This window comes from Melioribacteraceae bacterium (assembly GCA_019638015.1).
Taxonomy (GTDB): Bacteria; Bacteroidota; Ignavibacteria; order Ignavibacteriales; family Melioribacteraceae; genus JAHBUP01.
In genome coordinates this window covers 2,595,216-2,825,901 of the sequence record JAHBUP010000001.1, presented here as the reverse complement: position 1 = coordinate 2,825,901, position 230,686 = coordinate 2,595,216, and the positions used below count along the sequence as shown (strand labels likewise).

The 230,686-nt window shown below is 34.8% G+C and carries 222 protein-coding genes (2 of these 222 only partly in view); 121 read left to right on the top strand and 101 right to left on the bottom strand.

The window, feature by feature from the left end; genetic code table 11:
• A protein-coding gene (locus tag KF816_12200; protein ID MBX3008775.1) for a PAS domain S-box protein crosses the window boundary here: on the bottom strand, positions 1–2,293 show its 5' portion. It extends 788 nt beyond the left edge of the window; 2,293 of the gene's 3,081 nt are visible here — the first part of the coding sequence; its start codon is at positions 2,291–2,293; its stop codon lies off the left edge, out of view.
• A gap of 337 nt (positions 2,294–2,630) precedes the next feature.
• On the opposite strand from KF816_12200, the gene KF816_12195 reads away from it, so the two are divergent.
• Positions 2,631–2,996 (top strand): hypothetical protein, encoded by a 366-nt coding sequence (locus KF816_12195; GenBank protein ID MBX3008774.1) that lies wholly within the window; start codon positions 2,631–2,633, stop codon positions 2,994–2,996.
• 79 nt (positions 2,997–3,075) lie between these two features.
• Here KF816_12195 and KF816_12190 read toward each other — a convergent pair whose 3' ends face one another.
• A complete protein-coding gene (locus tag KF816_12190; protein ID MBX3008773.1) occupies positions 3,076–3,252 on the bottom strand; it encodes a hypothetical protein in 177 nt (58 codons plus the stop codon).
• Positions 3,253–3,376: 124 nt separating this feature from the next.
• On the bottom strand, positions 3,377–4,477 hold the full coding sequence (locus KF816_12185; protein MBX3008772.1) for a hypothetical protein: 1,101 nt from the start codon (positions 4,475–4,477) through the stop codon (positions 3,377–3,379).
• A 315-nt stretch (positions 4,478–4,792) separates the two neighbouring features.
• Between KF816_12185 and KF816_12180 the strand changes: the two genes are divergently transcribed.
• The 46 genes from KF816_12180 to KF816_11955 all read left to right on the top strand — a co-directional run bounded on the left by KF816_12180 (position 4,793) and on the right by KF816_11955 (position 60,542).
• Positions 4,793–9,577, top strand: coding sequence for a PAS domain S-box protein (locus KF816_12180; protein ID MBX3008771.1), 4,785 nt, complete (start codon positions 4,793–4,795; stop codon positions 9,575–9,577).
• A gap of 53 nt (positions 9,578–9,630) precedes the next feature.
• The gene (locus KF816_12175; GenBank protein MBX3008770.1) at positions 9,631–10,245 is read left to right on the top strand and encodes a hypothetical protein; all 615 of its coding nucleotides are present in this window, start codon (positions 9,631–9,633) and stop codon (positions 10,243–10,245) included.
• A gap of 203 nt (positions 10,246–10,448) precedes the next feature.
• A complete protein-coding gene (locus tag KF816_12170; GenBank protein MBX3008769.1) occupies positions 10,449–12,704 on the top strand; it encodes a cellulase family glycosylhydrolase in 2,256 nt (751 codons plus the stop codon).
• A gap of 185 nt (positions 12,705–12,889) precedes the next feature.
• Positions 12,890–14,593, top strand: a complete 1,704-nt coding sequence (gene recN, locus KF816_12165) for a DNA repair protein RecN (GenBank protein MBX3008768.1) — start codon at positions 12,890–12,892, stop codon at positions 14,591–14,593.
• Between the two features lie 106 nt (positions 14,594–14,699).
• On the top strand, positions 14,700–15,773 hold the full coding sequence (locus KF816_12160) for a hypothetical protein (protein ID MBX3008767.1): 1,074 nt from the start codon (positions 14,700–14,702) through the stop codon (positions 15,771–15,773).
• Between the two features lie 29 nt (positions 15,774–15,802).
• Positions 15,803–16,096, top strand: coding sequence for a hypothetical protein (locus tag KF816_12155; GenBank protein MBX3008766.1), 294 nt, complete (start codon positions 15,803–15,805; stop codon positions 16,094–16,096).
• A 13-nt stretch (positions 16,097–16,109) separates the two neighbouring features.
• Positions 16,110–17,240 carry a radical SAM family heme chaperone HemW gene (gene hemW / locus KF816_12150; GenBank protein MBX3008765.1) on the top strand — a complete coding sequence of 377 codons (1,131 nt, stop codon included), beginning with the start codon at positions 16,110–16,112 and terminating at the stop codon, positions 17,238–17,240.
• A gap of 499 nt (positions 17,241–17,739) precedes the next feature.
• On the top strand, positions 17,740–18,690 hold the full coding sequence (locus KF816_12145; GenBank protein ID MBX3008764.1) for a T9SS type A sorting domain-containing protein: 951 nt from the start codon (positions 17,740–17,742) through the stop codon (positions 18,688–18,690).
• Between the two features lie 35 nt (positions 18,691–18,725).
• A complete protein-coding gene (locus KF816_12140) occupies positions 18,726–19,457 on the top strand; it encodes an SIMPL domain-containing protein (GenBank protein MBX3008763.1) in 732 nt (243 codons plus the stop codon).
• 97 nt (positions 19,458–19,554) lie between these two features.
• Entirely contained in the window at positions 19,555–20,001 is a 447-nt protein-coding gene (locus KF816_12135) for a hypothetical protein (protein ID MBX3008762.1), read from the top strand.
• Positions 20,002–20,017: 16 nt separating this feature from the next.
• The gene (gene nusA, locus KF816_12130; GenBank protein ID MBX3008761.1) at positions 20,018–21,265 is read left to right on the top strand and encodes a transcription termination factor NusA; all 1,248 of its coding nucleotides are present in this window, start codon (positions 20,018–20,020) and stop codon (positions 21,263–21,265) included.
• 57 nt (positions 21,266–21,322) lie between these two features.
• Positions 21,323–24,013, top strand: coding sequence for a translation initiation factor IF-2 (gene infB, locus KF816_12125; protein ID MBX3008760.1), 2,691 nt, complete (start codon positions 21,323–21,325; stop codon positions 24,011–24,013).
• 1 nt (position 24,014) lies between these two features.
• Positions 24,015–24,362, top strand: coding sequence for a 30S ribosome-binding factor RbfA (gene rbfA / locus KF816_12120; protein MBX3008759.1), 348 nt, complete (start codon positions 24,015–24,017; stop codon positions 24,360–24,362).
• Positions 24,343–25,080, top strand: a complete 738-nt coding sequence (truB, locus tag KF816_12115) for a tRNA pseudouridine(55) synthase TruB (GenBank protein ID MBX3008758.1) — start codon at positions 24,343–24,345, stop codon at positions 25,078–25,080. Before rbfA ends, truB begins: the two co-directional genes overlap by 20 nt.
• Positions 25,067–26,002: a bifunctional riboflavin kinase/FAD synthetase gene (locus tag KF816_12110; protein ID MBX3008757.1), complete on the top strand. Its 936-nt coding sequence runs from the start codon at positions 25,067–25,069 to the stop codon at positions 26,000–26,002. Before truB ends, KF816_12110 begins: the two co-directional genes overlap by 14 nt.
• A gap of 72 nt (positions 26,003–26,074) precedes the next feature.
• Positions 26,075–26,344, top strand: coding sequence for a 30S ribosomal protein S15 (gene rpsO / locus KF816_12105; protein ID MBX3008756.1), 270 nt, complete (start codon positions 26,075–26,077; stop codon positions 26,342–26,344).
• An 11-nt stretch (positions 26,345–26,355) separates the two neighbouring features.
• Positions 26,356–28,491 (top strand): polyribonucleotide nucleotidyltransferase, encoded by a 2,136-nt coding sequence (gene pnp / locus KF816_12100; GenBank protein ID MBX3008755.1) that lies wholly within the window; start codon positions 26,356–26,358, stop codon positions 28,489–28,491.
• Between the two features lie 194 nt (positions 28,492–28,685).
• Entirely contained in the window at positions 28,686–29,744 is a 1,059-nt protein-coding gene (dusB, locus tag KF816_12095) for a tRNA dihydrouridine synthase DusB (protein MBX3008754.1), read from the top strand.
• Positions 29,745–29,767: 23 nt separating this feature from the next.
• A complete protein-coding gene (locus KF816_12090) occupies positions 29,768–31,393 on the top strand; it encodes an Rne/Rng family ribonuclease (GenBank protein MBX3008753.1) in 1,626 nt (541 codons plus the stop codon).
• A 77-nt stretch (positions 31,394–31,470) separates the two neighbouring features.
• Positions 31,471–32,115 (top strand): fructose-6-phosphate aldolase, encoded by a 645-nt coding sequence (gene fsa, locus KF816_12085; protein ID MBX3008752.1) that lies wholly within the window; start codon positions 31,471–31,473, stop codon positions 32,113–32,115.
• A 1-nt stretch (position 32,116) separates the two neighbouring features.
• Positions 32,117–33,199, top strand: a complete 1,083-nt coding sequence (gene gcvT / locus KF816_12080; GenBank protein ID MBX3008751.1) for a glycine cleavage system aminomethyltransferase GcvT — start codon at positions 32,117–32,119, stop codon at positions 33,197–33,199.
• Positions 33,196–33,960 (top strand): 2-phosphosulfolactate phosphatase, encoded by a 765-nt coding sequence (locus KF816_12075; protein MBX3008750.1) that lies wholly within the window; start codon positions 33,196–33,198, stop codon positions 33,958–33,960. Before gcvT ends, KF816_12075 begins: the two co-directional genes overlap by 4 nt.
• 5 nt (positions 33,961–33,965) lie before the next feature.
• On the top strand, positions 33,966–36,428 hold the full coding sequence (locus KF816_12070; GenBank protein MBX3008749.1) for a DNA translocase FtsK 4TM domain-containing protein: 2,463 nt from the start codon (positions 33,966–33,968) through the stop codon (positions 36,426–36,428).
• A complete protein-coding gene (locus tag KF816_12065; protein MBX3008748.1) occupies positions 36,425–37,045 on the top strand; it encodes an outer membrane lipoprotein carrier protein LolA in 621 nt (206 codons plus the stop codon). The genes KF816_12070 and KF816_12065 overlap by 4 nt, the downstream gene beginning before the upstream one ends.
• Positions 37,032–38,090 (top strand): flippase-like domain-containing protein, encoded by a 1,059-nt coding sequence (locus KF816_12060; GenBank protein MBX3008747.1) that lies wholly within the window; start codon positions 37,032–37,034, stop codon positions 38,088–38,090. The genes KF816_12065 and KF816_12060 overlap by 14 nt, the downstream gene beginning before the upstream one ends.
• Complete coding sequence (locus KF816_12055) at positions 38,090–38,734, top strand: hypothetical protein (GenBank protein MBX3008746.1); 645 nt, start codon at positions 38,090–38,092, stop codon at positions 38,732–38,734. Before KF816_12060 ends, KF816_12055 begins: the two co-directional genes overlap by 1 nt.
• Positions 38,735–38,742: 8 nt before the next feature.
• A complete protein-coding gene (gene uppP, locus KF816_12050; protein ID MBX3008745.1) occupies positions 38,743–39,591 on the top strand; it encodes an undecaprenyl-diphosphatase UppP in 849 nt (282 codons plus the stop codon).
• 11 nt (positions 39,592–39,602) lie between these two features.
• The gene (locus tag KF816_12045; protein ID MBX3008744.1) at positions 39,603–40,217 is read left to right on the top strand and encodes a peptidylprolyl isomerase; all 615 of its coding nucleotides are present in this window, start codon (positions 39,603–39,605) and stop codon (positions 40,215–40,217) included.
• Positions 40,217–41,683 carry a sodium-dependent transporter gene (locus KF816_12040; protein MBX3008743.1) on the top strand — a complete coding sequence of 489 codons (1,467 nt, stop codon included), beginning with the start codon at positions 40,217–40,219 and terminating at the stop codon, positions 41,681–41,683. Before KF816_12045 ends, KF816_12040 begins: the two co-directional genes overlap by 1 nt.
• A 108-nt stretch (positions 41,684–41,791) precedes the next feature.
• A complete protein-coding gene (holA, locus tag KF816_12035) occupies positions 41,792–42,826 on the top strand; it encodes a DNA polymerase III subunit delta (GenBank protein MBX3008742.1) in 1,035 nt (344 codons plus the stop codon).
• Positions 42,827–43,032: 206 nt separating this feature from the next.
• Positions 43,033–43,506, top strand: coding sequence for a sigma-70 family RNA polymerase sigma factor (locus KF816_12030; GenBank protein MBX3008741.1), 474 nt, complete (start codon positions 43,033–43,035; stop codon positions 43,504–43,506).
• Positions 43,507–43,509: 3 nt separating this feature from the next.
• Positions 43,510–44,172, top strand: coding sequence for a hypothetical protein (locus tag KF816_12025; GenBank protein MBX3008740.1), 663 nt, complete (start codon positions 43,510–43,512; stop codon positions 44,170–44,172).
• Positions 44,173–44,240: 68 nt separating this feature from the next.
• Positions 44,241–44,447: a 50S ribosomal protein L31 gene (gene rpmE, locus KF816_12020; GenBank protein MBX3008739.1), complete on the top strand. Its 207-nt coding sequence runs from the start codon at positions 44,241–44,243 to the stop codon at positions 44,445–44,447.
• Between the two features lie 64 nt (positions 44,448–44,511).
• Positions 44,512–45,879: a 16S rRNA (cytosine(967)-C(5))-methyltransferase RsmB gene (rsmB, locus tag KF816_12015; protein ID MBX3008738.1), complete on the top strand. Its 1,368-nt coding sequence runs from the start codon at positions 44,512–44,514 to the stop codon at positions 45,877–45,879.
• Positions 45,880–45,885: 6 nt separating this feature from the next.
• Positions 45,886–46,800, top strand: a complete 915-nt coding sequence (locus KF816_12010) for a helix-turn-helix domain-containing protein (protein ID MBX3008737.1) — start codon at positions 45,886–45,888, stop codon at positions 46,798–46,800.
• Positions 46,797–48,824, top strand: coding sequence for an NAD-dependent DNA ligase LigA (gene ligA / locus KF816_12005; GenBank protein ID MBX3008736.1), 2,028 nt, complete (start codon positions 46,797–46,799; stop codon positions 48,822–48,824). Before KF816_12010 ends, ligA begins: the two co-directional genes overlap by 4 nt.
• The gene (locus tag KF816_12000; protein MBX3008735.1) at positions 48,817–49,347 is read left to right on the top strand and encodes a hypothetical protein; all 531 of its coding nucleotides are present in this window, start codon (positions 48,817–48,819) and stop codon (positions 49,345–49,347) included. Before ligA ends, KF816_12000 begins: the two co-directional genes overlap by 8 nt.
• A gap of 71 nt (positions 49,348–49,418) precedes the next feature.
• Positions 49,419–49,775: an STAS domain-containing protein gene (locus KF816_11995; GenBank protein ID MBX3008734.1), complete on the top strand. Its 357-nt coding sequence runs from the start codon at positions 49,419–49,421 to the stop codon at positions 49,773–49,775.
• A gap of 72 nt (positions 49,776–49,847) precedes the next feature.
• Positions 49,848–50,693 carry an HAD family hydrolase gene (locus KF816_11990; GenBank protein ID MBX3008733.1) on the top strand — a complete coding sequence of 282 codons (846 nt, stop codon included), beginning with the start codon at positions 49,848–49,850 and terminating at the stop codon, positions 50,691–50,693.
• Positions 50,693–52,888, top strand: a complete 2,196-nt coding sequence (locus KF816_11985) for an HDIG domain-containing protein (protein ID MBX3008732.1) — start codon at positions 50,693–50,695, stop codon at positions 52,886–52,888. The genes KF816_11990 and KF816_11985 overlap by 1 nt, the downstream gene beginning before the upstream one ends.
• Positions 52,888–53,778, top strand: coding sequence for a site-specific tyrosine recombinase XerD (xerD, locus tag KF816_11980; GenBank protein ID MBX3008731.1), 891 nt, complete (start codon positions 52,888–52,890; stop codon positions 53,776–53,778). The genes KF816_11985 and xerD overlap by 1 nt, the downstream gene beginning before the upstream one ends.
• Positions 53,779–53,785: 7 nt before the next feature.
• The gene (locus KF816_11975; GenBank protein MBX3008730.1) at positions 53,786–55,006 is read left to right on the top strand and encodes a hypothetical protein; all 1,221 of its coding nucleotides are present in this window, start codon (positions 53,786–53,788) and stop codon (positions 55,004–55,006) included.
• Positions 55,007–55,008: 2 nt separating this feature from the next.
• Positions 55,009–56,865: an ABC transporter ATP-binding protein gene (locus KF816_11970; protein ID MBX3008729.1), complete on the top strand. Its 1,857-nt coding sequence runs from the start codon at positions 55,009–55,011 to the stop codon at positions 56,863–56,865.
• Positions 56,862–58,922 (top strand): O-antigen ligase family protein, encoded by a 2,061-nt coding sequence (locus tag KF816_11965; GenBank protein MBX3008728.1) that lies wholly within the window; start codon positions 56,862–56,864, stop codon positions 58,920–58,922. The genes KF816_11970 and KF816_11965 overlap by 4 nt, the downstream gene beginning before the upstream one ends.
• Positions 58,906–59,667: a glycosyltransferase family 2 protein gene (locus KF816_11960; GenBank protein MBX3008727.1), complete on the top strand. Its 762-nt coding sequence runs from the start codon at positions 58,906–58,908 to the stop codon at positions 59,665–59,667. Before KF816_11965 ends, KF816_11960 begins: the two co-directional genes overlap by 17 nt.
• On the top strand, positions 59,664–60,542 hold the full coding sequence (locus KF816_11955) for an NAD(+)/NADH kinase (protein ID MBX3008726.1): 879 nt from the start codon (positions 59,664–59,666) through the stop codon (positions 60,540–60,542). Before KF816_11960 ends, KF816_11955 begins: the two co-directional genes overlap by 4 nt.
• Before the next feature lie 49 nt (positions 60,543–60,591).
• Here the strand turns inward: KF816_11955 and KF816_11950 are convergent, their stop codons facing one another.
• The 20 genes from KF816_11950 to apbC all read right to left on the bottom strand — a co-directional run bounded on the left by KF816_11950 (position 60,592) and on the right by apbC (position 85,743).
• A complete protein-coding gene (locus tag KF816_11950; GenBank protein MBX3008725.1) occupies positions 60,592–61,797 on the bottom strand; it encodes a KamA family radical SAM protein in 1,206 nt (401 codons plus the stop codon).
• A 24-nt stretch (positions 61,798–61,821) separates the two neighbouring features.
• Positions 61,822–62,298 (bottom strand): GNAT family N-acetyltransferase, encoded by a 477-nt coding sequence (locus KF816_11945; GenBank protein ID MBX3008724.1) that lies wholly within the window; start codon positions 62,296–62,298, stop codon positions 61,822–61,824.
• The gene (locus tag KF816_11940; protein MBX3008723.1) at positions 62,276–63,334 is read right to left on the bottom strand and encodes an ATP-grasp domain-containing protein; all 1,059 of its coding nucleotides are present in this window, start codon (positions 63,332–63,334) and stop codon (positions 62,276–62,278) included. The genes KF816_11945 and KF816_11940 overlap by 23 nt, the downstream gene beginning before the upstream one ends.
• Entirely contained in the window at positions 63,331–64,392 is a 1,062-nt protein-coding gene (locus KF816_11935; GenBank protein MBX3008722.1) for a D-alanine--D-alanine ligase, read from the bottom strand. The genes KF816_11940 and KF816_11935 overlap by 4 nt, the downstream gene beginning before the upstream one ends.
• 93 nt (positions 64,393–64,485) lie before the next feature.
• Positions 64,486–66,657 (bottom strand): ATP-dependent DNA helicase RecG, encoded by a 2,172-nt coding sequence (gene recG / locus KF816_11930; protein MBX3008721.1) that lies wholly within the window; start codon positions 66,655–66,657, stop codon positions 64,486–64,488.
• A gap of 96 nt (positions 66,658–66,753) precedes the next feature.
• On the bottom strand, positions 66,754–67,767 hold the full coding sequence (locus tag KF816_11925) for an NAD(P)H-dependent glycerol-3-phosphate dehydrogenase (protein MBX3008720.1): 1,014 nt from the start codon (positions 67,765–67,767) through the stop codon (positions 66,754–66,756).
• Positions 67,768–68,436, bottom strand: coding sequence for a glycerol-3-phosphate 1-O-acyltransferase PlsY (plsY, locus tag KF816_11920; protein MBX3008719.1), 669 nt, complete (start codon positions 68,434–68,436; stop codon positions 67,768–67,770).
• A 54-nt stretch (positions 68,437–68,490) separates the two neighbouring features.
• The gene (gene ispD, locus KF816_11915) at positions 68,491–69,183 is read right to left on the bottom strand and encodes a 2-C-methyl-D-erythritol 4-phosphate cytidylyltransferase (protein MBX3008718.1); all 693 of its coding nucleotides are present in this window, start codon (positions 69,181–69,183) and stop codon (positions 68,491–68,493) included.
• A 49-nt stretch (positions 69,184–69,232) separates the two neighbouring features.
• On the bottom strand, positions 69,233–70,270 hold the full coding sequence (queA, locus tag KF816_11910) for a tRNA preQ1(34) S-adenosylmethionine ribosyltransferase-isomerase QueA (GenBank protein MBX3008717.1): 1,038 nt from the start codon (positions 70,268–70,270) through the stop codon (positions 69,233–69,235).
• 106 nt (positions 70,271–70,376) lie between these two features.
• A complete protein-coding gene (gene ppdK / locus KF816_11905; protein MBX3008716.1) occupies positions 70,377–73,136 on the bottom strand; it encodes a pyruvate, phosphate dikinase in 2,760 nt (919 codons plus the stop codon).
• 30 nt (positions 73,137–73,166) lie between these two features.
• Complete coding sequence (lpxK, locus tag KF816_11900) at positions 73,167–74,213, bottom strand: tetraacyldisaccharide 4'-kinase (protein MBX3008715.1); 1,047 nt, start codon at positions 74,211–74,213, stop codon at positions 73,167–73,169.
• Positions 74,207–74,866, bottom strand: a complete 660-nt coding sequence (locus KF816_11895) for a lysophospholipid acyltransferase family protein (GenBank protein ID MBX3008714.1) — start codon at positions 74,864–74,866, stop codon at positions 74,207–74,209. The genes lpxK and KF816_11895 overlap by 7 nt, the downstream gene beginning before the upstream one ends.
• Entirely contained in the window at positions 74,850–75,992 is a 1,143-nt protein-coding gene (lpxB, locus tag KF816_11890) for a lipid-A-disaccharide synthase (protein MBX3008713.1), read from the bottom strand. The genes KF816_11895 and lpxB overlap by 17 nt, the downstream gene beginning before the upstream one ends.
• Complete coding sequence (locus tag KF816_11885) at positions 75,989–76,573, bottom strand: isoprenylcysteine carboxylmethyltransferase family protein (GenBank protein ID MBX3008712.1); 585 nt, start codon at positions 76,571–76,573, stop codon at positions 75,989–75,991. Before KF816_11885 ends, lpxB begins: the two co-directional genes overlap by 4 nt.
• Position 76,574: 1 nt before the next feature.
• Entirely contained in the window at positions 76,575–77,300 is a 726-nt protein-coding gene (locus KF816_11880) for an MtnX-like HAD-IB family phosphatase (protein ID MBX3008711.1), read from the bottom strand.
• Complete coding sequence (gene smc / locus KF816_11875) at positions 77,284–80,883, bottom strand: chromosome segregation protein SMC (GenBank protein ID MBX3008710.1); 3,600 nt, start codon at positions 80,881–80,883, stop codon at positions 77,284–77,286. Before smc ends, KF816_11880 begins: the two co-directional genes overlap by 17 nt.
• A 9-nt stretch (positions 80,884–80,892) precedes the next feature.
• Entirely contained in the window at positions 80,893–83,481 is a 2,589-nt protein-coding gene (locus tag KF816_11870; protein MBX3008709.1) for a hypothetical protein, read from the bottom strand.
• Positions 83,482–83,606: 125 nt separating this feature from the next.
• Positions 83,607–84,362: a triose-phosphate isomerase gene (tpiA, locus tag KF816_11865; protein ID MBX3008708.1), complete on the bottom strand. Its 756-nt coding sequence runs from the start codon at positions 84,360–84,362 to the stop codon at positions 83,607–83,609.
• Between the two features lie 29 nt (positions 84,363–84,391).
• The gene (locus tag KF816_11860; GenBank protein ID MBX3008707.1) at positions 84,392–84,628 is read right to left on the bottom strand and encodes a NifU family protein; all 237 of its coding nucleotides are present in this window, start codon (positions 84,626–84,628) and stop codon (positions 84,392–84,394) included.
• A 20-nt stretch (positions 84,629–84,648) separates the two neighbouring features.
• Positions 84,649–85,743 (bottom strand): iron-sulfur cluster carrier protein ApbC, encoded by a 1,095-nt coding sequence (apbC, locus tag KF816_11855; protein ID MBX3008706.1) that lies wholly within the window; start codon positions 85,741–85,743, stop codon positions 84,649–84,651.
• A 176-nt stretch (positions 85,744–85,919) separates the two neighbouring features.
• Between apbC and KF816_11850 the strand changes: the two genes are divergently transcribed.
• From KF816_11850 to KF816_11835, 4 genes are read left to right on the top strand one after another with little or no spacing between them, the layout of a single operon-like run.
• A complete protein-coding gene (locus tag KF816_11850; protein MBX3008705.1) occupies positions 85,920–86,933 on the top strand; it encodes a FeoA domain-containing protein in 1,014 nt (337 codons plus the stop codon).
• A gap of 10 nt (positions 86,934–86,943) precedes the next feature.
• Entirely contained in the window at positions 86,944–87,741 is a 798-nt protein-coding gene (locus KF816_11845; protein ID MBX3008704.1) for a 50S ribosome-binding GTPase, read from the top strand.
• A 16-nt stretch (positions 87,742–87,757) separates the two neighbouring features.
• Positions 87,758–89,179 (top strand): ferrous iron transporter B, encoded by a 1,422-nt coding sequence (locus KF816_11840; protein MBX3008703.1) that lies wholly within the window; start codon positions 87,758–87,760, stop codon positions 89,177–89,179.
• Positions 89,172–89,951, top strand: coding sequence for a transporter (locus KF816_11835; protein ID MBX3008702.1), 780 nt, complete (start codon positions 89,172–89,174; stop codon positions 89,949–89,951). The genes KF816_11840 and KF816_11835 overlap by 8 nt, the downstream gene beginning before the upstream one ends.
• On the opposite strand, the gene ppk1 is transcribed toward KF816_11835, so the two are convergent.
• The 6 genes from ppk1 to KF816_11805 form a co-directional block, all read right to left on the bottom strand.
• Positions 89,948–92,089, bottom strand: coding sequence for a polyphosphate kinase 1 (gene ppk1 / locus KF816_11830; GenBank protein ID MBX3008701.1), 2,142 nt, complete (start codon positions 92,087–92,089; stop codon positions 89,948–89,950). The genes KF816_11835 and ppk1 overlap by 4 nt on opposite strands.
• 34 nt (positions 92,090–92,123) lie before the next feature.
• Complete coding sequence (locus tag KF816_11825; protein ID MBX3008700.1) at positions 92,124–92,615, bottom strand: dCMP deaminase; 492 nt, start codon at positions 92,613–92,615, stop codon at positions 92,124–92,126.
• Between the two features lie 73 nt (positions 92,616–92,688).
• Complete coding sequence (locus tag KF816_11820) at positions 92,689–93,741, bottom strand: ferredoxin--NADP reductase (GenBank protein MBX3008699.1); 1,053 nt, start codon at positions 93,739–93,741, stop codon at positions 92,689–92,691.
• Between the two features lie 318 nt (positions 93,742–94,059).
• On the bottom strand, positions 94,060–95,283 hold the full coding sequence (locus tag KF816_11815; protein MBX3008698.1) for a HAMP domain-containing histidine kinase: 1,224 nt from the start codon (positions 95,281–95,283) through the stop codon (positions 94,060–94,062).
• A 23-nt stretch (positions 95,284–95,306) separates the two neighbouring features.
• Positions 95,307–96,575, bottom strand: coding sequence for an adenylosuccinate synthase (locus tag KF816_11810; GenBank protein ID MBX3008697.1), 1,269 nt, complete (start codon positions 96,573–96,575; stop codon positions 95,307–95,309).
• A gap of 76 nt (positions 96,576–96,651) precedes the next feature.
• Complete coding sequence (locus KF816_11805) at positions 96,652–96,990, bottom strand: STAS domain-containing protein (GenBank protein MBX3008696.1); 339 nt, start codon at positions 96,988–96,990, stop codon at positions 96,652–96,654.
• A 209-nt stretch (positions 96,991–97,199) separates the two neighbouring features.
• On the opposite strand from KF816_11805, the gene KF816_11800 reads away from it, so the two are divergent.
• Genes KF816_11800 through KF816_11775 form a run of 6 tightly spaced genes read left to right on the top strand, consistent with a single transcriptional unit; the run spans position 97,200 to position 103,618 of the window.
• Positions 97,200–97,799, top strand: coding sequence for a sigma-70 family RNA polymerase sigma factor (locus KF816_11800; protein MBX3008695.1), 600 nt, complete (start codon positions 97,200–97,202; stop codon positions 97,797–97,799).
• A 10-nt stretch (positions 97,800–97,809) separates the two neighbouring features.
• Positions 97,810–99,090, top strand: coding sequence for a hypothetical protein (locus KF816_11795; protein MBX3008694.1), 1,281 nt, complete (start codon positions 97,810–97,812; stop codon positions 99,088–99,090).
• A 1-nt stretch (position 99,091) separates the two neighbouring features.
• A complete protein-coding gene (locus tag KF816_11790) occupies positions 99,092–101,143 on the top strand; it encodes a SpoIIE family protein phosphatase (protein ID MBX3008693.1) in 2,052 nt (683 codons plus the stop codon).
• A complete protein-coding gene (locus KF816_11785; GenBank protein ID MBX3008692.1) occupies positions 101,143–101,490 on the top strand; it encodes an STAS domain-containing protein in 348 nt (115 codons plus the stop codon). The genes KF816_11790 and KF816_11785 overlap by 1 nt, the downstream gene beginning before the upstream one ends.
• 25 nt (positions 101,491–101,515) lie before the next feature.
• Positions 101,516–101,935 (top strand): ATP-binding protein, encoded by a 420-nt coding sequence (locus KF816_11780; protein MBX3008691.1) that lies wholly within the window; start codon positions 101,516–101,518, stop codon positions 101,933–101,935.
• 3 nt (positions 101,936–101,938) lie between these two features.
• Complete coding sequence (locus KF816_11775; GenBank protein ID MBX3008690.1) at positions 101,939–103,618, top strand: PP2C family protein-serine/threonine phosphatase; 1,680 nt, start codon at positions 101,939–101,941, stop codon at positions 103,616–103,618.
• A 97-nt stretch (positions 103,619–103,715) separates the two neighbouring features.
• On the opposite strand, the gene secF is transcribed toward KF816_11775, so the two are convergent.
• The 11 genes from secF to KF816_11720 form a co-directional block, all read right to left on the bottom strand.
• On the bottom strand, positions 103,716–104,855 hold the full coding sequence (secF, locus tag KF816_11770) for a protein translocase subunit SecF (protein MBX3008689.1): 1,140 nt from the start codon (positions 104,853–104,855) through the stop codon (positions 103,716–103,718).
• A gap of 17 nt (positions 104,856–104,872) precedes the next feature.
• Positions 104,873–106,744 carry a protein translocase subunit SecD gene (gene secD, locus KF816_11765; GenBank protein MBX3008688.1) on the bottom strand — a complete coding sequence of 624 codons (1,872 nt, stop codon included), beginning with the start codon at positions 106,742–106,744 and terminating at the stop codon, positions 104,873–104,875.
• A 114-nt stretch (positions 106,745–106,858) separates the two neighbouring features.
• Positions 106,859–107,302: a 50S ribosomal protein L9 gene (gene rplI, locus KF816_11760; protein MBX3008687.1), complete on the bottom strand. Its 444-nt coding sequence runs from the start codon at positions 107,300–107,302 to the stop codon at positions 106,859–106,861.
• Positions 107,303–107,316: 14 nt separating this feature from the next.
• Positions 107,317–107,529: a 30S ribosomal protein S18 gene (rpsR, locus tag KF816_11755; GenBank protein MBX3008686.1), complete on the bottom strand. Its 213-nt coding sequence runs from the start codon at positions 107,527–107,529 to the stop codon at positions 107,317–107,319.
• A gap of 15 nt (positions 107,530–107,544) precedes the next feature.
• Positions 107,545–108,006, bottom strand: a complete 462-nt coding sequence (locus tag KF816_11750) for a single-stranded DNA-binding protein (GenBank protein ID MBX3008685.1) — start codon at positions 108,004–108,006, stop codon at positions 107,545–107,547.
• Positions 108,007–108,038: 32 nt separating this feature from the next.
• Positions 108,039–108,422: a 30S ribosomal protein S6 gene (gene rpsF, locus KF816_11745; GenBank protein MBX3008684.1), complete on the bottom strand. Its 384-nt coding sequence runs from the start codon at positions 108,420–108,422 to the stop codon at positions 108,039–108,041.
• An 80-nt stretch (positions 108,423–108,502) separates the two neighbouring features.
• Positions 108,503–110,584: a sodium-translocating pyrophosphatase gene (locus KF816_11740; GenBank protein MBX3008683.1), complete on the bottom strand. Its 2,082-nt coding sequence runs from the start codon at positions 110,582–110,584 to the stop codon at positions 108,503–108,505.
• The gene (gene pth / locus KF816_11735; protein MBX3008682.1) at positions 110,581–111,201 is read right to left on the bottom strand and encodes an aminoacyl-tRNA hydrolase; all 621 of its coding nucleotides are present in this window, start codon (positions 111,199–111,201) and stop codon (positions 110,581–110,583) included. The genes KF816_11740 and pth overlap by 4 nt, the downstream gene beginning before the upstream one ends.
• A gap of 6 nt (positions 111,202–111,207) precedes the next feature.
• Positions 111,208–111,840, bottom strand: a complete 633-nt coding sequence (locus KF816_11730) for a 50S ribosomal protein L25 (GenBank protein MBX3008681.1) — start codon at positions 111,838–111,840, stop codon at positions 111,208–111,210.
• A gap of 16 nt (positions 111,841–111,856) precedes the next feature.
• Complete coding sequence (locus KF816_11725; protein MBX3008680.1) at positions 111,857–112,816, bottom strand: ribose-phosphate pyrophosphokinase; 960 nt, start codon at positions 112,814–112,816, stop codon at positions 111,857–111,859.
• 72 nt (positions 112,817–112,888) lie between these two features.
• Positions 112,889–113,551 carry a hypothetical protein gene (locus tag KF816_11720; GenBank protein MBX3008679.1) on the bottom strand — a complete coding sequence of 221 codons (663 nt, stop codon included), beginning with the start codon at positions 113,549–113,551 and terminating at the stop codon, positions 112,889–112,891.
• Positions 113,552–113,699: 148 nt separating this feature from the next.
• Between KF816_11720 and KF816_11715 the strand changes: the two genes are divergently transcribed.
• Entirely contained in the window at positions 113,700–113,936 is a 237-nt protein-coding gene (locus tag KF816_11715) for a zinc ribbon domain-containing protein (GenBank protein MBX3008678.1), read from the top strand.
• Between the two features lie 13 nt (positions 113,937–113,949).
• Here the strand turns inward: KF816_11715 and KF816_11710 are convergent, their stop codons facing one another.
• The 42 genes from KF816_11710 to KF816_11505 form a co-directional block, all read right to left on the bottom strand.
• Positions 113,950–117,168: a PD40 domain-containing protein gene (locus KF816_11710; GenBank protein MBX3008677.1), complete on the bottom strand. Its 3,219-nt coding sequence runs from the start codon at positions 117,166–117,168 to the stop codon at positions 113,950–113,952.
• A gap of 19 nt (positions 117,169–117,187) precedes the next feature.
• Positions 117,188–119,284 (bottom strand): ribonuclease R, encoded by a 2,097-nt coding sequence (rnr, locus tag KF816_11705; GenBank protein ID MBX3008676.1) that lies wholly within the window; start codon positions 119,282–119,284, stop codon positions 117,188–117,190.
• A complete protein-coding gene (locus KF816_11700) occupies positions 119,284–123,768 on the bottom strand; it encodes a hypothetical protein (GenBank protein MBX3008675.1) in 4,485 nt (1,494 codons plus the stop codon). The genes rnr and KF816_11700 overlap by 1 nt, the downstream gene beginning before the upstream one ends.
• Positions 123,769–124,242, bottom strand: a complete 474-nt coding sequence (gene rfaE2 / locus KF816_11695; protein ID MBX3008674.1) for a D-glycero-beta-D-manno-heptose 1-phosphate adenylyltransferase — start codon at positions 124,240–124,242, stop codon at positions 123,769–123,771. It lies immediately after the preceding gene.
• Positions 124,242–125,234, bottom strand: a complete 993-nt coding sequence (gene rfaE1, locus KF816_11690) for a D-glycero-beta-D-manno-heptose-7-phosphate kinase (protein MBX3008673.1) — start codon at positions 125,232–125,234, stop codon at positions 124,242–124,244. The genes rfaE2 and rfaE1 overlap by 1 nt, the downstream gene beginning before the upstream one ends.
• On the bottom strand, positions 125,231–126,310 hold the full coding sequence (locus KF816_11685; GenBank protein ID MBX3008672.1) for a hypothetical protein: 1,080 nt from the start codon (positions 126,308–126,310) through the stop codon (positions 125,231–125,233). The genes rfaE1 and KF816_11685 overlap by 4 nt, the downstream gene beginning before the upstream one ends.
• An 82-nt stretch (positions 126,311–126,392) precedes the next feature.
• Complete coding sequence (locus tag KF816_11680; GenBank protein MBX3008671.1) at positions 126,393–127,157, bottom strand: hypothetical protein; 765 nt, start codon at positions 127,155–127,157, stop codon at positions 126,393–126,395.
• Positions 127,154–127,930, bottom strand: coding sequence for an acyl-ACP--UDP-N-acetylglucosamine O-acyltransferase (lpxA, locus tag KF816_11675; protein ID MBX3008670.1), 777 nt, complete (start codon positions 127,928–127,930; stop codon positions 127,154–127,156). The genes KF816_11680 and lpxA overlap by 4 nt, the downstream gene beginning before the upstream one ends.
• 14 nt (positions 127,931–127,944) lie before the next feature.
• Positions 127,945–129,354, bottom strand: coding sequence for a bifunctional UDP-3-O-[3-hydroxymyristoyl] N-acetylglucosamine deacetylase/3-hydroxyacyl-ACP dehydratase (locus tag KF816_11670; GenBank protein ID MBX3008669.1), 1,410 nt, complete (start codon positions 129,352–129,354; stop codon positions 127,945–127,947).
• Positions 129,355–129,363: 9 nt separating this feature from the next.
• On the bottom strand, positions 129,364–130,413 hold the full coding sequence (gene lpxD, locus KF816_11665) for a UDP-3-O-(3-hydroxymyristoyl)glucosamine N-acyltransferase (GenBank protein ID MBX3008668.1): 1,050 nt from the start codon (positions 130,411–130,413) through the stop codon (positions 129,364–129,366).
• A gap of 6 nt (positions 130,414–130,419) precedes the next feature.
• On the bottom strand, positions 130,420–130,935 hold the full coding sequence (locus KF816_11660; protein ID MBX3008667.1) for an OmpH family outer membrane protein: 516 nt from the start codon (positions 130,933–130,935) through the stop codon (positions 130,420–130,422).
• Positions 130,936–130,951: 16 nt separating this feature from the next.
• Positions 130,952–131,476: an OmpH family outer membrane protein gene (locus tag KF816_11655; GenBank protein ID MBX3008666.1), complete on the bottom strand. Its 525-nt coding sequence runs from the start codon at positions 131,474–131,476 to the stop codon at positions 130,952–130,954.
• A 25-nt stretch (positions 131,477–131,501) separates the two neighbouring features.
• Complete coding sequence (gene bamA, locus KF816_11650) at positions 131,502–133,994, bottom strand: outer membrane protein assembly factor BamA (GenBank protein MBX3008665.1); 2,493 nt, start codon at positions 133,992–133,994, stop codon at positions 131,502–131,504.
• Positions 133,957–134,784, bottom strand: a complete 828-nt coding sequence (locus KF816_11645) for an isoprenyl transferase (GenBank protein ID MBX3008664.1) — start codon at positions 134,782–134,784, stop codon at positions 133,957–133,959. Before KF816_11645 ends, bamA begins: the two co-directional genes overlap by 38 nt.
• Positions 134,785–134,864: 80 nt before the next feature.
• The gene (locus KF816_11640) at positions 134,865–135,224 is read right to left on the bottom strand and encodes a hypothetical protein (protein MBX3008663.1); all 360 of its coding nucleotides are present in this window, start codon (positions 135,222–135,224) and stop codon (positions 134,865–134,867) included.
• 34 nt (positions 135,225–135,258) lie between these two features.
• On the bottom strand, positions 135,259–135,507 hold the full coding sequence (locus KF816_11635; GenBank protein MBX3008662.1) for a hypothetical protein: 249 nt from the start codon (positions 135,505–135,507) through the stop codon (positions 135,259–135,261).
• 9 nt (positions 135,508–135,516) lie between these two features.
• Positions 135,517–136,155, bottom strand: a complete 639-nt coding sequence (gene lexA, locus KF816_11630) for a transcriptional repressor LexA (GenBank protein ID MBX3008661.1) — start codon at positions 136,153–136,155, stop codon at positions 135,517–135,519.
• A gap of 720 nt (positions 136,156–136,875) precedes the next feature.
• Positions 136,876–137,208 carry a hypothetical protein gene (locus KF816_11625; protein ID MBX3008660.1) on the bottom strand — a complete coding sequence of 111 codons (333 nt, stop codon included), beginning with the start codon at positions 137,206–137,208 and terminating at the stop codon, positions 136,876–136,878.
• Positions 137,209–137,244: 36 nt separating this feature from the next.
• Positions 137,245–137,634: a hypothetical protein gene (locus tag KF816_11620; GenBank protein ID MBX3008659.1), complete on the bottom strand. Its 390-nt coding sequence runs from the start codon at positions 137,632–137,634 to the stop codon at positions 137,245–137,247.
• The gene (locus KF816_11615) at positions 137,624–138,160 is read right to left on the bottom strand and encodes a hypothetical protein (GenBank protein MBX3008658.1); all 537 of its coding nucleotides are present in this window, start codon (positions 138,158–138,160) and stop codon (positions 137,624–137,626) included. The genes KF816_11620 and KF816_11615 overlap by 11 nt, the downstream gene beginning before the upstream one ends.
• Positions 138,161–138,171: 11 nt before the next feature.
• On the bottom strand, positions 138,172–138,333 hold the full coding sequence (locus KF816_11610; GenBank protein ID MBX3008657.1) for a hypothetical protein: 162 nt from the start codon (positions 138,331–138,333) through the stop codon (positions 138,172–138,174).
• A complete protein-coding gene (locus tag KF816_11605) occupies positions 138,330–138,929 on the bottom strand; it encodes a 4Fe-4S cluster-binding domain-containing protein (GenBank protein ID MBX3008656.1) in 600 nt (199 codons plus the stop codon). Before KF816_11605 ends, KF816_11610 begins: the two co-directional genes overlap by 4 nt.
• The gene (locus KF816_11600) at positions 138,922–139,245 is read right to left on the bottom strand and encodes a hypothetical protein (protein ID MBX3008655.1); all 324 of its coding nucleotides are present in this window, start codon (positions 139,243–139,245) and stop codon (positions 138,922–138,924) included. Before KF816_11600 ends, KF816_11605 begins: the two co-directional genes overlap by 8 nt.
• Positions 139,238–139,615 (bottom strand): hypothetical protein, encoded by a 378-nt coding sequence (locus KF816_11595; GenBank protein ID MBX3008654.1) that lies wholly within the window; start codon positions 139,613–139,615, stop codon positions 139,238–139,240. Before KF816_11595 ends, KF816_11600 begins: the two co-directional genes overlap by 8 nt.
• A gap of 9 nt (positions 139,616–139,624) precedes the next feature.
• Positions 139,625–139,909 (bottom strand): hypothetical protein, encoded by a 285-nt coding sequence (locus KF816_11590; GenBank protein MBX3008653.1) that lies wholly within the window; start codon positions 139,907–139,909, stop codon positions 139,625–139,627.
• Positions 139,910–139,920: 11 nt separating this feature from the next.
• A complete protein-coding gene (locus tag KF816_11585) occupies positions 139,921–140,133 on the bottom strand; it encodes a hypothetical protein (GenBank protein ID MBX3008652.1) in 213 nt (70 codons plus the stop codon).
• A 12-nt stretch (positions 140,134–140,145) separates the two neighbouring features.
• Complete coding sequence (locus tag KF816_11580; GenBank protein ID MBX3008651.1) at positions 140,146–140,361, bottom strand: hypothetical protein; 216 nt, start codon at positions 140,359–140,361, stop codon at positions 140,146–140,148.
• A 157-nt stretch (positions 140,362–140,518) separates the two neighbouring features.
• On the bottom strand, positions 140,519–140,821 hold the full coding sequence (locus KF816_11575; protein MBX3008650.1) for a hypothetical protein: 303 nt from the start codon (positions 140,819–140,821) through the stop codon (positions 140,519–140,521).
• A complete protein-coding gene (locus KF816_11570; GenBank protein MBX3008649.1) occupies positions 140,811–140,978 on the bottom strand; it encodes a hypothetical protein in 168 nt (55 codons plus the stop codon). Before KF816_11570 ends, KF816_11575 begins: the two co-directional genes overlap by 11 nt.
• Positions 140,975–141,439: a regulatory protein GemA gene (locus KF816_11565; GenBank protein MBX3008648.1), complete on the bottom strand. Its 465-nt coding sequence runs from the start codon at positions 141,437–141,439 to the stop codon at positions 140,975–140,977. The genes KF816_11570 and KF816_11565 overlap by 4 nt, the downstream gene beginning before the upstream one ends.
• A 4-nt stretch (positions 141,440–141,443) precedes the next feature.
• Positions 141,444–141,977: a host-nuclease inhibitor Gam family protein gene (locus KF816_11560; protein ID MBX3008647.1), complete on the bottom strand. Its 534-nt coding sequence runs from the start codon at positions 141,975–141,977 to the stop codon at positions 141,444–141,446.
• Positions 141,964–142,263: a hypothetical protein gene (locus tag KF816_11555; protein ID MBX3008646.1), complete on the bottom strand. Its 300-nt coding sequence runs from the start codon at positions 142,261–142,263 to the stop codon at positions 141,964–141,966. Before KF816_11555 ends, KF816_11560 begins: the two co-directional genes overlap by 14 nt.
• Before the next feature lie 12 nt (positions 142,264–142,275).
• Positions 142,276–142,701 carry a hypothetical protein gene (locus KF816_11550; GenBank protein MBX3008645.1) on the bottom strand — a complete coding sequence of 142 codons (426 nt, stop codon included), beginning with the start codon at positions 142,699–142,701 and terminating at the stop codon, positions 142,276–142,278.
• A 15-nt stretch (positions 142,702–142,716) separates the two neighbouring features.
• Positions 142,717–143,136 (bottom strand): hypothetical protein, encoded by a 420-nt coding sequence (locus tag KF816_11545; protein ID MBX3008644.1) that lies wholly within the window; start codon positions 143,134–143,136, stop codon positions 142,717–142,719.
• 204 nt (positions 143,137–143,340) lie between these two features.
• Positions 143,341–143,607 carry a hypothetical protein gene (locus KF816_11540; GenBank protein ID MBX3008643.1) on the bottom strand — a complete coding sequence of 89 codons (267 nt, stop codon included), beginning with the start codon at positions 143,605–143,607 and terminating at the stop codon, positions 143,341–143,343.
• An 8-nt stretch (positions 143,608–143,615) separates the two neighbouring features.
• A complete protein-coding gene (locus tag KF816_11535; protein ID MBX3008642.1) occupies positions 143,616–144,542 on the bottom strand; it encodes an AAA family ATPase in 927 nt (308 codons plus the stop codon).
• 111 nt (positions 144,543–144,653) lie between these two features.
• A complete protein-coding gene (locus KF816_11530) occupies positions 144,654–145,124 on the bottom strand; it encodes a hypothetical protein (protein MBX3008641.1) in 471 nt (156 codons plus the stop codon).
• Positions 145,125–145,126: 2 nt separating this feature from the next.
• Positions 145,127–147,073, bottom strand: coding sequence for a transposase (locus tag KF816_11525; protein MBX3008640.1), 1,947 nt, complete (start codon positions 147,071–147,073; stop codon positions 145,127–145,129).
• 8 nt (positions 147,074–147,081) lie between these two features.
• Entirely contained in the window at positions 147,082–147,483 is a 402-nt protein-coding gene (locus KF816_11520) for a response regulator transcription factor (protein ID MBX3008639.1), read from the bottom strand.
• Positions 147,480–148,100: a hypothetical protein gene (locus KF816_11515; protein ID MBX3008638.1), complete on the bottom strand. Its 621-nt coding sequence runs from the start codon at positions 148,098–148,100 to the stop codon at positions 147,480–147,482. The genes KF816_11520 and KF816_11515 overlap by 4 nt, the downstream gene beginning before the upstream one ends.
• Positions 148,101–148,103: 3 nt before the next feature.
• Positions 148,104–148,538: a hypothetical protein gene (locus KF816_11510; GenBank protein MBX3008637.1), complete on the bottom strand. Its 435-nt coding sequence runs from the start codon at positions 148,536–148,538 to the stop codon at positions 148,104–148,106.
• Between the two features lie 76 nt (positions 148,539–148,614).
• On the bottom strand, positions 148,615–148,779 hold the full coding sequence (locus KF816_11505) for a helix-turn-helix transcriptional regulator (GenBank protein ID MBX3008636.1): 165 nt from the start codon (positions 148,777–148,779) through the stop codon (positions 148,615–148,617).
• Positions 148,780–148,874: 95 nt separating this feature from the next.
• Between KF816_11505 and KF816_11500 the strand changes: the two genes are divergently transcribed.
• Positions 148,875–149,339 carry a helix-turn-helix transcriptional regulator gene (locus KF816_11500; GenBank protein ID MBX3008635.1) on the top strand — a complete coding sequence of 155 codons (465 nt, stop codon included), beginning with the start codon at positions 148,875–148,877 and terminating at the stop codon, positions 149,337–149,339.
• 21 nt (positions 149,340–149,360) lie between these two features.
• Complete coding sequence (locus tag KF816_11495; protein ID MBX3008634.1) at positions 149,361–149,891, top strand: hypothetical protein; 531 nt, start codon at positions 149,361–149,363, stop codon at positions 149,889–149,891.
• 40 nt (positions 149,892–149,931) lie between these two features.
• On the opposite strand, the gene KF816_11490 is transcribed toward KF816_11495, so the two are convergent.
• From KF816_11490 to KF816_11450, 9 genes are all read right to left on the bottom strand, one after another.
• A complete protein-coding gene (locus KF816_11490) occupies positions 149,932–150,510 on the bottom strand; it encodes a phage virion morphogenesis protein (protein MBX3008633.1) in 579 nt (192 codons plus the stop codon).
• A complete protein-coding gene (locus KF816_11485) occupies positions 150,510–151,265 on the bottom strand; it encodes a hypothetical protein (protein MBX3008632.1) in 756 nt (251 codons plus the stop codon). The genes KF816_11490 and KF816_11485 overlap by 1 nt, the downstream gene beginning before the upstream one ends.
• A complete protein-coding gene (locus KF816_11480; GenBank protein ID MBX3008631.1) occupies positions 151,258–151,542 on the bottom strand; it encodes a hypothetical protein in 285 nt (94 codons plus the stop codon). Before KF816_11480 ends, KF816_11485 begins: the two co-directional genes overlap by 8 nt.
• Before the next feature lie 34 nt (positions 151,543–151,576).
• Positions 151,577–153,193 (bottom strand): DUF935 family protein, encoded by a 1,617-nt coding sequence (locus KF816_11475; protein ID MBX3008630.1) that lies wholly within the window; start codon positions 153,191–153,193, stop codon positions 151,577–151,579.
• 2 nt (positions 153,194–153,195) lie between these two features.
• On the bottom strand, positions 153,196–154,557 hold the full coding sequence (locus KF816_11470; GenBank protein ID MBX3008629.1) for a terminase family protein: 1,362 nt from the start codon (positions 154,555–154,557) through the stop codon (positions 153,196–153,198).
• Positions 154,557–155,306, bottom strand: coding sequence for a DNA adenine methylase (locus tag KF816_11465; protein MBX3008628.1), 750 nt, complete (start codon positions 155,304–155,306; stop codon positions 154,557–154,559). Before KF816_11465 ends, KF816_11470 begins: the two co-directional genes overlap by 1 nt.
• A 177-nt stretch (positions 155,307–155,483) precedes the next feature.
• Positions 155,484–155,882 (bottom strand): hypothetical protein, encoded by a 399-nt coding sequence (locus KF816_11460; protein MBX3008627.1) that lies wholly within the window; start codon positions 155,880–155,882, stop codon positions 155,484–155,486.
• A 12-nt stretch (positions 155,883–155,894) separates the two neighbouring features.
• Entirely contained in the window at positions 155,895–156,143 is a 249-nt protein-coding gene (locus KF816_11455) for a hypothetical protein (protein MBX3008626.1), read from the bottom strand.
• A gap of 1 nt (position 156,144) precedes the next feature.
• A complete protein-coding gene (locus KF816_11450) occupies positions 156,145–156,543 on the bottom strand; it encodes a hypothetical protein (GenBank protein MBX3008625.1) in 399 nt (132 codons plus the stop codon).
• 89 nt (positions 156,544–156,632) lie between these two features.
• On the opposite strand from KF816_11450, the gene KF816_11445 reads away from it, so the two are divergent.
• The 23 genes from KF816_11445 (at position 156,633) to KF816_11335 (ending at position 176,168) form a co-directional block, all read left to right on the top strand.
• Complete coding sequence (locus KF816_11445) at positions 156,633–156,911, top strand: helix-turn-helix transcriptional regulator (GenBank protein ID MBX3008624.1); 279 nt, start codon at positions 156,633–156,635, stop codon at positions 156,909–156,911.
• The gene (locus KF816_11440; GenBank protein ID MBX3008623.1) at positions 156,908–158,026 is read left to right on the top strand and encodes a hypothetical protein; all 1,119 of its coding nucleotides are present in this window, start codon (positions 156,908–156,910) and stop codon (positions 158,024–158,026) included. Before KF816_11445 ends, KF816_11440 begins: the two co-directional genes overlap by 4 nt.
• Positions 158,027–158,073: 47 nt before the next feature.
• Positions 158,074–158,757 (top strand): head decoration protein, encoded by a 684-nt coding sequence (locus KF816_11435; GenBank protein ID MBX3008622.1) that lies wholly within the window; start codon positions 158,074–158,076, stop codon positions 158,755–158,757.
• A 64-nt stretch (positions 158,758–158,821) separates the two neighbouring features.
• Positions 158,822–159,871 carry a major capsid protein gene (locus tag KF816_11430; GenBank protein MBX3008621.1) on the top strand — a complete coding sequence of 350 codons (1,050 nt, stop codon included), beginning with the start codon at positions 158,822–158,824 and terminating at the stop codon, positions 159,869–159,871.
• 83 nt (positions 159,872–159,954) lie between these two features.
• Positions 159,955–160,269: a hypothetical protein gene (locus KF816_11425; GenBank protein MBX3008620.1), complete on the top strand. Its 315-nt coding sequence runs from the start codon at positions 159,955–159,957 to the stop codon at positions 160,267–160,269.
• A 92-nt stretch (positions 160,270–160,361) separates the two neighbouring features.
• Positions 160,362–160,601 (top strand): hypothetical protein, encoded by a 240-nt coding sequence (locus KF816_11420; GenBank protein ID MBX3008619.1) that lies wholly within the window; start codon positions 160,362–160,364, stop codon positions 160,599–160,601.
• On the top strand, positions 160,602–161,072 hold the full coding sequence (locus KF816_11415; GenBank protein ID MBX3008618.1) for a DUF1320 family protein: 471 nt from the start codon (positions 160,602–160,604) through the stop codon (positions 161,070–161,072). It abuts the gene before it with no gap.
• Positions 161,057–161,650, top strand: coding sequence for a hypothetical protein (locus tag KF816_11410; GenBank protein MBX3008617.1), 594 nt, complete (start codon positions 161,057–161,059; stop codon positions 161,648–161,650). Before KF816_11415 ends, KF816_11410 begins: the two co-directional genes overlap by 16 nt.
• Positions 161,651–161,789: 139 nt before the next feature.
• A complete protein-coding gene (locus KF816_11405; protein ID MBX3008616.1) occupies positions 161,790–162,440 on the top strand; it encodes a hypothetical protein in 651 nt (216 codons plus the stop codon).
• A gap of 9 nt (positions 162,441–162,449) precedes the next feature.
• A complete protein-coding gene (locus KF816_11400; GenBank protein ID MBX3008615.1) occupies positions 162,450–162,899 on the top strand; it encodes a hypothetical protein in 450 nt (149 codons plus the stop codon).
• Positions 162,899–163,366, top strand: a complete 468-nt coding sequence (locus tag KF816_11395; GenBank protein MBX3008614.1) for a hypothetical protein — start codon at positions 162,899–162,901, stop codon at positions 163,364–163,366. The genes KF816_11400 and KF816_11395 overlap by 1 nt, the downstream gene beginning before the upstream one ends.
• Before the next feature lie 12 nt (positions 163,367–163,378).
• Positions 163,379–164,338 (top strand): hypothetical protein, encoded by a 960-nt coding sequence (locus tag KF816_11390; GenBank protein MBX3008613.1) that lies wholly within the window; start codon positions 163,379–163,381, stop codon positions 164,336–164,338.
• A gap of 23 nt (positions 164,339–164,361) precedes the next feature.
• Positions 164,362–164,727 (top strand): hypothetical protein, encoded by a 366-nt coding sequence (locus KF816_11385; GenBank protein ID MBX3008612.1) that lies wholly within the window; start codon positions 164,362–164,364, stop codon positions 164,725–164,727.
• A gap of 39 nt (positions 164,728–164,766) precedes the next feature.
• Positions 164,767–164,961, top strand: a complete 195-nt coding sequence (locus KF816_11380; GenBank protein ID MBX3008611.1) for a hypothetical protein — start codon at positions 164,767–164,769, stop codon at positions 164,959–164,961.
• 58 nt (positions 164,962–165,019) lie between these two features.
• Positions 165,020–165,388, top strand: coding sequence for a hypothetical protein (locus KF816_11375; protein MBX3008610.1), 369 nt, complete (start codon positions 165,020–165,022; stop codon positions 165,386–165,388).
• Positions 165,389–165,423: 35 nt separating this feature from the next.
• On the top strand, positions 165,424–165,615 hold the full coding sequence (locus tag KF816_11370; protein MBX3008609.1) for a hypothetical protein: 192 nt from the start codon (positions 165,424–165,426) through the stop codon (positions 165,613–165,615).
• Entirely contained in the window at positions 165,608–167,884 is a 2,277-nt protein-coding gene (locus tag KF816_11365) for a hypothetical protein (protein MBX3008608.1), read from the top strand. The genes KF816_11370 and KF816_11365 overlap by 8 nt, the downstream gene beginning before the upstream one ends.
• The gene (locus KF816_11360; protein ID MBX3008607.1) at positions 167,881–172,512 is read left to right on the top strand and encodes an S-layer family protein; all 4,632 of its coding nucleotides are present in this window, start codon (positions 167,881–167,883) and stop codon (positions 172,510–172,512) included. The genes KF816_11365 and KF816_11360 overlap by 4 nt, the downstream gene beginning before the upstream one ends.
• 15 nt (positions 172,513–172,527) lie before the next feature.
• Positions 172,528–172,767: a hypothetical protein gene (locus KF816_11355; GenBank protein ID MBX3008606.1), complete on the top strand. Its 240-nt coding sequence runs from the start codon at positions 172,528–172,530 to the stop codon at positions 172,765–172,767.
• A 66-nt stretch (positions 172,768–172,833) separates the two neighbouring features.
• Positions 172,834–175,323: a LamG domain-containing protein gene (locus tag KF816_11350; protein MBX3008605.1), complete on the top strand. Its 2,490-nt coding sequence runs from the start codon at positions 172,834–172,836 to the stop codon at positions 175,321–175,323.
• Between the two features lie 9 nt (positions 175,324–175,332).
• Entirely contained in the window at positions 175,333–175,542 is a 210-nt protein-coding gene (locus KF816_11345; protein ID MBX3008604.1) for a hypothetical protein, read from the top strand.
• Positions 175,533–175,883: a hypothetical protein gene (locus tag KF816_11340; GenBank protein MBX3008603.1), complete on the top strand. Its 351-nt coding sequence runs from the start codon at positions 175,533–175,535 to the stop codon at positions 175,881–175,883. The genes KF816_11345 and KF816_11340 overlap by 10 nt, the downstream gene beginning before the upstream one ends.
• An 81-nt stretch (positions 175,884–175,964) precedes the next feature.
• Complete coding sequence (locus KF816_11335) at positions 175,965–176,168, top strand: hypothetical protein (protein MBX3008602.1); 204 nt, start codon at positions 175,965–175,967, stop codon at positions 176,166–176,168.
• Between the two features lie 86 nt (positions 176,169–176,254).
• Here the strand turns inward: KF816_11335 and KF816_11330 are convergent, their stop codons facing one another.
• Positions 176,255–176,593, bottom strand: a complete 339-nt coding sequence (locus KF816_11330) for a hypothetical protein (protein ID MBX3008601.1) — start codon at positions 176,591–176,593, stop codon at positions 176,255–176,257.
• A gap of 194 nt (positions 176,594–176,787) precedes the next feature.
• Between KF816_11330 and tcmP the strand changes: the two genes are divergently transcribed.
• Together tcmP and KF816_11320 are read left to right on the top strand one after the other, a co-directional pair.
• On the top strand, positions 176,788–177,900 hold the full coding sequence (gene tcmP, locus KF816_11325; GenBank protein ID MBX3008600.1) for a three-Cys-motif partner protein TcmP: 1,113 nt from the start codon (positions 176,788–176,790) through the stop codon (positions 177,898–177,900).
• Between the two features lie 11 nt (positions 177,901–177,911).
• Positions 177,912–178,643 (top strand): phage Gp37/Gp68 family protein, encoded by a 732-nt coding sequence (locus KF816_11320; protein MBX3008599.1) that lies wholly within the window; start codon positions 177,912–177,914, stop codon positions 178,641–178,643.
• Between the two features lie 147 nt (positions 178,644–178,790).
• Here the strand turns inward: KF816_11320 and malQ are convergent, their stop codons facing one another.
• Positions 178,791–180,326, bottom strand: a complete 1,536-nt coding sequence (gene malQ / locus KF816_11315; GenBank protein MBX3008598.1) for a 4-alpha-glucanotransferase — start codon at positions 180,324–180,326, stop codon at positions 178,791–178,793.
• 279 nt (positions 180,327–180,605) lie between these two features.
• Between malQ and KF816_11310 the strand changes: the two genes are divergently transcribed.
• The 9 genes from KF816_11310 (at position 180,606) to KF816_11270 (ending at position 192,581) form a co-directional block, all read left to right on the top strand.
• A complete protein-coding gene (locus KF816_11310) occupies positions 180,606–184,169 on the top strand; it encodes a vitamin B12-dependent ribonucleotide reductase (protein ID MBX3008597.1) in 3,564 nt (1,187 codons plus the stop codon).
• 131 nt (positions 184,170–184,300) lie between these two features.
• A complete protein-coding gene (locus KF816_11305; protein MBX3008596.1) occupies positions 184,301–184,981 on the top strand; it encodes a YggS family pyridoxal phosphate-dependent enzyme in 681 nt (226 codons plus the stop codon).
• 12 nt (positions 184,982–184,993) lie between these two features.
• A complete protein-coding gene (locus KF816_11300) occupies positions 184,994–185,542 on the top strand; it encodes a DivIVA domain-containing protein (GenBank protein ID MBX3008595.1) in 549 nt (182 codons plus the stop codon).
• On the top strand, positions 185,539–186,360 hold the full coding sequence (locus KF816_11295; GenBank protein MBX3008594.1) for a purine-nucleoside phosphorylase: 822 nt from the start codon (positions 185,539–185,541) through the stop codon (positions 186,358–186,360). Before KF816_11300 ends, KF816_11295 begins: the two co-directional genes overlap by 4 nt.
• Positions 186,357–186,974, top strand: a complete 618-nt coding sequence (locus KF816_11290; protein ID MBX3008593.1) for a hypothetical protein — start codon at positions 186,357–186,359, stop codon at positions 186,972–186,974. Before KF816_11295 ends, KF816_11290 begins: the two co-directional genes overlap by 4 nt.
• A gap of 32 nt (positions 186,975–187,006) precedes the next feature.
• Complete coding sequence (gene ileS, locus KF816_11285) at positions 187,007–190,195, top strand: isoleucine--tRNA ligase (GenBank protein ID MBX3008592.1); 3,189 nt, start codon at positions 187,007–187,009, stop codon at positions 190,193–190,195.
• 24 nt (positions 190,196–190,219) lie between these two features.
• Complete coding sequence (locus tag KF816_11280) at positions 190,220–190,912, top strand: conjugal transfer protein TraR (protein MBX3008591.1); 693 nt, start codon at positions 190,220–190,222, stop codon at positions 190,910–190,912.
• Between the two features lie 18 nt (positions 190,913–190,930).
• The gene (gene lspA / locus KF816_11275; GenBank protein ID MBX3008590.1) at positions 190,931–191,635 is read left to right on the top strand and encodes a signal peptidase II; all 705 of its coding nucleotides are present in this window, start codon (positions 190,931–190,933) and stop codon (positions 191,633–191,635) included.
• The gene (locus KF816_11270; GenBank protein ID MBX3008589.1) at positions 191,604–192,581 is read left to right on the top strand and encodes an RluA family pseudouridine synthase; all 978 of its coding nucleotides are present in this window, start codon (positions 191,604–191,606) and stop codon (positions 192,579–192,581) included. Before lspA ends, KF816_11270 begins: the two co-directional genes overlap by 32 nt.
• Before the next feature lie 86 nt (positions 192,582–192,667).
• Here the strand turns inward: KF816_11270 and KF816_11265 are convergent, their stop codons facing one another.
• Complete coding sequence (locus tag KF816_11265) at positions 192,668–194,683, bottom strand: T9SS type A sorting domain-containing protein (protein ID MBX3008588.1); 2,016 nt, start codon at positions 194,681–194,683, stop codon at positions 192,668–192,670.
• Between the two features lie 220 nt (positions 194,684–194,903).
• Here KF816_11265 and cysS point away from each other — a divergent pair, with 220 nt between their 5' ends.
• The 5 genes from cysS (at position 194,904) to rsgA (ending at position 200,704) form a co-directional block, all read left to right on the top strand.
• Positions 194,904–196,319 (top strand): cysteine--tRNA ligase, encoded by a 1,416-nt coding sequence (cysS, locus tag KF816_11260; protein ID MBX3008587.1) that lies wholly within the window; start codon positions 194,904–194,906, stop codon positions 196,317–196,319.
• Positions 196,320–196,333: 14 nt separating this feature from the next.
• Positions 196,334–197,107, top strand: a complete 774-nt coding sequence (locus KF816_11255; protein MBX3008586.1) for a hypothetical protein — start codon at positions 196,334–196,336, stop codon at positions 197,105–197,107.
• A gap of 135 nt (positions 197,108–197,242) precedes the next feature.
• Positions 197,243–198,190 carry a hypothetical protein gene (locus KF816_11250; GenBank protein ID MBX3008585.1) on the top strand — a complete coding sequence of 316 codons (948 nt, stop codon included), beginning with the start codon at positions 197,243–197,245 and terminating at the stop codon, positions 198,188–198,190.
• A 38-nt stretch (positions 198,191–198,228) separates the two neighbouring features.
• Entirely contained in the window at positions 198,229–199,680 is a 1,452-nt protein-coding gene (locus tag KF816_11245; protein MBX3008584.1) for an outer membrane protein transport protein, read from the top strand.
• A gap of 43 nt (positions 199,681–199,723) precedes the next feature.
• Positions 199,724–200,704, top strand: coding sequence for a ribosome small subunit-dependent GTPase A (gene rsgA / locus KF816_11240; protein ID MBX3008583.1), 981 nt, complete (start codon positions 199,724–199,726; stop codon positions 200,702–200,704).
• Here rsgA and KF816_11235 read toward each other — a convergent pair.
• The gene (locus KF816_11235; GenBank protein ID MBX3008582.1) at positions 200,679–201,590 is read right to left on the bottom strand and encodes a hypothetical protein; all 912 of its coding nucleotides are present in this window, start codon (positions 201,588–201,590) and stop codon (positions 200,679–200,681) included. The genes rsgA and KF816_11235 overlap by 26 nt on opposite strands.
• A gap of 100 nt (positions 201,591–201,690) precedes the next feature.
• Between KF816_11235 and KF816_11230 the strand changes: the two genes are divergently transcribed.
• The 3 genes from KF816_11230 to KF816_11220 are packed head-to-tail and all read left to right on the top strand — an operon-like array spanning position 201,691 to position 205,440.
• Complete coding sequence (locus KF816_11230) at positions 201,691–203,481, top strand: tetratricopeptide repeat protein (GenBank protein MBX3008581.1); 1,791 nt, start codon at positions 201,691–201,693, stop codon at positions 203,479–203,481.
• The gene (locus KF816_11225; GenBank protein MBX3008580.1) at positions 203,478–204,251 is read left to right on the top strand and encodes a DUF4292 domain-containing protein; all 774 of its coding nucleotides are present in this window, start codon (positions 203,478–203,480) and stop codon (positions 204,249–204,251) included. Before KF816_11230 ends, KF816_11225 begins: the two co-directional genes overlap by 4 nt.
• On the top strand, positions 204,229–205,440 hold the full coding sequence (locus tag KF816_11220) for a peptidoglycan DD-metalloendopeptidase family protein (protein MBX3008579.1): 1,212 nt from the start codon (positions 204,229–204,231) through the stop codon (positions 205,438–205,440). The genes KF816_11225 and KF816_11220 overlap by 23 nt, the downstream gene beginning before the upstream one ends.
• Here KF816_11220 and KF816_11215 read toward each other — a convergent pair whose 3' ends face one another.
• Positions 205,441–206,094: an HAD family hydrolase gene (locus KF816_11215; GenBank protein ID MBX3008578.1), complete on the bottom strand. Its 654-nt coding sequence runs from the start codon at positions 206,092–206,094 to the stop codon at positions 205,441–205,443.
• Positions 206,091–207,209: a PQQ-binding-like beta-propeller repeat protein gene (locus tag KF816_11210; GenBank protein MBX3008577.1), complete on the bottom strand. Its 1,119-nt coding sequence runs from the start codon at positions 207,207–207,209 to the stop codon at positions 206,091–206,093. Before KF816_11210 ends, KF816_11215 begins: the two co-directional genes overlap by 4 nt.
• Positions 207,210–207,320: 111 nt before the next feature.
• Here KF816_11210 and lepA point away from each other — a divergent pair, with 111 nt between their 5' ends.
• Genes lepA through KF816_11185 form a run of 5 tightly spaced genes read left to right on the top strand, consistent with a single transcriptional unit; the run spans position 207,321 to position 213,184 of the window.
• On the top strand, positions 207,321–209,114 hold the full coding sequence (gene lepA, locus KF816_11205; protein MBX3008576.1) for a translation elongation factor 4: 1,794 nt from the start codon (positions 207,321–207,323) through the stop codon (positions 209,112–209,114).
• A gap of 18 nt (positions 209,115–209,132) precedes the next feature.
• Positions 209,133–210,050 carry a signal peptidase I gene (gene lepB, locus KF816_11200; protein ID MBX3008575.1) on the top strand — a complete coding sequence of 306 codons (918 nt, stop codon included), beginning with the start codon at positions 209,133–209,135 and terminating at the stop codon, positions 210,048–210,050.
• A gap of 52 nt (positions 210,051–210,102) precedes the next feature.
• Entirely contained in the window at positions 210,103–212,124 is a 2,022-nt protein-coding gene (locus KF816_11195) for a S8 family peptidase (GenBank protein MBX3008574.1), read from the top strand.
• Between the two features lie 2 nt (positions 212,125–212,126).
• Entirely contained in the window at positions 212,127–212,768 is a 642-nt protein-coding gene (locus tag KF816_11190) for an O-methyltransferase (GenBank protein ID MBX3008573.1), read from the top strand.
• Positions 212,768–213,184: a hypothetical protein gene (locus KF816_11185; GenBank protein MBX3008572.1), complete on the top strand. Its 417-nt coding sequence runs from the start codon at positions 212,768–212,770 to the stop codon at positions 213,182–213,184. Before KF816_11190 ends, KF816_11185 begins: the two co-directional genes overlap by 1 nt.
• Before the next feature lie 50 nt (positions 213,185–213,234).
• On the opposite strand, the gene KF816_11180 is transcribed toward KF816_11185, so the two are convergent.
• Both KF816_11180 and KF816_11175 read right to left on the bottom strand, forming a co-directional pair.
• Positions 213,235–213,663: an Rrf2 family transcriptional regulator gene (locus KF816_11180; GenBank protein ID MBX3008571.1), complete on the bottom strand. Its 429-nt coding sequence runs from the start codon at positions 213,661–213,663 to the stop codon at positions 213,235–213,237.
• Positions 213,664–213,778: 115 nt separating this feature from the next.
• Positions 213,779–214,408, bottom strand: a complete 630-nt coding sequence (locus KF816_11175; GenBank protein ID MBX3008570.1) for a YigZ family protein — start codon at positions 214,406–214,408, stop codon at positions 213,779–213,781.
• A gap of 79 nt (positions 214,409–214,487) precedes the next feature.
• Here KF816_11175 and uvrA point away from each other — a divergent pair, with 79 nt between their 5' ends.
• The 4 genes from uvrA to rdgB are packed head-to-tail and all read left to right on the top strand — an operon-like array spanning position 214,488 to position 219,625.
• Positions 214,488–217,319: an excinuclease ABC subunit UvrA gene (gene uvrA, locus KF816_11170; GenBank protein MBX3008569.1), complete on the top strand. Its 2,832-nt coding sequence runs from the start codon at positions 214,488–214,490 to the stop codon at positions 217,317–217,319.
• Between the two features lie 9 nt (positions 217,320–217,328).
• Positions 217,329–217,703, top strand: a complete 375-nt coding sequence (locus KF816_11165) for a carboxymuconolactone decarboxylase family protein (GenBank protein ID MBX3008568.1) — start codon at positions 217,329–217,331, stop codon at positions 217,701–217,703.
• The gene (locus KF816_11160) at positions 217,678–219,018 is read left to right on the top strand and encodes an amidohydrolase family protein (protein ID MBX3008567.1); all 1,341 of its coding nucleotides are present in this window, start codon (positions 217,678–217,680) and stop codon (positions 219,016–219,018) included. The genes KF816_11165 and KF816_11160 overlap by 26 nt, the downstream gene beginning before the upstream one ends.
• Before the next feature lie 25 nt (positions 219,019–219,043).
• Positions 219,044–219,625: an RdgB/HAM1 family non-canonical purine NTP pyrophosphatase gene (rdgB, locus tag KF816_11155; protein ID MBX3008566.1), complete on the top strand. Its 582-nt coding sequence runs from the start codon at positions 219,044–219,046 to the stop codon at positions 219,623–219,625.
• Positions 219,626–219,638: 13 nt separating this feature from the next.
• Here rdgB and ubiE read toward each other — a convergent pair whose 3' ends face one another.
• Positions 219,639–220,331, bottom strand: a complete 693-nt coding sequence (ubiE, locus tag KF816_11150) for a bifunctional demethylmenaquinone methyltransferase/2-methoxy-6-polyprenyl-1,4-benzoquinol methylase UbiE (protein ID MBX3008565.1) — start codon at positions 220,329–220,331, stop codon at positions 219,639–219,641.
• Positions 220,332–220,377: 46 nt separating this feature from the next.
• Between ubiE and KF816_11145 the strand changes: the two genes are divergently transcribed.
• Positions 220,378–220,701, top strand: coding sequence for a hypothetical protein (locus tag KF816_11145; GenBank protein ID MBX3008564.1), 324 nt, complete (start codon positions 220,378–220,380; stop codon positions 220,699–220,701).
• A gap of 2 nt (positions 220,702–220,703) precedes the next feature.
• Here KF816_11145 and rsmA read toward each other — a convergent pair whose 3' ends face one another.
• The gene (gene rsmA, locus KF816_11140; protein MBX3008563.1) at positions 220,704–221,471 is read right to left on the bottom strand and encodes a ribosomal RNA small subunit methyltransferase A; all 768 of its coding nucleotides are present in this window, start codon (positions 221,469–221,471) and stop codon (positions 220,704–220,706) included.
• 83 nt (positions 221,472–221,554) lie between these two features.
• Here rsmA and KF816_11135 point away from each other — a divergent pair, with 83 nt between their 5' ends.
• From KF816_11135 to KF816_11095, 9 genes are all read left to right on the top strand, one after another.
• Positions 221,555–222,646: a glycosyltransferase gene (locus KF816_11135; GenBank protein MBX3008562.1), complete on the top strand. Its 1,092-nt coding sequence runs from the start codon at positions 221,555–221,557 to the stop codon at positions 222,644–222,646.
• A 14-nt stretch (positions 222,647–222,660) separates the two neighbouring features.
• Positions 222,661–223,479, top strand: coding sequence for a DUF1207 domain-containing protein (locus KF816_11130; GenBank protein ID MBX3008561.1), 819 nt, complete (start codon positions 222,661–222,663; stop codon positions 223,477–223,479).
• A 115-nt stretch (positions 223,480–223,594) separates the two neighbouring features.
• Complete coding sequence (locus KF816_11125) at positions 223,595–224,470, top strand: site-2 protease family protein (GenBank protein MBX3008560.1); 876 nt, start codon at positions 223,595–223,597, stop codon at positions 224,468–224,470.
• A 121-nt stretch (positions 224,471–224,591) separates the two neighbouring features.
• Complete coding sequence (locus KF816_11120; protein ID MBX3008559.1) at positions 224,592–225,470, top strand: hypothetical protein; 879 nt, start codon at positions 224,592–224,594, stop codon at positions 225,468–225,470.
• Positions 225,467–227,044 carry a hypothetical protein gene (locus KF816_11115; GenBank protein MBX3008558.1) on the top strand — a complete coding sequence of 526 codons (1,578 nt, stop codon included), beginning with the start codon at positions 225,467–225,469 and terminating at the stop codon, positions 227,042–227,044. The genes KF816_11120 and KF816_11115 overlap by 4 nt, the downstream gene beginning before the upstream one ends.
• Positions 227,041–228,042, top strand: coding sequence for a hypothetical protein (locus KF816_11110; GenBank protein MBX3008557.1), 1,002 nt, complete (start codon positions 227,041–227,043; stop codon positions 228,040–228,042). The genes KF816_11115 and KF816_11110 overlap by 4 nt, the downstream gene beginning before the upstream one ends.
• Positions 228,043–228,044: 2 nt before the next feature.
• Positions 228,045–228,941 (top strand): PorV/PorQ family protein, encoded by an 897-nt coding sequence (locus tag KF816_11105; GenBank protein MBX3008556.1) that lies wholly within the window; start codon positions 228,045–228,047, stop codon positions 228,939–228,941.
• 72 nt (positions 228,942–229,013) lie between these two features.
• Entirely contained in the window at positions 229,014–229,973 is a 960-nt protein-coding gene (locus KF816_11100; GenBank protein ID MBX3008555.1) for a GNAT family N-acetyltransferase, read from the top strand.
• Between the two features lie 8 nt (positions 229,974–229,981).
• Positions 229,982–230,686, top strand: the 5' portion of a protein-coding gene (locus KF816_11095) for a glycosyltransferase family 4 protein (GenBank protein MBX3008554.1). Its footprint extends 426 nt past the window's final position; 705 of the gene's 1,131 nt are visible here — the first part of the coding sequence; the start codon lies at positions 229,982–229,984; the stop codon falls past the right edge of the window.

Below are 230,686 nucleotides of genomic sequence, written 5' to 3'. Positions count from 1 at the left end.
AATTATCAAGTTCAATTTCAGAATGCTTGCGTTCGGTAATATCGTTGCTCATTCCAACAATGCCAATTACTTCTCCTTTTAAATCACGGATCGGTACCTTTGTGGTAAGGTGAATTCTTTCTCCGGGATATTGGTGATTAAAACTATATTCTTCTTTTTCAATGATTGGGATACCGGTTCTAATAACTTCCTGCTCATCGGCAATGTAAACTTCGGCGTTTTCCTTCTTGAAAAAATCTAAAGATGTTTTTCCAACAGCATCTTCTTGCCGGGATAAACCCAATGATATCAGATGCGAACGATTGTTTATTACATATCTGCTTTGCTTATCTTTAATGTAAATGTGAACTGATTCCGGAAGATGGTCTATGAGGGTTCTTAGCATATTTCTTTCATTATTTACCTTAGCCTCTGCATTAATTCTTTCAGTAATGTCATGAGCTACACCTTGAACACCAACTACAATACCATTTACAATCATTGGATTTTCGTAAGTCTCCAAAAGTACTGGATGTTTTTTTGCATGTTCTATTTCAACAATAACAGGGCCTGTGGTAAACTCGCCTCTCAAATGAGCGCGTGTAGCGATTTTTGCAAGTTCATTTATTTCGTTATCTGTTGCAAACCAATGAGATTGACCAATCCATTCCTCAACTGAATGACCTGTAATTCTCTCTACAGAAGGTGAAACGTAAGTTACGATTGCATTAGGATCTTGAGTATAGAAAAATAAATAGGGAGTCCCTTCAACAATTAACCGCATTTTATTTTCATTTTCCTGTAAAGCTTCTTTGATATACATGCGCTCAGTAATATCTTTTATTAATCCATCATATGAATCAATTTCACCATTTGAATTGAAATGAGGAATGTGTGTGTGATTAATCCACTTAACTTTACCATCCTTGCAGATTATTCTATGCTCGATTGGAGGTACGTCTGACCCATTTAGTATTTTTGAAGAGATACCGGCAACCCAATCTCTATCCTCCGGGAAAACCATATTTATCCACAGATATGGATCATTATTGAAATCTTGTGAAGAATAACCTGTAACAGTCAAACATGCTTCATTGTGAATTGTCTCAAATACATTCCCATCTTTAATTTTAACTGTATAGAGGTAATCTGTTAGGCCGGATGTAATTCTTTTATAACGTTCCTCACTTTCTTTTAATGCCAGCTCATACTGTTTTCTTTCAGTGATATCTTGAACAATGCCGATAGAGCGGATAGGATTTCCTTTATCATCAAATTCGGTTCTGCAAATTTCATTAACCCACTTAATTCTACCATCATTCATCTTTAATCGGTGGGAAATTTCATATGGAATTTTATTCAGCAGTGATTCTTTATACGCATTATTAACAAAGTCGCGATCCTCAGGATGTATTGAATTTAGAAATGCCTCGTATGTAGCCACAAAATCTGTCTCTCTTATTTCAAATATCTCAAAAATACCCTCGGACCAGATGAGTTTATTGCTTATATGATTTAGCTCCCAATTACCCAGATGAGCAATTTTGTGAGTTTCCTTAATATTTCTTTCGCTATCGATTAATTTTGCTTCATGCTTCTTTGACTCGGTGATATCCCGTGCAATACTTAGAACAGTTGCCACCTCACCGCTGCCATCGAATTCCGGGATGAGCCTCAAGTTAAAGATTATGGTTTTGTCGTCATGTTGGAATTCAAAATCTGTCTCAAGCATTACTTTAGTTTCAAAGACTTCCTCAATTTTATTTTCCCAGTAGTCACTTTGTACTTTATTAAATCCAAGTTCTTTATGTGTTTTGCCAATAAATTCATTAGACTTTATTCCTGTTATACTATAAACGTGACTATTAACAAATAAATGACGTGCTTGTCTGTCAAAACGTTGAATAATATCGGGGCTGTTCTCAGCAATACTTTTTATTTCATCTCTGCTGGCAATAAGATCTTTGGTTTGTTCATCTACGAATTTTTGTAATTTATTCTTTTGATCGAGAAGCAACTCATCCGAATCTATTTTTTCCAGTATAACGGCAAGAATTTTCGCGGCATTTTGAATCATTGCATAAGATTCAGCTTCTGCCATTAATCTAGAATTAAATGTAAGCTTCCCAAAAGATTTATTGCGGGTACAAATAATCACATGGTGTTCTTTCGGGTGTTTACTCTCTTCCTCTTCATCCCAAGTAAACTCGCCATTTAAGAAAATGGAATTTAGACTTTCCAAAAAAAGCTTTTTTACCAACTCTTTATTTTGGAGCTGTGACAAATTTGTCGTTAATAAAAATAATTCGTTCACACAATTATTCATTATTCGCCACTTCCATTAATCTAGATTCAGGTAATTTTACTCCTCTCCAAATTGGTTTCATATATGCAACAAAGAAGTTATAAAGTACATTTTATCTTTCTTATTATAATCTATGTCAGTATGTAAATAACATACAATTTATTCTCGTAATAAGAAATAATTATATAGTAATAATTCAAACAATCTATTCTAAAAAAGTATATTGAGGAGTGAGTGCAAAATTGTTTACACTGTTAAATCTTTTTTGCTTTTATTTAAAAACATTTGTAACTAAATAACGTAAATTTTTAACATGTTGAACTTTTCACCAATGGGGTAATTAATTATGTACAAAGTCAGATTGCATGAATCTCAAAATAGAATTTATATCACCATAGCCGGCATCCTAAATTTTGAAGAGGCGCAGAATGCTAAGCATGCTATCGAAACAACAATAAGTAATATCAAACCTGGATTTGATGTGGTGAATGATATTTCTAAATTAATTCGGGCGGATGAAAAAGCGGGTATTATTTTAAAGGAAATTATTGTAATGCTAATTCAGAAAGGAGTCAATAGAGTTGTGAGAGTTGTCGGTACATCACAAATGGGTTTAATTCAGTTCGCTAATAATTCTTTGCAAACAGACCAATATAATTTAAGTTATGTCCCAACTCTGGAAGATGCCGAGACTCTATTGAGCAAACAATAGATGAAATTTTTTGGCTTAATTAATTAAATGAAAGAACCCCCGATTGTTATTAATTATTTGAGAATTAAGAAGAATCAAATCATTTTTTTATATAGGCGTTTAGCCCCACGACCACATTTTTACCATTAATCACGCATTGTGTTGTCATGTTCCCATGAGTAGTAGCAACAACCAAAGTTTTACCTGATGCGCTAGGGGTTGGTTCTTGCAATTCAATTGTAATTATAAGTTTTCCATCTTCAATTTTTGCTTCCATATATACACCCACTCAATTTATTAGTTATGTTAAATTTATTTATCCTCAAATTAAAATCTTTTTATTAATTTTTTACTATTCTTTAAGTAGCCACTATGCTTTATTAATCCCCACATAAAACTCATTATTTCTCTTTTAGGACTTTAATCCATGTATTAATCGTGGTTAAATAATCCTTATTGAAGTTGTATTTTCTCTCTTTTTGAAGCCGCCCAATTTCGCTGAGACATCCGGATTCGTTAATTGACATATTATGATCAGTATTTTTTAAAAGAATTATTTTACTCTTTTTATTATCCGATCTTGAAAATGCAGCTGTGTATGCATCAATAGCTTGAAACGGATCTATCTGAGTATCTTTGTCTCCAAAAATTAAAAATATTGGGATACTCAATTTTTCCACAACGGAAATTGGATTAAAATATGATTGATGTGTCGAGTCGATTGTTCGGGGCCACCAATTTATAGCGCGATCAACAAGAGTGGAATCATATCCAACAGATTTGATTATCATCGGATTTGTGCGGAAATACTTAAGAGCTTTATCAAAATCAGTTTTATTTTCACTACATCGTAATAAACCAAACATCTCAATATTCTTTTTTGCAATCTTCTCGGTATATCCCTCACAAATCATCTGTTTCTCAATTAAATAATTCCATTGGTCAATCGAATTTTCTCCCGGAAGAGATGAACCAATTATAAATGAAATTTTCTCAGTTCTTTTTGCGGCGATTGGCATTATATAACCTGCCTGACTGCTTCCAAACAAACCAATTTTTGTGGAGTCGATGTTAGGTAATTTAATTAATGAATTTATTGCGTTGATTACGATATCCGAAAGTTGAATAAAGAGGCTGTCATCATTTAACTTTCCCTTTGTATCTCCATAACCCGGTTTATCAATTCTAAAATAAGCCATACCGTTATCAAGGAAGCAGTTAATTAGTTTCTTTGTTTCAGAGTTGTTTACAACTTTATAACTTGCCCCGCTTCCAGCGACCCAAATAACAAGGGGATATTTTAAATCTCCAGCAACCGGTAAATAAAGATTGCCATAAACATTAAATTGACCCGACTGAAACACAATTTCCTGGATTTCCGAAACATGCAAGATGGTATCGGGAATGCTATTATACCTAATAACTTTGGCTGATGATAAATTGTCCTGAGCTATCATCAGATTACAGATGAATAACATTATAAATAGAATTGTTAATCTCATAAACTATCCGGTAAATATTTTTGATTATTTCGACGTACATTAAGTAAATTATACTCAGCAATCACTTATCTATTCCAATAAATTATTATTGATCTATGTAGATTATTCAGACAATTCAATATTAGTATATCAGCAAATTATTTCATTCTGAATTTTTCGATCAAAAGTATATTTTAAAGTACTTCAGATTTATTTACTTAGCAGAAATGTGGTCAATTCTAAATTTGAAAGGAGAAAGTAGAAATTCTATAATTATTTGAAATAATTTCAAATTTATTCGATAATTTGGTATAAACTAAGGTAAATCTATTTATAATGTTTAAGGGACGTCTTAAAGGAAATTTTATAGGGCATTTAGTCGCATCTCTCTCGTTGCTAGTGGTTCTTTTTTCAATTATGCCCGATCAATTTTTCAGTAAGTCTGCTCTAAATTTTACCTACCATAATATGACTTTGCATTCTACATTGGAGGCATTGGCATGCTTTTCATTCTTTCTTCTCGGTGCATTACTTTATCTGAAAGCGCCTTCACAAGAACATAATACTAATATAGCATTATCGCTAAGTTTCATGAGTATGGGAATCTTACTGGGATTTCATGCCTCCTTTCCAGTAGGGAATAGTTTTATTATAACAAAATCATTCGCAAATTTAATTGGCTCCTTCTGGTTATTAGTCCTTCTATTTCCTAAACTGAATTTGATTGTTGTAAAAAAGAGAGAACTGATAGCAATTATTACGGTAATAAGTGTTTTTCTATGGGGACTATTTGTAAGTCTTAACAGTTATTTATTACCACCGGGCATTGAGGAGGGGAATTACAGTAGATTTTCCTTGGTATTAAATAATATTAGCGCATACTTGTTTTTAATTGTTTCAATCAGACTATTTTTATACTACAAAAAATATAAGCATAACAAATACCTAATATTCACATTTTTAACCTCACTTTTATCCGGTAGCAGTTTCATTTTTAATTATAGTTGGGAAGGAAGTCATGTATGGTGGATTATGCATATCTTCACAACCGCCGCTTCATTAATTGCTTTTGGGTTACTCTTTACGGAATTCAGTATTCTAATTAAGAACTACTCCAGTTCGATCGAACAACTGGAAAAAGCTAATGAAGAGTTTAGGGCAGGTAAGAATAATTCAATTTATTCTTTTCAAAATAGTAGCGATACTATAATAATTTTTAACAGCAATAAAATATTTGATTGCAATAAGAGCGGGCTGGAATTATTTGAAATTTCGGAGAAGGAGAATTTAGAATCGATTGAAATCGAACTTTTATCCAATGATGTCGCAATACGGGGAGAACGTTTTAAATTATATAAACTCTTAAAGGAAATGATCTCGGACAATAACTTCGAAGAGGAGTTTAAGTTTAGCAGGAAAGATGGTAATGTGGTTTTGGCCTCCCTATCAATCTCATTAATGGAATTTGATAGAGAGAGAAAATATCAGGCTGTAATTCAGGATATAACTAATAGCACAACACAATCACGTTTTCTTCGATTGGAGAAAAAAATTATTGAAGGACTCTCCTCTTTCGAAGAAATGCGTGAAGCCTCCGATTTTATTATTACCAATCTATGTTCGGTGGATGGAATCGATGCCGTGTCATACTATGAATATGATCCTGTTGATAAAGTGCTAAATCTTTGTTCATCTATAAATCTACCAAAAAATTACGTTAACGCTTATTCTAGGTACACTAAAGATTCATTGCACACCTATCTGGCGATTGAAGGAAAGCCAGTATTTACAAATCATTCCAAAATTAATGCGCAATCCTCAGTATTCATTGATGAAATTAGCTTACAGGCTTTTGCAATTATTCCAATCGTTTATGATGAAGAATTGCTGGGAGTATTACATATTACCTCATTTGAGATTGAAGATTTTTCGGAGGAATTAAGGAACTTTATTGAAACAACAGCCTTAGGAATTGGAAGTTCATTATGGAGAATTCAAGCAGAACAATTATTGAATGAAAAATCTGAAGAGCTGAATCGTTTTTTTAGTCTTGCATTGGATCTTTTATGCATTGCCGATATAAATGGTTATTTCAAGAGGCTAAACAGTGCGTGGGAATCAACACTCGGTTATAAAATCAGTGAGTTGATTGGCAAGAAATTTTTGGATTTCGTACATCCTGATGATCTTGAATTAACTTTAAAGACGATCGCAGAACTTTCTGAAGACAAGCCAATTCTTAATTTCGTTAATCGATACCGGCATAAAGATGGCAGTTACAAATGGATTGAGTGGCGTTCATTTCCATACCTCGGTAAATATATCTACGCGGCGGCTCGAGATATAACCGAAACTAAGAAGATAACTGATGAATTGAAAGCTGATGAAGAGAGACTCGAAAGCTTGTTTAGAATTTCTCAGTACAAATCGAATAATATCCAAGAATTGCTCGATTATGCTCTTCATGAGGCTATAACATTAACAAAAAGTAAAATTGGTTACATTTATAAATATGATGAAGAAACGAAAGTATTTACCCTAAACTCATGGTCGAAAGATGTAATGAAGGAATGCGCTATTAGGGAACCTCAAACTTGTTACGAACTTGATAAAACCGGAATTTGGGGTGAGGCAGTACGACAGCGAAAAGCTATAACCATGAATGATTACGAAGCTGCGAATAAATTAAAAAAAGGATATCCAGAAGGGCACATACATCTTAAAAAGTATCTTACAATTCCGGTAATTAAAAATGATGTTATTGTTGCGGTAGTTGGGGTTGCTAATAAGGTAGAAGATTACACCAACTCTGATATTCGACATCTAAATTTGTTTATGGATTCTGTCTGGAGTATAGTCACAAAAATTCATTCAGAAAGTGAAATTAAAGACTATCTCGAGCTTAATGAGAAACTGATATTTTCTTCTACTCTGGGAATATTGGCTTATAATGCCAGTGGAGATTGTGTAATTGCAAACCAGGCAGCGGCCGATGGAATTGGAACAACAATTGAAAACTTGAAAAAACAAAATTTTTTAGAGTTAAAATCATGGGTAATATCGGGATTGCTCGATGAAGCTAAAAAAGTGTTAGCCACTAAAGAAACTAAGAAAATTAATATTAATACTAGCAGCACATTTGGAAAAGAAATCTGGTGGGAGTGCGTTCTTTCTTATTTCGAAAATAAAGGAGAACCTCACCTATTACTAACTTTTCATGATGTGTCTCAAAATAAATTAGCCGCCGAAGCTTTGAGCGCAAGTGAGGAAAAGTACCGATTATTATTTGAAAACATGAATGCCGGATTTGCTCTACATGAATTGATTTATGACGAGAATGGAAAACCAATAGATTACCGGTATCTCGAAATAAATCCGGGATTTGAGAAACTTACTGGCGTATCAATAAATACTTTATTGGGCAAAACAGTGAAGGAAATAATGCCAAAGACCGAGAATTACTGGATTGAAATAGCCCATAAAGTTGCATCAACGGGGGAACCACTTTATTATGAAAATTATTCCACTGAACTTGGCAAATATTATAATACATTTTACTTCTCTCCTAAAAAAAATCAATTCGCCGTAGTTTTTTATGACATAACAGATAAAAAAATTGCCGAGGAAAAACATTTAACAAGTGAAACAAGATTCCGCAAACTATTCGAAAATTCTCCCGAACCAATCCTATTCTTAAAAGATGGAAAATTTACCGATTGTAATTCCGCCACATTAAAGCTTCTTAAATTTAATTCAAAAGATGAAATTGTGGATTTCTCACCGTTAGGACTTTCACCCGAGTACCAGCCGGATGGCAACCGTTCTGATACCAAAGCAACGGCAATGATAAAAATTGCTTATGAAATGGGGAGCAATCTTTTTGAATGGGAACATATTAAAGCAGATGGTTCTCAATTTCTGGTTGAGGTTTTACTTACACCTATTTATCCATTAGAAGAAAATACACTTCATGTAGTTTGGCGCGATATCACTGATAGAAAAATTGCTGAATACGCTTTAAAGTTCGAGAAGGAAAGAATTAAAAATATCTTAAATACGGCTAATGCAGTTATCATAAATCTTGATGAACATGGATTTGTTACAGGCATTAATGAGTTTGGATGCAGATTAATTGGTTATGAAGAGAATGAAATTATTGGTAAAAATTGGTTCACTACAGTGTTGCCTGATAATGATTCTATTGAACAAGTTTATGATAACTTTAAGAAAATTATAAAAGGAGAGGTTGAAGCTCAAAAATATTATGAGAATGATATCTCTGACCGGGAAGGAAACATAATTAAAATTGCCTGGCAGAATACTTACGACAGAGATGCCGCCGGTAATATAGTTGGTATTTTAAGTGTCGGGATAGATATAACCGCAAGAGCGAAAGCACTACAAAAAATTAAAGAGATGAATGATGAATTAAAGTCAATAATTGATATTAAGGATAGATTCTTCTCAATAGTTGCCCATGATTTAAAGAGTCCAATGCAAGGTTTAATTGGGTTTTCGCAAATCTTAAAAGAAGAATTGGATACCATTTCTATTGAAGAGGGGAAGGAAATTCTCAAATCAATTTTTGAAATCAGCAAGGAGCTAAATAGTTTATTAGATAACTTACTAAACTGGTCACGACTTCAAACCGGTAGAATGGAATTTAATCCGGAGGAGTTAAATCTTTACACAACAGTTCATCCAATTATCCGTCTTCTCTCCGAAGTGGCTAGTTTAAAGGAAATTTCAATTAAGATGAAAATTGATCCTTCACTTATGATAAGAGCAGATGAAAATATGATTCAGCTAATACTGAGAAACCTAATTGCAAACGCAATAAAGTTCAGCTATTTTCATTCTGAAATTATTGTGGAGGCGAGGGCCGGCGATTTTTCAATTGAAATTTCGGTTCAAGATTTTGGTATGGGAATGGACAAAAAAATAAAGGATGATCTCTTTAGAACCGATAAAAAAACTTCTACAATTGGTACTAATAACGAAAGAGGTACCGGATTGGGACTTCTTCTCTGCAAAGAGATGGTTACTCTTCATAATGGTGAAATTAACGTGGAAAGTGAATTTGGAAAGGGGAGTAAGTTTAGCGTTAAACTGCCAAGATAAAAATATAAGACAACTAAAAATAAATTTTTACATTATCCTAAAAGGTTTACTCAATGAGTTTTGAAACAGAACAAGAGAATTTTTGGGCAGGACAATTCGGTAACGATTATATTCAAAGAAATTTCGACGAAAAAATAATTGCCGGTAATCTGAATTTATTTTCACAAATTATTTCTGCGACAACCGGAATTAAAAGTGTACTTGAATTTGGACCGAATATTGGCAATAATTTAATTGCTATTAAACAACTCATACCTCATTCCTCGTTTTCGGGAATTGAAATCAATAAAACCGCGTGCAACTCACTACAAAATTTGAAGTGGGTTGAGGTATTCAATCAGTCAGTTTTAGAATTTGAACCATCAAAAAAATATGATTTTGTTCTAACTAAAGGTTTGCTCATTCATATAAATCCCGATTCACTTCCTGGATTGTATAAAAAAATATATGAGTCATCCTCAAAATATATTTGCATTGTCGAATATTATAATCCTGCACCTATAGCTATTAATTATAGAGGTTTTAGCGACAGACTCTTCAAACGGGATTTTGCAGGTGAACTGATGAAACTCTATTCTGATCTAAAATTGATTAAATATGGCTTCTCATATCATCTCGATCCGAATTTTCCGCAGGATGATTTGAATTGGTTCTTGTTGAAAAAATAGGAATGTATCTTCATTTCTTAATAAAAGTTTATTAAAATAATAAATGACTTCTTGCGGAGATTATTATTCCCTTTAAATGCTTCCTAAAAATCTCGATTATTGGCTCAAATAATTGATCTTTATAGTTATTCCCTGTTGAATGTAATTGGGATTTATGGAATAATATTTGAGCCATCTTCATCGTTAAAAAAAACGGATTAAAAATGAAAAAAACTGTAACATTATTAGTTCTTCTAATTTCAACGCTTACAAACGCTCAAACCATTCAAAATAGAATAAATTATAATAACCAGAACTTGTTTCTCAATGGAGTTAATTTGGCCTGGTTTAATTTTGCCGCAGATATTGGGAGGGAAAATGCAAATTATGATCAGTTTGCAGACTTCTTTTTAACTCTTCATGATAATGGTGGAAATGCGGTGCGATGGTGGCTTCATACTAATGGTACAACTTCACCCGAATTTAATAGTCAAGGTTATGTAATTTCCCCCGGTAAAACTTCTATTGCCGATCTAAAAAAAGTATTGGATTTAGCCTGGGAGAGAGAAATTGGGTTAAAACTTTGTCTGTGGTCATTCGATATGATGCGCTTAAATTTAAACTCAACAGCACTCAACAGAAATACAAAAATGCTCACCGACACCAGTTACACTAATGCTTATATTAGAAACGCGTTGATTCCAATGGTTGAAGCTTTAAAGGAGCATCCAGCAATTATTGCCTGGGAAATATTTAATGAACCAGAGGGAATGAGTAATGAGTTTGGATGGAATGATATCAAACGTGTTCCAATGTCTGCTATTCAACGATTTGTAAATCTTTGTGCCGGGGCAATTCATAGGACTGATCCAAAAGCGAAAGTAACAAATGGGTCATGGAGTTTTCAAGCTTCTACAGATGTAACCACTCTTGCTAAATTTTCGGTTGAAGAGTATATCAGCTCATTAACCGAATTAGAAAAACGGACTATCGAACGAGAATTTGCACAGAAATACTCGATTGAATATTCCGCTAAAGAAATAATTAAAAAATTTGCCGGAGTGAATGCCGCTAATAAAAATTATTACAGAGATGATAGATTAATAGAAGCCGGCGGCGATCCGGATGGTAAACTTGATTTCTACTCAGTTCATTATTACGATTGGGATGGAAGTAAACATTCTCCATTTAATAAAGTAGCATCTACATGGCAGTTAGATAAACCACTTGTAATGGCTGAGTTTCATATGAAAAATACGCTCGGTGTTCCAAAGGATCGGCTTTATGATATTTTAATGAGTAATGGATATGCCGGAGCATTGGCTTGGTCGTGGACCGATAACGCGACTTCACAAAAGAATGATATGCTCGCCGGCGTAAAATCATTATGGGATAAGTATAGAGCCGATGTTGATTTGGCGGGTATTGCCGGAGATTTCCCTCTAGTTAGTATTACATCACCAAAAAACAATGAAAAATTTGCCGATAACAGTGCGATTACAATTACTGCAGACGCGAGTGACCCTGATGGCATAATTACGAATGTCGCGTTCTATTATAATGTTGGTACTACTCACACAAAAATTATTGAGACTAATAAAATTCCTTACAGCGCAATTTGGAAACCGACGGCTAATGGTGAATACAAAGTTTACGCAATTGCTACTGATGATAGGGGAAATCAAAGATATTCATCTAAAATAACTATAACGTATGGCACCCCGGCATTCACAAAACTAGAAGCTGAGAGAACACAAAGAACCGGATCTGATATTTCAATTAAAAGTGAAGCGAGTGCCAGCGGAGGCGCATTTGTTGATCTTAAAAATGATGGAACAATAACTTGGAGTTTTACAAATAACTCAGCTGCCGGAGCTTATGATTTAGTGTTTGGTTACAGACTTGCTTACGATACTCCTAAAGGGCAGTTTATTGATGTAAATGGAGTGAGAGTTGGTGAGTTAATGTTTGATGGTATCGCCAATACCTGGCTTGAAAAAAGCTATAATGTTAATTTGAATCAAGGAGCCAATACATTAACATTAACAAAATCGTGGGGATGGATGCATATTGATTATCTTTCTGTTCCTACAGTTGTTGTAACTAGTGTTAATGAAACCGAAGCACTTCCGTCTAAATTTAGTTTAGAACAAAATTACCCAAATCCATTTAATCCTGAGACAACCATAAGTTATGTCATTCCGAGCGCAGTGAGTAATCTTAAAGATTTCTCTTCGACTTCATCTTCTCGAAATGACAATGTTCATGTAACATTAAAAGTTTATGATGTGCTTGGTAGAGAAGTCGCAACTCTCGTTAATGAAGTTCAGCAGCCTGGAATTTATAGAGTAAAATTCACAATTAATAATAAACACTCTCTACTCTCTACTCATTACTCTTCACTGTCTTCCGCCGTTTATTTCTACCGTTTAACAGCAGGAAATTTTATTCAAACAAAAAAGATGATGGTGGTGAAGTAGGGGAGGGCGGTAAGAGGTGAGACGTGAGAAGTGAGAGGTAAGAAGTAGGATTTTTAATACTCAACACTCAGTACTCAATACTCTACACTCATCTGGCGGGCAAACTCTATACTATCAATGCTTTAATTAGCGCTTGCTAGTTTGCGCTTCATTGCCAATATTCGCACCAACACAATTCAAATCTTATGCTCAAATCATTATTTATAAAAGATTACGCTCTTATCGAAAACATTGAAGTAGAGTTCGATAAGGGACTAAATATAATAACGGGGGAAACCGGTGCCGGTAAATCCATTTTAATTGACGCAATGGGATTATTACTCGGTGAACGGGCATCAACCGAGGTAGTTCGAAAAGGGGCAGAGAAATCCATAGTTGAAGGAATTTTTGATGTCTCGGGAAATAAAAAAATAAAAGCATTTGTTGAGATTCATGAAATTGATGAAGCTGATAAACTGATTGTCCGCCGTGAAATATCTTTAAAAGGTACAAACCGCTGTTTCTTAAATGATTCTCCGGTTACTCTTAATATTATAAAAGAAATTGGGGATTTATTAGTTGATTTGCATGGACAACATGAGCATCAGTCGCTGCTTCGAGTTGAATCTCATATAGAAATCCTTGACGAATTTTGGCGTTCCGAAGAACTATTACAAAATTTTAGAGGGGATATTTCCACACTCAATAAATTAAATTCTGAACTAAAATCACTTCGTAAAAAAGAGAATGAATTAAAAGAGAAAAAGGAACTGTATGATTTTCAGTTAAAAGAAATTGATGCTGTCTCACCGGTTTTGAATGAGGAATTAACACTTGAGGAAGAGTTATTAATTTTAGATAACGCCGAAAAATTGATAAGTACCGCCGCAGATGTGTATGAAGCACTTTATGAAAGTGAGGATTCATTAGCTGATAAACTCGGAATCATATCAAATAAAATAAATGATCTTAAAAAAATAGATAAATCATTTGAAGAGAAATCTGAAGAAGTTCAGAGCGCGATGGCATTATTAAATGATGTATCGTCATTCTTGAGAAGTTATAAAGATTCGGTAGAACTTGACCCGCAAAGATTAGAGGAAGTGAGAACCAGACTTGGCTCATTAAATTTGCTGAAGAAAAAATATGGCGGATCTATCGAATCGGTTATTGAGCATCGGAAAAAGATTGCAACAGAGTTTGACCTTGCGGAAAATTTTAATTCAAGAATTTCGGAACTCGAGAAACAAATTAATGAATTGAGAAAATCAGCCGGATTAACCGCAAAACAGATTTCATCGAAAAGAGAAATTGCCGCTAAAAAAATTAAAAGTGAAGTTGAGGAAGCGCTTAAAACATTAGGAATTACCGATTCAAATTTCCAAATAAAAATTGAAAATATAATTTCCAGTTCAGAAGATTCTATAAATATTGGAAACAAAGCATACGCATATAATGAAAGAGGTTATGATTTTGTTGAGTTTTATGTTTCAACAAATTCGGGAGAAGAACCAAAGCCATTAGTAAAAGTAGCATCCGGCGGTGAAATTTCAAGAATTATGCTTGCGCTCAAATCTATACTCGCTAAATCGGGGCATCTTCCAATATTGATATTCGATGAAATTGATACTGGTGTGAGCGGTAGAATTGCGCAAAAAGTTGGACAAACATTAAAACAGCTTTCTAAAAGTCATCAAATAATTACAATTACACATCTCCCTCAAATAGCGGGATACGGAGATATTCATTTTGCCGTTCAAAAATCCAAAGTATCCGACCGAGTAGTTAGTTCAATTCAAAAATTAAATAAACAGGAAAGGATTCACGAGGTAGCAAAATTATTAAGCGGTGAAACAATTACTGAAGCCGCATTAAAAAGCGCACGTGAATTAATGGACCATGCCGGTTAATTAATCCGCGCTAAATCACACAGATCATTTCTCAGAAAAAGAAATCTTTTTCATATAAGAAATGTTCATTAAATTAAACATATACAAAAAACATTTGGAGAGGGCTATGTTAAAAAAACTAGTTATTCTATTTAGTGTTGTAGTTTTTATATTTTCATATAATTTGCAGGCTCAATCGCTAGAGCAGACACTCTCAAATTTATCGTCCACCGCAGGTACAGCATATGTTAAGCCGGTTATCTCCGCATTCGGCTCGAATTTAAATTCGGGGTGGGTTTCAAAACTGCCCTCATCAACAAAAGTGGGTTTTCATTTCGATCTTAAAATTATAGCTGCCGGTTCTTTGTTTGATGAGGATGATAAAAAATTTCTGACTCAAGGAAAATTCTTTTTTGATGGCAGCCAAGTTGATCAAATTCTTGCCGCTTCAGGTTACAATTCCTCAAGTCAAGGTTATACTCAGTTAAAAAATGAAATGCTAAAAACTGAATTTGATGTTTCTATGAATGGTCCAACAATAGTTGGAAGTAAAAATGAAAAACTAAAAATAGTTTTTCCAAGAAAAACAATTTCGGCATCGGGACAAAGTTACACTGTTAATGAATATACACTGGCAATAGATGAAGTTAAAGGATTGCTGGACGAATTGCCCATATTACCAACTCCGGGAATTCAGGCTACTGTTGGTACTGTATTAGGAACAAATCTATCAGTCCGATATTCACCTAAAATTAAAACAACTGACGATCTTGGGGACTTTTCTCTAATTGGATTTGGATTAATTAATAATCCAAGCGCGTTCTTCCCGGTACCATTACCTGTTGATTTGGGAGTGGGCTATTTCACTCAAACTTTAAAAGTTGGTGATGTTTTCGAAAGTACCGCTAGCCAATTTGGGCTTTATGTAGGTAAGACTTTTGGATTAGGAGTATCAATTTCACCATTTGCAGGAATGATATTTGAAAAATCGAATACTAAAGTTCAGTATGATTATCAATCAAATCAAACTGTGAATGGCGTTCCGGTTCCAAAAGCAAAAGTTAAATTTGAGTTGGACGGCGAAAATAAAACCGGTTTTGTTGTGGGCTTTAATTTGAAACTTGCTGTAGTAAATATATTCGCTGATTATAAAGCCGCGGCTACAAAGACTGTTTCTGCCGGTATCTCTTTCGGTTTTTAATTTTTTATCGAAGTCAGTTAGTTTATTAAATGAAATTTATAGCTGTAGAAAAAGACATTGCGGGAAGGGAGGAAAAAGATTTCCTCCCTTTTCTTAAAGAAGAAGCTAAACATGTTTGGGCTTTGTACCAGCAGAATATTATAAGGGAAATTTATTTCCGTAATGATAAAAATAACGCCGTGTTAATTCTCGAATGTGAAAATCTTGAAAGAGCAAATGAAATTATATCCGGCTTTCCACTGGTTAAGTATAACTTGATAGAATTTGAAATCATTCCCCTAAAACCATATCCCGGTTTTGAGCGATTATTTGATTTTCAGTGAAGAATATCTTTAAATGAAAGAAACCGCAATTTATATCCATATCCCATTCTGCGATCATAAATGTATTTACTGCGATTTCTACTCAATCATCTCTTATGAAAATACTTCGAGCTATCTCTCCTCATTAAAAAAAGAAATTGAATTTTACTCAAAACATTATTCGGACAATAGAAAAATCATCTCCATATTTTTTGGCGGGGGAACTCCTTCATTTATGGAACCCGATTATATCCGCGAAATTATCGAGACTGTAAAAAGTAATTTTAATGTTACTGATAACGCTGAAATTACAATGGAGACAAATCCCGGAACTGTAACAAAAGCAAAATTAATTCAATTTCGAAATTCGGGCATAAACAGAATTAGTATTGGCATTCAATCATTTAATGATGCCGAACTAAAATTTTTGACAAGGATTCATAATTCAGAAACCGCAATTAAAACAGTTCACTACGCTTCCGAAGCCGGATTTGAAAATATCAGTATCGATTTGATATTTAATCTGCCAAAGCAGACTAAAGAAATCTGGCGTAAGAATATGGAGACCGCGATTCAACTGCCGATAAAACATATTTCCACTTACAGTTTAATTTTAGAGCCGGGTACAATTCTAAATAAAATGGTTATTGATGGTAAAGTTAAAATGCAAAGTGAGGATTATGACGCCGACCTTTACGAAGAAACAATTTCGTTTTTAACGGAGAATGGTTTTAAGCAATATGAAGTTTCTAATTTTACAAAACCAGGTTATGAGTGTGTTCAGAACAATGCCTATTGGCGCTACAAAGATTATATTGGCTTTGGTACATCGGCTCATAGTTTTGTTGAAGGAAAAAGATGGTGGAATTTTTCGAGTGTAAAATTTTACAATGAAGCAATTGAGCAGAAACAAAATGCTGTTGCCGGAAGCGAAAATATTACGGATGAGCAGATGCTTGAGGAATATATAATGCTGGCATTGCGGTCATCGGGGTTGGATTGTAATGAACTCGCTCAAAAGTTTGGGGATAATTGGCTCACCAATAATAGAGACTATTTAAATGAATTAATTGAGCACCAATTTCTAATTATCAAAAATAATTTATACATACTCACTCCAAAAGGTTATGCCATGTGTGATGAACTTCTACTAAAATTTCAGTAATATTTCAAAGCCTACTCTTCACAATTAATATGGGTTGAATAAGTCCTATTTGTTCTCTAACTTCTATTCGGTTTTAAGATAATGGGGTATTAAGAAAATGACAAACCTACAATTATTTTTCAAATGCATATTGATTGTGAGTTGTCACTTAATTCTCTCAAGTCAACTTTTAGCTCAATGGAGTAAAGTAGTAACAACTGCTAATTTTAGTACGGCTTTAGCTATTGATGCGGCTGATACAAATACAATTTTAATTGCCGGTAATTCTTATCCTGTTTTCCGAGAAGGACTAATAATAACAAGAGATGGGGGAAAAAGTTTTTCCTACTTTGAAAATTTAACCCAACTTGATAGATCAATTACTGATGTTTCGGTAGGCGATCGTGAGCATTTTTGGTTTGCTACGAGCGAAAAAATATTTGCTTCGAGTGATGGCGGGAATAGTTGGGAAGTGCAGTACTATGATACTTCCGCAACCGATTTTATTAATTATATAAAAATGTTCGATAAGAATAATGGTGTTGCGATGGGGGATGCTAAATCGGTGACATCATTAACATTAATACTCAGAACAACAGATGGCGGAAAGAACTGGATTCAGGTAAATACTAATTTGGTTGGTGCTGTCTGTGTAGATTTGTGGCGGAGAATCGACTTTGTCGATATGAATATAGGCTATTTATATGCTAGCAGGGTTGCAAATCCCGGTATTATGAAAACTGTAGATGGAGGAAAAACCTGGTCATCAATTGAATCCCCGGCAGGTACAATGGTATTAAAATTTTATAATGAAAAAATTGGTGTTAATTGTGCCTATTCAAGTTCTCATAATGCAACAGGAATTTTTACAACTCACGATGGTGGAAAAACTTGGCCCTACTTTACTCCAATTACTGGCGGATGGGGAAGTGATTTTGAGTTCATACCTGGTGACCCTTCAAAAATATGGTTTACAAATATGAATACTCTTTTTTATAGTGCTGATACAGGTAAAACATGGAATCATAAACCATTACCCTACTCACAAGCAAAATTAAGGGATATTGAGTTTATTAATGCAAAAATTGGATGGGTAATCTCAGACGGTAGTTTGTTCCTTAAATCCATTAGCGGAGGATTAGTAGTAGGAGTGGAAAGAGTTGAGTTTATGCCGAACGAATTTCATCTACATCAAAATTATCCTAACCCATTTAATCCGGAGACGAGTATCAGCTATCAGATTTCGGCAGTCAGTCATGTTACATTAAAAGTTTATGATGTATTAGGTAGAGAAGTAGCAACACTGGTAAATGAAGTTCAACAACCTGGAATTCATAATGTAAAATTCACAATTAATAATAAACATTTTTCACTCTCTACTCATTACTCAACACTCGCCACTGGCATTTATTTCTACCGATTGCAAGCCGGGGATTTTGTCCAAACAAAAAAGATGGTTTTGTTGAGATGATTTAGTATTATAGAAACGCAAAAATTGAGGGCAATATGGATAACAAGAAAATATATTATTACACCGCTGGAATTTTAGGAGCTTCATTAATTGTTGCGGTACTAATTTTTTCGTTGGTATGGAAATCAACAAAAAACGCCGATCAGACTATTACGGTTACCGGCTCGGCTAAAAAGGCAATTGTTTCTGATTATGGAATTCAAAGGGGAACATTACAAGCAAGTTCGCAAGATAGGAAGACCGCATATCAAATTATCCAGCAAAATATTCCTGTACTTAAGAAATATTTGGAAGATAAAGGTTACAAACCGGAACAGATCGAAATATTTGGAATTAACGGATACCCGATATTTGAGGTTACCTCTAACGGAATGCAGACTCAAAATGTATCTTATTATGTTTATTCTCAAAGATTCGAAGTGAGATCCAACGATGTTGAGAAGATTAAAGAATTATCGGTTTCGCTCGGCTCACTTTTGGAGAAAGGGCTCGATATTGGGGTGGATATGCCAGAATTCCTCTACACAAAAATTGATGATATAAAAATTGAAATACAGGCCGCCGCGGCAAAAAACGCGATGGAAAGGGCTGAAGGGATTGCGAAATCAACCGGTCGTGATCTCGGATCATTGAGAAATGCAAGAATGGGTGTGATTCAAATTACCCCTAAAAATTCTAACGTTATCTCAGATTATGGGATGAATGATGTTACTTCAATAGAAAAGGAGATTACGGCAGTTGTTTCTGCTTCTTTTGAAATAAAGTAATTATTCGGGTTAACCGTAAAACTTGCAAATACAGTTAATTATCAATACATTTGTGCACTCAAATTCGCCCTTAAAGGGCGATTTTTGTTTTATAAGTATGGAAAAACAGATTATACACGCAAAAATCGAAGAAATTGTCGAACAAAACGGCTTTCTTCTCATAGATGTAATTCATCGCGGAGATGCTCACCTTAAAATCATCGAAGTTTACATCGATGGTGCAAGGGGAATCAATACCGATGATTGCATGAAAGTCAGTCGAATTATCGAAGAAATGATTGATACTGAAAAGTTAATTGTTGGCAATTATAGATTGGATGTCTCATCTCCTGGTGTTGATAGACCACTAAAATATCTTGCTCAATACTCCAAACATATAAACAGAAGTTTCGAATTAGAGCTACTTTCAGAAGGTTTACCTAAATATTCCAAAGCAAAATTATTAAGAGTAGATGGCGAAGATCTGTTTTTCATTGTTAAAGATTCTGAAATAAAAATAAATTTCAACGAAATAAAAAAAGCAAAAGTAATAATCAGTTTTTGATTTAGGAGATCAATAAATGAATACCGAAATAGTAGAATCCTTTGCACAGATGGTTCGGGAAAAAAGTCTTGATAAAGACGTTCTTGGCGGAATAATTGAAGAAATATTTGGCATTTTGGTCAAAAAGAAATATGGGCAAGAAGCAAAATATGATGTGGTTGTAAATATGGATAAAGGAGATATTGAAATATTCCTTGAACGTACAATAGTTGACGTAGTTGAAGATCCAAGTACACAGATTAGTATTGATGATGTAAATGCAAAAGGAAATGAAGATGAACTTGAGGTAGGTGAAGATTATGTTGAGAAAATTGAGCTTGTAGAATTTGGAAGAAGATTAATAAACCTCGCTCGCCAAAGCTTGAATCAAAAAATAAGAGAGATTGAGAAAGATATAGTTTACAATGAGTATAATGAAATGCTTGGGGAAATTGTGGTTGGCGATATTTATCAGGTGCGCCGTAATGATGTTTTAGTTAATCATAATAAAAATGAATTATTGCTGCCCAGACATGAGCAAATCCCTCGTGAGAAATATAAAAAGGGAGATACACTTCGAGCAGTAATTAAAGATATTAAAAAGACTCCCAATGGCCCCGTAATTATAATTTCGAGAGCCGATAATTTATTCCTGCGCCGCTTATTCGAGATAGAAATTCCGGAAATTTATGACGGCGTTATAGAAATAAAAGGTATTGCACGCGAACCCGGTGAAAGAGCTAAAGTTGCCGTTGAATCGACCGACGCGAGAATTGATGCCGTTGGAGCTTGCGTTGGTATGAAAGGAGTTCGTATTCACGCAATTGTACGCGAATTGAACAATGAAAATATTGATGTCATTAACTACAGCGACGATCCATTTGTATTCATTCAAAGATGTTTAGCGCCGGCTAAATTAAAACAAATTGAAATTGATGAAGAAACTAAAAAATGTACCGTGGTAGCCGATAGCGATCAGGTATCATTAATAGTTGGAAGAAACGGCGTTAATATTCGTCTAGCTATTAAATTGACGGGATTCGAAATTGAAGTAATTCGCCAGGAAAAACCACTTGACGAATATGAAGACGATATTGAATTGCCGGAATTAAGAGAAGAATTAGGTACAGAAATAGTTGATTTATTAATTAATCATGAATTTGAAACCGCTGTAGAAGTATTAAAAGCAGGCCTAGATAAACTAAAAGCTATCGAAGGTCTTGATGAAGAAAAAGCAAAAAGAATAATTGAAGTTCTTGAAAACCAGTTTGAGGATGAAGATTAATTTAGTTAATAATTAGATAATCGGGAATGCTGTTAATTAAAATCAGGTAAACGGAAAATGTCGGAAGAAAAAAAAGAAAAAAAGATTCGCCTCTACAAATTTGCGTCAGAGTATAATTTATCCACAGAATCACTGGTGGAATTTCTTCAGAAAAAAGGATATGAAGTTAAAGGACACATGTCCGCTTTAACTGATGAGATGATTGCTGATATAAAAGTCTTTTTCAAAAAAGATATCGAGAAAGCTGAAATTCATTATAAAAAGATTTCCGAATTTCAGAAGAAAAGAGGTGATCAAGAACCTGAGCCGGAACCAAAAGAGGAAGCTCCAAAAGTTGAAGCTCTAAAAGTTGAAGCAGCACCTGTTGAAGAAGTTCAATCATCCGAAGCAGCTCCGGCTGAAATTATTGAAGCCCAATCTGAAATAAAGGAAGAAGTACCCACAGAAGAAGTATTAGCCAGCGAAGAAACTGTTAGTGAAGTCCCCGAATCTACTCAAGAAGAGATTGTGGAATCTGCATCTCCCGAGGTTGTTGAAAAAGTTGAACAGAAACCATTCAAAACTCAAACTGAAATTAGGTTAGAATCTCAGAAAAAGGGATTAACTATTGTTGGAAAAATGGATCTTGAAAAAAAACCAAGAAGACCTGAGCCGGCAGCAGATGAAAGCAAAAAAGATTTAACAAGACCTCCAAAAACTGAGGTGGTTGAGGAATCGGAAGAGGATAAAAAGAAGAAGAAAAAGAAAGTCCTTAAAGCCAAGAAAAAAACTAAAGGCGGCGTTGAGGATACTGTTGAGGAAGTAGTTGTAAGTAAGAAAAAGAAGAAAGTAAAGAAATTAGAAGTAGATAAACGCGAAGTTGAAGAAGCAATAAAACGTACCATTTTAAGTATGGATGATTCCGTTATGGCCGAAAGAGCTTCTGCGCGTAAAAAGAAACGTAAAGAGAAATTAGAAATCCAAGAGAAGATAGAAGAACAGCGTGAATTAGATAAAAGTAAAATTAAAGTTACCGAGTATATTGCCGTTAATGAACTCGCCAATTTGATGAATGTACCCGTTAGTGAAGTAATTCAAAAATGTATTGGTTTGGGTTTAATGGTTTCGATTAATCAAAGATTGGATGTTGAAACAATTACTTTGATTGCCGATGATTTTGGATTTGAAATTGAATTAGTGGAAGAATATCAAGCCGAATTAGAAGCAGAAAAACAAGATAGTGACGATGAACTTAAACCTCGTCCTCCGGTAGTTACAATTATGGGACACGTAGATCATGGAAAAACATCTTTACTAGATTTTATCCGGAGCGCTAATGTAGTTGCTGGTGAATCGGGTGGTATTACTCAACATATAGGTGCATATAAGGTAGTTTTTGCTGAGGGAAAAGAGATTACATTTTTAGATACTCCAGGTCATGAAGCCTTTACCGCAATGCGCGCGAGAGGTGCTAGAGTTACAGATATTGTAGTACTTATTGTTGCCGCGGATGACGCAGTGATGCCCCAAACTATTGAGGCAATTAACCATGCTCAAGCCGCTAATGTACCTATTATTGTTGCAATTAATAAAATTGATAAACCTAATTCTAATATTGAACGAATTAAACAACAGTTAGCCGATCGTAATATTCTTGTTGAAGATTGGGGTGGTAAATATCAAAGTGTGGAAGTCTCTGCTAAATTTGGTAAAAATGTTGATCTATTACTAGAGAAGATTACTTTAGAAGCCGATCTATTGGATTTGAAAGCTAACCCCGATAGAGAAGGGCGAGGTACAATTATAGAATCACAATTGGATAAAGGTAGAGGCGTTACAGCAACAGTGTTAGTACAAAAAGGTACGTTAAAAGTTGGCGATCCATTTGTGGCTGGTACTGCTTATGGCAGAGTTAGAGCAATGTTTGATGAACGTGGGAATAAAGTTAGATTTGCAGGTCCTTCAACTCCAGTATTAGTATTGGGATTTGAATCAGCTCCACAAGCAGGCGATAATTTTAATGTTGCTGAATCTGAAAGAGATGCCCGAGAAATCAGTATCAAACGTCAGCAGTTAAAACGTGAACAGGATAATCGTCAAATAAAACATATTACTCTCGATGAAATAGCAAGCCAAATTAGTCAAGGCGGATTTAAAGAATTACCTGTAATTGTTAAGGGTGACGTGGATGGTTCAATTGAAGCCTTGTCCGATTCATTAATGAAACTTTCCAATAAAGAAGTTTCCGTTAGAGTTATACATAAAGCTGTGGGAGCGATATCGGAAGGGGATGTGCTTTTAGCCGCGGCTTCAGGCGCTATTATTGTTGGCTTCCATGTACGCCCTAATGTGAATGCTAAAAAATTATCTGAACAAGAAAAAGTTGATATCAGACTTTATAATATTATCTATGATGCGATTAATGAAATTAAATCTGCGCTCGAGGGAATGCTTTCACCGGTAGTTTCTGAAGAAGTTGTCGGCGCGGTTGAAGTTAGAGAAGTATTTAAAGTTCCGAAGGTGGGAACAATAGCAGGATGTTTTGTTACCGAAGGTAAAATGATCAGAGGAGCAAAAGCAAGATTGTATCGAGATGGAATTGTTGCTTACCAGGGTGAACTAGGTACTTTAAAAAGATTTAAAGATGACGTTCGTGAAGTTGAAAAAGGTTACGAGTGCGGAATTAGTATTGTTAATTATAATGATATTAAAGTCGGCGATGTAATTGAAACATTCAAATTAATAGAAACAAAGAAGAAGTTAGAATAATATGTCGTTTCGTTTGCAAAAAGTTGAAAGTTTAATAAAGGAAGAGGTAAGTTTAATATTTCTTCATAAAATACAGGATCCAAACTTTAGTCTTATTACAATTACTAATGTTAAGGTGAGTCCCGATCTGCGGCACGCGAAAATATATTTATCTGTATTTAGAAAAGAAAAAAGGGAAGAAGTACTAGAAAAAGTTGAAGAGATAAAAGGAATGATTCGCGGTGAATTAGCTGGACGAATTAAGATGCGATACATTCCCGATCTTCATTTTTTTATTGATGATACAATAGACTACGTTGAAAAAATGGAAGGTCTATTTAAAAAAATACATGAGAGTGATAACGAATAAAATATCGCCCGATTATTGTGCAGATTTCGCAGCCGGCGAGATTATTCTTATCGATAAAATGTACAGAAAAACGTCCTTTGACATAGTGCATAAAATTAGAAGAGCGGTTGGTGTTAAGAAAGTAGGCCATACCGGAACCTTGGATCCTCTTGCTACTGGATTGGTAATTATCTGTACTGGCAAAATGACAAAAAAGATTTCCGAGTTTCAGGTTAGTGACAAAACTTATTCTGGAATTATTTCTATCGGCAAAACAACACCAAGCTTCGATCTCGAATCTGAATTTGATTCTGAAACCGATATTGGAAATGTAACTGAAAAAATGATTTATGAGGCGGCTGAAAAGTTTAAAGCCGAATGTGAACAGACTGTACCAATGTTTTCAGCGATAAAACATAAAGGGAAATCTCTCTACAAGTTTGCCAGAAAAGGTATTGAAATTGAAAGGGAACCGAGGAAAATATATATAAATTATTTTGAGATAAAAAAAATAGAACTCCCCGATATCTATTTTGAAATTTCCTGTTCAAAGGGTACATATATTCGTGTGATTGCTGATGATTTCGGTAAAGTTTTGGGATGCGGAGCTTATCTTAAAGAATTGCGCCGTACAAAAATTGGCGATTTTAGAATTGAGGATGCACTTAGTATTGAGGAATTTAAAAACCTTTATGAAAAATTAAAGTTGCCACAAATAACTGAAAATGAAAGTTTATAAAGAATTATCTCTTTTTGAAAATAAATCAAGTTTAGTTGTAACTGTCGGTTCTTTTGATGGACTGCATATCGGTCATCAAAAAATAATTGAGGAAGTAATTAAAACTGCCGGCAAAAAAAATATTGAAAGTTGTGTTATAACTTTTGAACCTCATCCGAGAATGGTTCTTCAAAAAGAGGCGGGGATAAAACTTCTTACTTCTCTTGATGAAAAAATTGAAATACTCGAATCAATCGGAGTAAATAAATTAGTTGTTCTTAATTTTTCGATAGATTTCAGCCATAAATCTTCAGAACAATTCATTGAAGAGTATGTACTAAAATTAGGCGCCGTACACATGGTTGTTGGTCACGATCATAAATTTGGTAAAGATAGACTGGGAGATGTGAATCAACTTATGGAAATTGCGGCAAATGATAGTTTTGGAATTACAGAAGTTCAGCCGGAAACATTTAATGGCGAAATAGTAAGTAGCAGTAAAATTAGAACCGCACTTTTGAACGGTGACATTGAAAAAGCTAATGATTATTTAGGTAGAAATTATTCAGTATCTGGAATAATAACTCTTGGCGCGCAAAGAGGAAGAACTCTAGGATTTCCTACTGCGAATCTCAAATCGGCATTTGAAAATAAAGTTCTACCGAAGAATGGAGTATATATAGTTGATTGTATTGTTGATGGACAAAATTATTTTGGAATTATGAATATAGGGAATCGCCCTACATTTGAGAGCAAAAACGAAATTGTGATTGAAGTGAATTTATTTGACTTTGATGGTGATATCTATGGACAACAGATGAAAATAAATTTTTTACATAGAGTTCGTGATGAGAAAAAATTTCAATCAAAAGAGGAACTGATTCAGCAGATTAATTCTGATAAGATTTATGCCGCTGAATTTTTGAAAAAGTTTAATAAATAAGTAAAACGTAATTAACTAATTAATTCCGGTACAGGACTGGAATTCAATTGAATAATAAAAAGGAGAGACAAAATGTCTTTAACAAAAGAACAAAAATCTGACATCATTAAAAAATTCGGTGCGACTGAAAGCGATAGCGGTAAACCAGAAGTTCAAATCGCTATTCTTACCGAAAGAATCAATCAATTAACTTCTCACTTTGAAGGGCATAAAAAAGACCATTCATCACGCAGAGGATTAATGCAAATGGTAGGTAAAAGAAGAAGACTTCTTGACTATCTAATAAGAAAAGACATTTCTAGATATAGAACAATAATTAAAGAACTCAACATCAGAAAGTAACGGGGTAACAAATGGTTTATACCAAAGAAGTACAGATAGGTAAACAAAAATTAATTATCGAAACCGGAAAGCTTGCTAAACAAGCTAATGGTTCTGTGATGGTTCGATATGGCGAAACGATGGTTTTAGTTACAGCGGTTATGGGAGGTTTGAGACCTGATATAGATTTTTTCCCCTTGAGTGTTGAATACCGTGAAAAATCTTTTGCCGCCGGTAAAATACCGGGTGGTTTCTTCAAACGTGAAGGCAAGCCAACAGATAAAGAAGTGTTGAGTTCAAGATTGATTGATCGTCCGATAAGACCATTATTCCCGGATAATTTCTATAATGATACTCAGGTTGTTGCGCTGGTTTATTCTTTCGATGGTGAGAATGATCCGGATGTAATTTCAGCATGCGGAGCTTCTGCCGCACTCGCAATTTCTGATATTCCTCTGCTCGAACCTATCGGAGAAGTTCGTATTGGTAGAATTAACGGTGAACTTATTGTAAATCCTACATTCGCTGAAATTGAGCAAAGTGATATGGAATTGGTTGTTGCCGGTACCGAAAGTTCGATCATGATGGTTGAAGGTGAGTCTAAAGAGGTAAGTGAGGAAGATCTTCTCAATGCTCTTAAATTTGCTCATACTGAAATTAAAAAAATAGTTCAGATGCAGGTGGAACTGAAAGAATTATGCGGAAAAGCTAAAATCGAAATCCCCGCAAAATTAATTGATGAAGCATTATTAAATGATGTGAATGCGCTAGCTCTTGAAAAATTCAAAGTAATCGTATCAAGTGTTTTGGCTAAAGAAGAACGCTCAGCTCAGAACAGCGCATTAGCTGAAGAGGTTATTGCCGCACTCGCGGAAAAATATCCCGAACAAGAAAAGGTTATTAAATCTATTCTTCATGATATGGAGAAAGATTTAATGCGCCAGAGAATTCTTGATGAAGGATTAAGACTTGACGGCAGAAACACAACTCAAATTAGACCGATAACTATTGAGCTTGGAATATTACCTCGTCCTCATGGTACAGCACTTTTTACACGCGGTGAAACTCAAAGCTTAACCACTTTGACTCTCGGTACCAAAGGTGATGAACAAATTATTGATGGATTACAGGAAGAATACAAAAAACGATTCTTGCTTCATTACAATTTCCCCGGATTCAGCGTTGGTGAAATTAGCAGATTCTCGGGCGTTGGTAGAAGAGAAGTCGGGCATGGAAATTTAGCAGAGCGATCATTAAAAAATATAATTCCGGCGGAAGCTAATTTCCCATATATAATTCGTCTTAATTCCGACATACTTGAATCCAACGGATCATCTTCAATGGCGACTGTTTGCGCGGGTTCATTAGTAATGATGGATGGCGGCGTTCCCATTAAAGGAGCGGTTGCTGGAATTGCTATGGGCTTAATTAAAGAAGGTGATAAGTTTGCGGTACTTTCCGATATACTCGGAAATGAAGATCATCTTGGCGATATGGATTTTAAAGTTGCCGGAACCGCGAATGGAATAACTGGATTTCAAATGGATATCAAGATTCAAGGTATCTCTTATGAAATTATGGAAAAAGCATTAAGCCAAGCTAAAGATGGCAGAATTCATATTCTAAATATTATGAATGAAGCTATTAATGAACCAAGGCAGAATATCTCAAATCACGCACCTCGAATCTTCACAACTAAAATTCCTACAGATAAAATTGGCGCTGTGATTGGTCAAGCCGGTAAAGTAATCCAAAAAATTCAAAAAGATTTCTCAGTTGAAATTAATATTGAAGAGGATGGAACTGTCAGTATTGCCGGTCAAGATGCAAAACTTGCTAAGGAAGCCAAAGAATATATTAAATTGTTAGTAGCTGAACCGGAGGTGGGAAAAGTTTACAATGGTAAAGTTGTTAGCATTAAAGAGTTTGGCGCCTTCGTTGAGTTCATGCCTGGAAATCAAGGCTTGCTTCACATCTCCCAAATTGATCTTAAGAAAATTGCCAAGGTAACAGATGTACTTAAAGAGGGAGAACAGGTTCGTGTTAAGTTAATTAGCATTGAAAACGGTAAATATTCTCTTTCCAGAAAAGTGCTTTTAAAAGATGATAAACCTGTTGAAGAAAAAACTGAAACAGAGAATGCTGAACAATCTGAAACAAAAGAATAAGTATGTTACGGAGATTGACTTCCAAGTAAATTTTGTAGAAACCGGTTTTCTAAAAACAAAAATTTTTAGATAACCGGCTCTGCATTTTGTTAATAAATTAATTCGTAACCAGTGGCAGTCTTATTTATATTTATTGGTTCGGGACAAAAATATTTTCTTAGAAGCGGCTCCTTTTTATTATAAAAAGTGAGTATATGAAAATCGGAAATATTGATATCGGGAATAAATTGATTTTGGCTCCTATGGCGGAGATCACCGATTCATCTTTTCGAAAAATATGTAAACAAAATGGGGTTGGTCTTACTTACACTCAAATGGTTAGCGCTCTTGGTATAATTAATAATAATTTTGAAACACTTCGTCTTTGCTCTTTTAGCAGAGATGAAAAACCAATTGGAGTGCAAATTTTAGGTAATGACCCGGATATTCTTGGGCAAGCCACAAAGGAATTATCAAAATTAAAACCGGATGTAATTGATGTGAATTGCGGATGCCCTGCCGATAAAGTTGTTGGAAATAACTTTGGCTCGGCATTGTTGGATGATCCCAGAACAATTGGATTAATTGTTAGAAAGATGGTGGATTTATCTAATGGCATCCCGATATCCGTAAAATTAAGAATCGGTAAAGACCGGAATCATGTTAATATTATGGATACTGCTAAAGTTGTAGTTGATAATGGCGGTTCTATTTTAATAATTCATGGAAGGGCTCGTGAAGATAAATACGATGTTGACGCCGACTGGAGTTGGATTAAAAAAATTAAGGATGAATATAAAATAGTGGTAGTTGGTAATGGCTCAATATTTACACCCCAAGACGCCCTTAAAATGATCAATGAAACCGGATGCGATTCTGTTATGGTTGCGCGCGGCGCTCTAGGTAATCCATTCATTTTTTCGAGATTTAATTCATTAATAGAAACTGGAATTGATCCCGGATTACCAACAATTGAAATAGTTACTAAAAATTTGATCCAACATATAAATTATCTGGAACAAGAGTTTGGTGAATTTTTGGCTTTGGATAAAGCAAAAAAACACACTATATGGTATCTAAAAGATTATCCGGGTATAGATGACCTTTTAGCAAAAATATTTTCATTGAAAAATTTAGAATTTTTAAGAGAACTGGTAAATGAACATTCTCTTTTAATTGAGAATGGTTTTTTCAAATCGAATGGTGAAAATTCCATAAATAAAAAATTTCAAAAAAAAGTTTTGTTTTGGCTTGCGGATGAGGCTAAAGCCTAATATAAAACAAAAAGAAGGTTTTGATGAATAAAGAAATAATCATCAGTTCTTCGACTTCGCAAAATAGAGTTGCGATAACGGAAGAGGGAAATTTGGTCGATTTTTTCGTTGACCATCCTGAAAAAAGAAGAATGGTTGGCGATATATACCTCGGCAGAGTTGCCAGAGTACTGCCCGGCATTAGGGCTGCGTTTATTGATATTGGAATGAAGCATGACGCGTTTCTGCATTTCTCCGATATTGGTGAAAGAACTGAAGCGCTTCAAGGAATTTTTGATGATGACGATGATGATAATGAAACTGAGAGCAGTAATACGGCGCCTCCTCAAAATCATCAAGAAAGTATTAATGCAGAAGGGGATCAGCCAACAATTGAAACAACCCCTATTAAAGCACCCGAAAAGCCTGAGCATAGAGATAGAACTGTAACAAAACTTCATAAAGGGCAGGAAATTCTTATCCAGATAATTAAAGAACCTGTTAAAGATAAAGGAGTTAGAGTTACTTCATCAATTTCAATTCCAGGCCGATTCTGTGTATTACTTCCACTCGATAATAAGATTGGCGTTTCTAAAAAAATTGCCGATTACAGGGAAAGAAAAAGATTACGCAGGATTGCAAGAGGTATTTTACCGGAGAATTGCGGACTTATAATCCGTACCGCCGCACGTGATCAGTCGGAAGAATCTTTAGTGGGCGACTTAAAATATTTAGTAAAAAGCTGGCAGGATCTTGAAGCAGACGCAAAAAAGAATGAGCCACCTTGTTTATTATATAAAGATTTGAGTACAACTATTTCAGTAATCAGAGATCTTTTTACTCCTGATGTCTCCAAGGTATTTATCGATTCAAAAAAACTCTTCAAGGAGATAAAAAATTATCTACAGTTTATTCAGCCTGCACTTCTAGATAGAATAGAATTATACAAAGATGATCAATCAATATTTGAGACTTTCAAAATTGAGGAGCAGATAAAATCCTTGATGGGACGAAAAGTTTCATTACCAAGCGGCGGACATATAGTAATTGAGCACACTGAGGCGATGGTTGTAATTGACGTTAATAGCGGAAGATACGCAGCCAAAAAAGACCAGGAATTGAATTCACTAAAAACCGATCTTGAAGCCTCCAGAGAAATTGTAAGACAACTCCGTCTCCGCGATATTGGCGGTTTAATTGTTGTTGATTTTATTGATCTGGAAGATGAAAAGAACCGTAAAAAGATTTATGATGAATTGAAGAAAGAGTTTAAGAAAGACCGTGCTAAAATTGCTATGCTTCCCATGACAGATTTCGGACTGATGCAAATTACCCGCGAAAGAATACGCGAAAATATAATGCAGTCGATGAATGAAGCATGCCCATATTGCCAGGGAACTGGATTATTGACTAAAAAATCTAATCTGCTTCATGAAATTGAGGGATGGTTAAAACGTTATAAAACAGCTGAAAAACACAATTCTTTAACTTTGAAGGTGCATCCATCATTGGGGGATAACCTCCAACGTGGATTTATTTCTACTTTAACAAAGCTTCAACTGAAATATTTTTTACGAATTAAACTAATTGTCGATGAGAAAGTAAGTCCACAAAAGTTTTATTTTGTTATTACCAAAACTGGTGAAGATAAAACGGAAGAATTTGCTTAATCACTACTATTTTTGAAATATTTATAACCAGTTTTTTTATTAAGTTTAACAAGTTGTAAAAAAGAAAGAGGGCAAAGATGAAGTTTTTCATTGATACAGCTAATATTAACCAAATTAAAGAAGCCGCTTCTTATGGATTATTGGATGGTGTTACCACAAACCCTTCATTAGTAGCCAAAGAAGGAAAGGAATTTGTTAAGCTTCTTGAAGAAATTGTTCAAATTGTTGATGGACCAATTAGCGCAGAAGTTGTTTCTACCGACTATGACGGAATATTGCGAGAAGCTAAAGAATTGTTAAAAATTCATAAAAATATTGTAGTTAAAGTACCTCTTATTAAAGAGGGAATTAAAGCCGTTAAGTCACTATCGGATGAGGGAATTAAAACAAACGTTACTTTGTGTTTTTCTCCCACACAAGCCCTTTTAGCCGCAAAAGCCGGAGCGACTTATATTAGTCCTTTTGTTGGTAGATTGGATGATATAAGTCATGATGGAATGCAATTGATCGAACAAATAATTACTATTTATCGAAATTATGGCTACGCTACTGAAGTATTAGTAGCAAGTATTCGTCATCCTCTTCATTTGGTGGATGCTGCAATGATGGGTGCCGATGTTGCAACAATGCCATTTGATGTTATTGAAAAATTATTTAACCATCCACTAACTAATATTGGTTTAGAAAAATTCTTAAGTGATTGGAATAAATCTCAAAAATAATATGAAAAAGACCGCATTTAATGATATTCATGAAAAACTTGGTGCAAAATTAGTTGATTTTGCCGGATACAAAATGCCAATTCAATATTCATCAATTATTGCGGAACATAAAGCCGTTCGCAACTCCGTTGGTGTATTTGATGTATCCCACATGGGTGAAATATTTATAAAGGGAGAAAAGGCATTCGATTTTGTACAAAACCTTACTGTTAATGATGTATCCGCTCTTTATGATGGAAGAGTTCAATATTCCGCCATGTGCTATGAAAATGGGGGAATTGTTGATGATCTTTTAGTTTATCGAATTAATGAAAAAGAGTACTTATTGGTAGTGAACGCGTCTAACAAGCAAAAAGATTTTGAATGGATGAAAGCTAACAATCCTTTTGGCGTGGAAATAGTTGATGAGAGTGATGAATATTCACTTCTTGCGGTGCAAGGACCAAATTCTGGAAAGGTAATCGACAAAATCATAGGTGAGAAAAATAGTCTTGAGTATTATCATTTCAGAAAAGTTTCGATTTTTAACAATGAAGTAATTCTCTCCAGAACTGGCTACACAGGGGAATTGGGATTTGAACTTTACTTTAAAAACGGTGAAAATTTCGCAGAAAAAATTTGGAATGCGATTTTTGAAGCTGGAAAAGAATTTGATATTCAGCCGGTAGGTTTAGGTGCGCGCGATAGTTTACGTTTAGAAATGGGTTTCTGTTTATATGGAAACGATATTGATCAAAATACCAATCCTATTGAAGCTGGGTTGGGTTGGATTACGAAACTTAAGAAACCTTCATTTATTGGTAAAGATATTCTAGTCGAAGCAAAAGAGAAGGGTACAAAACGGAAATTAACTGCTCTGATTTCGGAAGAGAAAATATTCCCAAGAAAAGATTATGAAATTAAATCAGAAGGTAAAGTTATAGGCAAAATTACGAGCGGTACAGTGAGCCCTAGTTTAGATAAGGCAATTGCGCTCGCTTATATCGATTCAGATCAGATAAATGAAACAAATAAATTAAATATTTCAATACGCGGAAAAGAATACTCCGCGCAAATAACTAAACTTCCTTTCGTGAAAAAATGAAAATAAATATATTTTACTCAAATCAACATTTGGATGAACTCTATTTCACCGGTAAAACTTCTGTTGTAATTGATGTTTTGCGCGCAACTACTGTAATTGTTACAGCACTAAATAATGGCGCACGCGAAATAATTCCCGTGAGCACTGTTGATTTTGCCATGAAAGTTTCGGGAAACGCGTTTAGCGGGCAAACATTGCTCGGCGGTGAAAGAAATACCAAAAAAGTGGAAGGCTTTGTGTTGGGGAATTCTCCACTGGAATATTCAACTGAAACTGTTTCTGGCAAATCAATAATTTTGTACACTACTAATGGTTCTAAGGCAATAGTAAAGACTAAATTTGCCGAAAATATCTTTATTTGTAGCTTTCTTAATTTACCTGCAGTAGCTTCTCACTTAATCGATCTCAACAAAGATGTTGAAATCATTTGCGCCGGAACTAATGGCAGTTTTAATCTTGAGGATGCTGTTTGTGCTGGCAGACTTACACAGGAAATGCAAAAATTAAATGAGAATGTTGAATTAAGCGATTCCTCACGCGCTGGGTTAGTTCTAAATAAAACATTTGGGAAAAATCTCATTAAACTTCTAAAAGAAACAGAGCATGGTAAATTACTAATTGAAAATGGTTTTGCTGAAGATATAAAATTTTGCGCACAATATGGAACAACTGAATTAATTCCATATTTTATTTCAAGTTCTATTAAAAAATTGGAAACAACACCTGCTCATACTGAACAAGAACAAAACTTAAACAAATAACAGGAATGCCAAGAAAAACTAATACAAAAGAAAAAGTCTCAACCGTTGGTGAAAACTTTTTCATTATCTCCCCCGAAAAAAAGAAAAAAATTTTCGGTATACTTTTGCTTCTTTTAGCTTTACTCTCCTTTTTAAGTATTCTTTCATACTCAAGAGCTGACGAATCATCGCTGTATACTCCAGTTGATCTTTTCAAGATATTTAATCCATCCCCCGAACTGCAAGAGAGAATAGTTACAATAAATAATTGGCTGGGGCTGTTTGGAGCATATATTTCATACTTTTTAATTAACAAGACGCTTGGCTTATTTTCAATAATATTTCCAGCAATTTTATTTTTATGGGGATGGGCAATTTTAGGAAAAGTAGAGTACAAGTTAGCTCTCCACATCTCCAATTTTCTTTTGGTAACTGCACTTTTACTAGCATCATTTTTTGGATTAATTCGATTTACTCCAGAGATTTCTCTTTTCTCAGATGTGAATGAACTTTCGGGGAATGTTGGTTTATCCATAGGAACTATACTTAGCAGACTTCTCGGCGGATTAGGCGGGATAATTTTTATTGCTACAGGACTTGCCATAACACTTATTATTGCATTCGATGTACACTTTAGCACCATTATTAATTTTATAAGGGAGTTCTTTTCAAAATCGGAAAAAGAAGAAGTTGAGAATGAAAATGCTCTTGTAGATGAAAATTCAAATTTAGATAAGATAAAAAATTTAAGAACCGCAAAATCTCTTAAGGAGATTGCCGGGAATAATGTAGTAGAAGCTGAACATGTTGAAGCTCAACCAGAGACAAAAATAACTATCATACAAAAAGATATTCCAACTGTTGAAACTAAGCCAACCGCAAAAGAAGAAGCAGCTGTTTCGAAAATAAATAAAGTTGATAAACCAAAAATTGATGATGAAGATTCTTTACCGCTGATAGATAAAAATGCTGAGGCGGAATTACCCGATCAATGGGATGAGAAAATTTCATATAATCCACCTTCATTAGATTTACTAATCCCTCCTGGCGATGAAGATATTAAAGTGAATGAAGCTGAATTAAAACGTAATGCCGCTCTTCTTAAAGATAAATTGGCTTTGTTTGATATTCAGATTGATGACATAACTGTAACTCCGGGTCCGGTTGTAACTTTGTACGAAATTGTTCCGGCACCCGGTGTTAAAATTAGTAGAATTGTATCTCTCGAGCATGATATTGCTTTAGCACTTGCAGCGAGGGGAATTAGAATTATTGCTCCAATTCCGGGTAAAAGTGCAATCGGCGTTGAAATACCGAATGCACAATCCACAATTGTGAGAGCAAGTTCTGTACTTAAGAAAATAAGAGAATCTAAGGAAGAACTTCCACTGGCGTTAGGAAAAACAATTTCCGGCGATGTTTATGTAACCGACTTGGCAAAAATGCCTCATATGTTAATCGCCGGCTCAACCGGTTCTGGTAAAAGTGTTGGAATTAATATGGTTCTTAACAGTTTAATTTTTGCGAAGCATCCAAGTGATATTAAATTCGTTATTATCGACCCTAAAAAAATTGAACTATCTTTTTACCGAAAATTAAATAAACATTTTTTGGCAGTATCTCCTGATCTTGATGAAGAAATAATTACAAATCCATCTAATGCTTTACTTGCTCTAAAAGCAGTTGAATATGAAATGGAAAAAAGATATGATAAACTGGCTAAAGTAGGCGTTAGAAATATTGTTGATTACAATAAAAAAGTGATGAATCCGAAATCGCGTCCGAAAGACAACGATGAAATGAAACATCATAAAATGCCATATATAGTTGTAATTATTGATGAATTAGCCGATTTAATGATAACTTCAGGTAAAGAAGTTGAGGAACCGATTGCAAGACTGGCGCAGTTAGCTCGTGCGGTGGGTATTCATTTAATCCTTGCAACTCAGCGTCCTTCTGTTAATGTTATAACCGGAGTTATAAAGGCTAATTTTAGTGCGCGAATGGCGTATCAAGTTGCAACAAAAATTGACTCAAGAACTATTCTTGATATGAATGGCGCTGAGCAATTATTAGGGCAGGGCGATATGCTCTTTCTTCCGGGTGGGATGCCTAAGCCGATAAGAATTCAGAATGCATTTATATCTACTGAAGAGGTAGAAAAGATTACCAATTTTATTTATGTACAGAAGGGTTTCTCTAAAAGATATTTTCTACCATCTCTTTATGAAAAGAAAAATGCTTCTGGAGGCGATTTCTTAAATGATCTGGATCCGATGTTCGAAGATGCCGCTCGGGTTATTGTAAAACATCAGCAGGGTTCTGTATCTTTGCTACAAAGGCGACTCAAACTTGGGTACTCCCGCGCGGCAAGAATTGTTGATCAACTTGAACAAGCGGGAATTGTAGGACCTTCTGAAGGGAGCAAAGCGAGGGAAGTGATTGTTGAAAGTGAACAACAATTAGAAACTATATTGAGGTCATTATGAAAATTAAATTATTAACACCAATTCTTTTTTTACTCCCAATCCTGATGTTTGCTCAGGGGAATGCGTTACTGAAGAAAATTCAGAATAAATACAAATCAGTATCAGATTTTAGCTCTGGACTTGTTCAGTATAGTTATTCTGCTGATGGAACTGTGATGAGCAAAACAAATGGCACTATTACTTATAAGAAAAAAAATAAATTCTTGGTAGAATTAGGAAATCACACAATTATTTCAGATGGAATTAATATATGGAATCATGATAAAAAGTTTAAACGAGTAGTAATTAGTTCGTTGACAGACGATCCGACCTCTTTTTCACTCGAAAGATATTTGTATGATTATCCCGCGTTGTGCAACCTAAAGTCAATTAGTGATCCATCATTAAAATCCGGTGAAGAAATTCTTGAAATGCTCCCGAAAGATGAATTCCTTGATTTCAAATCTTTGCGTATTTATAAGAATGTGGAGAATTTAATTTCTAAATTGGAAATTGTTGATATCGCTGATATGAAATATTTGTTTGAATTCACGAATATTAAAGTTAATCAGCAGGTAAGCGATAATTCATTCAGTTTTACTACACCAAAAGGAGTAAAAGTTATTGATCTCCGGTAGTAAAAATAAGGGATACCTTTCCAAAAGTTTTGGGGTATTCATAACATTCTTAATAACTTTTGCTTTTTTGTATTTCGCATTTAAGGGGATAGATTTTTTTGGAGCACTTTCGATTATTGCCCATTCATCACTTTATTACATATTTTTATATGTAATTATTTTTTTGATTTCCCACTATCTTCGATCGCTGCGCTGGAGAATAATGCTTAAATCGGTTAAAAAGGATTTATCCGAAGTTAATTTATTTGGCTCGGTGATAATTGGCTACGGTGTTAGCTGTGTTATTCCAAGATTAGGTGAACTTTTTCGAGGTTTATTTCTAGGAAAATGGGAAGGTATATCAAGATCGACAATACTAGGTTCAATAATAGTTGAACGTTTTATAGATGTAATCTCGTTTGCTTTTGCCGCTGTAATCAGCATTTTAATTTTTCCAGGGGACCTCTTAACTGAGATTAATTGGTTAAGAATTTCACTTCTTATAGGTTTTATTTTTATTGTAGTATTTACTCTCTTTCTCATAATAATAATTAAGTACGAAGAACATCTCATTCACACATTCATAAATTTATCCAAAAAGTTTAGTGAAAAATTTGCTTCCAAACTTGAAAAGCTTATTACAACTTTAATTGAAGGATTGGCTTGTGTGAAGGGAGTCAAAAATATTTCACTTATAATATTAATTTCATTGTTAATCGTTCTTGCTTACGCTCTAAATTCATATGTTGGATTTTATATAATTGATATGGGTGATTATGGAAAAATAAATTTTGGACTTGCTTGGGTGGTGATGACAATCTCCGCATTTGGATCATTAATACCAACTCCCGGTGGCGTTGGTACATATCATGCCATATCCATTTATTTGCTTGTACAAATATATAATTTTGATCCTCAGATTAGCGCTGCCTATGCACTTATTACTAATTTTATTACATATACCGGATTTATTACAGCTACAGTTTTGATGATAATAATTATAAATAAGATTCGCGAAAAGAGAAAATTACCCAAGGAAACTTTTTTAACTGTCTTGAAATCTTAATGATGAAAAATTATAAAAACGTACTAGTTCTATTTTTCTCGCTTCCATTATTACAACTTTATTCTCAATGGGATATTAGCGCAAGCATGGGCTTGGATTTTAGAAACAGCGCTTCATATCGAGATTATGTTAATTCAACATTTCAATCCAATACTACATCCTCATTTAAAAGTGCGGTAAGCTTTAGCGGAGAAATAGATTATTCCTTTTCAAATAGTTTTCAGGTCGGAATAGAACTCAACACTATAATAGATTCTCAAACATCTCCTTCGGGTTCCGGTGGATTATACGAGGTCTCATTCACCCATTTCAAACCCTCGGTGGTAACATACTACATAATTCCCGGAGAAGGATATCAGTTCAAGCTCGGGGGAGGAGTAGGTTTAAGAACTGTTTCATTTAGCGAAAGATTTCTTTCACAAGCTGATTATAATGCAAATGGATTAGGTTTTTTACTTAAAGCTGTTGGCAATACTGCATTAAGTAAAGATTTTTTTGCACTTATTGGTATCGATGTCAGATATGATCTCCCGGGAGATTTATCAAATAATGGGAATAAAATATTCAATCCGGTCACAGGGGAAAATTTAAATATGAATTCCATCTCTGTCGCAATTAACTTGGGTGTAACTTTTAAATTATAGGTAATTGATTGAACACAATAGAAGCTATTATTTTAGGAATAATTCAAGGGTTAACGGAGTTTTTGCCAATAAGCAGTACGGGGCATTTAACCCTTTATGGTAAAATTACTGGATTGATTAATCCTCAGTTCCCTGAGAAGTGGACTTCATTTATTGCTGTTATTCAGATTGGAACATTGATAGCGGTGCTAATTTATTTCTGGAGAGATTTAATTTCAATTGCAAATGACTTTTTTAAGGAAAACTTATTTGAACAAAAGGCAGTGAAATCTCAATCGCTCAACTCAAAAATGGGTTGGTACTTAATAATTGCAACAATACCGGTGGCGGTAATAGGGTTATTATTTAAAGATTTTATCGAAGGTGTGTTCACAAAAAATTTAATGGTAATTGCATTAAGTCTAATTATTCTCGCATTAATTTTAGCTATTGCCGAAAAGTCAGGTAAATTTTCCAGAAAGATAAATGATATTAAATGGTACGACGCCCTAATTATTGGGATAGCTCAAGCAATATCACTAATACCCGGCTCCTCACGATCTGGCACGACAATCACCGCCGGTTTATTCTTAGGTTTAGATAGAGAAACCGCGGCGCGATTTTCTTTTTTGATGAGCATTCCGGCTGTAGCGGCAAGTGGATTGTTGCAGTTTTATGAGTCCTTATCCTACATAAATCTTGATGGATTGATCGCAATGATAATCGCAACATTTGTTTCAGCACTGGTGGGTTATCTTTCAATTGAATATTTATTAAAGTATTTGAGAAAAAAAACGACTTTCATTTTTGTTTACTATCGTGTAGCAGTTGGAATTATTGTCTTAATAATGTTATACCTAAACATAATTTATTTATAATAGAGGCATAAATGAAAAATCTTATAACTTATTCATTGGTAATTGTTATAACTTTTATTTCCTGTAAATCCGATTCAGCAAACAATAAAAAAACTGATGGTGAGACCAAGCAGCCGGTATCAGAATCATTATCTTCCTACAACCGGGTACTGGCTAATTTTGACACAAATTTGGGAACGTTTACCGTAGAGTTATTCGCACAAAAAACTCCAAAGACTGTAAAAAACTTTGTAGAATTATCTGAACGCGGTTTTTACAATGGAATATCTTTTCACCGAGTAATTAAGAATTTTATGATTCAAGGGGGGGATCCAACCGGAACCGGTAGTGGTGGAGAAAGCATTTATGGCGGTCCATTTGAAGATGAGTTCCACCCGGATTTGATGCATAACGAACCTGGAATACTTTCAATGGCAAATGCCGGTCCGGGTACTAATACAAGTCAGTTTTTTATTACAGTTGCACCTACTCCCTGGTTAAATGCTAAACATACAATTTTTGGGAAAGTGACATCCGGACTCGAAATTGTTTATAAAATTAGTGAGGTGCCAACTAACAACATGGATAAACCAAATAATCCAGTTGTGATTAACAAGCTCACTATCCAAAAATTAAAGAACAACTAATGTCGCAAAGAGAATTTTTTAGCTCCCGCTGGGGGTTAATTCTTTCTGCACTCGGCATTGCTGTAGGCTCAGGAAATATTTGGAGATTCTCAATAATTGTTGCACAGAATGGCGGCGGATCATTTTTAATACCCTGGTTAATATTCTTAATTATCTGGTCTGTGCCACTTATAATTGCTGAATTTGCCATAGGTAAATATGCTCGTCAATCGCCAATGGGAGCGTTTTCAAAGGTTGCAGGTCCTCGATTTACCTGGATGGGGGCTTTTGTTGCAGCTGTTGCTACCTTTATTATGTTTTATTATTCGGTTATTACCGGCTGGTGCCTAAAATATTTAGTTTCTTCTGCCAACGGTGAATTATTATCTACAAAAAATCATTTGCTTTATTGGACTAATTTTTCGGAAAGTTATACACCACTTCTTTACCATTTTATTGTTATGATTATTGCCGGTTCAGTAATTTATTTTGGTGTAAGAGGAATTGAAAAAATTAGCAAGATTTTAGTTACCTCACTAATCACCATACTGCTCTTATTGATGATTAGAGCTGTTACCTTACCAAATGCGTTAGAAGGTTTGGAATTTTTTTTCAGACCAGATTTTAACTTAATGCTCGACCCAAAAATTTGGCTCAATGCCCTTACCCAAAATGCATGGGATACCGGCGCAGGCTGGGGATTGATTATGACTTATGCAATTTATATGAAGAGAGAAGAGGATATAAGTTTAAATGCTGCACTAATAGGATTTGGTAATAATTCAGTATCGTTGATTGCTGGCATCACAATTTTTTCTACCGTCTTTGCCCTGGGAAGTAATGATCCGTTGTCCCAAATTTCAAATAGTGGTCCAGCAAATACAGGATTAACATTCATCTTTCTACCGGAACTATTTAACAAGATTACCCCTTTTCATCTTGTGAATAATATATTTATTACGTTGTTCTTTCTTGCCCTATTTTTCGCCGCTATAACCTCACTAATTTCAATGTTAGAACTTTCAGTTAGTTCATTATGTGATTTGGGTATGGTGAGAAAAAAATCAATAATGATTATGCTTGCTATTGGCATAACCGCGGGTATTCCCTCTGCGCTAAACACCAATTTTTTCTTGAATCAAGATTGGGTTTGGGGTATCGGTCTTATACTTAGCGGAGCATTTATTGCTTTTTCGGTAAATAAGTTTGGAGTGGAAAAATTTCGCATCAATCTCATTAATTCTCATGGAAATGATTTCAAACTTAACAAACTTTATGATTATCTTATTAAGTATGTAATACCATTTGAGGCTTTAGTACTTATCTTGTGGTGGCTTTATTCTTCAACACAATGGGATAGCGAGTGGTGGAATCCATTTCATACGGAAAATTTGGGTACATGCATTCTGCAATGGACAATCATAATATCGACATTCATTCTTATCAATAGTAGAATAAATAAGTTGTTGTTAGAGAGAAAAGTTTAATGATCACGATTATTACAGCTATATTAATAATAGGAATTATTTGGGGTGGATTCCTATTCTTTTTATATCGCGCTATAAAATTTGAAAAATTAAAAGAACCAAGAGAGAATGGCTAAAAAAATCAAACTTCCATCAATTGAACTGGTAAGTAATTTGATTCAGCAAGAGAAGATTCTCCCAATTTATTTTTTATGCGGAGAAGATAATTTTAGCATCGATTCTACAGCCCAGAAACTGGAAGATTTGTACTCGAATCTTGTAAAATCTGATTTCGATAAGGAAGATATCAATGTTGAAAAAGGAGTTACATTAAACCAGATTATTGATTCGGCATATGCTTTTCCCTTTGGTGGTGGGAAAAAAATTATAACAATCAGAAATTTTGAATTACTTTCAGAAAAAAAGGAATTTGCAGCATATATTCAGAATCCCGCCGATTTTACAATCTTAATTATCTGTAACTTTGGCGAAGTAAAAGATACATTGAGCGAACCAGTAAAATCCTTAATTCAATACAACCTAATCTTTAGTGCCGAAATTATTAAGGGAGATGAACTAATTGATTGGATTTTACATCAAGCCAAGGAGATAGGACTCCTTTTTACTGAAGATAACGCCAGAGCATTAGTTGAAATTTCGGGTGATGACAAAACGATGCTAAAGATGCAGTTAAGAAAATTTTTAGACTATACACCGGTTAATGGTAAATTTGATTATGATGCCATAAAAAATATTGCTTCTCCAACAAAACAATATTCTATTTTTGATCTCCAGAACGCAGTAGGTAGGGGGGATAAAAACGAGGCCCTCAAAGTTGCACTTAGTTTAATTAGCAGTGGTGAAGATGCAATTACGCTTGTAAATTTTCTGGCTAAATCAATTATCATAATTTCACAAATGTTGGAAGTTGTGGGGGTTAGCGGACTCTCAAGGAATTCTTATGATATCGATTCTTCAAATGCTAGGAAAGTCGGCATTAGTTATGGCTATTTTATGAACTTAAAAAAGTGCAAATATTTGTTTAACGATAGAAGGTTACTTAATGCCTCCGAAGCACTTTTATCAGCAGATCTGAACATAAAAAACAGTAGTATGGACCAGATTACAGTTGTTACTATGCTAGTCTCAGAGATAATTTCATGAGGCTGAAAATAACTTTTCTTGCATAAAAAACTGTTTATGGCTAAAATTGACATAGAAAATTGAAACATTTTTTTTACACTAAGGTATAAGCCAAGTTGTCTAAAAATTTAACTGGACTAACAGACGAAGAATTGATCAAGGAGTTTCAAGATAATAATACTCTTGAAGCTTATGAATTATTGGTAAAACGCTACAAAGATCCTTTAATGAATTTTGTTTATCGTTTTTTGGGAGATCGAGATAGTTGCACCGATGTTGTTCAAGAAACAATGATTAAGTTTTATATTCATAAGGATTCTTATAAATCATTTGCCAAGTTTTCGACATGGATTTATACAATTGCAGGTAACCTGGCGAAAAACGAATTAAAAAGAAGAAGGAGGAGAAGTTTCTTTTCAATTAATAATGATGAAGATGAAAAGTCTCCTCAAATTGAAGATAAATCATTTTTGTCCCCCGAAAAGGCGGCAGATGGAGAAATTAGAAGCGAAATAATTCAGAAAGCATTATTAAGAGTTAAACCAGTCTATCGTGAAGTTGTTATTTTAAGAGATATTCAAGATTTATCTTACGAGGAAATTGCGGAAATTACAAATTTAGCCATTGGCACAGTGAAATCAAGAATTAACCGGGGGAGAGCACAATTGCAAAAACTATTAAAGCATATTTATAAAGAGTAGCTTATGAAAAATAATTTTTACAATGAAGATGAAAAATATAAAAATCTTATTAAGGACTTAAAAAATTTACCAGCTATTAAAACAGATGAAAATTTTGAATATAATCTTTTAACAAAAATTAATAATCTGCCATTACTTGAAGAAAAGCCAGTCCGAAAGTTTAGATTAAGCTTATTCCTTGCACCTTCTGCAGTTATGGCGACGGCAATAATCCTCTTTTTTGTATTCCTTCCCCCAAACAACAATGATGAAAATCCACTACTTTCAGATCCACAACCTATTCAAAACCAATTATTGAGTGGGAACTCCTCCGATTCAATTGAGAAATTGAGTGAAAAAGTTGAATTTTCTACATCAATTAAAGAGAAGATCGTTTCGTCAAAACCAGAAGTTCAGCCCCAGATTAAAACAAGTACCCCAAGTCGTTCCATTCAGAGTTCCAGGTCGATTGCACTTGATGAGTACATTTCTGGTAAAAGCTCATTGAAGGAATCATCCTCAAAGAGGGCAAGTGTTGTCAGTTCTGGAGACGCTTCAGAAGAATTTGATGGATTTTTTGTAAGGGAGCCACTCGACGCTCAAACCCTAAAGAAATATAGAGATGCGCTAGATTCTATCAAAAATGCGGAAATTAAGAAAGATTCATTAAAAAAAGCCGGAAAATAGCTGTTTATTTGTTTTTAAAGTAAATGATAATTAAATTTACTGCCTAATTTTAAGGAAAATGTGTTCAAATGAAAAAAGGTATTCATCCAATCTATCAAAAGTGTGAAGTTTCTTGTGTTTGCGGAAATACTTTCGTTACTCGTTCGACTGTTGATCATATAAAAATTGAACTTTGTTCTAATTGTCATCCCTTTTTTACGGGAAAACAGAAGATGCTAGATTCTACCGGTCGTGTTGAGAGATTCAAAAAGAAATACGGTAAAAAAGAAGCTTAACCTTAATATGGGCTGATTTCAGCCCTTTTTTTTTCAATAGCACCTATATATATTTCAGCACGATATGGAAACAGAAGAAGAATCTGTAGGATTAAATTTGTACAATGGGGTTCGGGGGCACGCAATAAAAATTCTAAATAGAATTGACCGGACAGACGCATACCTCGATAAACTTCTTGAAATAGAAATGAAGAACTCCGGTTTATCGGGTCCGGATAAAGCTTTACTTTTCGAAATCGTTCATGGAGTTACCCGTTGGCTTGGTAGGATAGATTGGATTCTTAATGGTTTTTATAAAGGGCAGTTTTCAAAATGTATCCCTAATGTTAAAAACGCCATGAGAGTTGCTATTTATCAAATACTCTTTTTGGACAAAATCCCAGATTATGCTGCTGTAAATGAGGCAGTGGATTTTGTAAAAAAAATGCAAGGACAGAAACCCGCGGATTTAACCAATGCAGTATTACGAAATGTTATTAGAAGTAAAGATTCAATTAGATACCCCGATCCCAATGAAGATTTAGTTGCTTATTTTAGCGCTTATTATTCACATCCTTCTTGGCTTGTAAAAAGATGGTTAGCCCGCTATGGCAAAGAGGAAACTGAAAATCTTTTAATTGCTAATAATAATAGACCTTTTCACACCATTAGAGTAAATGGAATTAAAACTAATATTGATGAATTACAAAAACTTCTTAAGGCGGTGGATCTAAAATTTACATCTGGGAAATATTTACCTGAATTCTTAAAACTTGCGACATTAACAAATATTGTGGACTGGGAATATTTTCAAAAAGGATATTTTACAATTCAAGATGAGAGTACAGGTATTCCTGTAAAGCTATTGGATCTTCAGAAAGGAAATCGCGTACTCGATTTATGTGCCGCACCTGGAGGGAAGACAGCTTTTATAGCAGACCTTTTAAGTAACACTGGTGAAATTGTTGCTCTAGATAAATTTGAAAGCCGCTTAAAAATTCTTGAGAAAAATCTTACAAGACTCGGTGCTGAAAATGTTTCTATGAAAGAAATAGACGCGTTGGAATACGAAGATGAATCTGGATTTGATAGAATACTTATTGATGCTCCATGTTCGGGGTTTGGTACTCTAATTAAGAAACCGGATTTAAAATGGAAGAAAGACTTGGGTGATATTAGAAAAATTGCTAATATTCAATACCAGTTATTAGTTAAAGGTTCGTCTCTTTTACGAGTTGGTGGGATTTTAGTTTACAGCACCTGTACTACTGAACCTGAAGAGAATAAAGATGTTGTTAAGAAATTTTTAGAGCAACATACGGAATTCAAAATTATTGATGCAAAAGATAGTGTAAATCAAATTTTAGTTGATGAAGAAGGTTATGTCCAGACTTTACCAAGTACTCATGGGATTGACGGTTCCTTTGCGGTAAAACTTCAAAAAATAAATTGATATAGGATGCAGTCACAATCTTTAAAAATATTTGCTGATGAACTCAAGGCGAATAGAGAATTAAAAGGTATTTCACTCCAGCAAATTTCAGCAAAAACAAGAATCGACCTGAAATACTTATCGGCTATCGAATCGGCCAATTTTGGAATTTTACCTGATCTCTACATTCGTGCCTTTATTAAAGAATATGCTCACATTATTGAACTAGACCCTCAATCAGTAATTCATAACTTTGAACTAGCCCAAGCTGGCAGCTATCCTCCGCAAAAAGAAATAATAGTAAATCCCCAAATTGACGAAGTAATTCCTCAGAATTCCAGTCATGAAAACATAGAAAAAGTTAATGCTCAAAAATTAGAAAAAGATATTTCACAAGAAGAAGTTACTAGAAATAAAAAATTTACTGATGAAACCCAGACCAATAAACTACCTGAAAGTGCCCAGCAAAGTAAAAATAATTCCAAGCTAAATTATATTATTGGTTCAGCAATATTGATTATTGGGATTGTTGTACTTTACTTCGCACTGGTTTATCAAGATAACCCAGAAATTATAAAGGAAGAAGTGACATTATCAGATGAACCTTCGAAAAAATTTGAAGTTATCGAACAGGCAGAGGATGTTCCACAGCCAATAGTAAATGATGATAGTCTTCGGATCGAAATAAAAGTAAAACAAAATGTTTGGCTAAGAGTAGTTAGTGATAAAAAAGAACTTGTTAAACGTGTAGTACTTCCAGATGAAATTTTAAATTATAAGGCATTAACAGAGTTTAGTGTTAGTATTGGAAATGCTGGTGTTGGTGAGATAATCTTTAATGGTAAATCGATAGGCAGTTTAGGCAAGATCGGGGAAATCAGAAATATCAGAATATCAAAGGACAATATTAGATATTTAACTATTCCACCAAAAAAACAATGAGCAATTCTGCGTCAGAAAAAATTCTAACTCTTCGAAAAATTATCCGCGACCATGATTACAAATATTACATTTTAAATCAGCCCACAATTACAGATTATGACTATGATAGGTTACTAAATGAACTTAAGGAATTAGAGAATAAATACCCAAATTTAATCACACCAGATTCCCCCACACAAAGAGTAGGCTCCGATCTAACCAATGAATTTAAGAATATTCATCATTCTATTCCTATGTTAAGTCTTTCAAACGCCTATTCACTTGAAGAACTGAGAGACTTTGATAGACGCGTTAAAGATGGTTTGAGTGAGGGGTCAATACCCGAATATGTTTGCGAGTTAAAGATTGACGGTGTTTCAATAAGTATAAATTATGAGAACGGTTTGTTAAAGTATGCCGCTACCAGAGGAGATGGAACGATTGGGGAGGATGTAACTCAAAATGTAAAAACGATTCGCTCATTACCGCTGATAGTTACACCAAAAGAGGATCTCCACGACATTCTGAATTTTGAAGTGCGGGGAGAAATTTATTTTGAGAAAGAAGAATTTCAAAAATTGAACGCCGAGAGGGAAGCAAACGGGGAAAAGTTGTTTGCTAATCCTAGGAATTCCGCTGCTGGTACCATTAAATTACTTGATCCAAAACAAGTTTCAAAACGTCCATTGCGAGTTTTTCTTTATTATTTTTTTACGGATGAATATGCGGTTCAAAGCCAGGATGAGAATCTTAAAATTTTAAAAAAATTAGGATTCCGGATAAATGAAAATTTTAGAGTATGTGGCACAATTGCTGAGGTTGAGGAGTTTTGCAACAAATGGGAGGTAACGAGGGAAAATTTACCTTATGAGATTGATGGGGTAGTTATAAAAGTGAATTCCATCCAACATCAAAAGAACTTGGGTAATATTGCTAAAGCTCCTAAATGGGCTGTTGCCTACAAATTTAAGCCCCAGCAAAAAACTACATTATTAAAAAATATTACATGGCAAGTTGGACGAACCGGCGCAATAACTCCTGTTGCCGAGTTGGAACCAGTTTTATTGGCTGGATCAACAATTAGCAGAGCTACACTTCATAATCCGGATGAAATTGAAAGAAAGAATTTGATGATTGGCGACTTCGTATTAATTGAAAAAGGAGGGGATGTAATTCCTAAAATTGTTTCAGTTGATTTTAGTTTGAGGCAAGATTCAGTCACAAAGATTGAAATTCCTGAACAGTGCCCGGTATGTAAAGGACCGTTAGTGAAAAATGTTGATGAAGTTGCTTTGTATTGCGTTAATAGAGATTGTCCAGCTCAATTAAAGGGTAAATTAATCCATTTCACTTCTAGAACCGCGATGAATATTGAAGGACTAGGGGATTCATTAATCGAAACCCTTGTCGATAATAATTTCTTAAACACCTTTACAGACATTTATGATTTAAAGAGCAAACGGGAATTATTGATAAACCTGGAAAGGATGGGAGAAAAAAGAGTTGATAACTTACTCACTTCAATTGAGAATAGTAAAAGTACTCCCTTCCCAAAAGTACTCTTTGCTCTTGGAATAAGGTATGTAGGCGCAGGTGCTGCTAATAAATTAGCGATGCATTTTAAGTCTATCGATAAACTAATCTCAGCGTCCCATGAAGAAATTGAAGCAATAAATGAAATTGGCCCAAGAATTAGCTCCAGCGTTAAAGATTATTTTTCCGATAAAGAAAATCTGAGGATTATTGATTCCCTTAAAAAACACAATATAAATTTTTTCATTGATTCGGAGATTTCAATCTCAAACACATTAGAGGGGAAATCATTTCTTGTTACCGGTACATTAGTAAAATTTACACGAGATGAAATAAAAGATGCCATACAAAAAAATGGAGGGAAACCGGTTACCTCCCTAAGTAAAAAAACTGATTACCTGATAGTGGGTGATAACCCTGGTTCTAAAGTTCAAAAAGCCACAGAGCTAGGCATTCCAATTCTTGATGAAGATACTTTTGTTCAGATGATTGAAGGTAAAAGCAATGTTTGAAAAATTAAAAAAAAGGGTTGCTAAGTTTATTTTAGCGCGAAAGTATCTTAAAAAAAATTGGGAAGCTTTGAACTTTCGCGATTCGATTAAAAAGTCAGTAACTGCTTTTATAATTCTACCAAGCAATGATTCTGATTTCCATTCTGCGTTCCAGGTCGTTGAATATTTATTCCAAAATGGGAAAGCGATTACTCTATGCATCAAAGAACATAAGTATAATGAAATTCCCAAAAATGACAGATTTAAATACTTGTCATACCATTTTGGTCAGATTAACCGGATTGGACTTCCTTTAAAATCAGTAATTGATCGGTTTTCACATCAAAATTATGATTTGGTGATCGACCTTAACCGGGAGGAGGATTTATTTCTACTCTCACTTCTATGTGAGGTAAAAAGTAGTATCAGGCTGGGTTTTCACCGGGAGGGGCTGGATGGTTATTATAATTTTTTGGTGGGCATAGCCGGTATGGATGCCCAAAAAACGTACGAAAACCTAATAAAATACCTGAAGATGTTCTAAAATATATAGTTCCGAATGATTGCCCGAATTTGTAAATTGGGCACGTAAATTAAACTTAAAAGCGAAAGAATATGAGCGAAAATTTTAATTATGAGTTAAAAAAGATTGGTGATATCGCCATTTTTAAATTAAACGAAAAAAGATTTGATGCATCCATCGCCGGATTTGTAAAAGGGGAATTTACTATCCTACTTCATACAGAAGATATAAGAAAATTGATTATAGACTTATCAGAAGTTGAATATTGCGACAGCTCGGGTCTAAGTTCAATTTTATTAGCATTTCGAATAATTCAGGCTAATGAGGGGCAGTTACACCTCGCTTCTCCAACTAAAAGTGTAAAAACTCTAATCGAAATATCACAACTCGACAGAGTATTAAAATTAAATAATTCGGTTGATGAAGCACTAGCAGAAATTAATAATTAATCGTCATCCTTCTTCCTTTTTCATTATTATTAAATTATTGATGCTATAAATTAACTATATCCTTAACTCAACATGAATGGTCCCGAAATCTTAAAAAATATCAAAGCTGTTATTTTCGATCTGGACGGTACATTGATAGATGATAGCGATAGAATTAATGATGAAACAAAATCATTAATTAGAGCTTTGGCAAAGAAGGATGTGGTGTTTTCTATTGCTACCGGAAGAATTTTAAGCGCTGTAACTTATCATGCCGATGATTTGGGCATTACTGCGCCCCTTATTACACTTGATGGCACATTAATACAAAGAAGTTTGGATCACCCCATCATATTCCAATCATGTTTAAAAGAAACCATTGTAAAAAGAGCATTAAAATTGGCAGATAAATTTTTGCTAAAAGTCGCTCTCTGCCACAATTCAGCAGTTTACTTTACAGAAGATAATTCTTCAGTGCCCGAATTAGTTGAAAAATTTGGTGCCAAGTATAAGCAGGTTGATTCTTATGATAATTATTTAGAGAATACATTAGAAGTTATCTTAGTTAGTGATACTCAAAAAAATATAAAGCAAGTAGCTTCAAAAATGACTTTCCCTTATACTTTTGGAATTAAGGCATCTTATTATAAATCGAACAGACATGGGGGAATTTATTTACTTGAAGTTCGAAATCTAAAATGCAATAAAGGTTATGGATTAAAACGACTATTAAAACATTTGAAAATAAGTATAAATAACACAGCGGTAGTTGGCGATTGGTATAATGATAAAGCCATGTTTGATACTGAAGCCCTTAAAATAGCCGTTAATAACGCTGTGCCTGAGATAAAAAGACTTGCTGATTATGTGACTGAGAAATCGAATAATGATGGTGGGGTGAACGAATTCTTAAAAATGTTATTAGACGCGAAGAGTTAATGACTAATAGTAAATCGAGACTAAATTTAAAAACTAGTCTGCGTGTAAAAGTTTTAATCCTTATTCTTACTGCAGTCCTCATTACAATGATGTTCCCCAAAGGGGAATCCATCGATTCTGAAGTTACAATTGGTTCCGTATGGATACGAGAAGAAATAATTGCATCAACTACTTTCGAAATTTTAAAAGACTCCAAGCAGTATGAGAAGGAAAAAGAGAGAGCAGCTTCATCGGTCTATCCAATATTTCTAAAAAATAACGCGATTCAAAAAAAATATCTCGATTCCCTCTCCACATACAATCAGTTTTTACTAAGTGAATTTACGAGAACCGATGTATTAACAAACCGAACAATTTTAAGTGATTCATCATACTCGTTATTGTTAAGTTTTTATAAAAGCCCACTTCAGTTTCCCTCGATTCGAGTCTCTTCAATTAATGAGGTCTTTAGGACGATCAAAGATATTATTCCTATTGTATATGGACGAGGCTATTTAAACCGGCCATTGCCCGAAATTGAAAAGGATTCAGTTACTGTTAGAGATGGACGATTTGAAAGAATATTCCCAAAATCCTATCACTTTGACAGTGTTTCTTTAAACGAATTTATAACTTCAAGTTTTAGAAATATTATTGGTAATAATAATAGATTAAATGAGGCTCTAACTGAATATATAATGAAGTTTTGTGAACCTAATTTAATTTACAGTGAAAAAATAACTGATCAAGCAATCCAAAACGCAAGAGAAAGAATTCCCCGCAACATTGGTATTGTTAATGAAAATGAGAGAATTGTCGCAAAGCATGACCGAATAACACCCGAAATAAAATTAAAAATTGATTCGTATAGAATTGCAAAAGGGGAAGAGGTTACGTTTTGGGGAAGACTTATTCAAAATGTTGGAAAATTTTTTCATGTTCTTATTGTTTTTCTGCCTTTCATAATATATATCAACTTATTCCGAAAGAAACTCTATAATGATAATCTTAAGCTTATTTTAATTGCCAGCATTTTCATTTTTATATCATTCCTAACTTTTCTTGTTTATCAAATAGATGTTTCTCTGCCGATCCAGTATTTAATTTTACTTCCTGTGTGTTCTATGCTGCTTACAATAGTTTTTGACAGCAGAGTTGGATTTTACGGCACTGTTGTAGCCGCATTACTCGTTGGCGCTCTTCGTGGTAATGATTATGCATTTGCGGTTTCAAATATTATTGCCGGAGGTTTAGGCGCCTATACTGTTAGAGATATTAAGAATAGAACACAAATTTATAGATCGCTCCTATATATATTGATTGGATATACTGTAAGTATTATTGCTTTCGGATTGGAAAGATTCGACTCAGCTGAGGAGATGCTCTACAGTTTCGCTTTTGCTTCTTCCAATGCTTTAATTAGTCCCGTACTTACTTATGGTCTGATTATTTTTATCGAACGTATATTTAAAATAACTACTGATCTTACTTTGCTGGAATTAACCGATTTCAATCATCCACTACTTCAGGATTTAGCAAGAAACGCACCTGGAACTTTTAATCATTCCATTACGATGGCCACTATTGTTGAAACCACCGCAAAAGAGATAGATGCTAATCCATTATTGAGTAAAGTTGGCGCAATCTATCATGATATAGGTAAGAGTTTAGACCCTTATAGTTTTGTAGAGAATCAAATCAATAACAATAATATTCACGAGGATATAAAACCTGAGCAGAGTATTAAGAGAATTTTTGCTCATGTCGAAAATGGCATCTCTCTTGCCAAACAGCAAAATCTTCCGCAGGAGATCATCGACTTTATTCCGATGCATCATGGTACAATAAAAATGAGCTATTTCTATGAGAAAGCTAAAGAATTGTATGGGGAAGATAAGATAAACATTAAAGATTATAGATATCCTGGACCCAAGCCAAATAGTAAGGAAACTGCGCTTGTAATGTTTGCTGATGCTTGCGAATCCGCTGTCCGTTCACTTGAGCAAGCTGATACACAAAAAATTCAAAATATAATAGTTAACTTGATCGACAGCAGAATTGATGATGGTCAAATAGATGATACGCCGCTCACTTATCGTGATATAAAGAAAATAAAGGACTCCTTCCTAAATATTCTCGTTGGACATCATCATAAGAGAATCCGGTACCCTAATCAAAGTGAATTAGAAACAAATAAATCTGAAGAACTTGGCTGATGCAAGCATTTCTGAAAGAGTATATCTCCATTCTTCGCTTTGAAAAAAATCTTTCTGATAATTCACTTTTTGCTTACCAAAGCGATTTAAATAAATTAATCGATTATCTGGACAAAAATTCGATTGATGATTGGAACAATGTTGACTCAAAAATTCTTACAAAATATTTGGAATTGCAGAGAGAGCTTGGTGTGGACTCCTCAACCACAGCGAGATATTTATCCTCAATAAAAGGATTATTTGCATTTTTGCATCAATCCTCATATATAGAAAATGATCCAACTCAAAAATTAGCTTCTGTGAAAAGGAGCCGTAAACTCCCCGCGGTGTTAACTTACGATGAGATTGAACAAATTTTGCAAAAGGCAGATGTTGAAGAACACACCGGACTTCGTGATAGAACTATTCTAGAAGTCTCTTATTCATGTGGTTTAAGGGTTTCTGAACTAATCAATTTAAAAATTAGTGACATCCTTTTTGAGGAGGAAGTAATGAGAGTTTTTGGGAAAGGTTCAAAAGAAAGAATTATTCCTATTGGCAGTAGTGCAATTAGTTGGATCAATAAATATTTGAAAAATGCACGACCAATCTTTGAGAAGAAAAATAAGAGTGAAAACTTTCTATTTTTAAATAAAAGGGGTACAAAACTTTCAAGAATGTGGATTTGGAAAATATTTGTTAAATATGCAAAAGAAGCTGGAATTATTAAGGAAATTCATCCGCATACATTTAGGCATTCCTTCGCAACCCATTTATTAGAAGGTGGAGCAGACTTGAGAGCAGTTCAAGAAATGCTTGGGCACGCTGACATTTCAACCACCCAAATTTATACTCACGTTGACCGAAACTATATTAAGCAAGTTCACAAAGAGCATCATCCAAGGGGTTAATCTTTAGATGAATAATATCCTTAACAAAATATTGTACTCAATATTCTTAATTATACTTACCGTTAGTTGTGCAAAAAACGTAAATGTTAAAAAAAAGGGGGAAAGGGTTAAAGAATACTCAATTTCACTTTTTGAATTTGGAACTCTGCTTGAAACTAGAAATATGAAAGATCAGCTTAGCGGAATAATTATGGATGGTTTAGTAATACAAAAAGTCAACGAGAATAAATACCGCTTATTACTCGGAGAATATGAAACATCCTATGCGGCAGGCAAAAAAGCATTTAATCTATTTAAAAATCAGATTATCAATAAGTTTGATATTGTACACAACAGAAGAATTATAACTGATAGCTACAATAATGTTCTCTACATATCAAAGTATTTTGGACGCAATTCACTTTACCGCTATAATCTCATAACTAAAAATATTGAGAATGTTTGGACTAAGCCTCTGCACTCAGTTTTAACTTTAAATAGAAATTCATTTAGTGATGTTCATTTTTTTACAACCGCAAGAAAAACCGGGATGAGGGAAGGCTTCCCCTTTATTGAGGATACCAAAGTTTGGTTGATAAGTACGGAAACAGACGACCCACAAACAGTAGCAGAATTCGGCGAATGTTCACAGCTATATTCATTTTGGGAAAATATAGATACCTTTAAAGTAAATATATCAAACCCCGATTCTGTGGATGCCTCGCTGGTTGTTCAATATCTCTATTCGTTTGATATACGAGGGAAATTATCTTTAGCCAATAAACGAAGTTATAACCTTATAAAAGAGGGATTTCCTCTGCCGCCAGCTAAAAGATTTCAGCTTCTTTCCCCAAATAATCAGTATGAAATAGAAATGAATAAAAATGGTGAACTTAATCTCAAGGATTATAATTTTAGATCGGTCCAGAATATCTATAAAAGTGATAAATCCCTTACTGATTTAATATGGTCTGATGATGGGAATTATTTAATTGCCGTTTTTGAAGTTAAGTTAAATCAGTCAGATGTGAGTTCCGAAATAATTGTATTTGAAGGGGCAAGCAGAAAGATAATTTCTACCCATACTGGGCGAGCAATCAAAAATATGTTTGTTCAGGGAGAATTAATATTTTATGATGAAATAAAAGAGGGCGTAAGTTCTATTGTAATTTATGATTATATTAAAAACGAATTATTTTCAAAGATTGAATCAGCCGGCGGAAGTTCACTAAATAATTTACCTTATTAATTATGAAAACTTATTTACGAATACTTAAGTATTTAAAACCATACTGGAAGCATGTTTCATTATCTACTGGCTTTTCAATATTATATGCGATGTTGAATGGACTTTCTATTTATTTACTCATTCCACTACTCGATACTTTATTTCAGGATAAAGCTGCTATTAAAAATACAGCCGAAGTATCAAACCCAATAACCAGCGAATCAATTTTCAAACCATTAATTAATTTCTTTAATTCAATAATTGATTCAATAAAAAACTACATATTCGACGGATCTACTCAAGAAGTCCTTCTAAAAGTATGTTTATTGGTACTATTTACCTTTTTTGCTAAAAATATATTCGGCTATCTTCAGGCTTACTTTTTAGCTTTTGTTGAACAGGGGATGATGCGCGATCTCAGAAATGAAGCTTATCGACATCTACATAAACTACCAATGAGTTTCTATAAAAATGAGAAAACCGGTAATCTCATCTCTAGAATTATAAATGATGTAAACGCGGTGCAGCAAAGTATCTCGGCCGTCTTTCTTAATTTAGTAAGAGAACCAATAACAATAATGGTTTTTTTGGCGATAGCTCTATCAATTAGCTGGCGGTTAACTATATTTTCGATACTTGTCCTTCCATTAACTATTGGAGTAATTGCGTGGATTGGATTAATTCTAAGAAAGCAAAGTGCTATTCTGCAAGCAAAGATGGCAGATCTCACCACTGTTTTACATGAAACTATAACCGGTGTAAAAGTGGTGAAAGCTTTTGGAATGGAGGAATATGAGAATAAAAAATTTGAGAGTGAGACACAGAAGTTTTTTAAGCTAATATTAAAAATTGTTCGAATTAGAAACTCGGCTTCTCCAGCAACAGAATTTTTGAGCGTTGTAGTAGGTGCTGCTATGATTTATTATGGCGGTGAATTAGTGCTAATCACTAAAACTATAAAAGCTAGTGAGTTCCTAGTATTTCTCATGGCAATTTTTCAGATGATGCCCCCAATAAAAGAACTTAGCAGCGTGAATAACCGGATTCAGGAATCAAGCGCGGCGGCAGATAGAATTTTTGAAATCATTGATATTAAACCAAGTATATCTAATAATCCAAATTCGAAGAACATTAGCTCATTTAATGATTCAATTGAATTTAGAAATGTAGATTTTCATTATGATGATTCGGATGAACTTGTACTTAACGATATAAATATTAAAACTAATAAAGGAGAAATAATTGCTCTTGTAGGAAGTAGCGGGGCAGGTAAAACAACCTTTGTCGATTTAATCCCCCGTTTTTATGATCCGACTTCAGGTAAATTATTGATTGATGGAACTGATATTAAAGAACTTCTTATTGAGGATGTTCGTAAACTTATGGGAATTGTAACGCAAGAAACTGTTCTCTTCAATGAATCGGTAAGAAATAATATCGCATACGGACTCAGCAATTATGATGAGGAAAAATTGATTTCTGCTGCCAAAGCAGCAAATGCGCATAAGTTTATAATTGAAATGCCTAATGGGTACGATACAATTATTGGGGAGAAGGGAACGAAGCTCTCAGGCGGACAAAGGCAGAGAATTGCTATTGCCAGGGCACTCCTTAAAAATCCACCAATTATGATTTTCGACGAAGCCACATCAGCCCTTGATAATGAATCGGAAGTTCTAGTTCAAGAAGCCATTGAAAGATTAATGTTTGATAGGACAACTTTTGTGGTTGCTCACCGTTTAAGTACAATTAGAAATGCCGATAGAATTTTAGTTTTCGAGAAGGGTAAAATTGTGCAGGATGGAAAGCATGAAGCTCTTCTTAATCAAACCGATGGAATTTATAAAAAACTATATGACTTACAATTTAAAAACATATGACAGAATCTATAGATTTAATAAAATATAAATATAATCGACTCCTATTCGGATTTATAATAATATTTGTGCTTAGTCTTACCAACTCCATATTTATAAACCAGATAGGTTATTTCGGCGCTTTATTTATAGTGATTATTTTATTATTCAAAAAACGAATCACACCCCAAAAAAATGGACTTGAGTTAGCCTTTATTTTTTTCTTAGCCGCAGAATTTATTTCAGCACTACTTTCAGTCAATAAAGGGGAAGTTTTTACAATACTTTTTAAAAGAATGATACTTATCCCGATTGTTTACGTAATGATGTTTTCTTTGGATAATAAAGAAAAAACCCTTTCAGTATTTAAAATTTATTTGGGTGCCGCACTAGTCACGTTAACTTTATATGTTGTTTTTGCTTACGAACACTTTATCTCACAGCTCTACCAATATGAAATGCGCGGCCCTTCGCCGTTCCAGTATGTAATGACCGCGGGTGGACTTATGGCATTTACAACCGTCTATACATTTACTCTATTCATAAATGAAAAACCTAAATTACTAATTCGAGTATTGTATTTGGCTTTGTTCCTAATATCATCTGTTGCATTAATTGCCAGTTATACAAGAGCAGCTTGGCTTGGGGCAATTACCGGAATAGTGGTTATATTAATTATAAAGCGCAAATGGTGGATTATAGCCCCCGCTGCTTTAGTAATAATCGGGTTCTTTTTTCTAAGTAAAAATGAAAGTTCGGTAGAGAAATATTCTTTCGGGACAGAAATAAATAAAGTAGGCCAAATTAATACTGAAGGTAGAGCGAATAATATCACCTCAGTTGCTGATAAAATGATGATAGCTGATCATCAAAATGGGTTAATAATTCTTGATGATTTAACTATTGTGCAAACTCTTGAAACTCCGGCTCCGGCAATTTCGTCATTTGGAATTAATGATTCGTTGATTGTAAACTATTTGATGGATTCAAGATTTCAATTTGCCAGGATTAAAGATGGTAAAGCAAAATCACTCGAGACAGTCTATTCAAAAGGGAAGACGGTTGATTTCAAAACAATTAATTCATCATTATTTGTGCTTGATATCGACAGCGGTTTAACCGTTTTTGAATATACAGATTCGTTGAGAAGATTCGAGTTCCCACAACTTACTGAGAATTCAAACTTTACAGCTGATTCAAACTATTTTGTTGTATATAACAAGAAGAAACAGTCTCTTCTACTTTATGAAAATAAATATCCCGAAGAGTTTACTCTACTTGATTCATTGGAATACTCAACATCTGTCAATCTTTTGTGGAGTTTTGATGGCGACTATATTTTGCAAACCGATAAAGAGTTGCTTGTAATCGGTGTGGAGAATAATACGCTCTCGATTAAAAAATCGTTTAATACAACCGGTATATTCCGAATTCAGGATTATAACAATAATTTATATGGTATTTCATTCGATGGTAAATTTGCCAGAATAAGAGATAATGAAAAGAAGTATGATTTTTCACAATTGCTACAATTACAATACTCACCGAGCGGGTTCCAGCTCAAAGATGATTATTTATATGTATCCCATAATAAGAGAAATAGACTTCTCTCGATTTTTGATAAAAACCATGAAACTAATCATGAACGATTACAAATGTGGAGCACCGGCTTCAAAATTTTATCAGATCATCCATTGTTTGGGGTAGGGGATATTGATCTTAAGACCATTTATTCGAAATATAAAGAACCATATTTTAAAGAGGATTTTGGACATCTTCATAACAACTACATCCATTTCCTTGTAATTTTAGGAGTCATTGGATTTATTGTGGTTGTTTATCTGCTCGGGTCGATTCTTAAATTAAATATTAAAATTTACTCCAGATTAAAAAATATCCCGTATGCATCCTCATATTCATTAGGAACTCTTGCCGCATTTATTGGATTTTTATTCTCCGGAATTGGTGAATGGAATTTTGGTGATCAGGAAATTATTACCCTCGTTTGGTTTACATTGGGTTTGAATATCGCGTTTTATAAAAATTATTCTTCAGAATTGGAAAATGGAAAAAAAGATTAAACTTTCATCTATTATTATAGCTAGGGATGAAGAACGAAATATAGAACGCTGCATCGCTAGTCAAATTGGAATAATTGACGATATCGTGTTAATTGTTGATTCGCGGACAATAGACTCAACTGTTGAGATCGCGAAGAAATTCTCCGAGGTGAATGTTGAAATTGCCGAATGGTCAGGCTTCTCGTCAGCAAAAACACTCGCGCTAGAAAAAACTAAATATGAATGGGTATTTTGGATTGATGCTGATGAGGAATTAACCGAGTTGCTAAAAAAAGAAGTGGAAGACTTTAAAGATTCTGCTCCACAGTTTGATATTTATGATGTACCCCGAAAGGCATATTTCCTAGGGAAATGGATAAAACATTGCGGTTGGTATCCTGGAAGAGTTCCTCGACTCTTTAATAAATCTAAAATATCATTTAATCAAAAATCTGTCCATGAAGGATTAACCGGTTATAATAAGGTCGGTCATTTTAAATATGATTTGAACCATTATACAGATCCAAATATTGAGCATTATATAAATAAAATGAATCATTACACTACTTTAGCGGCAAAGGATATTATAACCCAAGATAAACCAGTCGGCTTAGTTGATTTGATTATTCGTCCATTATTTATTTTTATTAAAATGTATATTTTACGTTTAGGTTTTCTTGATGGATTTCATGGGCTAGTTTTATCATTATTTTCAGCTCATTACGTTTTTATTAAATACTCAAAAGTATGGGAACTTAAAAAATGAATATTGGAATAGTCCCAAACACTGCCAAAAGTGAAATTCTTTCAATATTGAAGCGGGTAACTGAAATTCTTGATAAAAATTCCGTGCAATATTTTTTGAGTGAGACTACCCGCCAAATTGAAGGTGCAGAGCTTGAATTAAATAATGCAAATAGTTTCTACTCAACCAGAGATCTTGCCACTAAATGTGATGTAATTCTTTCATTAGGCGGCGACGGAACAATGCTCAATACTGCCTTTGAAATAAAAAATTTTAATACACCATTAGTCGGCGTAAATATTGGAAAGCTTGGCTTCTTGGCCGAATTTGATATAGAAAATTTTGGGTTGTTCCTTTCCGATTTTAAGTCAGGTAATTATACAATTGAAGATCGAGTATCGCTTGATGGTGAATGTTCTGATATCAACGAATCATTATTCGCTTTAAATGATATTGTAATTGATAAAGGACCCTGGCCAAAAATGATAGAACTGACCATTAAGATAAATGAAAAGGAGCTTTCAACTTTCTCTGCTGATGGACTTGTAATCTCAACTCCTACAGGATCAACAGGTTACTCACTCTCAGTCGGCGGTCCAATTATTAGTCCAATTGCTGACGTGATTGTATTATCCCCAATTGCTCCTCACACTTTAACTGCAAGACCATTAGTTATCTCAGGGGATCAGGAAATAACTATTATGGTTAAATCTTTAGCAGAAAAAATACAGGTAAGTTGCGATGGACAAAGAGTGAATTTTATTAATACCTCTGCTTCACTTAAAATTAAGAAGGGGGATGCGAAGATCAAACTTATTCATTCACAGCACTATAATTACTACGAAACTTTAAGGAAGAAGCTATTTTGGGGTGTTGATGTTAGAAATGAATTATAAAAAATGCCGGAATAACCGGCATTTTTTATATAAATAATCTAATTATTCATTAATTATTATTTAGAGAAAACAATTCAGGTACATCTATTTCCTCTTTCAAGTTCTTGGGTTTTTTGGAGGAACCATTACCACCATTACCATTTTTCCCATTACCTTTTACTTCCGTTACAATTTCCACCGGGACACTATTCTTTTCCTGCTTAACAGCAGCCGGAAGATGAGACTCTCTATAAACATATACTTCATTCTTATAATTTCTCATCACAATTTTTTCCTCATCCCTATGTAAAATGTATTGAGGAAGAATCGGGATTTTACCACCGCCGCCAGGTGCGTCAATGACAAAGTGGGGAATAGCCAACCCACTAATACTGCCGCGGAGTTTGTACATTATATCAATACCGGTATCAATTGAAGTACGGAAATGATTTGCGCCACGGGTTTCATCAGCCATGTAAAGATAATAGGGGCGGACCCGAATTTTTAGAAGTTTTAAGAAAAGCTCTTTCATCACATCCGCGTCGTCATTCACATCTTTCATTAATACAGCTTGGTTACTAACCGGGATTCCTGCATTCACCAGCATTTCACATGCTTTTGAGCTTTCCGGTGTAATTTCCCAAGGATGATTAAAGTGAGTGTTAACATAAATTGGATGATACTTTTTTAACATCTCAACAAGTTTAGGGGTAATTCTATGAGGAAGCACACAGGGCATTTTACTTCCCAACCGAATAATTTCTATATGTGGAATCTGACGAAGCCGTTTTAATATTTTTTCGAGCATTGTATCAGTTAGCATCAATGGATCACCGCCCGACATTATTACATCTCTCACTTCAGGATGCTTTTCCAAATACTTGAATGCCGATTCAAGTTCCTTCATCGAAATTTTATCTGAGTTGCCCACTTTTCTTTTTCTCGTACAAAAACGGCAGTACATCCCACATTGACTAGTAGTAAGAAAAAGAACTCTATCAGGATAACGATGAGTAATATTAGGAACTGGACTCATTGCGTCTTCTTGAAGCGGATCTTCAAATCCATCAATATCTTCCAATTCAACTTTATCCGGTACACATTGCTTCCATATAGGATCACCCGGAGTTCTTATTAAACTGAGGTAATATGGATTTATTCGAGCTTGGAAAAATTCGTCAAGCCCCTCTGCCACTTTTCTGTCGATACCAAATTTTTCAACAAGTTGGTCGACAGTGTGAACACTGTCTCTGATCATCTGCTGCCAGAGTTCCATGATAGTTGCCCTTTATTTTTACTTTTAGTTAGAGTTAAAATATTTACCAAAAACAATTAAATCGTCTTTGATTGTATAAAAATCTTTTATTTGGGAGACTATCGAATATTTATTTCTTAAATAAAAATTTCTTGTAGCTATATAACTTTCTTTGGAGGATGTTTCTGCTAGGATCCATCTTCCTTTATTCTCTTTAACAAAATTTTCGGCATGTTGGAGCAATTTTGAACCAACTCCACCTTTTTGATTATTTTGATCAACCACAATCCAGTACAAATCGTAAACTCCATCGGTTAAATATCTTTTTCCTATGCAGTAATAACCAAGCACTTTTTCTGAATCTTTAGCAACATAAACAATGTATGAACAACCCGGAGTACCTGAAAGTGCCTCATCAATTAGCTCAACTGCGGTTAATTTTTCTTCATTAGAAAAATTAACAATACGCTCAATTAATTCTACTAATTGTGCTCGGTGGTCAGTTGATAAAAGTTGTATCATACGGTTTTCTCATTAAACCAAATGTTGAAATAGTATATATCAATTTATCGTAACTAATACCTGCGGCAGAAGCAGAACGGGCAAAACCGGAATCGGGAGATATATCGGGATTTGGGTTCACCTCAATAACATATGGTTTATTATTCTTGCCGATTCGTATATCAACCCTAGCATAGTCCCGGCAGCTTAATGCTTCATAGGAAGTCAATGCCAGATAATTAACTTTTTCTTTTAATGATTTGGTTACCTTTGCCGGTACTTTGGGAACTGTATAATTGTAGTAAACACTTTCCGGAGCCCATTTCGCTTCATAAGTAACAATTTTAGGAAGTCCATCTGGCAAACCATCAAATCTAATCTCAGAAATTGGGAGCAATTTGCCACCGAGTATAGCTACATTGAGTTCACGCCCCTCAATATACTCTTCGATTATTACATCCTGCTTAAAGTTTTTGAATAAATACTTAAGTCTTTGTTTCAACTCTTCATAATTTTTAGATACAGAAAATTCTGAAATTCCAATACTGGCATCCTCTCTAATCAATTTTGATATAACAGGAAATTTTAGTTTTAAGTTTTTACTAGATGGAATTTCATTTAAAGCAGCTATTCTAAAACTTGGAGTGTTTATTTGGTGTGATGATAATATTTGCTTTGTTCGCGATTTCAATAAACAGTTACTCAAAGTAATTGAATTATTACCTGTGTAATTATAGCCGAGCAAATCGAAAATTCCGGCTACATGACTTTCGTAATTAGAAATTCCCTCGACAGATTCCACAAAATTGAATATTAAATCGGGATTATATGCTCGAATTGAATCTATCATCTTGAAAATATTTTTATTGAAAGCTAATGTTTCAACTTTGGAATATTTTTTCTTTAGTATTGCTTTAAGAAAAGAAATCTGATTTAAAAAATCCTTTTCAGATAAATCAACTTTATCTGATCCAGAATTCACTTCTTTTCCCAAATAATTGTCATAGATCGAAGCTGGTTCATTAAAACAAATTAATATTTTCTTCTTATCAGTCATATTAGACTATTTCTCTGAGCGGCAGTTAACAAAACTTTGTTTATCATCTCATCGTACGAGTATCCGGCTGTTCTGGCCGCTTTGGGGAAACATGAATTATCCTTTGGGTCAGGTAAAATGCCGGGAAGAGGATTTAATTCTATTATATTCGGAATTCCATTGGCATCAAGTCTCATATCAATTCGGCACCAGTCTCTGCATCTCATAATCTTAAAAGTATTTATTGCAGTTTCTTTGATTTGCTTTTCTAGAGCTTTGTCAATCTTGGCTGGACAAGTAAAAATATTCAACGGATTTTCCCGGGTGTCGGCAATCCACTTCGCTTCGTACGAATAAATTGGCTGAAGTGAGGAAGGAAGTTGGTCTAAATTAATTTCTACGATCGGCAATACTTCAACAGAATCACCATTACCTAAAAGTGCCACGGTAAACTCTCTTCCGGGCAAAAATTCTTCAATAATAATAGGCTGGTTGTACCTGCTAAACATTTCGGATGCTAATTTTTTTAGCTCACCAGTATTGTATACTAATGAAGAATTAAAAATCCCCTTGCTCGATCCCTCTCCAACCGGTTTTACCATTAATGGAAATGAAATACTAACATTATCAACTTCTGAAAGAGAATTCACTAAAATAAATTTGGATGTGGGAATGTTATGATATGCTAGAATTTCTTTTGTACGCGCCTTATCGAGACAAGTAGTTAATGTTAATGGATCTGATCCAGTATAAGGAATCTGAAGCATATCAAGCATGGCTGGAATTTGAGCCTCGCGGCTAATGCCATACGCTCCTTCGGCAACATTAAACACAATTTCTGGTCTTAATTCTTTTAATTTAATAAACGCATTTTCATCCGCTTCAATTAATAACACATCGTGATATTTTGCTAGAGCATTTTTGAGAGCATTAATTGTTTCTGCAGAATCCCATTCGGCATAAATATCATTTGCATCATTTGTTTTACTGTCGGAATGAGAAAGTTGTTGGTGTGCAGAAGAAAAATCTTCCGGTTTTATGTTGTATGTGAGTGCTACTCTTAATTTTTTATTTAACAAGAGAGAGCTAATAACAATTCCTTAAAAAATTCTCTCGAAATATAATTAATAAAAAAAAAATTGCAATGAGTTTGATCAAAAGAAAAAAAATAATTATGCGATGTGCGACATCCAAATATTTTTATGATAATGCTTCTTCAGAATATTTTTGATCAGAGAATTGCTCTCGTTGGTAAGTTTATTGTCGTTAGAAATGATTTCGAATGCTTCATGCTTCGCAATTTCAATCAGAGAAATGTCTTCTAGTAAGTTCACATATTTAAAAATTGGTAAGCCACTTTGCTCTGTACCAAAAATATTTCCCGGTCCCCGGAGTTTAAAATCTATTTCAGATAATTCAAACCCGCTCGAATACTTGATCATTGCGTTTAATCGTATCTGTGACTTTCTTTTCTCAATAGCGTCTCGCGATAGAAAATCAAAATTAAAATCGTATCTATTAATTTTTGCAGAAAGCTCATCACTTGTTATTAAAACACAATAACTTTGAGCTCCACTTCGCCCAACTCTGCCCCTCAATTGGTGCAATTGCGACAAACCGAATCGATGTGCGTCATTAATTACTATAATATTTGCATTCGGAATGTCTATTCCCACCTCAATAACTGTAGTTGACAACAACACATGATAATTATTAGCCGCAAAATCTTTCATCACATTTTCTTTCTCAAGCCAATTCATCCTTCCATGGATTAAGCCGACCTTCAAATGCGTGAGATAATTACTTTTTAATTCTTCATAATGTGTAAGAACTGATTTCAATTCCAGTTTTTCTGATTCTTCGACTAAAGGATATACCATAAATGTTTGAATCCCAGCTTCAGCCTTATCGGAAATAAATTTATAAACGTCTTTAAGTTTACTTTCTCCTCTTAGAACTGTTTTAATTGGCTTACGATTCTTTGGAGGTTCCTTTATTACAGAAATATCAAGGTCTCCATATAAAGTCATTGTGATGGTTCTTGGAATAGGTGTAGCCGTCATTAATAAAACATGTGGGTTGTGGTCCTTTTGAATTAGAGCAGATCTCTGAAGAACTCCAAACCTGTGCTGCTCATCTATTACAACTAAACCTAAATTAGAGAACTCAACGTTTTCTTCAATTATGGCATGCGTGCCCACAATTATATGGGCGGTTCCATCTTGAATATCCGATAAAACTTCTTTTCTTATCGATGTTTTTTGACCACCAATTAATAGTACACATTTTATTCCAAAATTTAAGGTTAGTTCTTTGATTCGATCGAAATGTTGAACAGCTAAAATTTCTGTTGGTACTAATAGTGCAGTCTGATATTTACTTTCAATAGCCAGCAACATACTTATTAATGCGACAATGGTTTTACCGCTGCCAACATCACCTTGCAACAGCCTATTCATCGATTTCCCACTCATCAGATCAGCTTTAATTTCTTTTAGAACATTTATCTGAGATTCTGTCAATTCAAATGGCAGTTGCTTTAAAAACGGTCTTAGCAAATTATTTGTATTTTTAATCAATTTACTGCTACTAATATTTTTTGATTTACGAAGAGCGAGCATACATTCAAAATAAAAAATCTCTTCAAACTTGAGTCGGTTGTTCGCCAGTTCTATATCCGCAAATGAATTTGGGAGATGCTTTTTATGTATTGTCTCTGCCAAAGAAAGTAAACTATTCTTTGTTATGAGATATTCAGGCAAGGTTTCTTCAATATCAGCCGAATAGGATTCCAAAGCCGAATTTATTATCCGGCGCAATCCATAATCTCCCAGGTTAACTGATTTAAGTTCTTTTGGTGTGCGATAGAAGGGAATTATTTTTCCGGTATTAAGAAAATCTTTCGATTCCTTCTCGGCCAATTTATCAAAATCGGGGTGCACAAATTGAAGATGTCCAAATTTAGTTAATACTGGCTTAGCCGATAAGGCATAATAGCTGTCTTCATTAAATATATCTTTGAAATATTTTGTACCATGAAACCAAACACACTCAAAATCGCCGAACTCATCGCGCATCTTTACTTTAACAATGCTTTTTTTTCCATAATGAATAATCTCTTTGATTACAACTTGACCTACAATTGTAACTTCATCCTCATAACCGGATCTGATAAGTTGTAAAATTTGATTTGTATTGGTAATTGTAGATCTATCGAGATACTTTGATGGGAAATAAAAGAGTAGATCGTAAATTGTATTAATTCCAATAGAAGAAAATGCTTCGGCCCGCTTAGGCCCAACAGATTTTAAATATTGTACAGGTGTTGCTAATGAGGCATTCATCTTTTTATCATCATTATTACTTTAAATATAATCAAAAATAAAGAAGCATGGAATTGGTACGAGGTAATGTGTAATGATATGGGAATTGAAGGGAAGTTAGAGAGTAAGTTTGTGTGTTTCCGATTTCATGTCGCGAGTCATCAGTTCATAAGTAGCTTTTACTGGATCTTTATCTTCAAATAGAATTTGATATACTGCAGTGCAAATCGGTGTTTCTATTTTCTTTTTAATGGATAATTGATAAACTGATTTTGATGTTTCAACCCCCTCGGCAACCATCTCCATTTTTTTTAAAACATCTTTTAATTTTAATCCGCTTCCTATTTGTTCACCAACAAATCTATTTCTACTATGTTTGCTCATACATGTAACTATTAAATCTCCCATACCAGAAAGTCCAGAAAATGTTTCTGCCTTAGCCCCTAAAAAAATTCCCAATCTTGAAATTTCAGCAATACCTCTAGTCATAATTGCCGCTTTGGTATTATCTCCAAATTTTGCTCCGTCAATTATTCCGGCACCTATAGCAATAACATTTTTTAAAGCGCCACCATATTCAACTCCCAAAATATCGGTAGAAGAATAAACTCTGAAATATGATGTAATAAATGCCGATTGAATTTGAACAGCAGTATTTAGATTTAATGACGCTGCAACAACCGCGGTGGGAATTTTTCTTGCTACTTCCTCAGCATGACTTGGTCCAGAAAGAACCCCGATTTGTTCATCAGAAATTCTTGGTATTTCATCTCTAATAATTCCCGAGACAGTAAGTAATGAGTCTTTCTCGATTCCTTTTGAAACGCTTACAAAGGTTGTATCAGTAAATGAAAATTTTTTTACCTCTTTAAGCACACTTCGGACAAATTGGGTGGGAACTGCGATAACGATCATATGCTGGTTAGTACAGCTTTCTTTGAGTGAAGAGGTGATTATTACTTCTTCCGGAATCTTAATCCCCTTTAAAAGAGTCTTATTTTCTCTCGATTTGCTAAGTGATTTTGCGTAGGACTTTTTATACTCCCAGAGAGTAACCTGATGGCCATTTAAATGAAGAAGAATGGCAAGCGTTGTACCCCAACCGCCGGCTCCAAGAACTGAAATTCTCATTTACGCAGTTTTCTTTTTTGAAAAAGATAGTTTGTTCTCGCTGCCATCAAATATTCGTGTAATATTTTTCCGATGAGTATAGATTACCAGAAAAGATAAAATAATTGCGAATGGCAGTATCGTATGATATCCTTGAATGTTGACATGAAAAATATTTTCACGAATAATTAAAATAAGGGGAACCGAGATTGCTGCTAATACTGAACCAAGCGAAATATATTTTGAGTATGTAACGGTTAATGTGAATACTGCTAATGCAAATAGCATATCCACAGTAATAATAGTAATTAAAAAGCCGAGAGCCGTAGCTATCCCTTTGCCACCTTTGAATCCCGCAAAAACTGTCCATATATGACCAAGTACAGCGGCTAATCCGCAAATAATTTGAACAAGAGTAAAATCGTCGAATGGTGTAATGTTACTGAACGGGAAACTATCTAAGTAAAAGCGAGCCACAACAATTACAGCTACAGCACCTTTTAGAGCATCAAGAATTATTGTTAGAACTCCCCATTTCCATCCAAGTACACGAAAAACATTAGAGCCGCCAGCATTACCGCTGCCATAATTTCGAATATCTATTCCACGTAATAGTTTACTTAAAATTATACTTGTGGGAATGGACCCTACTAAATATGAAACGAGCACAACGAATAAAAGATTTAGCATTAATCTAACCTCAATTACTAAACGAATTTAGATAAAATGTGATTTATTTCCAAACTAACTTAATCCAATAATATTTTCGGAAATTAATTTAAAAAGTTTAATATCATCTTGACTTGTTACTTTGAAGTTTAAAGAAGAACCTTCAATAATTTTAACTTCATAACCGCATCTCTGAACAAGCATTGATTCATCCGTTCCTAAAAAATTATCTTTATCTGCTTTTAACATCGATTCCTTTAAAATATTAAACCTGAATACCTGTGGAGTTTGAGCGTAATATATATTTTTTCTATCAACATAATTCTGTACCGAACCTACTCCTTGGATCAGAGTGTCCTTAGCTTTAATTGCTACTACAGCCGCACCAAAATCAATTGTGGCGAGAATTGATTGTTCAATTGTCTGTTTGTCTATTAGAGGCCTCACAGCGTCATGTACGAGAATTATATCACCATCTGCGCAGTCGGTGGCAAACAAGCCATTCTTGACTGTGTATTGACGTTCTGAGCCTGCTTCAGTAATACAACTGATTTTCGTAAAACCAAATTTTTCTTTTATTTCATTTATCAGCGGAATGAATTCTTTTTGAACCGGGATTATTATTTCATCAATGAAATCTGAGTTTTGAAACGTGGAGATTGTATATGCGATGAGCTCCTTACCATTGAAGGAAAGATACTGTTTTGGCTGCATCAATCCGGTTCTTAAACCGGAACCACCAGATGGAATGATAACTTTTTTTTTCATAACAAATTTAAGATCCCAAACAGAGTGAAAACCCTGTTTGGGTTAAATATTAAATAATCAGCATTGCGTCGCCATAACTCAAGAATCGGATTCCCTCTTTCATTGCCTTTTTATATGCTTTCATCATAAAATCATAATCGGCGAAAGCGGCAACGAGCATTAATAATGTTGATTCGGGAGCGTGGAAGTTCGTTATCAATTTCTTTGTAATCTTAAAATCATAAGGAGGAAATATGAATTTATCAGTCCATCCAAAGTTTGGTTTTGCGAAACCCTCTGCGGTAACACTACTTTCGAGCGCACGGCAGGTACTTGTACCTACAACAAATACGTTTTTCTTTTCATGTAATGCTTTATTTATAACTTTAGCTGTTTCTTCGGGTATTTCAAAATATTCAGAATCCATTTTGTGCTTTGTAAGATCTTCAACTTCAACCGGTCTAAATGTACCAAGTCCAATATGTAAAATTACCGGAACAATCTTAACGCCGAGCTTATCTATTTTCTTTACAAGATTAGGAGTAAAATGAAGGCCAGCCGTTGGAGCCGCAACAGAACCATCATTCTCAGCAAAAATTGTTTGGTAATTATCCTTGTCAGATGTTTCTGCTTCTCTTTTAATATAAGGGGGGAGAGGAGTGTTTCCAATTTTTTCTATCGCTTTGAATATATCCCCTGCATCTTCGTTAAATCTAACGGTTCTTCCTCTTGAAGTAGTGTTGTCAATTACTTCGCACCAGAGTTTATCATTGAAGTATATCCTATTCCCGATACGCACTTTACGGGCGGGATCAACGATAACATCCCAAATGTTTTCTTCTTTATTTAGTTCTCTTAAAACGAATACTTCAATTTTAGCGTTAGTTCTTTCTTTCTTTCCGAACAGCCTAGCTTGCATAACTTTTGTTTTATTAACTACGATTACATCCCCTTTATTAAGGTAATTAGTTAAATCGGAGAATGTTTGTTGTTCGATGCTGCCATTTGCTCTGTTAAGCACCATCATTTTGGCTTTATCTCTCGGTGTAACCGGGTATTTCGCAATTGCAGTTTTTGGTAAATTATATTTGAAATCAGATAATTTCATTTATGCTCCTATAAGATCTATTATACACAACCTCTTTTAGAGGTTCGTACATAACAACTTGCAAAAATTACCCCGCGCAAAAACGCGGGGTATAAGTACTTACTATTTATTTTTTCTTTTTAACCGATTTTTTAGCGGCGTTTTGTTCTTTAACCATTGCTTGTGCAGCGGCTAAGCGGGCAATTGGTACACGGAATGGTGAACAACTAACATAATTCAATCCAATTTTATGACAGAACTCAACTGATTTGGGTTCTCCTCCATGTTCTCCGCAAATACCAATTTTAAGATCAGGTCTAGTTTTACGACCACCTTCAACAGCAATTTCCATCAGTTTACCAATAGCATCTTGATCTATTGATTCAAAAGGATCACCTGGAAGAATTTTCTTATCGAGATATTCTGGTAAGAATCCACCGATATCATCACGTGAGAAACCGAATCCCATTTGTGTTAGATCGTTTGTACCAAATGAGAAGAATTGAGCTACTTCCGCAATTTTATCTGCAGTTAATGCCGCACGAGGAATCTCAATCATAGTTCCGGTTAAATGAGGAATTTTCTTTAAACCATATTTAGCGCAAACTTCGGCATATACTTTGGTCACTAAATCATATTGATGTTTAATTTCATTTACATGACATGTAACTGGAATCATTATTTCTGGGAAAGGTTTTTTACCTTCTTGAATCAATTCAGCGGTAGCTGAGAAAATGGCACGAACTTGCATCTCTGTAATTTCTGGGTAAGTAATGCCAAGACGAACCCCGCGATGTCCCATCATTGGGTTGTTTTCATGTAATGAGTCTGCTCTTTCATTTAATTCAGCCAATGATATTCCGAGACTTTCAGCAAGTTTTTCTCTTTCTTCAATTCTTGTAGGAACAAATTCATGAAGTGGCGGATCGAGAGTTCTGAATGTCACAGCGAATCCGTCCATTGCAGCAAGTGTTCCTTTAATATCTTTCATAACAAATGGGAATAATTCATTAAGAGCGTTTACTCTTTCTTCTACAGATTTTGAATGAATCATTTTACGAAGAATGAATAATGGTTCTTCAGAATTCTTTCCATAGAACATATGCTCTGTTCTGAACAAACCAATTCCTTCGGCACCAAAAGCTCTTGCTCGTTCTGCATCTTCAGGAGTATCAGCATTTGTGCGAACTTTTAATTTTCTAACTTGATCGCACAATTTCATAAATGCTTGGAAATCGGGATTTTCTTCAGCGGCTTTTTTCATTGGAAGTTCGCCTAAGTAAACATTTCCTTTTGAGCCGTTAAGAGTTAACCAATCACCTTCTTTAATTGTAACGCCGCCAACAGTTAAAGTTTTCTCTTCCAAATTAATTTTAATAGAACCAGCACCAACTATACAACATTTACCCCAGCCGCGAGCTACAAGAGCAGCGTGGGAAGTCATTCCGCCGCGTCCGGTTAAAATTGCCTGTGCTGCACGCATTCCTTCAATATCTTCAGGATTTGTTTCTTCACGAACAAGAATTACTCTCTTTCCTTCTTTTGCCCATGCAACGGCATCGTTAGCTGAGAATACAATTTGTCCGCTCGCACCTCCAGGTCCAGCAGGTAAACCTTTAACAAATACTTTTGTTGTTAATTCAACTGTAGGATCAATAATTGGATGAAGCAGTTCATCCAATTGAGAAGGTTGAACTCTTAATACTGCTTCTTCTTTTGTGATAAGTTTTTCTTTATACATATCAAGAGCCATTTTAACGGCAGCCGGACCATTTCTTTTTCCAACGCGGCATTGAAGCATGTAAAGTCTGCCTTCCTGAATTGTAAATTCAACATCAAGCATATCACGATAATGCTTTTCTAATGAACGTTGAATAACATGCAATTGTTTGTAAGTTTTAGGCATTCCGGTTTCAAGAGAAGGGAGGTGAGCTGTATGCTCGGTTTTACCAACTTCATTTATTGGATTTGGTGTTCTAATTCCGGCAACAACATCTTCACCTTGAGCGTTTGTTAACCATTCGCCATAGAAATAGTTTTCACCAGTAGCAGGATTACGAGTGAACGCAACACCAGTAGCTGATGATTCGCCCATATTTCCGAATACCATTGATTGAACGTTTACTGCAGTACCCCATTCATCAGGAATTCCTTCAATTCTTCTATAGGAGATTGCTCTTTTTCCCATCCAGCTTTGGAATACAGCTGAAACAGCTCCCCATAATTGATCCATAGGATTTTCTGGGAATGGTTTACCAAGTACTTCTTTTACTTTCTCTTTATAAATTTCAATTAATTCTTTTAAATCATCTGAAGTTAAATCTGTGTCGTTATGAACTCCGCGAGCTTCTTTCATTTTATGGAGTTCTTTTTCTAACTGAACACGAACACCTTTACCTTCAGCCGGTTCAATTCCTGCGGCTTTTTCCATTACCACATCGGAGTACATTTGGATTAAACGGCGGTGCGAATCATACACAAAACGGGGATTGCCTGTTTTTGCAATTAGAGCTTCGCGAGTTTCATTATTTAAACCAACGTTAAGAATTGTTTCCATCATACCGGGCATAGATGCGCGCGCGCCGGAACGTACTGAAACTAATAGTGGATTTTTAGTATCGCCAAATTTTGCACCCATTTCTTTTTCAACTTTAGCCAATGCAGTTTTTAATTGTGCATCCAACTCTTTGGGATATTTTTTGTTATTCTTGTAATAAGAAGTACAAACTTCTGTTGTAATAGTGAAACCTGCTGGAACTGGCAGTCCAATATTAACCATTTCAGCAAGATTGGCACCTTTACCGCCAAGGAGTTCTTTCATGTCTGCTTTTCCTTCAGCTTTTTTACCGCCGAAATAATAAACATACCGTTTCGTTGATTTAGCCATTTACGCTACCTCCAATTAATTGATTGTTTGTTAATTTAATTTATGATTTATCAAATCAATAAATTCTTTTTGTTCATCTAACTTAAGATTGATCTTTAAGTAGAAGATGTCTATGTCATCTAGTTCAACGGCAAAATTTGTTAATTTTACCGCATCTTTTTGAGTAGTAAGTACAGAAAAAGAATTAGTATCATAAAATCTTTTACGAATACTTTGAACTTCATATTTTGAATAGCTTTTATGATCAGTAAAAAGCATTTTATTTTTGATATCGATGTTATTCTTTTCTAACACGTTTAGGAAAGAATAAGGTTTCGCGATGCCGCAAACTACCAAACTTTTTTGTCCTTCAAACTCATCAAAACTATAATGTTCATGTGTCTTAACATCATAAACACCTCTTGCTTCATAATAACCGTGAAATACTTTTTTATTATGAAAATACTTATCCATTTTTTTAGGAATTGCCAGCTTCTCAGAAAATTTTCTATTAATAATCACAATATCAGCTCTATTTATGGAATCCATCGGTTCACGCATCAAGCCCAAAGGAAGAGGATTCTGCTCAAGCTTATCAACTTTATTTAAGAATCTCTGATCAATTATTACAATATCAATATCCCTTGCAATCCACCTATGCTGAAACGCGTCGTCGAGAATAATAGTATCAACGCCCGAATCTTTAATAAATCTTTTTGCTCCTTCAACTCTCCGTTCTGAAACGGCGGTTGGTAATTTCAATTCCTCTGAAATGAAATAAATTTCATCTCCACAATCATCCACCTTAGTTTTAATCTCAGCACCGTCACAAACAAACAAATAGCCTTTAGTCGATCTGCCATAACCTCTGCTCAGTACACCTACATTTTTTCCGAAATTTTTAAGTGTTTCAGCTAACATCAAAACGGCTGGAGTTTTTCCTGAACCACCAACAGTTAAATTTCCTACAGAGATAACCTTAGCATCTACTTTGGATGAACTAAGAATTCCATTATCAAATAAATAATTACGAATTTTTATAATAATCCAAAAAACAAACGCAGCCGGGGAGAACAATATTCTTAAAATATTTAGCACAATGTTTCCGCTTGCAGTTGTAAATCATTTAGTCTTTTCTCGCATTCCGCTATCATTTTGGATGTCTCATCATATGTTAAATCTTTATTTATCATAATAGGCTCTGAAAATAAAACCATGATCTTTGTAAATGGTTTTGGGACTTGGAATGAGTCCCAACTTTTTAGTACAAATTTATTTTTAATACCAATCCCAATAAGTAATAGTGGAATACCATTCTTTTTAGCTGTGATAACAGCACCGGCTTTCATAACCCGGGGTGGACCAGTGGGCCCATCTGGAGTAATTGCCAATGAAAAATTTTGCCTTGTTAATTCCAGCATCAATCCCAATGCCTCTTTACCTCCAATATGACTGGACCCCCGAACAACTTTGTAATTCCATTTTTTCAGAATGTTTGCTAAAACGTCACCATCTTTGCTCTTACTTACCAGGGCTGATATATTCTGGTCTTTATGCAAATACCAGCCAATAGCCATCGAACAATGCCAAAACGCAGAAACAAAATTCTTTTTATTCAGAACAAGTTCTTCCATTGAATCTTTTTTAATATATGTAATCCGAACAGTCTTTAAAAGAACAGTAACTAAAAAATTAGAGATATGTAATCCCAAAAATCTGAGAATCTCTCTCTGTTTATTTGTTAGTTTCATTTACCAAATCGAATATTATTTTTGCTGATCTATCCGATGAACCTGGATTACCAAGTAAGCTTTTAATCCCTTGCAATTCGTTTTTAATTCTTCTCATTTCATCTTTATTGGAAATTATTAGATCGCATTCCTCAATTATTTTAGCTTCATTAACATCATTTTGAATTAGTTCTTTAATAAGGTTTTTGCCAAGTATAATATTTACCATCGCAATGTTTTTAATTTTAACAACCTTTTTCCCAAGCCAATAAGTAATCATATTGGTTGAGTACACAACAATAAATGGAATACCAAAATAAGCTGCCTCCAATGTTGAAGTCCCCGATTTTATTATCCCAAAAGTAGAATGTTTTAATAAATCGTAAGTAAAGCCCTTTGCCAAAATAAAATTTTTCTCAGCCACGGAATTCTTAATGAGATTTTCATCAAGATTAGGAGCGCAGGCAACAACAATTTGCATATCATATTTCCGAGCTAATTTTGAGGCTGCTTTTATACACTCAGGAAATATTTTAAGAATCTCATGTTCTCTACTGCCGGGGAGAATGAGAAAAATATCCTTCTCCTCAGCTAATCCTAATTTTTCATTTAACTCATGTCTTGTAAAAAATTTATAATTATTGATATGCTCAATAAGAGGATGCCCAACATATTCAACGTCTACAGAGGCATCTTTATAAATTTTCTCCTCGAATGGGAAAACTACGATCATCTTATCTACCGTATCTTTAATTGTTTTAATTCTTCCCTTGCCCCATGCCCAAATTTGGGGGGAGATATAGTAAATAACCCGAATTCCGAGTTTTTTTAATTTTTTAGCAAGGTTTAAATTAAAACCAGGGTAGTCAATCAGAATCACAGTTTCAATTTTCTTTTCAATTACCGTGGAAATTAGATCTCTCTTAACTTTTCTTATAAATGGGAGATGTTTCAATATTTCAATGAACCCTAAAAATGCCATCTGGTTAATATTGTATAGGGCATTTAACCCCGCATCAATCATTTTGCTCCCGCCAATACCATAAAAATTAAATTGATTGTGCAGTTTCTTCAAACTTAAAATCAAACTTGCGCCGTGCAAATCGCCAGATGCCTCTCCGGCAACTATCAATATATTATTATTCAAATTAGGTAATGCCTAATTATTATAAGAATAATTATAATACCAAAAGCCTGTAGTGTCCTTCTTTCCGATTTAATGCCAGCACTCAAATTATATGTGGGCTGCTTTAAATTATCATTCTTATATTTTGAAAAACTCGGAATCAATCTCGGAACATTATCTAGATAGTCCTGATACTCTTTCCCGAATTTTGTCGTGAGAAATTTCTCTTCCTCATTAATAATCTGATCATATTGAAAATAAAAAAACCAAAGTGCAATAATCTGCAAATAGGGGTAAAGGGACATCGACATTATGCCAATTCCCAAATACATTAAAATATTTCCTACATAAAGTGGATTTCTAACGTGAGAGTATGCTCCCGAGACAACTAAGTAAGTTCCGCCAACACCACCACCGGTAGTTCGAGTTTCGCTTCCTGCGTAAGAAACTCCCCAAAGCCGCCAAAATTCTCCGAACAACGCAATTGCCAATCCAACAATCATACTTGTAATTGTTGATTCTTGAAATATCAGCATCAGAATTAAAAAAGGGATCGGAGTATAACTTCTGTACTTAAAAAATTTTTCAGCTATAGTTGACATATTAACCTTGTATATAAATTTCTCTTCTTTTTAGTTGTGCCTGATGCCGTTTTTTTAATCTCTTTTTGAGAGATAACTCTTCTATTCTCTCTTTTATTTCATAAAAATTGTTAAAAGGGTAATAACTAATTCTATTAATTTCACAAAACTTTAATAATGAACTTTTTGCGAAAATATAATCACAATATTGAACAGGGCAAGTGTCGGTAAGTCCATCGCCAATATAAATTGTGAAATCTTCGTCACTACTTAAATCTATAATATGATTTCTTTTACAATTACCACATCTTTTACACTCTTCATCGGTATAAGGAAATCCCATAATCAATTTTGAATCTGGCGCAATCTCAACAGTATTGCAAAAAACGGGTATCTCGCTTAATCCTTCTCTACTCATTATTTTTTTTATATAAAGATCCAGTCCGTCACTTAACACTACAATTGGAATTTCAAATTCAGTACAAAATGAAACAAAACTTTTAAATCCCTCATCTAATTTTATAGTATCAAGAAAAGAATTAAATGCAGGCTCATCAAAAAAATCAATAGTATCGCATAATTGCTGCCACATCGCCGATGAATCTATTTGCTTTGAAATCCAATCTTTTATAATACTTCTATTCTTTTCTTCATTCCCAAATTTGATGAACATTGCTTCGCCGACGTCTGTAGTAGTGATAGTACCGTCGAAATCAACAAATACTTTAATCTTAACTGGCGGCTTCATAACTAACCGGTATTTCCTCGAATCTTACGCCAACTAATTTTGAAATTCCTTCTTCCTGCATTGTAACGCCGTACATCGTTTCGGCGGCTTCCATTGTTCTTTTATTGTGTGTAACTATTATAAACTGAGTTTTATCTGTAAATTTTTGAATAAGTCTGGTAAATCGATCGATGTTGGCATCATCAAGAGGAGCGTCAACTTCATCAAGAATACAGAAAGGACTTGGTTTAACTAAATAAATCGCGAATAATAGTGCGGTAGCTGTTAAAGTTTTTTCACCACCCGAAAGTAGCTCAATGCCGGTTGGCCTCTTACCTTTAGGTTTTGCAATTATATCAATTTTACCTTCGAGCGGGTCCACTCCTTCTTCAAGAGTTAAGTCTGCTTCATCGCCGGGATTGAACAGGGATTGGAAAATATCAACAAAATTACTCCGGATTGCGGTAAAGGTTTCTAAAAATAGATTTTGGGCAGTCTCATTTATCTCATTAATAGTTTTAACAAGATCTTTTTCTGATTCGGTAAGATCATTTCTTTGTTTATGAAGAAAATCCAATCTTGTTTTTTCTTCTTCATATTCAGAATATGCGAGAAGATTTACCGGTCCAATACTTCTAATTTTTTCTTTTAAGTGTTGAACTTCGGTAGATACCTCTTCAAAATTGAAAGTCTCAAGATCATCGTACACTTTAATTTCTAATTCAATCGAATAATTCTCTTTAATATGACCAATTAAGTTTTCAATTCTCATTTTGTATTCATTGGCTTTAATATCAAAACCATGAACTCTATCGGAAACAATTTGTCTCTCGTTACGCAATGCGTTTAGCTGTGATTCCAGTTGAGATGCTTCATCTTTAACACTTTTTAAATTTAAGCTGATACTTGTTTCCTGTTCAAGCAGAGAATTCCTTAAACCATTAATCTCTTCGAAATCTGCTTTGGATTCTTCTATAACAGTAGCCAGGAGATCTGTTTCATTTTTATTCTCTAAGGAATCTTTTTTCCTTTTTTCAATTCCATTTAAAATTGAGGAAACGTTCGACTCTAATTGTCCAATTGAGGATTCAATATTTGTAATTTGACCACGCAAACGCTCAAGTTCAAGTTTAGCGCTGTTGAACTGTTCCAAGGATGAGTTTAATTCTGATTCCGATTCTTTTAACTCGGCTTCAAACGATGCGAGACTTTCATCCATTTCAATCCGCTGTTTGTTTAAGTCGGACATTTCCCCTTCAGAAGTTTCGAGATGAGAATGAAGAAGATTGGCTTTATCCACATATTCTTGGATATCTTTTCTTGCAATTTCAATCTCTTCGTCAGCCTTTTTCTTTTCAAATTCTAATTGAGAAATTTGTTTTTCAATATTTGATAAATCGTTGGCAATTAATTTTTCTTGATCGGAGAGATTTTTTAGGTCAATAGACGCAATTGATTCTTCGGTATGTTGTATTGATGCTTGGAGCTTGGCTAAACTGGCTTCATGTTTTGGTAGTTCATTAAATAAATTTTGAAGTAGCTGACGTCTCCCGAATAAAGTTTCATCCTGTTTAGGTAGTGAGCCCGCCTCAATAATACCGGAACCATGAACAATATCTCCTTCGAGTGTTGTAAAACTAAACTCTGGATACTTTTTATGAAGTTCAATTGCAGAAGAAAGATCCTTTATTACCGCAATATTATTTAGAACTTGTTTAAAGTAGGGGAGCCAGTTCGATTCGGTTTCAACAAAATTTGAGGACCAGCCAACAAAAGAATTCTCGCGGCTAAGACTTTTACTTTTCTTTTTCAAAGAATAATTATTAATGAAGTCAATTAATGATTTCGACTTTTTGTTCTCTTGTAAAAGATAAAATGATGCTTTACCGAGATCATTTTCTTTTAGGTATTTAACTGCACTATTTAAATTATCGAATGAATCAACGAGTAAATTATTCAGTACTGATTTTAATGCAGCTTCAAGAGCAAATCTAAAATCTTCCTTTGCGGTTCCAATATCAGCAAAAATACTCGATTTATTCCCGGTTGTAGAACTCTGTTCAATTAAAACTTTTGCTCCCTTGGAAATTCCCTCTAAATTATTTAGGAGCTGCTGCAAGAAATTTATTTTTTCTTTAATTGTGGCAGATAAAGTCTTCTCATCCACTTCCTGAATTCTTAGTTCATTTAATTCTTTTTCAAGTTTTTCCTTTTCGGATTGCCTTAGTGTTATATGGAGCCCTGCCTCATTCAATTTTTTCTCAGCGGCTTCCTTTTCAACAGAAAGTTCTTCAATAAAACCTACAGTTTTGGCAATCTTGTTGGTTACATTCTGAATTTTATCGTTAAGCTTAGTAATGTTAGAGTTATAAGAAGCTAAATCCTTTTTAAGATTTGAAAGAAGATTTTCTTTATCGGCAATTAATTTCAGAAGATTAAATCTATTTTGATTAAGTGTTTTTAGAATCTCTTTTTTACTTTCGAACACGCCTCTTTTTTCACTAGAAATATTCTCGAATGAAATTATTTCAGCATCTTTTTCTTCAGTTTGGGATTTACTTCTTGTTAATGATTGTCTGTTCTCCTCAATTTCATCAAGTGTTGAATCATAAGTGGATTCGAGCTCAGCAATTTCGGATACTAATCTTTCTTGATTATTTTGTAGTGATTTTAATCTTTCCTCAGACACAGAAATATTTTTCTGAACTGCATATAATTCTTCTGAATTTTCAGAAATTTCCTTTCTTTTAGATTGAAGATTGGCATCAATTGAATTTATTTTAACTCGGTACTCAATTAGTTCTGTTTCAAGCTTTCTTATATCAATATCTATTTGATCTTTTTTTAGGTTTTGCTCTGTAATCGAATCATTCAATAATTGTAGTTTTTGATTCAACATAGAGTACTCTCGTTCAGCCAAATCAAGTTCTTTTTCACGAAGAACAGACTGAATTTGTGAATATTGATCCGCTCTTTTGGCTTGTCTTTCCAATGATCTAACCGTCTTTTCAACTTCTGAAACAATATCGTTCACTCTGGTTAAGTCGGCTTTCACATCCTCTAGCTTTTTTAGAGATAATCTTCTTCTCAATTTATATTTATTAACTCCGGCGGCTTCTTCAAAAAGTTTTCTTCTTTCTTCAGTTCTGCTGCTGAGAATAGTTTCAACCATTTTTAATTCGATAACAGAATAAGCATTTGCGCCAATCCCGGTATCCATAAAAAGATTTGTAATATCTTTGAGCCGGCAAATATTCTTATTTAGTAAATATTCGCTTTCCCCTGATCTAAAAATTCTTCTTGTAATGGTAACTGATGTATAATCTGTTGGAAGCACACCACGGTCATTTTCAAGGGTTAGAGAAACTTCCGACATACCCATTGGTTTCTTCTCTCTCGTCCCATTGAAAATTACATTTTCCATTTTATCACTTCGTAGAGTAGCAGTTTTTTGTTCACCGAGTACCCAGCGAATAGCATCTACGATGTTTGTTTTTCCACAACCATTTGGCCCAACAATGCCTGTAATTCCACGATTAAATGAAATGTTAGTTTTATTTGCAAACGACTTGAAGCCGAATATTTCGAGTTTCGATAAAAACAATTATTCCCTCTACAATATCATTGTGCTGTATTGCTTAAATGAGTTAGTTATGTAATAAATAAATGAATCAGTCAATTGGTATTTGAATACTATACCTCCTAAGACAAAAATTATTAGAAGTAAACTGTAAGCATAAACCCGGATTGCTGGTACATCAAAAATTACGTAGATACCTTTTATAATTCTTTGAGCTAGCCATAAAAAGAATAGAAAAATTGCAGCGAATACATAAACAGTCATTCCATCAGCGCTAAGTGCTTTGAATAAGAGTAATTCAATAGGGAGGAGCAGCGTAAATGGTAAAACTGCCCAGATCATTGTATAAAGAATACTCAAGTACTCAACTTTTGTTTTGATGAATAGAGATCCAAATTTTATGAGTAAACTAATAGCAAAAAATTTTAATACTATAACTATGAATAGAATTAAAAAGCTTTTTTCTGGATTCCATGCAAGAAAAACCATTTTATCTAGTAGAGCAGGTTCTCCAAATGAAATTAAAAGTTTCTCAAACAATATATCCGAACGTAAAAAATATAGAACAATCGTAAATAAAAGGGAGGCGGCACCTGCCTCAATGAACATTAATAGGAAGGCCTGAACGCTGGATAAAATTCTATGATCGCGAACATCAGCAAAAAAATTATAGGGGCGAAGTAGTGCCCTTGTGCAGTCTTCCCGAAATTTTTTTCTGGTATTAATTAGAATTGCCATCATTATGGATAAACCCAAAGCAATTAGAATAAATAAAATGGGATTGTTGTTTTTCGAGGTCCCGATTGGGATTGTAATTTTTGGACTATCCTTTAATTTGGCTTCAATTACTTTTAGGGAAATACTCCTTAAGTGTTTCGAGTCTTCAACTATTCCTAATTCGCTTTTCCCTTTTTTAAATGCTCCAGCGTATAGGGATTTATATGGAGAAATAAAGTTACCGAAGGAATTAATAACAAATCCACTAATTTTAAATTTACGTGCAAGATCAATTATGTCCGAAAAGTATTTTGCCTGGGCTTCACTAGAATTTTTAACCATATACCCGGATGAACTGCCATAATAATTGGGGTAATTAACCTCACTAAAGAAGAAATTGGGACTGATAGGGGGATCTTCATCTGTCCCCAGAACCCGCTCTATCGAAGCAATGGAAGCCGAATAAATTTCGATTCCCTTCAAATCTAGATTTGGGATCACTTCAATTTGAACGCCAGTGAACGATGCGTAGGAAACATAACCAGCCTTTTTTATCTCTGCTGTTACTTTCTCAATAAATGATTCATTTATATTAGAGTTGGGAAGGAAACCGCTGCCTGCACCTAAAATCAATACATCAGAATACTCTTTATAATTATTTACAATTCTTTTAACTAGTTGAGCTGAATTTAGTCCGAATTCATTTTTTTCTAATATTTCTTCGGGAATAGAATTTAGAGGCAGTTCAACTAAACTAACCAATCCCAATTCTCTACAAATCTTTAATGCATAGGGATGGGGAAATGATTTTGCGAATCGTACAGAGTTAAATCCGGTTGATTTAATTAACGCCAGTTTATTATATATCTCAGTAAAAGAATTGTTTTTTGATAACTCATTTTCATTGAGGTAATATGTAACCGCATTAATTTTAAAGTCCTTACCATTAAGTTTTAAGCCATGAGAATCTGAGCTGAATTCATGAAATGCTATTTTACGTTTAATTTTATCAACAACCTGGTTGTTTGAGTGGATGGATATTTCATAATCATAGATATTGGGGTCTTCTGGAGTCCATAAAAGTGGATTTGTCACTTCCAAGGATAATAATGTTTCATGATCCTCAACTGAAGAGGGTAAATTAAAAGTTGTTTCAGTATTGCTCAATAAGCTGCGGTTTGAAGAATTCAGTAAATTAATTTTGACCGTAAACGTATTTGTAATGCTTTCATCTTTTGTTTTGTCAAAACTCGAATTCCCGATCCCAACATTAAAATCAATTTTTGCCTTGGAGTAATTGTTATCAAATCGTGTGTTATATTTTGAGTAAGTGATGTGAGTTGACGGAACGATTTTTAAATAGGGAATTCTTAACAATCCAAAACCGATACTTGGAAAAATAAATCTCTGTTCAACAGGGAAAGTGTTCTCTGAATTTAAATTTGAAAAGATTTTGACTGCAATTGTGTTATTTTGGTCTGCCTTAAGTATGTCGCGTGGTAATGCAATTTTTATTGGATAATTACCCCCATTATGTTTATGAATGCTCAATCCATTAATGCTTATTTCGGCGTTGTAATTTATCCCCAAAAAACCTAACACAATTTGAGATTCATTCACATCATATTCACTAATAAAAACTTTTCTTTCGAAAATTACCGAGTTTCTACCGGAGAATGTGGACGGCGCAGAAAGCGTAATTTTATTTTGGGGAGTTGTTTCATAGTAACATTTCCAGTCGGTGTTTAGCAAAATCAGTTTTCTTTTTGAATTTAAATCAAAAAACGAGGAATCAATCGATGCTGATTCGCTCGATTTTATACTGGATATTTTTATTTGAGCATAATAATTTGATGCGGAAATAATTAAAAGAGTTATTAAAAGAATCCGGAGATAGGCTGCCATATTCCTCAAAGAAAATTCAAAAAAATCATACAAATATACAAAATTGTGGGGGGGGGTATCAATAAAGTTTGAAAAAAAATGGGCTTCATAGAAGCCCATTTTAAGCTAAAATCGAAGAAAATAAGTTATGCCGAAATAATTATTTTTACAAATGAATCTGCTTTCAAACAGGCGCCACCAACGAGTGCGCCATCGATATCGGGCTGACTCAATAATTCTTTGGCATTATCTGGTTTTACACTTCCTCCATATTGGATAATTACTTTTTCGGCGAGTTGTGAGGAGTATATTTTTGATAATAATTGACGTATAAATTTGTGAACTTCCTGTGCTTGTTCTGGGGAAGCAACTTTTCCGGTTCCAATCGCCCAAACTGGTTCGTAGGCAATAATGAGAGTTTCTAACTCAGTTTCGGTAATTCCAGCTAAACCCTCGATAATTTGATTTTCGATAACTTTGAATGTAGTACCATTTTCTCTTTGTTCTAATGATTCACCAATACAAAATATTGGTTTTATCCCGAAATTTAGTGCAGTTTTTATTTTCTTATTAATTAATTGGTTTGATTCGCCGAAAATTGTTCTTCTCTCGGAGTGACCCAAAATTACAAATGAGCATCCAACACTTTTTAGCATGGCTGGTGAAATTTCACCGGTAAACGCCCCACTCTCTTCAAAATACATGTTTTGCGCACCGAGCTGAATTATAGAATCTTTAATTACCGCATTTACGGTTTCAAGATTAGTAAATGGGGGACAAACAATAACATCAGTATCAATATTTTTACCTTCCAATTCTTTTTTAAGCCCTGATACTAATTCAACAGATTGGTTTAAGTCGTTAAACATTTTCCAATTGCCGGCAATTACTTTTTTCCTCATTATTATTCCTATTTATTTTTTTGTAAAAACTAATTCACCGCTTCAACCCTTCTAATACCGGGCACTTCTTTAATTAACGCTCTTTCTACACCGGCCCTTAGAGTCATTTGGGACATTGGACAATCGCTACAGGCCCCAACCAATTTAACTTCAACGATACCTTCCGGTGTTACCTTTACAAGTTCAACATCACCGCCATCAGCTTTGAGGTATGGGCGGATTGTATCGAGTGCTTTTAATACCTTTTCATGCAACGCGTCACTCATTCTATCCTCAATTAAATTTATTATTCAATTACAATCTCCAAATTTGAATTTCCCGACAGATTAATTTTGCTTATTTCTGCAGCAGCAGCTCGGGCAATTCCTAAAAATTTATCGGATTGTTCACTTCCAGGTTGAGAAAATACAATTGGTTTTCCACGATCTCCCCCTTCTCTAATGTTTTGATTGATTGGGACACTACCCAAAAGAGGAATCGATAATTGTTCAGCAAGTTTTACACCCCCATCAGTTCCAAAAATATCATATCTGGTTCCAGTATCTGGCGCAACAAAATAGCTCATGTTTTCGACTATTCCCAAAATTGGTACATTAACCCGTTCGAACATTTTAACAGCTTTTTTCACATCAATAATTGAAACGTCCTGGGGAGTTGTAACTATTACTGCTCCGGTTAAAGGAATAGTTTGCACCAGAGTTAATTGAATATCCCCGGTACCCGGAGGAAGATCGAATAAAAGATAATCGAGTTCATCCCAATGCACATCACTCATAAATTGTTTTATTGCTCCGCTTGCCATTGGTCCGCGCCAAATTACCGGAGCGTCATCATCAATAAGAAAACCTATCGACATAACTTTAATACCAAAATTTTCCAATGGCATCATTTTCGCAGTTTCTGCATGCTGAAAAATTTTTGGCTTATCATTAATTCCTACCATCATTGGAATACTGGGTCCATAAATATCGGCATCAATTAAACCTACTTTTGCACCTTCTAAAGCTAATGCAACAGCCAGATTTACTGCTACTGTACTTTTACCAACTCCTCCTTTACCGCTTGCTACTGCAATTGTATTTTTAACTCCCGGTAGTATGGTACTTAATTTTTGGCTACTGCTAGGTTGAACCCGTGCAGTCATATTTATCTCTATTTCTTTAGCAGTTGGATGATCTAATTTAATAGCATTTATACAGTCTTCTTTAATTTTATCTTTTAGGGGACAAGCGGGAGTTGTTAGTTCAACGTTCACATATATATTATCTCTATCAATCTTAACATCTTTAATCATGCTGAGAGAAACTAAATCTTTATGCAGATCTGGGTCATTAACTTTTGAAAGTGATTTCAAAACAGATTCTTTTGAGATTTGAGACATTACTTCTCCTAAAATTGGTCGTAAAAATAGTAATTTTTTTATTAATCACTTATTAGAACAAAAGTTATTAAATAATCGTTTCCTATTTGGTTAGGTGAAAAGAGTCAAACTTGCATTCACGTTAAGTGAATCATATATTCAAACTGTAAATTATTTGTATTAAAAGAGGATTGTAATTGGACCCATTAGTTTCGTTGTTGATTGGAACACTTGTTTTACTGGTTGTTGTAGGGGTTTTTTATCCCGACTATGGTTTATACTACATCATTAAACGATTCAATAAAGATAACGCTAAAGAAAATATTGAAGATGCGTTAAAGCATCTGTATGATTGTGAATATAAAGGAGTGGATTGTTCGATCGATAGTCTCGCCGGCAATTTACATCTTCGTCAAAATGATGTGATGGATTTAGCTGCTAAAATGGGAAAAATGGGATTAATTATTATCAGTGCGAACAAACTAAACTTAACCCAGGAGGGAAGAGTTTACGCTCTTCGTATGATTCGTATCCACAGATTGTGGGAAAAATATCTCGCTGATTTTACCAGTGTTAAAGAAACTGAGTGGCACCAGATTGCGGAGGAGAAAGAGCATCAAATCTCGAATGAAGAGGCTAATAAGTTAGCCGCCCAATTAGGAAATCCTTTATTAGATCCGCATGGCGATCCTATTCCTACAGAACTAGGTGAAATCCCAAAGCATGAAGGTGTAACATTAAATCTAATTGAAGAAGGTTTATTCGTCAGAATTAAACATATTGAGGATGAACCAAAAGAAGTATTTGCCCAATTAACAGCTCAAGGATTATTCCCGGGGATGCAGTTATATGTTCTAGAAAATAATTCGAATAAAATAAAATTTGAAGCAGAAGGGGAGGTTTGTATTTTAGCTCCTATTCTCGCTTCAAATATTCTTGTTGAAAAAATTATTGAAAAAGAAAATATTCAGCAGAATTTTGAAACACTTACATCTTTGAAAGAAGATGAATGTGCTGAAATTATTGGTATATCGAGAGCCGTAAGGGGACAACAACGAAGAAGGTTACTAGATTTTGGAATTGTACCAGGATCAAAAGTTAGAGCGGTTTTGAAAAGCCTGAGCGGTGATCCAACCGGATATGAAGTAAGAGGGGCAATTATTGCGCTCCGGAAAGAGCAATCCAATCTAATATATATTAAAAAAAAGTGAAAGGCAGTTGATGAGTAATAATGATAATTGCGCTAATTGTCCCGCTCACAATATGACTAATTTAGTAAAGCTTGGCATTGATATGTCAAGTTTTGATTATGTTGTTGCATTAGCTGGGAATCCAAATACCGGAAAGAGCACTGTGTTTAACTCACTAACGGGTTTAAGACAGCACACTGGTAATTGGCCTGGTAAGACAGTTGGTAGAGCTGAGGGAGCATTTATATATGCCGAAAAAAGATTTAAAATAGTTGATCTGCCTGGAACATATTCATTATTATCCACCAGCACTGATGAAGAAATAGCGCGCGATTTTATACTATTTGGGCAACCCGATGTAACAGTAATTGTAGCTGATGCAACTCGACTTGAAAGAAATTTGAATCTTACTTTACAAGTATTAGAGATAACCGATAGAGCTATTTTATGCGTCAATCTTATTGATGAAGCTAAACGGCACAAGATTAATATTGATGATAGAGCACTTGCAAGAGAACTTGGAATACCCGTTATAATGGCCGCAGCCAGACAAGGAGTGGGCATTAAGGAATTATTAAAAAGTATTTATGAAGTAGCCTCCGGTAATTATAAATGCATACCTCGCAGACTTACATCAGAAATTAAAAATGTTTCTTCCGCGGTGGCTGAATTAACTAAAAAATTGGAACTGGTTTTTCCTGGATTACCAAATACAAGATGGATTGCTTTAAGACTCTTAGAAGGGGATCAATCGGTGATTGATTCAGTTAGATCAGGAGAAATAACAAATCTATTAAATCAAGAAAAGTTGGTTTCTTTAAATGAATAATTTAAACGATAGTGAAATTGCTAAACTGCGGAATGATGTTTTGAACACTGCATCAAATTTAAGGTGGAAGGTCGGCGAGAATATTCATGATTCAATAATGGAATCTATTTATGAACAAGCTGCGGGAATATCTTCAAAGGTGGTTTCAAAAATTGGAGAAAAACCCAAATTCGATTTTGATAGAGCGATTGATAAACTTGTAACCGGGAAATACACCGGTTTTCCAATAATGTTTTTACTTCTATCCGTTGTGTTTTGGGTAACTATTGTGGGCTCAAATATTCCTTCGGCTTTCATCGCCTCAATTTTGGTTGATACCCTGCATCCATTAATTAATGACTTTGCAAAAAGTATAGGAACTCCATGGTGGATAGCCGGTTTCTTTATTGATGGAGCTTACCTTGCGATGGCTTGGGTTATCAGCGTTATGCTTCCTCCAATGGCTGTTTTTTTTCCTATGTTCACACTCCTCGAAGATTTTGGATATCTTCCGAGAGTTGCGTTTAATATGGATAATCTTTATAAAAGAGTCGGTGCTCATGGAAAACAAGCATTAACTATGAGTATGGGTTTTGGATGTAATGCGGCTGGTGTTATTGCTACAAGAATAATTGATTCTCCTCGTGAAAGAATTATCGCAATAATTACCAATAATTTTTCACTATGTAATGGAAGATGGCCAACGCAAATATTAATAGCTACTATTTTTATTGGTGGAACTGTTCCTGCTTATTTGAGTGGGATAGTATCTGCGGCCGCTGTGGTATTTATTGCGATTCTTGGAGTTGTATTTAGTCTCGTTGTTTCATGGGGACTCTCGAAAACTGTATTGAAAGGGGAAGCCTCCGCATTTACACTTGAGCTCCCACCGTATAGACCTCCTCGAATTTTACAAACTTTGTACACTTCATTAATTGATAGAACTTTATTTGTCCTTTGGAGGGCAATTGTATTTGCAATCCCTTCCGGTATGATAATATGGCTGGTAGCTAATGTAAGTGTGAGTGATATAAGTATTGCCGAATATTTCATAAAATGGGTTGATCCATTCGCACTATTTATTGGATTAAACGGAGTAATTTTTTTAGCCTACATAATTGCGATCCCGGCAAACGAGATTGTAATCCCCACAATATTAATGCTGACTGTTTTATCAGCAAACATTGCCGGTGCCGGAGCGGGAACCGGAGTAATGTTTGAGATTGATTCTGTAACCGGTACAGCTGAAATTCTTAAACAAGGGGGATGGACCACATTAACGGGAATTAATTTAATGCTCTTTAGTTTATTGCATAATCCTTGCTCTACAACAATCTATACTATCTATAAAGAAACAAAAAGCATTAAATGGACTCTTCTTTCAACATTGTTGCCGATTGTAATGGGAATTGTAATAACATTTTTTGTCGCTCAGATTTGGAGAATCTTTATTGGCTAGAAAACTGAAAGTAGAAATATTAATACTATTATTTTTATTCCCAGTTTATAATTTTGCCCAGAATAGTGAATTGGTTACAGATAGACCAGATATTACAGAGTCTGCGGTGGTTGTACCTGTTGGCTCATTTCAATTTGAGATAGGATTTGATTATGAAAGCACACGGGATTATTATCTTGCTAATTCTGTTGATGTTGAAAATATAACAATAGGAAGTACCCTTTTTAGATATGGAATTAACTCACTTTTTGAATTTAGATTTGGTGGAGAATATTTATCCTCAACTACTAGCGACAGAAGAACAATAAATGCCGGCATTCAAAACTTATTTGCCGGTACAAAATTCCAAATTTTTAGGGATCAAGATGTAGTTACAAATGGGGCAGTAATTGTTACTTTTGGATTACCTTATGGCAATGAAAAATTGCGTCCCTCCAGAATTGAACCCTCTCTAAATTTATCATTCGATAAAGATATCTCTGAAAAAATTTCATTAGGAATTAATATTGGTGTGCTGAACGAAAGCGAGACGAATACTAACATCTTTAATTTTTCCTCGGCTCTGGGTATTAGTATTACTCAAGTAGTTGGATGTTTTGTGGAATACTGGAGTTTGCATTCAAAAAGTTTTATAACAAGTAAAAATTTAAATGCGGGGATTACATATTTGCATAGAGAAAATCTACAGCTGGATTTATCAGTTAGCACACAAACAAATGGTGAGAAAAGAATTAATGGAGGTATTGGAATTTCCTTCCGTTTACCAAACTAATTTTTCTTTGGCATTTCCTTCGGCACTATTTTCTTGATACCTGCACTGCTTTTTTTCATCATCCATTCTTGATGATTAAGCTCCCGTTCGGTATAAACCGGGTAATTAAAAACATATTTCCCGGTGGGCAATTGAATTCTCGCTTTCTGGTTATCTGCAAGTGAAGTATCAATAATTGAAAACTTAATATAATTTTTCAAGTTCTGATCTTCGATGGGGAATGTAGTCTCAACTCTTCGGTCAAGATTTCTTTGCATAATATCGGCACTGCTGCAGTAAATATCTTCCGTACCATTATTATAGAAATAGTAAATACGGCTGTGTTCCAAAAATCTACCTACTATACTTCTTACATAAATATTTTCACTTAAACCAGGAATTTGAGGAACCAAACAGCATATTCCTCTCACAATCAAATCAACCCGAACCCCCTTACATGAAGCCTCATAAAGAGATGCTATAATTGTAGGATCGACTAATGAATTTAATTTAAAAATAAGATGTCCTTTCCCTCCATTTTTAACATTTTTGATTTCACGTTTAATCAATTCCAGGAACTTATCTCTCTTATTAATTGGTGCTACCCAGAGTTTACGAAATGTTTTCTGTTCGGAATAACCGGTGAGATAATTAAATATTTCTGATACATCTGAACAAATTGCCGGATCACAGGTAAATAAACCTAAATCGGTATAAAGTTTTGCAGTAGAAGTATTATAATTGCCTGTACTAAGATGAACATAACGTGTTACTCCATCCAATTCTCGCCTAACTACCAGCGACATTTTTGCATGAGTTTTTAACCCTACGAGACCATACACTACATGAACACCAGCTTTCTCCAATTCACGAGCCCAAAAAATATTATTCTCTTCATCAAATCGTGCTTTTAATTCAACCAGAACCGCGACTTGTTTTTTTCTTTCAGCCGCCTCAATTAAATATTTAACAATTGGAGAGTTATTCCCAACTCTATATAATGTTTGTTTTATTGCGAGTACGTCGGGATCGAGCGAAGCCTGTTTAATAAAATCAATAACAGGATTAAATGAATCGTATGGATGATGAAGTAGAACATCTTGCTGACGAATGATCGAGAAAATATTTTCACCTTCTTCAAAATATTCGGGAGTTACCGGATGATATGGTTTTTCTTTTAGATGTGGAACCGGTAATTCGTATAGCATCATTAAATCACTTAACCCAATATTACCATCTATTATATGAACATCACTCCATGTAATTTCTAAATTCTCGATCAATGTTTCAATCATGTATTCGGGCATTTCCTTTTCAACTTCTAAACGCACAACCAAGCCAAATTTTCTCTGCTTAATATTTTCTTCAATTACTTCGAGCAAATCATCCGCTTCATCTTCTTGAATCTCCAAATCGGTGTCGCGGGTAATTCTAAATCTATAAGCTTCAACCACCTCCATACCTGGAAATAATTGATTTAGGTTTGCTCTAATTATATCACCAATCCAAATATATTTATAGGTGCCCGAAACGCTTTCAGCTTTGTTCGTCTTTTTTGTCAGCTGATCAATTCTCAATAATCTCGGAAATAGACTAGGTACCTTCACTCTTGCGAAATGTCGGTCGCCATTAGGTTTTTTTATAAGAATAGCGAAGCTCAAACTTAAATTTGAGATGTATGGAAATGGTCTCCCTGGATCGAAAGCAAGCGGGGTTAATACCGGATAAATTTCTTTGGAAAAATATTCATCAACCACTTTACGTTCATCATTGTTCAATTCATCAAAATTGCAAATTAGGATGTTATTTGCCTTAAGTTCAGGAAGGATGATATTTTTATAATAATCATACAATTTATCTAACATCGGTTTGAGTTCAAGATCAATCATTTTTAATTGCTCATTAGGTGTTAACCCGTCAAAAGAAGTGTCAATAACCCTCGCCAATAATTGCTCCTTTAAGCCGGAAACCCGAATCATAAAAAATTCATCGAGATTGGAGAAAAATATTGAGATAAATTTGATACGATCTAGAAGTGGTAATTTTGGATTGAGAGCTTCTACTAATACTCTTCTATTAAATTCGAGCCAGCTTAATTCTCTGCTGAAGAAGTAATCTGGTTTGAGATATTTCTGTAAAGTTTCTTTTTTGAAGGACATGATATTTACCTATAAGGAAATCAATGATTATTGCTCATTCAAACTTTTTTGCTGATGAAAATTTGTTCAAATCATAACTGATTACTGAATCTGGGATTTGCAGCCTCTTAATATTCACACCGGCTTTGGCGAAAAACTTTTCCGCTAAAGTATCATGATAATCAGAAAAGATTACTACCTCCGAAATACCAGCTGTTATTAATGCTTTAGCGCAGTTTGTGCAGGGCATATTTGTGACATAAGCTATTGCGTTTTCGGTGCTCACCCCATGATTGGAGCATTGTAAAATTGCATTCATTTCAGCGTGAATAGTTCTAACGCAATGGTTATCTACAACCATACAACCAGCATCTTCGCAATGATCATCGCCGGGAATGGAACCATTATATCCAGTAGATAATATTTGTTTGTCTCTAACCAGCACGCAACCACAGTGCATTCTCGGACAGGTGGCTCTTTCAGAAACTAGCATTGCTACTTTTAAGAAATATTCATCCCAGGAGGGGCGCTTATTTGAATTGGACATATATTCCGTTTAACCCATGATATTAATGAAAAACGAAAATATAGTTTATTTGATTAAAAAATCAATTAATTCGTTAAAAATCGAATGGGTCTTCATAAAAAATTACCACATCATCAGTAAGTGGGAATCCAACACAAGTAAGGCAAAATCCATTGTCTGTACTTTCTTCAGAGAGGCATGTTTGATTTTTGAGGAATATTTTACCCGAGAGCAATATTGCCCGGCAAGTACCGCATGAACCATTGTTGCAAGAATTGGGTAGATTTATTCTCTTTCTTAATGCGGTTTCAAGAATGGAGTGGTTAGCCGGGACTGTCAGTTGGAATTTTTGTTTCTTATAAAAAAGTGTGATCTGCCGATCAACAGGTAAATATTCATCTGTTTCATGGGTTATTTGGCAAATGAAATCTTCTTTTTTTATCGATTTGTCAGTAACTCCCAAATCATGCAATGCAGAAATTGTATTCTTCATTAATAATTGAGGTCCACATAAATGACACTCAATTTCTTCAAATTCCCCTATCAAAGGTTGAATATAATTTTTAACTAAATCTCCAGAAATTCTTCCTTTTGCTAGTCCCCAATTTTCAGATGGTTGAGATAAAGTATGAATAATATTAAATCGATCTAAAAATTTTTTTTGAAGATCAGAAAGTTCATCAAAAAAAATAATATCATTTTCAGCTCTGTTTCCGTATATCAACAATATTTTATTTGATGTTGTTCTGAGGAGATGATGAATCTTTGAAATTAATGGAGTAATACCGCTGCCGGCTCCAATAAAAACATATAATTTGTCGGGAGTAAAATTTTCCCCGAATACAAAGTTACCAACCGGTGGGAATGTACGAACCTTATCTCCTATCTTAAGAGTTTTGCAAATAGAACCAAATTCCGAATCCACACTCTTGATAGTAATTCTTAATAGAGGCAAATCAGTGGGGGAGGAAGATATAGAAAAGCTTCGCCTAAGCTCAAGATTGTCCCCTTTATCGAAAACTAGAGTTATGAATTGACCCGGTTCAAATGAAAATTCCTTGTGTTCGCTTGTATCAAAGATTAAGCTAAAAGTATCTTTAGTCTCTTTAATTATATTTTGGATATTAAGTGTGTAGTAGTTTCTCATAAGTTACTTTCAGAACAACCTTTACGGTTGGATAGTTCTAATAGAAAAGGTTTAAAAAAAGAACTGCCATGGTTGAGGGCTAACCATAGCAGTATAGTAGTAATTAAAGGAGGGTACTACTAATTCTTGAATACTAAAATAATAGATTACAAATAACATACCAAGGTATTTTTATCGAAATATCAAATTATTTTAAGATTGCGGGTTGGTATATCTCATTCTATCTATAAATTAGTTAAATAATTAAGGATTATTGAACGAAATGGTTTTAAAAATTAAAAATTTTCAAATATTTATGAGGTAGAGTTGTTCTCAAGTTCAGGTAGATTTTACATCATCACGAAGAATAATTCTAAAAGTAGTCCCCTCATCGATTACTGAATTTTTCACAAAAATCTTTCCATTATGATAGTTTTCAATAATTCTTTTAGAGAGGCTTAATCCTAAACCCCAGCCTCTTTTTTTTGTGCTGTATCCAGGTCTAAAAACATCTTTTCTATGCTTATGTTCAATACCCTTTCCATTATCGGTGACTTCGATGGCAATCTTGTTTTTCTCTTTGTTAATGGAAAAATTAATTTCACCGTTGTCATGCTCAATAGCATCCAGTGCGTTTTTTATTAGATTTTCAATCACCCATTCAAATAATTCTGAATTAATGTTTGCAAGCATATTTGAATTGCCTGAAAGCTTAATCTGAACATTTTTACCCAGTTGAGGTATTCGGCGGTGAAAATAATTCACTACTTTTTGAATTACCTCATAAAGATTCTGCTCTTTCAATTCCGGTTTAGACCCGATCTTTGAAAACCGTTTGGTAATCTTATTAAGTCTCTCAAGATCACTATCAATTTCATTAGAGGTATCAAGTACCTTATCGGGATTATTGAAATTTAATTTTAACATTTCATTCCAACCCATCAGACTGGAGATAGGAGTTCCAAGCTGGTGGGCGGTTTCTTTCGACATTCCAACCCAGATATTGCTTTGCTCAGTTCTTTTAATATAGCTAAAGCTCACATAGGCTATTAGAATAAATATGAATGCTATAATAATTTGAGCGAAAGGATAATAGCGGAGTTGCTGGATTACTTCAGAATCACCATAATATATTTTTTGTAGTATGGTCCCATCAGGAGTTTTTACAGAAATTGGTTCATGTTCCTGCGCAAGTTTGTTAACCATTTTTTGGATGAATTCTGTTTTCTCAACAGATGATAGTGTGGAATCAATTTGAATATTCTTAAAACCTCCTTCATCAACTGGAGAACTAACTTTATCATTTGCATCTGTCAAAATAAGGGGGAAATCTATTCTTTGAATTATATTCTGGAATATAAAAGTATAATCAAGATTTGAAGTTTCTGAATTGGCAATAAATTCTAAACTGCTAGCATATAATTTTACAATTTCTGTTTCGCGGTTTTGTAATTTAGATACAAGATTCTGAGTGTAAATTAAAGTACTGATCGCGATTATGGCCGCAATCAGCACTAAAAGCAACTTAATGTTTATTGATGCCGATACGGGAGAAAATTTCATAAAGATACCGGAAATATTAATTGTTATAGTTGAATCGTTTGATCTCTTCTTGGTCCAACAGAAATGATGCTTATTTCAAACCCACTTTGCTGTGAAATAAACTGAAGATAATCTTTGGCTTCCAACGGAAGCTGATCGTAGTTGTTAATATTAGAGATCTCAGAATTCCACCCCTTAAGTGTTTCATAAACCGGTTTAACTTTCATCATTTCGCCCAAACTTGTTGGGTAAGTTTTAAGTTTTTTCCCATTTATCTCATATCCAACACAAACTTTAATTTCTTCAAAATGACTAAGAACGTCAAGTTTGGTAATAGCAGCTCTTCCAATTCCATTAATCATTCTTGAATAATTGAGTAAAAATGCATCGAACCACCCGCAACGCCTTGGACGGCCGGTAGTAGCTCCAAACTCGACTCCAATTTTTCTAAGCTTTTCTCCCAGTTCATCCTCAAGTTCGGTTGGGAATGGGCCTAAACCAACACGGGTTGTGTATGCTTTAACTATTCCTAGTACCGAAGAAATTTTTGTTGGCGGTATTCCAGATCCAGTACAAGCACCACCGCTTGTTGGATTTGAAGAAGTAACGAAAGGATATGTCCCAAAATCAACATCAAGTAGTGCTCCTTGAGCTCCCTCGAGTAGTATATTTTTATTCTCATCCAATGCATTTGATAAGTAAAGAGGAACATCTGCAATATACTCGTCAATATATTTATCGAACTCTATATATTCTTTTACTATTGATTCTACATCCAACTCTTTTTCATTATATACTTTTGTAAGAAGAACATTTTTTTCTTCAATATTCTGTTTTATTTTTTCACGAAGAATTTCTTTATCAAGAAGATCGACAATTTTAATACCCTTGCGTGCGTATTTATCAATGTAACATGGTCCAATTCCTCTGCCTGTAGTTCCAATTTTATTAGCACCACTCTCGTTTAATTGGTCAATTAATTTATGATAGGGCATAATTAAGTGGGCGTTATGACTTATAAGGAGCCTTCCCTTAATATTAATTCCCATCCCTTCCAATAACGAAATTTCTTCCATTAAAGCTTTAGGATCAATGACAACGCCATTGCCAATTGCGCACATGACTCCATCGCGTAAAATACCGGAGGGAATTAAGTGAAGAATAAATTTTTTATCTCCTATTATAACAGTGTGGCCAGCATTTGCTCCGCCCTGATATCTCACTACAACGTCAAATTGATCGCTTAGTATATCAACAATTTTTCCTTTACCCTCGTCACCCCATTGGCTGCCTACAATAACAGTAACACTCATTTACTACCTCTTAGAAAATTAAAATTAGAAAGGGAAGTATCCGGCAATAAAACCGGATACTGATAATAAGATAATACTAAACGAAACTTTTAATAGCTTCGTCAACAGAATTGAAATGCTCAAAAATTGTAATAAGTTTAGTGATAACAAGTAAACTCTCAATTTTTTCGGTTGCGTTAGCAAGTTTAAGTGATCCACCGCTATTCTTAATCGTCGTATAACCGCTTATAAGCATTCCAAGTCCCGAACTGTTCATAAATTTAGTATCTGCTAAATCAATAACAATATTTTTTTTGCCATCAAGAAGCAAATTCTTTAATAAATCGCTAAATTCTTGTGCTTCAGGGCCGCCCATTACATTCCCCTTCAATTCAACGATAACGGCATTGTATTTTTCTGTGACTTTCGCTTTCATAATTGCTCCGATTATTAATTAAATTTATTAATATTTATAAGTTTTTAAGCCCTTTTGCGCAGAGGCATTGGATATAATCCTCTGATAATATTTATATTGGAAAGCAAGTTATTGAATCCTTTAGTAAAAATAAAGAATTGATTTTGGTAATTCTATAACAATTTTTATTAGTAATTTTAGAACTAATAAATAAAACTCTCGTCTAAAAAATGGAACTTTCAAAAGAACAAGAACAATTTGATTTTTCTGAGAAGAAAGAGGAAAGGGAAGAGGATTTTGCCCTTATAAGAACTTTTGTTGAAGGGGACGAATCTACTTTCCGAATTCTGGTAATTAAACACAAAGAAAAAGTACGGAATTTGGTTTTCTTAACCCTTGGAGATACCGAATTTATTGATGATATATCTCAGGATGTGTTTATTAGTGTTTATCATAAATTAGGTGAATTTAGATTTGAGTCAAAATTTACCACGTGGCTTTATAGAATTACGGTTAATAAGTGCAGAGATTATCTAAGGAAAAAAAGGGTTCGAAGTATATTTGTGCCCATAAAAGAAACTGATACCGACTACGGTACCGGTCCTTTTTCTGAAAATGTTGACATTCCTAATCTGGTTAGGACAGCTATTGAAAAGATTCCGGAAAGATTGCGGGTCCCGTTAGTTATGAGGGATATTGAAGGCCTCAGTTATAAAGAAATTGCAGATTCACTTGGAACTGAAGTTGGTACAATAAAATCTAGAATATTTAGGGCTCGTGAAACACTAAAAATTATTCTTTCTCCATATCAGAAAGAATTAAGATCTTAAGAAGTGAACCATGTTAATAAATAAAGAGTTGTTTAAGAAATCTATTCCTTTTGTCTCCCTACTTATCCTTTCAGCAATCCTTATGTTCATTCTTAAGAATAAAAAAAATGAGTTAGGTCAAACTATAAATGACAGTAAAAATGCTCTGGTGGCATTAGTCCAAGGTTTACGTCCATTAGCTTTCCAAACGAAAATAACAAATGAAGATCTCTTTAATTTTGCACTTTTCCAGAGTTTACCAATAGATGAGAACAGAGAGAAAATATTAGTTCTGAATACGGAAGGGGAAAATCAATCATTTGAAATAAGAAATCTGGATAATGTTAATGAATCAAACAACTTTAATAAGTTTATTGAATATCTCAATTTGAAAGAACCTGAGGTAAATACTCTTGACTCAATTCTCAACACTTACAAGAAACCAATTTACTCTTCGGTATTAATTAGTTCCGATGAAACCTACGCGGTTAATCCAGAATTACAAAACACTCAAAGATTAATACTCGCCGATTTAATTGAATTTTCACAAAAGATTGACCCAAAAAAATCGGCTCAACTTTTCAATCAGAAATTTGAGACCAATCAGTTATCTAATTTACTTTCGAAAAGAGGAGAGGACCTGGAAAAAGATTTTATAATCATTTCTCCAAAAACTGTTACCGCAACAAAATTAGATTGGAATAATAAGGATCTTGAACGACAGATTGCTATAATTGAAAACAAAATCAGCAATTCCCCAGATGTACCTGCTCCACCACCAGTCCCTATTAATTTTAAAATAAATCCAGAAGAGAAAAAAAAATCGGTAAACAAAAAATTTGAATTTGAACATCAAAGTGATTCCAATTGGCAAAAAATAGTTATACCTGTTGATCAATTTAAATTGGCCGAAGAATTAAATGGGAATGTAAGAATTTCATTAGATGAGCTATCAAAAAAATTGCGGGATATCAAGATTAATATCCCGGAAATTGAAAAAAATGTTGCTAGCTCCAAACTGAAGAAAGCGATCAATAACCATAGAAATAAAACTGGAATAGTAAACCCATATTCAATTATTAATGAAACAATGAATATCGTGAATGAATCGCTACGGCTGATGCCAAAAGGAAATTCAGAAAAAGATTGGGAAGAATATGGTAGAAAAATGGATTCCATAGGTAAGAAAATCGAAAAGGTAATGAAAGAGAAGTATCAGAAAAGTGGTTCGAAACCGACAAAGGATTCAAACAAAATAGATCTAAAAATTAATTCAGTGGAAGATGACTCTCTAAAAGTTGAGAAAAAGTAACGTGAAAGAAAGCATTAATAAAAGAATAAAATCGAAACCTTTAGAGAATGCAATTGCTGCCGCAGTGTTGTTATTCCTCTTTAATTTAATTTTTCCCCAGCATCATTCATTTATTCCTTACCTGATTAATGAGTTCCTAGTACTCTTAACTATTTATTTCTTTTATAATTTTTTGAAAGGAGTACTATCGGGTAAATTGGATGTGCCTATTTCTATAATATTAAACACGGGTATACTCTCGGCACTTATGTTTTTTATAATTTCTATTTCTAATAATTTATTCGGCAGTTCTTTACAAAAAAACTTTAATCTAAACTTTTTCAACTCACTATTCTCACTGCTTGTTGTGTTTATATTTTTAGGCTCTGCAGTTTATATTTTTACGACTTTTCGCGAATTGTTTTTTCAAAGACAAAAGAAGGACCCGCAAACATATTTTAATACAATGCTATTCTTTTTTAGTCTTTCATTTTTTTCCAATGCATTGACAAAAATTGACAGATCGCTCGATTACCCAAAAGATGCTTTTTTTGTCGTAAGTATAATATTAATTGTTTTTAATTCGATAAGGGTAGCCTGGATTGCGTTCTTGCCGAAGAAACAAAAATATTATCTGCTTATTATCTCCATTATTCTTTCGGTCTTGTTCTCTTTAAATTATGCACAGATTACGGGCTCTAACTATAGCAAGCAAATGTTTTTTATGTTTTCCCCTGGGTTACACACGTTATTAAGTTTATTGATGATTTACGGGATAATTTATTTCATCGTCATTTTCTTCACCACTTTATTCCATTTACCCACAGCGGAAGCTTTTGACAGCAAAGCAGATGAACTTTCTTCATTCATGGATGTCACAAAACTCATCACTCAGGTTTTCGATTTTAGAGAATTAGCAGATACAATAACATCAATTACTGCACGGGTTTGTAATTCCGATGCGGCCTGGCTTGTTACAAAAGAAAATAACCTTTTAGAACTGAAAAGCGTTCAAAATATTGGGTATGTTGATGCAGAAATACTTACTAAAAAAATAATTAATTCGGATACAGACAATATTGATGTCATTAAAATATATCACTCGCTTGATGCAAGTAACGGAGCATCACCAAGTTATAAAGTAATTGCAATTGCTCCTCTTAAAGTACATGATTTGGTAAGCGGATATTTATTCGCCGCCCGTCACACGGATAAGGAATTTGATGTAGATGAAAAAAAATCAATTCAAACATTTGGGGATTATTCAGCGTTGGCGTTGGAAAATGCTAAATTATTGAAAGAATCAATTGAGAAGGAAAGACTTGAAAAGGAACTTGATGTTGCAAGGGATATTCAACGAAAAATATTGCCAAGAGAAATTCCAAAAGGTAATAATTTAGAAATTTCAGCGCTTTTTGTCCCTGCATTTGAAGTAGGTGGCGATTATTATGATTTCTTTGAAATAGATGAAAATAGATTAGGGTTTGTTGTTGCAGATGTTTCTGGTAAAGGAATTTCTGCAGCTTTTATAATGGCAGAGGTTAAAGGAATATTTGAATCCCTCTCAAAAATTATTTTTGAACCAAAACAATTATTGGTAAATGCAAACAATGTTTTAAAGGAAAGTTTAGACCGACGAAACTTTGTTACAGCTGTTTATGGCATACTGGATAAAAAGAGTGGAAAAGTAAAGATTGCAAGAGCAGGACACACTCCGGTGATGGTTAGTAGAAAAGTCGGGATTGAAAAATTACAGCCGAGCGGTATGGGATTAGGATTCGAGATGGCGAATAATTTCGCAGAAACGCTTCAAGAAATGGAAATTCAATTGAATAATGATGATATTTTGATTTGTTATTCCGATGGAATTACGGAAGCAATGAATTTTGAAAAGGAAGAGTTCGGTTACGATAATTTTGCAAACATCATCAAAAACAATCACACAAAAAGTGTCGATGATATTTCCAATAGAATAATGACTGAATTAAGTCTATTTAGCCGTGAGTTGTCGCAACATGATGATATCACCTTAGTATTAATTAGATGGAATAAAAATAAAAACGGAGAATCTTAATGGCGGAGTTCAATGCAAACTTACGGGATCATGGTTCCGTGAGCGTTATTGATCTTAAGGGGTATTTGGATGCCCACACTGCGCCCGATTTGGAGAATGTATTCAATTCATTAATCAACAAGAAGCAGTTTCAAGTTGTTGTTAATTTTAATGAGTTGAAGTACATCAGTAGCGCCGGGCTTGGCGTTTTTATGGCGTATGTGGAAACAATGCGTGAAAACAGTGGAGATATCAAATTCTCTAATATGAAAGATAATGTTTTCAATATTTTTGATCTTTTAGGATTCCCTATGCTTTATGAATTCTACAAAGATGAAACAGATGCCGTTCAAAAATTTATAAAATAGGCCCACTTTGAACGCTTCAAATAAAATATTGTCCGAAAAATTGACTGTTAACAGCAATACAGATAATCTTTCTCTTATAAGAGAGTTTACCAGAACTTCTGCCGAAAAAGTTGGCTTCACAGAAGATATAATTGGTAAAATTATTTTGGCTGTTGATGAAGCCTGTACCAATATTATTAAACATGCTTATAAAAATTTACCTGCCGGTAAAATAGATATAGAAATAGAATATAAAAATTCTCGTTTTGCAATTAAAATAGTTGATCAAGGTATTTCTTTCGATATACAAAAAGTCCCCGAACCAGATATTCAAGAGTACTATAAACAAAAAAGAGTGGGTGGTTTAGGTGTGTATCTTATGAAAAAATTGATGGATGAAGTAAATTATTCCACTCTTAAGGATGATAGAAACCAGATTGAAATAGTAAAATATCTAACAAGATAATAAATGCATAAGATTGATAATAACTCAGCTTTACGCAATCTTTCTGCTCTAGTTGATTTTAGTAACCTCATAAACTCTTCACTAGATCTTACCTTCGCTCTAAATAATATTTTACTTACCTGTTTTGGAAAATTTCACACAACAAGAGGTTTTATTAGTCTATATAATGATAACGGAATTCTTGAAGTTAAATCTTCAAAGGGGATTTCATCAGAGGTACTTCAATCCTTTAATGAAATACCATTTGATCCCGAGTTCGAGGAGAAAAATATTTCCAATTTTGCATTTAAGCATGGGTTCCCATTAATTCAGCAGATAAAATCTAACGATGAAAAAAAAGGATACTTAATACTCGGCAGCAGATTAACCAAAAAGGAATACGATGAAGATGATATTTCTTTCTTGATCACTATATTAAATGTAGGCGCGACTGCAATTGAAAACTCTCTTATTTTCGATAAACTAAAAAACGCAAATAGAAGTCTTGATTCAAAAGTAAATCAGTTAAGTGCACTGTTCGATTTGGGAAAAGAGTTCAGTGGTACTTTAGAAGTTAATACTGTAATTAAACTACTCGTTTATTCTTTAATCGGTCAGATGATGGTCTCCAAGTATGCTGTTGTTTCGTGTGCAGGCGGCTCAATAAATATCCTCGACAGCAAATACGATGAAATAAAACTAAAGGAGACTTTAAAAGTTTTAGATATTTCAAAAATCAATAGACCGCTGAATCGCTCTGAAATGGTTGGAGAATTTCAAAAGCTTGAAGAGATTAGCGTAGAATTGGTTGTTCCAATGCAGGTGAAAGGAGAAACTAAAGGCTTAATTTTACTTGGACATAGAAACAATAAAAAAGAGTATTCTAGGTCGGATATAGAATTTGTTTATTCTGTTGGAAGTTTTGCTATCATTTCAATAGAGAATGGAAGACTATTTAAGGAAACATTAGAAAAGCAACGACTCGAAAAAGATCTAGAAACTGCCAAAAATATTCAGAATAACCTTTTACCGAAGAGTCTCCCTAAATTAAAAAATTATGAAATTGCCGCTTACAATAGTCCAGCTAGAATGGTAGGGGGCGATTATTATGATATTATTAAACTCGATGAGAATAGGACTCTTATTGCAATAGCGGATGTATCTGGCAAGGGTGTTCCTGCCGCATTATTAATGGCAAATATTCAAGCATTTTTAAAGTCCATTTCAAAGATGAAGTTACCATTGGATGAATCCACGAATTTGCTGAACGATTTGGTCGCCGAGAATACAACGATGGGAAGTTTTATCACATTTTTTTGGGGGATACTCGATGACCAAACAATGGAGTTTACTTATGTAAATGCGGGGCATAATCCTCCTCTGCTAATAAGAAATTCAAAAATTGAGAAACTCAAAAAAGGGGGTATGATTCTTGGCGTAATGCAAACAATTGTCCCTTACATTTCGGAAACTATTACACTTCAACGAGAAGATGCTATCGTTTTATTCACAGATGGAATTACGGAAGCTATGAATACTAAATGGGAAGAATATAGTGATGAAAAACTTGAATCGCTCTCATTAGAGAATTGTAATAAGAGTGCCGATGAAATACTAAAAATAATGATGAGGAGCGTGAATGAGTTTACAGTTGGAGCAGAACAATCGGATGACATTACCTCAATTATTGTAAAAGTCAAATAGTAATATAAACTATAGCTTTTTCTTCTTTTAGTAAGAATTGTTTAAAATAAAAAACCCGACCAATTTGATCGGGTTTTTTGTTGTAAAAGAACTAAAACTAAAATTGAAGTTTACTTTTTACTCGGTTCGAGTATTCAAGAACAAATGCGCTTGCTACAAATATTGAAGAGTATGTTCCTACTATAAAACCAATTATCAACGCGAAAGCAAATCCTCTTAAAACTTCACCACCAAATATTAAGAGAATAACGACGGTTAATGCGGTTGTTAAAGTAGTAATAATAGTTCTGCTCATTGTTCTGTTAATGGCATAATTAATATTATCTTCTAAGGGTGCGGTCTTGTGAATTTTCATTTGTTCTCTAACTCTATCAAAAACAATAACGGTGTCGTTAATAGAATACCCAACCAATGTTAAGAACGCAGCCACAATACTTACAGAAAATTCAAGATTTAATCCTGGGATAACTCCGTAGAGAACAGTAAAAATTCCCAATGTAATCAATACGTCGTGGAACAATGCGGCAACAGCACCAATTGCAAATGCAAATTTGAAACGAAACCCTAAATAAACTAGAATTACAAGCAATGAAAGAATTACTGCAATTACCGCATCACTTTTTAATTCCTGCCCAATTTTAGGCCCAACTTTATCCTCTTTAAGTACAGTAAATGGATTGTCGGTATATTTTTCAGAAAGATTTTCCTTTAACCAATCTGAAATCCCAAGTCGAACAACAACTCCTGTATTGGTTGGTTCTTCCGAAACTTCTGCGGTTTGAAAACCAGCTTCATATAATCGGTTGGCAATAATATCGGCTGATTCGGGAGTTGGGAATTCATAAATAACTGCGGTATTGGTTGATTCAGTTATTTTTCTTTCCAAACCAGGTGATATATTATTTATCAAAGATTCAATTTTACTCTTAACAGTAGGGAGTAGATTGATTGGAATTTCTTGCAGATCAGTTCTTAAAAGAATGCCGGTTGAACCGCCAAAAGTTTTTACTTCGATATTGCCGAGCCCCAGTTTATCAACTTCACTTCTAATCTCGGTTATTTCGATTGGTTTTTCAAATTCAAGAGCAATTTCGGATCCACCTTTAAAGTCGATTCCAAAATTAATTCCTTTCACAAAAATTCCCAGGACCCCAAGTAAAATGAAAGCAGTAGAGACAAAATAGAAGAATGTCCTCTTGCTCATAAAATCGATTTTTAAATTTGCGAATAATCTCATCTATATAATCTCCTATATTAACCGAGGTTTACTTTATAGCCTTTGGCGAGCATAAAATCGAATATTAGGCGTACAAGGATTAATTGACTGAATAGTGAAGTGGCAATACCAATCATTAATGTAAGAGCAAATCCTTGAATTGGGCCGCTGCCAAATTGATAAAGTATTATACCGGTAAAAAACGTTGTAATGTTGGAGTCGAAGATCGCAGAGTAGGAATGTTTAAATCCAGCCTCAACCGCTGCTTTCACTGTTTTGCCTGTAGATAGTTCTTCTCTAATTCTCTCAAAAATAATTACGTTAGCATCAACAGCCATACCCATTGTTAACACTATACCAGCAATACCGGGCAATGTTAATGTTGCTCTAAATGCTGCAAGAATACCGAGAAGTAGAAGAATTGTAAATACAAGCGCAAAATCGGCAAATGAACCAGCTTTTCTGTAATAGAAAATCATAAAGATTGCTACAATTAAGTAACCCAAAGTAATTGAGTTAAATCCTTGGCTAATCGAATCTTGTCCTAATGATGGACCAATTGTTCTCTCTTCAATTATGTCTATTGGGGCAGGAAGTGCACCGGCTTTTAGAACAATCTCTAAAAGTTTTGCTTCATCAAGATTAGGCATTCCCGAAATCTGAGAATTTCCTGAAGGTATTTTATTTTGGATAGTAGGAGCAGTATAAGCCATTCCATCTAAAATAACTGCACATCTTTTGCCAATATTTGAGCCTGTAATTCTAGCCCATTCACGCGCGCCCTCACTATTCATTTGCATATTTACAACCGGAGCTGAAGTAGAAGGATCGATATTCGATTGTGCGTCAACTATAACACCACCGGTTAACTCGGCAGTTTTGTTTACCGCATACATTCTGAAAAACTTTTTGCCATCTTCTCCAACTTCAGGTTTTGCATCATAAACAAATTCAAGATTATCCGGCAAAATATTTTTTACGTCAGGTCTTTGAAGATATTGACTAATTAGATCACGATCTTCTTCTTGCACAAACGCATCCGCAATAGATCCGGTTTGATCAATGAGTCGAGCCACGGCAAAGAAAGGATGTTGTTTTGCAAATTGTTCTTCGGTTAAATCACCCTGCTGAGTAGTTGTATCAGTTTCTTGTTTACCGGCAAGTATTTCATCAATTCTATTCATTATTGGAATTACTTGGTCAGCTTCTTTAACCAATTTAAATTCTAGCAACGCTCTTCCTTGAAGAAGTCTTTTGGCTTCTTCCTCTCTAGCAATGCCAGGTAATTCAACAACAATTCGTCTTGATCCTTGTTTCTGAATATTTGGTTCAGAAACGCCATATTGGTCAACTCTATTACGAATAATTTCAATAGCTCTCGTTACCGCATCAGCCTCTTGTTCTAGCAGTCTAGCTTCAATCTGTGTGTCATCTTCTCTGATAGATCCAAAGTAGCGGCTTAATCGAACATTTTTTTCTCTCATTCTGCGGGAAAAAATAGAAACCACATTTTCATCAGATATCTTTGATTCTTTCTCAGAATCACTTAGTATTTGATTGAATTGTTCATCGGTATCTTTAGCAATTTTTTCGAGTAGTTTTGCAGTATTGACTTCCATTACTATATACATACCGCCTTGCAAATCAAGTCCAAGTTTAATTCTCTTTTCTCTAGCATCGCGGAAATCTTGATTATTTGTTAGGATACTATCTTTTTTAGATTGAATTATATCCTTTAACTCAATTTTTGTAATGGTAGGATTGCTCGTTTTTATCTTTTTTTCAACTGTCTCAAGATTTTTTGCTACCTCTTTGTTGTTACGGTAATCTTGATAAGTGGGGAATAGCAGATAAATAGTAAGAGCCAATGCACCAATGATAAGTATAAGTCTGAATCTTAATTCTTTCATTAGATTTTATAGTTTAGTTTTTAAATTTGATGAATTTAGATACCATTATTAAAAAACAATAAGGTACATATCACATAAAAATGCCCCGCAATAGGGGCTTAATATGTTTTAGTACTACTCTCTTACAACCCAGGTTTTAAGAGTAGCAGTAACGCTTGGATGAAGTTTGACTGAAACACTATAAATACCTAATGCTTTAATAGGTTCTGTGATTTCAATTTTTCTTCTATCCAAATCGAAACCTTTTTCTTTAAGGAAGTCAGCAATCATCTGATTAGTAACAGTACCAAAAATTTTATCTTCCTCTCCAACAGTAACTGGAATAGTAACCGAGACTTTTTCAAGTTCAGTTGCCAAATTTTGAGCGGTTTCTAATTCTTTAGCTTCCTTTTTCAGGATTTGTTTTTTCTCTTCTTCGAGAGCAAGTATATTACCTTTAGTTGCTTGATAAGCAATTTGTCGTGGCAATAAAAAGTTTCTCGCGTAACCGTCTTTAACATTTACAATATCACCAACTTTTCCAAGCTGGTCAAAGTTTTTTCTTAATATTACTTTCATCATGTCACCTTATCCTACTTAACTGCTTCAGAAACGAAGGGTAAAATAGCCAATTGTCTAGCGCGTTTAATAGCAACAACTAATTCACGATGTTGTATTGCGGTTAAACCGGTAATTCTTCTTGGTATAATTTTCCCTTGATCTGTGAGAAATTTTTGTAATTGTTTTGAATCTTTGTAATCGATATAGCTATCAATTACTCTTTTAACTTTTTTTTGTGTTTTCATTTAAAAACTCCCGTCCTAATTTTCTTTCATCAAATCTGATTCTTCATCAGTTAAGAATTTGTCGAAAGAATTATCTTCATATTCGGTATCATCAACAATTGAATCGCTATCATCACCGTTATGGTTTCTGCTAGCTTTGTTTAAGAATTGAATTCTTTTAGCTTTAATCTCAACAATTGTTCTATTTTTACCGTCTTCAGTTTTGAAAGTGCGGCTTTGCAATTCGCCATCAATTAAAACAGCACTGCCTTTTTTAAGGCGGTCTCTGCAGCTATCGGCCAATTTGTTCCATGCAACAACACCAACGTAACAAACATCTTCCTGCCATTGATTACTGCTGTCTTTATATCTTCTATTTGCTGCGATATGAAAATTTACTACAGGTGTATTATTAGACGTTTGTCTAAATACAGGATCTTTCGTTAGGTTACCCGCAACAATAGCATTATTAATTTCTGGCATCTTAAGGTCAGCCATCTATTCCTCCGTTGCTTTCTAAAGTTTAACTCTTATTCTTTTGTTACATCTTGGTTGGCTGCTGCTTCAACCTCTATAGCTTTGGCTGCTGCTTCTTTTTGCTTTGAAATTGCTTCTAAAGCAAATTTATCTAGCGCGATTGTGAGATATCGATAAATATTTTCTTCCAATCTGTAATTTCTCTCAAGAACCGAAATAAAATCGGTCGATGAGGCAAATCTGAAAATAACATAATAACCGCTTTTTGCTTTTTTAATTGCGTAAGCTAGGCGTTTTCTACCCCATTTTTCAACTTCGAGTATATCTCCGCCATGTGTGGTTATTGATTCTTGGATTTGATTTACGATTTGATCAACTTGTGAGTCTTCAAGTGCTGCATTAATAATTACAACACTTTCGTAGGTATTTTTACGCATTCGTTTCACCTCCCTTTGGTCTTCTGGCCTTTCAGGTCTCTGAAAAGCAGGGTTATTTAATTAAGGCTACAAAAATAGGATTATTTTATTAACGGTGCAATAACTAAAGATACTACCGACATAAGTTTTATTAGAATGTTCAAAGAAGGACCTGAGGTATCCTTAAATGGATCACCAACAGTATCCCCAACAACCGCAGCCTTATGCGCGTCAGTTCCTTTCGAATAGTGAAATCCATCGATCATAATTCCACTTTCAATAAGTTTTTTAGCATTATCCCATGCTCCACCAGCATTTGATTGAAAAATTGCCAATAAAACGCCGCTAGTTGTTACTCCCCCTAATAAACCGGCAAGCATTTCCTTATTTGTGAACCCAACAATTACGGGAATACTTACAGCTAAAATCCCGGGAATTATCATTTCTTTGATTGCAGCCTGAGTTGAAATTTCAACACATTTAGAGTATTCAGCCTTTGCGGTTCCCTCTCTTAAACCCTTAATTTCTCGAAATTGCCTCCCAACTTCGATAATCATTTGTTTAGCCGCCTTTCCAACTGCATTCATCGATAAAGCTGAAAATAAAAATGGCAGCATTGCACCAACAAATAATCCGGCCATAATGATCGGGTTCGAAATATCAATAGAGCTTATTTCTGCCTGATGCATGTAAGCTGAGAATAATGCTAAAGTTGTTAACGCAGCAGAGCCAATCGCAAATCCCTTTCCAATGGCAGCGGTAGTATTTCCAACAGCGTCAAGTTTATCGGTTCTCTCTCGAACTTCTTTTGGTAACTCCGACATCTCAGCAATTCCACCAGCATTATCTGAAATTGGACCGTAGGCATCAACCGCTAATTGAATACCTGTTGTGGAAAGCATACCCAGTGCGGCGATTGCAATTCCGTATAAATTTGATGATAAATAAGAACCAATTATTGCTGCGGCTATAATTAGAATTGGAATTGCTGTTGAGATCATTCCAACGCCTAATCCGGAAATAATATTTGTTGCTACTCCGGTTATAGATTGATTTGCTATTGATTTTACAGGTGCGTGATCTGTACTGGTGTAATACTCAGTAACCAGTCCAACTAAAACACCAGCAACCAACCCAATTACAGTGGCGGAAAAAATACCCAACTGAGTATAGGTAAAATTATTATGTACCCAAGATTCGGGCAATACAATTTTGATTATAATATATGATGCAAGCAGCATTAAACCTGCTGCTGCGAATTCACCTAGATTAAGAGCTTTTTGCGGATTTCCTCCCTCTTTAACTCTAACTAATGTTGCCCCAAAAATTGATGTTACAATTCCCGCAGCAGCAAGGAAAAGGGGGAGTAGAACAGCTTCTAATCCAATTTCAGGTACATTGGGATCAGCAAATATGGCGCCGAGAACCATGGTCCCGACAATCGCTCCAACATATGATTCAAATAGATCGGCGCCCATTCCGGCAACATCACCAACATTATCGCCAACGTTATCTGCAATAACTGCAGGATTTCTCGGATCATCTTCAGGTATTCCTTCATAAACTTTTCCGGCCAAATCCGCCCCTACATCTGCGGCTTTGGTATAAATTCCACCACCAACTCTAGCAAATAGAGCAATAGAAGATGCGCCCAAGGAGAATCCGGATAACACATTTATTATCCTAGCTAATGAATCAACACTTGATGCATCCCATAAATAATTATAAAATATGAAGAGAATACTTAATCCAAAAATACCGAGACCCACAACATTCATCCCCATAATTGCTCCACCAGAAAACGCAATTTGCAGAGCCTGTCCTAATCCTTTTGTCGCGGCTTGAGTGGTTCGCACATTAGCTTTTGTTGCCGCAATCATACCCAAATAACCAGCTAATGCTGAAGCAAAAGCCCCGACAAGAAACGACAATGCAATAAGCCATGATGAATCGGATTGATTTCTATTGGAAAATGCTAAAATAGCCGCAACGGTAACAACAAATACTGCTAATATTTTATATTCGGTTTTTAAGAATGCGATGGCTCCTTCTCGTATATGCCCCGCTATTTCCTGCATTTTTTTTGTGCCAGGATCTTGTTTGCTAATCCATGAATTTTTGTAGTAAGAATAAAATAGTGCGGCAAGTCCAAAAAATGGAATGATATATAATAAGTCAATCATGAAGTGCCCTCTCGATAATCCTTTTGGTTATTAAGTTCTTTTTTTAATTCTTTAGATTTCTTGCTGAAATGATTTAACGATTTTTGATAACCGCCAATGATAAAATGCTCTATTAATTCCATAAGTAAAGGGAACGATTCATCCAACTTTTTAAGTTCAACTTCAGAAAAGTTATCAAGAACAAAATTGGACAAATTATTTATTGGAGACTGTTGCCCAATTCCCATTTTAATTCTAGCAAATTCATTTGTATTAAGATGATAAATAATTGATTTGATTCCATTATGACCTCCATCGCCTCCCTTATTTCTAATTCTGATTTGGGGGAACTGGGTGTATAAATCATCGTAAATAATCAGTAGTTCACTAATGTTTGAGTTAAAGTGTTCCATTGCATTTAAAACTGCAATACCACTTAGGTTCATAAATGTGGTGGGTTTAATCAAAAAAAAATCGGAAGGGCCTAACGTTCCTTCCGAATAATAAAAATCATACTTTGAGGGCTTAAATTGAAGATTATGTTTTTCAGCAAACCGATCTAAAATCAGAAAACCAATGTTATGGCGAGTTAGTTGATACTTAAAACCGGGATTACCCAGCCCAATTATCCCTCGCAATAGAAATTAATCCTCATCGCCTGCAGGTTTACCTTTGCCAATTACCTCAGGTTCAGCTTTAGCTTCACCATCAGCTGCAGAAGCTTCAGCAACGCGCGGGGCATTTACTGATACTATAATCATTTCTTCTGGATGCATAATTTTTACACCCTCAATATTTATATCTTTCACATGAATAGCTTTTCCTAATTCAAGATTGGAAATATCAAGCGTAATATGATCTGGAATTTGTGCGGGTAAGCAGGAAACCAAAACTTTGTGAATTGAGTGAGATAGAACGCCGCCGTCTCTTACACCTTTTGCTTGACCGGTAATAGCAATAGGAACTTCCAATTCAATTGTTTGATCAGCTGAAATTCCTTGGAAATCGCAATGAATAATTTTGTCGGATACCGGATCAAATTGAACATTTTTAAGAATAGCTTTCAAATTTTGGTCGTCATCAACCGTTAGATTTACTATATGAGTTTCGGAAGTATAAACCAGTGGTTTTAATGAACTTGCCAGAACTGATAGATTGATTGGGTCGGAACCTTTTGCATAATAAATTCCGGGAACATATCCACTAGTTCTAAGCTGGTTTACAGCTCCCTTAGTGGAAATTTCTCTTTTTTTCGCATTTACTGTTATTTCAGACATTTTTAATTAACTCCATCTAATTATCTATTTTATCTTTATCAATTTCAAAAAGTGAACTAATTGATTCGTTTCTAAAAGAACGAATTATAGCATTTGCTAAAATTTCAGACGCAGATCTAACAACAATTTTATCGCTAACTACCCCATTAATTTGAATGCTATCGGTTACATATAATTTTTCAATTTCAGATTCTTCAATTTTTTTGAGCGCATGACCCGATAAAAGAGCATGAGTAACAGCACCATATATTTTTTTTGCGCCACATTTCCTTAATGCAATTACAGCATTAACAAAAGTACCCCCAGTATCAATTAAATCATCAACCAACAGAACGTCCTTTCCTTCCACATCACCAATAATATTCATCACCTCTGCAATGTTTGGCTTTGGTCTTCGTTTATCAATCACAACGAGTCCAGCATGCAATCTTCTGGCGTAAGAACGAGCCAGCTTAATTCCTCCAATATCAGGAGAAACAACAACAAGTTTGTTCGATTGTTCTTTAAATAAACCAGTAAACACAATTGAGGCATATAGGTGATCAAATGGAATATCAAAGAAACCTTGAATTTGCGCCGCGTGTAAGTCCATAGTAATTACACGGTCCGCTCCGGCGACAGTAATTAAATTAGCTATTAATTTTGCTGTGATAGCAACTCTCGGTTGATCTTTTCTATCTTGACGAGCATAGCCAAAATAGGGGATTACCGCCGTAACTTTTTTTGCTGAGGCTCGTTTTGCGGCATCAATCATTATCAATAGTTCCATCAAATTTTCTGATGGAGGGTTAGTTGACTGAACAATAAAGACTTCTCTTCCGCGAATGTTATCACCATACTTAACCCAAATCTCACCATCGCTGAAACGCTGAATATCTAAACTACCTTGACTTAATTTCAGGTGGTCGCAGATTTTTTGGGTTAGTAGAGGATTGGATGACCCAGAATAAATTAAAGGTTGAGCTTCAGATTGCATTATTTAACGTTAAAAATAGACGCCAAATATACTTAATAATGGTACGTCTTGTCAATAAATGTGATTTAAACTTTATTTAATTCTTTTGCTGAACAAAAATACAACAACAACTAAAAGTACTATTAGGGCACTATAATATATCCACATAGGGGTTTCTTTTAACTTAAAAGGACGATATGTAGCTGTAATATATTTACCAGTACCAATTTCAGCGAGTGAGTATTTCCAAGTTAATTTATTTCTAAATGATTCTGGCGCATTATGACTTAAAATTTCTCCAGGTAAATAATAAATGTATGTCAAAGAAAAGGATTTATTATCAAATCCGAATCCAGTAGCTATAGGGGGAATGAATTGGGAGAAAATTTTTATGTTCTTTTCTCCATCTTTAATTGTCAATTGTGAGTTTTTGAAAGCGCTAGTTTTATTGAGAGAATCCAGGCTATTAAAATTCAAATTTACTTTCCCGTGAATGGTACTATCATTAAAATCGCGGTAAACTTCGACGCTACTAATCGAACTGTATTCAGAATGAAATTCTTTATAAACAGAATCCCTATCAAAAATTCCAAGTTTCTCAACTAGTATAGAATCTCGGGAATCAGTCCATTTCATCCAATAATGAATAAACATTGTGCCAGAACCATCTGTTTTTATAGTGGTTACCTGCATGTAATCAAGACAACTTGATAAAGGAATTAAAATAAATAATATTAAAAATAATTTTTTGTACATATCACACTAAATTTATTATTGTAAATATGCAAAAAAACTTTATTCAATTATAAAATATTTTACAGGTAATTTGAACTTAAGGATTTACTTTGTGGTTAAGAATGCTATTCTTATTTTTGAAACCATTTTTAAATTTATTAGAGTACCTATGCCAAATTATGATTATAAATGTTTAGACTGTGGAGTAACATTTGAGTTATTTCAAAAAATTACTGATGAACCAATTAAAAATTGTATTAAGTGTAATGGACATGTGAAGCGATTGATCGGAGCGGGCTCTGGTCCGATATTTAAAGGTACTGGTTTCTATCAAACTGATTATAAAAATAAATCTTTAGAATCAAAAAAGGATACTAGCTCAAGCATTAAGACTGATAAAAAGTAATTTCTTATCCTTGTTAGAAATCAAGTCCGATGGATAAATAATATCGGGGAGCAGAAAATTTATCAAAATCATATTTCCAAGCTATATCAACTCTCCATAAAAATAAAAAGTACAATCGGAATCCAACACCAGTTCCAATTAGTAAATCATTAGTCACTGTTTTATCATTATTATTCTTACCAATTAGTTTCAACTTGCTTGTATTATCCCAGGCAGAACCAGCATCAATAAAAGCAGTTCCTAAAATATTCTGGAAGAATAGGGGAAGTGGACCTGTTAATAAATATCTGATCAAGGGCATCCTTAATTCAACGTTGGCAAGTGTATATTTTGTCCCCAGTTTTTCAGCATAATCATATCCACGCAATGGCATAACAGGGCTCAAAAAGGCGAAATCGCTCGAATTATTTATTGGCACCCCTCCAGTTGCAAAATTTCTATTAATCCAATTTTCTGTACCCCCCACAAAAAACCGTTGAGGATTCCCGCCCCCGCTAATACCTCCAGAAATTCTTGCAACCAAACCATTATCAAACCAAAATCTCCAGTATTTCCTATAGTCAAATGTCAATGAATAAAAACTTTGGCGACTCTTAATTAATCCTGGATCTCCAAATAAATTAAGGAAATATCTTGATCCCTCAATAGGTGAGTAATATCCCCACAATGTATTATCTTTTACGTATCCGATCGATGGAATTAAAAATGAATTTCTATCAATGGCTACAAAGGGATTATCTAAATTCTCAGCGGAAACGCTCATAAAGCTTAAACCAAAATCTACTCTGTTAAATCTATCGAGAGGATAGCTGGCGTAACCTACTAATCCAAAATTTCTGAATCTGTATAATTCACTTCCAAAAAATCCATTTTGATATAAAAACCTTGCAGTATGAAAAGCTTGAACACCAAGATCTAACCTTTCTTTTAAATAGTAGTATGCTAATCCATAATCACTATTTTTAATATCAATCTGTAAACTTGTTTGTCCAATTAACCTATGATTTCCCAAAACATCACTAAATGATAGTATTGTGGTGCCCAATAATCCATAAAGAGTTGAATACCCAGCATTTGCATATACAATATCGGGTGTGAAATTTATTTTGTATCGGTTTACCAAATAATTTCCCTCATCATCTAAACTTTCGGTAAACATTTCTTCTCTAATCTTAATTCTAGAACTGTCTATTTTCATGTCATTGCCACCAAATACAAAACGACTGTAATCTATTTTTGAGGAATCTTCTTTTTCTGGTTTATCAGATACATATTGACCAACAAATATTGAAGGTCTTTGAGAAGTTGAATCGATTTGAGTCTGTTCCATTTCCGACTCTTGTTTAAATTGCACAACGTTCTTTTCTAATGAATCAAGAACTGTTTCCTTAAAAATGGATTTCCCATTATTTAATTTAGCATCCACAAGGGAAGCCATATATTTTGTATAGGGGAGTGAATCACCAATTACTTCCGCATCGAATGGATTGCTTAGAAGAAAAATATTGTAACCTAAATTATACAAAGCTGAGAATACTAATTTTTTCCCATCATAAGAAATAGAGAGCTGGCCAATATCACTTATTGAATTAGTAATTGGCTTTGGTAAATTATTATATGCCTTACTTGATGCTGAATCAGAATTTGTAATTTTATATCTATAGATATTGTTTGATCCATTTTTATCGGATATAAATAGTATGTCGTTACCATCACTGGAAAAGACAGGAAATTTTTCGTTGCTTAACTCCCAATTGGTAATACGTTCAATTTTATTTGTCTCTAATTGAATTGAGTATAAGTCAATTTGCTTGTAATTGTGTTTGTACATCCTGAACTCTTCCGGTGTTTGTGACCCAATCACATAGTTACCTCGATCAGATGAAAATACAATTGTACTTCCATCTGGAGACCAAGCAATATCAGCCTCTGAAAAAATATCATTTGTAATATTTGTAACATTATTTAATGAGAAATCATAAATATAGATATCAGATTGTGTTTCGTTGTAACCGATGAATGCAATTTTATTTCCATCACGAGACCAGCTAACAGACTCGATACCTGACATTCGTAGAGGGAGCTCTGTTTTCTTGTCCGTTTCCGTGTCTATTATTGTAATAATATTGTATCCTTCCGCTTTTGAAGCTAGTGCTACTCTTATGTTATCTGGAGCCCACGATAATGACGGATACAAAAGATTCAATTCTTCAAAATCGGTAGTCTTGCCACTCTCAACAATTTTTTTTATCATTTTTCCATCTTGTGCACTCATCAAATAAACATCCAGATAAATATCTCTATCGGAAATGAATGCAATCTTATCTCCTTGTGGTGAGAGTGCGGGACTTGTATTATAAAAACCTCTTTCTTTTTTATTATCAGTCAATCTTTTGGCAAACTCATCAGGGTCTGATTTAACTGCGATATCTGGCCAAAATTCTTTTTTAATACTTTTTTTCCAGCGTTCATTTAATTCTTCTAAATTAATTCCAAGAGTATTTTTGATAGCAGCTTCAAGAGAACCTAATGATTGTACTTTATTAAGAATTTCACCGATTTTCTGTCTTCCATAAGTATCAGCAATATATCTGAACACAGATTGTCCACCTCTGTAGGCTAAGTAACCATCCAATCTATTAATATCAGGGAGCCATTCAGTGATTATAGCATTTCGAATAAACATATCTGTATTTGTTTCCCATCCTTGCGATAGAAATTCTGCAGTTCCTTCCCAGAACCAGAGGGGTAATTGAAGGGTAATACCACGACTAATTATATTTTGTACAGTCCCTCCATAATACATATCGCGCATGACCGCATGAACTAATTCATGGGCAATAACATGCTGAAATTTTTGATAATTACCTTCAAAAGGGAACACCACTCTATTTTTAAAAGGTTCGGTAAAACCTCCGGTGCCTTTGCCAATATATTCATCAGTTACATTATTCTCTTGAAAATCATTATGCGAATTATAGACAATCAGCGCTATTCTGTTATTTAGTTGATAGTTAATATCTTTTTGAATTCGTTGAAGAGATTCTTCGGCAATTTTTGCTGTGAACTCAGCAATAGTTTCACCACCCTCATAAAAGTAAATATCAAAATGTTTGGTTTGAATGTAAAACCAATCCATAGTCTTGTAATTTACTTTATTTTGTCCGAACTGCGCTAAAAGTGGTATTGCCAAAAAATATATGGTGGTAAAAATTAAAATTGATCTTCTCATTGTTTCCTCAGATAATTTTTTAACCGAGAAGCATAAAATCTAATGCTCTTTTTTGCTCATCAACATTTATTAGTTTCACTAATACTTTATCTCCAAGACGTATTCTTTTCTTATTTCGCTTTCCAACTACAGAATAATTCTTTTCATCAAAAATGTAATAATCATCATCCATATCTCTAAGTCTTATAAGACCTTCAGCTAAAGTTTGATTTAATTCCACAAATATTCCAAAATGTGTAATACCAGAAACAATAGCATGAAATTCAGAACCGACTTTACCTTTTAAATATTCAATTTGTTTCAACTTAACCGATAATCGTTCGGCATTTACAGCATTTCTTTCTCGGGCCGATGCATGATTGCAAATTTCTGTTAATTCTTCCAGAGAGAAATTTTTCTCCCTTTTATTCTCAATGAAATTGAAAATTAATTTATGGACAATAAGATCGGGAAACCTTCGGATTGGAGAAGTGAAATGGGTATAATCTTTAAATCCCAATCCGTAATGTCCAATATTCTCAGTTGAGTAAACCGCCTTAGCCATTGATCTAATTGCAATCTCATTAACTACAGCATCCTCTTCAGTTCCTTTAACTTGATCAAGTAATTTTTGAAATTGCTTAGACTTGTTTGTTGCATTAGGATCGAAAGAGTATCCTAACGATTGCACAAATCTCGCAAATTCTCCAACTTTTTCTTTATCGGGTAAATCATGCACTCTATAAACAAAAGGAGCAATAATTTTGTTCTTTTCGACCTTTATGTGTTTAGCAATAATTTTATTTGCCAGCAGCATAAACTCTTCAATCAAATTGTTACTTTCACGCACTTGCTTAATTTGAATATCAATGGGAGTTCCATTTTTATCCAGTTTAAAGACAACCTCAGGGGAGAAAAAGTTTATACTTCCTTTCTTAATCCGTTCATTTCTCAAAGTTTGTGAAATCTTAAATAGTAAAGCGATCTCGGAATTAAAATCTCCTTTGCCGCTTTCAATTATATTTTGAGCTTCATCATATGTAAATCTTCTTTTGCTATTTATAACTGATTTTTTTATTTCATATGATATAATCTTATGAAGAGGACTCATTTCAACTAATACCGAATAGGTGAGTCTATCTTCGAATGGTACTAGTGAGCAAATATTGTTCGAAAGTTTTTCGGGGAGCATAGGAATCACTTTACCAACAATATAAACACTGGTACCTCTTTCAAGTGCTTCATTATAAATGGGGCTTCCGGTGGGTATAAAATGACTAACATCAGCGATATGAATTCCAACTGAGTAATTACCATTAGGAAGAATGTCCACAGAGACTGCGTCATCAAAATCTTTAGCATCATCTGGATCTATGGTAAAGATATTTTTTTCTCGCAAATCAATTCTTTTAGAAATCTCTTCTTCTGAAATTTGTGTAGGAATTTCATTCGCTTGTTTCAATACTGCTTTTGGAAATTTGTATGATAGCCCGAATTGGCGAGCGATTGAAGCAATCTCCGCATCATAACTTCCGGCTTTCCCCAATACCTCTTTTATTTCTCCTTCGGGATTTTCTGATTCCGCTTTCCATGTAATTTTATGAACAACTACTTTATCACCGTCTTTAGCATTGCCCAATTTTTTTTCATTAATATAAAAATGCCTATGAATTTTAGATTCGTCGGGGATAACAAAGAAATAGGATTTTTGTTTTTTAAGAATCCCAACAACTTCATCTCGTTTGCGTTCAACTATTTCAACTATTTTCCCCTCAGTACTTTTACCCGATTTTTTATTTAGTAAAACCACCTCAACCAAGTCGCCGTCGAATGCGGTATTTAAGTTTTTCCCAACTACAAAAATATCCTCCATGCTGCTATTTTTAAGTATGACGAATGCATAATCTCCATCATTAACAAGCTGAACATTTCCTATTAATTTTTCGGATGCGGCTTTTCTTAATTGATAACGCTTGCCAATTTTTTCAAGATATTCTTCTTCGTATAAACGAAAGAGAACACTTTTCAATTCTGCGTATTGGTACTCTTCGGTGATTCTCAATTTTTTTGCTAAATCAACAGCTTTGATACTGATCGAAGGGTGATTCTTAAAATATGCTTTGATTTCTTTTTTCATTAAAACTCGAATCTATATTTAAGTGCCATTTCAGTTACTTTGTCATCTAAACTATAATTGGAACCAATAGGTTCTTTTCGTTCAAGTCTTATTAAGAAGCGTGGATTAAATAAATATTCAACCTTTAAATTTGCTTTCGAAATATTTTGAAATACTTCGGTTGTGCCACCGAAGCTATACCTGAGATTTTGAAATCTACCGCCCAAAGAAAACTTGTAGGAGTCCCCAGATTGATTTATAGAAATATTATTTACTAAATCACCAACTGTTGAATTTACAAAACTTGATAGTACCGAACCTAAAAATGAGGTAGCGGTATTTCCAATGACGCTTGAGGTACCCGCAATCTCAGTACGATCTTGCGCAGTTAAATCATCTTTAAATTTGGAAAATAATATGAAGGAGAGCGCATCAGCATAATCGTACTTTGAATCACGAACATTATTCTGAATATTTCTTGCCCCTACATATATGCTCATACTTTCAGGATTGCTTGCTATATTTTGGCCGAGCTGAGATAATGGTCCTTGGATTTTAATTTTTACCGCAACATCCTGAGGTGTTCCTGTCTCATCTCGCGGATCAACGTAATCGGAAGTATAAGTTGCAACAATATCCAGATATGGATTGGTGATATCACTTTCAAAAGAAATTTTCCCGGTTGCTTCAAATACTTTGAAAAAATCTAATTTTGACCCGGGAAGAAGTTCGAAACCTCCTTGAGCAAAAATTTGATTGTTTGTACTTTCATATTTAATATCGCCCCTCATTAAAACTGTTAGCTTTTGGTTTGCAGCCTGCGATAAAATAAATGTTAATTTAGCTTCATTGTCCGCTCTAATTCCGAATGAGTAATCGAGATTAATCTGGTTTTGCTTCTTGCCATCCAAGGCCGATTTACTAGTCAATTCCTGTTCTAAAATTTTTCTGAATCTTATTAATTCGGCATCTCTATTAAGTGTGTCTTCTATAAAAGTAAAATCAAAATTTTTCGATGAAGCTGAATAGTTTTCAATGCCGGTTGTATAAACAAGGTTTGTATTTTTAAGAACAATATCACCTTTCAGGTAATATCGATTATTAATTTTTGTTAATTTTAAATCACCATCCGTTCCAATAACCAAATCACCATAAAAAAGAGGATCAATTTTCTGAGTCTCCATTCCAAATAATGCTATATCACCAAAAAAATTGAAAGATAAATCTTTCATTTCAAAACCTTCAAATTGAATAGCACCATTGCTTCTCAATAGACTGGTTAACTTATTTTCCCCTGTATTTTCAATTGTAAAATCTTCAAAATTTAATCCGGAATTAGTAAATAGTGCTTTCCCACTGCACTTATACTCTAGGTTATTAAAATCCATTTTAAAATAACCGTCTGTGAGATTAACATAACCAGTATATTTAGGTTTATATAAAGTACCGCTAAGATTCACATCAGCATCCAGAAAACCGCGTTGATTAAATATTGCGGGAATTGTTCTTCCTAGGGCATTTAAATTGAACTTCGATGACTTCAATGAAAAACTTAGCTCGCGATCGTCAAATATCCTTTTATCTACCGTGCCAATGCTTAAGTTGATAGGTAAATGACCTTTCAAAGTAAGTAGAGGAGAATTTTTATTATTTGTCGAATCTAAAAAAGTAAGATTGGCATTTAGAACTTGTTCATCATAATCAATCATTCCCTGAAGTGAGCCGAGTTTTGTTTCGGCATAAATTAAATTGTCAATCTGAGTTTCAACTTTAAGTATTGGAGCTGTGAGGTCTCCTGTGATTCTTGCTTTTAATTTGCCATCCCCAACTAGTTTATTATCCTCGATCCCCAATAGATATTTACCTAAAATATCTCCAGATATATTATCGAGTAAAAGAGTTAAATTTAGAGCACCGCTGTTTTCAATGGTTCCTTTGATATCAATATTGGTGCTGTCCCGATGAAGGGCACAATGGTCTATCATAAACTGAAATGGATTAAAGAAGGCTCTAATTGTATCTTTATTTGTAAACTCAAAGTCACTTACTTTTAATTTAAGACTATCAATAAAGATCTGCTGCTGTGTATCACCAATGAATATTTTCCCTTTCAGTTTTGTCTTTAGCATATCGTCAATCTCAACGGCAGTATTATAGTCAACAATGCTGTGGTTAAAATTAAGTTCGGCGAAGATATCCTTGTAATTTTGTCCGAAGTAAAATCTTTTGCTAGCCAGAGCTACCGATCCCCAAAGATCATCGAATGAAAAAGATGTATTATCTCTCGATAAATTAATTTTTAATAGTGAGCCAGATAAATAAACCGTTTGATCTTCACGGGTGATTATTATATACTCAAGATCAGTGTTGACTGTAATGGAAAAAATTCTCCCATCATTACTTATTATTCCATCGCCTTTACCTGAAATTTCCATCCTATTACTGCCAATCAGCATTGAAATTAATTCGAAATCTTTAAAGAGATAATCGTAATTAATCTTCAATGAATCGGTAATTGCCGGAGGAATTATAGATGAGGGCACTTCAATTTTTTTATATTCGGAAACTGAGGAGAGGGGATTCAAATCCCTAATTTTTTCTGTGATAATAGTCGAGAATACTTTTCCCTCATAAGCAAGAAGCTCGGCAGCATGCAATAAGGAAAAATTGCCATAAAGTTCGAAATCCAAAAAGTCCGACACAAGTTTAATATTTCTTTGTAATGAATCCTTTTGAATATTCAAATCGATATTGGAGTAGCCAATATTTTTATCTCTAAATCGGGATGAATCAATTCCAAAAGAGAAATTGCCATTCATTTCATCGATATCGATTCCCTTTCCCTCGGCACTAAAATAGAAGTTTAAATTGCTATCATAATAATTATCCTTTAATACTTTCGCTAAGTCAATATTCTTCAAACTCCCAAGAAAATTATATTCGGGAATAGTATCTTTACGGAAATCCATTTCACCAATCACGAGTGCTTCTATCTCGCCAACGTTTCCCTCTATCGTTAAATCAATTCTCTTCTCGGATGCTTTAGAGGATATATTTAATTGGTCGATATAGTAATCATCGAATATTGAACTTGATGCATCAAACTTTAATTGTGTTTCTAAATTATTGAAATTCGAACCAGCTCCTTTAATTGAGCCGAATGAATTTAATTTTGTGGGAATATTCAAAATGGGGAAGAGATTAATTTCTTTTGACTCAAATTTAATATCATAAATTATTGGCTCCACACCCAGATTCATATCAGCTGAAACTGAAATTGAACCATTATCAATGTTGCCTTTAAGTTTACTTTTAAAATTGGTTGGTTCACCTTCAAATTCCATATTGAGATCGGTGAACTGACTTTTAGCATATTCAGGCAATTCAAGCCATGGCATTAAAGCATTAATATCGTGATAGTCAACATTTGTCTTTTCAAGTTTTGCCTTTAGATAAAGTTTTGAAGGGTTATTCAAATTCTGAACTCTTCCATTAAAATTTATTGAAGTGTTTCTATAATCAATAGAAGCTTTCCCAATTGTGAAGTTGCCAAAATACCCTTGTGCCGAAAGTTTTAGCGAGGGGCTACCTTTCAGAATCTCAGTGGATTCTATATAAGAAGAGAGGTCGTCAAAATTGAATGAAGGAGCATCAATGTTTATGTATATAGGGTAGTTTTTAAGATCATCCAGCTCTATCCCCGCAAATAAATCGAGACTATCTATTCTGAAGTCCAAATTAATTTGACTGCTGTCCGTGATAAAATAGAAATTACTAATACTTACAAAATCTTTAGTAACGGCAAAATCACCCGATATATTCCTCAAATTAAATCGTGTTGAGTTTGGAGTAAATGCAATTTCCTTTAGCTTGAGAAGGTAATTGGAATTGTAAATGTCGATAAAAGCTGATGCTGACAAATAAAAATTATCCAGCCTAAGGTCATCAAAATTTAGGGTTTTATAGGAAGCCGTTGAGCCAATATAATTAAGGGATTGTCTTTTTATAGTAATATTTTGTAATGAAAAATCACTCAGTTGAATCTTAAATTTAAAATCTGACTTTGTAGTGTCTTCGGGGGAAGGTTTCATTAAATTTTCATAGTTCCACTTACCGGTTGAATCTTGCAGTAAATTTATATGAACATCGCTTAGGAGTATTCTTTTAAGTGAGATGTTTTGTAGGAATAAATGAATAGGATTTATGTTTACTTCTATGAGATTTGCATTAATTAAAGTGTCTTTTCCAATAGTGATAGAGGTGTTGTTAAGCTTAAGTCTTGTAAATAAAGTACCTTCAATACTTCCAATATCTAATCTGCCATTAATTTCATCATTTACCAGTTCGATTGTTTTATTGCGTAAATACTCTCGAAAGGTTTTTGTCTGAGAAATTCCAATAAAAATGATTAGTATAAAAACCAAAAAAATTGCGAAACCGATAAAAACATTAATCAGTTTGCGAAAAAATGAACGCTTAATTTTTGGTTCCAGATTTTCTTCCATTTATTTAGAATATCTCTCGATTACTGTTTTAATAATATTTGTTGTAGATGTTTGATTAACAAACTCAATTGTTTGAACAGTTCCACCATTTGCTTCAACAATATCTTTACCCACAATATTTTCAGGAGCCCAATCGGCTCCTTTTATCAAAACATCGGGAATTAACTTTTTTATTACTTCGTAAGGAGTTTCTTCATCGAAGAATGTTACATAATCTACAGCTTTGAGATTGGAGATTATAAAACCTCGTTCATATTGAGGAACTATTGGGCGATTTTCTCCCTTAATTTTTTTAACTGACAAGTCGGAGTTTAGCGCTACAATTAAAATATCTCCTTTATCTTTTGCCTTATTTATATAATCTACATGGCCTGCGTGCAATATATCAAAAACGCCATTCGTAAAAACTACTTTCTTGTTCTCATGCTTGAGCTGAAGTCTAATAGTTATTAATTCATTAACTGATAAAATCATTATATCTCTTCTCCAACAGTTTTAAATAAATAGTCAAGTGAGATTGGGACAATACCTACTTCCTGGCAAACTAAGCCGCCGGCATAATTGGCGAGATATGCTGCATCATATATATTTGCACCTGCGCACAATGCCATTGTTAGAGTGGATATTACTGTATCTCCGGCGCCGGATACATCTGCAACCTTTCTGGCTTTAGTTGCTATTTTAACTTCTGATTTTCCTCTCTGGAAAAGAGAAATTCCTTCTTCTCCAAGAGTAAGTAAAACATATTTAGCATTTAGTTTTTCGAGAAGTAGATGCCCGGCTTTTTTCAAATCTTCAGAAGATTGTATACGGATACCAAGCGCGTCTTCGGTTTCTTTTCTGTTTGGCTTAAAAACAGTAACATTCTGGTATTCAAAAAAATTATTAAACTTTGGATCAACAGTAATTATAACTTCATTCTCATTAGCAAGTTTGATTGCGGCTCTAATCAATGATTGAGTAAGCACTCCCTTATTGTAATCTTCCAGGATGATTGCATTTATATTTTTAATATTTTTCTTCAAGGTGTTTATAATTTTTGCTTCTACTTGTGATGAGATCGGATTTCTTTTTTCTTTATCGATTCTTACCACATGCTGGTTATTGGCAATAACACGAGTTTTGTTTGTAGTTGGTCTTTGATTATCAATAATTAGGGAGGAGCTATTGATTCCTGTTTTCTTCATCAAATCTTTCATTATCTCCGCATCCTGATCATTGCCTAAAATTCCAATTGGAATTGGAGTCCCACCAAGAGTTAAAATATTATAAGCAACATTCATCGCTCCGCCAAATCTTTGAAACTCATCATCAATTTCAACAACGGGAACGGGAGCTTCGGGGGAGACTCTTGAAACAGAGCCCCAGAAATATGAATCGAGCATCATATCACCAATAACAGCAATCTTTTTGCCGTTAAATTTTTTCTTCAACTGATTTAATTTTTTTTGAGATGTACTAATCATTTTTTTACCCTATTATTCCATTTGGCGAGATCATTTATAAAATTAATTTTTATTAAACCGTTATCGGTTCCAAGCCAAAGATTCACCTGATCAAAATAGATGGCGTGAATAGTTTGTGGTATTCTGTCATCCTGAATCCTCATAATTTTATTTGACTTCCTATCGAGAAGTGCTAATCCTCTTCCAAATGATTCTTTAGTAGATTGCCCAAATTGGTAGAGGGAAATCCAAATATAATTGCCGGTTCGCTCCATCGAATAAATGCCGTTTGCCGGCAATCCATTTTTGTCATCATTTCTTAGCCATTCATTTTTACGGTTAAACCTGTATAAACCGCCAAGGTTAAATTCGGGTCGCTCAGTCGTCAAAAACTCATCCAAGCCAATCCATAAAAAATTTCTCTCCGGCAATAATGAAGAAACAGAAATTTGTTCACCATCACCATTAAAATAATTTAATCTATTATCATAGAACAAAGTAACAAAATTATCATTCAATTTTTTCGTTTTGTTATATTTGTGTAAACCGGCTTCGGTACCAATCCATAATACCGAATCTCCCTCGACTGCTAAAGTTTTAATGCTGTTTGATTTTTCGTTATTCCTCACGGTCAAATCGTAATCTATAAATCGTTTCGTCTTTAATTCATATTTAGATAAATATTTAAATCTTCCAATCCAAACGGCATCTTCATCTTTATCATAAACAACCGATCTAATCCAATTGGATAATTGACCGCCAAGCCCAAATTTTCTTCTTGTCCAGTTATCACGCCTTTTGTCGAGTATGAAAAGTCCATCAGTAGATCCGGCCCAAACAAATTCATTATTGGCAGCTATGCTATGGAAAAAATCCATCTGCAAATTTTGGTTTGAGGTTGAATATTGCTTCCATGTTTTACCACTCGAAGAATAGCGGAAAATGCCGCTTCCATTTGTTGCTACCCATAAATAATCATCATCTGATGTAATTGCAGTAACTTGAACTCCCTTCAGTTCAAATACTAAATCTGTTTTTTCCTGCGGAATAATGGTTACGCTAAAAAGCAATAAGAATAATAGAAAATATTTTTTCACTAGAGGCATTCAAAATTGTTATGAAATGGTTAAACAAATTTAACATTATACAGGGCAGGATAAAAATGGTACTCGCTTTTTCTTACAGAGAATCTTCGGCTAAGGCAATATCAGGTATTTCGGATTCAAATTTAATATCCCAGTATTCTTGAAAACCCTCTACCAAACAATTTTTAAGAAGGTCATATTTAATAGATTCGTTAAGTATAGATTCTATTTCAGTAGTGGTTGAGATTAATTCTTTACGCAGATTACTTTTTGTATCTTCATCTGTATTAAGGTAGTTTGCCAAATTTCTATGGTAATTCCCGCATAAAATAGAGCCGTGCTGAAGGATTACTTTTTTCATTTTACGCTGAGCACTGCCAATTAATTTTTGTCCATTATATTTTACCTCATTTTTTGCTGTACTTGCAAAACACAATGCTCCTGAAGGTTCTTCTAATAATTTAGAAAAATTAGGCTGAACATTTTCGAGTGCAGATTCTCTCAGCAGAGGATTGTATTGAGCTAATCCTTCAATTAACGCTAATGAAATTTTTTGATAGAGTTCTCTTGGGGAGTATTCATAATTTAATGGATATACCACTGAATATGTGATTTCCTCCGCATGAAGAATGGCTCTGCCTCCGGTTGGTCTTTTAACTATTTCAATATTATCTGCAGTAGCGGTTTCTAGATTTATATCTTCAAACGATTGATTTGCTCCTAGTGAGATGCAATAAGGTTTCCATCTATAAATCCTAAAAAAAGCGATATCAGAATTACATGCCTCGGTTAGAGATATATCGAAATCCATATTGTATTTACCGGTGCAAAGACCGGAATCAATAAAATACCATTTCATTTTCGGATTATATTACGCGTTGATTTCGACATAAATTCAAGAATCATTTGTATGTATGGCGAGGAAGGGAAGTTATCTTTTATTTTAGTTTTTGCTTCCTGAAATGTAAGTCCGCTATTATAATAAATATGGTAAGCGCCTTTTATTTCTTCTATTTCCTGGACCGAAAATCCACGTCTCTTTAATCCTACGATATTTAATCCCATATATCGCGCTGGATAACCGGAGGTCATTAAAAATGGGGGAACATCAGTATTCACCATCGAGCCGCCCCCAATCATGCAATGTTTTCCAATTCGGTCGAATTGATGCACCGCACTCAATCCACCAATTATTACTTGATCTTCAACTTCAACATGCCCCGCAATTTGAACCGCGTTGCCAATAATTACACCATTTCCAATTGAGCAGTCGTGCGCTACATGGCAATAGGCCATCAACAGGCAATTACTTCCAACCGCAGTTTTTCGAGTGGCGACTGTCCCTCGATGCAATGTTACAAATTCTCTAATTACCGTATTATCACCAATAAATAATTCCGATTCCTCATTGGCGTATTTCAAATCTTGCGGTTTATTTGAAATTGACGCGCCCTGGTAAATAGTTACATTATTACCAATTCGTGCGCCTTCATAGATGCAAGCATTTGGTCCAATTTTACAATTATCACCAATAATAACATTATCAGAAATTATGGCGAATGGTGCGGCTTCAATATTAGAACCTATTTTTGCATTTGGGCTAATTATAGCGGTAGGATGTATTTTGCTCATAGTTAGGATTGAGTTTATTGTTTATTATTTTCTTTAGGTACAATTGCTCCCATAAATTCAGCTTCAGCCACAACAGTATCATCCACATAAGCAATGCCTCTTGCTGAAAAATATTTACTTTTTTTAGAAATCAGTTCGGCCTCAAGTGTTATTTGATCTCCGGGCACAACCGGTTTTCTAAATTTTGCGTTATTGATACTCATAAAATAAACTAAACTATTTTCTGCATCTTTAATTGAGTTCAGAACTAATATGCCGCTAACTTGGGCTAATGCCTCAACTATTAAAACTCCCGGCATTACAGGTTGTCCGGGAAAATGCCCTTGAAAAAATGGTTCGTTAATAGTAACCGATTTTACACCGACAACTCTTTTATCCATTTCAAGTTCAGTAATTTTATCGACCATTAAAAATGGGTAGCGGTGGGGAAGTATTCTCTGAATGGCGTTAATATCAAATACAACGCCTTCCTTTTTAACCAGCTGATATTTTTTTACGAATTTTTTCTGCTGATAGAGAGCACGTATTTTTTTAGCGAATTCTACATTGGCTTTATGACCGGGGCGGGCGGCAAGTATTTGTGCTTTTATTGGAACACCAATTAAAGCCAAATCACCAATCACATCTAACAATTTATGACGCACCGGTTCATTCTTAAATCTCAATTTATTATTACTCAAAAATCCTTCATGGGTTACGCTTAGTTCTTCGTGCAAATTCAATTTCTCTTTAAGTCGAGTTAATCCCTTTTCATCAATATCATGATCAACAATTACAACTGCATTATCAATATTGCCGCCTTGTATCAAACCTTTATCTGCAAGAGCTTCAACTTCACTTAAAAAACAAAAAGTTCTTGCCGGGGCAAATTCAGTAACAAATTCTTTTTCAAGATCGAATAATCCGGAATGCTGGCTCCCGAGTGCTGGATTTTGATAATCTACCATAACAGTTATTCTATAACTATTTAATGGAAGGGCAACAATATCAACCTGTTCTTCTTCATTGTGATGAATAACAGTTTGATCAATAACTAAATAATCTTTTGGTTCATCTTGTGTAACAATACCGGCTTCTATCAATTTATCTACATAAGGCATTGCGCTGCCATCTCCAATAGGAGGTTCAATACCATCGAGCTCAATTATAATATTATCGAGCTGGAGACCAACTATTGCGGCTAGAACATGCTCAACTGTATGAACTTTTGCGGTTCCTAGCCCTAAAGTTGTCCCTCTTGAAATATCAATAACGTAGTCAGCATTTGCGGGGATTTCAGGATTACCTCCTAAATCAACTCTAACAAATCGGATTCCATAGTTGGCGGGAGCGGGTTTGAATGTCATTGTACATTTTGTACCCGTATGTAAGCCGGTACCCGAAAGAGAAACCGGTTTTGCGATTGTTCTTTGAAGCTCGAGCATTAATTCCCTTTATTTACTTAATTCTGAAATTTTCTGCTCCAAAGATGCAATTTTTTCTTCTAATTTTTTAATCTTTTCTATTTGTTCGGGAAGCCCTCTTATATATGATTCTCTTTTTAATGCGGTTTTCAATTCCATTGCGGGGGATCCGAAATAAACTCCAGATTTCATTAGCGATTTTGAAACGCCCGATTGAGCTCCAATTTGAATACGATCTCCTAATTCTACATGACCGGTAATTCCGGCTTGTCCACCCATCATACAATTTTTCCCAACTTTTGTTGAACCGGCAATTCCGGATTGAGCGGACATAACAGTATTTTCCCCAACAACAACATTATGAGCAATTTGCACAAGGTTATCAATCTTTGCTCCGTTCTTCACAATAGTTGATCCCATAGCGGCTCTGTCCACAGAAACATTTGACCCCAGCTCAACATCATCTTCAAGTATAACATTACCAATTTGTGGGACTTTGTGAAATACACCTTTCTCATCGGGTATGTAGCCGAAACCATCAGAGCCAACTACTGTATTGGAGTGGATAATAACTCTATCGCCAATAATACATTCCTCTCTAATCGAAACGTTTGGATAGATCAAACAGTTGTTACCGATTGTTACATCTTCAAGAATTACAGAATTATGATGAATAATAGAATTATCGCCAATCACACATCCGGCAGAGATCACAGCATTTTTACCAATCGCAACATTTGCTCCAATTATTGCATCGGCATGAACTGAAGCTGAGGGATCAATTCCAGTTAGTTTTATTTCCGGCTTAAAATAGTTTATAATAATTTTTTGAAGCGCGGCATTCGGGTTTTTAACTTCAATATAATTTAAATCGGTTCTTATTCTGGGGAATTCAGGACTAATCAAAACAACAGCTGCGTTAGTAGTTGATAAATACTTTTGATAAGCGGGCAAATAAAGAAAAGTTAAATCCTCATTTTGAGCTTCATCAATTTTTGCGACTCCGGAGAAAGTAATCTCGGGATTGCCATAAACAGTACCGCCGACTAGGTCGGCGGCATCCTTCAATTTTATTTTCATGTCAACTCATTTTAGTTTTTCTAAAACAAGATTAGTTAAATCGAATTCTTCTTTAGCGTAAAGGAAAAGAATTTCACCGCTTCTGTCGAATATAAAATCATATTCAAGTTCTTTGGCAATATCTTTGATAATATTAAAAATTCTATTTTGAATAGGCTTCATAACCTCGTCGGTTTTTCTGAAAAGTTCTCCTTGAACTCCGAATTTATCCTGCCGGTATTTTGATATTTGATCTTCAAGTTGAATTAACTCTTTCTCAATATCAACCCTTTTTTGTTCACTAAGAATAAGTTTTCTTTTTTCGTAATCATCATATTTGGTTTTCCACTCTCTCTCAAGTTTACCCAATTCTTCATTCCACTCTCTGATAATGGCATCAAGTTTCTTCTGCGCATCTTGAGCGTCGGGTAATTGCTTCATTATCGCGTCGCTATCAACATACCCAATTTTTGGCTGTGAAAATGATTGAGAAACAAAACCAACTAATAATAATGTAGATAAAAGAAAACTGAACTTTTTCATTTTTTATTCCGATTTGTTATTTGCCTCTTTTGAGACGATCGAGCACTTTAAAAGTAAGATCGAATTGAGCGTCTGCCGAAAGTAAAAAAGTATCACCGACTTTGTCAAACACAAAAGACATACCCTCTTCGGTTCTAACATCGTCTATTGCCTGAAAAACCTTTTCTTTTACCGGCTTCATCAATTGATCTTGTTTTGTAAAATATTCACCGTTTGGTTGACCAAATTTTTGCTCTCTGAATACCTGGATTTTTTGTTCTTTTTCTACGATCGCTTGTTGAGCTTTCTGTTGTTCATCTTGTTTCATCATTTGTGCTTTTTGTTGATAATCGGCATATGATTTTTGTAACTCAACACCCATACTGTCTGCTTCTTTTCTCCATTTAGCTACTAAACCATCAAGGTCGCTTTTAGCTTTGATAGCCGCAGGATACTGAGCAAGAATTATTTCGGAATCAACATAACCGATTTTTTGTGTTGTTGTTTGTGCCGATACTACTACTGCAATAAAAAATATCGAGAGTATAATTAGTTTTTTCACTTTTACCTCATTTTATAATGTTAAATTAAAATCCTTTGCCAAATTGAAAATGGAAAACCCATGATGGTTTTTGTCCATCAACACCAAGTCGATCGAAGCCATAACCGTAGTCAAAGCCAATTAATCCTATAGGGTTAAGCATTACACGTGCACCAACGCCCACCGATCTCTTTAAGTCAAATAAATTTGTGTTCTTCATGTCTTTATAAACATTACCCGCTTCAGCGAATGCCAATAAATAAATTGGAATAGGTTCTTGCGCCAATGAAAATCTTATTTCAGTTGTAAATTTAGCCATTACCTGACTTCCCAGAACTCTTCCGCTTGCATCGCGCGATCCTAAACTTCTATCATCATAACCACGAAGTGGAGCAGTGGCAATTATTAATCCGCTTCCTCCCATGTAATATAGTTCGAATGGATTGATGGGAGTATTAGGTTCTAAAAATTTTATATATCCTAGCTCAGCATTTGTGTACAATACCAATCTGTTTGTATTAAACATTGGTTTGTACCACTCACTTTTAAAATCTAGTTTGAAATAATCTACGTTGCCGGGGAGAAAAGGTCCCCCGGAAAGTTCTGCATTTAATAATATTTTTGATCCTCTAGAAGGGAAGATTGGATTATCGATATCGGTTCTCGAGATTGCGGTACCTAAAGTATATTGACGGCTCAACCCTTGCGGATAATTTCCGAGTCCTTCAATTACATCATTATATTGAAATCTTAATGTTCCCTGAATATAGAAAAAGTCATCAGGCCAGGTTAATCTTCTACCGGTTCTTAATGTAATACCTGATTGACGCAGATCGTAAACATATCGCTGACGTGTATCAAATAAATCAAAACCAACTGAAGTTGGTGTATCCATGAACCAGGGTTCTGTAAATCCTAATGAAAAAGTTCTATAAAAATTGCCTACGCCAAATTGCCAATTAAAATTGAGAACTTGTCCGCCACCCATTTGGAAAGGTTCAGTTATTGAAAAATTAGTAAAAGTAAAACCAAGCGCTCCACTAAAGCCAAATGCACCGCTATAACCAACTGAAGCATTTAAATAGTCGCTCGATTTTTCAGTTACTTTGAAAATTAGATTAACTAGACTATCGTTAGCCGGGCGATAGTCAACACCGCTTTTATATAATTCCTCAACATTAAAATACTGCAGATTTGATAGCTGCTGAATGCTTCTCATAATTAAACTGCGGCTAAAATAATTACCAGGAATCGTGTAAAGTTCTCTTCTAATTACCTTGTCTTTAGTTTTTTCATTCCCCAAAATTTCTACTTTACCAACTTTAAAACGGCTGCCTTCATTTATTTTAATTCTGATATCAATTGAATCGGGGGCTACTTTCTCTTCCGTAGCATCTATCTGAAATGCTAAATATCCATTATCTTGATATAGAGAAGAAACATCTGATTGTTTTTCGTTGAAGTGTAAATTTTGAGTAAATCTTTCAAAATCAAAAATTTCACCGGATCTAAAGCCCAACCTATCGCTCAAAATTTCTTTATCGTAAACTATATTGCCTTCCCAGATAATATCTCTAACTTTGTATTGATTGCCCTCATAAACATCAATTACTACATCCAATGTTTTTTTATCGTCTGAAAGTATCGTTGTATCATTTAAAACAACAAAATCTCTGTAGCCATTTTTTCTATAAAACTTAACCAAACCTTCTTTATCTTTTTCAAAGTCGGAGCGTTTAAAATTTGGAGATGACCAAAATTTCCACCAGCGAGGCTCACTTGTTTTATCTAACTCGCTAACTAAATCGTCATCTGAAAACGCGCTATTACCTGTAAATCGAATATCGTTAATGTTTACTTCTTCACCCTCTTCAATATTTAATACAACAACCGTTCTTTCTTTTATTCTAGCTAAAGTATTTATTGAGCGCAGTTCATCAAGTTTATATTCTGTTTTGTATTCCTTTGATAAATCTTTAACATTACGCCAGGTAACAAAAACTTTTTCATCTGAAGTATCGGCTTGAAAAAATGTATAGTACTCAGGAATAACTTTAGCATTTAAAAAACCTTCTTCCTCATACAATCCCAAAATTTTAATTACCTGTCTATTTATATCCTGAGGTTTTAAAGTTTGTCCGCGAACTACGGTTATCTCTTTGTTTATTTTAGTCTCGCTCACTTCGTCGTAACCAATAGCTTCAATTTTTTCCAATCGAGAATATTCTTTTACTGCAATTTGAATAAATGCCCCGTTATCTACTTTTTTCTCAATTAAAATTTGGGCGTCTTCAAAAATTCCAAGATTCCATAATCTTTTAATAGCCAGATTAGTCTGATCCCCGGGGATAGATATTTCATCTCCAATTTTCAAACCGCTATTGGCGATGATGGTTTGAGCATCGGCGGATTTGCTTCCAGTAACCGAAATACCTAAAACTTTATAGCTTACTTTTTGTGCTTGGGAATAGATGTTTGAGAAAGCGAATAAAATAATAAAACTATACTTTATGCAGTTTTTTAGAGTGTGTAGAAACATTATTACTCATTTTAATTTTTTCAGAAAGTTGTTCACTTACAAGTCCAAATCTTCTTTCACGTCTTTGAAAATCTTTAATAGCTTCCAATAAGTTATTCGTTTTAAATTCGGGCCATAATATATCTGTTACAAATATTTCAGAATATGCAATTTGCCAGAGTAAGAAATTACTTACTCTTAATTCTCCGCCACTTCTAATTAATAGGTCGGGATCTTTAAAGTCAGATGTTGATAGATGTTTCGAAATAGTTTCTTCACAAATATCTGCCGGTTTCAATTTTTTATTAAGAACATCGTGGCTTATAGCTTTTACTGCTTCAACAAGTTCCCATCTGCCGCTATAGCTCAATGCCAAATTTAAAATCATTTTGGAGTTGTGGGAGGTTTTCTCAATCCCTAATTCAAGCTCTTGACATACTATATCGGGAAGCATTCTCTTATCACCAATAGATGTAAGTTTAATTCCGTTTTTGTTTAAGTCATTAATTTCTTTGCGCAGACTCTTCACAAAAAGCTTCATCAGCGTGGAAACTTCATCCTTGGGTCTTTTCCAATTCTCAGTAGAAAATGTATATAGTGTAAGAATTTTTACATCGAGGGCAACACACGCTTCAACAATTTCGCGGACGGTATCAACCCCTTTTTTATGACCGGCGGCTCTGGGAAGGTTGTTTTGCTTTGCCCATCTGCCATTTCCATCCATTATAATTGCAATATGATGAGGGATATTTCCGGATTCTTTTACAATATCTATTTGTTTTTTATCAGAAGCGCTTAGAATATCACTCAACTTTTCTTTCTACCCTTAATTTTGGCTCGAAAAAATAGTCCTCAATGGGGTAAATGTCAAGGTTTAGAATTTTGGGAGATTTAGTTGATGCTTCCTTGAAGTGTAACTACTTTAATCTGTTTTTGCGTTTCTTCGGATAAAGAGGACACCAAAAGAGAAGCTTTCACAACAGAATTATAGGGAACTCCCAAAAATAGAGTAATTCTGCTCTGAGGATATTGATGGTTGTAATGGGTTAAAAAATCCAGCTTAGTAATAAAATTGGGATTATTTAGCTCTTCTTCGGTGACTGTTAAACCTATTGCTATTTTTTTCTTGTACTTTGCGACGGCATCAATTTCATAATCTCCCATTTTTGGGGGAGCGGGCAAATATTTCCCATACTTTCTGCTTAAAGTTAAATAACCGTTCTGCCAGAAATGGTCAATTAGTAAATCCACTTTCTCTCTTGGAGATTGCCTTCTCATCATTATCTCAATTTATAATTGGCATAATTGGAATAATTGGTGAAAATCTATCTGCACGTATAATCTTTATATTATAGATATGATCGTATTCGAACATTTTTATTTCATTAGACCCAATCACGCGTGCGTAAACCACTTTTTTGCCGGTTTGATTACATGTAATGAAATAAGGTTCCACAGTAAGTTCATCCAAACCGTACAAAAATCTAACTCTATTTCTATGTAAAATTGCCGATGAGAACATTAACGATTTCATAATAACTCCTTAATTATATGTTCTAAAAACGCCAATAACTTTTCCGATAATGGAGAAGTCTTCGCTTTCGTTAACAATTATAGGTTGATACTTTTCATTTTCGGGAACGAGATGGATACTTCCATCATGGTTCTCGTATCTTTTCATAGTTGCTTCATCATGCAAGAGAGCGACAACTATATCACCGTTAGAGGCAAATTGCTGAGGGGAAACAATTACCAGATCCCCTTCAAGAATTCCGGCATTAATCATACTATCTCCGCGTACTTTCAAACCGAAGCATGATTCTTTGTTTGCCATTAAAAGTGAACTGTCCATTAAAAAATTTCCTTCTATGTTTTCCTCTGCCAAAATCGGCTGACCGGCTGCAACTCGTCCAACTACCGGAATCTCTACCATATTATCGGATAGTTGCTTCGATTTGTTTAGCGTTTTATTAATAATATTTATGGTGCGCCCCGAATTATTTAAGCTATTGATATATCCCTTCTTAATTAGTGCATCAATATGACGTTTTACGCCGAATGTGCTTGCAATATTAAAATGGGTGCCAATTTCACGGTAAGTAGGGGAATAACCATTTTTTTCAGAATATTCATCGATAAAATTGAGAATATCTTGCTGGCGGTCGGTTAGTTTTGATTTCATATCTTAGTGCTCCAATGTTCACTACAAATATAGTGTACATAGGAGCACTTGTCAAGATAATATTTTTGGTGTAATCAAATATTCAACAAGTGTTTGTTTATTAATAGCCGCGTAGAGACGCTATAAGTTTATGTGTAAAATGAGAAATAAAATAAGAATGAGAAAAGCCGGCAAGTGATTATTTTATAAAGAGATATGAGATTAAAGACTAAAAAAGGCAATTTGAGAATTTTTACATTAATTGCCATAAAATTGCACTTTTTTACAAGTAATTTGAGAAAATAATAATGGTTGTTTAATAGGTCTTAACTAGCCCATAAAAACCTATTTAATGGCGTTTAATAAGGGTTTATTGCCCTAAAAAAGACTCCTCGCATGGATTACCCCAAGCCGATTTTGTCACTTTAAATGTCACTTTAAACCCCGATTTTAAAGTGACAAGAAAAATTTTGTCACTTTAAAGCAAAGCTTTATAAAATAATAGGTTAGAGTAATTATTGTTTTGGTTGTGAAAATATTTAAAGTGACAGAAGTGACAAAAAATGCGGTAAAAATTGTATGACTTTGTGTCAATATATTAAAGCTGACTGACTTCTGCTACGCCCATGACGACGTCTTCCGCCTCGCGGTTAGGAAGAAAGTCAGCCAGCAAAACTCTGGCCGACTGTGTCATGGATTTAGCGACTGCAATTTATTTAAATTAGAAATGAGTTACAATCACTAATAATTGTAACCTTCGGTCGGATCTCCGCAAATAATTTCACCGCTAGTTTCTTGTGGGGGGTATTTGTTCTCTTCATGGAGTTTAAGATTTTGAATTAACCATTTAGATAACCATATATTATTATAGATACCTTTTCGCAGCTGGGAGTATGGAATCCAGCGTTCATGCTGAATATTCTTTTTAATTGTGAACACAAGAAAGACAGCATTTTTAGAGAACAAATCAATTCTTAATGGGTTTATTTTGGTATAATTAACTACTTCATGCGGTGGAAGTGGTTTGATTTTTTTTAAGAGTGAAGGCAACCATGAATCAGATTTGTTCTCCATTGCAACTTATCCTTTTGTAATGTGGATTGGGGATTCTCATCTATGAGTTAGTTTTATAGCTTCAATTTCTACTTTCATTAGCCCAACAATGGAGCCAATAGTTTGATTAATTGCATTAGCTCGTGGAATATGTTTTTCCCCACCTTCTGTTTGTAATTTATCAATCATTGAATATGCAGCATCTTTTAAATTTGACCAGCGTTTATCGTGGGGCAATTGCATAATACCTTTGGGGTTTTCTGATTCAGCTGGTAGAAATTCGTTTAAAGCTTCCTCAGCTTTTTCAATTTTTATAGAGATGAGATTAACATCAGTTGATATTATTACTTCTTCTTCTGAAATCTTATAATCAATTATCTTTTTGGTATTCGTTTTGTGAAGAAAAGTTTTGCCCTTCATCTTTTGTAATTTACTCTCAAGTAGCATTCTTGATCTCCTTAATTAGTTTGAGTTGACTCCGTTTTAGTTCGATAATTTCGGGATACTTCAATATCTCTTTTTGTAACTCTTTATTGCGCCAGGCAATCATTGAAGCAATATATTTATCGGGAAGAGAAAGAGATGCAGAATTTTTGTTTATAGTATATTGGTTGCCTCCGGGTGAAGAATTCTTATGTCTAATAAATCGAATTTCCGAAGAAGTTCTATGTAGGTTTAAGTATAACCTCTTTTTTCTAATTTGTTGTTTTGTCCATAATTTATTTTTATTAAATACTTTCTGAAAATGTCCGGCTATCTCAACATCACCCATGGTTTTATAGTTTGCTCTAAGAAAATCAATTTGTTCTCCACTCCAATATTCCATTTCAATTCTTTGAAGGCCCAATTCATAAAGTCGGTTCCTTGTGACCGTCAGTGTAAGTCCCAGTTTAAAGGCAAGTTGTTGGTTCGTGAACTTTGAATAATTCTCTAAGAGAAAATTATCCATTTCAATTGTCCATATTGTTTTCACCCCGCTTGCCATTAACTTAAATCCTTTCCCATTTCTTTATAAATTTCTTTAAAATACCTACCAAGTATTGCGTATCCTCGATCGTTTTTGGGTAAAATAGTTATGGATAAAAGCGCCAAAACTAGTGCTACAATTATTCTAAGGGTTGTGAATGCATTGGATATAGTTTTCATAAAAACTCTTCGAAGTTTTGATGAATTGATAAATCCGGCATAATGTAAATTGTATCTGATTTGAAGCATTGGCCTCGACGATTAATTATGATTGAGAAGTCTTCAATTACAGGAAGCTGTGTTTGATCGAAGACTTCTTTACCAAAATGATCTTCATTAATTGTTAAACCGGCAAAGCCCAGTTCTTTTAATCTATTGGGCAAGTGTTCATTATAAAGGTGAGGAAGAATACTGGCATATACTACCGCATTATTTTTTACAATGTAGCGCCATGTTTTCAGATCGTGCAGTGAAAAAGTAATTGCATCAAAAAAATATGGAGCTTGCTGCCAGCTGAGAATAAAATCATCTTGAGTTGTAATAAAGCATTTTTCAAAATAGTGACGGGCAAGTTTGAGATAGTAGGGGAAATGTTTTGATTCACATGGCTCACCACCGGTATGCATTATTGATTTATGGGAGGCTGATAGTTTTTTATATATGCCGGGTAAATTATTAATTACTGTATCCCATTCAGCTTCATTGTGTTTAACCTTTTTTGTAATACAATAACCGCATGTGCGAGGGCACTCAATTGTTTGAATATGTTTAACCATTTTGCCCCCTATCAATTATTTTGTGTTTTTCCCGAAGGTTATTAATTAATTCTTTATCTCTGTGATTGAAATTGGCAAGCTTGAAAAACGCATGTGAATCATCCAGCTGGGAAGCCACAACTATTCTTTCATGCTTAGTTAATGCGGCAAAGATTAGTTTGTGAAATATCTTTCGAGAGATTTCTTTAGCGCCTTGTGGTAATGGAGATTCATCATCGACCATGATTCCTAAATGTTGTACAAATAAAATAATGTCCAATTTTGAAGTATCTATTGTTACTCTGTGAGGGCGTTCTAATATATTTAACTTATCCATTTATGCCTCTCTTTTCATTTTCTACAGCTTCACGTTCAAGGGGTTTGTTATCGTGTGATTTCCAAAAGCAGATATAAGCCCAAATTATTGTTGACCAGAAGCCAATGAAACCAAGACGTTTGCGCTGAAGATAATGAGTATATTCGTGTACTTTTACTTCCTCAGTATCTCTGATTGATTCAAACTCTGTTTGCTTGCCGCTGTATGTATAGTAAACTCTTTTAACAAACGCACCACGCAAACCGGTGAAAACACCTTGCGCGCAAAAAGGAATATTGGAGGAGAGAAAAACATCCATCTCTTTGATTTTTGTAATTGCTTTTTCTTTTCCGAAGATATTCCATAATATTTTCCAAAATAGGTATAGCATAATTCACCTTTAATTTTGAGTTACTTGAGAAATTTCGATTTTCATATCGATATGTTCATTGATTACTTGTTGAATATTATCGATGACCTCTGCGGAGATCTGCGACGGAACAACCTTTTCATCAATTTTAATATCTGCTTTTAGCGCAGGGCGCTGGAAGAGAGCATCCGGCACACTAATAGTTAAATAGATAGCGATTTCATCCGGATGAAGTGAAGGCTTTTTGTCTGTAATACGAGTAGAAGCTTTCCAATTACTTATTTTTTTTACTACCAAATATTTACTGAACTGCATAACCCCTCCAATTAATTTGATGCCAGGCATCGTGGTGGAAATTTAGCTGTCATTTCTTTGCAATATATTTTTGCGTTTTCGTATGCATTATTCTTACCTCCATGAATTCCATCACTGAATAATTTACACGCAACTGTAATTCGCTTACCGTTTTTTTTACGCTCTATTTGAACCTCGTAACCATGAGTATTATTGTATCCCTCTATTCTTTTAATGTTATTCATAATTCTCCCTAATTAAATTCCATGAACTATAGTTTGGCCCAGAATATTGTTGATAACATCTAAACCAGATTTTGTTTTAATTGATTTTAACTTACTCTTTTCTGATTTTTTTCTTTTTTTTTGTAACCTACGGGCAATTGCTGCTTCATTGTAGCATTTTGGAGAGCAATAATTTCTTCTAGCTCCTTCAGTAATTACTTCTGTTCCGCAGTTAAGACAAGCACTCATTTTTTATTTGCTCCGGCTCTATTTTTTTTTGAATTGGGAAAACATTTAAAGCAGTACTTAGCATCAGGATTTCGGTCGACAACATTTTGTTTAAGCCGTCTACGGCATTCGGGATTTACGCATTTTTTATTACTCAATATTTTGTAGGACTGTTTTTTCATTTCTTTGCCTCGAATAAGTTTAGGTTATCGGAATTCTTTTCCTCTCTCCAGTTATAAATTGATTGAACAGAAACACCGAGAATTCTAGCGGCCTCACTGTAATGGATATGTCTGTTTTTTTGTGCCCAGGCTTTTTTTGCATAGACCATAGATTGGTTACTGAAATAGAAGGAAGTAGAACCGAAGCGTTCGTGCAGTTCCATATACTTTTCTATTCCAACCACTTCGATCATAATTTTTTGATCGTTAGTGAAAAAATCCAAGTAATTTGGGATTTCTTTTATCCAATCATAATTCATTTGTTTCGTCCGAATCTGGGTGATACAATACAGTGTTAAATATTGCTTTTAACACCTCCAACATGAGGTGCCAAAACCAGAAAAGAAAAAGAGAAATTGCAATCATAACTATGAAGGCAACAAGCAGAATCAGAATAGCTATAGCTAATTTTATCATAAAACCTCAATGGCTTTTATTACTTTTTTGACATCTGCTTTGAGCAAAAAGGAAATGTGATCTACTTTAGCAACACGGCGGATAAAATTGTTCAGCGCGGAATCTGTTTTTTCTTTTACGTAAGGATGATTGAACCAACGGCCATCGATTAATTCGAGCTGAGCAACCGAAGCAAATTTCGAATCTCTTCCGGCCAAATGATCATATTTACCAATGCCGTAGTTACTATTCCTTTGTACATCACTCTTGCGTTTTTCCCTAAAGCCTCTTTCCCGAAATACATCAAGAAGAACCTCAGCCTGTTTGTAATTGAGATCTTTGCAAGAGGAGCAAGGTTCACCATTTTGGTCAACAAAACCGCTGAGGGCATCGCGGTATTGCTGATCGGTGAGACCAAGCTCCGATTTTGCAATATGAATTTTTGTAATCTGAGATTTCGATATTTCTTTTTCGGAAGCCACCGTTTTAATCCTTTTGTTCTATCTTAATTTCAGTCCAGTTGATTTCGTAGTAGGACTTTTCGGATTTTGATACTTTACAGCCGGCTGCCTCGAGTTGATCTGCTGTAAGGAGACCCTTGTCAGCATCGGAAAGAATTTTTTGTTTGTTTAGGGAAGTTTCAATAGTTATATATTTAGTGGCAAAAAGATTGCTGAATTTTTCTTTGGCATATTCCCAAGTAAATTTTTTCGTATTTACCAATTTCAGTGAAGATTTACCGAAGCGGAAACCAATAGTGCCATAGGTTAGTTTTTTACTTCTGGTTGAAGCAAATTCTTTTTTATTTCGTTTACAGAATTCATGAATTTGATTTTCATAATGTAAAATTTTTTCTTTCAGCTCTTTTATATCCGGCTCATGAATTTTTGTAATCTCAATTATTTTTTTCTGCAACTTATTCTCTTTGGTTTGCGCCAAATTTGTAAGCACAGCAATATTCAAAAGAACATCATTTACATCTTCAACGGAATTCAATACCGGTTGGTTAACTGGTTTCATTAGTATCCCCCTTGTGTTGGTCATCAAATAAGGTGGGGTCATCAATGTCAATTTTTACAGGATAATTTTTTTCGAGCATTCCTTTCATATTGATTAGGAAATCTTGATCTTCTTTGTTTTGAGACCTAAGCTCTTCAATGAGGTTCTTGATTTTTTTGTGCTCGTCCACCGCAGGTTTAAGCGATGTGAGGCGTTTTGTTAGACCTTCGATTGCTTCAGAACGATTTCGACAATTGATCGCAAAATCATTAAGAAAATCAACCGCAGCTGTTACTTTGTCGGACATGTAATTCCTCCGTTAAATTGTTAGTTTTAATAAATTTTTGTAATTCAAAAACCAGATAATATTTGGTCTGTTTTTGGGACCAATTATTGTTTGACCGGGAAAAGATTGAACGAGATAAAAAGGAGCGTTGGTGAAGTAATTTCTGCGAGCGCTAACAATATGAAGAGGCCAGTTGGATTCATCATTGAGATAATCTTTTATTTGATGATCGGTAGCTCTACCTCCAAGTGTAATTAACGCATTGAGGTACACAAAAGCATCATCAGCAAATTTTTCTCTCATCTTATGGTAAATCTCAGCTTTTATATCATTGCCATTAAAGAGCCAATCGGGATGCTGAATTTTTGGTACTTCCTTTTCTTGGTTGAATAATGGTAAATCATGAGTTATTCCAAATTTGCTGATCAATTCTTTTTTATGGGCATTTTGCTTAAACATTACTTCACCTTGCAATTAAATTACTTTTTGATAACTGCTTCCCTTTTCAATTTGCTGGCGGTAGAGGAACTTGTAAGTCTTGCGGAGTTCTTGGTAATATTCTGCGAGTTTAAAGAACTGTTCGCTTTCTTTATCCTTGATTAGGGTTAATTGGCCATAGACTTCGCGTGCCAGCAGATCCACCGCCTCAACTGTTGAAGCAGTGTTTGGGAATTTTTCTTTAGCGATTGCAATAATTTCTTCTTGTTTTTTCATGCTAACCTCAATGATTGTTATTTTTTCAGAGTCGGGATCAGTGAAAATCCCGGATTTAAGTTGTATCCAATTCCAGTCGCAAAATTCGTGGATGATAGAAGCGCAGAGCATAAGGATAAAATCAGCGCCTAAGAGTTGTTTAATTTTTGTAAGATCGTTGTATATGGATGTCAGTTTCATTTAGATTTCTCTTTGTTTCTTTTTAGTTTGAGAGTGTATTTGCATTTGTGGCAGAGCCTCGCAGTTTCGGATTTCCTAACAAGATCAGCCTGCATTATGTTTAGGACATTCTCGCAACGCTGAAGTGGAGTACCACACAATGTTGTGGTGAGAGATTTTATGGCGCTTAACAAGTGGTATATTTCTTTTTTCTTTTTGGGCATTTCAATCCTCATTTGTTCTATTTTTTTTACCAAGAGGAGTTATGGTGATAACTGTTTTATTTTTTACGATAAGCTTTGCTTTGAAGGTCTCAGATATTAGCAGAATCCCACGTGTGTCATCAGATTTATAACTAGCATCTTTTAATATTGCATTAATGGCATTTTTAGCTAGTCTTAAGCGGTCGTTATAATTGGTCACAGTTTCTAACTGTGGATTGAACCGCTCAATAAATCTCTTACATACGTGGTTTGAAATTTCAATATCCATTTCTACCTTTACATTAAAAGCATTGATGCGGCGTCATCAATCAAATCGTCAGAAATCAGTTCGCCGGTGTTTTTTGTAGTTCGTTTAACTAAAGAAATAAGGTGTTCTAACAATCGTCCATTTTGTTTGGAGAGCTGCAGAAATGTCGCGGCAAATTTTTCACCGTCGGGATAGTTGACAGAAAGAATTGCTCTGACATCGGCAAGTATGAAATTTTTAACTTCTTTTTGAATTCCAATTCTGGAATAGAGTTGCTGCAGCTGTCCGCGATCGCCGCGTAATTTTTTCTGCAGTCTGGATGTACCGGCAAGAATAATACCTATGTTAGTGAAGTCATGAACTCTACGAATAATTTCCAAACATGCTGTGTTGAGGTTTTCACCTTCATCAATAATTAATAAGCGGTTTGTGTCTCTAAGCTGATTAACAATTGAATCGAACATAACAGCAACACTGTTATGCCCGATGATTTTTAACTTGTTGCACATCTCGCTTATAAGTGAACGAGGTGAAACAACAGGTGTTACTTCAATTAAAATTGAGGTTGGATTTTTACGATGATATTCCGCAAGGGAAATTGATTTACCAATTCCAGCCTCGCCAGTTATTAATCCTATTTTTTTATCGGTGAGACTATAATCGATAATCTTAAATATTTGTTGCGCTGCAGTAGTGTTAACAAATTTAAGATGACCCTCCGAAGTTTTCCGTAATTCAACCGCTGAAATATTTTCGAGATAATTTTCTACTTTAGCGGCAATTTCGGGTTCTGTTGCCGGTACTGGAAATTTGTTGTTACGAAATTGATTAACGTATCCGCCACTGTAACCTATTTCTTTACCCACCTCTCTATCGGTAATTGCGGGATTAATTTTAAGGAAAGAATTGAGGCGTTCGCGGATTTTCTGGATTTGCTCATTTGATGGATTTGGCATATCTTTTTGTACTCCTTCATTTAGGTGTTGCGAGTGATGTTCCGGAACCGTGTGTGCACCGCCATTGGCGGTCAAGTTGGCGCTTGAGCACGGTTCCGGTTTTTTATTTATTTAGTGAATCATAAAATCCTTATAGTCTTGCTCAATAGTTAGAACCCGTTGATAACCCGGCATCGACCTTACCCGATCAATAGGGGCATCGGAATTAAATAAAAGAAGAAGTGGAATTTTATATTGTGAGCATGCTTCGAAAACTCTGGTATAAGTAGAATCAATAAAATCGGCATTATGTATTGTTAAAAATTTACCATTTAGATGGGCCGGTAGCATATCAAATTTTATTTTAGGATGTTTCATAATTGTAGAGAGTCGGTTTAATAACATCATTGAGGAGGAAGCATCTCTAGCGTTAATTGCAACGTGTTTTTTATCATCATTCATACTGTTAATAAAAAGCGCTTGGTAAGAAGCGGGCATATTAAAAATAATTGCACATGAATTAGTTCTAATTACTCTGTGAAGTATTGAATTGAGCTTATTGTGAGAATTCTTTTTCAGTTTAACTTGTGCAGTCATATTCATTATTAAGCCTCCGCAGCACGGTTTTGTTTAGGATCGATATTGGCATTATCCCAGCTATCTAATAAATCTTTTTTCCTGGGTTTAGATTTGGATTTGATTTCTGTTTCTTGAACTTCCGGTATTTCTTCTCCGGCAATTTGTATCAAATTAATTTCGGAAAACTGTTTTTTAGCGGTTGGATAAATATCATTGGAAAGTAATCTTTTCGCATCTCCAACAATAGAATTTTTAAGTGATTGTTTCCTTGCCAGCTGATCGTGAAGTTGTTTAACTTCTTCTTCCGTGCCAAGTATTCCGGCAGCCGGATGCACTTTATCAATTCGCTTGGCTTCGCAAATGAACTCACCATGTTTATCATAAACGAATAAAGAATCTTTTTCGAGTAAATCAAAACGAACAATTACATCATCCCACTCTTTACCAAATAAAGCTTCATTCCAATAGGAGGTATTAAACATTCTAATACCATTACGGTAGATTGTTTTTACTTCCAGCTGCAGCATTAAGTAGGTAAGTTCTTTTGGATCAACGCCTGGGCCTTTGCCCAGGTTAAATATTTCAATTGGAGCAATTCCCTTTAAGTGACCATCCTGCTGAGGACGTTCAGCGTATTTATCAAACCACCATGCAATTGCTTTGTGTGCTGTATAAATATCAATTGAAGTCCCATGCATAAACTTATCATAGAGTTTATTATGTAACTTTTCTCCTCGATTGGTACGAGGAGGCTTCATTTCAATTGAGGTACCGGTATAAGTGGGAACCAATCTTTCTAATTCCGCAAATGAACGGAAAAATCTTTCAATAGTTTTACTTTGAGCATGATAAGGGATTGCTGTAATTACTTTTGTACCGGTTCTTTCAAATAACCCGGTTATGCCGGCTGATCTGAGGTCTGTTCCATGAAAGAATTTTGCAGAGAAAGCTCTGCCATTATCGAGGTAACAAATTTTTGGATATTTACCGAGCCGAAGTATAGATCTTCTGAATGCAACCGCTATTGCCTGAGTATCTTCGGTAGGCGTTATTTCCCAACCGAGGGGCATTGAGGATTTCATATCGAAAAAGCCAACCATAGTCATTCTTTTTGGTTTGCCGGTAAATGGATTAATAACTTCAAAATTTAATACGTGCCCATCGGCGACAATAATATCACCAACTTCAATCAATGAATAATCGCGTTCTAAAAATGGAAGCACTTTATCATCGAGCGCTTTTTCGCCTTCACGGAAGAAAACATAATCGGCATAGTGTTCTTTCTTCCAGTCTTCGAGGTATCGCCTGTATGTATGAACACTTTTAATATTGTTGAATCTTTTTGCAATAAAAATGTCCATTGCCTGGCGGACTGTTTCGCTGATTAATGGTTTGTTTGGATTTAAGAATAACTGTATTAGTACCGATGATTCTGCCGGAGTTACACTAGAGGGACGGTTTGTTTTATATGAAGGAGCTAATGAGCGGTAATCGTTATTATTTTCTTTATAGATTTTTTTCCAGCGTTCAATAGTTTTAAAAGAGGTCTCTCCTAGTTTAGAATATAATTCCGGAAAGGCATGTTTATAAGCATCAACAAAACGTTTCTTGGCTTCAACGGTGCTGTTCTCGGATTGATGCGCGAATTCTAAATATGCTTTTATCAGATCAACTCTCGCGAGAGCAATTTCAAGTTGTTTGGGTGAAAGTTCATTTTCAGAATCTGGTTTAATTTTAGTTGATTGAACAGTGGGAAGATTCATTTCGGAAGAATTATTTTGAGTTAATTTATATTGAATAGTAGCAGGAATTGCCGGGTCAGTTATTTCTATAAAGCCCTCTCCATTTATTTTTTGATATGTTATATATTTACCACGTTTAGCGCGCTGCCTGGTAGCAGCGTATTCTCGAAACCAATCGGATGGTTCGGATAGTTGCGCGAGTTGTTTTAATGATATTAATTGTTTACCCATGTTGCGCCTCAGCACAGTTCATTTTTTACAATGAAAGAAACAAGCTCTGCTTTGTTTTTTGAATTTGATTTTTCTTTCATGTTATCGATATGATTATTAACCGTGAAGGGGGAGAGATTAAGCTTTTCTGCGATCTCCTTATTTGTTAACCCATCGGTAACATATTGCGCAAGTTCAAGTTCACGTTTTGTGAAAGGATTTAGCATTGGTGAAGTGATTTTAATTTGATGACCTGAAGTCATCAGGTTTTGAATCACCTCATCTTTCACACAGGCTTCTGTTTTTAATTTTGACAACTCATTGTCCATAAAAATGTATTTACTTATTAAATAACTGATTAACATAGTTATTAGCATTATTACCAAAATTGCAATTACAATAATTGCTAACGAGCTGACGAGTTCCATCATTTAGCCCCATATTGTTTATAGATTAAGAAAAATTCAACATTAGCGTATATATTTAATAGATTATGAATTATTAGAGCTTCGTAAAAATGTGTCTGAAATATTATTGCAGAAAGAATATTACCAAGAATATAGGCGAACATCCCTCTGTAGAGACGCAATCTATAATTATTATTTTGTGGTACTTTAATGTAATTGACTAAGCAAAGTATGATCACAAATAGCAAAAATGAATTATTAATAAAAATCATTTCAGTTGGAATGGTGTACCATGAATCATTTAGAAACGTGAATAAATATGAGTGGATAAATAAAACAGTTGATATTATGTACGCAATCTTTGAATTGATGATAAAGAGTAATAAGATTAATGTGAATAGTGAAAACTCGATAGGGATGAACAAATGAAAAATTAAAATATTGTTAATGCAGTTGAATGCCAGTATTGATATTAAAAATTGTGCAAGAGTAATAAGAACTATATAAATGCTAAAAATGAAAATCTCTTTTTCAATCAACTCCTTCCTTCTATTAGAGATCATATAAAAGACCCCAATAAAAGGAAGAAGCATTGAAAAGGAACTTATTATAGAAATATAGTATCCAATTGTTGTTAACATTTTTTAACCGCAATAAGGTGGGCAAGGTTGAGCAAATTCTAATATATATGTTCCATTGCTCAAGGTTAGTACTCCAGTTTTTCTTACTTGAACTTTTATCACTGCGGTCTTAGAACTTAAAGATAAAAATTCGAGCACCTTCTTTTTGCTGAAGAAATGAACTACAGTCTCTGAGGATATATTTTTGACATTATTTGATAGTTGCTTCCTCTGATCACCGAGTACATAAACTTGATTGTTGATAATACCAAAGGATAACCCTTTCTCAGTATTTCGGGCAAAATTACTTAAATCAGAAACTGCAATTTCTTGTTCTGCCGTTACCTCACCGAAAAGAGGAATAGCATCTTTTTCAATAAATATTTTGCCAACGTCCTGGCATAATACGGTTGATGAAATTAAGATTAGAACGACGAGCAGAGTTTGAATAATTCTCATTTTGAACCTCCTAGTTAAAAAAGACTAATGAATTAATGTGAAATAAGCATTTACAGTACCGAAAAACTTTATTAAATTACTTTTGCTGAATCCGTGACAAATCTTTTATGACATTCTCGATTGCTTTGATAGCTTTTTTTGATTTGCGTTCGCCACTTAACAACATGTTCACATACGGCTGAGAATAACCTGTCTGGCGCGCTAGTTCTGATTGATTGATGAGTTTTTTGTTGAATTTCATAAAAGTAGTTAATTATCACTATTGTTATTAAACTATAACAAACATAAAATTTTATACTATTTATGTCAAGAGAAAAAACATAATAATTTATACTCATGAAAATAGACAAGAATACCTATAAACGGATTGTAGGGGAACGTCTTAAGAAGTTTGCAGAGTCTAAATATGAAAAACTTACAGAATTTGCTGAAGCCATAGAAATCAACATAAAATCTTTACATTCAATATATTTTAAGGGGAAAAGTTTACTTGGAGCGGAGAAGCTATTTAAGTTGATCCAGATGGGGTGTGATATTGCATGGCTACTAAATCCTGATAATATAGATACAGATCTTCCTGAAACTGCCAATTATTCCAATAAGCAGCAAATTCTTTTAATCAAAGAATTTGAGGTAAATTATACTCGACTTGAGGAAGAGAATATTAAACTCAAAAAAATGCTTAAAGACATTCATAATCTGGGAATAAAAATATTTGAAACTTCAGCACCTCAAAAGGGTAAAAAAGTCGGAAGAATAATTCCAGACCAAGCTGAGGGGGATTCTGCATCAGAAGTATAATATTTAGAATTTGGAGGAATTTTGAAAAGATTTTTTCTACTCTGGTTATTAATACTATGCGGACAGCTTTTTTCACAGAGCTATTACAATTATAACGTCCAAGTAATTGAAGATGAATTTGAAGATTATAAGATTATAAGAATGTATGGTAATTATCTCCCGGATAGCAAATGGCTACCAACAAACTCACTTTTATTTAATGCACAAAAATTCACAGATGAAAATAACAATCACAAATACCAATTCTTTGTTGAATGGTTGGATGACGAATGGTTGTTTATAGATGAGGGAGAAACACTTATATTATTAATTGATGGCGAGAGAGTGAGATGTAAGGGTTATGGAAGTCATAAAAATCGGCAGACTTTAGAGGGGGGTGCAATTAGAGAAACGGCAGTTTTTGAGGCAAGCATAGAATTGTTTAATAGAATTGCAAATGCGAAAGTTGTAAAGATAAAATTGGTTGGGCAGAGCAAAGATATTATAAGAGAATTGGACGAAGACAATATAGAAAATTATAGAAAGTTTGTTGAAGAGCTGACTAAAGGATAATTAGATTTTTCTGTTTTATTTATTTTGGATTCTAATACAACTAACCAGCAATATTGCTGCGTATTATATCAATAATCCTATCTCTAAATCTATCAGTTAAAACCATGAATGGACGCGCATGAATTGTAATTGAATATGATGATTGACCAAATGTGTAGGAAGAAACGCGCTTGTGTTTTTTAGAAGCAAAGACTAAAAGATTTTTATTTGAACTTTGTTTTAACAAATTACCTTTTGCATCGGTTCGGTGCAAAAGTGATCTGGTTCTGGCTCCAATCTGAATTTTACCACCAAAATGATGAATACCGGCGTAAGCCAAATTTGTATGTGCAAAAGCAGTTGATTCAGTTGAATCTGCTTGTACAGAACGCAAGAGATTCCCTCTCCCCTTAAGAATGGATAAATCTAATCCACGTTTTTCTTTTTGTTTAATAGTAGAACGTTTTAGAGCAGGCCACCCACCAGGTACATTTGCTCCTTGATTAGAGAAGTTCTCTTTAACTGATGCAAGAAGCTCACCGGCAATTGGGGTCATCAATTTTTTTGAGGGTTTTGTCCGGGCTCGAAGTTTTTCGAACAGAGCATTTACTTGTTCAATATTATTATCTAGTGAAGACATTAAGAAACTTTTAGAAATTGATTAGCAAATTCTTCAGAATACAAGGATAGATCGGGAGTAAAAAAACTTTTACCGGGATTATAATCCCAGCCTTCGCCAACTGTGATTTTAATGGCACTGCCTTGATAAACAGTTAACCCGCGCGCATCAACTTCTTCTTTAGTTAATGCGTCCACCCAGCAACCGCACCCGAAACCATTAGGCGGCCAAATGGAATTCCAGATAGGATCATTCCACATAAAAACCTTACCCGCATAATTAGCGTGAGCTTTTCTTTTATTTTTCCGATCGAGCTGATTATAAAGCCAGTAAGGTCTGCTCTCCACATTTTGAATTAAGGTTTTGTAATTACCGGAACTAAAAGCAACGTTTGCATTTGTTTCGAAGATAGTTTTTAACCTTCGAGGAGAACCGAGTTGAACAATTTTATTTGGATCAATGCCGGAATTAGGATCATAGCCCGGTACATCGGATGCTTTTACTTTTCCCCACCATCCCATTGATTTAAGTATTGGCTGAAGTTCATTCTGAAATTGCTGATATGTATATCCTTCAGTAAATATTTTATTTACCTTGTCTTTTATCTCTTGAAGAATATCGAGCTTCATAACTTTGGCAACTGAAAAAAATCGATCGTGCGCATCTTGCCAAGTATCTCTCCAATCCCAGCTAAAGGAATAACCTTTGCTTCGATACCATTCAATAATTTGTTCAGGAGGTAGAGTTAATAAGTATTTAATTTGTTCATCACTCATTTGCGGAAGCTTCTCTATAGATTTTTAATTGAGATAAATAAAAAACAGAATCGGGATAAGATGAGAATTTACTTTCTATTTTTTTTCTTTTACCGGATTCATTTGCAATTTCTAAATGGTTGTCAACTTCTACCTCTTGTTTGATGTACTTTGCATTACGAAAAACAATACCGGTGAATTTCACCTTTATAATCTGGCCGCAGAGTTCACCAAGCTCATTATCGGTTACAAGAGCTATATAAAATTTATCTAACTTTAAGTCTGAATCTTTGACCATTTTTATATAAAATATTCTAAATATTATTACTCATTTATTTCTGAGCGAATCTTCCTTCTAGTTCAGCGATGAAGAACACCTTAGTTGCGATAGTTTCAAGATCTTCTGTTTTCATTGCCGGATATAAAGAAGCCAACCCTTCAAGAAACTGTTCTCTGCTGGAAGAGGCATTCGCTAATTCAATAACCGGTTTAAGAGTTTCCTCAATCCCGAACTGAAGTAATTTATCCGGTAAGGCACTCGAAAGCTGTTCCGCTATTTTATTAGTGATTGACCCTTCGGAAAGTTCAAGGCGCTTACCGGTAATTGTATTCCATAATTTTTTTAATGAGGAAAGTTCGGACGTTGGCCGGGTCTCTTCATATTTATTGGGTTTTAGAAATGGCGGAATAATAGTATCAGCTGAGTTAACATGAACTGGTTGGCTTAAATCAAACTCATCATCTTCAAGATTATAATGAGTTTCAAAATATTTTTTAGTGAAACGAACACCAACATCTTTAAGATTTTTATCTCTCTCAGATTTTTCCTTATTCACATCTTGAAGCTCAAACGGTTTAAAGGTGGGATACAAACCACTACCAATATTTATATCAACAATCCATTTGAACAGTTGATTAAATAATTCTGTTGGTAAGTCTCTATCTTCTTCAGAAAGATTACTCTCAATAGTATCAGCACCGGTTTCTGTAGAAGCATAAGAACCAGCACCCTGGCGCTCAACAGATAGGGCATTAGTGAGAAGCGCTTTAGAAATAGAGTTATCACAACGGTTCAAATATTTTTCATAAATATCTACAGAGCCGGAACCCTTTGCTTCAAGAAGTTGAAGAGATGAATCATCCGGGCCGGTGGCAACAGCATCTTGAATCATGTTGTGAAGTTTCTTTCTAAGATCATCATGCTCCTCTTGTTTAGCGCCTCGAGGGAGTTTTCCAAGAAGAAACGGCATTCCATATTTTTCTATAAAGGTTGTAAAGAATCTCATTCCGCCGCGTTTAAAAGTAACAGGCCAGAAACATCTGGAGAGCGCTTTATCACCATAGGGATTTTCATAATCAGCTTCGTTCTGGAGAAGAATAAATTTGTATGAGTACCGCGGATCAATTTTATCACCCACCACCGGAGTGCCAGTAAAATCAATTTGAGTTCTGAATCGTAGTGTATTCTCGGAATCAAATACAAACCATTCGCGCGGCTTTTCTTGTATCTTAACCGGCAGCCATGCACCATCAATCATCTGCCACACAATTTCAAAAACAGAATAACCAAAGAAGATTGGATTTAATGATTGGGAAATAATGTCTTTTATTTTACTTTTTCTATCGCCAAGAACCTTAAAAGCTTTCTGGCAAAGTTCCATTTCTTTTTCGGTAGCATCACCTTGCTCAATATCCCAATCCAAACTTTTAGTTAAATTTTTTCTTCTACTCATTAGTGAACCAACCTGTTCATCAGCGCGAAGATCTTTATATACAGACTGATCCATTCCTAATTTCCTCAAAATGGGATCCGGGTCGGGGAGATAATTAAAAAAGCCGGCAAAACTTCCCATCGCAAATTGACGGGTCGCAATCTCGCTTGTCAGGTTCTCACTGATTTGATTGAGTGGCACAAATGTAGTCGGGTTTACATATAAAATTTTAGTCATAATTAATAACCTTGTAATATTGTATTAACATATCTTCTTGCCCCCGAAGTAATAATGAGCGGGCCGGCATAACTTCTAGCTGCTTCGAGACCGAGTGAGAAGCCCCAGAAATAATCCGCATGACTACCAAGTTCAGAAACTGCAGCTTCGTATCTCACGTTCCCGGATTTTGTAGTGATTGCGCGAACTGAATAAAAATCATCTCGAATTGTTTTTTCGCGAGGGATAACAACCTTTCTTCCTTCTACCATCAGATAAGTATAAGAAGCCAAATCCTCTTTAACTTTAGGTGTGAACATAATTGGTTCAACGCGAAATTGACCAAATGCCTTCTGAGCGTTTTCGGCAAATTCATTACCTATACCGGTGGCATCAATACAACATCTTCTAAAGCATGGATGAGAAAGTACATCGTAAAGAATTTTTCTTTGCTCACTATATTCAACTTTTTTGAGTGCGATAATTTTTCTTGTGTAAAGAATTTCACCCAGCTTTTCAAATATCCAAATAACAGAGTAATTTTTGCGTCTACCAATATCCATACCGACATACATATCACCGGTGATACTTTGCAGCGTATCATCAATGATATTATCACGTTCTATAGGATTGATTAGTTCGTATGGCAACAAATGTGAATTAGAACTTGAACGTGGGATGCAATAAAATTCCTCATCAATAGATTCTTGGGTCATCCCGGAAAAAGCATCGTCAAGATATTTTGCAATCTCTTCTTTAGATGCTTTATGTCCGAGTACTTTATCAACCAGTCCCTCTTTGATAGCATCTTCAATAGTAATCTTGTAAGGAACCCAGCTTTTCATTGAACCCTCAGTACCTTTCCGGGTTTCTTTTAACAATCCATTAAAATAAGAATCATCACCATTGTGAGTTGAAATTAAGCGGACTCGATTTCCCCACATCATTGATGGTTTGGCAGCTGTGAACATTTTTTCTTGATCACGGTGGTGGGCAAATTCATCCAAAATCACATCACCGCCTTTGCTTCGGAAGCGAGTAGGATTTGATGATATAGCATTACATTCACAACCATTACTGAAACGAACACGGTGCGCGGTTACATCATCCTCTTTATCAATAACCACTTCACCCAAATATTTAGAAGCTATGTTGAGGTAATTAGCAAAGAATCCTACATAATCAATAAACTCCTCAGAGGCAGAAAGATCAGCTGAAGAAAACCATACCTTATTGTTCTTCACATTTTTAGTTGATAAATCACGAGTAACACGATAAGCTTCCGCGTAAGTAATACCAACACGCCGGCTCTTTTCACAAATTGCGAATTGAGCCGGGTTTGTGATCCATTTTTTTTGATATGGTAGAAACGCAATCTTTGCCATTAGTAATTCATCACAAATAATTCTTTGAAGTGGTTATTAACTATTTGTTTTCTGTTAATACCGTTAACTCGTGAAACTTTTTTTATTCTAAAATGCTTGAGCATAGAAAGGTTTTCTTTACAATCATCTATTGTTAAAAGAAATCGGCCCTTGAGATTATTCAGCTGATCGATGAACTCTTCATAATCCATTTTTCCTACGTCATATTGTTGACCGTAACGATAAGGAGGATCAAGGAAGAAAAATGATTGAGGATTATCATAGGTTTTGAATATTACTTTGTAATCCAAATTTTCAATTACAACTCGGTCCAACCTTTCAGCAATTTTCATAATTGCGTTGAGCATGTTTTCAAGAGAGTGAGATGCGTTTGATTTTGCGGAAGTCCCAAAGTGCAATCCTTTAGCGCCAAAACTTCTTTTTAGTAAAAAGAAAAATCTGGCGGCGCGCTGTACATCAGTTAATCCCTCTTGGTCACGAAAGTTTTTGAATATCTCTCTTGAGTGAAGAAGTAGTGACATTTCCCTACGAAGTTCTTCCGGATGAAATTTTGCGATCTTAAAAAGATTTACCAGTCTTTGATCTTTATCGTTATATATTTCAACTTCAGCCCAGCGTTCTTTATAAAACAGTACCCAACCGGCACCTCCAAAAGTTTCGATATAGGCTTTGATGTCAGTAGGGATGTAGTGCGAAATTTTCTCTCGAAGTTGCTTCTTTCCGCCAACCCATGAAATTAAACTGTCCATGATGTCTCCAAATAATTTTTGAGTGATTTTTGTCAGTGTCATGGCTTCAGCGGTTCAGATAGTTAAAAAAAATTGTTTAATTCTTATAAATACGTGTTTAATAGCCCAGCAAATGGCACCAAGCGGGGGAAACACCCACTTTTCCGTATAAGCGATTTATGCGCGAAATTTGGCATATCATAAAACCCCCAATTTTTTCTCAAGTTCTTTGAGGTTTTCTTCAGTTAAACCTTTCTTAACAGATTCCTCTTTTTCCTTTTTCTCCTCAGTGAATTCGAAAGCCGAAGAAGTCCTTAATGCGGCAATAATTTTACCTATGGAAAAAATTAAACGAGGGTTGGTGGCGGTTTCTGCTTCATCGATTAGTTTATCTAAAAGGGACTCTAATCTTTCTCTGCGGGTCTGTTGTTTTTTTAATCTTAGAATTCTCAGCTCACCCCAGCAATCTTCTTTGCGCCAGTTGTATAAAGTTTTACGAGAGACTTCTCCATCAAGAACGGTGAGTATTGTATCTATGCCAAATCCATTCTCAACAAACAACTCTTTAGCTTTTTCGCGAACAGCAGGATCACCCATTGTATGGCCTCGTTAAAGGTTGTATGTTTTTTTTAATTGGTTCATCTTCTCAGCTTTTTCTTTATAATCAGCTTGCAGCAAATTCAATTCTTTAGCAAGAGTTTCTATTTTATTAAAATCCATATTCGAAAAGTCTTTATCGAAAGAATCGATTTCCTCACGTATATCGTTAGTAAGCGCATTGCATTTAATGCCAATTTCATAAATCTGTTTTTTTAGGGCTTCATAGCGTCCCCAAGCTTGTTCTCTTTCATAAGCCATGTTAATAGCCTCCTCTATGATCTAATTTATTGTGGGTCGTAATGGCGCTTTCAATACCCTTTAGAATACCGGCGAGAATTTCTTTGTATTCGGAATCTTTTTTAATTACTTCGAAGAGCTTATCATTTGTGCGGCGGGACTCGTCAATATTTTCTTTGTGCTGTTTTTCAATTTGCGAAAGCGCTTTATCAAACTGTTCTTGATTTTGTTTGAGCGCAAACTGAAACTGTTCTTGGTTTTGCTTAACGAGATGACGTATAAGATAATACCAAATAACAGACAGCGTTCCCGATACACTTCCGGTCGGAATTAATATTTTCAACATCAGATCGCTATCGGGTGGAGTAACACCAAGCTGTAACAATACAAATGGAAGCGACAATAAAAAAGTAAGAAACATTTTATCCCCTTCATGTTTTGAAATTTATATACACAAAGTACGCTTGAGTTTCCCAACATTCTTTTAAACGGTTGAAAAGAGAAACATGAATGCAAACGTTAGTTTGGCACACAAGAAAAGAGATGAAAATGAAAATGTGGCTTACAATTATCGCGATAAGATTAGGTATAGTGAAAATAGTTTTAGCTTACAACAAATCAAGTTATGCAATAAAAGAAAGAATGGAAAAATTAGGATTGACACAAAAGGATATTGCTAGAGCATTAAAGTGTTCAACATCTTGTATTCATAAAAATATTAAACGCGGAAGCGGCACATATCTAAATAAAATTGAAAACTATCTCGCAATGCAAGAGAGGAACTTATGAGCAATTTCAAATGGATGCCAATCCTAAAAACCGGAACATTCACAGCGAAAAATAAAAAGCAAGTTACCTTTGATGAGGCCAAGCTTGATCAGATAATCGCTAACACCGATTTAAGTAAAGAGCCTCAGTTTGTTGTTGAACATCCCAATTATGACAAATTAGGTTTTGGTACAATAAGCGAACTTAAACGGGTTGGTAGTTATTTATTTGCACTCCCCAAGAAAGTCGAAGAAAAATTTAAAGCAGTTGTTAACTCCGGCGAACTTCCGGGACGAAGTATATCCATTGACGAGAACACACTGGCGTTAAACCATATTGGTTTTTTACCTAAGGAAATTGCTCCGGCGGTTGACGGACTTGGAAGTTATTCTTTTTCAAGTGACAGCAGTGATTCAAGGTTACAATTTTCTTTGCCGGAATTGGAATCGCACTTCGCGGAAATCAAAGATGATAAATATGAGTTTGAGAAATATGAAGTTTCACAGTGGCCCTTCAAAACCATCAAAAATATTTTTAGAAATATTAAAAACGCGTGGATTGAAAAGTATGGAAAGGAAGAAGCCGACGAGATTTTTAATGAATGGGAAATAGAAGAAGCGGGCACCCCGCCAAGAATTTATGAAGAAGAAAAAACTAGCATGTTTTCAACCAACCAAACCGAGGATAAAATGGACATCAATTTAAGCGGAATCGATTTGAGCAAAGTCGATCCTAAATTAAAAGCCGCATTTGAAGCTTTGCAATCCGAGAATACTTCAATAAAAACAGAATTGCAAACTGCAAAAATTACTCTTAGTGCTTCCGAAATGGCAGCGCAGAAAAAAGAGATTTTAGCTTTTTGCGAAAGTGAAGAGATGAAATTGAAAATTCTTCCGGCAGAAAAAGACAAAATTGTTAATCTCTTGTTAAGTGTAAAAGAGAAAGGCAATCTCGAATTTTCTTCTTCAGATAATACGCCAGTAAAGTTTGACGCGTATGAATTTCTGAAAGAAACATTAAAGCAGATTCCAAACAAAATTGAATTAAGCGAAATAGCAACATCTCAAACAGCCGGCGATCAACAAATGGCTGAATATCAAAAAGTTGGAAAAGAGCTTGCTTCTTTTGTGAAGTAAAAATAGCGCATTAAAAAAGTTTTAATCAATCATTAATGAGGTATAAGATGGAATTAGTAACAACTCAAGAACAGAGCAGAGCGCAGTTATTTGCCGGGGATTTCCCACGAATAACAAAAGCAATTACAATTGCCGCAAGCGTTGGCGCACTGATAGTTGGAACAGTGCTGGGGAAAATAACAAAGGGAGCCGCTACAAAGGCGGCAAAGAGTGGCGGTAATACCGGTGACGGTACTTTAACCCTTGATGAAACAACTCCAATACTTGCCGGCGCAATTGCCGGTGTATATAAAGTAAGAGTAATTAGAGCGGCACTTGCCCAAGTTGGAACAACACCTGCAGTGCCCGCGCAAAAAGCGATTGCAGAACTGGTTGACCCTCTTGGAAATGTGTTGGACGTTTTTGACCTCCCTACAACACCAGGCATTACAGTAAGTAACCAGGTAAAGTTCGCGATGGTGGAAGGTTCAACAGCGTTTGCGCTTGGTGACGGATTTGATATTACAATAGCGGCAGGCAGCGGTTATTATAAACCTTATGACGAAGATAATATTGACGGCAGTGAAAAAGCGGTTGCAATACTTGCTGAAGCAGTTGCATCCTCCTCATCTGTTACAAAAACAATCGCTTATGTAACGGGGCATTTTAATGAAGCGGCTTTAACCGGAATTGACGCAGCTGCCAAAAAAGATTTTGAAGGTACTCCAATTGTTATAGGCAGTTTGAATTAAAAAAATGAAGAAATAATTATTCATAAAAAGCCCCGTTAAATGAACGACGGGCAAGGAGAACAAAATGAGCATTACAGTAAATCCATTCGGGTTTGCAGCGTTAACCGAAGCAGTCAATCAAATGCTGCCGGTTCCTTCCTTCATTAAAGATTTACTCTTTAAGAAAGAAGAAACTCACGCAACAAAAGAAGTTATGGTGGATGTAATTGTAGGCGGTCAAAAAATATTGCCTCTTGTTAAGAGAGGGGCTCCCGGAAAAATGATGGCTAACACCACTCAGAAATCAAATAAAATTCAGCCACCTCAATTAAAGCCTAAAAAACTTTTGGACGCGGAAGATCTCTTTTACACTCGAGGAGCGGGCGCACCGATATTTGTCCCGGGAGGCACTGCAGGCGGTGACCCAATTAAAAAAGCAAGAATGCAAAGAGTATCAACCGAATTAAAAGATATGTTCGACGCGATCAACAGAACAGTTGAATATTTGTGTTGCAAAGGTTTAGGCGGCTCATATTCAATTACTCAAGATGATGGAGTTTTCTCTATAGACTTCTCCATGCCAAACGCGAACAAACCAGTTTTGTTAAGTACAGCTAAGTGGGACGCGCCAACAACATGCGCACCTATTGCAAATTTAAGAGCATGGAAAATTGTAGCTCAAAAAGCATCGGGTAAAATACCTACCGTTGCCGTTATGAATAATGAAACTTATGAAAAATTTATTGCATCAAGCGAAGTAAAAACTTATTTGAATCTGCTTAATATAAAATTAGGCACAATTCAAAACTCGCCAGAAATGTTAAGCGCCGGTGCCGAGAAAAAAGGTAACATCGAAAATCTAGATATAATTGTTTACAGTGGTGTTTACACAGATTCTAACGGAGCACAGCAAAATTTAATTCCTAATGGGGTGGTTTCACTTCTATCACCAAGCGCTGACCATAGATTATTATATGGCGGAATTGATGATCTAGAAGCCGGAACGGTTGTTGCCAAATATTTTAGTAAGGACTGGATTGAAAAAGACCCAAGCGGTTTGTGGTTGTTGGTACAATCTAATCCATTGCCAGCCTTCAATGAACCAGGTGCAAATATTTACGCTACTGTTTATTAAGAGTTATTAATAATCAATTACAAACCCTCTCCTAACAAGAGAGGGTTTATGAAAACAAATAAAAAATAAAATTGGTGAAAGTGATGGCAGATAAAAAGGAAGTAATGGTTGAAATAATTGGCGCAGTGTTCGACGCCAAAGGCCAGATAACCGGCACTGTTGCTATGGAAATAAATGAAGCACTTCGTTTAGTTGAATTAAATGCGGCTCGTTTTGTTGACGCGCCAGCCGGTGCGGAAATAAAAGATGAAACTGTTGAGGAAGAGCCGGATAGCAGCTGGAAGAAGGAAGAGATTTGTTTATTCCTCGAAGAAAAGAAGATTACCTATGATGAAAAAGCAACAAAGGATGCACTCTTAAAAACGTATGAAGAGTGGAAAGTATTGGGCAAGAGTTAAAAATCATAGAAGAGGAGGCCACTGAAGAGCAGTGGAAGATAATCGGATAACAAGAAATGGCAACCGAAAAAGAACTCTTCGCTTAAATAGAAATGGCCGGTGGAGTTTTGACGGAAAGGGAAGCCTCGATAAAAACAAAGCCGGCTGAGATAAAAGAGGGATTGATGAATGCAACACTTGTAAAGAAAATGCGGAAGTACGCTAAGAGAAACTACAAGCTAAACCTTGACGATGTACTTCAGACAGTCTGTGCAGAGAACCTAATCCACAGATTTATTTTCTGCCTAAAAGTAATATTCAAAATTTATAAGAAAAAAACGGTTACAAAATAGATGGCTTATTCAACAATAAATAGTGTATCAAAAAAAGTTGATCAGGCTTTTTTTCTCCAATTCTTAAATGATGAAAACCGGCACGAAGAGGAAATTGATCTTGAAGATGAAACCGATGTATTAGTAATTCGATTTAACCAGATTGCCGTAGAAGTGGCCGATGAAATAGATAATTTTTTACGCGGCAGATATAAACTACCTCTAACTCAAACTTCAACAACAATACAAGCCTTAAGCGATGACCGCACAATATTTAATGTAAAGAAGCGAAGACTTAGAGAGAATATGCCGGAGAGTGAACAGAAAATTTTTGACGCAACTACAAAAACTCTTCAGCTGATAGAGGCCGGTAAAATTACATTGGCACTTGAGCCATTAAACGAGGGCTCCGCTGGGCTTACCGGTGAAATACAAACCAATAAAACCGAGAATGACAGAATTTTTAATCCAGATTTATGGAACCATTATTAATGGCTGATTTTGTTCAATCATATTATATCACAAATCAAATTGAAGGCGGTTACGCTAACGACAAAGATGATTTAGGCGGCGAGACTTATAGAGGAGTAAGCAGAGTGAATTGGCCTAAGTGGAGCGGTTGGGCCATAATTGATACCGCGAAGAATGAGAAAAATTTTCCACAAAATCTTGATAAGAATATCGCGTTACAAAATTCCATTCAAAAATTTTATGAGATGAATTTTTGGAATATGATTAATGGCAGCTTGATAAATAATCAAGCAATCGCAAATGAAGTATACGATAACGCGGTAAATATGGGTGTTGAAAAGAGTGCTGAATATCTGCAGAGAACAATTAACATACTAAATAGAAATGGAAGGCTTTATCCCGATATAAAAGTAGATAAAAAAATTGGTAACGGTACAATTAATGCGCTACATACATGCATAAAAGCAAATGGAGCTAAAAGAGTGTTAAATGTAATTAATGGTTTTCAGGTGAAGCATTACATAGAAGCAATGGAAAAGCGAGCGACAAATGAAAAGTATATAGGCTGGTTTGACCGTGTAGAAATTATTTGGGGATAGGAGATTATTCAATGGCAAATTTGAAACGTAAAGCTGAAAAAGAAAAAATTCAAAAACAGATTCAAGATTACTATAAAAGCAGAAGAGTTAAATGCTTCGGCAATTTTAGACCAATTAAAAGATTTGGGTTTAGCAGATAATGAGTTCTCGAACAAATAATATTATAAAACTTATCCTGGCAATAGTTACTGCAGTAGCGGCGTTTTATTTAGGATCACAAAACGCTTCCTCCGGAGTTAGTTCTTCTTTATCCGATTCAACTGTAACAGTTGACACAAATAAAATTAAAGCACAGCATGAACTATTGCTTAAACAAAAATTCACTCTGCAAATAGCAGACAGCATAAAAAAGAAGTTCCCGCAAATAGTTGTAACAAACTATGTAAAAGAAAATATAAATCTTGATTCTTTGAAAATAGCGCTTTGGGAAGAAGCGGAAGCATTCTATAAAACGAATGACACAAGTATCGCGGTTAATAACAATCTGTATACAGCCGAGGCAGATTCACAATTTACTCTTACTGATAGTAATGGCGTTGAAAGGGGAAATGTTTCCATACAATCAATTTTTGCCAGCAGGATCCCAATTGATCCGGAAAGTAAGCTTTTGCTATCTATTAAACATTCATTAATGAGTTATGATACAACAATTAAAGAGTCTTCAATACTAACACATTTTAAGCCGGCTGTGTTCACAGCTTATGGGTACGGATTAACTAGTAAACAATGGGACTGGTTTACCGGTGTTGGCGTAGGGATAGAATTTATAGATTTAATAAAAAAACTATAGGAGTATAAAATGAAAAAGTATATCAACTTATTTACTTTGATAATAATTGCATCAATAGTGTTTGTTGTAACATCGGCACTATTTGCTCAAGATGTGCAAGCAGTAAATCAAACCGAAACTATGGTATCAACACCGCATGATACTTTTGCTGAGTATTTCGCTTCACTAGCAGGATTGGCAGCGCTTACGCTGACTGCGACACAATGGTTTAAAAAGGGACTTGAAGCATTAAAAATTGTACTGCAGGGAACAGTAGCCGGTTTGTTAAGCTGGGTTGTAGCTTTATTGCTATGCGCGGTCGGTTTCTTTTTTAATATAGGAATTCTAGCCGGTGTTCAATGGTATTTTATTATTGTTTATGGTTTGGCAGTAGGGCTTATATCGAATGGTTTGTTCTCTCTTGAACATGTAAAAGTATTTTTGGGAGCAATTAAACTACTACCCAAAGCGGAGAAGTAATGCCAACTAAAGTCAGCAGAGCCAGTAATGCAGCAAATATTGTTGAAAAAATACTTCTAACCGAAGTGGAGAAGCTGGACCAACTTGATAAAGTTAAAATTGAGCAACCGGGCACAGTTAAAAATTATACGCTTGGACACGCAAGGGGTGCTTTGTTAATATTATATGGTGGTTCCTCTTACAGCAAAACTGATGAACGCAATAATGCTGTAATAATGAAGAGGGATATTGTGATAAGTATTGTTGTGTGGATAAGGCACTTTGATAAGCGAATGGCGGCGGCTGACTACATTGATTTTGTACTGGACGCTGTAACTGAAGAAGAAATAGATAATACCCGCCCGGAATATGAAAGAAAAATATATCCTATTGATGATGAACTTGTAGAAGAAAAAAACGGTGAGTGGCAGTATATAGTACGTGTTGGAGTGCCGACCGATTATGTTGAACGAAAATATAAACAATAAATGGAGTTTGCAATGGACGGAATAGTAGGTCTTCAACAAATACTTGCCTGCGATGTAGGAACATTAAGCGGAACGCCAGCTGGCGCAATTGCAATGGGGTTTGCAAAGGGCAAACAATTAAAGATTACAGATTTTAGAACTGATAAAGCATGGCCCAATATACCAATGCGCAACATGAAGAATTTTGCTGTTGAGGGGGAGAGTTTTCAGCCGACAATGTTTATGCTTAAAAAAACATTCGACTTCTTAAACGGCGGCGCGGATTTGCAAGTGGTAACACCAAAGCAGTCCGCTTCTTCAGGGAGTGAGGATGTTGCGGCATTTGTTGGTAATTATTTAATGGGTTTGGATTTTGAATATACAATCGCTCATGATAAACGCACGATGAAATGGATGTGGGAAAGAGCAATGGAATATGAAAATTACCAGGCTTTTATTGATACCTTCGACAGTGCGGCAATCGTGTCCATTAGCGGAGTTACTGATACCGACATTGAAGGTAAAAACTATACCTACCGCAGGTTCCCAAAACTTTTAGCATTAGAAGCACCTCAAGGTACATCAATAGTTCTTAACAATTATCAAAGATTAGAGCGCAAGGTTGTATTCAAGAGTAAGGGAACTAAAAACGATATGAACCAGGGTGTGGTGAACTATTATACTGTTACTATTGAAATAGTTGGTACTGGAATGCAAGTGGCCGATCTTGTAACACTTGCGGGTAAAGCAGAAACACCAAGTGTTTTAATACAAGAAGGAAACACCGGCGCTTACTACGATAAGATTGTTATCCCGGCATTTAAGTTAGGAATTGGTGATGAGTTTACCATCGGTGATGATAAACGGGAGAGCAGAATTAAACTGGAAGGTGACTTATCAATTTACCAGCACGCATTCACCTTTGGAACATCCAACGGCGGCGCTGTTAGTGATACTACCGGTACAACCGGCGGAACAATGACGATTAGTTAATAAAATTTAATATGGAGTATAAAATGGGTAAGAGAGAAGTAACAAAAAAAGATCTTCAGATTGAAAGCGCCATTGTTCAACACGGTGAAATCTCGGCAACAATATCGCTGATTAAAATACCTGTTGATAATAAAACAAATAAAGCTTTTAGAATTTATAACGATAAAAAAGAAGCGGTTGTTTATAAGAGCACACGGCTTGGAACACTCGAGAAAAACGAAGAGGGATTGCAGGCAGAGGTTACCGGGATAGAAAAAGAAATTGCCGGCAAAACCTACGAGCTATGCGAGGTATCAACTAAAGAAGTATTACTCTGCGGAAAGATAGTTGCTAAAGCAGCCGCGGCTGAAAAAATAGTGAACCTCAGTTCATCTTCGAAGGTGATATAAGCGAAACGGCTAATGGCGCCCGCGCTAAGGATTATTAAAATGAAAAAATCAGAAAGAATTGAATTAGCAAAGAAATGTTTTGCCAAAATTAAAGAGCTTGAATTAGAAGTAAAGATTGACGGCAACTGGATATTATTATCTCCACCAAGTAAAATACCAGTGGAATTAACAATGGACGTAGCAAATTGCAGCGAACATTTAATAAAACTATTTGAGAATGTTAGCCCGCAATAAGCATAACAAAAGCATAGTCCGCCTACTGGCGGACTGATGCAATGACAATGGAAAAAAAATGAATGACATAACTGAAAAATATTTAATTGCCGATCGGGAGTTTGTATTACGTGATGATTTGACCTTTAAAGAGATTAACAAGGTTGAAGAATTTACTAATCCATTTAAGCCATTAAACAAAACTACCATAAGCAGCAATCGTAGATATTCGCGAAATGAAGTAATTGAGATAGTGAAAATTCTATTATCACCAATTGATGGCGGTGATAAAGAATCTGTAGACTGGCTTGAGTTAACGGAAGAAAAGTGTGTGTTAATTATTGCGGATTATCTTAAAAAAAAAGCGCTCGAAAACATTATTATCACAAAATTATCGAAGGATTACGAAACAGAACTGAAGAAGCAATCAGTGAAAATATCCGATTGAGAGGTTACGAGGGAGAATATATTAAAGGAGAGTTGATGATTTCAGAGGATGAGTCAATTCTCTTTTTAGTTTCTGAAGATGACACATTGAAATTTGAAAATAATAAAAACATTAGTTATGAAATTATAATGACCGCTTACTGCGAAAAAGTAAGAAAAAATCTTAATACAATACTTGGCGTAAATGCTCAAATAAGACACCACCAAAAGCAGAATAACAATGGCTGAAAATATTCAAGAATTAATACTTAAACTCACAATCGATGATAAAGAATATCAAGCAAAAATTGATGTGAATAAAGGGAAGATCGTAGAGCTTGTAAAAGTTATCGATCCTATTGAACAAAAATTCGAGAATACTTTTAAGCAAATAACCTCCGAACTCTCAAAATACAATAAAGCTACTGAATCGAGTGTTGATGAGTTAATGAACTGGATTCGTACTCAGGAAATATCACTTGATACTTTAGATAAATCAATTCATAAAATAAATGAAGAAACAAAAGCTCTTGATATAAACCATCCGGCGTGGCAAAAAAATATGGCTGCAGCCGAAAATTTAAGTTCTGCTAAGGCTAAACTAATTGCCAATTATGATAATTTGGGCTCCGCACAAAAGAAAATTGTCCCCGGTCAAACTCAAATGAACATGGCCATGTCTCAATTTGGTTATGTACTAAATGATAGCCAAATGTTTCTTGTCAATTTTAGAATGGGATTGATGGGTATAAGCAACAATATACCAATGGTAGTGCAATTATTTAATGATGCAAGAAGAGCTGCAGCAACAACCGGGACTACAATATCTCAACAGCTCACAGCTGCATTCATGGGTGGGGGTGGTTTAATAATTGCGATTAATGCAGTAATGTTATTGCTAAATATTTTACCAGGGTTATTTAATGACACAACCAAAGCAATAGAAGCACAAGCTGAGGAAGTAAATAAATTACGAGAGGAATATAAAAATCTTTCGATAGAAGAATCGAGAGCTCAATTCGAGTCACTCCAAAACAGAAAATTATTCTTAGAGGCCCAAACCCAATACATGATGGCGAGGGCTAAAATAATTCAACCAGCAACACCATCCGGAGAGGCACAACTTGTATTTAGCACAAAAGAAGATGAAGATAGGTATAAAAAGTATTCTCAGGAATTAATCGAAACAAATCAAAAAATTGTGATTATCACCAATCAATTAAATACAAGCGAGGAAAGATTAAAATCAATCATTAACAAAACATTTGATTTATCAACTCCAAATAATGTAAGCGCGGCATTGAATATTCTAAATACAGAGATTGATAATCTTGCAGATAAAGAAAAGAGAAATGCTCTAATTCAGCTGAGAGAAAATCTACAAAAATTAAAAGATACCATGACTGGTAAAGAGGATAAAAAATATGAAAAATTCCTAGATAACAAAGAGGGCCTCGCTACTGATATTTTTAAGGATGAATTGATTGAACAGGCACGCCTCGAATTGGTCGGCAAGAGTTACGTAGAACTCTTAGGTATGAAAACCGAAGCTCAAAATAGATACGAGGAGCATCTCAAAACTTTCCACGCGATAAAAAACCAAACCGAGTATGAGGGATGGAAGTTTGTAAAAGAGGTTATGGAAAAGAACCTCGAAATGATGAAGAAAGCTTTCGAGGAAGAAGAAAAAACCGCTGATGAGGCTGCAGCAAAAGCAACTGCAAACAGGAAAAAAAGAGCGGATGCTAAGGATAAGTGGGAAGAGGAGAGGAAAAAATTTAACCGGGAAGCTCAACATAAATTTGAGTCTGATCCGTATGCACAAAGAACTAAAGAACTCGACGCTGAAGAAGCTATATCAATCGAACGGGCAATCAAGTATGCTGCGACTGAAGAACAGATTACTAACATAAAAGCTTTTTATTCTCAACAACGGTTAATGATTGAACAGCAGGCATCATTGCAGCAACTCTCAATTGTATCCGGAATGCTTAATTCATTAGCCGGTTTATTCTCTCGTCACACAGCCGCTTATAAAACTCTAGCAGTTACTGCTGTAATGATTGAGACATACAAAGGAATGGCAGCCGCTTCATCTCCACCACCGATTGGTGTTGGCCCAATGTTAGCGCCATTTTATTCTGGAATCATTTTTGCAAGAGGTGTTGCTCAAGCCACAAATATTATGAAGCAAAACACCGATATGAAAGGCTTTGCCCAGGGAGGTATTTTACCGGAAGGTAAGGCTGGATTTTTTGAGGGAACGCATAGAGAAATAGTAGCTCCGGAAAAAGATTTTATTACTGTTGTAAATGATTTAGTGAAGCAAAGCTCGATACAAATTAATGGTGGTTTAGGGGGCAATTTAAGCGGTGATAATACTCTATTAAGAGAAATAACAAAACTAAACTCAAACTTTGAAAAATATTCCAACAGACCCGCCATTGCTGTTTTTGATAACGATACAGCAAGGGCGGTTGGTGATTATTATGATTATGATATGAGGAGAGAACATTGAGGCAAGGTTTTCAAATAAAGTTTAGAAATGGAGTAAATGGAACTCTTGTTGATTGGACAAATGACGTTCGCGTTCATAATATGAGCTCAATAAAACGGAGAGTTGAAAGCCGCAGAAAAGGTGAAGCTGGTTTAATAGGTTTTGATGGACTAGGGTTGACGTTGAGATATGTACCGGGATCGCCGGTTTATAATGCTTTTAATATTGATTACACAAATCAGTTAAGATATATTTTTGAAATTCATGGCGTAAAGAGTAATAATACCACCGTTAAATGTTTTGAGGGAGTATGTGATTTCTCCTCAATAGATTTCCCGGATATGGAACGCAAAATATCATTTGAGGTTATTGATAAACTAAAAGCCTTAGATATACTTACCAATACTAATAAACAGCGTGCAAGTTTTTATCCTGTAGGTACAAGAGTAGATAGTGCTACAGATTATATTTATGGTTTTTCCGGTAAAGGAAGTAATGGGCAGATAACAGATCACAATTGGGATCAATTCGGTTATTATGATGATGTATGGTGTTTTGTTTCATTTGACAATAATGAATCATACTGGGGTGCTCCATTAAATATGGGGCAGACTATTTTTAAGCAAGGTGAAACAATTGAAGTACCCTATGGTGATTCAACCAAAAAGTATTTTGTAATGAGTAGTTGGCTGGATGCAGTGCCGACAACTGTTGCAAATCAAATTGGCAGTTACGCAACAGCTACATGGTGCAGGTTGTATCCCGTTGAAGATAGCGCGGTTTCTCTGGCATTTGGTAAAGATGAAAATACTATCTATACAAATCAGTACTACGATAAACCGGCAGGCCACATTGATGTTTATGATTCATCCGATTATTACAATCAGAATCCGATAAAAGGATTTGACGCACTCAAATTAATGGAAGTGCAGATAAAGAATGCTTGGCCAAATGATACTATAATAAATCAGAGTGGTGATTCGATATATCCCATGTCGTTGGATTATTTCACACTTCTGATTGATGAGATGCCTCTTGGTAAACATCCCTACGAAATGGTTAAGATGTGTGCCGATTCTATGCGTTGCTACGTATTTTATGATAAGCTTGGACGTTTCGTAATAAAAGCAAAAAGTGCTTTGGGTGGAGGCACAAAAAGAGTCTTTAATACCTTTCCCAAAAATCGCGGTACTAGAAAACCATTTTGGGAAAAAATCGCGGATGGTGTAACAATCATTGTTAAATCCGGAACAACGGTAAACGGAGTAACTCTTCAGGGCTCGGCATCAATACAAAGATACGCGGGTATAAAACCACGCAATGAGGTAAAATTAGAAATAATTGCTCCTTACACAGTAGAAGCAACGCAAGAATCGCTTGATGCCTACGCAGAAACTGTTGCCAACGAAGTTTTTAATTTTTATGGTAAAAGAAGGTGGGCATATCCAATTGGCACTGCATTATATGATGAAATGCTTGATTGGGAAATGCTGGATACAATTGAAATAAACGGAGTGGATTACTTCCTTGAGAATTTAGAACTAGATTTATTCAAATGGTTTGCTTCGTTTAACCCGGTAGGTGTAACCGGTTACAATTACAACAGAGAAACAGTTCATTTAGCGTTAGATTCTTCAAAATATAATGCAGGCTCTTTTCCCGGGACTTCAAACAGTCAAACTGTTGCACAACAAAATTTAAGCGGGCAAGCTCCACTTGTTATTACCGATAATATTATAGAATTAGAATACACAGATAATTTCAAATTAAGTGTTGATAATAAACTTGAGGCAATCCAGGATATTAAGAAAACAAGTACAACCATTGAATTTGCTAGGATGGCTGTTGGCGGAGTTCCAGACTCCACTTATAAGTTTAAGAATTATGGGGATGAATGGATTGTAGGAAATCAAAAAATAGATGGTGTTCAATCGATTGGTGGTGCAGCTGATGTTAACTTTAAACAAAAAATATATGGCCATCAAAAAGTAACCGGCAACATTACTGTCGATGGAGATATTTATATCGGTGGTTCGATTAACCAGGTGAATGTTGTTGATCTGAATATAAGTGACCACGCAATAAGATTGAATAAGGGTGGCGATAATACAACCGCATTAGATGGTGGTATTGAAATGTTAGGGGCAGGTGATGCTTTACTTGGCTCAATTAAATATAGTGGCGCAAACTGGATTTCAGATTTAAACATCGATATTGCTTCGGGTAAAACATATAAAATAAATAATGTTGATGTGCTTTCCTCAACTGCACTCGGAGCATCAGTTTTAACCTCATCATTAACAACTATTGGAACTTTGAATCATGATTTGAATATCGCTAATACAAAGGTTTATAAAATAAATGGGACAGAAGTATTATCGAGCACTACTCTTGGCAATAGTGTTATTGCTTCATCTTTAATAACAGTCGGGACTTTAACAAGCGGTGTTTGGAACGCAACTCCAATTAATGGTCAATACCTAAATTATAATACAACTAATTTAAAGGTGACATCTAATAAAATAAACACAATACAAGATATTGCTACAACCTCTTCGCCATCATTTACTAACATTACATTAACAGGTATAGTCGATCAGCAAGGAACGAGTAATTCAGAGTTTGGTTCACAATCTCTACTGCCAAAGCAGTCTTATTACGGAAATCTCGGTTCGATAAATAAAAAATGGTTAACGCTGCATGCATCCGAATTATGGGTAGAAACTTTAGTTGCTCAAGAAACTATTGGAACTATTGGCGGACGTGTTCTGGTTGGCCCAACAACAGTACTTGTCGCAGATCTATCTTCAGGCTCAACGACAATCACTGTTAAGCATAATCAAATGGTTAATGGCGATATAGTATATATGGAGGCCGAAGGTAAAGTTGAATTTATGCGAATTAATTCATCTCATTCCGGAAGCGCTGGCAATTATACATACTCTGTAGTTAGAAATGTTGATGGCAGCGGTGCTAATACATGGTACGCGGGTGATGCAATGTTTAACACCGGGCAAGCTGGCAGTGGCTTTATTGATTTGTATTCTGTACGAGGTATTAAGACTGCTTCACAAACTGGCCCATCTATAGTTGGAAGTGTTCGCAACTCATCTACTTACAATGATTATTCAGAGCATTGGGCAATAGGAAATCTTAACGGACTTTATGGCTATTCTACAAATACATTTGGTGTTGGACTCGGCAAATACGCGAGTAACATCACAAACATTACGATTGATTCTACGAATGGTTATAGGATAAGACTTTATAACGATGTAATTGCGCAATGGGATAATACGGGTAAAATAACTTTAGGAAAAATTGCTGCAAGTACCAGCAGATTAGAACTTGCAAGCGGTGCTATTAATTTTATATACAGAAATGGAAGTAATGTTGACTCAACAAAAATGAGTTTAGATGCATCGGGGAATGGTTCATTTACCGGAACAATAACAGCAACCGCTGGATCATTTGGAGGATGGAGTATTACCGCGCCAAGCATCTACAAGCTTTCTGATTCAGGAAACAATAGGGTACAAATAAACCTATACGGACAACTGACCAATTACACCTTAGGATTGCAAGTAACAGCTCAAACAATTTCCCCGGATGCAACCAAGCTAATTAGTACCATAGGCAGTTATAATGATGGAGGTGCGGCAAGATATGGCATCTCTGTATGGGATGCAGTTAATAATGCTTGGCTTTTAAATGTTGGCTACGGAGGCGCATCAAGTAATACTGTCGCAACAATTTCTGGATGGAGTTTTGATATTACAAAACTTTACAATTCAAAAGTAAGACTGGAAGCATCCTCATCATTAAAGGGACTATCTCTAAATGACGGCAGTTATGATATAATAAAAATTGGGGAATTTGCAACTGCAAACCCACCCGATGTTTATACTGATTATACCGCAAGTATGCTACCCGAAGGAGATTTTTCAGTATCCAATTATGCTGCATGGAGTAAATCAAATAGTTCATATTGTACTAATAGCAATGACGGCACTGTTGGATATTGTTTGACTAGTAACGCGCAATTAAATGTTTCGAACTTCGAACACTCTGTATATATAACAAAATCAAGCATGAGCAGTTACGCGGGCAAATCATTAGAAGTTCAGTTCTCAATGAGACACGGGACAGAATATTCCAGCATTTATCAAACATTAGTATTTACTGTTGAAAGTTATAACGGTTCCAGTTGGAGCAATATTTACAGTGAATATTTCGCTACTTCAAACCAATATTGGTGGCAAACACAAACATTTAGATTATCGATACCTAGCAATTGCCAACAGCTTAGATATACTCTTCGATTTTTTGTCACGGGATCAAATAAAACATTTCCTCATTTAAGAATTGATGAAATAAAAACAAGAATTTATGATAAGACTTTCTTTTGGGTTAATGAAACAACTTGGAAGCTTTACAATTCACCCGGCAACTTTCTTGATTTTTCCAGCGGGGTGTTTAGAATAAACGCAAGTGAAGTATTGATACAAAACAAAAAACCAGTAAGGTGGCTGGGCAGTTATCCTACCGGTTATAATGCTAATTATCTTTCAGCCAACGAAGGCGATATGTATGAAATAGGAACCACTGTTTATGTTGTAACCGGTACTGCACACAGACAATTAAATTAAATAAGGAGTTATACAATGCAATTATTTTTAAGCAAAGAAGAAAAGTTTCATGTTGAATCAATAGCGGCAAAGAGAAATAACCTTGCTTTGCAAGATCAACTATTACAAAATGAAATGGATGGTGTAATAGCAGAATTTTGTAAAAGGAGTTCCGTTGATATTAAGAAAGCAAAATCGTTGAACATAGAGCAGGGATTTATTGAATTTGACGAGGATAAAAAATCGAATACCAAGAAAGAGAAGAAAATAAAATAAAGAGTAGTTAATTAACTATTTATAACTCATTAATCCGCCAATAAACGGCGGATAAGTAGGTATAAAATGAAGACTGTCAAAAAAAATTTAATAATAGAACGCGGTGATGCTTATCTCGGTGAGGATCGACTAGAGATTCGAGTTCCGGGTGATTGGAGCACCCATAAATGCAGTATGGGAGTAAAACTGGATAAACTTACTCCAAGCTCCAATCTATTAATCAGGAAAAGGAATACTTTATATAATGGTAGTGATGATGAACTTGAAGCCATTTATGATGGTTCCGATACTTGTTTCAAAATATCAATCCAGAAAGAAGATACCGGGGATTTTCTTGAACCAAAATATTACTGGGATTTAATTGCGATCGATCCTTCCAATGGTGCTAAAACAAAAACTCTTGCAAAAGGTGAGTTCAAAGTTGAGTTTGACACCCAGACAGAATTTGACAATACACAACTACCCACTGATGCAGTGCGCTATTTCCCAGTTATACTTTCCGATATTGGCGCGGGCAAAGTAGTAAAAATAAACGCAACTGAAGATGATGTTGAAGGGGTTGATGTTTACACCGAGGGGGAAGCTGATATTCTACTCTCCGGCAAAGTTGATAAAGTAACCGGCAAAGGTTTATCAACTGAAGATTATAGCACAAACGAAAAGAATAAACTATCGGGCATTGAAGCCGGCGCTGAAGTAAATAATATTAGCGATGTAAACGCCACCCATTTAACCGATGGCGGCGTAACTACATTGCACAAACATTCTTACAACAATTTAGATAACCTTCCGGATTTAACCTTAAAGGCTGATTTAGTTGAGGGTAAAGTTCCCTCAACACAATTGCCAAGTTATGTTGATGATGTAGTTGAAGTTGCTAATTATGCGGCACTCCCCGTACCCGGAGAAACCGGTAAAATATATGTTACCTTGGATGATAATAAAACCTATCGTTGGAGCGGTTCGGGTTATGTGGTTATTTCCGCGTCGCTAGCTTTAGGAGAAACGAGCTCTACAGCTTACCGCGGGGATAGAGGTAAAACTGCATACGACCATAGCCAAGTAACCCATGATAAAGCATTAGTAGGTCTTGGCAATGTTGATAACACTAGCGATTCCACAAAGAACAGCGCAACGGCAACTTTAACAAATAAAACTCTTTCCGCGCCAATTATAACCGGAGCAACAAACATAACTGATGCTATCTTTAATCGCGCGGTGCATAGTAAGGGTGATGAAGGTGGTTATCGGTTAGATGGAGTGGATGATTTAGTAACCATACCAGATAATGATAACTTGGATTTTGGTATAGGTGATTTTAGTATAGTCTTAAATATCAGAACTGGCTCGGATATTACCAGTCAGCAAAGGGTCATATCCAAATCTTTTACTAACGGTTATGCTGTATCAATACTAAGTGGCAAACTTTTCGTAGCTATCGGTGGTACAACTAATCTTTTATCTTACGACATACAAGCAAATAAACTCTATCACATAGTTGTTGTCAGAAGTGATACAAACCAAGCATCTGTATATATCAACGGGGCAGTAGCTGTTGCGGGGAGTGTAGATGGGGGGAGTATAACTAATGGCGATATTCTGGCTTTCGGCAGACGTAATACTTCGGCTGTTGATTACTTTAGGGGAACGATATATTCTTCACAACTTTTCAACCGAGCCTTAACACAATCTGAAGTTCTTGCTTATTACAACAACGGTTCACCAACTGAATATAGTATGCCTTATGCAGATAGAGGGGCGAGTAATACAAACTTAATTGGTGCATTAAACTTCGCAAGCGGATGGAGCTTAAATTCTGGAGTCAGCGTTGATAACGCAAGCCAGTACACTTCAACGGGGAATGGTGGCGTTTATAGGAATATAGGTATCACAACATCCAATTTCTTTAAAATATTTAGAATTAGGTTAGCTGGTACAACAACGGCAACAAGTATTAAGCTGGGCAGAATTAATTCATCAGCCTTTTATTACATAGAGGGACTGACTGGTTCTTTCGATACAACGTTTACATTCGTTGGGAATGGTCTTAGTTACGGGATGGCTTTAGAGAACGTAGGGGCTGGCACAACTAATATAACAACCTTTGAAGTTATTACCATCGGCAACGTACTCGACTTACAGCCACAATGGGCAGGCCAATTCGGCTGGATTGACAATAGCGGGAATAGGTTGCATGGGCAAACATCAGGAAGCCCGATAGCATTAGCTGTTGGGGTAAATGCAAACTACAAAGATATTAAAACAGCGATAACAGGTAATACCACACTTACAAATGTTATTCCCAAAGAGTATCGAATACGTGGGATATTAGTTAATAACACAACAGCTAACGCAGTAACAATTAGCATCGGGACAAGTAGCGGAGGGACCCAAGTGGTTAATGCTAAGGCGTGCGGTGCTGGGCTTACTTTTATCAATGACGCAGAAATACTTGCAAAGATATTTAGTTTGACCGCAGACCAAACACTATTCGTTCATTCGGCAAATTGGAATAGTAGCTCAATTAACGTTGAATTTTCTTTAAGTAAATATTAGAGGTGAATTATGATAGAAAAAGAATATAAAGAGCAGGTACTCGACCAAGAATCGACTCACGTGCAGATTAAGCACCCTATTGAAAACGAAAATATCGTTGTGTGTGATTTAGTAATCAAAGAAGGTGAAGATGTTAAACAAGTATTAGCAACAGACAGATATTATGAGTTGCCTTTTGTTTTGACAGAGCAAGAAATAGAGGCCTTAAAATGCTTTTAATAATTAAAATATTCTGGACGCTGCCTCAAAACATATTTAGGGCAGTGTTTTGGATTTACTTAATCGCAACCAATAAAAAAGAAGATAGATTTTATTGGAGCACAAAAAATGCGGTTACCTTGGCAGTAAAAAACTTTCCGAACCTCCCGATCGGGAACGGTATAAATCTTGGCGAATTTATCCTCATGAAAGCATGGGCAAGTAATTACGATCATGAATTCCGGCACTACAAACAACAGCTTTATTTTGGGTGGTTATGGATTCCGGTGTACCTACTTGTTACCGGGGTGCAGATGTTGTTCGGTGTGGAGTATGAAGATACTTTGTTTGAAAGGGATTGAGGAATAAGCCTCTATTATTAAGCCAATAATAAAGTATTAATTGGTCTTTAAAATGATGACTGACATGCATTAAATTGGTGCATGGAGAAAAATGAATTTTATTCGACATTATTTGCGCGGACAATAAATAAAAAGGAAAAAGATTTCCATTTATTTGTGCTTGCTGAATTATTATTTAGAATTGATGGTATGAAGGGCTCAAACGACATCTATTCGAAAAGCGAAATCAACCGACTTGAAAAAGAGTTGGTAAAATGGAAGAAGATCAGAAACTCAAAGTGGTAATTAATAGTCCGGCTGCTCCACTAGGGGGGGGCCAGCAGAGCAGACCGAATACCCAATCAATTATACCTCATTGATGGGTAGATTCTTTACTTATGCTGCCAACAATAACTTGAGCCCGCCGCTGCTTTCCTTTTACAGCGAGTTCCTTTTTTAGTTGTAGCTGCACACTGGGAAGATTCGCTTTGTTTACTAGTACTTACTTTCCTCTCGCTTTTAGATGAAATAGCTGATGGTGGTCTGCACCTTGCACAAGGTCCATATCCTCTACTTACCGCATCGTTCAAGTCAATTTCGATAGAACTTTGAGATAATGAACCACAATGCCCCAAATGATATTTGGAACCCGTTTTTGTGATATAAACCGTCTGCGCGGAAACAAGGGAAGTGAATGAGAATAGGAAGAAAATACAAAGGAGTTGTTTCATATTTACCCCATAGAAATGCTTTTTTTAAAATAATAATTTGTTCATAAAACTCAAATTGGATTAAAGAAATTGGTTGGATGAGAAGATTATTATTATTTGACTATTGAATTTCAAATTAAAGCCTCATATTTTAAACTAAAAGGGGATTTTTTGCACACCCAAGAAGTTAAATTACTATATGATAGTGGGGTATTATGAGTGAGTTCGAATATGAGTTTTTTGATGGTAAACGAGAATGGTCTCGGTTGAAAGATAATGTTATTGAGCATTATCTTGAGCCATATCTAAAAAAAATTAAGAAATTAAATAAGAAAATAATTTTAGTAGATTCATTCGCTGGGCCGGGGCTATTTGATGATGGCTCCAAAGGATCGCCATTAATTATATGTGAGGCTGCAGAAAAATATTTATCGGAAGACTATGGAGTCTTTCTAATTAATAAAAATCCTGATCACCACGAGCAGCTCTCAAAAAATTTACGAAAGTATACCGATACTGGTAAAGTGCATGCGATTAATTTACCTGCCAATGATTTTTTAATCAAACTTGCGAAACAAATAACTGATGAGGTTGTTTTTATTTATTTAGATCCATTTGGAGTAGTTGGAATTGAGTATGAATCAATATTGCCGTTTTTAAGGCGTTCCAAGAGTTTTAGCACAGAATTAATAATTAATTTAAGCGTCCCAACTATACTTCGCCTATCATGCGTAGACTCGTATGCCGAAAAAGGTATTACCCCAGAGATACAAAGTAAACATAATACTCTAAGCAAAGTGCTTGGTGGAGATTATTGGAAGAATTTTTTATTAAACTCTGCGATCGACACGGATGAACGGATAGAGGAATTATTGGAAGAATATAAAAGTAAGTTAGAGGAATATTTTAAATATGTTGGGTATTGTCCCGTGTATGCAACTGATGAAAGAAGTAAGATGAAGTACTGCATATTTTTTGCTTCACGGCACAGGGATGCAAAGTTCCTGATGAACGATATAATGGCTACAGCTTATAAAAAGCACATTTGGAATTTTTTGGTTCGTGATACACTATTTGGAGAGGTCGAAATGAAACCAGAACAGATGCTTGATTCTTACTTTGAAACCCTAGAGGATATTATTTTGGAGGAAATAGGGAATACCAAATTTTGTAGAATTGAAATATGGAATAAAATTGTTTATAAGTATTTTATGAAGTATACTCGCTCCGATTTCCATAAATGTATAAGGAATCTCATTACCAAAAAGAAGTTGATAATCGAGCCGTTGGGAAATCTTAACGATGAAACTATATTATATAAAAATTAAGAAAGGAATATATGGCAGCTAACTCAAAAATAGAGTGGACAGAATTGACCTGGAACCCTACAACCGGGTGTAATAAAATTTCGACCGGGTGCAAATTCTGTTATGCTGAGGTTATGGCCAGAAGGTTGAAGGCTATGGGACAAAAAAAATATAAGAATGGCTTTAAACTAACACTTCACGAGGATGCATTAGAAACCCCCTACTCATGGAAGCAACAAAAAATAGTTTTTGTAAATTCTATGAGTGATCTATTTCACAAAGAAATATCGATAGATTTTATTCAAAAAGTATTCAAAGTCATGAACGAAAATCCTCAACATGTATTTCAAATATTAACAAAAAGATCAGATATTCTTCTAAAGCATGATAAGAAACTAAATTGGACTAGTAATATTTGGATGGGAGTTTCCGTTGAAAATGATAATTTTTATCAGAGAATAAGAGATTTACAGAAGACTCACGCCAAAAGGAAATTTTTATCATGTGAACCATTATTAGGCCCACTAAAGAGATTACCGCTAAAAGGGATTGATTGGGTGATTGTCGGGGGTGAGAGTGGCCGTAAGCCCAGACCAATGGAAAGGGCCTGGGTTGAATCCATTCAAATTCAATGTACAGCCGCCGGCGCCAAATTTTTCTTTAAACAGTGGGGTGGGACGAATAAGAAAAAGACAGGTAGGATATTAAATGGCCGGACTTATGATGATATGCCTGATGTCAAGATAGACCTGAGTGGCGAGTAAAAGGGGCTTTAATAGTGTCGGACTTTAAAGCAGACTGTTAATTAAATTACTTCCCACCAGAATTCTCAAACTACTTGGAAAAAATTCTCAAAATCCGTGCGCGGTTATAGACGCCATATATGGCGTCTCTACGTTGTGTGGGAATAATTATTCCTCTTCAATATTAATAATTACCGGATCATCAATCTTGGTTGGCGGGCGTTCATATATAATAGATAGATTTTTGTATGTATCTATAATACCATTATTAATTTGATCCCAGGTAAAACGCCAATTCCAATTTCCACCTAATCTCCCCGGAAAATTCATTCGTGCTTCATTCCCAAGATTTAATATATCCTGCATAGGAATAACAACAATATTGGCTACAGATGAATATGCCGATTTTATTAAATGAAATGTGAGATCATCCCCATAATAATTAAAATAATTTTGAGCCCATTCATAAATACCGGAATTTTTACTTCTCTCCGATTCTAAAAAACCTTTTGTAGTTTCATTATCATGAGAACCAGTATGCAAAACGCAATTCTTAACATGATTGTGTGGTAAAAATTTTCTATCACCATTTTCGCCTAATCCAAACTGTAAAATTTTAATACCCGGTAAATCAAATTTCTCGCGAAGTTCTGTAACAGAATCGGTGATCACTCCCAAATCTTCGGCGATGATTGGTAAATCTCCAAACTCTTTTTTTAACTCATAAAATAATTTTTCACCGGGGGCTTTTACCCATCTGCCATTAATCGCAGTGGTTGCGTTACCGGCAATTTCCCAATAAGCATCCAATCCTCTGAAATGATCTATTCTAACAATATCCACAAACTGAAGCAACTGTTTCACTCTTGCTTTCCACCACCCAAAATTATCCTTCTCCATTTCTTTCCATTTATAAAGAGGATTTCCCCAGAGCTGTCCTGTAGCGCTAAAATAATCGGGGGGTACGCCGGCAACAAATTTTAATGATCCATCTTCATTAACTGTAAAGAATTTTTTATTTGCCCAAAGGTCTGCGCTATCATAGGCGATGAATATTGGAAGATCACCAATAATTTTAATCCCCTTTGAATGAACATAATTTTTTAGGTTATTCCATTGACTTATAAAAGTAAACTGAAGAAAAATTTGATAATCAATTTCATCTTTTAACTTAGCTTTCCATTCATCGATATTTTTTCTGAATGCGATTGATTGATCCCATTGAGTCCATAATATACCACCATGATATTGTTTAGCGGCCATAAAAAGGGCGAAATCATCCAGCCAAAATTTATTTGCGTTTATAAAATCCGAGGCAACTAATTCTATTTTATTATCTTGAGCAATAAAGTTGGAATAAGCATTTCGCAGCAATTGATTTTTAACCGGAATTAATGCGCCGAAATCTATTTGGTAGGGATTAAACTCGGGGAAACCATTTAAATCGTCATCGCTTAAGAAACCGTTACTATGAAGCAACTCAGGACTGATTAGCAATGGATTTCCCGCAAATGCAGAGAAGCATTGATATGGAGAATCGCCATATCCTGTTGGTCCGAGTGGGAATACCTGCCACAAATTTTGACCGGCTGATTGGAGGAAATCAATGAACTTATACGCGTTAGGTCCCAAATCTCCAATACCAAATTTTCCCGGTAGTGAAGTTGGATGGAGTAAAACTCCGGCCGATCTTTGAATTTTCATGTGTGCCTCTATTTTAAATTTGTGATTTAAATCTCTCCTAAAAAAATAAAATAAAAAAACAATATTTTCCTGTTAGATTAAGTAACTATTTTTATAAAAAAAATAATACACTTTAACGGTTATAAAAAGATATTTATAGGTTCTTTAATTAATCAATCCGACAATTACTTTGTAAAGCATTCAGGTAATTGCTTAAAAATATTTTTTTAGTTAAGTTGTTTTCCCCGCGAGGCAAATAAATAATTTTTACATAAACTGTATCCGAGATTGGAGCTCTGAATGAAAATCAGTCGTTATTTTACAACTAGTGGTAAAGACCCATTCGAAACAATAGAATTCACAAAAAGAACATCAGAAATAAAAAACCCCGATGGGTCAGTAGTTTTTAAAATGGAGGATGTTTTAGTTCCAACCCACTGGTCGCAAGTAGCAACCGATGTAATAGCTCAAAAATATTTTAGAAAAGCTGGTGTGCCACGACTTCTAAAAAAGTTAAAAGAAAATGATATCCCTAAATGGTTACAGCCATCTGCGGCAGATACTAAAACTTTAGAAGAATTACCTGAAAAAGATAGATATGGTTCTGAGACTGATGCTCGACAAGTATTTCATCGTTTAGCCGGCACTTGGACATACTGGGGATATAAAGCTAAGTTTTTTGATACAGAAGAAGATGCAAAAGCTTTTTATGATGAATTATGTTATATGTTCGCAAATCAATACGCCGCACCAAACTCTCCCCAATGGTTTAACACAGGTTTGAATTGGGCTTACGGAATTAATGGTCCATCGCAAGGTCATTATTATGTAGATTTTGAAACGGGTGTACTTACCGCATCGGATGATGCCTACACGCATCCGCAACCACACGCATGTTTCATTCAATCAGTATCCGATGATTTGGTTAATGAAGGCGGGATAATGGATTTGTGGGTTAGAGAAGCCCGTCTATTTAAATATGGTTCTGGTACAGGATCAAATTTTTCTAATGTAAGAGGATCAAATGAACCATTGAGCGGAGGAGGAAAATCATCCGGCTTGATGTCATTCCTCAAAATTGGAGATAGATCTGCCGGTGCAATTAAATCGGGAGGTACCACCCGTCGTGCGGCAAAAATGGTTACACTCGATATCGATCATCCTGATATAGCCGAATATATTAATTGGAAAGTAGTGGAAGAACAGAAAGTAGCTTCGCTTGTTGCAGGTTCTAAACTGTGCAATTTCCATTTAAATAATATTATGAAAGCTTGTTACGAGGAACATCCGGAAAATGATAGATTCAACAAACGCACAAATCTTAAATTAAGAAAAGCAGTTCTGGAAGCTAGAAAAGTACACATCTCAGAAAATTATATTGAACGAGTTATTAAACTTGCCAAACTTGGTTTTAAAAGTATAGAGTTCCCTGTTTATAATACTGATTGGAATTCAGAAGCTTATACTACTGTGTCCGGCCAGAATTCAAATAATTCCGTTCGTGTTACAAATGAATTTATGAATGCTGTAATTAATGACAGCAATTGGAATCTATATTTCAGAGTAGAAAAAAATAAAGCCGCAAAAGAGGGAAGAGCACCAAAAGCCTGTAAAACTTTACCCGCAAAAGAATTGTGGGATGATATTGCTTACGCGGCATGGGCTTCGGCAGATCCGGGACTCCAATATGATACCACAATTAATGAATGGCATACATGTCCGGAGAGTGGAAGAATTAAAGCATCAAATCCATGTAGCGAATATATGTTCCTCGACGATACCGCTTGTAATTTAGCATCATTAAATCTCGTTAAATTTTATGATGTAGATAAAGAAAAATTTGATGTTGAAGCCTATCGTCACGCAACCCGTCTATGGACAATGGTTCTAGAAATAAGTGTTCTGATGGCTCAGTACCCTTCAAAAGAAATTGCCCAGCTAAGTTATGAATTTAGAACTTTAGGTTTGGGTTACGCAAATTTAGGTTCTTTATTAATGCAACAGGGAATTCCTTACGATAGTAAAGAGGCAATCGCAATTTGCGGAGCGTTGACTTCAATTATGCATATGCGCGCATACGCTACATCGGCTGAGATGGCAAAAGAACTTGGCACATTTCCTCGATTCAAAGAAAATAAAAATGATATGCTGAGGGTAATCAGAAATCATAAGCGAGCCGCTTATAATGTTAGGAAAGAAGAATATGAGGGATTGTCAATATTCCCGGTAGGTATTAATCCCGAGTACTGTCCATCAGATTTATTGGAAGCCGCAAGAGAAGATTCTGATATGGCTTTAGAACTGGGCGAAAAATATGGTTACAGAAATGCACAAGTTACAGTGATTGCCCCAACCGGTACTATAGGTTTAGTAATGGATTGCGATACAACAGGCATTGAGCCCGACTTCGCTTTAGTGAAATTTAAAAAATTAGCCGGCGGCGGATATTTCAAAATTATAAATCAATCTATCCCACCAGCCTTAAAACGTCTCGGTTATAATGATGATCAAGTAAAAGAGATCGTTAAATATGCAAAAGGGTCTGGATCTCTTCATGGCTGTCCATATATAAATTTTGAATCGTTGAAGGCAAAAGGATTCACCGATGAGGTATTAAATAAAGTTGAGGCCATTTTACCATCAGTTTTTGAGTTGAGTTTTGCATTCAACAAATTTACTATCGGTGAAAAATTTCTTAAACATAATCTAGGTATTACAGAAGAAAAGATGAATAATTTTTCATTCGATCTTTTGAGCGAACTAGGATTTTCAAAAGAAGTAATTGCATCGGCCAACGATTATGTATGCGGAACAATGACAATTGAAGGCGCACCATTCCTTAAACACGAGCATTACCCAGTATTTGACTGCGCCAATAAATGTGGTAAAAAAGGATCACGCTTCATTAAATCGGAAGCTCATATTTGGATGATGGCAGCGGCACAACCGTTTATCAGCGGCGCAATTTCAAAAACTATAAACCTTCCCAACAATGCAACAATCGATGATATTAAATTTGCGTATTTGCAATCATGGAAATTAGGAACTAAAGCCAATGCGCTTTATCGTGACGGCTCCAAACTCTCCCAACCTCTTAATACTCTGACTGAAGAAGAAGTTGAGGATTTATTAGAGAAAAAAGATGATAACGATATCATCAAAATTGCCGAAAAAATTATCCACCGCTACATTGCAAAACGCCGAAGACTTCCAGATAGAAGAAGTGGCTATACTCAAAAAGTAAAAATTAATGGTCAAACTGTTTATATAAGAACAGGTGAGTATGAAAATGGACAGCTTGGCGAAGTATTTATTGATATGCACAAAGAGGGAGCGGCATTTAGAAGTTTGTTGAACTGTTTTGCTATCTCAATTTCCTTGGGATTACAGCATGGTGTACCCCTCGAAGAATTTGTTGACGCTTTTGTGTTTACAAGATTCGAGCCGAGCGGAGTTCTAACCGGTCACAAGAGAATTAAAATGGCTACTTCAGTAATTGATTATATATTCCGGGAATTAGCTGTTGGCTACCTCGGCAGAAATGATTTAGCCCATGTTGATGAAGATGAAGTTGCACATAAAAGCGATCATCGCTCCCATGTAATTGAACCCGATTTTGAGAGTGAGGAAATTGTTAGTCAAAAAACTTATGAAACCGGCTACTCGAACGAATTAATCGAACGAATAGAGAATGATAAAACAGAGCAGAAGGGAAGAGCTATTACATTACATAGCAATATTCAAAGAGCAATTCAGGCCGGTTACACAGGTGATATCTGTCCCGAATGCCAGAGTATGACTATGGTACGAAACGGCACCTGTTTGAAGTGCACAACTTGCGGCTCAACAACAGGATGTAGTTAATAATCATTCTATGATTTAAAGATTAGAAGGGGCATTATTGCCCCTTTCTTATTTCAATTATACTTATCTTCCCGTTATTTGATTGACTTTTATAACTCAAAGGAATAGATTTTCACCCTTAATTTTAGATGATGATAACAGATAATCTAAAAAAAATTAATGATGCTATTCTCAAAAAGTGTGATGAAGTTACTCGCAATTATGAAGAAATTAGACTAATCGCGGTTTCAAAAAATCACCCTATTGAAAGTATCAGCGAGGCAGTTTCAGCAGGGGTTTTAAATTTTGGGGAGAACAAAGCTCAAGAGCTGCGCGATAAAGCAGATAAAATGAAGGGGGAGTTCTATTGGCATTTTATTGGTCATTTACAGTCAAATAAAGTTAAATATGTTGTAAAAGCCGCAGAGTATATTCATTCGGTTGATTCGTTAAAGATTGCCGAGGATATAAACAGAAAAGCGGTTGAAATTGGTAAAGTTCAAAAGGTACTGTTCGAAATTAAAACTTCGGATGAAGTTTCTAAATATGGTATTGTTAATGATGAACAGTGTTTTAAACTTGCTGAGGAATGTAAAAAATTAAGTAATATTGATGTTGTTGGATTGATGACGATGGCTCCATATACTGATGATACTTCTCTTATTAGGAAATCATTTAAAAAGTTATTTTCATTAAAAGAAGAATTAAATAATGCCGGATTTAAATTGTGTGAACTCTCGATGGGAATGACCGGTGATTATGATATTGCGATTGAAGAGGGTTCAACAATGTTGAGAATAGGAACAGCAATCTTTGGCGAAAGAATTTATTAAGAGGTCTTTGCAATGAAGTTCACACCATTTGGTATAAAAAACCAAGAGTTCAATAAGACCGTTCGTGGATACGATAAAGATGAAGTAAAAGCGTTTCTGGAAAAACTTTCAGATGAATTTGAAAGACTTCAGCATGAAAATGATTTGTTAAAATCGGATATAAGCCGTGTTGAGGATCAACTAAAAGAATATAAAAGAATTGAGAAAAATCTTCAAAACGCTCTTTTAAATGCTACAGAATCGAGCAATAAAGCTGTTGATTCAGCAAAAAAACAAACAGCGTTAATTGTGAAGGAAGCTGAATTAAAAGCGGCTCAAATTCTTGATAAAGCAAGAGATAACGCCAATTCGATAAGAGATTCAGTACTCAAACTTAGAGAAGAGAAAAAATTATTAGTATCTAGATTAAAGGCAATGATTGGTGCTCAAGCTAATTTGTTGGATATGAATATTCATAATGCAGATATCACAACATCCAAAAAAAGGGAAACAAAAGTTGAGGTACCGGTTAATGGAAATGAAGAAATTGATGTCAATGATATTTTGGAGAAATTATTGTGAATAACTTAATTGAGTTGGTACAGGAAACTTTATCGGTTATCAGAAAAAAAACTGATAAAAATTATGAGGTTGGAATTGTTCTGGGTACAGGTTTAGGTGGTCTCGTAAAAGAGATAGAAATTGAGCATGAAATAGATTACATCGACTTGCCTCATTTCCCTTTATCGACCGTTGAATCTCATAAAGGTAAATTAATATTCGGGAAGTTGGGTACAAAAAGCGTTGTAGCGATGCAGGGCAGATTTCATTTCTACGAAGGATATACAATGCAGCAAATCACATATCCAATAAGAGTGATGAAATTTTTGGGCGTCAATACACTAATAGTTTCCAACGCTTGCGGCGGTATGAACCCTCTTTATAGGAGAGGAGATTTAATGCTTATTTCTGATCATATTAATTTATTGGGAGATAATCCGCTAATCGGTAAAAATGAGGATGAACTCGGTCCCCGATTCCCCGATATGAGCGAACCTTATTCTGAAGAGTTGTTGAAAATTGCCGAAGAGGTAGCATTAGAGAATAAAATTAAAGTACAAAAGGGAGTATATGTTGCTGTACCAGGTCCAAATTTAGAAACCAAAGCTGAGTATAGATTTTTACGGAATATTGGAGCAGATGTGGTTGGTATGTCAACTATTCCGGAAAATATAGTGGCTAATCATATGGGGATGAGAGTTTTGGGAATCAGTATTGTTACAGATGAGTGTTTTCCCGACTCATTAAAAAAAGTTGACGTTGAAGAAATAATAAGTACAGCGATGCAAGCCGAACCAAAGATGACGTTAATATTAAAAGAAGTGATTAAAAGACTATGACCGATAAGAAAGGGATACAATTTGTAACTCCGATTCTTCTGGCAATTATTATTTTTTTCTCAAACTTTTTGAGTACTGATATTTTTAAACCCGGAACTCAAAGTTTTGCTGTTTGGTTTGTGCTTTCTGTTTTTACTTTCGCATGTGGTTGGCTGATTAATAAAACTCTCGGTTACACTACTGGAGGAAAAGTTGTATTTGTAGTAAATGTTGTGGCATCTTTTATCACAATCATAATGATTTCTTTATTTAGTGAATACTTTGGGCTCGCTGATTTGTTAGCCGAAAATTTGGTCACATTCGTTTTAAGAAATATAACTCTCGGCTCTATAGCACTTTTTGGAATGGCCGTTTCGGAAGTTATAATTCTTCAGCATTCTTCGGTCGATTTAACTAATAAGCAAGAAGAATTGAAAAACCTATTAGACCTAGCTGAAAGGGAATCCCAGTTAAAAATTGATGAAGCAAAAATTAAAGCTGAAAAAATTGTTTATGAAGCTCAGCAAAAAGTTGATGATTTAATTGGCAGAAAAGAACAGATAGAAAGAAGATTAAAAGAATTTATTTCGGTCGAAAAAGAATTAATCGATCGTTACGAAAAAGAAGAAGAATAAATATTAATTTCATTTATAGATAAGAGAACAAAATGTTTAAGCAGTTTGATGAAAGAATAAACTATCCCAAAATTGAAGAACAAGTTTTAGATTTTTGGAATAAGAATAAGATTTTTGAAAAAAGTATTTCGTTACGCCCCGATAATAAACCCTTTACCTTTTATGAAGGTCCTCCTACAGTAAATGGAAGACCCGGAATACACCATGTTATGGCGCGTACTTTAAAAGATTTGGTGTGCCGTTACAAAACTATGACTGGTTACCAGGTGCATAGAAAAGCAGGCTGGGATACTCACGGACTACCTATCGAAATTGCCCTTGAGAAGGAACTTGGCTTCACTCAAAAATCTGATATTGAAAAATTTGGTGTTGCCACATTCAATCAAAAAGCTAAAGATTTGGTTTATCATCACATTGAAATGAAAGAAGGTTGGCGTACACTTACTGAACGTATGGGCTACTGGATTAATCTCGACGATCCATATATAACCTGTACTAATGAGTATATTGAATCCGTGTGGTGGGCTTTATCTGAATACTATAAAAAAGGATTGATCTATAAAGGATTTAAGATTGTTCCTCAGTGTCCTCATTGCGAAACTCCTCTTTCTTCTCATGAACTGGCACTCGGATATTCTGATGTTAAAGACCCGAACATTTATGTAAAATTTAAACTCAAAGATGAAGAAGCTTCAATTTTAGTTTGGACAACTACTCCCTGGACGTTAATTTCTAACGTTGCGCTAGCTGTAGGAGAAGATATTGATTACGTAAAAATTAATTCTTCCAAGCATGGTGTGATGTATTTAGCCAAAGCTCGTCTCTCTGTTATAAAAGAAGATTATGAAATTTTGGATGAGGTGAAGGGAGCCTCATTATTAAATAAGGAATATGAACCTCTCTTCTCTTATATCCCGGTTGAAAAGAAAGCTTGGTATATAGTGCCGGGAGATTTTGTTAGTACAGAAGATGGATCCGGCGTTGTGCATATTGCTCCTGCTTTCGGTGCTGATGACTATGAAATTTCCAAAAAGTTTGATCTACCATTTCTTCAGCCGGTTACAAAAAGTGGAAGATTTACCGAGCAGGTTACCGATTTTGCCGGAAGATTAGTTAAATCAATGCAGTTTCAAACTCACGAAGAAAAGGGAGTTGATCCCGATATTATTCGTAATCTCAAAGAACGCGGGTTGATATATCAAGCCGGTAATGATTATCTGCACTCATATCCTCACTGCTGGCGATGCGATAATCCATTGATTTATTATGCACGCGACAGCTGGTATATCAGAACTACTGATATCGCAAAACGAATGATTGAATTAAACAAAACAATTAACTGGTGCCCGCCTGAAGTTGGCGCCGGAAGATTTGGCAACTGGCTCGAAGAAAATAAAGATTGGTCCCTTTCGCGCGATAGATATTGGGGGACTCCTCTTCCTATTTGGCTTGACGATGATGGAAATATGTTTTGTGTTGGTTCTATTGAAGAATTAAAAAATGGTTTTATTGAAAGAAATGGGAAAAGAATACTTGTTAAAGATTTACCCGCAGATGAAATTGATCTTCACAAACCATTTGTAGATGATGTTAAATTTGAAAAAGATGGCAAAATATTTAAACGTACTCCCGAACTGATTGATGTTTGGTTCGACAGCGGCGCGATGCCATTCGCTCAATATCATTACCCTTTCGAAAATCAAGAATTGTTTAAAAGTAATTATCCTTCCGATTTTATTTGTGAGGGAATTGATCAGACACGAGGCTGGTTCTATACTCTGCACGCAATAGGAACAATGCTCTTTGATAGTGTTTCCTATAAAAATTTAATTGTCAATGAATTGATTCTCGATAAAGATGGAATGAAAATGTCGAAATCACGCGGGAATACGGTTGATCCGTTCCAGCTATTCGATAAGTATGGCGCAGATGCTACTCGCTGGTATCTTGTTACAACCAGTCCCCCCTGGAAACCAACACTTTTTGATGAAGATGGAATTGTTGAAGTAACGAGAAAATATTTTGGAACTCTTGTTAACACATATAATTTTTTTGCTCTGTATGCGAATATTGATAAGTTTAATTTTAGTGATGAGCCAATTCCATATAATGAACGACCTGAAATTGACCGTTGGATCATTTCAAAACTAAATTCATTGGTTGCTGAGTACCGGCAATTGATGGAAAGTTATGATGTTACCAAAGCTGCTCGCCAAATTTCAAACTTTACAATTGATCAGCTATCGAACTGGTATGTTAGAAGAAGCCGAAGAAGATTCTGGAAATCTGAAATCAATAAGAATAAACTTTCGGCATATCAAACACTTCACGAATGTTTAATGGTAATTTCGAAATTGAGCGCACCATTTACTCCATTTATTTCTGAAGAGATATATCAGAATCTGAATAAAATTACAGGAAAAGAAAATGCCGAGTCTGTGCATCTTTCCGATTTACCTGAACCGGGCTATGTTGATAACGAACTGGAAATAAGGATGGATTCTGCTCAACGGGTAGTTTACTTAACTCGATCAATAAGAGCAAAAAATAATTTGAAAGTCCGCCAGCCTCTTAAAAAAATTATGGTAGCCGCCGAGAAAAGTAGAAAAGATGCTCTTCGCGAAATGCAGGATGTAATTTTAGAGGAAGTAAATATCAAAGAATTAATTGTACTCGAGGATGATTCGTCGATTGTTAATAAATCCGCCAAGGCAAATTTCAAAACAATTGGCCCCAAATATGGCAAACTAGTTAAAGCTCTGGCTAATTCAATAAAAGACCTGAATAAAGATGAAATTAAACAGCTGGAAATTTCCGGTTCATTAAATTTAATGGTTGATGGGGATGCGGTTACGATTTCCCGTGAAGATGTTGAAATATTGAGCCATGAAATTGAAGGATGGATTGTTGAATCGGAAGAGGGGATTACTGTTGCAATTGATACCGAGTTAACAGATGATTTAATAGCTGAGGGCTATGCCCGTGAGTTTGTTAATCGAATTCAAAACATGAGAAAAGATGCCGGTTTTGATGTGATTGACAGAATAAAAGTATATTATTCCGCAGATGAAAAAATGATTAGTTACATAATCAAATTTTCTGATTATATTTCCAATGAAGTGTTGGCCGATTCATTAATAAATGAGGCACATGAATCTGGCTTTACACAAAAATTAAGCATTGGCGAGTTTGATTTTTCAATATCAATTACAAAATCTTAAAATAATATTTTACCGGAGGTTAACATGGCAAAGAAGGCAGATAAAAAATCAGTTAAAAAACCTGCTGTCAAATCTTCACCAAAATCTACAAAAAAGGAGAAGCCGGTAAAAAAAGTTGCTAAAACTGTTAAGGTTGTAAAAAAGAAGGAAGTAAAGGTGAAAGCTAAAAAAGTTGAGAAAAAACCGATTAAAAAAATAGAGAAAAAAGTGGTGAAGGTTACCGAAAAGGTTCCCCTTAAAAAAGCTCCCGTAAAAGTGGTTAAAAAAGGCGTGCATGTTGAAGTAATTTCTCCAACTAAAAAAGTGAAAAAGATTCAAGGTTATTCAAAAAAGGATCTTGAAGAATTTAAAAAAGTAATAATGGAAAAACGTACCGAGATTATTGATCAACTGCAAACTTTAAAGGAGCAGATGATGGATCCAACTACCGGTCAATATGTTAATGAAAGCTCCCCTTATTCTTTGCATATGGCAGAGCAGGGCACCGACGCGATGGAAAGGGAAAAATTATATTTATGGGCTCAGAGAGAGAATAAATTTTTAGGTTATTTGGACGACGCGCTTCAGAGAATAGATAATGGTACTTATGGAATTTGTATCGAGTGTATTGATGAGCCGCAAAATCTGTGCGCTACATGTCCTTTAATTCCAAAAGAAAGATTAATGGCGGTACCACATACACAGCACTGTTTACAAGTTAAACAGAAAATGAAATAATTAATAACGGACCCAATATTGAGAGTACTTTACGCTACATTACTAATTGTTATCGCCGATCAGATTTCAAAATTTTTTGTAAAAGGGGGCACACTTCCCCTTTTAAATATTCATGTGAATGGAATGGATTATGGATCAAGTATTCCCGTGTTCGGCGATTTTTTTAAGCTCACATTTGTTGAAAACCCGGGTATCGCATTTGGGATTGATATTGATGGACAACTCAAATTCTTTTTAACTCTATTTACCTTATTTGCAAGCGTTGGGATATTTTATTACTTATATAAATCAAGAAATGAAAAATTTTTTGTAAGACTCGCTCTCGCTATGATTCTGGGCGGAGCAATTGGTAACATGATAGACAGAATGTTTTATGGGGTTTTTTATGGGTATGAAAAGTTATTCTATGGTTATGTAGTTGATTTTTTTAATGTTGATTTTTTTGACTTTACTTTATTTGGCAGAACATACGAGAGATGGCCCATATTTAATGTTGCCGACGCGAGTGTTTCTATAGGTGTAATTTTGCTGCTAATATTCCACAACGGAAGTGATACTGAAGAAAAGGAATCAGTGGAAGAAACTGAAGTATTAACAGGATCGGAAATATCAGCTAACTCAGAGAATGATGAATCTATTAAAGGGGAAGTAACATCCCCAAATTCAAACGATCAATTAAACAATCCAAACGATGGGGAAATTAGTAACCGAGAAAAGAATTAGGATCGAACTTCCTGAAGGTAAGAAGAAGGAGAGAATTGATATATTTCTTTCAAATTCGGTTGAAAATGCCACACGCTCCCGAATTCAAAAATTAATTAAAGCTAATTGTGTTACAGTAAATGGTGCTTTTGTAAAACAAAATTATATCATTAACCCCAATGATGTAATTGAACTTATAATTCCCACATCACCCCGACCCGAAGAAACCGAGGCAGAAGATATTCCCCTCAATATTATTTATGAAGATAATTATCTGTTAATTGTTAATAAACCACCTGGAATGGTTGCGCATCCTTCATTAGGAAATTACACCGGTACATTAGTTAATGCGCTTCTACATCATACGCAAAAACTTAGCGGGTTGAATGAAGACGCGGCACGCCCGGGAATTGTGCACAGGATTGATAAAGATACAAGCGGATTACTATTAATAGCCAAAGATGAATGGACACATGCGCAATTAGCAAAACAGTTTTCTGCCCATACCATAGAAAGAGAATATTGGGCTGTCTGCTGGGGGTTATTCAAAAAAAAAACTGGTGAGGTTATCGGAAATATTACAAGATCAAATAAAGATCGTAAAATATTTACTGTGCATGAAATTGAAGGCAAATACGCTCATACATTTTATGAGGTTATTAAGGAGTTCGAGTTCGCCTCGCTAATCAAATTGAAATTAAAAACCGGTAGGACTCATCAAATTAGAGTTCATATGCTTCATATTAAACATCCAATTTTTGGAGATCCGGTTTATGGTGGAAGAAAAATTGTATATGGCTTCGAACTACCAAAAATTAGAAGCAGGGTAGAAAATTTGTTAGAGATTATGCCAAGGCAGGCTTTACACGCAAAAACATTGGGGTTTATTCATCCCCACACAAAGGAAAAAGTTTACTTCGATTCAAACTTACCAGATGATTTTACTTCATTGTTAGAAAAATTATAAACAAGATTTTCTTACTTGTGAATTAATTAAAAAAAAAAGACCCGGTAATATACCGGGTCTTTTAAGTAAATCATTAATGCTGAATATTACTTCAATAACATCATCTTATTAACTTTTACGAAATTACCAGCTTCAACTTTATAAAGATAAATACCTGAAGCCATTCCGCTAGCATTCCACTGAATAGTGTGTGTGCCGGCAGCAAGTTCGTTATTAACCAAAGTTGCAACTTCTTTTCCAAGAGCATCATAAATAGTTACTTTTACTTGAGATACTTTTGGTAGTGAGAATTTAACGTTTGTTGTTGGGTTAAATGGATTTGGATAATTTGAGAATACTTCATAAGTAGATGGAATTTCTAAGTTTTCATCAACAGAAACAACACCACCAACTTGACGGTAGCATTCATTCAATAAGTCAACTATAAACGCTGGGTTGTGAATACCAAGACTTCCATCATAATAAATTGCTTTCATGTTATAGAAAACCATCAGTTGTGTCTTAGTCCAGGTTGAGGTTGGATCTTCATGAGCCCAATCGTCCAAATTCTTAACCGGTAATTTTTTAGCAATAGCTTTCATTAAACCATAAACTTCATCTTGTAATCCTTCAACTACGCCATCCATATCAATATCGCCATTTCCTTTAGGGAAATATTTTACTTCAGCGAAAGATGCACCTAATGAATAGCCATGGCAAGGTGCGCAAGATTTCATGTTTGATTTTCCACCTGGAGTAGTCATGCTAAAAGTATGTTTACCAACAGTTTGAATAGTTCCGCCAGCATCAACTTCACCTTCAGCCATATGGCAGGTAACGCACCCATCTTTTGCTGAAGTGATATGATCTGAGAATCCATATGTTTTATCAAACAAGTATAAATTTTTGCCATTGATAACATCAGCAGGATCAGAATAGTGGGTACCGAAACGGGCATAAGAAGTTTTAGGCGCAACATATGCATCATTTGCAACTGCGCGACTTTGGTGGCAATTCATACATAGCAATCCTCTGCCGCCATCTTTAATCTCTTCACCGTTAGCTAATTTTACCGACATCGTTCTTAATTGATGTGCATTTGTTGCATCGTGAGGATCATGACAAGCGGCGCAGGAAATTGGTTGATAAGAAGCATCAAAATAAGGATCATTTGTTGGTACTTTATCTACAAACTGAGCAAAACCTTTTGCAGTATGACATCTAACGCATGATTCTCTACCTGGACCAGTAGCATAATTTGTTGCTATTGCGTGTCTTGATTGATCCCATTGATAAGGATAAACGTGGTGAGTGCCACTATCATGACAAATTGCGCATGTACCCGAATCAAAATCAACAGAAATTCTTTGGTCTCTTGTATCTCCCATGTGTCCACTTGCAGGGCCGTGACAAGCTTCGCACTGAACGTTAGCTAATTTCATAGCGTCTGGAAAATCTGTAACAAGCTTATTATAAGTACCAGCTGTCATTGTTGTAGGGAATGTGAATGGGAAATCGTCGAAACCATTATTTTTTGCTAACTCAGCAGCATTGTTGCCTGTAGTGTGGCAAGGTACGCACATTGCTCTAAATGTTGTTGTGGATATTCCATCAACAGCTTTTTGGAATGAAGTGGCGTGAGCTGTTTTTTCCCACTTATTAACTAGTGTAGAATGGCAAGTGTTGCAATTAACATTATTTACTTTAGTGTTAACACCAATATAATTGGCAGCGTTAATTGTAACATAACCAACAGAAGCGCCATCACGAGCTTCAATCTCATATTTACCTGGTCTATCTGGAGTAAATGTTATGATTGTAGTTGATGTATCGATTCCGTCGGTTGATTTGCCAAATAAATTCGCCGCAACAGATCCTGGAGGTCTGTTTGTTGCAGTGTAAGTTGGGGCATTTAATCTTTTACCTATCAATTGTACTTTTAGGTAGGTAGTTGTGCCAACGCCAACATTTGCAAGTCCATTGTAAGCCGTGCTGTAAATGTCAGTTGTTTTTTCTGCAACTTTTCTTGGACTCACAGTAAAGGGGGTAACCTTCATTGTCTGTCCACTAATACTGATTGTGAGGACGAGGAGTAAAAATAGAGTTGTAAATTTTCGGAACATAAGATTCCTCCGATTATTAGAAATTAGATTATAAATAAGTAAAAAAGATTTAAGTCATGTTTATCTTTTTTTGTGAGAGAAATATAAAAAGATAAACTAAGATGTCAAAGTCTAAAATTAATAAATCTTCTTTTGTCCTATTATCGATAATTCCAGGGAAAACTTTAGTTGAATTAGGGGGGCTCTATTTGTATATTTTTAATTAATAATTTGAAAATATATGCTTATTTATAATACATACTCGCGTCAAAAAGAGGAATTTGTACCTCTCGATCCGCCTAATGTAACAATGTATATGTGCGGACCTACAGTTTATGATTATTTCCACATCGGGAACGGCCGCTCTTTTATAATGGCGGATATAATTAGAAGATATCTCTCCTATAAAGGTTATAATGTCAAATTTGTTATGAATTTGACCGATATTGATGATAAAATCATAAAAAAATCAATAGAGGAGAATAAAGATTTTAATTTGGTCTCTAATTTTTACATATCGGCATTTTTCGACGATTTGAAAAAATTAAAGGTAAGTGAAGCTTCATTTTACCCAAAAGCTACCGAGCACATTACTGAAATGATCGATCTAATTTTGACTCTTGAAAGCAAGGATATCGCATATCAAATTGATGGAAATGTTTATTATGATGTAAAAAAATTTTCCGATTATGGTAAGTTAAGTGGAAAAAATCTGGAAGAGCTGGAAAGCGGTTCTAGAGTTGAGATTAATGAGCAGAAAAGGAATCCCTTGGATTTTGTACTCTGGAAAAAAGCCAAAGAGGGGGAGCCGAGCTGGGATAGTCCTTGGGGAAAAGGGAGACCTGGCTGGCATATTGAATGTTCGGCAATGAGTTGCAAACATCTTGGGCAAAGTATAGATATTCACGCCGGAGGAAATGATTTAATATTCCCGCATCACGAAAATGAGATCGCGCAGAGTGAAGCCGTTTCTCACAACAAATTTGTGAAGTATTGGATTCATTTCGGATTTCTAAATATTCAAAATGAAAAAATGTCGAAATCACTCGGCAACTTTTTTACTACGCGAGAAATACTTAAAAAATTTTCAGCTGAATCAATTCGATTGTTTTTTCTTCAAACTTATTATAGAGGACCCCTAAATTTTAGCGAAGAACTACTTCAATCCGCTCAAAAAGGTTTTGAGAAAATAGAGAATCTTGCCCAACGAATAATAAATGCCTATTCCGAAGAAGGTAACGAAGTAAACTATCCCGAGAATTTTAATATCAGCGGTTACTACTTCGACTTTGAAAAAGCGATGGAAGATGATTTTAATACTTCGCAAGCTGTTGCGGTTATATTTGATTTTATTAGAGATGTAAATAAAATATTATCATTAGAAGGTAAAAAAAACAGAGCATTTCTTGATGATGTAAAATCATTCCTTACTAAAACCGCTCAGGAAGTCTTTGGGATAATTCACTTCGATCAACTAGATGAAAAAGAGAAAGACTCAAATCTCGAAGATGATTTAATAAAACTATTAATTACTTTGCGTGAGAATTATAAAAAAGAAAAAAACTACGCCGCTTCGGATCATATTCGAAATGAATTATTAAATCTTGGAATTATTTTGCAGGATGCTAAAACGGGCACAACATATCAGAGGAAATAACAAGTAGGGAATAAATGAAAAAAATATTATTAATAACTCTAATGACTTTTACCGCGGTAATAAATGTTTTTTCACAAGGTTCCAGCGGTTCAAATGCCAAATTTGAATACAGATATTTAATTGATATGCCCTCAGCCGGAATATTACAAAAAGGATTTTCCTCTATATCAATGGAATTAATGCCTTACGGGGTAATGATTCCAAAAATTGAGGTTGGTGTTTTAGATGGTGTTAGCTTTGGAATTTCTTATGGAGGCGGCAATATTATTGGTACCGGAAAAATGGAGTGGTATAAATGGCCCGGAATTAATATACGTGCAAGAATAATTAACGAAGAGATGATGCTCCCTGCAATTACCTTCGGATTTGATTCACAAGGGAAGGGTTTGTACGACGATGTTTTGTCCCGGTTCGAGATTAAATCACCAGGATTCTTCATTTCCGCTTCTAAAAATTTTGATCTGCTGGGTTATTTTAGCGTTCACGGAGCATTAAATTATTCCCTTGAAAGGGATGATGCCGATAAGGATCTAAATATTCAAGTTGGTTTTGAGAAAACTATTGGATCAAATTTATCTTTTATTGGAGAGTATGATTTTGCGGTTAATGATAATACCGGAAATTCTTTTGGTAAAGGTAATGGATATATGAATTTTGGATTGCGCTTCTCTTTACAAGATGGAGTGACGGTAGGATTGAATTTTCGGGATATGCTGAAAAATAGAAAAGCGATTAGCAATGTGGCGGATAGAGGTGTATTCGTCGAATATATTAAGGGATTATTCTAATATTGTATATAAAAGTATACTGTTACTGTTCATAAATCTGCACACGAATTACAAATCCTACCCGATTTGCCTTTATTTTATGTAATATGATGGTATAAATTTTGAATTAGAAAACAGAACCTCAAAGGTGAGATCATGAAAAACCAATTAAAGTATCTTGTAATAATTTCGTTATTTGCCCTCGGTGGCTGCTATACACAATTTGAAATAGGCAAATACTACGAAGATGAATACGCCGAAGATTATGAGAATGAATATGATGAGGATCAATATGCTTATGAGGATAGCACTAATGAAGAATATTACGACCAGTATTATGATGATTATTCAAGCTATAACTCATCTGCAAGGCGTTTCTACTTAGGATACTATCCTAGTCTCTCATTTAATTATGGCTGGTCAAACTATTATCGCGATTATTACTCACCATATTTTTACAGATATTACCCTTGGTCATACGGATGGGACACTTATTATTACTACAGTTTATATAATTATCCGCGTGATTATTGGTGGTATTATGGGGGCAATAACTACATCCCCGGTTATAATGCGCCACTATATACTCCTAGTGATAAAATCACAAAATTAAGAACTAATTCAGGTGATCGAGGTTCTCTACTCAGAGATAGAAATGCGAGAGTAAGTGGCGGAACAAATAGGCCAAGTGGTTCGGTTAGAGATCGAAACAGTGGCAGAGATGAAGTTGACTTGAGTAATACTAAAGTTGGTAGAAGTGGTAGTAATAATACGAAGGTTAATAAGGGAACTACTGCAGAAAATAAAGACACAAGAGTGAGAAGACCAAGCAGTAGTAATCCTACTTACAGAAGTCCTCAAGGAAGACGAAGTGATCCCGAACGCTCAAGTGGTAATTCGAGCAATAGTGGAAGCAGAGAAAGAGGATCTTACTCAACTCCTCGAAGCAGCAGTTCGCCGAGTTACAATCCACCAGCATCATCAAGTTCCAGCAGTGGCCGATCAAGTTCTGGCAGTTCTTCTAGCAGCGGCTCCAGTTCCTCCGGAAGTTCTAGTTCCGGTTCGAGTGGAAGTTCAAGAGATAGTGGTGGCAGAGGAAGATAATTTCAAAATCATTTTTAATTAATGAAACTGGGTGAGTTATGAAAAAATTAATAATTATAATGATGGTTTGTTTGTTCTCAATTACGAGTGTAAATAAATTGACCGCTCAAAATTATAATGACGCTTACAGACTATCGGAAACTCAGATTATTACAAATGCAAAATCGCTCGGTACCGGGAATGCCTTTACTGCTATGAGCAATGGGTTTAATGGCGCGCTTTTTAACCCAGCTGGATTCGCATTAGTGAAGAAATCGGAAATGACATTCTCACTAAATTATGATCAATTGGGAAACGATATTGAATTCTTTAACAGCACTAATAAGGTCTCCGATAATAGAACTGATATTAACCAAATTGGTATAGTTCTTCCTTTTAATACAAGAAGAGGAAGTTTTGCAATTAATTTTGGCTATACAAAATTAGCTGATTATTCAAAGAGAATGAACTTTGAGGCATTTAACCCTAATTCCAATTCTATGATTCAAGATCTAACTAGCTTCAATGATGATATCGCATTTAATCTTGTACTAAGTTATCCGGTTTATAATGGTAATGATTATTTATATGACGAAACAAAAATTAACGGTAAATTAAATCAGCGGGGTAATATTAAACAGTCGGGTGAGTTAACTGGATGGACAATGGGTTTCGGAATTGAAATAGCTCCCGACCTTTTCTTTGGTGGAAATCTTAATATTATTAGAGGAAGTTTTGAGAGAAACCGAAATTATTGGGAAGAGGATACGCAAAATATCTATGGATCAACTCTCGTGCTTGATCCACTTGAACCGAGATCTGCCGATTTTCAATCATTTTATTTTAATGATTTGATTAAATGGGATATTGATAGTAAGGAATGGAAATTTGGATTATTGGCAAAAATGAACCCAAATCTGAATGTGGGATTAACAGTAAAATTGCCTCAAACCTATTTAATAACAGAAGATTATAATGTTAATGCAGAAAGTAAATTTGGAACGGGCGCCACTTTTTATCAAGAACCAATTGAAAATCGTGTGAAGTATAAAATTAGACTTCCTTACGAATTTCGAGCAGGCGCAAGTTCATCTTTTGAAAATTTTACAATAAATGCTGATGTGCAATTAATCGATCACGCAAAAATTGAATTTACGGAGGGCTTTAACAATTCCAATTTGAACAGTAAAAATGAGGGTATCGAGGACAATTTAGAAAGTGTAGTTAATTTATATGCCGGGTTAGAATATAAAATGCCCGGTACAAAAACAGCTTTGCGCATTGGAGGCATGTATTTGCCTTCGGCCTACATAGATGACGGTTCTGAGTTTGCAAAAAAAATAATTACGATAGGTGTCGGTCATAAATTAAACAACTCTATTGAAGTTGATGCTGCTTATGCTTACGGGTGGTGGAAAGATGTGGGAGATAATTACAGCTCTAATCTTTCAAGAACGTTTCAGAGCTTGGCGAAAAATTATTTTACCGCTTCCCTTAAATATCTCTTTTAGGTTAGTATAATTGAATCATTTTTAAAAGCACCTTATCTTTGAGGTGCTTTTTTATTTTAAAGGAGGATGCATTAAAGGTAGAATTTATAAAATTGAGAGCAAAGATTATTATGTTTCCGATGCAGTTGACAGTCTAATAAGATGCTCTCTTCGTGGTAGATTTCAGAAAGAATTTGCTTTAAAAAAAGATAAACTTTATAAAGTTGATTTAGCTGCTGTGGGTGATTATGTTGAATTTGAATTCAACAAGGATGGTACCGGTGTAATCGAAGAAATTTACCCGAGAAAAAATCATGTTTCAAGAAAAGCTCCAAAAATTAAAGGGGCTAGTACACGCGGAGAAAGATTAGAACAAATTATTGCCTCCAACTTAGATTTATTGGTTGTTACTTCAAGCGTTAAAAATCCTAAATTCAACCCAAAGGTGATCGACCGATTAATTGTAACCGGTGAAAGCTCCAATCTAGATGTAGCAATAGTAATCAACAAAATAGATCTCGGTTTAGCCGAAGATATAATTGAATTGGCAGATATTTATAAAGAAATTGGTTATAAATTAATATTCACGAGCAAGGTAAATGGAGAAGGAATTGAATCCCTTAAAGAATTATTGAATAATAAAACAAGTTTAATTTGGGGGCAATCGGGAGTAGGCAAATCATCACTGTTAAATATTCTTTATCCTCATTTATCACTTCGAACGGGGGATATAAGTTACTCAACATCAAAAGGAATACATACAACAGTAACAAGTGTAGTCCTTCCAATAGATGAAAATACATTTGTAATCGATACTCCCGGCATTAGAGAGATTGATCCTTATGGAATAAGAGAAGAGGATTTGGGGCACTACTTTAAAGAATTCTCTGAATACATTAATAACTGTAAATTTAATACATGTACTCATAATCATGAACCGGGCTGCGCTATTGTTGAAGCTGTACAAAATGGAGAAATAGCAATTGAAAGGTATGAAAGTTATCTGGCAATTCTTCAAACTATCGAAGAGGATATGAACTTTTAATTTTATTCATCATCGATATAATAAACTCCTTTACTATAATATCGGGAACTCCATCCTTGTGAATCGATTTTAATCTGAAATCACACTGGTCATTCACATAATCAATTAAATAAAAATGATGATTCCCGGTAAGTGCAACCTCGCTCGAAAAATAATCAAGATTAGTTATTCGGGCTAGTCTTTTTGAAATCTTGAAAAGATTGTGAAGGTTTTCACTAGCGAGTTCTTTTTCTTTAATCTTTCTGTAAAGTAAAGACTGGTCATCCCACATCACCGGAGATGCATGGTCAAAAAACCAGAAAATTCGAAACCATGCTCTTTTATTCATGATTTTTTTTGGCTCAATTTTTTGTTGAATTAAATAGGGCTCTGTTGGACTGCTCTCTCTTTCGGATTGAATTTGAGAAATAGTTTTGCCGTCAGTTATTACACCTTGTGCACCGCCGGAAAAGATAGCAGGTTTAATAACAAAAGGGATTCCAATTTTTTGTATTTGCTGATAAGTAATTTGTTTGCCATAATCATGATCGAATGCGGGAAGTATAATTGTTTTAGGGAGTGTAAACCTTTTCTTAATCAACTTTTTATGCATGAAAGCTTTATTAACAACTTTGGTAACAATTTTAGGATCATTAATTAACCAACAATTTTTTCTGCGCAATATTTTAGTTAATTGAAGAAATCTCGGATTTTCATCCGAAGCTCTATCGAGATAGGTATTGAAGTGGATTAATTTGTTCCGTAGGAGATAGACAGTTTCATCGAGATTATGTTCACTAATTATGTAGGTACTTAAATTATTTTTGTGAAAAATTTTCTCTAAAATCTGTATAAACTCTTGGTCAAATTCCCAAATAAACGATATGGCTAAATCAAATTTTTTCATTAAACGATGCAAAGATAATTAATTCAACTTTGGCCGGCAATCTTTGACCTTGTATCTATATGATTGTTCGCTTAATTTTTGCTTCAAATTAAAGGAGTTTATGAAATACTTTTCAATTTTGTTATTGATGTTAATAGCAGCATGTTCTGGTTCCCGAAATCTATCGGATCAATCAACCCAAAATTCATTATCCGCAGATAAAAAACAGTTAGCATTAGAAAAATTTATAGATGGTTCGATTGCCGAAACTAAAGGGAATATAAATCAAGCAATTGAGTACTACAGCCAATCGGTTCTATTAGACCCCCAACCTGGAATTTATTATGCTTTAGCAAAAAATTATTGGAGAATAAATAAATTATCTAATGCATTAGTAAATATTAGATTGGCGGTGGCTGAAGACTCATTGAATATTAATTATCTAACAATGCTCGCAAATATTTATAGCGCCTCAAATTTAAATGAACTCTCAATAGCAACATATAAGAAAATTATATCAGTCGATTCATTGAATGTACCCGCCTATTATGGCTTAGCGCAACTTTACGAAGGTTCACGCCCTTCCGAAGCAATTGACCTTTATAAACGGGTGATTGATATTATCGGGCCAGAGTGGAGTGTTGTTGTAAAATTAATTGATATTAATGAAAGACAGGGAAACTTGAAGGAGAGTGTTTCGTTTATTGAGAAATTATTAGAATTGAATCCTTCCGATTTACAGCTTCAAAAAGTATTGATCGACGCATTAATAAAAACTGATCAATTTGAAAAAGCAATTAGTAAGACAGATCAAGCTTTAACATCATTCCCGAATGATGCCGGTTTGATTGAACTAAAAGGAAATGCACTGATAAATATGGGCAAAATTGCTGAGGCGTCTACTTACTACATGCATTTAATTAAGCTGGATGAAATTACTCATGAAAATAAAATTAGAATTGCTTCTGCTTTCTATGCTCAGTCAATTAAAGATTCATCCGCTGTGAAAATCGCAAAAGACTTTTTTGAAACTCTCGATAAAGATACAACCGATTGGCAGATCAAAGCTTCACTAGGTGAGATAGCTGTAAATGAAAAAGATATAGATAAAGCGGTAAAATATTTCAACGAGTCAGTTAAACTTGCTCAGTGGAATCTCCAATTAATTGTGCGGTTTGGGGGACTTCTCTTCGATAATCAAAAATATAGTGAGGCGGCAGAATTTCTAAAAGAGGAAGTAATTAAATTCCCAAATGATTTTATGATAAATCTTATCTATGGTCTCTCCCTCTCACAACTTGGAACCCATATTGAGGCTAAGCCGGTGCTTGAATTATGCGTTAAACTCAACCCGAATGATATTACTTCACTAACTTCGCTCGGTTTTACACTCAATCAATTAAAATTGGAAGATGAAGCGCTGGTTCATTTAAATAAAGCATTAATTCTTGACCCGGAAAATTTGCAGGTGATAAGTATTATAGCACTAATTGAAGAAGGAAAAAAGAATTATGCTGTTTCTGATTCGCTATATTTAAAAGCGCTGGCAATTGATCCCGAGAATATTTTGATATTAAATAATTATGCCTATTCTCTATCTGAAAGAGATTCCAATTTGGAGCAGGCACTTGAATGGTCTAAGAAAACAGTGGAGCAAGAACCTGAGAATGCGTCATATCTTGATACGTTAGGTTGGATCTATTATAAATTGAGTGATTATAAAAATGCAAAAGTTTACCTTGAAAAAGCGGTTGCAATTGAAAGCGATAACCCAACTTTATTGGATCATTTAGGAGATACTTATTTTAGACTGGGAGATAAGAACACAGCAATTCAACATTGGGAAAATGCATTTAAATTAGATTCTACTAAAGATGAAATAAAACAGAAAATTGAAAAAGGTGGATTGTGATTAAAAAATATTTATTACTGGTGATTGCCGGATTATTTATTTATGGATGTGTGCCAACTAAAGAAATTTCTGATGAAAGATCTATCTCGGCAGATCGACTTTTAAAAAGAGTTGAAGCCAACAGAAGAAAAGTAAAAACTTTTTTGGGTATTGGTACTTTGGATATTAAGAGTAGCGAAATTAATGCTAAAAGTAATTTTGAAGTTAAAATTGTTCGTCCAGATTCTGTCACGATTTCATTATTTGGACCATTTGGAATTGATCTCGCAAGAATTAATGTAAACAATAAAGACTTTGTTTTTCTCGATGTGATAAATAACAGAGTTTATAAAGGAAAGGTTGGTCCGGGAGTTATAAAGCAAGTATTGAAAATTGATATTCAATTCGATGAATTAATTAATTTATTAACCGGCTCCGTTAATCTATCAGATAAATTGTCGTTTCAGCCGGAGGCTAAATTATTAAATGAGAATAATTATTCAGTGGAAATAAACGATGACCAAAACAATACAAATTTTATATATACAATAAATTCTGCGAATCTGGCAATTTCAGAATTTAAGATAATTGATGATAGTAAATCACTTTTTTCTGCTGAATATTCAGACATATTGCGATATGATGATGTACCTGTAGCAAGGTCAATTAAAGTAAATGATATCAGAGGTAATCAAAAAATTAATGTTATGTATAGAAAAGTAGAAATAAATAAGAATGTCGGTTCGTTAAAAATAGAGATACCGGAAGATGCCGAAATTACAAACTGGTAAAATTTTAATTCTGCTATTGTTGCTTGTTTCACACTCTATCCCTCAAAAACAAGATTCAATAAAGAATAGAAATCTTGAGCTGCAAAAAATAAAAAAAGAAATTACTACTCTTGAAAAAGAGCTGAAATCAAAAACGCAGAAAGAAAGAGAATCTATAACAGCGATAGAAAATATCAGCAAACAAAATCTACTACTCAATAAAGTTATTACAGGATTAATTGCTGAGGAACGATCAAAAGAAAACGAACTATTTGTTATTCAATCAGAATTACGAAAGGTTGAGAATAGAATTTCAACTCTACAAAGTAAATATGCTAGATATATTGTTTGGCTTTATAAAAACAGCAGTTTATCGATGTTAAGATTTTTGCTTGACGCTGAGTCATTCAACCAATCTTTTAAAAGGTACCAATATCTAAAATTTATCTCGCGCGAAAATGAAAAAACCGTAACTAAACTTCGTAGCAGTAGTAATGAGCTTCACTCGTTAAGAATTCAGCTGGAATTTGAGAGAAGTGAAAAGGAACGATTTGTCCGTCAGAAAATTTCTGAGCAGGCAAGATTAACACAAAAAGAATCGGAGCGAAAACGGCTTTTATCGGTTCTTCGCAAAGATCAAAAAGCAATTCTCGAAGAAATTGCATCAAAAAGAAAAGCTGAAATTGTGATTAAGTCGATCATCACAAAATTAATTGAATATGAGCGGGATAGAAAAAACAGAGTACGTGAACAGAAAGCTTCTCAAAAAAACTTTACCCAAGAATTTGACTACAATTCATTTCAAAATTTTGTTCAGTTAAAAGGTAACCTGGGCTGGCCTGTGAAATCCGGTTCTGTGTATCGCGCCTTTGGCGAAAATAAAAATGAAAAACTTAAAACTGTTACCCTTAATTATGGAATTGATATTCAAGTTGTTGGTGATCAAAATGTAGTTGCAATAGCCGAAGGTATTGTTTCGGCTATCGATTGGATACCTGGATATGGCAGCATTGTGATTATTACTCATAGAGATGAACATAGAACTGTATACGGACATGTAGCTAATATAATGGTTAAAGAAGGGGACAGAGTAACTGCCGGTACTGTAATTGGTAAAGTGAACGAAAGTCTTGAAGGGAATATTCTGCATTTTGAAATTTGGAGTGAAAGGAATTATCAAAATCCAATTATCTGGTTAGCAAAAAAATAACTATCCTGTTTTAACCATATTTTTATTTAAAAATTCTCTCAATTCATTAACCGATTCAAAAATAAAATCAGCTCCCATACTCATTACTTTTTCTTTAGCATAACTATCCCAAACAACAGAAGCTACTTTTACTCCCGCGGAATGAGCTGCAATTACATCTGCCGGAGCGTCGCCAATCATAATCACATTGGATTTATTCAGATTATATTTGTTCACAAAAACCTCTATCCCTTCGGGTGATGGTTTGTGATTCTCTACATCATCCCCAGTTACAATCATATCGAACAGATCTATAGCGCCTATTTTCTCTAAAGTAATTTCAGAGGATAATCTTCCTTTCCCTGTATAAATTGATAAGGGGATATTCCGTGATTTCACTAGTTTCAAGATTTCTAAAATTCCAGGATAAGCATCAGCCATTTGATGATGCATTGCAGAATAAAAATCATAATAGTCTTTTCGTGCATCGTCGTAATTGTCTTTCATCCACTCCTTTAATATTACATCCTCTGTAGGTCCGAATAAAGCAATTATCTCCCCATCAGTTAATTTTTTCCCTAGATATTTTTTTGCTACATGGTTAAATGACGCAAAAATTAATTCGTTAGTTGCTGTTAATGTTCCATCAATATCAAAAATAACGCCTTCAATCATATTTCTCTCAGATTAATAAAAAATAAATTCCCATTAGAGTCGATAAGATAAATTTTTCTCTCCTGTAATAACCCAATCTTAAGTATATTATTCTCACCGCTAAAGATTTCTGATTCTTTCTTTTTCGAATCAACTATTATCAATTTTGTTTTTTGGGAATAAAGCAAAAAGTTTTTATTGCTAATTATTGATGAAGTGGTATCATTAGTTGCGTAATTACTTTTAATACTAGTATAATATTTACCAGATGCGGGTTCTATCCAATAAATGCGATCATTGGTTGCTCGTGCCAATAGAAACTTTGAATCGAAAGTTAGACTTATTTTGTTTTGAAATTTAATGTTAGTTGTTTTCCATGTTAATCTACCTAATTGAATATCTATAGCATAAACAGTTCCATTTTCACCTACAACAAAAACATTCTTATCGTTTATTAAAATAGGGGAGCCATCAAAACTGCTTGTCTCAGTTTCCTTCCACCGCCAAATCAGCAATCCGTTGTTTATATCGACACAATTTAAATAACCTTCATTGTTAGTAAAATAAAGTCTTTTTTTACTAACCAGTAACTGCGAATTGATAAGGTTGCTACTAAAATCACTTCTCCAATATTCTTGGAGCGTTTCTAAATCGTAACAAACTATAACCCCTCCTTTATTCCCAATTAGCAGAGCGGTTTTTGAGTCGTTCATTTTTGGGAAAACCAACTCTTTTCTCCCCTCATACTCAAACGATGAAATACCACTGGAGATTGAATCACCTGTTCCGAATGATTGGTCCTGCATTCCGGTTTTTTCTTCAATTAAAATTAAATCTCCATCAGTGGTGCCAATAACTATAAAATTGTCACTGTATACGGGTGAGACTGAAATCTGGGTGTAGATGTTTTTAATCCATTTGGATTTTAATTCTTCATCGAAGTAGGTTAAGTATGTGCTGTCGTAGGTAACCAAGATTTTATTGTCAGGTTGAAATAAAAATAAATTAGAAACCCTGGGCAGTTCCGATTTAATGTAGCTTTCAACAAAATTAGTGTTGACGTAAACTGAATCGGACTGAGTCCATCCAGTTATCCCAGGTAAGAAAAAGAGTATATAAAGTAATAATTTGTTCATAATTGGGTGTAAATTTACAAAAACAATAACTTCTATTTGGTCTTAAAATTTTACCTAAATTGTAACTGCCTTTCAATCTTTATATATTTTCGCACTTAATTTTAAAGAATAATGAAAAACATCAGAAATTTCTGCATAATCGCACATATTGATCATGGAAAATCCACTATTGCCGATGGACTCCTTGAATTTACAAATACAATCTCGAAAAGAGAAGCCAAAGACCAGCTCCTCGACAGTTTAGATCTTGAAAGAGAGAGAGGGATAACCATTAAATCGCATGCGATACAAATGAAGTATATCGCAAAAGATAAAGAAACTTATACTCTCAATTTAATTGATACACCCGGGCATGTTGATTTTTCGTATGAAGTATCGAGATCACTCGCCGCTTGTGAAGGCGCCGTACTAATTGTTGATGCCGCTCAGGGAGTTGAGGCGCAAACAATAAGTAATCTTTATATGGCAATTGATGCAGGACTCGAAATTTTACCTGTTATTAATAAAATTGATTTACCCAGCGCGATGGTCGATTCGGTTAAACATCAGATTATTGATTTAATTGGTTGTAATGAGGAGAGTATAATATTAGCTAGCGCAAAAACAAGAGTAGGTATTGAAGAAATATTAGAAAGTATTGTTCAAAAAATTCCCCCGCCAAAAGGGGATGAAAATGCTCCACTACAGGCATTAATATTCGATTCAATTTTTGATGTGTACCGTGGAGCTGTTGCATACATCCGAGTTATGAATGGCATCATCAAAGAAAAAGATGAAATTAAATTTTTTGTAAATGATAAAAAATATTTGGCTGAGGAAGTCGGCACATTAAGATTGGGTAGAATTAGAACCGGGGAATTGAGAGCAGGTAATGTGGGCTATCTTATTGCAAATATAAAAGAGATTCATGATACAAAAGTTGGTGATACTGTAACTCATCTTAGAAATGGTACTGATACTCCATTGCCCGGATATAAAGAAATTAAGCCAATGGTATTTAGTGGATTGTACCCAACCGATTCTGATGAATATGAAGATTTACGTGAAGCATTAGAAAAATTTAGATTGAACGATTCAGCATTAAGCTTTATTCCAGAGACTTCCGCGGCACTCGGTTTTGGGTTTAGATGCGGTTTCCTTGGTATGCTTCATATGGAAATAGTGCAGGAAAGATTAGAAAGAGAATTTGATCAATCAATAGTAACAACACTTCCCAACGTTGAGTATTGGGTTTTCAAGAAAGATGGGACAAAATTAGTTGTAGATAATCCTGCAGATATGCCCCCCGTTGGAGATATTGATCATGTTGAGGAACCATATGTTATTGCACAAATTGTGACCCCGAGTGAATATGTTGGGAACTTAATGCAGTTGGCGATTGAAAAAAGAGGTATTTATAAAAATACAACTTATTTAGATCCAACTCGTGCCGATTTAACATTCGAGTTTCCACTGGCTGAAATAATCTTTGATTTCTACGATAAGCTCAAATCGATTTCTCGCGGCTATGCTTCATTCGACTATGAATTTATTGATTATCGCGAATCAGATCTTGTGAAACTTGACATAATGCTTAATGGAGATAAAGTTGATGCTCTTTCTATTATTGTTCATGAAAAGAAAGCTTACAGCTGGGGATTAAAAGTCTGTTCCAAACTTAAAGACTTAATCCCGCGTCAAATGTTCGAAATTGCTATTCAAGCGGCTATTGGCGCTAAGGTAATTTCCAGAACAAATATAAAAGCAATGCGTAAAAATGTACTCGCGAAATGCTACGGTGGCGATATTTCGAGAAAAAGAAAACTTCTCGAAAAGCAGAAAGAAGGTAAGAAAAGAATGAAGCAAGTAGGAAATGTTGAAATACCACAAGAAGCATTTTTAGCAGTATTACAAATAGAAGATTAAAATAAGGTTCGTTTTATTATGAGTATATTCAAAAAAGATAGTAAAGAAAAAGAAACGAAGAAAGTTATAAAAACCCCCAAGCAAAAGTTTATTGAGTTTTGGAAAAATTTATTGTTTGCTGCAATTGCCGCTCTTCTTATAAAAACATTTTTAATTGAGACTTCCCGTGTTCCAACCGGATCAATGGAAAAAACAATTCTAGTTGGTGATTTCTTATTTGTAAATAAATTTATTTACGGCGCCTCATCACCAAGAACAATCCCTTTCACAAATGTTGTACTTCCATATTTTCAACTTCCATCAATTCGGGAACCAAAAAAGGGGGATATTGTAGTGTTTGAATATCCGGGTGATAGAGATGTATTTAAACCTGTGCAAATTGATAATTATGTGAAAAGATGTATTGGTGAGCCTGGTGATACAATAGAGATTATTGATAAAGTAGTTTTCATAAATGGCAAAGAGGCACAGCGTCCATACGAAATTCAATACTTAAATAATTATGTCACTCCAAAGGGAGTTCCTAATCCACGAATCTTTCCAAAAAATTCCTTCTTTAATGAGGATAATTATGGACCAATTATCATTCCGAAAAAAGGGGATACACTTTATCTTACTTTTGAAAATATAGAGCAGTGGCGAACTATTATCGATAGAGAATTTGATAAACGTGCGGTAATAATTGAAGGGGATAAAATTATTATAGATGGTGTGCATACTAATTCCTACATTTTAAAAGATGATTATTATTTTATGATGGGGGATAACCGGGATGATAGCGCAGATAGCCGGTTCTGGGGATTTGTTCCTCGAAGCAAAGTTGTTGGTCAAGCTTTAATGATTTATTGGTCATGGGATCCAAGTATTCCATTCTCCGATTTTTTCAACTTACTCGGCTCAGTTAGAATAAACAGAATTGCAAAATTAGTCCATTGAGTTTGAACTCTTTCATTGAGTATATTCATACCCAAAAATGAAAGGATTCCGGATGAAATTTCTCTTCCCCGTTTTATTACTATTGTTGATCACTTCGACAATCTATTCTCAGCAAAAATATTTTGTTTATTTCAAAGATAAAGGGATCTCACAAAATCAGACCTTGAATAAAAGTTCTGCCCTTTTCCAGGAAGCAGAAAAACAACTCACCACAAGAGCAATCGAACGTCGTAAATCTGTTTTGGGAGATGAAAAATATATCACAATTGAAGATCTACCGGTGAAAAGTGAATATCTCGAAGCATTAAAATTAGAAGGGATAAAGATTCATCATGTGCTTAAATGGTTTAATGCCGCATCGGCTTATTTGAATGATGAAGAAATAAAAATAATATCGAAGTATGAATTTATTGATAGAATTGAACGAGTGAAAGGGTTTACATCTGCGAAACCTATTGATGAATCAAAAAGTATTGAACCGCCGATTAGCTTGAACAAAACTATTGGACTAGATTACGGATTTGCTTTAACACAAAATGATTTATCTGAAATTCCAGCTGTTCACAATTTGGGTATCGATGGCAAAGGCGTAATTATTGGTATTCTTGACACCGGTTTTAGGTGGAAAACAGTTCCATCACTTCAAACTAAAAATGTAATTGCTGAGTATGATTTTGTTTTTAAGGATGCGAATACAGCAAATGAATCAAATGACCGATCAGATCAGGATAGACATGGAACAAGAGTTTTTTCAATTATGGCGGGAAATGAACCTGGTAAATTAATTGGTCCCGCTTATGCCTCCTCTTTTTTATTAGCAAAAACCGAAGACATCCGAGTAGAAGTAAATAGTGAAGAGGATAATTATGCCGCCGCACTTGAGTGGATGGAATCTAAAGGTGTTGATATAACAAGCAGTTCATTAGGCTATAGAGTTTTTGATAAAGAACAAACTTCATATAGTTATCAAGATATGAATGGATTTACAACCATAGTTGCTAAAGCGGCTAATCTCGCATTTGATAGGGGAGTTTCAACTTTTACTGCCGCCGGTAACGAAGGCATGGATCTTATTTCCTCACCAGGTGATGCTTTTAATATGATAACAGTTGGAGCTGTATCCTCAACAAATTCCTTGGCATCGTTCAGCAGTCGTGGACCGTCTTCTGATGGAAGAATAAAACCGGAAATAGTTGCGCAGGGTGTTTCAGTTTATCATGCTATCGAAGGTACAGCTAATTATGGATCGGGTAATGGCACTTCTTATGCAACTCCAATTGCCGCGGGAATCGCGGGCTTATTAAAATCAGCTTATCCGCATCTTAATAACCGACAAATTAGAAATATCTTTCTTGAGAGCGGAGATAATAAAACAGTACCAAATAACGAAAGAGGATGGGGTTTAATCAGCGCTAAAAGAGCAATTAATTATCCTAACTTAAAATTGAATGGTACTAGTTTCCTCCTTAATAAAGCATTTATTTATAGCTCCGGAGTAAAATCAAATTCGGTCAGTTTGAATTATTCTTCCGGTTCGGGATTATTCACAACAATACCAATGAGTTTTGATGGCAATTTTATTTTCTCATGCGAGCTTCCAAATTCAAATCCAGGTGCTAATGTTGAATTCTATTTTACTTATGAATCGGAGACTGGAGAATTTAAGCGCGATCCCTTTTCTGATAATTATAAACTAAAGTTTGGTGATGTTGTAGTTACACTTTCCGATTTAATAGAAGATAGGGAATTGCCTTCAGATTTTAATTTATACCAAAATTATCCAAATCCCTTTAATCCGGAAACTACCATCAGATATCAGCTTTCAGAAATAAGTCATGTCACATTAAAAGTGTATGACATTTTGGGTAGAGAAGTTGCGACATTAGCTAATGAAGTGATGCAACCGGGAAATTATAAAGTGAAATTTTCAATTAATAATATATTATCTAGTTCTTCACTCTCTACTTTTACCAGTCTTGGGCAGGCAAGCTCAACACTCTCAACCGGTGTATATTTTTACCGATTAACTGCCGGCAATTTTTCACAGACAAAAAAAATGGTTTTGGTGAAATAATTATGTCAAAAATTATTAATGAAAATCAATTAGATTATTTAAATAATTTTCGCAATGAAAAGAATGATTTATTAATTGAAATGGAGGAATACGCGAGAGCGAATAAAATACCTATATTAGATTGGCTCTCATCCGAATTTTTAGAACATATGATATTGACTGCCCGCCCCAAAAGAGTACTTGAGATCGGAACTGCGATTGCATACTCATCTATTCGTATCGCACGCTCGCTACGGAAAAAGGGAATAGTGGACACCATTGAAAAAAGTGAACCGAACATTGAAACTGCTTACGGTTTTATTAAACGAACCAATTTAGAAAGTAAAATAAATATACTTGAGGGGGATGCTCTCGATTTACTGCCGCGTCTTTCGAAAAAATATGATTTCATTTTTCTTGATGCAGATAAGGAAGATTACGAGACTCTGTTTCACTTTGCACTGATGTTATTGAAGAAAAAGGGGATAATATTTATTGATAATTTATTGTGGAAAGGTTATGCCGCTTCCAAATCGGTCCCTCATAATTTTAAGATATCAACTCAACACGTTAGAAAATTCAATGATGTTTTTATGAATCAAAAAAATCTTAAAGCCTTTATCTATCCAATTGGTGATGGAATAGGCATCGGGGTAAAGTGTTGATGAATCAATTAAATGTTGCAGAAATATTAACGTCAATCGGGGAATTATCAAATAATAAAATTAGTTTTAAAGACGATGTTGAGATAATTCTGAATCATTCAATTCAAACTGATAAAATAGACCTCCTCAAAACACTCGCATTTGAAGCTAAATATTCAACTGGACTTTTGAGAGTAATTACTCAAAAAGATAAAATAATTGATGAAGAATATTTCCAAAAAATGAAAAGCGAATACACTGAATCCGTAAGAAAGCTGAGGGAAAAATTAGCAGTACTATTAATCGACGCTTCCCCCTTTATAAAAGAAATATTTGAAATTAAGTTTTTAGAAATGTCACAAACCGGAATGATGAATTTGAATAAGCTTTGCGCAGATTTAAGTTATGTTAAACTTTACTTTAACGATCAGAAATAAAAAAGGACTTGTAAACTACTCAAGTCCTTTTTGAAGTCCTCAAAATCAAATTAAACCGATTTTCTCAAAGTCTCGGAATATTTATCTGCCACTTCTTGAACGGATTTACTAGAAATCAAACTATATATTTTATTTCTTAGTTCTGCCCATTCATCGTGAAGAGGACAAGGATACTCATCCGAGCATTCTTTTAATCCCGTAACACATTTCAGGTTAATTACCGGACCTTCGACTCTTTCAACAATTTCGAGAATTGAGCTTTTTTTGGCAAGTTCTGTAATTTTAAATCCACCGCCACGTCCTTTAAAGGAATCAACATATCCATACTTTGCCATTCTTTGTAGAATTTTGGCAAGATAATGGGCTGGAATATCTTCTGTTTTTGCGATCTCTGATGACATGATCAGGTTTTCTTTTGGTTGACGCGCCAAGAAAAGTATGGCTCTTATTGCATATTCGCCAGTTTTCGTATAGATCATTATAAATCCCCGGTATTTAGTGAATTATTTATTAGGAGTTTTAAGAGCTTAATATCTTTTGAACGAAGTTAGCTAAATCGGAACACGTTGTCAAGATTTAATGTCGCTTTTTATCTCACACTTCAAAATATTCTATATTCTCTTTTAAAGTAAATTTTATGCTTCGAGGTGAGTATTGTGCCATTTCTGAACCAAAACTCAATAAGCTTTCAAAATCAATATAACTTTGAATTTTTGGCGAAGGATCAAAATTGGAAGAAATAACTTTAATGCCATACTTTTTTATGATATTGTGCACTAAACTCGATTGCTCAAAATCATAATCAATTACTAATCCTTGAAATTTTTTTAGAGTTACTACTTTTGCCTCATTTAGTACCGAGAAGGCAGAATCATAATATGCTTTGCCAAGGGGACCAACTCCAAGTTTCGTCCCACCAAAATAGCGGATTACAAGAGTAAGGTTATTTGTAACTTCAAAATGTTTTTGGGCGTTGTAAATTCTTATTCCGGCGGTTCCGCTTGGTTCTCCATCGTCAGAGTACTTAAAAGTGCCATCAATCAGCCTAAGAGAGAAACATCTGTGTGTGGCTTCATAAAATTCTTTTTTAATTTTCTTTAATTGAATTTCTGCTCCCTCTTCCGATGTTATATTGTAAGTCTGCCCTATGAACAATGATCCTTTTTCTTTGAAGCGGAATTCATGAAAATTAGGGATGGTTTTGATGATGCTGGGTGTGTCCATAAATATTTTATCACATAAAAATTGATTTTGGGTGCCACTTTGTCTAAAATTTCCAACTGAACTTATGAAAATTAGCTAAATGAACCATTTAAATAAAATTCTGATTAAAGGCGCGCGCGAACATAATCTAAAGAACATAGATTTAGAAATTCCCCGCGATTCATTGGTTGTAATTACCGGACTCTCAGGCAGCGGCAAATCATCACTCGCATTCGATACAATTTACGCCGAAGGACAGAGAAGATATATTGAATCATTATCCGCGTATGCCCGACAATTTTTGGGTGTATTGGAAAAACCGGATGTTGATTTGATAGAAGGATTGAGTCCGGCTATTTCTATTGAGCAAAAATCAACTCATGGAAATCCCCGCTCAACTGTTGGTACTGTAACTGAGATTTATGATTATTTGAGATTGCTGTTTGCGCGTGTGGGTAGAGTGCATTGTTATAATTGCGGTAAGCCGGTTGAAAAACAAACTTCCGAACAAATTATTGATACAATCCTTTCCGAATATGATGAAAAAAGAGTTATCATTTTTGCTCCGGTAATTAGAGGCAGAAAGGGGCATTATAAAGAACTATTTCAGGATATACTTTCTGATGGATTTATAAGAGTGCGGGTTGATGGGGAGATTCATGAATTGCATGATTCTTTTAAGGTTGATCGATATAAAACTCACGATATTGAAATAGTGGTTGACCGGATTAAAGTTACAACTAATTCCCGAGCACGTGTGGCTGAATCTGTTGAGGTAGCACTCAATTATGGGGAAGGAAATTTAATAATCAGCAATGGTGAAAAAGATAGAGTCTTTAGCCGTAATTTTTCATGCATGGAATGTGGAATAGGATTTTCTGAATTAGCTCCGAACTCATTTTCCTTTAATTCACCTTATGGCTCTTGCCCCGATTGCGATGGATTAGGTGAAAAAAAAGAATTGGATCTAAGTTTAATTATTCCCGATGACACAAAAACAATTAACCAGGAAGCCATTGCCGCGCTTGGAAAACCGAGAAATATGTGGTTCTTTAATCAACTGCAAGGCATAGCTGAAAAATATAATTTTAATTACGATACACCTATCAAAGAACTTACTGAAGAACAATTAGAAGTTATCCTTAATGGTACCACCGAGAAAATTCCCTTCACCTATAAATATGGGAATGGGAAAAGTGTTACCTACATGCATAAGTTTAATGGAATAATCAAATATATCCAGCATTATTATAATAGTACCTCTTCAAATAAAATTCGTGAATGGGCAGAAAGTTTTATGAATACTCAAACTTGCTCAACTTGCAAGGGTGGGAGATTAAAAAAGGAATCACTCGCGGTAAAGATTAGTGATCTGAATATTTCACAAGTAACGGCTCTCTCAATTACTAAATCAAAAAAATATTTTAATAGTTTGAAATTGAATTCGAGAGAATCAATCATTGCCAGCCAAATAATTAAAGAAATTACATCCCGGATCGATTTTCTATTAAATGTTGGTTTGGATTATTTGACTCTCGACCGTTCGGCGAGAACACTTTCCGGAGGTGAATCGCAAAGAATCCGTTTGGCTACTCAGATCGGTTCACAATTAGCCGGAGTACTTTATGTATTGGATGAACCAAGTATCGGACTTCATCAATCTGACAATATCAAACTTATAAACTCCTTGAAAAATTTAAGAGATTTGGGAAATACAATTATCGTTGTTGAGCATGATAGAGAAATGATAGAAAGCTCCGATTACATTGTTGATTTAGGACCACTCGCGGGAATTCATGGCGGGGAAGTATGCCTTCAAGGAAATACTAAAGACTTGCTCAAATCTAAAAATGGCGCCGATTCTATCACTATTCAATATCTTAAAGATAAAAAGGTAATTGAGTATTTAAATGAGAGAAGAAAGGGAAACGGAACATATTTGGAATTAAATGGCGCAGAGGGAAATAATCTCAAAAACATAAATCTAAAACTTCCTCTCGGATCATTTATCGCAATCACCGGGGTAAGTGGTTCTGGGAAATCTTCACTCATAAATGAAACTCTCGTAAGAATTTTGATGAAGAAAATTTATCATTCTAAAACTACTCCTCTTCCTTTTAAAGAAATAAAGGGTTTAGAGAATATTGATAAAGTTATTGAGATTGATCAATCTCCAATTGGAAGAACGCCAAGATCGAATCCGGCGACATATACCGGACTATTCACACATATCCGGGATCTCTTTGCTCAACTCCCGGAATCAAAAATGAGAGGTTATAAAACCGGCAGATTTAGTTTTAATGTTGCCGGAGGAAGATGTGACGGATGCGAAGGGGATGGACTTAAAAAAATTGAAATGAATTTTTTACCCGATGTTTATGTGCTCTGTGAAGTTTGCAATGGAAAAAGGTATAACCGTGAAACTTTGGAGATTCTTTATAAAACAAAAAGTATTTCAGATGTACTGAATATGAATGTTGAGGATGCTATTCAGTTTTTTGAGGATATCCCTACTCTATACCGTAAAATAAAAGCTTTAAATGATGTTGGACTTGGATACATTAAACTTGGTCAGCAAGCCACAACACTTTCCGGTGGAGAAGCACAGAGAGTAAAATTAGCGACTGAACTGAGCAAGGTTGGAACTGGAAAAACTATTTATATTTTAGATGAGCCAACTACAGGTCTCCATTTTGAAGATGTTAGAATTTTATTAAAAGTACTAAATCAGCTGGTTGAAAAGGGAAATACCGTAATAGTAGTTGAGCATAATTTGGATGTAATAAAAGTAGCCGATTATGTCGTTGATCTTGGTCCTGGAGGAGGTGAGTTTGGTGGTGAATTAATTTCGGAAGGTACTCCCGAAATTGTGGCCGCTAACAATAATAGTTTAACCGGGAAATTTTTAAAGAAGGAATTATTCAGAAATTAGGAGAAATAAATGAAATCAAACGTAAATGAATTCCGCGCATATCGCACAGAAATGAATGAGCGAATACTAAACTCTGGTTTCAGAGATTTTAATAAATTTTTTGCCCTTGATAATAAAGCTTATGTTGATGGTGCGTTGGATGCCAAAACAAAAGAACTTATGGGATTGGCGGCATCAATGGTTTTGCGTTGCAATGATTGCATACTTTATCATGTTGATCGCTCAATTCAAGAGGGAGCTTCTCAGCAAGAATTATATGAGACATTTAATATCGGGTTAATTGTCGGCGGCTCAATCGTAATTCCTCATCTCAGGTACGCGATCGAAAAAATGGATGAAATTTTCGCGGAAAAAGAAAATGAAAAAAAAACTAATAATACCTAAAATTATTGTAACCGCTGATTCCAATAGCAGAATATTGCGCAATCATGCGGTACATATTGAAGCCGGTAAAATTGTAAATATTTCTCCGGTAGAGGATTCGATTATTTCTGAATTTGACGGCGAAATTATTAGTACGCCGAATCTCACCTTAATCCCGGGTTTCGTGCAAACGCATATTCATTTGTGCCAAACATTATTCAGAGGATTGGCTGACGATCTCGAATTGCTCGATTGGCTTCAAAAAAAAATATTCCCATTCGAAAATTCTCACACAAAGGAATCACTTCGCATATCAGCTCAATTAGGTATTAATGATTTAATAACCGGAGGCACTACTACCATTCTTGATATGGGCACATTAAGGCATCAGGAGATTATTTTTGAAGAATTAATTAGCAGCGGTTTGCGTGCCTTTGCCGGTAATTGTATGATAGATCAGAATGATTTATATCCTCAATTTTGCAATTCAACCAAAGAAAATTTATTGAAGACAAAAGAGTGGGCGGAAGCATTTCATAACTCAAATAATGGTAAGATAAAATTTGGATTTGCGCCCCGGTTTGTATTATCGTGCAGTGAAAATCTGTTGATTGAAACAAAGGAAATGATGAAGGATTTTACGGGATCATTATTTCATACTCATTCATCTGAGAATAAATCGGAAGTTGAAGCAGTAAGAAAATTAACCGGTAAAGAAAATGTTGAGTACTTCGAATCAATCGGAATACTTGATAATAAAACGGTGCTAGCCCATTGTATTCATTTGAATAATTCTGAAATAAAAACTTTAAAGAAAAATGAAGTTAGAGTTTCCCACTGTCCTTCATCAAATCTAAAACTTGGATCGGGGATTGCAGATATTCCAAGATATATCGAGGAAGGGATTTCTGTTTCGTTGGGTGCCGATGGCGCGCCCTGTAATAATAACCTGAGCATATTTAATGAAATGCGTCTCGCCGCGTTAATTCAAAAACCGGTTCATGGGCCAACTTCGATGGATGCGAAAACAGTTTTCCGACTGGCAACTATTGAAGGAGCTAAAGCTTTACATCTTGAAAATGAAGTTGGCAGCATTGAGATTGGTAAAAAAGCTGATTTGGTTCTTTTGAATCTAGAAAAAGCTGATTTACCCTTGCAAGTTAATGATGAATTGGTTTACTCATCTATAGTATATTCTGCATCAAAACTAAATGTTGAAAAAGTATTTATTGATGGGGAATTATTAGTGGAGGATGGTAAATCATTATTTTACATTGAAGATAAACTTATTGCTGATGGCAAATACCAATTAAATAAAATGATAAATCAAAATTAAATTCTAATAATGATTCGAGGAGTTAATGAACATAATTTTCGCAACTCAAAATTTGGGTAAATCAAAAGAAGTAAAACATATTTTTAGTGATACTCAATTTAATGTAGTTTCACTGCGCGATTTAGGTAACAATATTGAAGTTGAGGAAACCGGTGTAACGTTTCAGGAGAATTCTATTCTTAAAGCAAAAAGTATTTATGAAATATATAAAGTACCGGTAATTGCTGATGATTCGGGACTTGAGATTCAGCATCTTAACGGGAGACCGGGAGTATATTCTGCTCGTTATGCCGGAGAAAATTGTACGTATGATGATAATAATAATAAAGTACTTTCAGAATTAAGTCAGTTTGAAGAGCCTTATCCAGCCAAATTTATATGCTATGCTGTTTATTACGATGGGCAAAATCTGATTGAATCTATTGGTGAACTGCCGGGCAAGATCACAAAAGATATTCGGGGCACAAAAGGTTTCGGGTACGATCCAATATTTATCCCGGATGGATTTGAGAATACTTTAGCCGAGCTTGATCTTGATATTAAAAATAAAATTAGCCACAGAGGTAAAGCTTTTGAGAATTTAAAAAAATTGTTATCAAAAGTTTAGCTTTAATTGGTATTTATTTATTTGCGATAACAACCTGAACTAATCCTAAGCTTAAGGAGTATTTTTCAACGAGTTTAAAGCCTGACTCATAAAAAATAGATTCGAGATTAATTTTTTCGTCGAACTCGCTTACGGATTCCGGAAGATAAGTGTACGCGTCATTATCTTTTGAAATAATCTTACCGAATAGAGGCAATATTTTATTAAAGTAGAATAAGTATAAACTTTTGATAATTGGATTTTTCGGAAGTCTAAATTCAAGAACAGTAACAGTCCCATTCTCTTTCAATACCTCATAAAATGATTTAAATGCTTGTGGGATATCAAAGAAATTACGAACTCCAAATGCAACAGTTATATGAGTAAATGAATTAAGTCTAAAAGGAAGCGATTCACCAACACATTGAACAGTTCTTCCATTTATCCAATCCGATTTTTGTTTAAATAAACCAAGCATATTGATTGATAAATCTGCCCCGAAAATATTAGCCACACCCTGTTTTCTCGCTTCAATTGCAAAATCACCCGTACCACACGCAATATCTAATAATTTTGATTCCGAATTCATACGTGAGAGTTTTATTGATTTTCTTCTCCAATAAATATCAATCCCCACGCTCAAAAAATGATTTAAAAAATCATAACGATGCGAAATCGAATCGAACATTTTCTGAACTTTAATTTTCTTTGTTTCTTTTGCTTCCATGTTATCTTCTTAATTACTAATTTTAATCATTCTGAAAGGCAAAAATATGGATAAATACCTTAAAGCAATAAAAGAAAATGTTTGTACAATATGCGTCGATTCTTCCGAAAAGGGGAAATGCACTCTACATAAGGATGAAACTTGCGCAGTTGAATTTTATTTCCCTCAAATAATGGAGATTATAAAAGACAACTACAACTCCGACAAGAAAATTATGCTCGATAAACTTAGGGCAAAAATATGTGTTGATTGCCGGGCTCAAAACGAGGAGGAATTTTGCTATTTGCGGGAAGACGCTAATTGCTCGCTCGATAGATATTTTAATGTTATTGTTGATGTAGTTTATAAAGTAGATAAAGGAAAGCTTTAACTTTATTGAAGCATTCTCGTTAGATCAAAATATTCGGCAATAGATAATTCCTCAGCTCTGCGGGTTAAATCCATTTTAACATTATTAACCCGGTCTTTATAAACACTGTTTGAAAGAGAATTTTTTAATATTTTTCTGCGATTTCCAAAGGCTGCTTTGACAACCCCCATGAAATCTTTTGATGATACATCATCCGGTAAATTCTTATTAAAATCTAAGTGTATTATCGCCGATTCAACTTTTGGTTTTGGGAAAAATACATTCGGAGAAATTTTGAATCGAAGTGATGTGGTCGCAAACGCGTTTATTATCACTGCCAGAATACCATAATCCTTTTTTGAGTTTGTCCCTATAATTCTATTAGCAACTTCAAGTTGTACCATCATCATTGCATCTTTTATAAGCTCACGGTTTTCAATTAATTTAAAGATTATTGGTGAGGTAATATTATATGGTATGTTTCCCACAATTCTTAATTTTTTCTCTTCATGAATTGCGCTACTCAACTCAAATTTCAGAAAATCGGCATTAATAAAATGTACCATGGGGTATTTGAAACTTAGCTCCTCAATCACTCTAAAATCAATTTCAACAGCGTAAAGTTTTTTGACTTTTTGATATATCTCTCCTGTTAATGCCCCAGTACCCGGTCCAATTTCAACAACAATATCATCAGGACATGGATCAAACTCACGAACTATTTTTAGGATAGTTTGGTGATCTTTAAGGTAATTCTGACCAAATCTTTTTAAAGGACGCGGATCGCTCATTTTCCTATTCTTTTTTGAAAATTGTTAGCAATATAGCTTTTAGAGAATTAAATTGAGCATCGAAATTGAGAATGAATTATAAAATGTTTGAAATTATTTTTTTAATCGGAATATCGCTCTACTTTATACAGCTCATAATTTTTACGATAGGCGCCGGTAAAAGTTTTAAACAAATTAGTTATGATGAGCTTCCCTCTGCCACAGTAATTGTGGCTGCTCGAAATGAAGAGGATAATATTCTCGAATGTATGGAATCGCTGAATAAACTTATTTATCCCGAAGGTAAATTAGAAATTATTTTGGTAAACGATAAATCTACTGACAAAACCGGTGAGATAATCGAATCTTTTATAAAAGATAAACCTCACTTTAAAATGTTAATACCTTCAAAATCGATTGGCTCATTAAAAGGTAAAACAAATGCGCTGGCGAACGCATTAAAAATTGCTACAGGAGAAATTATCGCAACTACAGATGCCGATTGCACAGTGAGGCCTGAGTGGATTCAAACTTTGGCTTCCTATTATGATAAAAATGTTGCCCTAGTTGGCGGTTACACAGCACAGCAGAGTTATTCTGCTTTTGCGGGAATGCAGTCAATAGATTTTATTTATTTGCTCACCGTTGCCGCTGGAGCAATGAATTTTAATAAGCCTCTTAGTTGTATCGGGAATAATATGTCCTACCGAAAATCTGTTTATGATGAAATTGGCGGATATGAAAATCTTGAATTCTCAGTTACAGAAGATTTTAATTTATTAATGGCGATGCATTCTCTTAAAAAATATAAAATTATAACTCCATTGGATCCTGGACTATTAGTAGTTTCCAAACCCTGCCCAGACTTCAAAACTTTATACTGGCAAAAAAAGAGGTGGGGTGTTGGGGGAATGAAGAGCGATGTAATTGGTTATTCTGTTATGCTGTGGGGATTTATAACACACATTGCTATTTTACTTCTTCCATTCATGTTTTCATTAACAGCGCTATATATAACTTTATTCAAGATTATTACCGATTATTTCTTCTTATATCCGGTTTTTAAGAAACTTAATATGAACCTGCGATTATCCCATTTTTTTACATTTCAAGTTTATTTTATTATTTATGTAATTGTGCTGCCATTTATAGTTCTACCTAGCCAAAAAGTTAAATGGAAAGGAAGAGAGTTTTAAAAGAGAAGGGAAAAATGATTAAAAGATTTTTTATTACCATATTTTTTACTGGTTCAATATTATTGGGGCAGGTGGAGTTTTTTCCAGGCGAATTGAATATTCAGCCATTCACGGCTAATATATTAGAACCTAAGCTTGGATTCCTATTCCAAAATAAAAATGATGAGCTTCGTCTGGATATTGGCAACTCAATTGATATACTGCAATATCACGCAGATTCAAAAACATTTTCATTTGGTGCCGATCTATTTACTTACACACTTTTGAGAAGTGAAGATAATTTTCATTTTCCGGTTGACGCGGTTGATTATTTGTTTGGGATAAATTTTGGGTATAAAGTAAAAGTTCATAATTACTCATTCGGATTTCGCGCGAGGATAAGTCATATCAGTGCTCATTTCGCCGATGGGCATTATGATAACGCAAAACAAGAATGGAGAAATGGACAGAAACCGCGCGTTTACAGCAGAGAGTTTATTGAAGTTATGCCTTTTTACCGATATAATAATTTTAGATTCTATTTTGGCTTAACTTATATATTTAATGTTGAACCGGATTATGTAAAAAGAGACCAATACCATGCAGGATTTGATTATTTCAGAAAAGACTTGATCGCAGAAAATATTTCACCTTTCATTGCATACGATTTTAAATACACAACGGTTAAGAGTAGATTCCCAAATCATTCATTTTCAGCGGGAATAAAATTCGGCGAAGTTTTTGGAAGAGGAATGAGTCTGTACTATAACTATTTTGATGGAAACAATTTTCATGGTGAATATTTTGATCAGAAATCGAAATACTCCGCTGTTGGTATAAATTTGGATTTATAATATGCCTGATCCAGAAAACGAACCAGAAATTACAGAGCCCGCCAAACCCTTCGATAAAGTTTGGATTAATATCGGTCTATTTATTATAACCTTTATTACTACTGTTATTGCCGGAATTGAATGGACAACTGGCAGACCCGGTCCATATAACGTTTCTGATATTTTAAAGGGGTTACCTTATTCGATATCAATTTTATTTATTCTAACCGTTCATGAATTTGGTCATTATTTCGCCGCGGTTAGGCATAAGGTTAAAGCAACATTGCCATTTTTTATCCCATTCCCACCAATAGCGGGATTCTTCAACTTTGGAACGATGGGGGCAGTCATTAAAACCAAATCACCTATTCAAACGAATAAGGCGATGTTTGATATTGGGGCGGCTGGGCCTATCGCAGGATTTATTGCGTGCCTAATTGTTTTGATTTATGGTTTCACTAATTTACCTTCTGTCGATTATATATTAGCTATTCACCCCGATTACTTTACTCCTGAATATGGAAAAGACGCAATAAGCTTGAAGTTTGGTGATACACTGCTTTTCTTCGTTTTAAAAGAATTATTCACATCCCCTGGTGATTTTATACCGCCAATGTCGGAAATTTATCATTATCCATATTTGTGTGTTGGATGGTTTGGACTCTTTGTTACAGCTATGAATTTAATTCCTGTTGGTCAACTTGATGGCGGGCATATAATTTATAGTATGTTTGGTTCAAAAAAACATGAAGCAGTCGCGTCAATATCTATGATCGCACTTTTAATTTTAGGAATAGTTTCATTACTAAGTTCATTTGTTGATATTGGAGTTGATTTCGGTTGGACCGGCTGGTTGTTTTGGGCTCTGATTCTTTTTTTCATTATTAAAATTAAACATCCACCAGTATATTATTTTGAAAAGTTGGACCCGGTAAGAATGTTTTGGGGTTATTGTGCGATAGCAATATTTTTATTGTCATTTTCACCAACTCCATTTGTAATATCTTTTTAGAGATTAAAATTCCACTTGATTCTTAGAAACTTAATCTATTTATTTGAATCAAAATTTGAGGAAAATTAGTAGAGAAACATTTTTACCGCTTAATTTCGAAAACTTAACGATAGATTTCTCTATGAAAACTCAAATTTATAATATTGATTTGCGAAAAATCATTACCCGCCAAAAATTAATCCTTAGCTTATTATTTACTATAATCGCGGCTTTATCTTTTGTTTCGTGCGATAGCATTCCTTCGGAAGTGGTTGATGTAAAAAATGCCAATTATAAGGTTACTTCAATTAATGCCCCGGCATCGGTTAATTTTTTACCGGCTGATTCATCAGTAGTAACAACGGTTAAAATAGAAAAAAAGGAGAGCGTAAATAAAGCATGGATTTCCATAATTAGCGCCGATGGTAAAATAGTAATCAATAATCTAGTAGAATTGAAGGATGATGGGCAATCGGGAACGAGCGGTGATACCCAACCGGGAGATGGTGTTTATTCAGCAAAATTCTTTATGAGCCGTAAAAATCCCAATGGAAATTATATCATTAATTATTATATAGAAGATAATGTACGCCCGGCCCCCGATAATCAGATGAAAATAGGTACTCATCATTTTGGCTATAAAAATTCTACACAAAATTTCGCTCCGGTTATATCAGACTTGAATTTCACTAGTTCGGTATCAAGAGGCCAATCATTCATTTTTACTGTGAAAGCTGATGATCAAAACGGATTACAGGATATTGCGCTTGTATTCTTCAAATTATTCAGACCGGATGGCACACTATCTCAACCCTCGGCTTCGCAAGATTATTTTATTATGGTTGATAATGGGGACGTTGAGGGATTTGGAGATATTAAAGCCGGCGATGGAATATTTTCATTTAAGAATTCATTTGGTACAACTTCTCAAACCGGGAATTGGCGTTTTGAATTTCAGGCCAAGGATAAGAGTAATGAAGCGAGTGGAGTTATCATTCATAATCTGCAGGTTAACCCATGAGAAAGATAATTGCGTTTTTATTAGTTAGTGCTGCAATAACATTCGGTCAGATAATTCCTTACGATTATAATTTGAACAACGACCGGCTTAATAAAAGTCTGGATAAAACTCCGGTGAGTAATACAGCCGAAAGAATTTTGATAAATGGAGAAACGGTTTGGATTGGAACATCAAAGGGATTGAGCAAGACAATCAATAAGGGAAATAATTGGCAAAATTATTTTGGTACAAAAGAATTTGAAAAGGAGCATATTTCTGCTCTTGGATATGGCGACGGTATAATTTGGTCTGCCACCTGGCATTATGAAATAATTGCCGGATCTGCAATTCCCGTTGGAACCGGTTTTAAGTATTCAGAAGATGATGGCGCCACCTGGAAAAGTGTACCTCAGCCGGTTGATCAGCAGGGGGATTCAAGTATAGTTTATGGCATCAATATTTTGAGAGCTTTGCCGGTAACTGTGCCACAGCAAAATTTTTGTTATGATATAGCAACAACCAGCAATACAGTATGGTCTGTTAATTTTGCGGGAGGTTTAAGAAAATCCACCAATAAAGGAGCTTCCTGGCAGAGAGTAGTTTTGCCACCAGATAATCTTAATTCTATAAAACCAACGGATACACTAAAATTTTCATTGCAGCCGAGTCCCGGAAAGTTTGGTCCCGAATCGTATTTAAATCATAGGGCATTTTCAATTTATGCGGATGATGATAATACAATTTGGGTCGGTACAGCCGGAGGAATTAATAAAAGTACAGATGGCGGTGTAAGCTGGCAGAAATTTAATCATACAAATCAATCTAAGCCAATATCAGGTAATTATATTTTAGCAATAGAAAAGAATGAGTATGATAATTCTATCTGGGCTGCAACTTGGAAAGCTGAAGGACAAACCGAAGATTGGGGAGTAAGCAGAACCACAGATGGGGGATTAACATGGGATACTTTTTTATTGGGAGAAAGAGCACTCGATTTTGCATTTAAATATCATGGGACTAAAGGAAATTACACCGGCGCTGATATTATTGTTGCAACTAGAAATGGATTGTTCAGATCTACCAACAATGGTTCAACCTGGATCGCGCTTAATTCAGTCATAGATATAAATTCAAATGTGAAGTTGGAGACCAATACTTTTCTTGCGGCCGAGACTTCAAAATTAAATGATAGTTCTACTGATTTTTGGATAGGTACAGATAACGGGCTGGTGTATACTAACGAAAAAAATAGCAGTTGGGATGGAGATTGGAGGATATTTCTTGCATCGGGATCTTCTGCCGATAATACCGAATCGTTTGCTTTTCCGAATCCCTTTTCTCCGAATAAAGAAAAAATAAAAATTAAGTTCTCTTTAATGGAGCATTCAGATGTAACTATAAGAATATTAGATTTCGGAATGAACCTCATTAAAACTGTAATTCAAAACGCTTCCCGCTCAGCTAACGAAGAACAAATTGAAATTTGGGATGGCAGAGATGAGTTTGGAAATCTTGTACCAAATGGAGTTTATTTTTACAGGATTGATAAAAATTCCGACGAACCTATTTTTGGAAAAATAATGGTGCTGATGTGAAAAAAAATATTTTAATAGCTGGTTTCTGGTTATTATCAATCTCATTAATGGCACAAGCAGAAACGTCATCGATAAGCAGTAAAGTTGGGGCTTTTAGTCGAATGGGATTTGGCGCAAGAGGAATTGGTATGGGGAACGCTCTCTCGGCTGTAACCGAGGGTAATTTAGTTTCTTATTACAATCCCGCTCTGTCACCTTTTCAGAAAAATAATTCATTTCAAACATCATATTCTTTTTTATCTCTCGATAGGTCGCTAAACTTCTTAAATTTTACAAAGAAATTTGAATTTGGAACGCAGACCGATACCGAAGGCAACACCAAGCCCCGCTCAACTGCCGGTATTAGCGCTGGAATTATAAATGCGGGAGTTTCGAAAATAGATTCGCGTGATAATCAAGGGAGAAAACTTGGAGATATTTCCACTTCTGAGAATCAATTTTTTGTATCGGTAGCTAACCGGTTTTCGAATAAACTCGCGATTGGTATCGCTTTCAAATTTTACTACTATAAATTGTATGAAGAAGTAACCAGCACATCGTTAGGAATTGATATTGGAGCTATCTATTTATTGAACGATAATATTACTCTTTCATTCATGATCTCCGATCTTAATTCAAAATACTCGTGGGATACTGGAAAATTATTTGGTACAAGCGGATTAAAAACTGATGACCAATTCCCAATCTCAAAAAAAATAGGCGCTTCATATAAATTTACAAATCAAAATTTAATTCTCGCCGCCGAATTTGAAAACAGCAATGCGGGTACAAATATTTTTAGAGGGGGCGCTGAATATATGATTTATGAAAATTTATTTATCAGGGCCGGATTTGATAAATTAAACATTAGTAATTCAGATTTCCCGGTGAGGCCATCGGCCGGATTTTCATATTTATATAGTCTATCATCAACGGTCATCGGAATCGATTATGCTTTTGCGATGGAACCATATTCACTATTTGATCAACATATTGTAGGAATAAATCTTAACTTTTAATTATGATAAAGAAAATTATTTTAACTCTATTTTGCGCATCAACTATTTTTGCGCAGTCAGCCGGAAATACCGGTGTATCATTTCTCAAATTAGGATTCGGCGCACGTAATATTGCTTTGAGTGATTTAGGTGTAGTTGGCACAAATGATTTATCTGCCGCCTACTATAATCCGGCTTATCTAAGTTATTCACCCAAAACTCAAATTTCATTCACACATAATTCACTTTTTTCTGACTTAAACTCTGAAATATTAGGCTCCAGTTTTCAATTGTTTGGGTTGAATATGGGACTAATATTAAATACTACCTCAATTAATGATATTGAGGTTAGAAATGTACCTGGTGATGCATTAACCAAAATAAGCGCAAATTATTTTGCGGGTGGTTTATCTGCGGGATTTGGAATTGCTGAAAAAGTGCACATCGGCGCGACTTATAAAGTTATTTATGAATCATTATTCTCTGACCAAGCTACGGGATATGCATTTGACTTTGGCGCAATGTATAGTGGCATAATTGAGAATATGAATCTGGGAATTACTTTAAGAAATATTGGCTCGATGAATCAGCTTAGAAACAAGGTTTCAACTTTACCTTCAGATTTGAGAATAGGGTTGTCTTATAATTTTAACCTACCCGAATATTTTATTGATCTCGCGGCAATTGGAGGATTTCAAAAATATCTTGAGCAGGATGAATCACATTTCCATGTTGGTGCTGAGGCACTTTACGATAAAATGTTTGCGGCTCGTTTAGGATTTGCTTCGGGCTATGATTCTAAATCAATTACAACCGGATTTGGAATAATTTATAAAGGATTAAATATAGATTACGCTTACGTACCATTTAAATATGGTTTGGGCGATTCACACATATTTACTTTTATTTATACGTTCTAGAATTTTAATTATAGAGCTTTCTCTTAATTTATTTATTTTTACCGCATCAATAATATCCGCGAATATTCTTTTATGGAAATAATTAGATACAGTGAAGAGTGGAAAGAGAAGTGGGACAAATTTGTTTTGCAATCAAACAATGGTACCATATTTCATCTTCAGAAATTTTTAGATTATCACACCCCGGGTAAATTCAGATTTGACCATCTAATATTTTTAGAGAAAGGAAATATTCTCGCCGTTCTTCCAGGAAGAATTAAGGAAGGAGTTTTTGAGTCTCCAATAGGCGCAAGTTACGGTTCTATTGTTACTAAAGATATAAAGTTCGCGAAGGCACTTGAGGTTATTGACGCATTGTTAGATTACTCACGAGCAAATGGAATTAGTGAATTAGTTTTAACCGCCCCTCCAATGGTTTATGAAAAACACCCAAACCAGAATTTGGATTTCGCGATGTTATGGAGAGATTTCAGTTACAAACTGCATTACATTTCCAGCGCAATTAAACTTGATAAGAATATTGAAATTATTGAAAGATTTGATCCAACAATCCGCCGCAACATTCGCAAAACTATAAAGGATTTCAATCTTAAAGTTGAAGTCAATAATAGATATGACGAGTTCTATCCAATTCTGATTGAAAATAAATCGCGCCACAATGTTAAACCTACTCACAGTTACGAAGATTTGCTGAAGTTGAAAGAATTACTGCCGGACGCATTAAAATTATTTATGGTTTATCATGATGGAAATCCAATTGGCGGTTCTTTGATGTTTTATGTTAATCCTACCTGCGCATTGTGTTTTTACAATATGCTCAAATATGAATATGCGGAGTATAAACCGATTCAAAGAGTGATGTATGAAGTTGTAAAAGATGCTACAGAACGTGGTTATTCTTATGTTGATATTGGTGTTTCACAAGATACTAAAGCTGAGAATCCAATGACACCAAGCATGCACCTCATTGAGTTCAAAGAAAAGTTTGACGCGAAAACTATAATGCGGAATACTCTTTATAAGAAACTTTGATTCAACAAATGAATCCTCCCCGAAAAATATGTTTCGCATTCCTCGGCAATCCACTAAATGATTCGAGAATTACTAATCTTTCTGATTCCTTAATTAACGAAGGGTGTGAAATTTTTTCAATTGGTTTTGATTGGTCGAATAACTCCAAATTAATGGAGACCGAGAATCAGAAAATATTCCGTCTGATCAAGGGAAAGTTTAGTTTGTTATTTTATCTGCGGTTTGCTTTTAAACTGATCAAGGAAGTCACTAAATTAAATTGTGACGTTTATTTTGCCGAAGATTTTTATACACTCCCTTTCCTTTATATTATCGCCAGATTTAAGAATGCCAAAGTAATTTATAACAGCAGAGAAATTTATGCGTTTCTTGGTGGTCATCAGAACAGACCAATACTTAGTAAGATCGTTGGAATTATTGAAAGATATTTTATAAAAAAAGTTGATTTGGTTTTGACCACTGGAGAAATGGATTCGGAATTTCTGGAAAAATTTTATGGAATCCATAATACATTGGTGATTAGAAATATCCCCTTAGCTCAACCAATAAATTATAAATTCGATTTTAGGAAAGAATTAGGTATTCCTGAAGATAAAACAATTTTACTTTATCAAGGTGTTATTATTGGGGGAAGGGGATTTAAGCCAACATTAGAAGCAATGAAGTTGATGCCGGATGTTTATCTTGTTGTGCTGGGAGATGGCGAACGGCAA

What these genes read in the sequence shown, in the direction of transcription:
- KF816_12195 (MBX3008774.1), top strand. Translation starts at nt 2,631, where the DNA reads ATGTACAAAGTCAGATTGCATGAATCTCAAAATAGAATTTATATCACC.
- KF816_12190 (MBX3008773.1), bottom strand. Translation starts at nt 3,252, where the DNA reads ATGGAAGCAAAAATTGAAGATGGAAAACTTATAATTACAATTGAATTG.
- KF816_12185 (MBX3008772.1), bottom strand. Translation starts at nt 4,477, where the DNA reads ATGAGATTAACAATTCTATTTATAATGTTATTCATCTGTAATCTGATG.
- KF816_12180 (MBX3008771.1), top strand. Translation starts at nt 4,793, where the DNA reads ATGTTTAAGGGACGTCTTAAAGGAAATTTTATAGGGCATTTAGTCGCA.
- KF816_12175 (MBX3008770.1), top strand. Translation starts at nt 9,631, where the DNA reads ATGAGTTTTGAAACAGAACAAGAGAATTTTTGGGCAGGACAATTCGGT.
- KF816_12170 (MBX3008769.1), top strand. Translation starts at nt 10,449, where the DNA reads ATGAAAAAAACTGTAACATTATTAGTTCTTCTAATTTCAACGCTTACA.
- recN (MBX3008768.1), top strand. Translation starts at nt 12,890, where the DNA reads ATGCTCAAATCATTATTTATAAAAGATTACGCTCTTATCGAAAACATT.
- KF816_12160 (MBX3008767.1), top strand. Translation starts at nt 14,700, where the DNA reads ATGTTAAAAAAACTAGTTATTCTATTTAGTGTTGTAGTTTTTATATTT.
- KF816_12155 (MBX3008766.1), top strand. Translation starts at nt 15,803, where the DNA reads ATGAAATTTATAGCTGTAGAAAAAGACATTGCGGGAAGGGAGGAAAAA.
- hemW (MBX3008765.1), top strand. Translation starts at nt 16,110, where the DNA reads ATGAAAGAAACCGCAATTTATATCCATATCCCATTCTGCGATCATAAA.
- KF816_12145 (MBX3008764.1), top strand. Translation starts at nt 17,740, where the DNA reads ATGTTCGATAAGAATAATGGTGTTGCGATGGGGGATGCTAAATCGGTG.
- KF816_12140 (MBX3008763.1), top strand. Translation starts at nt 18,726, where the DNA reads ATGGATAACAAGAAAATATATTATTACACCGCTGGAATTTTAGGAGCT.
- KF816_12135 (MBX3008762.1), top strand. Translation starts at nt 19,555, where the DNA reads ATGGAAAAACAGATTATACACGCAAAAATCGAAGAAATTGTCGAACAA.
- nusA (MBX3008761.1), top strand. Translation starts at nt 20,018, where the DNA reads ATGAATACCGAAATAGTAGAATCCTTTGCACAGATGGTTCGGGAAAAA.
- infB (MBX3008760.1), top strand. Translation starts at nt 21,323, where the DNA reads ATGTCGGAAGAAAAAAAAGAAAAAAAGATTCGCCTCTACAAATTTGCG.
- rbfA (MBX3008759.1), top strand. Translation starts at nt 24,015, where the DNA reads ATGTCGTTTCGTTTGCAAAAAGTTGAAAGTTTAATAAAGGAAGAGGTA.
- truB (MBX3008758.1), top strand. Translation starts at nt 24,343, where the DNA reads ATGAGAGTGATAACGAATAAAATATCGCCCGATTATTGTGCAGATTTC.
- KF816_12110 (MBX3008757.1), top strand. Translation starts at nt 25,067, where the DNA reads ATGAAAGTTTATAAAGAATTATCTCTTTTTGAAAATAAATCAAGTTTA.
- rpsO (MBX3008756.1), top strand. Translation starts at nt 26,075, where the DNA reads ATGTCTTTAACAAAAGAACAAAAATCTGACATCATTAAAAAATTCGGT.
- pnp (MBX3008755.1), top strand. Translation starts at nt 26,356, where the DNA reads ATGGTTTATACCAAAGAAGTACAGATAGGTAAACAAAAATTAATTATC.
- dusB (MBX3008754.1), top strand. Translation starts at nt 28,686, where the DNA reads ATGAAAATCGGAAATATTGATATCGGGAATAAATTGATTTTGGCTCCT.
- KF816_12090 (MBX3008753.1), top strand. Translation starts at nt 29,768, where the DNA reads ATGAATAAAGAAATAATCATCAGTTCTTCGACTTCGCAAAATAGAGTT.
- fsa (MBX3008752.1), top strand. Translation starts at nt 31,471, where the DNA reads ATGAAGTTTTTCATTGATACAGCTAATATTAACCAAATTAAAGAAGCC.
- gcvT (MBX3008751.1), top strand. Translation starts at nt 32,117, where the DNA reads ATGAAAAAGACCGCATTTAATGATATTCATGAAAAACTTGGTGCAAAA.
- KF816_12075 (MBX3008750.1), top strand. Translation starts at nt 33,196, where the DNA reads ATGAAAATAAATATATTTTACTCAAATCAACATTTGGATGAACTCTAT.
- KF816_12070 (MBX3008749.1), top strand. Translation starts at nt 33,966, where the DNA reads ATGCCAAGAAAAACTAATACAAAAGAAAAAGTCTCAACCGTTGGTGAA.
- KF816_12065 (MBX3008748.1), top strand. Translation starts at nt 36,425, where the DNA reads ATGAAAATTAAATTATTAACACCAATTCTTTTTTTACTCCCAATCCTG.
- KF816_12055 (MBX3008746.1), top strand. Translation starts at nt 38,090, where the DNA reads ATGATGAAAAATTATAAAAACGTACTAGTTCTATTTTTCTCGCTTCCA.
- KF816_12045 (MBX3008744.1), top strand. Translation starts at nt 39,603, where the DNA reads ATGAAAAATCTTATAACTTATTCATTGGTAATTGTTATAACTTTTATT.
- KF816_12040 (MBX3008743.1), top strand. Translation starts at nt 40,217, where the DNA reads ATGTCGCAAAGAGAATTTTTTAGCTCCCGCTGGGGGTTAATTCTTTCT.
- holA (MBX3008742.1), top strand. Translation starts at nt 41,792, where the DNA reads ATGGCTAAAAAAATCAAACTTCCATCAATTGAACTGGTAAGTAATTTG.
- KF816_12030 (MBX3008741.1), top strand. Translation starts at nt 43,033, where the DNA reads ATGAATTTTGTTTATCGTTTTTTGGGAGATCGAGATAGTTGCACCGAT.
- KF816_12025 (MBX3008740.1), top strand. Translation starts at nt 43,510, where the DNA reads ATGAAAAATAATTTTTACAATGAAGATGAAAAATATAAAAATCTTATT.
- rpmE (MBX3008739.1), top strand. Translation starts at nt 44,241, where the DNA reads ATGAAAAAAGGTATTCATCCAATCTATCAAAAGTGTGAAGTTTCTTGT.
- rsmB (MBX3008738.1), top strand. Translation starts at nt 44,512, where the DNA reads ATGGAAACAGAAGAAGAATCTGTAGGATTAAATTTGTACAATGGGGTT.
- KF816_12010 (MBX3008737.1), top strand. Translation starts at nt 45,886, where the DNA reads ATGCAGTCACAATCTTTAAAAATATTTGCTGATGAACTCAAGGCGAAT.
- ligA (MBX3008736.1), top strand. Translation starts at nt 46,797, where the DNA reads ATGAGCAATTCTGCGTCAGAAAAAATTCTAACTCTTCGAAAAATTATC.
- KF816_12000 (MBX3008735.1), top strand. Translation starts at nt 48,817, where the DNA reads ATGTTTGAAAAATTAAAAAAAAGGGTTGCTAAGTTTATTTTAGCGCGA.
- KF816_11995 (MBX3008734.1), top strand. Translation starts at nt 49,419, where the DNA reads ATGAGCGAAAATTTTAATTATGAGTTAAAAAAGATTGGTGATATCGCC.
- KF816_11990 (MBX3008733.1), top strand. Translation starts at nt 49,848, where the DNA reads ATGAATGGTCCCGAAATCTTAAAAAATATCAAAGCTGTTATTTTCGAT.
- KF816_11985 (MBX3008732.1), top strand. Translation starts at nt 50,693, where the DNA reads ATGACTAATAGTAAATCGAGACTAAATTTAAAAACTAGTCTGCGTGTA.
- xerD (MBX3008731.1), top strand. Translation starts at nt 52,888, where the DNA reads ATGCAAGCATTTCTGAAAGAGTATATCTCCATTCTTCGCTTTGAAAAA.
- KF816_11975 (MBX3008730.1), top strand. Translation starts at nt 53,786, where the DNA reads ATGAATAATATCCTTAACAAAATATTGTACTCAATATTCTTAATTATA.
- KF816_11970 (MBX3008729.1), top strand. Translation starts at nt 55,009, where the DNA reads ATGAAAACTTATTTACGAATACTTAAGTATTTAAAACCATACTGGAAG.
- KF816_11965 (MBX3008728.1), top strand. Translation starts at nt 56,862, where the DNA reads ATGACAGAATCTATAGATTTAATAAAATATAAATATAATCGACTCCTA.
- KF816_11960 (MBX3008727.1), top strand. Translation starts at nt 58,906, where the DNA reads ATGGAAAAAAAGATTAAACTTTCATCTATTATTATAGCTAGGGATGAA.
- KF816_11955 (MBX3008726.1), top strand. Translation starts at nt 59,664, where the DNA reads ATGAATATTGGAATAGTCCCAAACACTGCCAAAAGTGAAATTCTTTCA.
- KF816_11950 (MBX3008725.1), bottom strand. Translation starts at nt 61,797, where the DNA reads ATGGAACTCTGGCAGCAGATGATCAGAGACAGTGTTCACACTGTCGAC.
- KF816_11945 (MBX3008724.1), bottom strand. Translation starts at nt 62,298, where the DNA reads ATGATACAACTTTTATCAACTGACCACCGAGCACAATTAGTAGAATTA.
- KF816_11940 (MBX3008723.1), bottom strand. Translation starts at nt 63,334, where the DNA reads ATGACTGATAAGAAGAAAATATTAATTTGTTTTAATGAACCAGCTTCG.
- recG (MBX3008721.1), bottom strand. Translation starts at nt 66,657, where the DNA reads ATGAATGCCTCATTAGCAACACCTGTACAATATTTAAAATCTGTTGGG.
- KF816_11925 (MBX3008720.1), bottom strand. Translation starts at nt 67,767, where the DNA reads ATGAGAATTTCAGTTCTTGGAGCCGGCGGTTGGGGTACAACGCTTGCC.
- plsY (MBX3008719.1), bottom strand. Translation starts at nt 68,436, where the DNA reads ATGCTAAATCTTTTATTCGTTGTGCTCGTTTCATATTTAGTAGGGTCC.
- ispD (MBX3008718.1), bottom strand. Translation starts at nt 69,183, where the DNA reads ATGAAAAAAAAAGTTATCATTCCATCTGGTGGTTCCGGTTTAAGAACC.
- queA (MBX3008717.1), bottom strand. Translation starts at nt 70,270, where the DNA reads ATGAAATTATCTGATTTCAAATATAATTTACCAAAAACTGCAATTGCG.
- ppdK (MBX3008716.1), bottom strand. Translation starts at nt 73,136, where the DNA reads ATGGCTAAATCAACGAAACGGTATGTTTATTATTTCGGCGGTAAAAAA.
- KF816_11895 (MBX3008714.1), bottom strand. Translation starts at nt 74,866, where the DNA reads ATGAAACTAACAAATAAACAGAGAGAGATTCTCAGATTTTTGGGATTA.
- KF816_11885 (MBX3008712.1), bottom strand. Translation starts at nt 76,573, where the DNA reads ATGTCAACTATAGCTGAAAAATTTTTTAAGTACAGAAGTTATACTCCG.
- KF816_11880 (MBX3008711.1), bottom strand. Translation starts at nt 77,300, where the DNA reads ATGAAGCCGCCAGTTAAGATTAAAGTATTTGTTGATTTCGACGGTACT.
- KF816_11870 (MBX3008709.1), bottom strand. Translation starts at nt 83,481, where the DNA reads ATGGCAGCCTATCTCCGGATTCTTTTAATAACTCTTTTAATTATTTCC.
- tpiA (MBX3008708.1), bottom strand. Translation starts at nt 84,362, where the DNA reads ATGAGGAAAAAAGTAATTGCCGGCAATTGGAAAATGTTTAACGACTTA.
- KF816_11860 (MBX3008707.1), bottom strand. Translation starts at nt 84,628, where the DNA reads ATGAGTGACGCGTTGCATGAAAAGGTATTAAAAGCACTCGATACAATC.
- apbC (MBX3008706.1), bottom strand. Translation starts at nt 85,743, where the DNA reads ATGTCTCAAATCTCAAAAGAATCTGTTTTGAAATCACTTTCAAAAGTT.
- KF816_11845 (MBX3008704.1), top strand. Translation starts at nt 86,944, where the DNA reads ATGAGTAATAATGATAATTGCGCTAATTGTCCCGCTCACAATATGACT.
- ppk1 (MBX3008701.1), bottom strand. Translation starts at nt 92,089, where the DNA reads ATGTCCTTCAAAAAAGAAACTTTACAGAAATATCTCAAACCAGATTAC.
- KF816_11825 (MBX3008700.1), bottom strand. Translation starts at nt 92,615, where the DNA reads ATGTCCAATTCAAATAAGCGCCCCTCCTGGGATGAATATTTCTTAAAA.
- KF816_11820 (MBX3008699.1), bottom strand. Translation starts at nt 93,741, where the DNA reads ATGAGAAACTACTACACACTTAATATCCAAAATATAATTAAAGAGACT.
- KF816_11815 (MBX3008698.1), bottom strand. Translation starts at nt 95,283, where the DNA reads ATGAAATTTTCTCCCGTATCGGCATCAATAAACATTAAGTTGCTTTTA.
- KF816_11810 (MBX3008697.1), bottom strand. Translation starts at nt 96,575, where the DNA reads ATGAGTGTTACTGTTATTGTAGGCAGCCAATGGGGTGACGAGGGTAAA.
- KF816_11805 (MBX3008696.1), bottom strand. Translation starts at nt 96,990, where the DNA reads ATGAAAGCGAAAGTCACAGAAAAATACAATGCCGTTATCGTTGAATTG.
- KF816_11800 (MBX3008695.1), top strand. Translation starts at nt 97,200, where the DNA reads ATGGAACTTTCAAAAGAACAAGAACAATTTGATTTTTCTGAGAAGAAA.
- KF816_11795 (MBX3008694.1), top strand. Translation starts at nt 97,810, where the DNA reads ATGTTAATAAATAAAGAGTTGTTTAAGAAATCTATTCCTTTTGTCTCC.
- KF816_11785 (MBX3008692.1), top strand. Translation starts at nt 101,143, where the DNA reads ATGGCGGAGTTCAATGCAAACTTACGGGATCATGGTTCCGTGAGCGTT.
- KF816_11775 (MBX3008690.1), top strand. Translation starts at nt 101,939, where the DNA reads ATGCATAAGATTGATAATAACTCAGCTTTACGCAATCTTTCTGCTCTA.
- secF (MBX3008689.1), bottom strand. Translation starts at nt 104,855, where the DNA reads ATGAGATTATTCGCAAATTTAAAAATCGATTTTATGAGCAAGAGGACA.
- secD (MBX3008688.1), bottom strand. Translation starts at nt 106,744, where the DNA reads ATGAAAGAATTAAGATTCAGACTTATACTTATCATTGGTGCATTGGCT.
- rplI (MBX3008687.1), bottom strand. Translation starts at nt 107,302, where the DNA reads ATGAAAGTAATATTAAGAAAAAACTTTGACCAGCTTGGAAAAGTTGGT.
- rpsR (MBX3008686.1), bottom strand. Translation starts at nt 107,529, where the DNA reads ATGAAAACACAAAAAAAAGTTAAAAGAGTAATTGATAGCTATATCGAT.
- KF816_11750 (MBX3008685.1), bottom strand. Translation starts at nt 108,006, where the DNA reads ATGGCTGACCTTAAGATGCCAGAAATTAATAATGCTATTGTTGCGGGT.
- rpsF (MBX3008684.1), bottom strand. Translation starts at nt 108,422, where the DNA reads ATGCGTAAAAATACCTACGAAAGTGTTGTAATTATTAATGCAGCACTT.
- KF816_11740 (MBX3008683.1), bottom strand. Translation starts at nt 110,584, where the DNA reads ATGATTGACTTATTATATATCATTCCATTTTTTGGACTTGCCGCACTA.
- KF816_11730 (MBX3008681.1), bottom strand. Translation starts at nt 111,840, where the DNA reads ATGTCTGAAATAACAGTAAATGCGAAAAAAAGAGAAATTTCCACTAAG.
- KF816_11725 (MBX3008680.1), bottom strand. Translation starts at nt 112,816, where the DNA reads ATGCAATCTGAAGCTCAACCTTTAATTTATTCTGGGTCATCCAATCCT.
- KF816_11720 (MBX3008679.1), bottom strand. Translation starts at nt 113,551, where the DNA reads ATGTACAAAAAATTATTTTTAATATTATTTATTTTAATTCCTTTATCA.
- KF816_11715 (MBX3008678.1), top strand. Translation starts at nt 113,700, where the DNA reads ATGCCAAATTATGATTATAAATGTTTAGACTGTGGAGTAACATTTGAG.
- KF816_11710 (MBX3008677.1), bottom strand. Translation starts at nt 117,168, where the DNA reads ATGAGAAGATCAATTTTAATTTTTACCACCATATATTTTTTGGCAATA.
- rnr (MBX3008676.1), bottom strand. Translation starts at nt 119,284, where the DNA reads ATGAAAAAAGAAATCAAAGCATATTTTAAGAATCACCCTTCGATCAGT.
- KF816_11700 (MBX3008675.1), bottom strand. Translation starts at nt 123,768, where the DNA reads ATGGAAGAAAATCTGGAACCAAAAATTAAGCGTTCATTTTTTCGCAAA.
- rfaE2 (MBX3008674.1), bottom strand. Translation starts at nt 124,242, where the DNA reads ATGATTTTATCAGTTAATGAATTAATAACTATTAGACTTCAGCTCAAG.
- rfaE1 (MBX3008673.1), bottom strand. Translation starts at nt 125,234, where the DNA reads ATGATTAGTACATCTCAAAAAAAATTAAATCAGTTGAAGAAAAAATTT.
- KF816_11680 (MBX3008671.1), bottom strand. Translation starts at nt 127,157, where the DNA reads ATGAAATGGTATTTTATTGATTCCGGTCTTTGCACCGGTAAATACAAT.
- lpxA (MBX3008670.1), bottom strand. Translation starts at nt 127,930, where the DNA reads ATGAGCAAAATACATCCTACCGCTATAATTAGCCCAAATGCAAAAATA.
- KF816_11670 (MBX3008669.1), bottom strand. Translation starts at nt 129,354, where the DNA reads ATGCTCGAGCTTCAAAGAACAATCGCAAAACCGGTTTCTCTTTCGGGT.
- lpxD (MBX3008668.1), bottom strand. Translation starts at nt 130,413, where the DNA reads ATGAAAATAAAATTGAAGGATGCCGCCGACCTAGTCGGCGGTACTGTT.
- KF816_11660 (MBX3008667.1), bottom strand. Translation starts at nt 130,935, where the DNA reads ATGAAAAAGTTCAGTTTTCTTTTATCTACATTATTATTAGTTGGTTTT.
- bamA (MBX3008665.1), bottom strand. Translation starts at nt 133,994, where the DNA reads ATGTTTCTACACACTCTAAAAAACTGCATAAAGTATAGTTTTATTATT.
- KF816_11635 (MBX3008662.1), bottom strand. Translation starts at nt 135,507, where the DNA reads ATGAAATCGTTAATGTTCTCATCGGCAATTTTACATAGAAATAGAGTT.
- lexA (MBX3008661.1), bottom strand. Translation starts at nt 136,155, where the DNA reads ATGAAATCAAAACTAACCGACCGCCAGCAAGATATTCTCAATTTTATC.
- KF816_11625 (MBX3008660.1), bottom strand. Translation starts at nt 137,208, where the DNA reads ATGGAGAACAAATCTGATTCATGGTTGCCTTCACTCTTAAAAAAAATC.
- KF816_11620 (MBX3008659.1), bottom strand. Translation starts at nt 137,634, where the DNA reads ATGCTACTTGAGAGTAAATTACAAAAGATGAAGGGCAAAACTTTTCTT.
- KF816_11610 (MBX3008657.1), bottom strand. Translation starts at nt 138,333, where the DNA reads ATGAAAACTATATCCAATGCATTCACAACCCTTAGAATAATTGTAGCA.
- KF816_11605 (MBX3008656.1), bottom strand. Translation starts at nt 138,929, where the DNA reads ATGGTTAAACATATTCAAACAATTGAGTGCCCTCGCACATGCGGTTAT.
- KF816_11600 (MBX3008655.1), bottom strand. Translation starts at nt 139,245, where the DNA reads ATGGATAAGTTAAATATATTAGAACGCCCTCACAGAGTAACAATAGAT.
- KF816_11595 (MBX3008654.1), bottom strand. Translation starts at nt 139,615, where the DNA reads ATGCTATACCTATTTTGGAAAATATTATGGAATATCTTCGGAAAAGAA.
- KF816_11590 (MBX3008653.1), bottom strand. Translation starts at nt 139,909, where the DNA reads ATGCAGTTCAGTAAATATTTGGTAGTAAAAAAAATAAGTAATTGGAAA.
- KF816_11585 (MBX3008652.1), bottom strand. Translation starts at nt 140,133, where the DNA reads ATGAATAACATTAAAAGAATAGAGGGATACAATAATACTCATGGTTAC.
- KF816_11580 (MBX3008651.1), bottom strand. Translation starts at nt 140,361, where the DNA reads ATGAGTGCTTGTCTTAACTGCGGAACAGAAGTAATTACTGAAGGAGCT.
- KF816_11575 (MBX3008650.1), bottom strand. Translation starts at nt 140,821, where the DNA reads ATGAATTATGATTGGATAAAAGAAATCCCAAATTACTTGGATTTTTTC.
- KF816_11570 (MBX3008649.1), bottom strand. Translation starts at nt 140,978, where the DNA reads ATGATAAAATTAGCTATAGCTATTCTGATTCTGCTTGTTGCCTTCATA.
- KF816_11560 (MBX3008647.1), bottom strand. Translation starts at nt 141,977, where the DNA reads ATGAAACCAGTTAACCAACCGGTATTGAATTCCGTTGAAGATGTAAAT.
- KF816_11555 (MBX3008646.1), bottom strand. Translation starts at nt 142,263, where the DNA reads ATGTCCGACAAAGTAACAGCTGCGGTTGATTTTCTTAATGATTTTGCG.
- KF816_11550 (MBX3008645.1), bottom strand. Translation starts at nt 142,701, where the DNA reads ATGTTTAAGCAAAATGCCCATAAAAAAGAATTGATCAGCAAATTTGGA.
- KF816_11545 (MBX3008644.1), bottom strand. Translation starts at nt 143,136, where the DNA reads ATGAAACTGACATCCATATACAACGATCTTACAAAAATTAAACAACTC.
- KF816_11540 (MBX3008643.1), bottom strand. Translation starts at nt 143,607, where the DNA reads ATGGATATTGAAATTTCAAACCACGTATGTAAGAGATTTATTGAGCGG.
- KF816_11535 (MBX3008642.1), bottom strand. Translation starts at nt 144,542, where the DNA reads ATGCCAAATCCATCAAATGAGCAAATCCAGAAAATCCGCGAACGCCTC.
- KF816_11530 (MBX3008641.1), bottom strand. Translation starts at nt 145,124, where the DNA reads ATGAATATGACTGCACAAGTTAAACTGAAAAAGAATTCTCACAATAAG.
- KF816_11525 (MBX3008640.1), bottom strand. Translation starts at nt 147,073, where the DNA reads ATGGGTAAACAATTAATATCATTAAAACAACTCGCGCAACTATCCGAA.
- KF816_11520 (MBX3008639.1), bottom strand. Translation starts at nt 147,483, where the DNA reads ATGATGGAACTCGTCAGCTCGTTAGCAATTATTGTAATTGCAATTTTG.
- KF816_11515 (MBX3008638.1), bottom strand. Translation starts at nt 148,100, where the DNA reads ATGTTAACAACAATTGGATACTATATTTCTATAATAAGTTCCTTTTCA.
- KF816_11510 (MBX3008637.1), bottom strand. Translation starts at nt 148,538, where the DNA reads ATGAGAATTATTCAAACTCTGCTCGTCGTTCTAATCTTAATTTCATCA.
- KF816_11505 (MBX3008636.1), bottom strand. Translation starts at nt 148,779, where the DNA reads ATGAAATTCAACAAAAAACTCATCAATCAATCAGAACTAGCGCGCCAG.
- KF816_11500 (MBX3008635.1), top strand. Translation starts at nt 148,875, where the DNA reads ATGAAAATAGACAAGAATACCTATAAACGGATTGTAGGGGAACGTCTT.
- KF816_11490 (MBX3008633.1), bottom strand. Translation starts at nt 150,510, where the DNA reads ATGTCTTCACTAGATAATAATATTGAACAAGTAAATGCTCTGTTCGAA.
- KF816_11485 (MBX3008632.1), bottom strand. Translation starts at nt 151,265, where the DNA reads ATGAGTGATGAACAAATTAAATACTTATTAACTCTACCTCCTGAACAA.
- KF816_11480 (MBX3008631.1), bottom strand. Translation starts at nt 151,542, where the DNA reads ATGGTCAAAGATTCAGACTTAAAGTTAGATAAATTTTATATAGCTCTT.
- KF816_11475 (MBX3008630.1), bottom strand. Translation starts at nt 153,193, where the DNA reads ATGACTAAAATTTTATATGTAAACCCGACTACATTTGTGCCACTCAAT.
- KF816_11470 (MBX3008629.1), bottom strand. Translation starts at nt 154,557, where the DNA reads ATGGCAAAGATTGCGTTTCTACCATATCAAAAAAAATGGATCACAAAC.
- KF816_11465 (MBX3008628.1), bottom strand. Translation starts at nt 155,306, where the DNA reads ATGGACAGTTTAATTTCATGGGTTGGCGGAAAGAAGCAACTTCGAGAG.
- KF816_11460 (MBX3008627.1), bottom strand. Translation starts at nt 155,882, where the DNA reads ATGGGTGATCCTGCTGTTCGCGAAAAAGCTAAAGAGTTGTTTGTTGAG.
- KF816_11455 (MBX3008626.1), bottom strand. Translation starts at nt 156,143, where the DNA reads ATGGCTTATGAAAGAGAACAAGCTTGGGGACGCTATGAAGCCCTAAAA.
- KF816_11450 (MBX3008625.1), bottom strand. Translation starts at nt 156,543, where the DNA reads ATGTTTCTTACTTTTTTATTGTCGCTTCCATTTGTATTGTTACAGCTT.
- KF816_11445 (MBX3008624.1), top strand. Translation starts at nt 156,633, where the DNA reads ATGCAAACGTTAGTTTGGCACACAAGAAAAGAGATGAAAATGAAAATG.
- KF816_11440 (MBX3008623.1), top strand. Translation starts at nt 156,908, where the DNA reads ATGAGCAATTTCAAATGGATGCCAATCCTAAAAACCGGAACATTCACA.
- KF816_11435 (MBX3008622.1), top strand. Translation starts at nt 158,074, where the DNA reads ATGGAATTAGTAACAACTCAAGAACAGAGCAGAGCGCAGTTATTTGCC.
- KF816_11430 (MBX3008621.1), top strand. Translation starts at nt 158,822, where the DNA reads ATGAGCATTACAGTAAATCCATTCGGGTTTGCAGCGTTAACCGAAGCA.
- KF816_11425 (MBX3008620.1), top strand. Translation starts at nt 159,955, where the DNA reads ATGGCAGATAAAAAGGAAGTAATGGTTGAAATAATTGGCGCAGTGTTC.
- KF816_11420 (MBX3008619.1), top strand. Translation starts at nt 160,362, where the DNA reads ATGGCCGGTGGAGTTTTGACGGAAAGGGAAGCCTCGATAAAAACAAAG.
- KF816_11415 (MBX3008618.1), top strand. Translation starts at nt 160,602, where the DNA reads ATGGCTTATTCAACAATAAATAGTGTATCAAAAAAAGTTGATCAGGCT.
- KF816_11410 (MBX3008617.1), top strand. Translation starts at nt 161,057, where the DNA reads ATGGAACCATTATTAATGGCTGATTTTGTTCAATCATATTATATCACA.
- KF816_11405 (MBX3008616.1), top strand. Translation starts at nt 161,790, where the DNA reads ATGAGTTCTCGAACAAATAATATTATAAAACTTATCCTGGCAATAGTT.
- KF816_11400 (MBX3008615.1), top strand. Translation starts at nt 162,450, where the DNA reads ATGAAAAAGTATATCAACTTATTTACTTTGATAATAATTGCATCAATA.
- KF816_11395 (MBX3008614.1), top strand. Translation starts at nt 162,899, where the DNA reads ATGCCAACTAAAGTCAGCAGAGCCAGTAATGCAGCAAATATTGTTGAA.
- KF816_11390 (MBX3008613.1), top strand. Translation starts at nt 163,379, where the DNA reads ATGGACGGAATAGTAGGTCTTCAACAAATACTTGCCTGCGATGTAGGA.
- KF816_11385 (MBX3008612.1), top strand. Translation starts at nt 164,362, where the DNA reads ATGGGTAAGAGAGAAGTAACAAAAAAAGATCTTCAGATTGAAAGCGCC.
- KF816_11380 (MBX3008611.1), top strand. Translation starts at nt 164,767, where the DNA reads ATGAAAAAATCAGAAAGAATTGAATTAGCAAAGAAATGTTTTGCCAAA.
- KF816_11375 (MBX3008610.1), top strand. Translation starts at nt 165,020, where the DNA reads ATGAATGACATAACTGAAAAATATTTAATTGCCGATCGGGAGTTTGTA.
- KF816_11370 (MBX3008609.1), top strand. Translation starts at nt 165,424, where the DNA reads ATGATTTCAGAGGATGAGTCAATTCTCTTTTTAGTTTCTGAAGATGAC.
- KF816_11365 (MBX3008608.1), top strand. Translation starts at nt 165,608, where the DNA reads ATGGCTGAAAATATTCAAGAATTAATACTTAAACTCACAATCGATGAT.
- KF816_11355 (MBX3008606.1), top strand. Translation starts at nt 172,528, where the DNA reads ATGCAATTATTTTTAAGCAAAGAAGAAAAGTTTCATGTTGAATCAATA.
- KF816_11350 (MBX3008605.1), top strand. Translation starts at nt 172,834, where the DNA reads ATGAAGACTGTCAAAAAAAATTTAATAATAGAACGCGGTGATGCTTAT.
- KF816_11345 (MBX3008604.1), top strand. Translation starts at nt 175,333, where the DNA reads ATGATAGAAAAAGAATATAAAGAGCAGGTACTCGACCAAGAATCGACT.
- KF816_11340 (MBX3008603.1), top strand. Translation starts at nt 175,533, where the DNA reads ATGCTTTTAATAATTAAAATATTCTGGACGCTGCCTCAAAACATATTT.
- KF816_11335 (MBX3008602.1), top strand. Translation starts at nt 175,965, where the DNA reads ATGGAGAAAAATGAATTTTATTCGACATTATTTGCGCGGACAATAAAT.
- KF816_11330 (MBX3008601.1), bottom strand. Translation starts at nt 176,593, where the DNA reads ATGAAACAACTCCTTTGTATTTTCTTCCTATTCTCATTCACTTCCCTT.
- tcmP (MBX3008600.1), top strand. Translation starts at nt 176,788, where the DNA reads ATGAGTGAGTTCGAATATGAGTTTTTTGATGGTAAACGAGAATGGTCT.
- KF816_11320 (MBX3008599.1), top strand. Translation starts at nt 177,912, where the DNA reads ATGGCAGCTAACTCAAAAATAGAGTGGACAGAATTGACCTGGAACCCT.
- malQ (MBX3008598.1), bottom strand. Translation starts at nt 180,326, where the DNA reads ATGAAAATTCAAAGATCGGCCGGAGTTTTACTCCATCCAACTTCACTA.
- KF816_11310 (MBX3008597.1), top strand. Translation starts at nt 180,606, where the DNA reads ATGAAAATCAGTCGTTATTTTACAACTAGTGGTAAAGACCCATTCGAA.
- KF816_11305 (MBX3008596.1), top strand. Translation starts at nt 184,301, where the DNA reads ATGATAACAGATAATCTAAAAAAAATTAATGATGCTATTCTCAAAAAG.
- KF816_11300 (MBX3008595.1), top strand. Translation starts at nt 184,994, where the DNA reads ATGAAGTTCACACCATTTGGTATAAAAAACCAAGAGTTCAATAAGACC.
- KF816_11290 (MBX3008593.1), top strand. Translation starts at nt 186,357, where the DNA reads ATGACCGATAAGAAAGGGATACAATTTGTAACTCCGATTCTTCTGGCA.
- ileS (MBX3008592.1), top strand. Translation starts at nt 187,007, where the DNA reads ATGTTTAAGCAGTTTGATGAAAGAATAAACTATCCCAAAATTGAAGAA.
- KF816_11280 (MBX3008591.1), top strand. Translation starts at nt 190,220, where the DNA reads ATGGCAAAGAAGGCAGATAAAAAATCAGTTAAAAAACCTGCTGTCAAA.
- KF816_11270 (MBX3008589.1), top strand. Translation starts at nt 191,604, where the DNA reads ATGGGGAAATTAGTAACCGAGAAAAGAATTAGGATCGAACTTCCTGAA.
- KF816_11265 (MBX3008588.1), bottom strand. Translation starts at nt 194,683, where the DNA reads ATGTTCCGAAAATTTACAACTCTATTTTTACTCCTCGTCCTCACAATC.
- cysS (MBX3008587.1), top strand. Translation starts at nt 194,904, where the DNA reads ATGCTTATTTATAATACATACTCGCGTCAAAAAGAGGAATTTGTACCT.
- KF816_11255 (MBX3008586.1), top strand. Translation starts at nt 196,334, where the DNA reads ATGAAAAAAATATTATTAATAACTCTAATGACTTTTACCGCGGTAATA.
- KF816_11250 (MBX3008585.1), top strand. Translation starts at nt 197,243, where the DNA reads ATGAAAAACCAATTAAAGTATCTTGTAATAATTTCGTTATTTGCCCTC.
- KF816_11245 (MBX3008584.1), top strand. Translation starts at nt 198,229, where the DNA reads ATGAAAAAATTAATAATTATAATGATGGTTTGTTTGTTCTCAATTACG.
- KF816_11235 (MBX3008582.1), bottom strand. Translation starts at nt 201,590, where the DNA reads ATGAAAAAATTTGATTTAGCCATATCGTTTATTTGGGAATTTGACCAA.
- KF816_11230 (MBX3008581.1), top strand. Translation starts at nt 201,691, where the DNA reads ATGAAATACTTTTCAATTTTGTTATTGATGTTAATAGCAGCATGTTCT.
- KF816_11220 (MBX3008579.1), top strand. Translation starts at nt 204,229, where the DNA reads ATGCCGAAATTACAAACTGGTAAAATTTTAATTCTGCTATTGTTGCTT.
- KF816_11215 (MBX3008578.1), bottom strand. Translation starts at nt 206,094, where the DNA reads ATGATTGAAGGCGTTATTTTTGATATTGATGGAACATTAACAGCAACT.
- KF816_11210 (MBX3008577.1), bottom strand. Translation starts at nt 207,209, where the DNA reads ATGAACAAATTATTACTTTATATACTCTTTTTCTTACCTGGGATAACT.
- lepA (MBX3008576.1), top strand. Translation starts at nt 207,321, where the DNA reads ATGAAAAACATCAGAAATTTCTGCATAATCGCACATATTGATCATGGA.
- lepB (MBX3008575.1), top strand. Translation starts at nt 209,133, where the DNA reads ATGAGTATATTCAAAAAAGATAGTAAAGAAAAAGAAACGAAGAAAGTT.
- KF816_11195 (MBX3008574.1), top strand. Translation starts at nt 210,103, where the DNA reads ATGAAATTTCTCTTCCCCGTTTTATTACTATTGTTGATCACTTCGACA.
- KF816_11190 (MBX3008573.1), top strand. Translation starts at nt 212,127, where the DNA reads ATGTCAAAAATTATTAATGAAAATCAATTAGATTATTTAAATAATTTT.
- KF816_11185 (MBX3008572.1), top strand. Translation starts at nt 212,768, where the DNA reads ATGAATCAATTAAATGTTGCAGAAATATTAACGTCAATCGGGGAATTA.
- KF816_11180 (MBX3008571.1), bottom strand. Translation starts at nt 213,663, where the DNA reads ATGATCTATACGAAAACTGGCGAATATGCAATAAGAGCCATACTTTTC.
- KF816_11175 (MBX3008570.1), bottom strand. Translation starts at nt 214,408, where the DNA reads ATGGACACACCCAGCATCATCAAAACCATCCCTAATTTTCATGAATTC.
- uvrA (MBX3008569.1), top strand. Translation starts at nt 214,488, where the DNA reads ATGAACCATTTAAATAAAATTCTGATTAAAGGCGCGCGCGAACATAAT.
- KF816_11165 (MBX3008568.1), top strand. Translation starts at nt 217,329, where the DNA reads ATGAAATCAAACGTAAATGAATTCCGCGCATATCGCACAGAAATGAAT.
- KF816_11160 (MBX3008567.1), top strand. Translation starts at nt 217,678, where the DNA reads ATGAAAAAAAAACTAATAATACCTAAAATTATTGTAACCGCTGATTCC.
- rdgB (MBX3008566.1), top strand. Translation starts at nt 219,044, where the DNA reads ATGAACATAATTTTCGCAACTCAAAATTTGGGTAAATCAAAAGAAGTA.
- ubiE (MBX3008565.1), bottom strand. Translation starts at nt 220,331, where the DNA reads ATGGAAGCAAAAGAAACAAAGAAAATTAAAGTTCAGAAAATGTTCGAT.
- KF816_11145 (MBX3008564.1), top strand. Translation starts at nt 220,378, where the DNA reads ATGGATAAATACCTTAAAGCAATAAAAGAAAATGTTTGTACAATATGC.
- rsmA (MBX3008563.1), bottom strand. Translation starts at nt 221,471, where the DNA reads ATGAGCGATCCGCGTCCTTTAAAAAGATTTGGTCAGAATTACCTTAAA.
- KF816_11135 (MBX3008562.1), top strand. Translation starts at nt 221,555, where the DNA reads ATGTTTGAAATTATTTTTTTAATCGGAATATCGCTCTACTTTATACAG.
- KF816_11130 (MBX3008561.1), top strand. Translation starts at nt 222,661, where the DNA reads ATGATTAAAAGATTTTTTATTACCATATTTTTTACTGGTTCAATATTA.
- KF816_11120 (MBX3008559.1), top strand. Translation starts at nt 224,592, where the DNA reads ATGAAAACTCAAATTTATAATATTGATTTGCGAAAAATCATTACCCGC.
- KF816_11115 (MBX3008558.1), top strand. Translation starts at nt 225,467, where the DNA reads ATGAGAAAGATAATTGCGTTTTTATTAGTTAGTGCTGCAATAACATTC.
- KF816_11105 (MBX3008556.1), top strand. Translation starts at nt 228,045, where the DNA reads ATGATAAAGAAAATTATTTTAACTCTATTTTGCGCATCAACTATTTTT.
- KF816_11100 (MBX3008555.1), top strand. Translation starts at nt 229,014, where the DNA reads ATGGAAATAATTAGATACAGTGAAGAGTGGAAAGAGAAGTGGGACAAA.